The organism is Candidatus Nitrosocosmicus sp. R (assembly GCF_054408505.1).
Map to the genome: position 1 here is coordinate 1,105,001 of NZ_CP167090.1, position 230,686 is coordinate 1,335,686.

Sequence of the window (230,686 nt, forward strand, 5' to 3'; positions counted from 1 at the left end):
AGGAAAACTCCAATTGAATAAGGATATCAACAACATGTAGTAACACATTATCGCGGATTTCAAAATAGATTATATTCGCGTAATAACAATGCAGTCATAATAATAAACAAAATTTCAGTTGATTGTTATAGTGCAATATGTGTGTTATAGTTGTAGGTAAACAGCAAATAATCTTTCATACATACGAAATACCAATACCAACCAAATTGAATTAGACTTTTCTACCACAAGTGGAACTAACTAACTAACTAACTAACTAGATAACTAATAACAAACAAAAGATCCAAAGGACAAAGAAAGAAACTCCAAATAAAAAAGTAATTAATTAATTAATTAATTTATTAATTAATTTATAACTACTGGACTGGTGCAAAGACGCCGATTGGTGGATGACTCGGCTTGATAAGCGATGAAGGACGTGGCAAGCTGCGATAAGCCTGGGTTAGGTGCATGCGACCGACGACCCCGGGATTTCCGAATGAGGTCTCTCTATACACTCCCATGCTTTAGCTAGGGAGAGCAAACCGTCCGAAGTGAAGCATCTGAGTAGGACGAGGAAGAGAAATCAATTGAGATTCCGTTAGTAGCGGCGAGCGAAAGCGGAATAGCCCAAACTGAATCTGTTATGGTAACATGATAGAGATGTGGTGTTACGGGTATGACGTATAGGATCCTGTAATCGAAGCCAAAGTGTACTGGAAAGTACCGGAATAGAGGGTGATACCCCCGTAGGCGAATGAGAGCAGGATTCTGTCATATTCAGAGTAACTGGCCTTGGCAGTGGCCAGTGAAGATGGGTGAAAGTAGCATCCAAGGCTAAATATTCATCAAGACCGATAGAATACTAGTACCGTGAGGGAAAGTTGAAAAGTACCCCGGAAGGGGGGTTAAAAGCGCCTGAAACCAATCGGTTACAGACGTGTATGGCTCGAAAGGATTTCTAGAGTCATACGTTCCGTCTAGAAACACGGGCCAGGGAGATTGCTGTCATGGCAAGCTTAACCTTTAACAGAGGGAAGGCGAAGGGAAACCGAATTTGCGCATTTTTTCATTTGAAAAAAGAGGCAATGGATCTGAAAGGGTCTTGAGTCATGGCAGTAAGGCTAGAAACCGGACGATCTAGTCCTGGATAAGACGAAGGTGAGCGAAAGCTCGCTGGAGGTCTGCAAGGGTCCTGACGTGCAAATCGGTCCCCTGATCTGGGATTAGGGGTCAAAAACCAATCTAGTCCGGTGATCGCTAGTTCCCACCGAAGTGGATCGCAGTCCTGCCTTAGCTGAGATTGCTTGTACTGTAGAGCACCGATCGGGCGGTAAGGGCTCGAAAGAGCTCGCCATCCATTCGAACTCCGAATGTGCAAGCGTCGTAGAAGCTAGGAGGCGGGTTTATGTGGGGTAAGCCTCATAACCGAGAGGGGGACAACCCAGACTAAAGTTAAGGTCCCCAAATGTCTACTAAGTGTCAAACCAAAGGGTGTTTTCGAGCAAAGACAGCAGGAAGGTAGGCTCAGAAGCAGCCATCCTTCAAAGAGTGCGTAACAGCTCACCTGCCGAGCTCGAAAGCCCCGAAAATGTACGGGGCTCAAGTAGACTACCGATACTTTAGACCACCGACGATGTCGGTGCGTGGTAGGTGGGCGTAGTGTTTGGGTAGAAGCTGGGCTGTAAAGTCCAGTGGACCGAACTACTAGTGCAGATCCTGGTGGTAGTAACAGCATAGCCGAGTGAGAATCTCGGCGACCGCATGGGCAAGGGTTTCCCGGCAATGCGTCATCAGCCGGGAGTTAGCCGGTCCTAAAAACAACCTCAACAGAATTGTTTGAATGGGAAACTGGTTAATATTCCAGTGCCTTGAAAGTTCGTTATTCACCTCTTCTGTCGCTTCCGGATAGGGTAAGCAGAACCGTCGTTCTGTCTAAGTATTCTAGCTTTGAGGAGTGCCGTAATGGCGAGAATTAAAGCGAGATACCAATGGCCTTCTGCAAGGAGGGTTTACTTGATTCCAGGAGACAATGAAAGCAGAAATAGGAAGATACTTTCAAGACCGTACCGAGATCCGACACTGGTGCCCTGGATGAGAAGTCTAAGGTCTATCGGGTATACCGTATGGCAAGGGAACTCGGCAAAATAGCTCCGTACCTATGGTATAAGGAGTGCCTGCAGTTTTTACGAGGAGTAGGGACTGCAGGTCGCAGTGACTAGGGGGTCCCGACTGTTTAATAAAAACACAGGTGGTCGCTAGTCCGAAAGGATGTGTATGGCCTCTGTATCCTGGCCAGTGGCGGTACCTAAAACCTGGGTTCAACTGGGCTAAGGGCCGCTAAACGCCGGGAGTAACTCTGACTCTCTTAAGGTAGCCAAATGCCTTGTCGGGTAAGTTCCGACGTGCATGAATGGAACAACGAGGGCCCCGCTGTCCCTGCCTACAACCCGGTGAAGCCACATAACGGGGACGAACAGTCCCCGAACCTCTGTCGGGGAGAGAAGACCCTGTGGAGCTTTACTGCAGCCTGTTGTTGCGATATGGTGTCAAATGCAGAGAGTAGCTGGGAGCCGTTATGGTCAGTTCTCCGGGACTGATCTAGGCAAAAGTGTAACACCAGCCATTTGTTACCGTATCGCTAACCTGTTTAACAGGGACATCGGCAGGTGGGCAGTTCGGCTGGGGCGGCACCCCCTTGAAAATGTATCGAGGGGGCCCAAAGATTGGCTCAGGCGGGACAGAACTCCGCCGGTGAGGGCAAAGCCAAAAGCCAGTCTGACTGGATTCCCAATGATACGGGATTCAGAGGCGAAAGCCGGGCTTAGCGATCCATCATGTCCTCACTATTGGGGGCTGGTGGTGACAGAAAAGTTACCCTAGGGATAACAGGCTCGTCGCGGGCGAGAGCTCCCATCGACCCCGCGGTTTGGTACCTCGATGTCGGCTCTTCCCATCCTGGTTCTGCAGCAGGAGCCAAGGGTGGGGCTGCTCGCCCATTAAAGGGGAACGTGAGCTGGGTTTAGACCGTCGTGAGACAGGTCGGTCTCTGCCTGACAGGGGCGTGGTTGTCTGAGGGGAAGTTGCCCCTAGTACGAGAGGAACAGGGCAGCGCAGCCTCTGGTTTATCAGTTGTCCGACAGGGCAAGCTGAGCAGCTAAGCTGTTTAGGATAACTCCTGAAAGCATCTAAGGAGGAAGCCTTTCCCGAGAAAAGACAACCTTCCGTAAGGAGGAGGGCGGCCATAGAAGATGGCGTTGATGGAATGGAGGTGTAATTATCAAGCCTTCGGGCGAGATATTCAGCCTGCCATCACCAATAGCCCAACGCACCTGATCTGTAATTAAAAAATTACAACCGACAAGAAAATTAGTGAATTAATACACTATAACACATTTATCTGGTACTATTAACAAGATTTTGAAAATTTTGTTCATGACTATATTGTGCGTAAAGAGTAGTGTCGTATATTGGAATCAATTATTTGTGATGCTATAGTTATTGATATCTCTACTATTCAACGGAGTTTTTCTAATTGTATCTATATATTTATTTACATTGGGATAATAATTTTTATCACATATCGAATACATTTGAGTTCCTACTAACGAGATTTTAATATTAGTAAGTACGATATAAACATCTAAATATCAATCTTATGCTAAATTCTCGTTATATTGAAAAGTATTTGTATATCCCATAAGGAAGATGTTGATGGGATAGTTTCCGCTGCGTTACTACAAAACGCTTTGAAGATTAGGAACATATTTTTGGTAGATTATCCAAATTTATTGAATTCCTTAGACTATACCATATCTCTATGTCATAAGAATAGAAAATTCTCAAGAGTTTTTATTTGTGATGTTGGTCTAAACAAAAAGAATCAAAACTTATTTATAGACAAGTTAAAGATCCTGCTTCTTAGAAATATAGAAGTTATCTATATAGATCATCACTATCTTGAGGTGGAAATAAGAAGAGAGCTGGAATCAATTGGAGTGAAACTAATTCATGATATCAATGATTGCACTTCTGTTCAAATTTATCATCTAGTTAGAACAAAATTAAGCAGTGGGTTTGCGTTTTACGCTGCTGCAGCAGCGTTAACGGATTATATGGAGTCAAATCCAAAGGCAAGTTTATTAGTTAGTAAATATGATCGAACGTTCTTAATGTTGGAATCGTGTTTCTTATCATATATCATATCTTCTTCGCAAAAGAATATCGACTTTCTAAAGTTTATCTCTAGAGCGATATCCAAAGGTAAAATGCCGCATGAGATTAAGAATGGATTTAGATTGGTCAGGGAGTTTTGTGAGAAGATTAATAAAGCAATTACCATAGTAGAAGAGCAATCTAAACACTTGAACAATATCTCATATTTTGAACATAATTTAGAGTTGTCTTCAAGCATGATAGTAAATTTCGTTTTGGGTATTACGGGTAAGAAGGTTGGAATAGCATTTAAATTAAAATCAAATATTAATTCATATATTCTTTCTATTCGTGGATCTAAGGAATGCAAGATTCATCTGGGGATGATAGTAAACAATTTGTCTGCGGAATTAAATGGTAGCGGAGGTGGGCATGATAAAGCATGCGGAGCTGTAATACCTACAGAGAATTTCAATAAATTTTTAGATAGATTAGATCAAGCAATCATCTAACCATATCCAAAAAACTATTTAATCAATATTTGATTTATAACATAGATTCCGATATGACCAGAATAGGAGAGATATATCGTAGGGTGCATGGTAGATTAGTTGAACGACCGACTAATTTTAGTTGGGTGATCCCACAAAAGTTGGCTGGTAGTGGCTTGCCATCATCTTATGATCAACTCACATGGCTTGCGTCTAATAATATAAAAAGTTTGGTTACTGTCAGAGAGATTCCCTTACCAGAAATTTGGATTCAAAAAGTGAATTCTCAAAACCACGAGTTAGAAAATTATTTTTTGAAAACAGATGATTATAATGCACCAACTATCGACGAAATTCATGAAGTGGTGGATTATATCGAAAAAAAGATCGAAGGAAATAAGCCCGTATTGGTTCACTGTGCTGCAGGAAAGGGAAGGACAGGAACCATCTTGGCGGCATATTTGATAAAAAAGGATGGGTTGACTCCATATGAAGCAGTAAAGAAATTGAGACTAATGAGACCTGGATCAGTTCAATCAGAACGACAATCTATGGCCATTGAACACTATCATAGATTCCTTAACCAATAAATTTAGTACTATTAATAAAACTGCAAAATTTAAATTGACTCAAAAGTTCCATATCTATTGACGATTAACATGATGTTCAATTCCTTACAAGATTATCGAGTTAGAATAAATAAAAAGATGAAAGTGATTATAGTATTTCTAGCATCATTTTTTATCATCACTTCTCTATTTTCTGTTAATACTTTTAATTCTGTCCCATTCGTTAGTGGGTCGGAAGATAACCTAACTTTAGACTTCGATCAAATGGCCACCCGCGATAGTCCCGATCTTACCACCAGAGAATATAGTAATTCGCTACCTGATCTTTTTGATAGGGTCGAGAAATCAGTGGTTCAGATAACTGAACCGGGGAACACCCAAGCTACCGAACCTAACCAGTCAAGATTGGGATCTGGATTTGTATATGATAAATTAGGACACATTGTTACTAACTTTCATGTGGTAGATGGTTCAAAGAATAATAAAGTCTACGTAACATTTCTGGATGGAGTATCATATGAAGGTGATATTATAGGAACCGATCCTTATTCAGACCTCGCCGTTCTTAAACTTTCTGAAGTGGATAAGAATATTAGTTCCAAATTGGTCCCATTAGAATTGGGTAATTCTTCTACGATTCGAATCGGACAAAAAGTTGTAGCTGTTGGAAACCCTTTTGGATTGTCGGGATCTTTATCTGAAGGCATTATCAGTGGTCTTGGAAGGCTAATGCCAGCTGGCTATAATGGTGGATCCCCGCAAAATCCGTTTGATAAACCCCAGATAATGAAATCAGTTCCGTCATTTTCAATACCTGACATCATTCAAACAGATGCCGCCATAAATCCCGGTAACTCAGGAGGTCCACTAATTGATATGAATGCCAATGTTATCGGAATTAATACGGCTATTTTCTCCAATACTGGGGTTTATTCTGGGATCGGATTTGCCATTCCTTCTAATTTTCTGACAAAAATTGTACCCCTCTTAATAAAAAACGGAGAATACGATCATCCATACATTGGGGTAAATGGATTTGATATAACTCCAGAGATAGCAAAATTATTGAATTTGCCTGAAGCTGTGGGCTTTTTAGTGATCAACGTTACAGATGATAGTCCTGCCAAACTAGCTGGGTTACTAGGAGGCAATAAAAGCATGGTAATAAACGGATTGCCTATCGAACTTGGTGGCGATATAGTTACCGAGATAGATGGAAAGTCTGTTAGAAAAGTGGATGACATTTTATCATATTTAGAGAATTACAAGCGTATAGGTGATAACGTTACTCTAACAGTATTAAGAGGTCCAGATCTTGTTAAACAGGTCTTAACGATCCCATTAACTGCTAGACCGTCCTTGGAAACGAATTTGACTCATCCATCTTTGGGCGTAATAGGTTTGGATGTAACCCCTGAAATTGCCAAGTTAATGAATATTTCACGTGACAATGGCTTTTTAATTACGAGCATAATTGGTAATAGTTCTGCTTCTAAAGCGAATTTGAGGGGTAGCTATGTAGTTACCGAGGTTAATGGGACAGTGTTGGAGTTAGGAGGAGACATAATAGTAAAGATGGATAATGTCGAAGTAAAGAACCAAATGGACATAAAGAATTACTTAAAGACAAAGAATATTGGCGATTCTATTGTCATTACCTTGTTAAGAGACGAACACTATTTAACAAAATCCCTAGTTCTTGATCCGATTAGCGAAAATCAACGAATATTGGAGGATTCCAAAAACACTACAAATGATTTGTCTCATCCTCTCTCACAGGATGACCTTAAAGAATTTTTAGAGTCATGCGCAAAGGTGTTGCCTGGGGAGGCTTGCGAATCGATGATAATCATAAAATAATATTCTCGCAATACATGATATATATCGGCCTTAAAATATAGTTATAGGGAACATGATTTCAAGGAATGAAGATGAATTCCACTTATTTTGTAAACAAGTAGTGGATTTGGATCCAAGTATACGGTTTGCGGGTATCGCGGATGAGGATGGAAAATTGGAATCCATAGCCGAAAGAATCGGGCTGGTCCCACTATTAACTCCTGAGGAGAGGGCTCAATATGCCATTACTGCTGCTACTAGGCAGTATACACGTCTGAGGTGGGAATACATGTTAGGTAAAATACAATATGCTAGTTCAAAATACGAACGCCTGATTAGAGCTACCATACCAATTACTGACGAAAATAGTACTTTATCGTATGTCTTACTATTGTCTTTCGATCCTGAGATTACAAATGTTCATCAAATTATTACAGAAAAAATAATTCCGTTTATAAACGAGAACAAAACCAACCTGACGAAATTACACAATAAGTAAGAATGACAACCTTATTAGACATGTTGTATCCGAATAAGTTTTTTTTATTGTAATATTTTTTAGAGTAAAATTTACCTATAATAAACGAAGATGTTATATACCCGAAAAATCTACCTAATGATGCATGAATAAGTTCAATGTATTCGTAGTTTTAAGTATCGTAGCTGCCGCATCTTTATTTGGAGCAATGGTAACACCAGCTCTCGCACAAGACAATATGACAATGACCATGGACAATTCCTCAATGCCAATGGACAATATGTCAATGCCAATGGACGATAATATGACTATGACGATGGATAATAGTACAGTATCTTAAACTAGATTAAGATATTAACCAATAATATTTTTTTTAGAATTGATTTTTTATTTTTTACATAATTTTTTTTTGAATTCGATGATATGTAACCGATGATTAAATAAGGCCAAATATAATTATTTTTAATGACTTTTGACAATCTATCCGAATATTTGAACGCCTTAGAATCAGCTGGCGAATTAATAAAAGTGCAGACGGAAGTAAATTCTGATTTAGAAGTCGCTGAGATTATGAGACGTTTGATGTATACAAAGAAAAGTCCAGCTATTCTCTTTGAAAACATAAAGGATTTTGAAATCCCCATCCTCGGCAATGCATTCGGATCGATTAAGAGATTACAAATAGCTTTAGACTTGGATGATTTTTCAGAAATAGGGAATAGAATAGTTGAGATGACCCGAATGAAAATGCCCTCAGGGGTCTTAAATAAACTAAAAATGCTTCCAAGGTTATCGGAGATCTCTGAGTACGGCCCTAAAATTGTGGATAAAGGTCAGGTTCAAGAGGTCATTGAAACACATAATCCTTCCTTCAAACAATTTCCTATTCTCAAATCCTTTAAACAAGATGCAGGAAGATTTATTACCTTTGGAATGACCGTTACCAAACATCCAGAAACCGCCATTCGAAACATAGGGGTTTATCGCATTCAAATTTTGAATGACAATCAAGCGATAATGCACTGGCAGATTCATAAACGTGGTGCTCAGCATTCTGATATCTCAAAAGAATCTAAAAAACCAATCGAAGCAGCAATAGTAATTGGGGCCGACCCCGGGACTATTTTCAGCAGCATAGCCCCAGTTCCGGAGGGTATGGATAAATTTCTATTTGCAGGTATTTCTCGGAAGAAAGGGGTAAAAATGGTAAAGTGCGAGACAGTAGATTTGGAGGTTCCTGCTAATTCAGAAATCGTATTTGAAGGCGTCATCAATCCAGAACACCTTGAAACTGAAGGGCCATTTGGTGATCATACTGGATATTATACCCCACCTGACAAATTCCCTGTATTTACCTTAACCGGTGTTATGCATAGAAAAAAGCCTATTTATTTGACCACTGTAGTGGGAAAACCCATTCTCGAGGATGCTTATTTTGGAAAGTTGATAGAAAGGTCTTTTTTACCTTTGATACAGATGTTCCAACCCGAGGTAGTAGATTTCTCGATGCCGGCAGCCGGATGGTTTCAAGGATTGGGAATTATCTCTATTAAGAAGAGATACCCTGGGCAAGCAAAAAAGGTGATGATGGGATTATGGGGGTTGGGCCAACTTTCCTTAACTAAGATTTTTGTAGTAGTTGACCATGATATTGATGTTCATGATATGGATAAGATTATTTGGGCCGTAACCACCAAAGCGGACCCAAAACGGGATATATTGATAATAGAGAATGTACCTACTGATACTTTGGATCCTTCATCTCCTTTAGTAAATTTTGGATCAAAAATGGGGATAGACGCCACAACCAAATGGAGAGAAGAGGGTTTTTTTAGGGAGATTCAGGAGGAAGTTCAAGTTGATGAGGAAACGAAATTATTAGTTGACAAAAAGTGGTCTTTGTATGGATTTCCTCTAGGAAAAACCAACACCAACCATATCGACTGAAAGGATTTTTTGAATGTATTCATGCATGCCTAAAATCAACTTAAAGCCTTATATTTAGGAAATTCGTATAGTAAGTTACTAAGATAGATAATGTCTACTAAAGACAAGATCAAGACTAACAACCTCCAGTTGAAAAAAGCCATGAAATGTGAGAGTTTGGATGAAGGGACATTTGCATTCTTGAATTGGATGAATTGCAAGTCATTTGATAGTGAAGGATATGATCAGAGCCCACCTTTAATCTTGAAATATGTTGATTTTCCTAAGGTTGATTTGGTAAAACTATTTGATGGATTTTTGGGAAAGGACATTATTGTCAATATAGTTGATTGCATACCAACATGTAAGACATGTATAGCAGACGATTGTTCACATATCGGTTTTACTATATGCTTACTCCAGCTAATTGAGCGAGAGGGATATGAATCAATGGACGACATATTGAAATAAATAATTGGTAAAATTGAGAAATTGGATTGACAAAATACTACGAGAAGAATTTATGATAAAATTTTTATATTCATTAGTCTAAGGTTTGTTGATGACTGAGAATAATGAGTATGTTCCGAATGTAGTGGCTTTGGAGGTATTAGAAAAAAATGGTGTAAATATTGAAAGACTAAAAGAATTGATAACCAAAGGCGTGGGTGCGGAATTTACCACCTATTATTATTATACTATTTTGAGGATGCACTGTACAGGTCTCGATGGGGAAGGAATCAAGGAGATAGTTGAAGATGCGAGGATTGAAGATAGAAACCACTTTGAGGCTATGGTTCCACGACTCTATGAATTGGGGGGAAGTTTGCCACGAGATATACGAGATTTTGCAACCCAAGCTGGATGTCCAGACGCATATTTGCCAGAGAATTGGAAGGATTTAACTTCTATCATAAAAGTACTTTTGGAAGCAGAACAATGTGCTATCCGTTCCTGGGGAGAAGTATGTGACATGACTGGTGGAAAAGACCCTAGAACGTTCGATATTGCCCAAAGGATTATGCAGGAGGAAATTGAGCACGAAGCTTGGTTCATTGAACTATTATCAAAAAGACCCTCTGGGCACTTTAGAAGAAACTTTCCTGGACAATCGCCGTATACTTCTGGTGCCGGTGGACTCAGCCACCTTTAATTTTTATTCAAGTCAAATTGCTTTTATATTGTTTTTAGGGTTTTTTGGAAACTTTTACTTATTAATAAATGAGAACCGCACAATTATGAATTCGTACTGTAAAGTAGTCATTTAACTTTGCCTTATAAGATTTTTTCAATAATAGAGAAATATTTTATAAACCCATTGTAAACTAATGATAATGGTATTGCACTTGACAAATAGAAGGAAAGGGGAAGTTCTAATGGCTATAGCTGGGATTGGCCTGGCCATAGGTGCTATGAGTATCAGCGTACCACAAGTCGCATATGCAGGCTTGTGTATAACTGGTTTGGGGATAGTATCGATGTTGTGGAGATAGAAATAATGGATGCCTCTTAACTTTGTGCTTCGTAAATGTGGTATAAAATGCAAGACAGCACTGGAAACTATTCGACTAAATATACAATATGATAATTTAGGTAGAGATAGAGTAAATCTGTTTCATCAGCTTTTGTACAAATGGAACCCTAATGAAATTTTCATGTTAGCTGATAATCTTAGTATCAATTGAGTATGAAGGGTCCGAAAACAATTAGAAATACAATATTTGTAGATACATATCCAGGAGTTATTTAACGGTTGTTCGATGTATGATTTTTTCTTCGTATTTTAACTTGAGTCTTATTTCTTAAAAGTAGAATTCTTCAAATCCCAACAACGTCTGCATAATTGGCCATTAATATGCCACAGTGGTTTGGGGTTATATCTGATGAAACCCAATTTCTTGTTGCATTCATAGCAATAATTATTGATTTTTTCGTATTCTTTGGCTTTTCTTTCATAGCATTGAATGCACATCAGTTGAGTAGTATTCAGATTCCACCTCCATTCAGGTTTCTTAACTTCACCGGAAATCAGATTCTTACACACAAAGCATATCTGGTAGTTTGTTTCGGATTTCATGGGATATGAATTTTTAATTGGTTTACTAATATTTGATTTCTCTGTTTCATTGGGTTGAAAATATTCTTTGTTTGAATCTATATCCTCTTCCTTATTAGAACGGGCTGATTTTCTTCTAAATGGAATCTTCACTTCAAAATATATTCCAATTTGTCTTATTTTAGAGTTGTAATATTCTTTCTTCCAAAGCAAATACTTAATTTTTAGAACTCTTCATTTAATGTTGTTGTCAAAGTCTTACTATGACATACTTGAGATAGACCAACATGCAACTATTGCCGATATCAAAAAATCATTCAGACTTCTTGCCCTAAAGCACCATCCTGACAAGAATAAAAGTAACGAGTCTCATCAAAAGTTCTTACAAATAGTAGAGGCCTACGAAGTACTTTCTGACGAAAATTCAAGAAGGAAATATGACTTGATCAATTCTTCAAACCAATTTTCTAATTTTATCCCCAATTGGACACCATCGGCTGACTTGTCAAAATTTTATAGTTACGATGTCATAAAGAATTGGTACGTACCTAACAAGTCTACTGGGGGTATGTGGGACATAGGAGAAAAGGAAAACCTTGGAATGTGGAAGACCACATTAGCACTATTTGGATCATTAGCATGTGTTGCAGTTTTTATTATTATTTTATCAAATTAATTATTGCAACTATCAATCTTTCTTAATATTAGAGATAACCAAAAATAACTAGACGTTTTTGTTTCTCATTTTTTACGGCTAGGAAGTATCCGTTCCATGAATTTCATCATAAACATCATTTTCTTATCCTTCGAGTATTTCACATTTTTTTAATCTCACACAAGTTTGAATTCTAACTTTTTGTACTATTAGCAGGTTCCCAAATGTAGGAGACTCTCTCTCTATCCTTAAAGTAGCTAAGTGGTAACTGAAGATAACACAATAAAAGACATACCGAACCTTTTGGATATTTTATCGAATTCTTGAAAAATTCCTTAATTGTAGTGGATACAGGAGCATTGAAATCAAATTTTCTTGTCAGTTCCTTTAACTGATTATGCCCTATTAATGCTCTCACTATCTGACTATAAAAATCATGTTTGGTGATTGGAGGAGTAAAATAGATTATTGCATCGTCATCATAGATTACCTTCTTGTTCATTTCAAGCACTCTACATTGGAGATATAGGTCTATCGCTATTATTTCCTGGGGAATTTCTATCCCTCTGGCCAATTCAGTATTCAAGGCGATTGCCCTTCCCATAGTTGTATATTGAGAAAGGCCGTTCAATCTTATCGACCTTAACCAATAACCGATAAAAATAGATGCACAAGCATATAGGTTTGTACTATTACTTTTAGGGACTGTATTAGACGCACACAACCCAACGATATCTGAGATCCTATTAGATAATTGGGATATGCAATTTTCTCCGATCTCAATGTCTGCGTCCAATAATACTATAATACTACCTTTTGCATTTCTGAATATAGCATTCCATCCTTGACTTGCCCCTTTTCTTGTTTCATTGTGAATTAAACGAATCCTGAATTCTGGATTTTGAGACTTTATTTTGTTGATTAGAATTGGAGTTTCATCATTTGAATCGTCTACGAAAATAACCTCTGTGATAACTAACTTGTCTCCTAACCGTTGAGCTTTGAGCGAATCAAAGAATTTCAAAATATTATTTTCTTCGTTATAAGTAATTATTCCTATTGTGATATCGCTTTTATTCATGTCGCCTCGATATTCTCTCTAATTTTTTGAGCTATACTCTCAAGCTCCTTTATCTGTGCAATCTTGCGCATGGGCCATTGACCTTTAACTTTCTCAATCGAATATCTGGGGACTATATGAACGTGCACATGAGGTACAATCTGATTTGCAGATTTTCCATTATTCTGGTTGATGTTAAAACCATCACTACCTAAAACACTAGCAATTGCCTTTGCTAATCGTGGGACTAATGAATGCATCTCTCCTACTTCCTTTATCGGCATTTCCAGAATATTTCTAAAATGTTTTTTAGGTACTATCAGAGAATGTCCATGATTTATAGGGTATTTATCCATGAAAGCTAAAAATTTTTCATCTTCATAAATTATTGCATTGGGTAGATTTTTCAGTATAATTTGACAAAAAATACAATTGTGATTCAATGTCTGCATCATTATCAAGATAATAATATTGAAATATTTAATTTAATATTTAACAGTTAATATGTTTTGTCATAATTTGGTGTTTATTTTTAGTTCATTTTAAATAGCTCGAAAATTTTTTACAAAGTATGAGTGAATCAATTGAGTTAGAAAGTTTTACACTGAATTTTTCTTTCCCATGCCCGAAATGCGAATACCTTAATGAGATCTCTTCAAGTGAATTGCATAATAATAGCATCGAATGTGGAATGTGTGAGACAATATTCAAGTTTGAGGGTTTGGATTCTATAAAAATATTAGCTACTTTGGAGTAGTGAGATAATCTTACGAAAAAGAATTAAGTTTTTATTTTGTGATTTTAATCTAGATATTTGTAATGATTTTACCTAGCAGAAAAACAGTTGAAGGAGCATCCCGAGCGCCTCATAGGGCAATGTACAAGTCGATGGGTCTCTCAGACGATGATTCTTGGTAGGCCTTTAGTAGCAGTTTCTAGTACTTGTAATGAGGCAACCCCATGTAATATTCACTTGGGGAAACTTGCTCAAAAAGCTAAGGAAGGTGTGAAGGACTCTGGAAATACTCCTCGGGAATTTACTACCATAGCTGTTTCTGATGGGATTGCAATGGGACACGAAGGGATGAAATCCTCTCTAGTTAGCCGTGAGATCATTGCGGATTCGATTGAGGTTATGGTCAGAGCACATCAATATGATGCAATAGTGGGAATTTCCGGATGTGATAAAAGCTTACCGGGAACTTTAATGGCTATGGCTCGACTCAATTTACCTTCCATCTTCGTTTATGGCGGTACCATTCTTCCTGGTAATTGGAATGGCAATCCGGTTACGATTCAGGATGTGTACGAGGCAGTGGGAACATATGATGCTGGTAAAATGAGCTTGGAAGAATTGACAAGTCTAGAAAATGTTGCCTGCCCATCGGCCGGATCATGTGCAGGAATGTATACCGCTAATACCATGGCGTCCATAAGCGAAGCCTTAGGGATGTCATTACCGGGGAGTGCAACACCACCCGCGGAAAGTGAAGAAAGGCACAAAATTTGCTTTGAAACGGGAAAATCTATAGATCAGCTCTTGCTCAGCGATTTGAAACCTAGGGATATAATGACTTACGAAGCATTCGAAAATGCGATCATGATGGCAAATGCGATAGGAGGTTCGACTAATGCGATACTTCATATATTAGCACTGTCGCGTGAAACAGGAATCGATTTGGATATAAAGGATTTTGAATATATACGAAAAAAAACGCCTCATATTGCAAATATGAGACCGGGTGGGAGTTACGTAATGTTGAACTTGGATAATATTGGAGGCATCCCTGTAATTTTGAAATCATTGTTTGATAAAGGTATCTTAAATGGTAACGTAGAGACCGTTACTGGTAAGACAATGAAAAAAAATCTCGAGTCCTATGACTTTAGCAAATCCAAGTCTTACTATAAAGCACAAAAAACGGAATTTCGAAATATCCTTCGAACTGTCGATAATCCAATACACAAAGAAGGAACGTTAAAAATTTTATTCGGAAATTTGGCTCCAGAGGGCGCTGTAATCAAAATTGCAGGATTGAAACAAGATAAATTTGAAGGGATTGCAAAAGTTTATCATTCAGAAGAATCTGCATTTGACGCTGTTTCTAAAAGAGAAATCAGCGAAGGTGAAGTTGTTGTTATAAGATTCGAGGGTCCGAAGGGTGGACCGGGAATGAGGGAAATGCTTGCAGTGACAGCGGCCATTGTGGGTCAAGGGTTGGGTGAAAAAGTTGCTATGCTCACTGATGGTCGATTCTCTGGCGCAACCAGGGGATTTATGATAGGGCATATGTCTCCAGAAGCAATGGTGGGTGGACCAATTTCAATAATCAAAAATGGTGACAATATCAAGATCGATTTACTCAAAGAAACGGTTGATCTCAAGATTTCAAAGAAAGAATTCACAAATAGGATCAAGAAATTTAAACCTATAAAAAATAGGTACCGGTCAGGGGCCCTAGCAAAATATGCAACATTGGTCAGATCTGCATCAGAAGGTGCTATAACCTCTCCGATACCAAAATATATGAAAAAAAACTTCACCTAATTTTTTATTTCAATGGAATCTATGATCCCATAAAGTGGAAAGTTATGAAAATGATCGGCTATTTTGTTATCAAGGAAAATAATTTGAATTAGCTCAAAATTATTGAGTATCAATACTACCTTACTATTCTCAGATACAAGTTTATCATCTGTAAAAAAGTCTACTGTTCCGTCGATAAATATGGTGTCATCATTTCCAAAAAACACATTTCCATCGCCATTGAAATTGTTAACTGTATGCCAGTGAAATCCTCTGGCATTTGAGGAGATCATTACGAATTTTGAATCAAAAAATTCAACTTTCGAAGAATTAATATTCATCTCCCAATTGCCGGAAACTATTGTTGAAATATTCGTATTAATGAGGCTACCAGAGTCATTAGCATTTACATAGTTACTAATGGTTGGATTTCCTTTTTCAATCGATTGAATAATAATACCCGAAAGCATTGAAACCAAATTATTTGATAAGTTATCGGTCTGATTCAATTGACCTGTCCCAGTAGTATCCTCACGAGTGCTCTGACTTAAGTTCATGTTTGATTGTAAACTGTCTGTGCTGATTACGCTATCATTCCGTTGCGTAGGTGATTCAGTTTGATACGAATTTTGAATATTCATACCAAGAGGTGAAGACGTAATTAATTGATTATTTTCATTGGATCCGTTATTTGGAATTAGCGATGTATTCAAGGTGGAAACCAGGAATCCCGAAAGTGCAAAGGTATTGTTGACATCAAGTCGGCTGCTCTTTGAATCCAAGCTTTTTTCTTTAAACAAGATATTTTTTGTTTCGGCAAGTACGGCATGGAAAGTACTTTGAGTGAAATAGAGCAAGAAAACTAATATGAGTAGTAGTAAAATTCTTGTCAAATCCAATAATTATAATATTACTGAATTTTTTTAAATAAATTTCTTTCCTTAGTAAATTTAATCCAAAAATTTATGAATCTTAAAGTCCTATAAACTTGCAATGTTGAACAAAGATCAATTTTTTGATTTCTTAAAATTACATAACAACACGGAATTTTCTAAAGAAGAGATTATTAATCGCTTTGCAGAGTCTAAAAATGAGGAGCAAAATATAGACTCTCTGTTGTCTGAACTTGAGGTTGAATCTACTTATACGAACTCAAATCTGATTGCATCATGTAAAGCTGGAACCGTATACTATAAGTGGAAAAGATCTTAATACCGATATTTGATTTTTGATTTTATCGAGTTCAATAACCGTTGACTTCAATATCCTCAAATTCACTGTGGATTAAATCCAGCACTTCATAAAGCGTATTAAGGTAAACAATTTCATCAGATTTGCAATTCATACCATACGCATAATTTATTCTAGAATTCAATAAATTATTCATATTTTTTGTACAGGTATAATTCAAAAGTATTACGTAATTTCCCAGTAAATTTTTGTTAATGAACATTTTTTTACTAGTTGATTTGGATTCGATTCTAATACCTTCGTCAGAATCTAGGAACGTTAACAATTGCAAAAGGATTTTCTCAGTGGGATTAACTATCAAATAATTACAGAGTAAATTACAAACCAATCAATTTAAAACTTATAATTAACATGTGGAAAGTTTATCAAGTTGAAACTAATCAAAAAAGGCAAAGTAAAGGATATTTATGAAACCAATGACAACACATTAATTTTTTCTTTTTCTGATAGAATATCTGCCTTTGACGTTATTCTAAACGATGAAATTCCTTATAAAGGAAAAATCCTGTGTGATTTTGCGCTTTTTTGGTTTAAGATCTTGAAAGGGAAAAACCACCTTAGGAGAAGAATAGATGCCAATAAGATTGAAGTAGCAAAGCTGAACATGATTCCAATGGAGTGCGTAGTTCGATCATACTTATATGGAAGCTTATATTCTAGGTATCTTCAGGATACTATAGATATTCCTGGGAAGGAGGAATATTTTGCAGATAAGAATTTGGAATTAGCTTCAAAATTACCCGGTCTTGTGTTTGATCCGACTACTAAATCTGATCAACATGACATACCTATCACGGAAACAGAAATTATTAAAGATAAGATAGTAAGTCAAACGGAATTAGTTCAAATAAAAGAGCTATCCCTAGAGTTGTTTACGCAAGTAGATACCACCGTTTCTGCTAGCGGTTTTATTCTTTCAGATATCAAGTTTGAATTCGGAAAAGACCCAACGACAGGAGAAATAATCCTCGGAGATTCGATTGGACCTGATGAATTTCGAATTTGGAATAAAGATGATTACCAAGTTGGACAGATTCAGGATAGTTATGACAAACAAATATTAAGAGATTGGCTACAAGAAATCGGCTTCAGACAAGAAGTAGAAAAATGCAATATTACTAATACTAAACCAAATATTCCAAAGTTACCCAAGGATATAATCGAAAAAGTGTCTCAGCGGTACATTGATGCTTATGAGCGCATAACAGGAGCTACTTTTACGAGGTTGGACTAATGAAGCAAATTATTGGGTGGTCATCGTTATTTATTCTATACTTATGATTAGCAGGCCTTTTTTTGAAGGGTCTCTCAATAACTCTACCATCTTCCTAGGAACGTGTATGGCACTAACATTACAACTTAGGCACAGGGTCCGATTACAAATAAAATTGCTCCTTCTTAAAACAATATCGTGAGCATGTGTAAGGAGAAGGTTATCATTCCCAAACCCATGTATTTTGAAGGTAAACGGTTCAACAACCAAATCTATTTTTATAAAAGATTGGTTACTCCTGATCCTATTCTTGATGCCACTCGTTAGATCTGAACATGATTTGGTTGCGTTGACTCCTATAATACAATCACCACTTGGTGTCAAATTAGGATCTTTGGTGATTTCTATAGTTCGAGCATGGAGCGATCGAATATTCTTATGGCCACAAAATTGGATTTCTTCTGTTAACAACTGGCCAACTTTATTCATATTATTGGTTAAATAATCCTTTATTTTTTAATTAAGGTAACTATAAATAAAGATTTAGAAGTAATCTAGTTGATTTGTTACCAGCAGCAGCAGGTTATGATAGAGGAATTACTGTTTTCTCACCTGATGGGCGATTATATCAGGTTGAATATGCAATTGAAACCGTTAGGAGAGGCACTTTAGCTTTAGGGATTAAAAGCACAGATGGTGTAATCCTTGCAGTAGAAGAGAAAACGAGAAAATTGCAGATATCTAATGTAACTCAAAAAATATTTCAGATAGATGATCATATAGGTCTTGCCGCAGCAGGGTATATTCCAGACGCTCGTACTCAGGTTGACCACGCACGATTTTTTGCCCAGAGCAATCGCCTCATTTATGATGAAGTAGTTGACGTTGAAGGCGTTGCAAAAAACCTTGCTGATATGGCTCAACAGTATACCCAATATGCTGGAGCCAGGCCATTCGGTGTCGCATTGATATTGGCTGGTGTCGACAAGAATGGAATAGGCTTGTATCTTACTGACCCAAGTGGTACATACATCGGATACGATGCTGTGGCAATTGGTGCAGGAAGCGAACAAGTAACTGAACACTTAGAAAAGACTTATAGGAATGATATTAGTCTCGATAAAGCTTGTGTACTTGCAATTGAATCTATTTTCATGGTCAGTGAAGAAAAGACCGGCACTAAACACATTAGATTGGCTGTCATTGATTCAAAATCAAAAACTTTGCGAATGATGCCGTTAGAAGAAATAGAGAATTATTCAAAACAAGTTCAAGATAAAGAAAGTCAATCTTAACTTGTTTTGATTTATTTTTTCAAAATAGTACTTTAATTGTTTATACGACCATTTAAATAATTCTTATTTTATTGAAAAATTGATTATCAATGGCGATAGAAATTGGTTCCAAAGCACCTAATTTGCAAGTTTCTAAATGGGTACAAGGTACTCCTACAAATATAGATAAATTGGCCGGAAATGTAGTCGTTGTTGAAGTGTTTCAAGTTAATTGTCCAGGATGTTTTCTATATGGAATTCCGCAGGCAATTTCCCTGTATGAAAAATTTAAGGACAAAAATGTTAAGGTATTAGGAGTCGCAACTGCATTCGAAGATTATGACAAGAACACCCTACAAAACCTTGAAACTTTGCTCTCAGAAAATCAAGTAATTGGAGAGACATTTAGAGCACTAAAACAGCATGGTAAATTAGTTGATGAAAACAAGTTATATTACAAGATACCATTTCCAGTAGCTTTTGATAAAGTTATCAGAATGCCTGTCGAAGTTTCAGACAAGATGATTTTTGATTTTATTGAAATATATTTTTCTGATTTTTCTACATTTTCAGACAAAGATAAAACAGACCTTATTAACAAGGTACGAAATTATTTACAGAATAAGGAATTCTCGGCATTGACATTTGAGACTTATAGACTGAGGGGGACACCCTCATCTATAGTTGTAGATAAAGAAGGAATATTGAGGTATAGTTTTTTTGGATCTGAAGGTTATTTGGAAGGAGCAGTGAACGAGTTACTAAATGAACGGTGATTTATATTTCAAATTCACTGAAATTTGATGTTTCTATTCCAGATTCGTTCTTGTATGACGTTTCGACAGAAATTGATAAAACCCTAAAAATCTTTCAATTATCAAGAGCATTATCGATTTTTAGAGTCAATAACTTATTTATTTATCACGATAAATTATTGAATACGAGCAAGGATGATCTCCAATTCATGGTAACCATCCTTGAATATCTTGATACACCCCAGTATTTAAGAAGGAAAATATATCCTAAACTTGAAATATTGAAAAACGTTGGAAAGCTTCATCCAATAAGATCACATCATCATAAGGACCGTATAGAAATAAGTGACGTCAAAACTGGGGAAATTAGGGTTGGAGTTGTTGAGAAAAGAAGGGATATCTATTTTGTAGATGTTGGATTAAGATTTCCAATCAAATACGATGGAAAATTTAAGCATGATGGTAGGAAAGTAAATGTAAAGTTACTAAAGCATAAAAATTACATTAATGCGATTGATATCGAAAAAAACGAAATAACAGAAAAATACTGGGGATACAATGTAAATCAAATAAAAGAACTAAAAAATATTATGGAAAAATTTCCTGTATCAAACATTATCCTTACATCTAAATATTCAAAATACTTTAATCCTTATGAGAATGAATTTTCTAAAGTGAATAGATCTTTAAACAACAATTCAATCTTAGTCGTATTTGGATCACCAAAATTTGGATTGAATTCTATCTTGTCAAAGGAGAAAATGAACATTTCCAAGTATTATTCCTTTAACTTCTTCCCAAATCAAGGTACTCAAACAGTTAGATTAGAAGAGTCAATATACGGTGTTTTGTCTATCCTGAATATCTATTTACCTACCTTGTAGTCAGTTTATAGCGATAATAAACTTATTAATGGGATCGGAAAAATTTTTGTATCTATGGGTCACCGAAAATATAGCGCACCACGAAGAGGTAGCATCGCATTTCGACCACGGGCCAGAGCACAAAGCTTAGAAGCTAGAGTAAGAACATGGCCCGAAAATTTTAGTCGTGATAATGTTGGCTTGGTTGGATTTGCCGGTTTTAAAGTAGGTCAAATTCAGGTAATGACAATTGATGATAAGGAAAAGACTCCAAATTATGGTAAACCATTAATGAATCATTCTACAGTGATATCTTTACCGCCTTTAAAAATAGTTGGAATCCGAGGTTATTCTGAAGATGGATATGGTAAGCATGCGATATTCGATGTTTATGCTAAAGAAAGTATTAAAGATTTATCTTCAAAGTACAAAATAAAGTATTCGGAGGATGGATTAAAAAAAGCAGAAGGAATGATCGAATCTGTTAAGCATTTAAACGCTGTAGTCGCAGTTTTTCCTAATAAAATTGGGATATCACAAAAAGTTCCATTTATTTACGAAATTCCAGTATCAGGAGGCGATAATAAGATCAAGTTTGAATTCTTAAAATCTAAACTAGGTCAAGAAGTGAGAGTAACTGATGTTTTTAAGACAGGACAGAATATCGATGTTCATGGGATTACCAGGGGTAAGGGTGTTGAAGGTCCAGTTACGAGATTTGGTGTTAAAAGAAAACAACACAAATCACGAAAGAGTGTTAGAGCTGTTGGAACGTTAGGACCAATCTCACCTGCAGTGGTAATGTATACTGTGGCAAGACAAGGACAAAGAGGGTTTCACCAGCGTACCGAATATAATAAAAGAATCCTAGTAATGTCAAATTCAGATAATACTGAATTGGTAAATATTAATCCAAAAGGAGGGTTCAAACATTTTGGGTTAGTGGATGGAGATTATATGATAGTTAGAGGAACTATACCTGGAGTACCAAAGAGATTAATAAAGTTGAGACAACCAATAAGGAGCAAACAATCAAAAATAAGCGAACCCAAGGTATTGGAGGTAATTGTGTAAATGAAAACTAATCTTTTCGACTTAAAAGGTAATCAAACCGGGGATATAGATTTACCATTATTATTTAATTTTCCATATCGTCCTGAGATAATTAAAAAAGCATTCGTCAATCTGTATTCACACCGTTTCCAGAAACAGGGTAGGTATCCAGCTGCCGGGGAGATAGTAAGCGCTGAATCTAGGAATACCGGTTTAGGAATCGCTCGACTTGCAAGAGCAAAAGGTGAGGGATTTTCTCGTGCAGGACAAGCAGCCGGAGTAGCAGGTGTTAGAAAAGGCAGACTTGCACATCCACCAGAATCTTGGAAGGTCACTCATAAAAAACTGAACAAGAAGGAAAATAATATCGCTCTTCTGTCTGCTATATCGTCAACCCGTCAAAGTGAACTAGTAATCAGCAGAGGTCATTCAATAGGAAGCATAAAGTCTTTTCCTATTGTAGTAACTAACGATATTGAGAATGTGGGTAAAACCAAAAACTTGCTTGATATTCTACGCCTATTAGGTTTAGAAGAAGATATTAAAAGAGTTGAACAATCAATCAAGAAGCGTTCAGGGAAAGCCAAGAGAAGAGGCCGTCCTAATCGTATTGGCAAAAGTGCTTTGATAATTGTTGGAAATACAGAGTGTGAGTTATTGAAATTGGATAAATCTATACCGGGGATTGGTGTAAAATGTGTAAAGGATTTAAGCGTTTTAGACCTTGCTCCCGGTGCAAGACCAATAAGGTTAGTAGTGTTTTCGCAAAATGCATTAGACGAATTGAGTAACCTGAAAATTCCGAAAAATATGATCCTGGAGAACCTGACATGAATAAATTTTTGTATAATAAAAAAATTGAAATTAGTGCTGATACCGCAAGTAAAATAATTCTTGAGCCTTATGTGACCGAAAAGACATTCAATATTATAGAAAAAGAGAATAAACTTAGTTTTATCGTCCATAATAAGGCGACTAAAGGTCAAATCATTAAATCTATGAAGATAATTTATGAAGCAGAGATTAGCGAAGTAAATACTTTTAATACCATTAGAGGTAAGAAAGCAATTATGAAATTCAAGAATGTGGATGGCGCAAGACAGCTCGCAACTAATTTAGGTTTAGTGTAAAATATGGAAAATTTTGCTATAAAGACTGAATTAAAATTTAAGTTTAGGGGTATGTAAAAAATGGTACGTGAATTTAAATTCAAAGGATATTCCGGAGAACAAATCCAAAAACTATCAATTGAAACTCTCATGCCGCTCTTAAACTCAAGGCAAAGACGATCCTTGGACAAGAGGCTCTCTACCTATATGAATGACGAAAAGAGAAAATTCAGAGAAGATTTGAAATTAGCTAGGGATGGTAAACTTAAAGGTCAATTGAAAACTCATCTAAGAGATATGATTATTTTGCCAGATATGATCGGATTAACAGTTTTGGTACATAATGGAAAAGAATTTGTCTCTTACGTTATAAAGCCAGAAATGGTGGGTCATTATCTGGGCGAATACGCTATTACGAATAAACGAGTTCAACATGGAGCACCTGGTGTTGGTTCATCACGTTCAAGCTTGTATGTCCCATTGAAGTGATATAGATGCCAGAATATTCTTATTCATTTCAAAAGTATGAGAAGTCAAGACATGTAAGGGCCGCAATAAGGGACAAATCTATTTCACATAAGCATTCCAGAGAAATTGCTATAGCTATAAACAACAAGAGCATAGAAAAAGCAAGGGAGTTCCTGGAGGATGTTTTGATAAGAAAAATAGCAGTCCCGTTCCGGAGATATAACAATGAAGTAGCTCATAGGTCAAATATCCAAGATGGATTTTGCTCTGGTAGATATCCACACAAATCAACATCCGAGTTCTTGAAATTACTAGACAACCTAGAATCTAACGCAGAGTACAAGGGAATGGATTTGGATAGACTTAAAATCATTTCCGTAGTTGTACATAAGGGTACAAAATTGAAAAGATTCACTCCTAGAGCCATGGGAAGAGCAAGTCCCAAATATGATACTTTAGTTCATGTTGAAATTGTAGCCATGGAAGGCAGGTCGTCTTAATTGAATGCAATCAAAAACGTGCTAAAAAACAATTATCGTAATACAGAATTAGACGAATTTCTAAAAGAGGAATTAAAGGATGCCGGCTTTGGAGGAGCTGATATCCAAAAATCACCCCTGGGTACTAGACTAACCTTGTATGTAACAAGACCAGGACTCGTTATTGGAAGGAAGGGCAGTGGTATTAGAGATCTTACATCTAAGTTGGAGGTGAAATTCGGATTAACAAATCCACAAATTTCAGTCGTTGAGGTAGAAGTACCAGAACTAAATCCAAAAATAATGTGTAACAGGTTAGCACAACTCATTGAAAGAGGCACTGCTTTCAGGCGAGCTGCATTGTGGACAGTGAATACAATAAAGAATGCTGGGGCACTCGGCGTTGAGGTTACCATTTCTGGAAAGTTACGTAGTGAAAGAGCTCATTTTGAAAAACATTCTTCTGGGATTATTCCTAAAAGTGGCAATATGGCTGATAGAGTCGTCCGTGAAGGGATCACACATGTTCTAACAAAAATGGGAATCATGGGAATTCGACTAAAAATTGCGATAAAAAATGCTACGCCGCCAGAATTTGAACTCATCACTAATTTTAAAGATCATAACCATCAAAAAAATCAACCAGATGATAAGAATTTGTCAGATTCTACTGAAAGTAATATGCAAGAACCAAATGAAGAAAAACAGCAGAAAGAAATATTAGAAAAAAGCGGAGAGATAAATAAATAATTGTCAAGAAATAAAACCAAAACATTAAGACAATTTAACGACGATGATCTTAAGGATAAATTAAGTGATTTGAAGGTCGATTTGGCTAAGCTTCGCTCTGAGTCAATTAAAGGGACTTTAAAGAAAGAAGCTGGAGTTATTAGATGGAAGAGAAGGGACATTGCGAGAATCCTTACCTTGATGAATGAAAGAACTGGGGTTAAGAAATAGAAAATGCAGACAGGAAATTTAATACATTTTAATGAGTGTCTTGGTAGATTTGTTAATATTATTAAATCTAGTAATATAAGGAATTCGAACAGATCTGGAATTATTGTAAACGAAACGAAGAACATGTTATATTTGATTAACGGGAAGACTAAAAACGTCATAAAGATTCCAAAAAATGAAATCTGTGAATATGAAATTTGTCATTCTAGTGGAACTTATACACTTGATGGCAAGCGATTATTAGGCAGACCCGAGGAACTAGCTAACATACTAAAGTGATTATCATGGCTAAGAATATTGGTATCCAAGTAAAAGCTCCGAAGAAAACATGTACTAACAGATATTGTCCTTTTTGTGGTTCCCTGTCACTAAGAGGAAAATTGATAGTAGGGACTGTAGTTAGTCATAAAGGGAAAAACATGGTTGTAGTAGAGCGAGAATATTCCAGATTTGTAGACAAGTATAAAAGATATGAGAGAAGCAAATCCAAAATTCATGCTTTCATCTCTGACTGCATGGATGTGTCTGATGGAAACAAAGTTAAAATTGCAGAATGTCGACCTTTGTCGAAGACCATTTCATTTGCTGTAGTGGAGGTAAGTGAATAATCTTGTCAACTAAATCAAGAGCCGTATCTTCGAGAGGAGTAGAAGAATTTAGGCCGTATGTTACAAGAGCACTTCCAATCATGGCAAATCTTGTCTGTGCAGACAATACCGGTGCAAAAATACTACAAATTGCTCAAGTTACAAGATACAAGGGAAGGCATTCGAGACTACCTGCAGCCGCAGTTGGTGATTTCGTTACAGTTACTGTAAAAAAAGGGCCAGCCGAACTCAGAAAACAAATTTTTGGGGCCGTCATAGTCAGACAGAAATATCCAATCCGGAGGCTGAATGGTGTCCGAGTATCTTTTGAAGATAATGCTGCGGTTTTGGTTACAACAGAAGGCGAAATTAAAGGAACAGACTTGAAGGGGCCAGTAGCTGCAGAAGCTGCTGAAAAGTGGCCTAGAATTGCTAATTTAGCATCCATGATTATCTAAGTGAAAAAAATGAAAAGAAAATCAAATAATATATGTTCGAATTTATCCAACAACCTGAAGAAGGAGTATAATACCAAGAGTTTGAGAATAGTAAAAGGCGATTCAGTCAAAATCATGCGAGGCGAATATAAGGGAGTAGAAGGAAAAGTAGAGAAACTAAATACTGTGAAAGGAAGATTAAGTATAGAAGGTGTTCAAAGGGAAAAAATCAAAGGCGGTCAAGTTAAAGTTCAGATTCATGCCTCCAATGTACGTATAACCTCATTACATCTAGATGATAAATATCGAAAGAATAAGATAGGAAATCAGGAACAAATTAATAAATCGTCAAGAAAACAAACAGTGAATACACCTGAAAAAAATGAGGAAAAAAAGTGAAAATTAAATGGTAAAAAAAAGTGGTAGTACAAAATTAAAAAGACAAATGGCGCCTAAATTCTGGGATATTAAGCGTAAAGAATCCCCTTTCATTCTGGCACCTAAACCTGGTCCTTATTCAAAGACAAAATGCTATTCGATCGGGGTATTGATTCGCGATGTTTTGCATTTGTGTTCAAATCTGACTGAAGCTAAGAGAATACTAAATTCTGGACAAATCAAAGTGGATGGTAAAATAAGAAGAGATGGGCGTTTTGGTGTAGGAATCATGGATGTTGTGGAGATAGTACCGAGTGGTATGGCTTATAGAATGGTGCCTAAGGGTTCAAAATTACTAGTCCCAGCTCAAACAACAGAAAAAACAATAAAATTGTTAAAAATCACTAGTAAGGTGAGTTATCGAGGAAGCAAGATCCAATATGGTTTTCACGATGGTAAAACCTTGATATCGGATAATAAGGATATGAATGTTGGCGATTCCTGTTTGGTAACGATTCCTATAATAAATATAGAACAACACATTAAATTCGAGAATGGATGTAATATTCTTGTAGTTCAGGGGGAAAATGCTGGCAAAATTGGAAAGGTAGAAGAGATCAAGGACGGTATGTTTTCGTTACCTAAGAGAGTAGTGTTGACACTAGATGAAAAAACCGTGGAATTGCCTGTGGACATAGTAATGCCTGTCGGTGTTGAAAAACCAGTATTAGAGGTGTTAGTTAATGAGTGAAAATAAGATAAACCCAATGAAAGAAATTCATGTATCTAAGGTGGTAATTAATATTGGAGTAGGCAAATCGGGAGATCCTGTTGAGAAAGCCAAGAATGCTTTATCTGAGCTAACCGGAAAAACTCCAAGTGTGAGGGGTGCGAAAAAAAGCGTCAGAGACTTTGGCATCCACAAAGGTGAGCCTATAGGCGCAATGGTTACCATGAGAAGAACAGATGCCACAAACTTTTTAAGACGAATAATGGAATCAAAGGGGAATGTGATAAAGAATTCATCATTTGATAATAATGGTAACATATCATTTGGAATCCATGAACATATTGACATTCCTGGTACAAAATATAATCCTGATATTGGTATATTTGGAATGGATGTATGTGCCGCATTAATGAGGCCCGGCTACAGAATTTCAAAAAGGAGAAACCCCAGTAAAATTGGCAAGAATCACAAAATTACAAAAGATGAGTCCATTGAATTCTTTAAGACTCAATTCGGAGTTGAAGTCAATTGAAAATTAAAATTAGAGATTACGCCCTCACCGGAAGGAAGAAGTTGGCCCATGGCAAGGGTACTCGATGGTGTAAAAGATGTGGATCCTTTAGTGGCATGATCTGTTCTTATGATCTTATGTTATGCCGAAGATGTTTTAGAGAGGTTGCCTTTGCTCTGGGGTTCAGGAAATACGAATAGGTGATTATTGAATGCCAGCATTAAATATTTTATCTAATCTATTTACTACTTTGTATAATAACGAAATGCGAAGAAAGCGAGAATGCATAGTATTACCCGCGTCAAAATTCTCAAGCGAAGTTTTGAGGGTGATGCAAAAGCAACGATATATTGGAGAATTCGAACAAGTCGATGACGGGAGATTGGGTAAGTTTAGAATACAACTGTTAGCGAAAATTAATAAGTGTGGGATCATTACTCCTAGGTTTAGTGTAAAGAAGGATCGATACTTAGATTGGGAACGTCAGTTTCTTCCATCATATAATATGGGTATATTAATAGTATCCACCAGTAAAGGAATTATGTCTCACCATGATGCCCAAAATGAAGGTTTAGGAGGTGCACTAATAGGTTATGTCTACTAAACCCGAATTTTACACAAATGAGATCGTTATTCCAGATGGCGTATCGGTGAATAAGGATCAGAACTTAATTACAGCAAACGGCTCAAATGGAAAAGTTCAAAAGGATTTTACTAAAATTCCGGCATTAATAGAAATTAGCGAAGGAAAAATTACAATAAGATCTTACGGAAATAGAAAAAGCGATTTTGCACTGGTCAATACTGTGCATAGTCTCATTCGAAATATGATAAAGGGTTCTACAACTGGATTCACATATAAATTAAAAATAGTGTTTGCACACTTTCCCATATCCGTCAAGATTAAGGGACAACAGGTTTTTATCGAAAACTTTTTTGGAGAACGTTCAGCTAGAATATCAAAGATACTTGGAAAGGATACTAAGGTTACTGTGCATGGTGATGATATTTTGATTACCGGACCAAATATTGAACATGTATCCCAAACAGCTGCAAATATAGAATCATCTACAAAGATAAAAAATAAAGACTCTAGGGTGTTTCTTGATGGGGTATACATATACTTCAAAGACTAAATACTTATGAAAAAGTAATCTATTTAATATTTTTAGATTTAATTACATTTGAGCATAACGTTTAGTTCTTGCCTAGGACATTAAAGTAGTAAACATAACATTTATTTATTCTTTACATTTTTTATTAGCATAGTGCCGCTGTAGCTCAGCTTGGTAGAGCAAATTCATGATGGATGCATTATGAAGCTTAACTGGCTGTTAACCAGTAGGTCATCAGTCCGAGTCTGATCAGCGGCGCTTTGATTAAATTAGAACGAAACTATGTCTAACGCTATTGCATCGGATAATAAATAAATGTGTCTGCTACCCGAAACAAAATTATTTTTTATATCTATCCTGGGAACCCACCTATTTGAAGAAGTAAATAGTCTTTCTTTCTTCATTCTATTTTCAAGTGCTTCTATATCAAGTTCTATCTCTTCTATCTCTTCAGTTTCCAGATTTTGAATTATCAATAAAATTTTTTTAATTAATACCCTGTCCCCATTTTTAGAGAAGTCGCGAAGTCTTTCGTCTTCTTCAATGATTTTTATTTTAATCTGTTTTCGGTTTAATGCGTCTCTACTCATAAGCATTCTGTCGCTCAGATATCCTTCATAACCCATTGAGAATCATTGTACATATGTTGTTAATAATTATTTTAATCTTTTAATTTTGGAGAATTCCAAATCTAACTTGTTATCTTTAATACCTACTTGGGAAATCCTTATTGTATCTTCAGGTAATACATTTTTATCAACGCTTCCAATTATTCTTATACCTGAAAATTCACCTATACCATAATATCCTTTTATGTCTGGAAGATTAGAAAATGATTTTTCTAGTAGGACACCCTTTCTATTGATTTTCTTAAATCCAGTTTTCTTGAAACAGGTATTGCAATAACGATTTGGCGGCCAGAAATGAATTTTACAACTAAAGCAATATGTGGTAATTAACGTGCCTTTAGCAGCGCTTTTAATAATGAATTCTAATAACTTCATCTTGCGCTACTTTTGTAATATTATCACAGTAGTGGACGTACCTGCAGCAGCCATATTGTGAACTAGACCTCTCTTACAACCTTTTTTTTGTCTTAAACCTGCTTTTCCTTGTAATTGAAGTACTATTTCGTTGGTCTGATCAATCCCAGTGGCGCCAATGGGATGACCGCATCCAAGTAACCCTCCTCTCACATTTGTGTAGGGTGCGCTTTCTTGTATGAATTTTCTGCCCTGACCCTTTTTCACAAATCCAATATCCTCATAGGCTAAGAGTTCTAAAATAGTAAATGCATCATGTATCTCTACGATATCAATGTTTTTAGGTCCCAACATCGATTGTTCAAAGGCATCTCTTGCTGCTATTCTCGTTGATAATATGGAATCAAGATCATTTGAAATGGATCCAAAGCTAGCACCTTGGTTATCCTGGGATATAGCCTTGATCCAAACGGGTACTTCAGTTCTCTTTGCCATTGTATCTGACAAAACAAGTATTGACGACGATCCCTCGCAAGGATAACAACAGTCGAACTTTTTTAATGGTTCTACTAACATTTTTGAATTTATTATTGATGAGTAAGTAAAGTGTTTGTCATAGAAAAATGCATTTACGTTCTTGTTAGCACTGGCATGATTTTTCAAAGAAATAATTGCTAAATCTTCTTCAGTGGTTCCGTACTTTCGAAAATGATTTTGGGCATATAGTGAAGCCCAGTGAATTGGCATGTCATATTGTCCCCTTGAGCTATCCCATGTTAGTTTGTTACCTTGACTGTTCTGCTTTTCTGCTCCTGTTACTAATACTGCTTTGCATAGCCCAGATTTTATCAACGAGTAGGCAAGCATAATACCACTGGTACCTGAATTACATAAATTTTCGACCTTGGTAGAAAATTTTGGTTTGATTCCTATCATTTCTGATATTATATTGCCTAAGTATGATTCGTTAGAGCTACTTGATACAATTAGACCATCTATTTCAGCCTTTTGAATTTTCGTTTTCCCAAGTAATTCTATTATGGATTTACTAGCTAATTCAGCTAGTGTAAAGTCTGAAGGCTTGGTAAATTTTTGAGTACTTGAAGAATCAATTGCTATTTCCATAACTCAGTAAAATCCTTGTAGTTAAAATTACCGTTATTATCTTTTACAGGATTCATTTGTAAGATTGGTAAATCGATACCGATTTTTTTCCAGCGTTTGATTTGACTATTGCAATCATTTATAGAACCTGTAATGACAAAATCATTAAGCATCTCATCCGTAATGTTCCTCATTGACTCTGTTAGACCATATTTGTTGTAATCATTATAGATCCTTTCAACTATTGGCTTGTATTTTGTTTTAACCAATGATTCATAGTAGATTCTGCCCACTGATATATAAAAGGCCAAAGTTCTAGCAGCTCTGAGAGATGCCAGACTAGGATCTTTATTACTAACGGAGGTTATAATTACAAACGCCTTCATAAATTCTCGATTTTGATCTTTAAATTTGATGTTATCAATCGCCATTTTTAATTCATCTTTTGGTTTTAGGTAAAGGATGATTCCATCTGCATACTTTGTAGCTATGTTAATCATTCCTGGATTTACAGCAGCAACATAAATAGGAATATCATCCCTAGAGTGTTCAAGCAACTTAAAATTCTTTATGTTTACAGTCTGTCCATGATAGGTAACATATTTCGATTTTAACAACAGTTTTATCGATTGAACATATTCTTTCATTCTGATTAATGGTTTTTCAAATTTAATCCCATGAAGGTTCTCTACTAATACAGAGGTGCTGGTACCAAGGCCCAATATGACACGTCTATTCGAGAGAGTATCCAGCGTTATTCCGCCCATCCCAATAGTTGCTGGGGATCTAGAATAGATGTTTACAATGGATGTCCCTATTTTCACTCTGTTTGTAACCTGGGATATGGCCCCAAGAGTTGAGAAAACTTCCTTCCCCCAAGACTCTGGAGCCCAGATGGAATGAATGTTTTCATTTTTGTCAACGATTGAAGCAAATTCGAGGATTTCTTTTAACTCTAATAATGATCCAATACTATATCCTATTTTTTCCTTCATATTTATTTTGAATTTATCCTTGATAGTTCTTTGGATGATTCTTCGATGTCCTTGTGGGAATCAATCGATTTCCAAAATGATTTTTCAAATTTTTTTGCTTTTAATTTTTGTTCGTTTGCCATGGCAGGCAGTGCTGTTGTTTCAATGTTTCCTTTATCAGGTAAGAAGTCAAAAATTTCTTGATTAAAAAAATAGATACCTGCGTTGATCCATTTATCGATTATATCCGGTTTTTCCTTAAATCCAGTCACAAATTGCTGATCATTAAAATCTACAATCCCATAGGGGCTTTTTAGCGGAACAACTGCAATAGAGTTATAATCGTTCTTATAAGATAAGGTGTTAAAATCTATATTAGTTAATATGTCGCCATTAATCATAAAGAAGCCATTTTTTTCATCCTTTAGGAGAGATCGAGTGTTTTTCAGCGCGCCACCGGTCCCTAATGGTTCTTCTTCTACCATATAAGCAACTTTAACCTTAAATTTGTTTCCACTTGCAACATGATTTATGATTTGTTCTTTCAAATAGCCAACGCAAATGATAATTTCTGTTATATTATTCTTAGATAATAGCTTTATTTGCCATTCTATAATGGGCTTCCCTAGAATTTCTATCATCGGTTTGGGGCGGTTATCTGTGATCGGTTTAAGCCTCTTTCCAAATCCTCCCGCTAATATTACTCCTTTCAAAACAAACTAACTGATTTGATTTAAAATATATTTTTTCCTATTTACGACTCGAAAAAGGTTACCTATAATAGGAATTTATATCTTATTCGTTCTTTTATAAATACATTATATCATAATAATAGTGTTATTACTATGATAATAGTGTTATTACTATGATAATAGTGTTATTACTATGATAATAGTGTTATTACTATGATAATAGTGTTATTAACAAAAAGACAATATTTCATAATTCGAATTATGAAATAACATTGAAAAAAATTTAATCTCTAATTAATTTGGCAATATGATTTAAAAGTTCACAGATTTGTTCTTGGGTATGATTAGTATTTAGTGATATCCTCAATCGTGCTTCATTTCTCTTTACAGTAGGATATCGGATTGCTTGTACAAAGAAATTCTGTCTTAATAGTTTTTTCGAGATCTTCCAAAGCTTTTTTTTCAGACCCAATTAAAAGTGGAATTATGGGACTTCTTTCGACTTTACGAATGATAATTTTTTGCTCATTTGCTATTTTGTAGAAATAATCAATATTTCTGTACAACTTTGGCTGGAGATCCCCTCTCTTTGCTAATTGTATTGACATTATAGCTATTTCGGCCAAGTAATCCGGAAGTGCAGAGGTAAAGATAAATGATCTGGATTTATTAATTAAATATTCTCTTACTAACTTCGAACAGCTAACATAGCCTCCGAAACAACCAAGTCCTTTGCTCAGACTACTAACATGGATATCTACCGACTTGTTAACCCCAAAGTAGCTTGGGGTTCCGCTACAATCCGTTAACTTGCTATTACCTATAATAAAATCTCCATGTGAGTCGTCCACTATTAGTAAACAATTATTTTTATTTGAAATGCGCACAATTTCAACTAAGTCGGCCATATCACCATTCATGCTAAAAATTCCTTCAGTTATTATTATTTTTCGTTTGTTACCATGTTTTTTTATATTCTTTTCTAATTCAATCATATTATTATGAGGAAATGGATAAATTTTGCTTGGGGACATCTTGCATCCATCTATTATGCTTGCATGATTCAATTCATCACTAAAAATAATGGTCTCTCTATCAGAAATACATCCGAGAACCCCTAAATTGGCCATGAATCCTGTTGGAAAGAGCAATGATGAGGCAGTTTTCCTATGCTTTGAGAGATCTTTCTCCAGTTTTTCTAAACTTTCTGTATTTCCACTAATTAATCTCGAACTACATTGTGATATTCTTGAAGTATGCAGGTTCTTTAACTTTCTTATTAAAAATGTGTTCTTAGATAATCCCAAATAGTCATTAGATGAAAAATTAATTACGGTAGATGCATTTGTTCCTTTTCCTGATTCTGAGATTTTTTCAATAGTTCGGAGCTCTCTGTATAGATCCTCCTTACGTAATTCTCGTAACTTCTCTTGAAAATAATGTGAATTACTTTTGCCTGAGTCCAATCTCTTTTAACATTCTAATATCCTCAAGAGGTTTATTTCCTTTTGTGGTCAAGTATCCTCCACTAATAATTCCATTAGCGCCTGCTTTTAGGACTTTTTTATCATTCTTTTTAAGATGAACTTCTCTCCCCCCTGCAATTTTTAGGATTGTTCTAGGCATTAGAAAGCGATAAGTTGCAATTGTCCTAATTATTTCCTCTTCAGAAATTGAAAATTTGTTAAAGAGTGGAGTGCCCTCTCTACCAATTAACATGTTTATAGGTACTTCGTCAGGATTCAAAGATTGTAAAGAAATACCCAATTCTATCCTTTGTTCAATGGTTTCTCCCATGCCGATGATTCCACCACTACACAACTCCAATCCAACTTCTTTGACAATTTTAGCAGTGTTGATTCTATCTTCGTAAGTATGGGTAGTACAAATCTTATCAAACATGCTCTTGGACGTTTCTAAATTATGATTGTATCTTTTAACTCCTAACTTCTTTAATATTTCAGCTCTTTTTCTAGTCATAAAACCTAAAGATGTATTAACATCTATGTCGAGCCTTTCCTTTAGCAACTTTATAGTATTGCATATTTGGATAAAGTCCTGTTCTGGGGGAGCTCTATAAGCACAAACTATACAAAAACTATTCGCCCCATTATCCTTTGCTGCCTCTGCCTGTGCCAAAATCAACTCTGGGGCTAATAGTGGATATTTTTCAATTTTGGTGGTATTAAACGTTGATTGTGAACAAAAAGAACAATCTTCTGGACATCTACCAGATTTTGCATTAACTAAGGTTTCGACATCAACTTTGTCACCCCCGAATTTCAACGTAATTTGATTTGCACAATCAGCGAGGAAATCAAGATCAGCAGAATTAATTAATTCCAATGCTTCCTGAAAATTAACTTCTTTATCTGAGAAAACGTCAATCATTTTTTGGTGGATGAAGTCCCTAGTCAAATTACTCATTTGATAATTCTATTTCTATAAAGACTTACTTATATTAGTATTTAAGTTTACCCTAAATGACTAGTCAAAAGCGGAATTCGTCTGAACTGTAATAATATTAATTCGTCTGAAAAAGGACCGATTTTCATACCGTCTTAGAAATAGACCGTTTTTTTTACTCCAAATTATTGAATTTTGGTTCAATTTTTTTTTATATCTGCTCGTACTAATTTGACTACCTTTTTTTTACTCTCAAATTTGAAAAGTCGTTATGAAATATGCGTTTGCTTACTTGAGAGTGAGTACGGAAGAACAAACAGTCTTAAATCAAAAGTTGGCAATGCAAGGGTGGGCTCAGTCACATGATTTTCAGATCTTGGATTATTTCGAAGACTCTTCAATTAGCGGAAAAACAGCGGCAATTGGCCGAAAGGGATTCCAAGAACTTTTAAAAATAGTAGCAATAGAATCTGTCGATGCAGTTTTGGTGTATGAACTTTCGAGGGTGGGTCGCACTTTTTGGGATACCCTTGAAGCTATTAAAGCTATCGAACAGTATTCACCATTAATTTCCTGCTCTCCACGGGAAATTTTTCTTCAAACAACTGAACCAAGTATCAGAAAGCTTATGCTTGGCATACTGACATGGGTCGCAGAACGAGAAAGAGAGTTGTTAGTTCAAAGAACTAAAGACGGCATTATTAGAGCTAAATCAGTGGGAAAACAAATAGGAAGACCTAGAAAAGTACTGAACACTGCTGACTTAATTAGTCACCTTTCTCAAAATAAATCTAAATTAAGAATTGCGAAGGATTTAGGAATTTCAAAAGCAACCTTGTACAAAAATCTAAGAAATCTTGCTCCTAGCTAACAATTCTTTTATTAATATCTAAAACAATCTCTAGTTGGGTGTCCATTATCTTATTTAGAGAATGTGAGTCTATGGCTAAAGGAGGAATTACAATAATGGTATTTCCAAGAGACCTGAGTAGGACACCTCTTTTGAGTGATTCTTTTATCACAAAATAGTTAATGGGTATGTTATCCACCATAGTAATGGGTTTACCATTGAATGCAAGATCAAATCCTGCCAGCAATCCTTTCGCTCTAACATTTTTTACAATTGGAATAAATTGAAATTCTTGTAACCTCTTCTTAAGTTGCTTGCTATTTGATCTAATCTTATCAAGCAGATGATTCTCTTTGTACATTTTTATATTTTCAAGAACTGCTGTGCAGCCAATTGGGTGTCCAGCATAAGTGTGACCGTGAAATAAGTGTTTTCGATCTCCCAAATCCCCAGAAAATTCTTGGAATATTTTTTTGGATGTTAATGTAAGGGCTAATGGAAAATAACCCCCTGTGATTGCTTTGCCAAAACATGCAATGTCCGGAACGCTTCTTTGGGGTATGTATTCGATCATATTTCCGAGTCGTCCAAACCCGGTCGCGATTTCGTCTAAAATCAATAAAATGTTATGTTTTTTGCACATTTCATTAATTTTCTTTTGATAACCCGTTGGATAAATATTAACCCCTCCAGCCAATTGGGCACCACTTTCCATTATTAGTGCTGCAGTTTTATCCGCATTTTTCTCAATTATCTTTTCTGTTTTTTCTAGCAAAAGATTTAAATTTTCTAAATTAACTATCCCATCTAGGGTTACCTTTTTAGGACTCGGGATTACATGACATTTAAATAACAACCTTTTGTAACTCTTAAAGTATTTGTCAACATAACCTACTGACATCGCACCAATAGTGTCGCCGTGATAACCATCAGCTATTGACATAAATGAAGTTTTCTTCAAATTACCTTGATTATTCCAGTATTGTATAGCAATCTTTAGTGCGGCTTCTATAGCCGAGGAACCGTTATCCGTGAAAAATACTTTGTTCAGGCCTCTAGCTAGTTTTAAGAATTCATTCGATAGCTCAATTGATTTATCATTTCCTATTCCAAAAATAGTTGTGTGAGGTATCTGTTTAATCTGATTGATCATTGCTTTTGTAATTCGATTACTGCTAAATCCCCAAACATTGCACCACATATTAGATATTCCATCTAGATATCTGTTACCTTCGCTATCACAAAAATAAAAACCACTGCCAGATCTAATAATTCTCCTATTTAGATATTTGGTATAATCATGCATTTGTGTATAAGGATACCAAATGTTGTCACTCTTTGACAAATATAGTTTACCTATTCTTGAGTTGATTAATAAATTCCTTATCCTTATATTCTTGAAATATATATTGAAAGCCTATTAATGTACAGTGCTAACCTAATGGAGTTAAAGGAGTTATTATACTTAAAGATCGATCAACTTGGAATAGATTTTATTAAAACGAAAATTAAAGAAAACATTCTAAATTCAGATTACATAATCAAACAATTACTTAAAGAATGTATTAGTTCAAGAGGTGTTCAAAATTTATCTCATTCTGACTACATCTCCTTGGCTGAAGGTTTGATGCATTATTTACTTGCAATCACTATAACGCCATCACAAAGGAAAATTAGTATCAATCATACTGAAGTAAGCATTCTTGTTCCGGGTGCTAGAGATTTAAAAAATGGTGGTGAAAAAGTGATAATTATCCAATTTTTAAAAGGGGACGAGGTTGAATATGAGCAGACCATTAGTGAGTTGTTGAAAATGCAGCCAACTCGCGATAATATTTGGTTAGTCTCATACTGTCCTATAGTAACTAGGTATCCACTTAGGAATTTTGTAATCGATGGCGAGTCAATTGGAAACAAGGAGCTTGTGCAGCCCTTTTCAAAATTGATGATTGAAATAAATAACTTTCTCGATCGGATTAATTACACCGGTTTTCGAATTCTCTGAGTATGATTTCATGTTTCATAATTCGAGTTTTGAAATATAATGTTGGTAGAAAATTTATGAAGAAATACAAGATTGAATTTTACGCATTAAGATCTGAATACAATGAAATAAGAAGTTATTTTGAACAAATACCTCTTGATATTATAATATCTGGACTTCGATTTTCAAATAATAGGTACAAAGCAAAAGTGGGAGGTTACTTAAATCCGGGACGCAAGAGCCTAGTCAAAAAGGAAACGGCACTATTGACAAAAAAACAAGCCCGAGTTAGACTAAAAAACTGGAAGATCATGATAAAAAAATATCGGGAAAGAGGTTATAGCTATCCCACCATTTACCGGATAAAAATGAGGTTAAACGGTATTATCAATGATATAGATCCCTAAAATAGTAATAGCTGATTATTTGTCAATATAGAGAGTTACTCTCTGAGATTTTAGAATCTAATCCAGTATTTGGTAAATCAGGGAATTTATCCTTCATGTTTTGCTCGACGATGGCGCTTGCCTCTTCAATTATTTTCAAAGCATCTTCGCTTACAGCACTAGTGTTCCCATTTATATCAGAAGTTGTTGGTATTTGTCCAGAATCATTCATTATACCATTTAATATGTCGGTGATCTTTCCAAATGACTGTCCAGCTTCTGGTATCATTGAATTTAATCCACCTTGAATATTCTTTATTACTGACATAGCAGGGCTCAAAGTAACAACGACATCACCTAGCTCGGTAATAGTATTCAATCTGAGTTGAATTTGTTCCAACGCCAATTTTGCTGATGTAATCATCTTATTCATTTTCCTGATTTGTGATAATTCGTTAGATAGGATTTTAGCATATTGACTATCATGATTCTGCATTGCACTAATAATTCTCTTAAATATGATTTGATCTTTCTCGTCCATCTTTGCTGACATACTTTCCAATTTTGCAATCTGAGAGTGTAGCCTCTTTTGTGCCTCTTCTATTCTAGGCTTTAATGGTGAGGGAGGTTTTATGTTCTCTAATAGTTTCATACCTACATTACTTATCTCATTTTGTGGTTTGATCCATTTGTTGCTGAAAGACATTTACTTTTATACCCTCTCCCAATGTAAAATTTTGTATTTAAAGTTGTATTTTTCTCTATTCATGTAACCGAAGTGACAATATTCAGTGGTTACATTTCCCAAGGCTAAAATTTATACTGGATAAGCGCCACAAGTTTTGCAAAAACTCCCCTTCCAAGTAAATATAATGTTACAAAAAGGACATCTTTTAGATTTTTCAAGTTGATTACAGATTTGCTCGATCGGTGGGTCAAAAAATTTTCTATATATTTGATAATAAAACATATGCTCTTTAGTTGTAATTGTAACTCCTTCGGTTTTTGCCCTACTAGATCCTTCAAGAAATTCTGCACCGGTAATACTATTTTCTAAATACGGTATAATCTTATTAATCCCTGATCCACTTTCTAATGCTTCTTTCCTTCTCCAAGTAATCTCATCTCCCAACATTTCTCTAAAACAACTTCTTAAAAAAAATTTTCCATAAACCATGCTATTGTGTACAGCGATTTTTTCATTTACTGATAATGACTGACTAAACTTTATGATAGTATTATCAAGAAACGGGGTTGTTATTCCTAGATCGTATTTTTTTGAGAATATAATTGATACAAACTCCATATTTTGAACTATCTTATTTAATTTTGATTGCAAAATCTCTGGAGTCTTAAGGTATTTACCCAGAAAGTTATACCCACCGAAGAGTTCATCTGCCCCATCTCCTAGAATAATCATATTTGATTTAAGCCTTTTCGCCTCTTTAAATCCCAAAAGCTGAACTACACTATTTCTTAGGAATATCGGATCAAATGTCTTAAAGTCCCTTATCAGTTCACGCAGGTTTTCTAAGATTATTTTCATAGATGGCATTACAATGTGATGATTTAGGGCATATTTCTTTGCGATTAAGGTAGAATATAGATAATCGGAACAATTTTGATCGATAGATACAGTTATGGCTTCTCTCGGATGCATATAATTAAGAAGGATACTACTATCTAATCCTCCAGATAGTAATATAGACCCACCATGGGATTTCCTGCATACGTTTTGCAGAAGTTCTTGGAATTCTTTATATGAATTTAGCAAACATTAAGATATCGATTTTACGTTTATAAATCTAAATCGTTAAACCTTAAACCTGAATGGAATTTAGAGCAAAAAAAAAATGTATTAATCCATCCTGCGGGATAGAATATTCCATAGATAATGATATTTATCGTTGCTCTTGCGGCTTTCTTCTAGATATAAAATATCCAGATGTCCCTAATAGAGAATTGATCGAAGTATTTTATCAACGACGTAATTTTGGAGGGAATATTTTCAATGAAAGTGGTGTATGGCGATATAGAGAATTATTAAATTTTGTTGACGTTGACACTGAGAGCGTGCAAGATTGCTCCAAATTATTAGTATCACTGGATGGTTCAGAAGGTAGATCTTCAAGGCCATACCAAATGAGTAAGGTTGCAAAGTACGTCAATTTACCCAATAACAATTTATTCCTTCAACCTGAGGGTTATAACCCGAGTGGGTCCTTCAAGGATAATGGAATGGCTGCTGCAGTCACACACGCAAAGTTATTGAGTGTCAAAAAAATAGTTTGTGCCTCTACTGGAAATACTTCGGCATCTGCTGCAATGTATGCCTCAAATGAAGGATTTGATTGTGATGTTTACATCCCCCGAGGTGAAATAGCTCCCGGTAAGCTTGGTCAAGCCTTTCAATTTGGCGCTCAAGTACTTCAAGTGGATGGTAATTTTGATGATGCTCTAACACTATCTTTAGAGATAGCCTCGAAAGAAGGTGGATATACCGTAAACTCTTTGAATCCATTTAGAATTGAAGGTCAAAAAACCATAATTTATCGGATAATGGAATATCTTGATTGGAACCCGCCTGACTGGATCGTATACCCTGGAGGTGCTCTAGGTAATATATCCAGTTGTGGAAAGGCGCTCATTGATACGAATGGGGTTGGATAAAGAAGATACCTCGCGTTTTGGTCTTAAATGCTGCAGGAGCAAATACTTTTTATCAACTAGTAAATGGGTTGTTTGAGGATACCAAACTAAAATGGAATGCCGGAAAAGTTAATACTGATCTAATTGACCGATTCTATCAAAAACAGCAAGAAAGGAATATTATACCTAAGACACAAGCAACAGCAATTCAGATCGGAAAGCCCGCTAACATAGTTAAAGCATTGAGAACAATCGAGTTTACCAATGGCATTGTAGAACAGGTTCAGGATATAGATATGATGGATGGAATGACAATAGTGGGGTTGAATGGATTTGATTGTGAAATGGCATCAGGATCTGTGCCTGCAGGAATAATGAAGTTACGCGAAAAAGAATTTATAAAAAAAGATGAGATTGTTGTAGGGGTATTAACAGGCAGGCAAAAGGATCCATCAATTGCAATTCAATATCATTTGCTCAAATCAAATACATATGCCAGACCACCTCGCGAATTGATTAATTGAGATCTTGGTATCGATTTTTTTCAAATGCCTTTAATGCTGAGAGGATAGCATGGGATTTATCTTCAGTTTCTTGATATTCTTTATCGGGTACCGAATCTATTACGATTCCCGCACCAGACTGCGTAAATGCGTTCTTTTTATTAAAAAAGATCGACCTTATGGTTATAGCAAAATCGCATGATTGATTGAAGGAAAAATAGCCAACAGCTCCAGCATACGGTCCTCTACATTCTGGTTCCAGATCATTTATGATTTCCATTGCTCTAATTTTGGGAGCTCCTGAAATTGTACCCGCTGGAAATACAGCTCTAAATGCATCAAATGAATCATATTTTTTATGTAGGATGCCCTCTACATGAGATACTATATGTTGGATGTGACTAAATTTTTTTACTTTCATTAATTCTGAGGTAATAACCGATCCAAATTGACAAACTTTTCCCAGATCATTTCTCGCTAAATCCACCAGCATAGTGTGTTCGGCAATTTCTTTCTGATCTTTTAACAATTCTCTTCGAAGGAGTTCTGTAACTTCTTTATCCAAAAATACCGGTCTTGAGCCAGCAATGGGATAAGTTTCCACCAGATCCCCCGTTATCCGTAGCAACATTTCAGGGCTGGATCCAAGTAAAATCCTATGACCCGTTTTATAATAAAACATATAAGGAGATGGATTGATCTTCCTGAGTTCCTCATACATTTGTAGATGGTCTCCAGTAAAATTGAATTTTATCTTCTTTGACAATACTGTTTGAAAAATATCCCCAGCAGATAGGTGATCCTTGATCTGATTCACTTTGTTTTCAAATGCCTTCTTTTTCATACTTCTCTTTGGCAGTGAAAATGTTGAGTTATCTTTTCTTGATATTTTAGTTTTGCTTTTCATAATCTTTTTAATAGTATCAATTCTTGATTTATCATAAAAAAAATATTCAAGTCTCTTTTTCATATGATTGTACACTAAACCATCTTCAAAAAACCCAAATTCAAGAAGAGGGAATGATGTCTTACTTTTGACATTTATTTTCTCCCAATATTTTATTGCCTCATAGCAAAAATAACCCACCAGCCCTCCAACATATCTATAATCTTTATTGTTGATTATAGGAAAACAATTTTTGAGTGTTTCGAGAGGATCTGTGATCGAAATTTTCCTTAGAATCCTATCATTTTTATATACCCATAACGTATTATTGTCGCATTTAATTTTATATTTAGGACCAAAACCCATAATAGAAGATTCTACCAATTCCTGAGGTCCTTCTAATGATTCAAAAATAAATATGTCAGTGAACTCATGACTTATTCTCTTGAATATGTCAAATGGATGCATATTTGTTTCCAAATTAACAAAAGTTGGTTCAATATCAATCTTGAAGAGTCTGTCTAAATCATTTGACACAAAAAATCCCTATCTAACGTAAGTCTGCTAAATCGTCATTATTAAAAGTGCCCTTAATTGAAAGTGGTTTTCTACCCATAAATCCTTCATTTTTACCATGCCAAAATTTAATTTTATCCTCACCTATTTTCCAGCATAACCATACTTCCTCGTTAAAACGTTTTGAAGGGAAATCTAAAAGACCTTCATCAAAACTCTTAATCAAAATACCCAATCCTTCGAGGTCCTCGATATCTCTATACATTTCAGTTATTGCCCTATTAACTTGACTTTTCTTTATGAAAAATGACTCGTGTGACAATTCTTGATTTACCACTGAATTTAGTTCAGCCTGAAGATCCATTATGCTATTTCTCTGCATCAAAATATTAGCAAACTTAACCTTTATTTCTGGTAGTATCCTGTTAGCTTTGACCGGAGTGAAGAAATTAAACATGAAGATGAGTTAAGTCAATAAATATTTATTTTTATTTATTAATCTAGTATTGATCACTTCGATACAGGAACAATTATGAATTAATATTACAATTACTCAACTGAATTGAAATGAGTAAAATTAAAAACAAAAATACCATTGTTAGATATCATAATTGTAAATCATTAAGTGATTCCTTAAGGGCTTTGGATTATGCTTTCAAAAATTCTGATCCTGAAAGGCTCGTTAGCGAATCTATTCAATTAGGTTCAAATATGCAAATTACGGATATAAATAATAAAATACACAAATTTGACCTCCCTGATACAGCATCGACTTTGGTTGTTAGTGTAGGCAAAGCGTCTGAAAAAATGCTTGGTGGATTCTTTGATAAAATGAGGGATAGAATTAAGAAAACTATATTGATATCCCCTGTCGGATATGTACTTGAAAAAAATAATTTTGAATTATTGAATAGTTCAACAGTAATTCAATCATCTCACCCAATTCCAAATGTCCAAAGCACCTTGGCTGCTAGAAAAGTAGTTGAGGAATTACAAAATAGAAAAGGTATACAATTAATAGTCTTTTTAATATCTGGAGGTTCATCTTCTCTAATGGTATCCCCTATTGAGGGGATTAACCTTATGGACAAGAAAATTATTAATAAATTGCTTATAACCTCAGGTGCTAATATAAGAGAGATAAATATAGTTAGAAAGCATCTTTCAAGAATCAAGGGTGGTAAAATATTACTACGAATTGATCCTAATACTCCTGTCATCAGTTTGATTCTCTCTGACGTAGTCGGTGATCATCTCGATACCATAGGGTCAGGATTAACATCATCAGATAGAACTACATTTAAACAGGCGCTTTCTATTTTGAATAACTATTTCATCTTAGATCGCAAATCCGAATCTATTAGAAAGATAAAAGTCGTGTTAGAATCAGGGATTAGGTCTGAAATACCAGAAACCTTGAAACCAAAAGAGTTTCGTTCAAGGAACGTTACTAACATCATTATCGGAAACAATTCAAATTTTTGTCGACTAATTCAGGAATGTTTTAAAAATCAAGGTTATTCCACAAATTATATGGGATCTAACTATGGAATTCCTATGAATGATTTCATTAAGATTGCATCCAAGATAATTAATACTAAATACGAGCCGAAAACATGTATCATTTTGGGTGGAGAAGTCACCAATACGTTACCAAGCCGTAAGATTGGAATAGGGGGTAGAAATCAAGAAGCAATTTGTCACATGCTGCAAGTAATTAGGAAATGCGACCTTCTTGATTTTTCCTTTATTTGCATAGGCACTGATGGTATTGATGGAAACTCTTCTTCAGCAGGCGGCTTCATCACCCCAAAGACTATCGAACTGTTGAAAGGTAAAAAATTAGATGTTAATTACTATCTTAGAACAAGCAACTCTAATGTATTACTCACAAAATTACGTTCAAATATAGACACTGGCTATACAGGTGCAAATTTCAATGACGTTTATCTATTCGTCCGAAATAATTAATTATGGTTTCTATTATCCTTGCCTAAATGGTCCATTCTATGGGAATATCTTGATATATTCCATTCGGAAGTATTCTCCTTATAGAAATTGGCAAAGTTTTCTTTTCCAATTCGTATTTAGCTATCAGGATAGTATCTGTAAATTCTGGTGGTATCTTTGTTAGAATGGGTGCCCCCAATGACAATTGCAATGAACGGGCACCTGTAATCCTAGCTTTTTCAAATCTAGTTAACCGAACAGGGCCAATTAGGATTTCATTATTCTTAGATGGAATCTCTTTTAGTCTAAATTCTACATCAGCGTCATAAGTTTTGTATACTATTACTACGCTTGGCTCTTTTCCCTCCACTTCACTTCGTTTATTATCTGAACCTTCTAATTGCAAATTATCTTTTCCACCGTCATCAATTTTATCCATATCCAAATCATCATCCTTCACCGTACTTGACTTCTTTTTTGCTCGCTTGACAGCCACTACTAAAAAAAAAGATCAATATATATAATTAAATGTTGCTGAAAGTTCATATTTATAAATCTTTTATTGATATCTGTGTCATCAGAGTTTCAAAGTGTTTCAACAATACCAATAATAATAGAGTTAAATCAGGCATTTCAATTAAAAGGTGAATTCAAAAGACATCTTTCACCCTTAACTATAAAGAAACTGCTTAGTGCATTCCCCATATCTGGTCGAATTAATAGCTATGATGGTAAATTTGTTTATGTACAGGTGGATCTCCAGCTAGGATCTGAAAAACCCATCAACATTTTCAAAAAAGGTGATTTGGCATTTTCTCCATTAGGAAATTTCCTTTGTATTTTATTAGATGATGCTATATTAAATCAAAAACTGAATTTATTGGGGAGGGTTACCTCAGATAATGTCGATATATTAGGATCTTTTAAAGTGGGAGATTATCTGAGCCTTAAAAAGTCCATGAATTAAAAATTGACTACTTTAACTTTTGATATATCCTATGTCCGCTGTAGCCCCCTATTGATTTTATGATGCTCTTGCCCTCTAAATTTTTCAAGAAATTATTAGCAACCGAAATTTTCACACCTAATGCCCTTGCGAATGAATGAGCTGTGATAGCTTTCATCGAGTCTAGTGTCTTTAATCCCTGAGATTCTTCAATCAATACCGAGAGTTTTTGTTTCTGCTGAGTTTTAGAAGCTGGCGTCTTTTTTATCTCCTCTTTTTTACCTCCTTTATTCTCTTGAGATTTGGAAGCATTCGACTGGCTTGGCTTTTTCTTATTTCCGCCCATTGTTAAACAAAATTTCTATATACGCAGAATATTTATATCTTTAAGATTGGCTTTACTTTGAGTGTTATTCTGAAACATGTGAGAATATCCTTGCATCTATTACGTATAGTTACTTCTGTTACTCCAGCTAATCGAGAGATATCCATCTGTAATATATTAATTCCAAGAAGAACCGATGCGAGATATAGATATGCTGCTGCAATACCGTTTGGAGATTTGCCATCTGAAAGAAGATGATTTTCCGTTTTTTTCGCTATCTCAATGGCCAGACGCTCAATTTTAACATCAAATTTTGCTGTGTTAGCTAATTTAGAAATGTACTGATTGATGTTGATTGATTGCATGTTTAATATCGTAAAGCTCTGCTTGTTTTTATTTCCGGCCCTTGGATCTTGCTGCATAAAAACAGTAATTTTGTTTTGGGCTTGAATTGTCCAATCGGTATCATCGTTTTCGCAAATCAATACCATCGAACGATAGTATTTCGAAGCCAATTTCAAATTTTCGTTTGCATCTTCGGTGTTACCATTATGTTGTACTATCTCGTTAAGAGATCTAAGGACTTTACAAATTTTGCATGCATAATAAATAGCAGCTGCAGCCATGGATGCTGAAGATTTTCCCTTGGTATCGTTTCTATTTTCATAATTTCTGTAAATTAATGCCGCTGTTTCACATACAACTTTAGGAAACGACATGAGCGAACAAGTCTCATTAATCTTTGATAACACATTTGAAAGTCTCCTGTCTTTGGAATTTGAGATCCTTATTATATTGTTCCATTTCCTAAGATTGACAACTGACTTTCTGATATCATCATTGAAATGTCGGCCCGAATAGTCTTTGCATTGGTTATCAATCTCAGTATGAAGACCGTAATCATGGTACGCAATACTGTTTACACCACTAGCTCTCAAATTATTCGATTTATGTCCGGGGTCGCTAATATAAGCATCTGGACCTTGATATTCTAAATTTTCTTCAACCACATAGCCACATATACTGCATACAAATTCACCTTTTACTGTATCTTGCACCAGGTTTGCATGACATTCAGGGCATTCATTCAATAGATCTATATCATTCGAAACCATTTATGTCACCTATTTCTTATTGTTCTTAATTTTCTTCTTATTTTTAGATTTGAAATAAAAATCTTTTTTTCCTGTAATGGGAAAATACACTTTCAAACCTGCCATCTTACTCTTGGCTTGAACAAAGGGAATTATCGAGGCATAGGGGGAGTTCACTGACCCAATTAATTCAGCAATCTTGCCTACCCTCTTATCTTTATTATCTAATACTATCAACCCAGATTTCACATGTGCACCATTATTCTCTACTCTTACTATCAAGCGACCGCTCTTAGAAAAATGAAGTATTTCTCCCAGCAATTCCATAGTCAAAATTCGATAATCATTATTACTTACATATTCTTCTGTCAATTAAAGCTATCAAATCTATCAATTATTATTATTTAGTCATGCATATAGGTCATGACGGGATTTGAACCCGCGACCTAAGGTTTACAAAACCTTCGCTCTGCCAGGCTGAGCTACATGACCATGATTTTATTATCAATTAAATTCTGTAATTAAAAGCTTTTGTATATATAGTGACCTCTTTTTTTAAAGATGTGTATATGACTGAAGTCAATAAGAAGAAAATATTTACCGTTAACGTGAGCATCGAAAACAAACCATTTCTCAATGATCCTGAAGGGGAAACAGTGCTCAACGATCTTATTCTCAAAGAGGACTATTCCGATATAGTTTCAGTCAGATCAGCTAAATCCCTGCGTATCAAAATCTTATCCGAGACTGAGACCGAAGCATTATTCAAAGTAAAGAAAATGTGTGATGATCTGCGAATTTACAATCCCATTGTTAGTAATTGCGAACTTTCGATTAAGGAAATCCAAAATAAATAATTATTTTTGCATTAATTAATTAATATAATAAAACTTAAAGGTTAGTAAGAACTTTTTTTATAGCAAGGCATTTGAAGGATTATGAAAATGTTATCATCTGGGTGGACTATTATAATAAAAACTTATCTAGGGGAAAAGGTAGACGGATATCAAAATCGATGGCGGTCTACGATCCGATGATAACGGAGTTGGTTGCCGCCGCAGAATCATTGGGATATCAAGTCGAAAAAGATCAGATTAATGATGGTGCAAGGTTTCCTAAAAGACCACACATCAAATCAGGGTATATTATGATATCTAAGAATGAATTACTGAAGAATAAGATATTAAAGGATATTGCTGAAAAAATAGTTCTAAATAGGACAAAATCAAAAGGCAGGTAGCTTCAAACTATTAGCAAATACATATTAAAAACATAAATAATCAATAGTAGATAGAAAATACGTCTGATTTTTTACGACATGTTAAATAAATTAAGGAAATATATAATAAATTGACCCATGAAAAAACTGAAAAATTCACTTTACGTGAAAGATCAATAGCCTTGAAAGAACCCAATGCAGTCATAAAAGGCGATAAAAGTAGTTCGCCATTATCATCTCCAATAAATTTTGAAGAAAAATTGGAATCTCAAGTAATGCAATCTATTCCAAAAGAGGCTCAGATAACAATAGTTAGGTGTGAATCCGCCAATATTGCCCTTTATACTAAGAATCCGTCATTCGCGTTAACAGAATTAACTCTTCACCTGTCAGCCCTTTCAAAATCAATGAAGAAAAGATTCATAATTAGAACAGACCCATCTATAAGACTTTCAGAGGATGATGCTCGTTATGCCATTAATAAAATATTGCCAAAGGAAATTCTGATAACTGTACTCTTTTGTGATGAAGCTACAGGCGAGGTCATTTTAGAAGTAAACAATCCAGAGGGGATAACTTCAGAAATTTTTTTGCAAATTGCGAAGGAAACAGGCTGGATTGCACATACAAGGCGGTCTCCTCATATCCCTTCAAATAGCATAAAAAATATACATTCCATACTGAAAAATTCCTCCAAAGAACGCATTACCTTTTATCAAAGTTTAGGGAAAAGAATTTTTAGACCTCCTTTGTTGTCCAATTCTTTACTATATAATGGTGATACCAATGATGATATGAGGTTAACCTCTAATAATCACAACTCTAGATATTTATCAAGAAAATCGGTTGATGAAGGGGCAACATATCAATACAGTAATCTAAAAGAGGTCACAATTTACTGCTTAGGTGGTGTTAAACAAGTAGGACGATCATGTTTTGTCGTTGTGACTCCAGAGAGTAAAATAATGCTTGATTGTGGTATTAATCCGGGAGAAAACATAAACTATAATGCCTATCCTAGACTAGATTGGTTTAATTTCAATTTAGAAGAATTAGATGCAGTTGTAATTAGTCATGCCCATATAGATCATCAAGGATTCTTACCGGCAATATTCAAGTATGGTTACAATGGTCCGATCTATTGTACTGAACCCACTTTACCTTTGATGACGCTCTTGCAAATGGATTCGGTAAAGATTGCACAGAGCAATGGCTCGTATTTGCCTTATGAAATCAGAGACGTCAATGAGGTAATCAAACATTGTATTCCTCTTCCTTATGGAAAACCGACTGATATATCTCCAGATGTTACAATAACTTTAAATAACGCGGGACACATAATGGGTAGCGCAACAGTCCATATAAATATTTCAGGGGCTCATAATATCCTATACACGGGTGATTATAAATACGCAAAAACGCAATTACTTGATGGAGCTTTGGCTAATTATCCACGAGTTGAGACTATTATCACTGAGAGTACCTATGGTGCAAGTTCAGATTTAATGCCCGATCAATCTGTTGTTTATAATACATTTACGGACAGTATCAATCATACATTAATGAGTGGTGGCAAGGTGCTTATACCTGTCCCTGCTGTAGGTAGGGCCCAGGAAATAATGTTAGTCCTAGATAAAGAGATGCGAGAAGGTCGATTGGTGGAATCTCCAATATTCATTGAAGGGATGATATCGGAGGCAAGTGCCATCCATATGTCTTACGCCCACTATCTGGGATATGAAGTGAGAAAATCTGTATCCGAAGGTATTAATCCATTTTTATCTTCTTACTTTACGGTAATCAATGGAATTGGCAAAAGAGAAGAAGTTTTTAACGATGATTCTCCTTCAATTATCATGGCAACTTCCGGAATGTTAGAAGGAGGACCGTCGGTTGAATATTTTAAGCAAATTTCTCCTAATCCTAAAAACAAAATAATTTTCGTGTCTTACCAAATAAACGGCACCCTTGGACGTAGGGTGCTGGACGGTACTATATCTGAAGCTAGCATGATAGATAAGAATGGCAAGGTTAAAGTAATTCCAGTTAGATGCTCCAAACAAAAAATTGACGGTTTTAGTGGTCACAGCGATTTTAATCAAATTCTAAACTTTGTTTCAAAAGTGAGACCCAAAAGGGTTTTGGTTAATCATGGGGAAAAATCTAAATCAGAGAATATTGCAAGTGTAATTTACTCCAGGATGAAAATAAGGTCTAGTGTCCCTGATAATAGGGAAATCATAAAGCTAAGGTAAATTGCGATAGGTTTTTTCGTATGTATGATGTTCATAATGTTGAACTGATTTGGCCATAAGATATAGATGTATTAATTGTAATATTGTGTTGAGCGGAGAGGGTGCCTCACGACATTATTTAGCAAATCCTAATCATAAATTAGAAAAATTACCACCACCACCTAAACCTGGCAAGCCGACTACTTAAAAATCTGTAAGAGTAATTATTCTCTTATACTTTCTAACGCTGATACAACTTGCCATAGGCTCGTCCTGATATGTGATTGCATTTGAGGGTTTTGGGTGACACCGTCTAACATACTAATAGCATTAGCAGCTCGCACTGATATACTTCCTCCTTTCTCATCCTTAAGAATAGCCAAGACCTCCCTTATCATATTCCTAATATTTCTTTGAATGTTTACGTTTTTTATTAGAGAATCTAATGTTGATATCGCATTATTTAGTCTCTCAATATTTTCTTTTTGTTTTAATTCTTTCTTTGTAACTGTCAATTTGAATCACACAAGTTAAATTTTACCTATTTCATATTAATAGCTTTATTTGTATGATCACATAATATCATGAGGTGAAAAATTTTAATATGAATCTCATCAATAGTCCATGTTTGAAAATGGGACTAATCGATGAATAGGACACTTATGATTATAATATTTTGGATTTTAGGGTTTATCGGAGGAATTTCCATTTATTCAATTTTACCATCAATATTAAATTTTTTTAATTCTTTCATACCTAATCTATTTTCCAAATATTTCTTAGAAGCCTTGATCGCAGGAATAATAGGGTCAGGGTTAAGCACCATCGCGGTACTCTATTGGGCTAACAAATCCTCTAAAGAAGAATTTTGACAAAATGATCTTCATTATATAGCCGCAAATAAGTTATTACCTGTATACATGGTCATTGATGTTCTAGTTGCTTTTATGGTTTCTCTAGCTGCAGGTCTAATTGGTTCAATGGTCGGCATAGGTGGTGGCATAATAAATGCCCCTTATCTTAGTTATCTTAATTATAACCCATCTCAAATTTCTTCAACCAGTCTTATTGCAGTTTTTTTTACGAGTATATCTTCTTCATATCAGTATATTAGGAAAGGGTTGACCGAAAAAAAGATCGGAATGATCTTGGCCATATCATCTGTTCCTGGAACATTCATTGGTGTTTACATTTCAAATTCCTTTACTTTGAATGAGTTTCGATACTATTTCGCGCTTATTTTAATGGCTACCTCTCTCTATTTGTTATTTCGATCAAAAATTTTAGGCCAAGAAAAAAAAATACCGAATTTTTTTCAAAAGGAAAACAATTGGAAATACTCTAGATTATTGATCTTAGTTATTTTTTCTTTCGTGGCGGGTACTTTGTCTAGTAGTTTTGGTATTGGAGGTGGTATCATTTTTGTTCCCTGTTTGATTATTCTTTTAGGCTTTACAATGAAAAAGGCTTCTGCTACTTCGCAATTCGCTCTCATATTTACGTCTCTTTCAGGCTTGACATTGTTTATCATTGACGGAAAACCGAACTTCTACATGGGATTCATTCTATCTGTTGGGTCGATCATTGGTGGTACCTTAGGCAGCATGCTAACCGGTAGAATGAAATCCGATTTATTACTAAAAATATTTAGTATCTTATTGCTGGTTGTGTCTTTTAAATTGATTTATGACGGATCAGGTTAATCTGACTGAAAGTTTCAACTTGAAGTTAATAAAATCTCGTGAATAAAATGTAGAAGTGGTTTAAATGTCAAGCTGGTCCCTGCAATAATCGTGCATAGATCTTGCTTTTCTTGATTAAAGGGGGGTATTCATTCACTAAGGACATGTGATTACTTACCAATTAATCAACTATTTAATAAATACTAATTTTAATACTAAATGTTTGTTGAATTGATAAATTTAGCTATAATGATATCTGGTCGTGGAAGTAATATGAAAGCTATTCTTGAATCAATTAAGAATGGGGAGGTTGAAGGAATTGATAATATATTAGTTATTTCAAATAAACCGGATGCATTGGGTTTAGAAATTGCCAAAAAAGAATATGGAGTTATGACAACTACTGTATCATCAAACAAAAATGATGAGTCATTTGAAAGCCGATTATATAATGAGTTAAAAAAAAATAATATTGGTCCTCATAGCGGACTAATTTGTCTTGCTGGATTCATGAAGATTTTGAGTCCGTCCTTTGTGGAATTGTACAAGCAAAGGATAATTAATGTGCATCCATCTTTGCTTCCATCATTTAAAGGTCTACATGCACAAAAACAAGCATTATTGGCTGGAGTTAAGATTACAGGTTGCACTGTTCATTTTGTAGACAATAGTGTGGATAGTGGACCGATAATCTTACAATATCCTGTTCCAGTATTTGATAACGATGATGAATTGACACTATCAGAACGAATACTTGTCAAAGAGCACGAAATATATGTCAGGGCCATAAAGTTGCTTACCCAAAAACAAATTTCAGTTGTTGATAACCGCGTTATTCAAATTTAAATGTAATCTAACCCCTTATTTTTTTGTCCATATCCAGCATGAATTTTGAAATCTCTTCTTTATTCAAGTTCAAGTATTCCTGACCCCTTTCTCTCAACCTGCTGTTAAACAGCCGTAACTCCCTATGTTCTTCAAAAAAGTTTTCTAGAATAAACGTTCCATGTAGGATTGGGTTTAATAATTTGTCAATAGCTTGTACAAGTGAATTCAAGTCACCTCTATCTGAAAATTCTGAAGATTCATACAGTATTGCACTAATATCTTTCAATTGTTGGGTAGAAAAGAAAACCTCTTTTTTTCCTTCAAGGGGTTTTGATTGTGTATTTCGTTTTTCAAAACCTATCTTTGATATCAGTTCTTTGGTAAGTTCATATTGTTCATCTTTCCCAGTAAATGTTTTTTTGACGTTTTTAATTAATAGGCCCTTATTGGCTAATCTGGTTGTTGCTTCCTGAATTTCCTCCCTATCTAATCCGGTAACCCATATGATCTTCCCCAAATAATCATTCCCCTGTCTAACAGATTCTAGAATTACAACCTCGATAATTCTTTTATAATCTTCCTCCATTCTGGCATTAATGAAATCTCTGTCTTTCACTGCTTTTTTTGCGTTCGCAATATCAAGCTCAATGGACTTCTTTAAAGCTTCCATGCCCTTAGTTGCCCTTCCATCCAAAGTCATATAACAGGCATAATTATACCATGCCATGGAGTCGTTAGGATTAAAGTCTATAGCCTTTTCGCAGCACTCTATAGCCTTTTCGTAATTTTTTGATTCGTAAAATACTAACCCCTTCATGTTCCAAACTTCAGGATTGTTGATATCTATCTCTAATACCTGATCAAAGATGGTGATAGCGAGATTATATTGTTTCAAATGAAAATGTGAATAGCCCTTCTTTATCAAGGCGTCCATGAAAAACGGATCAATCCTAATGGAAAGATCAAAACATCTAATAGCATCTTCAAATTTTTCCTCTGCCATCTTGTTTACTCCTTTGTTATATAGATTGACTTTTTTAATGTCATCTTGAGTTATTTTGTAACCGCTAGGAGTACGGGAAGAATTGTCATCTTTCTTATCTGATAAAAGTTTCCTCCCAAAAATCTTTTCCATTATAATTAATAATACTTATCAAGAATAAATATATTTATTTTTTTAAAAAAAGATGCTAACATCCTAAAAGTTGCTCAAACTAGAATGTCGGAATGCTAGTATTGGTGACCTTTGCTATAATTCCACTGAATGCAAAGTTAACCAGCAAAAACCAGCCCCAGAGAAATACCTGACCAGGGACTTTGCATGGCCCTTCTTTCAAATCAGTACCTAGTACTATTTGTAGTTTGAACAGGGTTATCAATTTTTACATTTTCAGCAGAACAAGTCAAATATGGTATTACGATGGGCGATAGAGCAACAGTTTGACCAAATATCGCGGGAAAAACAAATATCCATAACATGAAGGATGGTATCATATATAACATCATGGGTCTCATTTGTTGTTGCTGCATTTCCATGCTCATTTTTTGCATTTGAGATTGTTTCTTTTTTAGTTCTTCAATTAGTTGTTTATCTTTTTTCTTAATGGCTTCGGTGTATTTTTTTCTCCATTCTCCTGTTTCCTTCATGACTGTTTTCATTTTTTCTATATTGGTTGTCTTTCTTCTCAAAAGAGCCATTGCTAAATTTAAACCAATAGCAATTATCGCAGCTACGATGGCAGATGTGAACATATCGGGAAAAATTGGATGTTGAGTATAATGTGGTGTTAATCCAGGAAATTGTAAAACCAACTTTTCAGACCAATCGAAAAGATCTATCAATCCAAAAGAAAATGATTTTCTGGGAGTTATTAATCTTTTTACTTGATATCAGATTACATTCTCATCAAAGGAGTTATTCCTATGATGTTCATGCATATCTTTAGAATTTTCAGGGTACTATTTAATATCAATACCCTGTAAGTTGCCAGCACTTCATTTTTCTCCTTCAAGATTGGTGATCTTTCATAAAAATTATTAAACAATGTAGCAAGTTCAAAGAGATATTTTGAAAGCACCTTTGGATCTATGTTATTAGCAGCGTGCATAAGTTCAATATCATATCTACATAAGTGTTTAATCAATTCGATTTCGGTAGAAGAAAAATCCAAAATCTCAATATTATTCTCAATTTTATTCTTCTTTTCTGAGAAACTTTCCTCAATATTTTTATCCTCAACTCGCTTACCCCTCGCATAAGCATATTGGATATATGAGGCAGTATCTCCTTCAAGGCTCAAGGACTCGTTGATATCAAAAGTTATCATTTTTCCGAGATCAAACTTGATGAAAAAATATCTGATTGCTGAGATTGAAATCTCTTTGGATATAAATGCAATTTCTTCTTCGGAGAGTTCTGGATTCCTCTTTCTAGTTTCTACTTTTGATTCTTTCTTCAAGAATGTTCAAGGCTCTGTCTGCCTCAATATATATACCTTTTCTTCCAGACATATGTAATGAATTCTTATACTTTTCAGAAATGCCCAAGCTATCTAGAGAACTTTGGCTCAAAGTGACGGGTTCATAACCTAAATATCTATACTTTGAATCCATCCCTAATTTTCCTAATATCTCTGATAAAAGATTTTGAAGCCTCTCTTGCCTTGAATCGATAATTGTTATGACCTTACTTATTCTATTAAAGTCAATCGTTAATCCGTTATCATGATCCGAATAGGACGCGTAAGTTTCATTTGGAATTTTCTTAATATTTGTTCTGTATAGAATAGAAGAGTCCCATTGATTTGAGTAAAAGACATAATCAAATGGATTTCTCAAATAGCCCAATTTCCAAACTGCAAATGGAATATCTTTAGCGAAATATGTTAAAGTAGTATCACTTCTCACTAATACCTTATCTCCTTCTGTTTCTGACTTGTACACCCAACAACCTGCATTTTTTCCAAATTTTTCATGATATATTATTTCTTTATCTCTCAAAATTGAAAAAATATCAGTCCAAAGGTCTGATTGGATTATTTGCGACTCAAAACATAATAAATCATAACGACATCTCAAATTCCAACAAGTTTTAAGTTGATCCCTTAAAACTCTATCAACTATGGTCTGGGTGAAGACCGAAGTCTCCGATTCAGGATTCTCCAATTCCTTTAGAACCGACTTTCTTTTAATTTCTAGATCAGGCCTACTCTTGTATAGCTCATTTGTTTTGACGTAAATTTCGTTTCCACAATAATGATCAAATTTTGCTTTTTCATTCGATAATCTTTGATCATCCATTCTAGTAGAGAATCCTGCATGTTTGAATCCTACAATTATATCAGCCACTTGAACCCCCGAATCGTCAATGTAATTTAAGACCCTGACATCTTTTCCTGCTGTACGAAGAATTCTATATAAGCAGTCCCCCATAATGGCGTTTCTAAGGTGTCCTACATGTAAAGCCTTATTAGGATTCACACTAGTATGTTCTATTAGTATCAATTCTTTCGAATTTGATAAGTTCTTGTTTTCATGTTCCAATTTTGGATTATATACTACCTCTTTAAAGAATTCCATTAGAAACGCCTTATTATTAATTCTAAAATTGATGAAACCGGGATTTACGAATGAAACAGACTCGATCAGACCATTTTTATTCGTCAAGATGTTACTTGCGGGTAAAATAGTATTTACAATATGATTAGCTATCTCATGTGGCGACTTTTTTAATTTCTTGGCTAACAAGAAACAAATGTTTGTAGAAAAGTCTCCAAAATCCTTCACATGTGGTTTAGATATTTCAAAATTGACCTCAGACTTTGTCAAGTTGTAAAATGTTAATACTCCATCAAGAGATTGGCCAATTTCATTGATAACATTTTCTAGTATCATGCAAATCACTAAAATACTTTTCCTCTCATTATCTGATCAATCGCATTTATCAACCCTTCTCCATTCGTGCCTCCAACAATATGAGTTGCACTTTTTCGAACATTCTCACCAGAACTTTCAAAAGTAAAGCTAAATTTTGATTGCTTAAACATAGGGATATCAGTTTCACTATCACCTATTGCAACCACCTCGTCGAAATCAATATTGAGATCCTTCAATAGGAATGCTAGCCCAAATCCTTTGTTGATTTTGACTTCATTGATATGGAATGCATAATTACTATCTACTATTTTCAAATCCAGTTCATTTTCTCTCAAGATTTTGTTACCCTCATTTAACTCAAATGTTCTTTCAAGAACTATTTCAGTCATTCTGGGAAAAACAGGTTTCTGGCTAACTCCTTTAATGCTCCTAACCAATAGATCGAACCCCTTCAAGCAATTATCTTTATTCGCTAATAATTTGTGTTCTACAGGGGAAGTAGTGATAACCCCACCGTTTTCCCCTATGGCAATTTGAGTCGTTCCACCATATACCGACAAAATGTAAGCCTCTAGGGATGTTCTCCCCGTTACAAAAATGACTTTATAGCCTAATTTGGCTAGGTATCGAAGTTTAGCTAATGCATCAAGGTTCAGAGCTCCATTGCCGTTTAATGTTAGTGTTCCATCGATATCGATGGCAAAGAATTTTATGGACCTCAAATGAATTCAAGCTAATAACGAAGTTACATAAAAATCTAAATTTAGTAATACATATATTGAATATACCATGACAGTTAGTAGAATAGTTTGAGCTTGGAAGTCGTTTTGTTAGAAGATAATAACAATATATTATTAAAAAGACGTGAGATTAAATCAGTAATAAAGAATGCTATTGGGTCTATCCCGAGGGAGGAAGCCGCAAGTTTAATAGCTGGAAAGATGGGCATAAATAAGAAAAATCTTTTACCAATTTCTTTAAAAAGTGAATTTGGTAACCCTGATGTAATGACTTTGATGTATTATTACGATGATATAGAAGAAGCAAAAAAGCAGTTACCTCGATATCGAATCCTCAGAACGATGACAAAAGATGAAAGAAAAAAAATAATAGATGAGGAAAAGTCAATTAAACTAAAAGCAAAACAGGCAGCAGCAGCGGCAGCAAAATCTAAAAAGAAGTAATTTGTTAACACGATAGAGAGGGGAGATATGCAATGAGTAAAGAGAAAAAAGGAGAAGTAAGTGTTTCAAAATTTTATAAAATTAATGACGATAAAGTTGAGCGAACAAAAAGGGAGTGTCCAAGATGCGGTAAAGGTGTTTTCATGGCCGTACATAAAGATAGACTAACATGTGGGAAATGTAGCTATACGGAATTCCAAAAGGAACAAACTAAAAAATCAAAACAATAAGCGTAATTCAACCAAATTTTAGAATTGCATTTTTTAAGGAATCTTCTACCATGGTGTTGGCCAAAGCAGAAAATGGCAGCTTTATAAAATTGTCTCCAATCATGATTTTTTGTATAGGTAGTTTTTTCTTAATCCAATATGATTCAGTTTTTTTGTCCAATTTTGAATCATTGAACCCATTTGCAAATCTTTTATTAAGCAATTTCTGAAGATGACGATCTCCTTTAAACACTTTAGCCGAATCAAGAGTCTTTTCATTGTCAGAAAATGAATTTTCATATAGTGTATTGGAAATATTATCTGATGCTACCTCTAAATTTATTATATTTTTCAATATATTCAAATAGTGTAGAAATTCATGGGCAAGAACAGCGTGAAGAGTTCCTTTCAAACCGTACATTACCAGTGGAGCGGAAAGTTGGATAACTATTTTTATTCTATTTTCAGTAGTACAAAATGGAATTGTCCTGGCATATAATAAGGAATATTGCTGGTATTCAATTTCCGAAGTTGCCACCAGTAGATTAGGTTCTATAAAATAGTAGGGATATTCTATTGAGGTTATCCGCTCGATTCTATTTATTCCCTCTTCAATTAATCTCATCTTGTCAATGATGAGATGATAGGTCCTCTCCTCGACCTTCTTTTCTACTAAATATTTTTTGACTAATACTAAGGGATCAAAATCATTCATCTTATTTCATTTATCATTTATATAAAATTACATCATTAATATCAAAATATATACATTCGCACTTTGTCTCGAGGGTGTTAGAAAGACAGGGTTCAATGGGTTCGTTACCTCCTACGAATTGTTTTATGGGAATTCCATTATCCATATCTAAAGATATTTCAAGTTTGTCGCATTCTACACTTACTAACTTTGCAGCGTAGATATTTCTTGTAGTTTTTCTGTTCTTGACTCTGAATGTCACCTCTCCGGTTAGTGTCTGCACGAGACGCTGAAAATGACCAAAATCGCGAACTTTCTCATTTAATTTGACGAATATGGTAACAAGTATTCTGTATTTGCTATAGTAATCGATCTCATCATGGTTAATCTTTTTCAAATACAATTCAACATCCTTCTCCAGGACTTTTTTCTCATCCGAGCCTTTTATTTTAGGATTAATCACTTTTACAATGAACGGTCTTCCGCTACCTAGAACCAAACTATATTTATCTTCGCTACCAGTCCAAGTTATTTTCATATCCTCTGCATTATATTCTGACCAAACGGATTTTCTGATGGAGTGTTCTATCGATTCCTCTTTTCTATCTATCAATTTATGAAAGGTTTGAGAATCCATTTTTATCCAATTTTTATCCTTTTGGGCTATGCCTCTGTCCAACTTTATATATCTCCCAAGAAGATAGAATTCTCTCGCTTTACAATTTATGTTAAAACTCAAGTCATTTTCAATAACTACGTCAAATTTCAATTCGGGATTCACGTGATCTATAGTACATTTTTTGTTTTTTCGTATTTTTTCTCTTATCAATAAATTAGTTTGAGTTTTTATCCCAGTAGTACCTTTAATTTGGAACATAGATCGTAAATAATCCTCATTCTCATAGAAGAAAAAGGGAAGACTCGTTCCTATATCAACAGGAATAATGCATGTGGTTGAATTAAACATTTCAGAGTTTGATATTTCATCAACTATAGATGGTAACGTTCTTAGAAAGAAATTTCTACAAATATAGCAAACTTTCATACCAGTTCTTATTATCTTGACAGAAATTGTATGCTTTACTAAACACATTTTATTTTTAGAAAAATTTCGATCATAGCAAAAACTACAGAGAGGGATCTGAAGTTGATTTGAGTTGTTCAATTTTTTACTTTTAGAGTTTTCAAATTCTCCTTGGGTCTTAACCAAGCCCGAATCTCCTTAAAAGTCCTTGCATCTGACGGCCTTTAGCTTGTTTCATCATAGTCTTAGAATTGTTATACTGCTTGATTAGGTCTTTAACATCATGTTCCATTACTCCGGAACCTCTAGCGATTCTTTTTCTCCTAGCCTCGTTAATAATATCTGGATTCTTTTTTTCGTCAGTAGTAAAGGATTGGATTATAAATCTCCATTTCTCCATTTTTTGCTGCAGGACATCAAGATGGTCATCTTTTACAAAGTTTGATAGCCCTGGCAAATTCTCAATTACGTTTCGGAATCCCATTTTTCCCATGTTTTCCATTTGAGCATAAAAGTCTTCGATAGTCATTTTGCCACTCATAAGCCTTTTTGCTTGATTTTCATCAGATTGAATTTCTAAATTGCGTGCCATTTCAAGAAGGGCTTTTATATCTCCCATCCCTAATAGCCTGCCGACAAAGCTAGTAGGGGAAAATTGCTCCAGGTCATCAATTCTTTCACCAGTTCCTATGAAAAGGACCTTTGCACCCGTGGCAGAAGAAGCAGCTATCGCCCCACCCCCCTTGGCGGTACCATCCAATTTCGTAATAATAATACCGCTAATTTTTGCATTCTCGTGGAAAATCTTTGCCTGATTATATGCTTGCTGTCCAATTGTTCCATCAATAATAAGAAATACTTGATCAGGTGTAACTATGGAATACATGCTCCGCATTTCTTCGAGTAATCCTTGTTCCTCTTTGTGACGCCCAGCAGTATCAATAATTATGATATCCACTGGTTGATGGTTAAAGAAAGCCAGTCCATTTTTCACTATTTCTAGAGCATCCTTGTTACCATCCTCACCGTATACTTGAGCATTGATCTTACTACAGTTCATTTTGAGCTGAGTTAATGCACCAGGTCGCCAGGTATCTGCCCCGATTACTCCTATCCTGTAACCATGTTTTGAAAGCCATCTTCCTAACTTGGCAATAACAGTAGTTTTCCCGCTGCCCTGTATCCCCAGCATCAAAATAGTATTTTTTTTATCAGAATTGAAGTTAATTAGATTTTCATCGGTTTTTTTTCTATCAATGGTCTTTATTGCTTCACCGCTGTAACCCAGCATTTTTGATAATTCGCCGTATAGGATGGTTATGATATGGTCTTTTTTGGACAAACCCTTTGGAGGGGCTTCCTTTAGGGATCTTTCCTTGAGATTTTTTGTTATTTCTAAGACTAACCGAACATTTACATCCGCAGCTAGCAATGCGCGCTGGAGATCTTTACATAACTCATTAATCAATTCTTCATTAATATCTGAAGCCCCAACTATTTTCTTTAGGGCCAATCTCAAATTATCTTTTAGACTATCAAGCATGGTCTCTACTTTTCTATTAAATCAATATCTAATATTTCAAACATTCCCCTGATCCCATCCCATGTGACATTGTGGTCTTTAACGCAAATTCTTTTTTTATATAGTGGACAATCCAATACAAGTGTCTCAGCTTCTCCACCCTCAAAAGTCATGTTAAATTGATATTTATGACTTAATTTTTTTAGGACGGAATAATTATCTTTTGTAATTATCTTTCCAAGCCAACTACTATCCAAACCTAGTGCGGCGACTCTAGTAATCATGATTTCAAATCCCTGTCTTAGCAACTGTTCGTAATAATAACCGCTGTCTATGTTCCAAAGAGGTGAAATTAATCTTAAATTTAGTTTGTCGCAAATATCCTGAAAAATATCTAATTGAAATTTGCTAGAAATACAACCGTTTACTAATCCATCTATTGAAAATTCATCTATTGCTGTCTTAACCAAACGGGTTAACTCATTAACTTCATAATTTTTCTCAGAAATGTTGCAGGAGCGCTCTATCACAGGTACACCTATCACGGTAGAAATTTTACTTAACAAATTAGTTGTTGGATAATGAAACAAAAGGCTATCATCACTGCATGGATGCATTGTCATGATGCAGCATAAATCATGTTTTTCTAAAGTGGTTTTGAGGATTGCATAGGTACTATCTTTGCCTCCAGAAAATAAGCCTGCCGTTCTCAACAATTACACGTATTCTCCTTGGGATATAATCTAATAGTTTTTATAATAGAATGCAATTTTTAGTTCTATGCTAATGCTAAATTCTGAAATAATAGCAGGGGTGGCTATATTTGTACTGGGTTTACTCTTCTTCATAGCTGGACTTTTGAATTCAGTTTGGGCAATTATTTTCATAGTGGATTATCTTATAATGGCCATTGGCATTGCGACCATAGGGGTTGGGTTTTGGACCGCCACGTATGAGAGGAAGAATAACCTTCATCATAGCGAACATCATCATTAGTTTGATAAAAAAATTATTCATCTACATAATAAATTAAATTATTTTTTTGAACTTCTTGTGAACTTAAACCTATCAGTGATTCTTCCAGTTTGTCATAGTCCGGCAAATCACCATTTATGTTCCCTGGGAAAACGAGAGTCAGATTTATGTTGGAATTTAATACATCGTGAAGTTCTTGGTTGGCAGTTGTGACATATGGTCTTAACGCTCCCCTAAAAACTTCTGACCTCGCACGGACTTCCCCACTTATTTTCTTACCAACCGGCGAATCAGGACCAACTATTACGATGTTTCCTTTAATTCCTACAAATAACGAAGGGTCGTCTAATGCCTGGTTGGTAGTCATTGATAATACTGATTGGGTCGTTATCAAATGTGGGATATTAACGAATTTATCCACCATGATGTCCCATTGTTTACGATCAAGCAAAGTTAATTTGTTGTCATAGTCATAACTACCTGTAAAGTGTATGGCTGAATCTATTCTACCATACCGAGTATTGATTGTATTGAATATTTTCTTTACTGTGTTCTCATCAGCTAAGTCGATGGCGTGATGGTGAAATCCTTCAAACGTCTTGCTCACCTCTGTAGATTGCTCATCGTTTTGAGTAAGGATAATTAGTTGTTTTACTTTTTGCCCGCTAATCTTAGTTGCAATTCGCTTGACAAAGTTCAATAATTTTTCTTCTGTAGAAGCCGTAGTAATCAAAATTGTTTTATTTTCTAAAGTCTTGTCCTGCTCAATATCTATAGTCCTTTCAACTATTGGCTTTACCGGGTAGAAAACTCTGTCATTTGGAATGACTTTTCCGTTTAATAACTTGCTCATTTCGTCACTTGCTAATCTATGTACCATTTCTGCTACATCATCCTGAGATAAGAATTCGTTATCAACTATCATCTTCTTCGTATTGTTTTGTACCTTTTCTGCAATTTCTTGTATCTTCGCCAAAAGTTCCTTTGCCAAGAGCTGGATCGAGACAGGATCTAGACCTTCGTATTTTTCAGCTAAGGATGTCGCTATTTTCTTTGATTCATTGTCGATTATTTCGGGCTCATCGCCTAAATGTGGTAATAAGGCAGATGAAATCTCTTCGATTTGCTTGTGACTCAGACCGTTAAAACCACCAACTCTTAAAAATTCGGATGCTGCTTTTGGGTATACAGTTTTATATATTCTGTCTGAGTGGACAGGACCCGGATTTGTTGCAACAGATTTGATACCTTTCTCAACTAATTCCCATGCAAAACACTCTGAGAGTCTATTCTTTGCACCCTGTGCTGCGGTATATGGTGTTCTAAACCTATAAGGTCTCTGATCATATTTGTTTTCCTCAGTGAAAAAAGTGGAAATTGTAATTATCTTGCCAGTATGGTTGAGTACTTCTAAGGCTTTAATACTTGTCCAAAAAGTACCTGTAAGGTGTATTGAAACACAATCTTTAAACTCTTGATAACTCGAATTTGTAAAAATCTTTACTGGACCAGAAACTCCAGCATTATTTACGATTATATCTATATGACCAAAGTCGGTACCAATTTTATCAAACATCTTATTAATTGCTTCAAAATCGGAAACATCTACTCCTGGATAATAAGTTACGGATGATTCAAATTTTTCATCGGAAATTATTTGTTTTAGAATATTTGACGCATCGATTAAAGGTTCTTTCCTCCTTCCTAAAATTATAATATTGTAACCTAGTTTAGCGAATTTTCTTGCCACAGCTTGACCAATCCCTGTTCCGCTCCCTGTGACAAGTATTGTTTTGTTACTCTTATTCATTTTAATATTTAATGAGACTTAGATCTCTTATATTAATTATTTATCAGAATGCTTTATTGAACGAATAATTCATATATTTTGTAAATCATATTCTGCTTCTCCGTTATTATAATAAAACTTTATAAAATAAGTATCATTTCAGAGATAATATAGAAATGGAGAATTATGGAATTATACGAAAATTTACGGTATCGGGGGTAAATAATTAAGTGAAAATAAAATTCGGTTTGACATTTGGCCTAAACGTCGCTAGATTGGGACTGGACGAAATGCAGGTAATTACTGCAGCGCAAATAGCAGATAGGACTAATTTTGACTCTGTATGGGCAATGGATCACACAAATGTGCCTCAATGGAAAAACGCTGTAGTAAATGATGCCTGGCTAATGTTAGCAGCAATTGGGTCTGTGACCAACAACGTGGAGTTAGGGACATGCGTAACAGATGCGATAAGGAGGCACCCCTCAACTATCGCTCTGTCAACAGTGACCCTTGACAGGATAACTAAAGGTAGGGGTATACTGGGAATTGGTGCTGGAGAGGCTCAGAATGTAGTTGATTTTGGAATCGAATTCAGTAAGCCTGTGTCAAAATTTAAGGAGCAATTGGAAGTGATTGAAAAACTGTTTGAATCCGATCCAGAAAATCATGTAAATTACCAGGGTAATTATTATAGCCTTGTTGAAGCTTGTCTACAAGCAAAGCCCATCAGAAAACCGCGACCACCTGTATATATCGCTGCCGGGGCCCCAAAAACATTAGAATTGTGTGCAACATATGGCGATGGGTGGATACCTATAGGATATACTCCAGCCTTATTTGAACATCATGCAAATGTCATTAAGGATCACGCAAAGAGACTAGGCAGGGACATATCCAATTTTGAATTTGCAAATGATGTGGATGTTTATTTTGCTCCAGACGGAGAAGCAGCATGGGAAAAGATGAAAAAAGCAGTCAAGGTCAGCCTCTACAAACCTGAATTATTGAAGGTTCATAACATACAACAGGATTCCGAGTTTGATTTTAGGAGATACTTTACTGAATATGCCATGAACAAACCTGAATTGATGGAACAAATGAAAAAAGCATCTTTACAAATCCCTGATGATGTGGCAAGAACTGCTATAGGAGTTGGCAGCCCAGATGATGTAATAGAAATGTTGGAACGATTTATTAAGGCCGGTACAAATCATTTCATAATTCGTTTCTGGGGTGAGGGGCTTTATCAAAACATAGAGACCTTCGGAAATAAGGTCGTTCCTTATTTTGCTGACATGCAAAAATAATTTTTTTTCTAAAAATAAATATCTAATGATTTAGTATTCGGAAGTTGCTTTAATCCTTTCTTGACTGTCTTGCTTCCTCTCTTTATGGATTCTGCATCATACCCCAATTTGACTAGGTAGTTAGCAAACTCTTCTTGAAATCCATGAAATGTGTATATTTTGCGGGGATTGCACTGTTTTACAACATCGAGTAACTCGTTATGATCACAATGATCACTAAAAGGGATCACATAATCCAGGTTCATCATGTTTCTGTAATTTCTATTTATTGCCCATCCACTGAAACCTATAGTAATTGCGCCATACTTTTCCCTATAATGAGATATCTTGGGATCCTTGCCGTTAGTTAAAGGATGTATCATTATCCATGGTCCCTTCTCCATCAAGCCCAGTTCTATTGCATTTGACAATGGTGTAGAATCTTCTAATGTCACTCCAAATTGCTTGTACATTTGATTGAACTTGAATATTTCATCATGTATTATTAGCGGCTTCCAAGCGCCAAACAACGATGTAAGGACCTGTGCCTTCCCCAATGAATATCCCATTAATATGACTGGAATTCCTCTGCTGTACATTTCTGAAATTAACGAATTTACCGAATGGGTGATATGTTCTAATGGAGGGAAAATGTATTCAGGTTTTCCAAAGGTTGTTTCAATAATTAGGGTTTCGGCTTTCGGAATAGAGGTCTTTCTAAGAAATGCTCTATCCCTCATGGATAAGTCGCCAGTATAGAAAATCTCGTTTCCAATCAAAAGACCTTTTGATCCTAGTATATGTCCAGTATCAATTAATGTGCAGTCGTCCTGATAATAAATTTCTTTTTCAAAGATGTAGCCACGAAGGCTCGCAATTGCAAGGGTTTCAGGCGAACAGATGATCTTATTTCTTAAATTGTATTTCTTGGTAGCAGTCTTATTTAACATGTGATCAATATGTGCATGTGAAATGAAAACATAATTTTCAGCTAATATTTGCCTCGGATCTAGGTATATTTTTTTTTCCCTGCTTGTAAGTATTATTTGATGTTTTGCATCCGAGGTGATTTGGTACGGCACTATTGGATTATCTTGATGAGCTTATTTATTTAATATTATATCATATATTTGAATACATTAAAATTAAATTTATATTGAATCAAAATTAAGAAATTGAATCAATCCAAAATAATTTATGTTTTGCTTGATGGGGTAGGCGACCTTCCACATCCAGATTTAAATTGCTTGACCCCGCTGGAAGCGGCATATACCCCATATCTAGATAAGATTGCTAGAATGGGAGTTTCGGGCCAAGTTGTGAGTGTTGGAGACGGCATCGCTCCTCAGTCTGATATTGCAGTTTTTAATATGTTAGGCTACAACTTTAGAGACATTGAATATTTTGGAAGGGGTGTAGTAGAATGCATAGGTTGTGGAATTGATTTTAAGGAGGGGGACCTAGCACTAAGAGGCAATTTTGCAACAATCGACCCAACTACTAAGAAAATTTTAGACAGACGAGCTGGTAGAATTGTTACCGAGGCAGATTCGGCCGCAATCTGTGCTCTCATTAGAAAGAATATCAAGATAGAGGGAATAGAGTTCTCGATAGAGCCGACGATTGGGCATAGAGTTGTCATACGATTCAGGAAAAAAGGTACAACATTAGGTGAGAATATTACAAATACGGATCCTGCTTATGACAAAGTAAATGGGATTGGTATTGCATTGGATACTTCCAAGGGAGATTTGTATGTAACAAAATCAGAATCAAAGGATGCAAATTCTCGATTATCAGCCACTACCATAAATCAGTTCTCTGACCAAGTGATAGAAATACTGGATAATTGTCTGGTGAATATAGAGCGGAAAGAAAAGAATTTCTTGCCAATAAATTGTATTTTATTGAGAGACGCTGGGAATAGATATCCTCATTTACAGCGTATTAATGATAAATACAATCTAAATTTCGCATCTCTTGTTGATATGCCTGTGGAAATCGGAATTTCACAAATACTGGGAATGAGGTCGTACAACGCTGGTTCTCCAGATGAATATGAATTAAAAGCTAGTAAATTACTAAAGATAATTGAAGATCACGATGTTGTTTATGTCCATATTAAAGGTCCTGATGAATTTGGTCATGATGGGAACGCCAAGGGTAAGAAAAACAATATAAATGAAATAGACAAGCGCTTTTTTAGAAAAATTTTAGAGGGAATTAGCACAATGAAAGGTATAGAAATATATTTCATAATTTCGGGCGATCACTCAACACCTTGTATTAAAAAGGCCCACACCGACGATCCCATACCCATAATTGTTTCTGGCCAAGGAATCAGGAAAGATTCTACTTCAAGATTTACAGAATCAAATTCCAAGAGGGGATCATTGGGTAAAATCTATGGATATCAAGTATTAAGTACTGCCATCAAGCAATTAGAAGACCGAAAAGTTTGATCTCACAAGTTACGTAGTAGGCTTGAATCTTAACAATGCTCCAATTTTTCCAAGGCTTTGAATCTGGGCCCCCTCTTCGGTTTTAGAAGAAATTATGTCAAGTTTTGTTCCAGCTAGTGAAGCATATTCCTCCAGGTAGTCTATGAAATCCTTTTCATTAATTGTGTAGTCCTGTCCACCACATTTGGAACAGGGCGTAGAAATGATATTTTGTTTTGTTTCAATCAGTTGGTCTCTTTCAACTATTTTTTCATAGCCGAAATCGCATTTTCTGCAAATTACTTCTAGGTATACTAAATCAATACTATCGGTTGCAATTATCGAATCGGTTATTCCTGCCTTGAGATTATTTACAACATCATTAAGCCCATATATCCCTAACCCCTTACCTGAAAAAACTTCACCCATGAATTTCTTCACCATTTTCTTTTCTTCCATGGATCGGAATTCCGACATTATTCCTTGATCATTTACCTTATCTATGATTTCCCTTACCCCCTCGTCACCAGAATACGAAGTATCAAGTGTAGCAATGATATTATTTTGCAATCTATAATCAAGATATTCCTCTCTGACAAAAGTCTCTTTTGTGGGTCCTGGGCCTCCTACTATCAGACCCTTGACCGTATATTGGTCAATAAAAATTTTTTGCGCATAATTTGCAATACGATGGTAATATTCATTAAGTTCATTATCTCTAAGACGCTCAAACCTTCGCGCAGATTGTCCTCCTTGGCGGTGTTTACCAGAAACTCCAGATGTCAAAGTTTCAATTGTTTCCCATCTATCCCCAGTTAAAATTCCTAACCCCGCCTCTTGAGTGTCTATAGATATAATGGCAATTGTACGATCATCTTTTAGCATCTCCTTTATATGATCTATCCAAAAATGATCATCACATCTATACAAGTTAATCTGAACTGGTTTTGGGGGTACAACCGTGAATATTTCTATTTTTTCAGTTCCTAAACCTTTCCCCGTAGGAATGGCCCCGCAAAAAATAACCAATCCGTTTTCAGGAGGTTCCTTATACAATTTTAATTGTTCCATTGTTTTGTTAAGGGCATCCTGAACATGATTTCTGGTCAAATCTGATTTTATGTTTGATGCAGTTCCGGCTTCATTTCTCAATTGTGCTAAAACATCATATATCGGCCTTTTTGGCGGAATATAAACAGTAACTAGTTCAGTACCGTGACCAGTTATCTTTGATAGATCATTTAACATTTTTGTTAATTTGTATTTTTTTACTGAATCCCATTTTTCGTCGCTACTTGACTGAGGCACAAATGTTATTTGGTTTTACTTAATTTAATTTTTGACAATTTAGATCTGCTAGGAAGCTCAGACCGAAATGAAAATTACAGGAAACCACATTTTTCAACATATGTTACAAAAACGTAATTTTGTCGAATGATCAGGACCATTTATTTAATTTTTTATACTAGGAATTATTTCTTTTACAAAAAAAGGATGCATAATACTTATTTAAAGCAATTTGGTGAACTTTTTAGGTAGAAAAATTGTCAGAATTAAGAAAGGATTATTATGTTCAAGATAAGTTTGTTTTAATACCTAATAATATTGATAATGCGAACAAAAAACCTGAAATCAATTACAATAAAACGCAATCTGCTCCTGTTACTAGCAGTCAAGTATGTCCATATTGCACTGGATCTACCGGGGATTGTGACAATCTTGTATTATCTTTTGTAGTCAAGGAAGGAATATTGCAGAGACTTTATGATACAACCGATGATGAGAATGAGAATTGGTCGATCCGAGTTTTTGAATGCACGAATCCCCTAGTGACCGCGCACTCAAATCAGCAGTATTCAGATCGTCCATTCTATAGGGAGCCAGCATGTGGATATGACCTTATTATCGTTCCAACCCCAAATCATGATATCGCTCTTTCAGAATTGTCCATCGATCAATGGACCAATCTGTTGTTGGTACTTCAGGACAGGGTAAGATGGTTATACAGCCAGCGGGGTGTGACATATGTTGCTATATATGCCAGCCGTGGGACTAATGGGGGTAGTAAAATAAAACATCCTCATTTTCATATCACGACATTTTCTTCAATCCCTCCTATTATCGAAAAAGAAGCGAAAACCTTTCACCAATCCATGAATGAAAGCGGTAGTTGTCCTGCCTGTAGTATGATAGAGTCTGAAATTAACGGTCCCAGACAATTATTCTCTACTAATGGTTTCATAACCTTAGTTCCATGGGCGCCCACCTATAATTACGAATTTTGGATTTGTCCTCGAAAACATTCTACCTTTTTTTCAAAAGCAAGTCAGAAGGAAATAAATGATCTAGCCTTGGTGATTTGTTCATCCTTACGAGGGATGGATAGGATACTGGGTAAAACCGATTTTAGCATGGCTTTTCATATTTCACCTGAGAAAAAGAATAGTAGGCAATTACACTGGCACATAGAAGTATATCCTCTAATCTCCTCTTGGTCTGGTTTGGAAAGAGGGTTTGGGATATACGTAAATACACCAAATCCCGAAGATTCAGCTAAAATTTTGGGAGAAGCTTCAAGAAAAGAATTGGCAAATTTGATTGGGGTACATTAACATTCTCTTGTAACAATATTAAAATATTGTATCTTTCAAAATGAAATTATAGAAATGTTAAGGGCCGGAGAGTGGTTGTCAATTGCAGTTTTGGGTCTGGTAGTTTTATTCATATTTAACTCAATTGCCTTCTTCACTTTTTTGATTGGTCCTGAGAGAAGTGGCCCAACAACTACCGTCGATCCATCCACTGCTTTTCTCCAATTCATATTCATTTCACTAGCACCCGCAATCGGACTTTCATTTTTTACAAACGTGCTATCCGAAGGGTCACGATTATCCTCCTTACTAGTATTAGCATCTGGAATTTGCTTAATATTCGGGATGATCTATATAACTACATTGATCCCTTTGATAACTGAAATTGATTTACCATCATGGGTTGTCTATGCACCTTGGGTATTTTCAATTTTTGGTATACTAATGGTAGCTATGGGTTACATAAACTATAGAAAGAGTCTGTATATGTCCGCCAAAAATGCTAGGATCTAACTACTTGGAAATGGCGATAGATTAGTCATGGGAAATGATAAACAATTGACTAGTAAAATTAATGGAGCAAATCAGAAAGATATTAACAGAAAGTTTGATACACTTTCAATAGACAAGGAGTTTCTTCCAATTAGGATCAACAATCTTAATTTAGAATCGATTTTTTCGAAGGATAATGAATTTAATAAAGCTTTGGCTATTGTAATAGGCACTAAACCAGATTTTTATAAGCAAGCTCCTCTCTTGATAGAGTCAATTAAAGAGGGTTTACCTTCATTTATTATTTCTACAGGACAGCATTACGATGAATTGCTAGGCTATGGGATTAAGGAATTTGACCTTGAAAATTCAATAGTTTGCGATTTGCAGATACGTGGGGACTTGATGGAAAAATCTAGCGATTTAATCATGAAATTTGGGTATTTTGGTAGATATTTGAAAAAAAGATACTCAAGCAACCGAATTCTACCGATTGTTCATGGTGACACTTTGGTGGCAGGAATTGCAACTTTGTCTTGGGTTTTTGGACTAGGACAAAAAGTCGGACAAAATGAGGCTGGACTCAGATCAATGAGTCCAACTATTATAAAAGATATAAAGATGAATGTAAATCCTAGCCATTCCGATGTAGAAAAATTCATTACGAACCAATTGTCCTCATCATGGTTCCTAACTAGGGAGGAACCGTTTCCCGAACAAATTGATACTTGGGTATGTTCTTCAGGAACAAAGTTTTTTTTTGTTCCCACTAAACTAAATAAAGAGCATTTACTTAGGGAAGGATATCCAGACGAAGATATCCATATAGTTGGGAATTCAGTTGTAGATGCTATTGGCATCAAAAGAATGAAGAAACCTGAGAATAGCATTTTTGAAATATATCCTAAATTAGAATCCGGAAACTGGATCAGAATGGATATTCATCGCAGGGAAAATTTAACGAACCATAGATTTAATGCTATAATAGGGGGGTTGAGTGATTTGATAAAGGATTCGGAATTTAAAGTAGTTTTAGTCTTGTTGAATGCTACCATATCTGCACTATACAGGTTTGATCTTTATGATAAACTTAAATATCTGGAAAATACTTATCCTGAAAAGTTTATGATTACTGAATTATGGAGGGAATATGGCCACGTAGTAGAGTTTCTGGACAGTGGAAAATGTTGGGCAGAGATTACTGACTCGGGATCATTGCAAGAAGAGTTATTATATTTCCCAAAAGTTAGCTCCTTTACCGTAAGATTCAATACCGATCGGCCAGAAACGGTCTTTGACGCTAGAGGGAATCTTTTAGTTCCTCCGATAAACCGAATGTGGTTACCGAGAATGATAACTACAATATATGAAAAAGGAGTGGATTATGGATTTAATTTTAAAAAGAAAAAACAAATTTATGGAAAACCTGGAGAAGTATCCAAAAAAATAGTTAGAATAATGAAGAAGGAATTTGAGAATAGAGAAAGTAACTTTTTTCCTTGGTTACATCAAAGGTTTAACTATTGGCACGAGAAGGATGATTTTGACTATCTTTAATTTGGTCAAAAGCAAATAGTTATATAATTATGAATTAGAAAATTTTTATTGGCCTCCGATACGAAGTTCAGGATTAACCTAAAAGAAGGTGTTTTTGAACTTGAAGGAAATGAATCATTCGTAGATAAACATTTAGAAAAGTTTGAAGAAATTTTCAAGGTTGCTATTAAGGAGGTCATCATTAATAACAAGGACAATATGCTTAATTACACAACTACGCCATCTAACGCAACTGTAGACAATGTTCCAATCCCACTTGAGAATTTTTCTTCTCAAGAATCTAGAACTCATTCATCGAAGCCTAAGGACTTAAATTCAGAGATTGATGATATTAAAAGAGAACTACCACTCTCAGGCAAGACTACAAAGCATTCGATACCAAAGATCTCTATTAATATACCTCCCCTTCCTGTAGACTTGAAACAAAATCATGAAAAAATTGGCCTCAGAGATTTTTATGCAGAGAAAAAACCTACGAATCACTACGAAAAAACTACTTTGTTCGTCTTTTATTTAACCAACTATAATAAACAACAGGAGATTAAATACGGAGAGATACTCTCATGTTATGAAGAAATCAACGAAAAAAAACCAAGTATCATCGATATTGTGAAAAATTCTATAAGGTACAAAGGATGGCTTGAGCCTGGTATTGATAAATTGTCAACTCGATTAACAATTTCCGGTGAGAACTTTATAAAATTTGATTTACCAAAAACATGATAAGATTCTGAATTAATATCCGTATGACCATACTTTAATCAGAATATATTAAGCTCTCCACCAGTCAAAGCCTATGAATTTGATGGAATCGTCCGATAAATCAACAATTGCTAAAATGAATTGCTTTTTAACAGTGGTTGCGAGCCTTCCTGCAAGTACTATATCTATGCTTGTAATATTGTCATTTTGTTTCAATACCTTTACGAGAAATGGTGCATGATCGATGCCAGGTCCATGAATATAAACAGCAAAGTCGCAACCAAATTTTATACCTGGGCTTACAATATAGCCTTTATCTCTCAAATTTTCAAATACCACATACTTGACCTCAAAGTTAACATATTGTTTCTTACAAATTTTTAGGATTTCTTTTGGTTCAACATTTGTGGCAGAATCTTTGAAAATTTTGAGCCGATTTTTATTACAAAGATAGTACCCCTCAATGAGATCGAGTACTATCGGTGCATCAAATTCCGAATTTTTAGGTTTAGATATTCCCAATGGCTTACCAAAATATCCATCACCAAACAAAGCTCGTGATTCTAAAATATCATGAATGAATATTCTATTTTCGACTAGTTGACCAGTAAAAGGAATTATCAAATGCTTAATGCTAGTATTGTAAAAGAGTTAAAAGCTTGTTGAGATTTGTCGACCATCCATTTCAACCCCAGTTCAAAATTTAGTTTAATGATTTTTGGCTCTATATTAGACAATCTAAAGGAGATCCCACTGATAAAACCAGAAAATTCATCAATAAAATAAGCAGTTCTTAAAAGGTTTTCTCTATAGGTCATTAAACTGCCAACAGCTATTACCTCTCTAATGATTTGTTTTGTCAGCACCATTATCTCGTTTTCAACGATAATCATCTTATTAGATGATTCTCTAATTTCATCCTCGTTATCTTGGATAATAGCATCAATCATCATCGCTAATTCTCGAGAAAAATTCAGAATCTTATTTGTCTCTTCTTGTAGTATTGCATTTGTTTTCCTCTTTGCTTGGACCTCTAGCTCACCGCTATACATTTATTAGTTACAAAAGCTCGCCTGTTCATATAATTCTTTATTATAAACTGTCTGAAGACTGACAAGACAGGTCAAAACTTTAATTAAGCTGATAATTGGTGAAGTTTTCTTTGATTTCTATGAGATCCCTTAAAATAGAACTAGCAGTTTCCATGCCTCCAGCTCCTTTTCCTATTATCGTTTGCGCTCCAGAATGTTCCGATCTAAAAGTAACAGCGTTCAAAGTCCCGTTAACACATATTGGATCATCTTTTGATATTGGAATGGGTCTAACGAAAAGACTATCCTTGTCACAATTGGCAATTAATTTTAATGATTTCCTTTCCCTAGCTGCCTTAATTATTTCTTCTTGAGCTACTTTAGTAATCCCTGTTTTGTCCACATCCTTTAAAGTTACTTTGTATCCCATAATCCAGTTAGCCATTATGACTAATTTAGCTGCCGCGTCATCTCCATCAATATCCAAAGAAGGGTTAGCTTCAGCATATCCTTTCTCCTTAGCATCTTCTAGTGCTTCACTAAAATGCAATCCTTCACCCATTTTAGTTAAGATATAATTTGTTGTCCCATTTAATATTCCTGTAAAGGATGTAATTCTGTCCCCTTTTAGACAATGTTTTGCAAAATCCAGTACGGGTGTGCCCCCCCCTACTGTTCCACTAAATCTTAACATAACGTTATTATATTCAGATAGTTCAACTAACGAGGAAAAGGATAAAGCTAATGGTCCCTTATTTACAGTAATAACATTCTTTTTAGTTCTTAATCCTGAGATTACATGAGACAACCCTGGTTCGGCTGTGGTTAAGTTGGTAGGGGTAAGTTCTAGTAAGACTTCTGCGTCAATATTTTCAATATAATTATCAGCATTAAATATTGATTCAGAATACTTGCTGACTTCGCCATATTTTGCCTTAACCATTAGAACTCTCTCCAAATCTAAGCCAGTTTGAGAATATGCAACTCCCTTGCTGTCTATGCATGCCACAACCCTTGGTTTAATCCCATAATTCTTATATAATAAGTTCGAACTAGAAATCAGTAACCTTAGAAAACTTTGGCCTACAACCCCCATTCCACATACTATTATTCTCATTAAAATTATCCTTTTATCATTATAATTAGGTGAATATAATAAAATTTGTATTAGAAAATTATCACATTAACTGTGCTAAAATCGGGATAGTAATAAAACAAGGTCCTAATACATTAATAAATGAAATTCCAGGTCTATTAATTATGACACTGTCTATGGATCGATTTGAAAATGAAAAAGATAAAGCTAAAAAAAATCATACTCCAGGTAACTCCGAAGAGAATCACTTCGATGTTATAATAATCGGCTCTGGACCAGCCGGATACACGGCATCTATTTATACATCCAGAGCAAAATTAAGGACCATTGTAATCTCGGGCAGTTTACCTGGTGGGCAATTGATGACCACTACAGAAGTTGAAAATTATCCAGGATTTCCAAATGGGATAAATGGACCAGATTTGATGACAAATATGCAACAACAATCAGAAAGGTTTGGAACTACTATGCTCATCGACGAAGTCACAGGAGTGGATTTTAATTCTAGACCATTTAAGATTTTTACCAGCTCATCCGCCTACACGTCTGATACAGTTTTAATTAGTACTGGTGCCACTCCTAGAAAATTGGGAATTAAAAGCGAACAAGAGTTTTCTGGAAAGGGCCTATCTTATTGTGCGACTTGTGATGGGCCATTTTTTAAGAATCAAGACATTGTAGTTGTGGGCGGCGGGGATACTGCTCTGGAAGAAGCAACGTTTTTGACCAAATTTGGTAAAACAGTTAAGGTTGTTCATAGACGTGACAATTTACGTGCAAGTAAAATTTTGCAAGAACGTGCCTTTGAAAATCCAAAAATTGAATTTATTTGGAATTCATCTATTAGTGGTATCACAGGAGACAAGAAAGTCTCCTCCGTAGTCGTTAAGAACATGAATACCGCTGAAGAAAAAAATTTAGAAGCGGGTGGTGTTTTTGTTGCAATAGGTCATGAACCAAATACACTATATTTAAGGGACAAGTGGACCTGGATGAAAAAGGATATGTAATAGTTCAGAATGGTACAAGGACAAACGTCGATGGTGTTTTTGCAGCTGGCGATGTTCATGATTTTAAGTACAGACAAGCGATAACTGCTGCTGGATTTGGCTGTATGGCTGCTCTAGACATTGAAAAATGGTTGTCTGAAAAAAATAATAAATAAAAAATCCTCATATTTCATTTTTATACCATCGTAGCCAATAATTGTTAAATTTTATCCGCTTGTTACTACTGGTATGCTAGTTTTGGCAAAAATCCATTGTTATTCAAGTAATTTTCAAATTCCTCGTCTGTAAATACCGATTGTTCTTTGTACAAACTTTTGAACTTGCGACCGTCATCGGCGAATATACCCACAAAAACTTGGTCCTTGCCTGTGGTCTCTAGAGCCCGCTCCATCATGCTGGCTAAAACAGAGCCAGAAGATGGTCCAACTAACATATTTTCATTCAGCGCAATCTGCTTTACCATTCTAAATGATTTTTCGTTCGTTGCTGTATACCAATCATCTACCACTTCTTCACGCCTTAAGAAAAGCTCTGGCTTCGCTGATTCTTCAAAGTTTCTTAACCCTTGAAGCAGATGATTTCTCTGTGCTTGAACAGCAACTACTTGGATTTGATTGTTCTTTTCTTTCAAGAATTTTCCAGTTCCAGTTATTGTACCTCCTGTTCCAGCGCCGGTGAAAAAATGAGTTATTTTTCCATTGGTTTGTTCCCATATTTCGGGTCCGGTACTTTGAAAATGAGAAAGATAATTAGAATCATTTTCGTACTGATTTGGCATATAGTAAACATCTGGTCTTGGTTTGGAAATAGCGTAAGCAAGGGCTATGCTCTGATCCGTACCAGCACCTACTCGGGGGCACAAATCATCTGAGGTCTCATGTAATACAGCTCCTAATTTTCTAAGAATATCCTTAGTTTCTTTACTTACTTTTTCAGGAATTACAATCTCGACCTTATAACCCAAATAAGATGCGATACCTGCTAAAGCAATGCCGGTGTTTCCTGATGTAGGTTCAATAATTATACTTTTATCTTTTCTAAGAATTTTTTTTTCTTCAGCATTTTTTATCATCCAATAGGCTGCTCTATCTTTTACTGACCCAAAGGGATTATACCATTCAAGTTTTGCGTAGATTTTTACATTATTCGTTGAAAAGCTTTTCAATTGTATTAGTGGTGTATTTCCGATTCTATCAGTTACATTATTAGATTCTGAATAGGTAGTCGAAGCTGTCATCCTACTTTGCCTTTTTAATTGTAAATTCTAAATCTTTATTTGATTTGTTTAAAGATAACAATTCATGACCGTTCCTGTTAACCCATCTAGAAATGTCATCCTCTGAATCTGGATCGTCAGAAACTACTTTTAATAAATCACCTTTGGTCATACGTTCAATTTCAATTTTAGTTCTAAAAACTGGTTCAGGGCAATAAAGGCCCCTTACGTCAATAGTTTTCATACTAGACTTTATGTTATCGTCAGGATTGGAAGACATAGTTAAATAAAGGCATTTGAACTTAATTAAATGTTTTTGCGAAATATACGAGGGATTATTTATTGATTTCAGCCTCTAATAGACCTAAAAATCTCTTAATTATATTAAACGAGAAAGTGAATTTTTGATGACTGTTTAAGTCAATATTCAATTCCCGTTAATTGACTAACCTCCTAAGTAAAATAGCAAACATGAAGTCATAACAACAATGATCGAAATAAATAGACTATTCTCTTCAATATCTTAATATTATGTATGGACAAGGAGAATGATTTGTGTTATGCTTGCTATATTTGACGTAGAGGGCGTATTGTTAAACGCTGAATATCTACCAGTTTTGGCAAATTTAATTGGTCCAGAAAAAGAAAAGGAAATTTGGGATATAACCAACAAAGGTATCCGCGGGGAAATTAATTGGGAGGAGGGATTAATAGAAAGGGTCCATGCATTAAGAGGCATAGGTTATGATCAAGCATCCAAGATAGCGCAGAATTTGGAGATAATGCCAGGAGCAAGAGAATTATGTTCTTTCCTAAAGGGACTGGGTTGGAAGTTAGTGGCCGTTTCGGGAGGGTTTAACATCATAACTGATAGACTATACTCTGAACTAAATATCGATAAAATATTTTCTAACGACCTTATCTTTAAAGACGACAAACTTTTGGACGTTACCATAAGAGTTACCTCAGATAAATCTGCAGCAGTAAGATCATATGTTGAAGAGAATGGCTTTTCGAGGGACGAGATAGTAGTCGTCGTCGATGGCGCTAATGATTTGAAGTTGTTTGATTTATCTTCTTTTACGGTAGGATTTTGTGCAGTGAAAGTAGTTCGTGAAAAATCAGATGTAGTTATTGACAAAAAGGATTTGTCTCTGTTAATCCCTATAATAAAAGAGAAATTCAAAATTAAGATTAATTCGTAACAAGAAAAGAATATGTGATTCTTTTTTGATTTCTATCATTCCAATACGTATAAATAAAAATATTGAACCCCACGATGACGTGTCAAAGGTAATTCTTGAATCATTACAATTGGACAATGTGCAGATCTGCGATCATGACATTATCGTGGTGGCTCAAAAAATCGTATCAAAATCAGAGAATAGATTGCGAGATTTAAGGAACATTATTCCTTCTCCAAAATCAATCCGGTTAGCTAATTTTCACTCTAAAGATCCGCGATTGATTGAATTAATTTTAAGTGAAACTACTAGGATAATACGCATCACAAAAAAACATTTAATAGTTGAGACCAAGCATGGATTTATTTGCGCCAATGCCGGAATAGATCAAAGTAATGTTTCTGAAGATTCTCAAAAAGCCCTTTTACTACCCGAGAATCCTGATATTTCTGCAAGAAACTTGAGGAAATCATTTTATAATATTTCTGGAAAAAAAGTATCTGTAATTATAGCCGATACTTTTGGTAGACCTTTCAGAACGGGTCAAACTAATGTTGCGATCGGGATTGCTGGCATTATCCCTTTAAAAAGTTACATCGGAATGAGGGATGAATATGGAAAAAAATTATTGGTAACAGAAATTGCCATAGCGGACGAACTTGCGGCAGCCGCTGAACTTGTAATGGGTAAGACTTTAAAGATTCCTGTGGCAATTATACGTGGTTACAAATATGAATCACTTTCATTAGAGGAAGACCACGGATTTAGCATAAAGGCACTGTTGCGCAGTGAACATGACGATTTATTTAGAAACCCAGATAATATGATACATTATTCTGATTGAATCAATCAAAGATTGCAAAATAATTTATTTCCAATACTTTTATCTCATCCCAATGGATGATATTGTTGAAGGCATATTAAATAAAAATAAAAGAATTATTGCACAATCCATTTCAAAGATAGATGACGAGGACCCATTAGCCCATGAAATATTAAGAAAAATTTATCCAAATACCGGAAAAGCTGTCACAATCGGATTTACAGGTCCTGCTGGTGCAGGAAAGAGTACTCTTATCGGAAAACTGATTTCTTATTTCAAGAATTTTGGTTTCAAAATTTCTATATTGGCCGTAGACCCTACAAGTTCTATTTCGGGGGGTGCTATTCTTGGTGATAGAGTCCGAATGCCTACAACCATGGACGATGACGATATTTTCATGAGGAGTTTGGGTTCAAGGGGAGCATCTGGTGGCATCTCTAAATCACTGCGAAATATAATCCGAATTTTAGATGCAGCCGGGTATGACCTAATAATAGTAGAAAGTGTTGGTGCTGGCCAGTTAGAAATCGAAATTTCAAAGGTTGTAAATTTAACGGTTGTAATTTTCAATCCCAACACCGGCGATAATGTCCAAGCGGTTAAAGCAGGATTAACTGAGATTGGAGACGTATACATCGTGAATAAATCTGACATAGAGGGCTCTAATACTCTGTATCTAACACTCCTAGATCTCATAGGCGAGTTACCTAGAAAACCATTAATTTTTAAAGTATCGGCTCATTCTGGGGAAGGACTAGATGTATTATCAAAAAAAATAAGAGATCTAATTATTACTGATGATTGGATTTCAAAAAAGAAGAAGAAGGAAAGGGAAGATTTAAAAACAGAGCTCAAATTGATGGTTTTAGACGAAGTGAGAGAAAAGTCTTTGCAAGTGTTGAACTCAAAAAACATGGAGATAAACAAGCTGGTCGACTCTATGTTAGACAAATCAAAGGATCCATATACCGCAGCAGAAGAATTATCTTTATTAGTATTTTCCAGTAAATGATCTGGTATGAGCGAAGACAAGAATTCGATCAAGACTGATTCTAATATTCCGGTAAAAAAGTATTATACGCCGGCCGATATCAAGAAAGAAAATGAATCTGACCCCGGTATTTATCCGTATCTGAGAGGAATTTACCCTACCATGTATAGGGAACGTCATTGGACAATGAGACAATACAGTGGATTTGGTAGTGCAGAAGAGACAAATAACAGATTCAAGTTTCTTTTAGGCCATGGTCAGACAGGTTTGTCTCTGGCCTTTGATTTACCTACTCAAACAGGGCGAGATTCAGATAATCCTCAATCGGAGGGCGAGGTAGGTAGAACAGGAGTAGCGATAAGCTCAATAGATGACATGTTAACTTGTTTTAAAGATATTCCGCTTGATAAAGTAAGCACCTCTATGACCATTAATTCCACTGCCGCAACGCTGCTTTCTTTGTACATTACAGTTGCAGAATCACAAGGTGTATCGCCCTCCCAAATTAGAGGAACCACTCAGAACGATATCTTGAAAGAATATCATTCGAGAAATACATACATCTACCCCCCCCGACCATCATTAAGACTTATTGGAGACATGATACAATATTGTTCAACTGAAGTATCTCAATTTTACCCAATTAGTATCTCTGGATATCATATCCGTGAAGCAGGTTCCAATGCAATCCAAGAACTAGCCTTCACTTTTGCAGATGCTATCGAGTACATTAATACCTGCGTGGAAAGAGGACTGGATATAGATAATTTTGCACCTAGACTTTCTTTTTTCTTTTGTTGTACTATGGAGTTTTTAGAGGAAGTTGCTAAATTCAGAGCAGCAAGAGTAATCTATTCTAGGATCATCAAAGAAAGGTATCATGCAAAAGATCCAAAATCTTCACATTTAAGATTTCATGTTCAAACTAGTGGGGAAAGTCTAACTGCACAACAAGTTGATAATAATATCATCAGAGTTACAACTGAAGCACTGGCTGCAGTTTTAGGCGGTTGCCAGTCCTTGCATACTAATTCCAGAGATGAGGCGTTGGCTTTACCTACTGAAGAGTCTGTTAAAATTGCTCTTCGAACTCAACAGGTGCTGGCCTACGAAACGGGAGTTACGAAAACAGTTGACCCATTAGCAGGCTCCTATTATGTCGAGTATTTAACCGAACAAATTATCGATGGGGTCAATTCTTACCTTGACATAATTGACAAGATGGGCGGAGCATTGGCAGCAATTGAGCGAAACTTTTTCCAGGAAGAAATTAGAAAAAATGCATATTCCCTAAAAAAAGAAATCGACAGTAGTGAAAGAACAATAGTAGGTGTAAATAAGTTTACAGACAAAAGTGACATCGAGCCAAAATTGGCTACCGTTGACCCTCAATTGGAAATAAAACAAGTAAATAGGCTAAAAGAATTTAAAAAGTCTCGCGATAATGTTGAGGTCCAAAACCAGATCTCTTCCTTGTTGTCTGCAGCCGAAAAGCAAGATGTTAATTTGATGCCATATTTAATATCCTGTGTTAAAAACAAGGTGACCCTTGGCGAAATTAACGATACATTTAAAGAGATTTTCGGGACTTATGTACCAAAAATCTCCTTTTGAGTATTCATCTTCTATTCGTCTTTACTCTCATATAGTTTCAAAGAATCTTGATTGTTACTCATAATGGTGTTGAATACTTTTCTACCGACTTCGGACTTTTTATCTATCTTTAATTTGGCTTTCTTTCCAATTTGATTGCTTATTAGTAGCTCATCTCCTAAAAATAAATTAACCTTTTTTCCTATTTGTATTTCTTCAACTAGTAGGTAAATCCTTGATCCTGATTCGGTTATGCTAAATGCTACTTCATTACCAATTAGTGGAACTTTCGCTTCTACATCAATCTTGACTCCTAAGATTTTTTCTATTTCTGATATGGTTGAACCTCCTCTACCGATTATTCTGGGAATCACTTCTTTACTAACTATTATTCTTATCTTATCATTGGAAATAATCTTGATTTCAGCTTTGGGATCAAATTTGCCTATTACTTCTCTTATCTTGGATTCTGCTAACTTATTTATCTTGTTATTTCTTTCATTATCAGTTTTTTTTTCAATATTTTTCAAAGGGATAATTATGTTTTCTTCTCCATAAGAGTAAATCTCATATTCTGATTCCTTTGAAAAAAAATCTTTGATCTCAACCACAGGCCTAGCAAGATCTTGTTCAACCATTCCTGCAGGGACTTTAACAGTCAAATTTAATTCATAAATTTTTTGAATCTTACCTCCGTGAATAAATATTACTGTGTCTATTACATGAGGAATCATACCTAATTCTATTTTGCCAATAAAGCGTTGAATCGCATCCAATGCTTCATTAGCATGTATTACCCCTATCATCCCAATACCTGTAAGTCTCAGGTCTGCAAATAATTCAAAATCCTTTATCCGCCTTAATTCATCAAAGATGGTGAAGTCTGGTCTTACAAGTAATAGAATGTCTGCAACCCTTTCATACCCGTTTTTAATAGAACCATATTGTACTACATTCTCCGGCACCTGCAAATCTCTTGGTGATTCAAGAGTCTTGACAAGTTTATTATTTTGGACATAATATTCTGCGATACTACTTGCAAATGTACTCTTGCCTGAACCAGGTCTCCCAGCTATCAAAATTCCCTCTGCCTCTTTTGAAAGTCTATTTATCAAACTCATATCTAAATGGTATTCTTGTAAGGATAATTTCTTAATCGGTCTAACTGCAGTAATTTCTATTTTATTTGATACAGGTGGTTGAGTGATGACAATTCTCAAATTCTTGTACATTATCACGTAACATCCGTCAAACGAAATTTCTATATTTGATATTTTTTTATTGTTCTCAGTAGAAAATAGGAAATTCATGATTTCATTTAAAGTTTTTTTATCCAATTTAGTGTCAGATAATTTCTCTAAGGTAAATTCTCCTGGAGTACCTTTCTTTGCTAAGGGTTCCACTCCTTCTATTAAATGCACGCTCATTGAATTTTCGTCAAAGTAATTTTCTATATTAAAAGATGCCGAGACTGGAGAGCGTATATGAATGCTTGATATTCCAGTTGCGTTAGCAGCCAAATGTTGTATGTAATCAGCTGTAAATAATGTCGCATCCTCTTTTTCAGCTATTTCGGTAATAATTGCATCTATCCTCCCATTCTTGGCTAGTTTTATGTCTTCTAAATTGGGCTTTTCCCCATAAATTCGGAGTAAGATATTATTTTCACTAGATTTTTCTCTAATCTTTCTAAGTTCAGCAAGTCCCATGAACCCGTGTTCTCTCTGCTTACATGCCTGCGACTGCAGCTCATCAATTGCAGCTCGAGGAATTATAATTTCAAAATTATCATCAATATCTTTGTTATCAATTTCATGACTTATATGGCCATCTATTATGATACTTGTATCTAAAACAATTTTTTTCTTCAAATTTACTATGATCAGATCAATCACCAGATTCTTAAAAAAGGTTACTAGGTGGAAGATATCGTAAATAACTTTGATTTTCTAAAATTGTTTATAACTAAGTATTGACATTCTCGGATCAAATACTTTTAATCACAGTTATTAGAATTAATTTAATGATTCCTGAAGTCTAAAATATTCTGTAAAATTATAATTACTTCAATAAGAGATATGATGATAAAATCTCCCCGAAATTAATCATTCAGGATAATTCGTTAATTATTCATACATTTTTTTCTCTTATGTTTCAATGAGGTTTGTTCCTAACCCAAATTTCACGAAATCTCCCTTCTGATTTCAAGGTAAACAGACCGGATTTTTTAAAGTTTGTAGGGTTAGTGAGTCAAATGTCTGTTAATATTTAACCCTCAATTATGACATTATCAGCTATAAAATATGTAACCAGTTCATCATTGTTTTCATATACTATGATTAATTTCCATGAAGAAAATCCATCATCAATATTTGGCACTGTTAAGAAATCAGTATTCATATATACGAAATGATCCAGGATTATCTTCGCAAAACTATTCGAATCTACATTAGTTATTTTGCCGGTACCCAGGTTCTGATCAACCCGATAAACTTCCAAATTGTCAAAATCCTCACCACATTTCTGGAAAGTACAAATATTTCTCCTGGTTGAAGAATCAAATTATTTAGGTAGTTGTAGATAATTGTAGTACTCGTCAATACTATCGATTTCTTCATTCTCTGTGACTTAATAATCAAAATTGATGATAATTTCTTTATTATTATTTGATAAGGATTCTATGCATGGAGTTTGTTCATTAATTCCAAGTGAGTTTGAACTAGTACCATCAATGGTAGTACAAGGGCTTCATGAGGGATTACTTGTAATGTTACCTCAGGTTGAATTAGAAGTCAATTTATCAAGGATTATAGGATCGACTTGTATTTCTATTTGATTTTGGTTTAATGGAAGTATGGAAATAATGTTTTTATCATAGGTCATAAGTGGATTGTTCACAGAAAAATTTGAATTATCTTGAGGCATATTTATCATTGATTCGTCATCATATGCACAGTATACTGTTTGATTTGGATAGATTTTGACTAGCGAACGAATGAGAGTTAGATACGACGTTTGTGAATGTTATTAGAATCAATCGGGCATAAATCCCGGCACCAAATAGTAATGACTTGCACATTTTTACGCTTAATATATACATTCTTCATCCCTGTTTTACATTTAGTTATTGCCAATTATTGCAAATAGCGTTAAATGACATTAAAATGAGTGGATAAGAAAGAACTCTGATTCGATTAATATTAAACCAATATGGTGGTTTATCTAACAATTATGCCAAGGTGATCATTTTAGAGGTATCCGTTTATCTAAATAAGATTAACAGGTTAAATACACCTGGCTTATTTTTGCATTTTGTAGAATCCGATTCACCTTTATTCATCTGAGCGACAGATCAAAACGTTATATTTACTAAAATATTCAAATTTCTAATAAAATAAATGTGTTGGTATATCTACTCTATTAACAGAATTTCTGATTTTGGATTTTCAATATAGCCACTTAGACGACAGCTTCATTTATTTTAGTACATAAAGGATAGTAGTAAGTTGTTATGTATTTTGTACAAGTTTCTACCATACCCGTCTCAAAATATTAATTAGACGAAATCTAAGCTTTAAATTATATAATTGATTATCCATATTACAATAGTTTAATTGAGTAAATTGGAATTGAAAAATATAACTAAATCCTTTTCAGTTAATTCATCATCAGGTGAAAGGAGAAGGGTTATAGCTGTAGATAACATAAATTTATCAATTGAAGAGGGACAATTTGTGTGCTTTGTAGGTCCCTCAGGGTGCGGTAAATCTACCCTACTTAACATTATTGCAGGTTTAGACAAGCCATCTGAAGGAGAATTGGTTCTTAACGGACAATCGGTGCTTGGAACCGGTCCCGATCGCATTATGGTCTTTCAAGAAAATGCTTTGTTCCCCTGGTTAAGCGTTATCGACAATGTTGAATTTGGATTAAAAATGGTTGGAGTTGAAAAAGAAAAACGTAACAAAATTGCATTACATTACCTTGAAATGATGGATTTGAGCAAATTCTCCAAATCCTATACTTATCAGCTCTCGGGGGGGATGAAACAGAGGGTTGCGATTGCACGTGCTTTAGTAATGGATCCTGACATACTGCTCATGGATGAACCTTTTGCTGCACTTGACTCGCAGACTCGTGATCTTCTATTAGTTGAACTTCAATTGATATGGGCTAAGACCAGAAAGACAATAATATTTGTAACTCATAATATATCTGAATCAATATGCCTCGGTGACAGGGTTGTGGTCTTCACAAAGAGACCGGCTCGCGTTAAGAAGGTAATTCAGATTGATTATCGGAGACCAAGGTTATCTGAAGATTCTAATTTATTTGAATATAATAGACTAGTCCTCGATGAATTAAAAAGTGAAATAACCCAACACAAAAGAACAATCTGATATACTTTTGCCATACTAAACTGAGTTCTTCAAAACTTTGATCCCTTCATCAAAACTATTGGGCGAGGTAATCAGAATATGATCAGTTTCTTTATAAACTTCTTTTAAGAATCCTGGGAAATTATCTTGATATTCACTCCAATCCAAACCTATCATAGTAGCTGCCCCTTCATTCTTTACCGAAGGTACCATGATGCAAGGGATAAGCTCGATATGGTAGGGTTTCATCAGATCTTTTAAATCTCTGATCTCTTGAATTGAATTAATCGATTGTGTTATAAACCTATGGGGTTTTGCATTTACCTTCTTCTGGAGTAGTTTATGATTTGAAATCTTGTTTGGTATAGACAAATTAAGATCTATAAATTTGTCAAATCCTATGGAAGTTAAAAGCTTGACTACCTCTGTTGGATTTGAAAGTGAGGGTGTTCGTTCTGAATTTTGAAACGCAGGTTTGTCACCTTGAATAAATAAAAGTCCGCTAATTTTCAAAATTATAGCGTCTGTTGTCATTTGTATAAGAGAATTCATGTTCCTATCTCTTGTCCTCACACTACAACTCATATTCAAGCTTACATTGGTTAGATTATTCATTATCATCTGTGCTGCATGAATACTTGAAAATCTGGGGATACCAAGTACGGAATCGGTAATATGGATGTAGTTTGTGAAATTTGAAATAATTTTTGCTCTGTTAAGGAATTTACTTAATTCTTGATTTAAAAGTGTAATATCTATTCTCTGACTATTTAAAATTTTTGGAGGGTTTAACTCATAAATTAGATTCATTTTTTAGTTTAGTTAAATGAGTATGACTACAGTAAAAAAAGGTTTTTTAGATAATATTATTATCATATCTCCTAGTTTTGATTTCTGAAAAAGAATTCATCGAACTTGTCACGGAGAAAAGCGACTCCTTAGAAAATTTTAAAAATATTGATTTGAGAGTAGGAGGTGAATTCAACAAGGAACAATCTAGCGTGCTTGTTATAATTCATTTTAATCATGAATTTACTCCAACCATCATTTTCACGAAACGAAGTTCAAATCTAAGGAACCACGCAGGGGAAATTTCCTTCCCAGGAGGTAGAGTTTCTGGCCAAGATCGTTCTATTATGGAGACGGCAATAAGAGAGACCTATGAAGAAATAGGCCTCGCGATTCAAAAAGAAAAAATCATTGGATCTCTCGCTCCCACAAATACCTATACAACTAAAATACTTATCTACCCCTTTATTGTGATACTCGGCAAAATATCATTTCCCTTTGAGCCTAATGAAGAAGTAGAACAAGTGATTGAAATACCCCTTGAAATTTTGCGCGATCGCATATCTATCGATGAGGACCACTCAAGCAGCGATAATAAGATGTTTAAATTTAATGTGGATGGCTATTTAATCTGGGGGGCTACCGCTAGAATATTAAAAAATTTGTTAGACTTGATATATCCTATATAGGAAATTTTTATTGGGTCTTGGTATCAGTCATATCCAATGTCCGTTAATAGACTAATGAACTTATTACTGAATTCTTTTGTTGACAACTTGCCGCCTATATCTATTGTTTTGATATTCCTGATGAACAGATCATCAACTGCTTTCTCTATTTTGATTGACTGAACTATTAAATTACTATCTTGGTACTTCTCACCTAACCAGTCCAACATCATTTTGAGTGCTAGAATAAATGATGTAGGGTTAGCCACATTCTTGCCTGCGATATCAAAAGCAGCACCGTGCACGGGTTCAAACATTCCAAAGTCTTTTCCAATATTTGCAGCAGGAGCCAATCCAATGCTTCCTGTAATTTGCGCAGCTTCATCTGATATAATATCGCCAAATAAATTGGTGGTTAAAATAGTGTCAAATCGATTTGGATTCCTTATTAATTCCATGGCACACGCATCAACGTACATCTGTTCAAATTCAATATTGGGATATCCTTTGGCCACCTCTTTTGAAGTATCTATAAAAAGTCTATCACTCAGTCTTAGCACATTTGATTTGTGAACAATCGTTACCTTCTTCTCTTCCCTTGAATTTGCTATTTTGAACGCATGCTCCGCAATAAGCCTGGATGCTTCTCTACTAATCTTCCTTAGGGAAATGACCGTGTCATCGTCCGAATAAAATTCCCAACCCAGGTATAAATCCTCCGTGTTCTCCCTGACGGTAATTAGGTCAACATTACTTGAGATAGATGGGATATTTGGGTAGTTTTTGGATGGTCTTACATTAGCATATAATTCAAAATATCTCCTCAATACCAGGACAACGTCCGCGGCCGATTCTCCAACTGGAGATTTTAGACAAGCTTGAGAGTTTTTAATCTTTTCAAAGGTTTCATCTGGAAGGGGTTTGTTATATTTTAATTTGGCATTATCGCCAGCTTCTACTCTTGAAATATTGAACTTTAGGGTTGATGATTTGTCATGTATATTCATTAAAATGCTGTATACACATTCTGACAATTCAGGACCAATACCGTCACCTTCAAGAAGGGATATATCATACGTAGTCATTCATAAGTCTCTCATGATCAAGGATGTAGTTACTTGGTAGGCTCTCCACTTTGAATCATCTTTTTTAACATTGTTTTATTTATGGCATCAATCATCGCTTGAACAGAAGCCACGACAATATCTTCTCCAGATTTCCTAGCAGAAATAATATTACCTTCTTTATCTTCTACTTTTACGGATACTTCAGCCAATGCATCCGAGCCTCCTGTAATTGAATCAAGCTTATATTCTCTTATTTTGATATTTGCAATACCATGAGCAATAGTTTGTATAGCCTTTAATGCTGAATCTACTGGTCCCACACCAGTCTCTGAGGCGATAAAATCTTTGCCATGAATATTAAGTTTAACCACTGCGGTTGGAATGATGTGTAGTCCAGTGACTATATGAAAATCATTAAGTTTAAAATTTTCATCGAATTTCTTGTTCTTTAGTACTTCAGATGCTATAGATAACAAATCAGAAGTAGTTATAGATTTTCCGCCATCTGCTATCGATTTCTGTTTTTCTACAATTTCTTTGAGCTGCAAATCCGAAGCCGTAATTCCAAACTCATCGAGGATTGCTTTGATACCATGTGCACCAGCATGTTTACCGGCTTGCATCCACCTTTTTCTACCAACTAATTCGGGGCTAATGGGTTCGTATGTCAATGGATTATTGATAATTCCATGTGTATGTATGCCTGATTCATGTCCAAATGCATTCTCCCCTATTATAGCCTTATTCGGTTGTACAATGATTCCCATTGCACTAGAAACAAACTTTGAAACATCATACAATTGTTCGGTTTTGATATTATGAGGTATTTGATAGAGACACTGACATGCCATGACTAATTCTTCTAATGCCGCATTCCCTGCTCTTTCGCCTAGCCCGTTTATGGTAACATGAGCACAGGCCGCACCTGCTTGAAATCCGGCTATTGAATTTGCAACAGCCAATCCAAAATCATTATGACAATGTACACTAACAGGTAATCCGGTTACCTCTGCAACTCCTGATACCAATTTTGATATGTACTGTGGGGTTGAATAGCCTACGGTGTCAGGAATGTCGATCCTATCGGCGCCAGCTTCTGCAACTGATTTAAATATCTTATTTAAAAATTGAATCTCAGATCTAGTAGCATCTTCGGCGGAAAATTCTACAACTAATCCATGTTTTTTTGCATATTCTACTGCGTAAATAGCCTTTTCCAACACTTGTTCCCTTGTCATCTTTAGTTTATACTGTAAATGTATATCAGATGTTGCAATGAATGTGTGAATATATTTTAAATCGCTTTTGAGTGCGACATCAATATCATTTTGAGTGGTACGCGCCAAGCCACAGACCTCTGCGTTCAATCCTTGCTTAATTATTTTTTTTATGGCTTCCACTTCTCCTAGTGAGACTACTGGAAATCCCGCTTCAATTGTGTCTACACCCAACTCATCCAACTTCATTGCTATTTCTAATTTTTGATCCGGAGAAACTGTTACTCCTGGGGTCTGCTCACCGTCCCTTAAGGTTGTATCAAAAATTCTGATTTTCCTTTTGTTCTCAGAGGTGGTCATTTACAGCCCCCCTAGGCAAAGCAGAGACACCGGTTCTAGCTACTTGGATTATACCATAACTTGAAACAAGATTTTTAAATGCATCAATCTTGTCTGGAGTCCCGATTATCTCCACAGTAATAGTTTCGTTACTAATGTCCATTATGTTACCCCTATAAATGGAAGCAAAATTTGCAATTTCTATCCTGGTGGTGGGATCTTTGGCGTTCATCTTGATCAGCGCCAATTCTCTGTATACGGCGTTCTCCTTGTTTAGTACATTTATTTGGATTACATCAATCAATTTTTGTAATTGCTTTACTAATTGCTCTAGTGTTTTAACATCCGATACCGTGGTAATAGTCATCCTTGATAAGTCAGGTTTTTCAGTTATTCCTACAGTAATACTTTCGATATTGAAATTCCTGGACCTAAATAGATTGGTAATTCTAAAAAGGACTCCCGGTTTATTTTCGACAATGACTGACAGAATATACATCTTGTTTTCATTATCATCATCAAAAATTGTGTTCTTATTTTTTTGCATACCTTATCATGCTCCAATAATCATATCTTTAAGCCCAGTTCCTGGAGCAACAAACGGGTATACATCCTCATCCGGATCTATTGGAATATCGATCACAGTTGCTATGTCCGATTTGACGGCAACTTTGAGTGCCTTATCTAATTCATCCATTGAACCCACCTTATATGCTTGCGCACCATATGATTCTGCCAATTTGCAATAGTCAGGACAATTCTTTAGATGCACTCCACTATATCTCCTGTTATAGAAAGTTCTCTGCCACTGTGCAACCATGCCTAACATTTGATTATTAAGTAAGAATACAATGACTGGCAATTCTTCTAAGACTGAAACTGCAAGTGAATTTTCAGTCATACTAAACGATCCATCCCCTGCAATATCCACTACGGGTACATCGTTTCTCGCTGCCTTCGCCCCGATAGAGGCGGGAAATCCAAATCCCATTGTCCCCAATCCTGTCGAGCTAAAAAATGTCCCAGGAGAGATGACGTCAAAGTGCAATGAAGCCCACATTTGGCATTGTCCAACCTCAGTGGTCACGATTCCATCTGCAGGCAAGATATTGCGTAACTTCTTTAATGCTTTCTTGGCTGTAATATCTCGAGGATAATCTTTGATACTATCCTCATAATAATTAACTAATTCCCTTTTCCTCCCCAACCATAATTTGGAAATTTCTTCGTTAGTTCTGAAATTCTTTGGGATTAGCTTTATGAGACTCCTTAATGATGATTTAACATCTCCAATCACCGCAGCATTCACTGATTTGTTCTTACCAATTTCAGCCGGATCTACATCAAAATGAATAACGTTGATATCTTTGCCAAACTCATCAAATCTCCCCACAGTCCTGTCAGAAAATCTAGCCCCTATCGCAAGTATGCAATCTGCTTCTTGTACCATCTTATTAGCTTCGGCATGTCCATGCATACCTATAGGACCAAGTGCCAAAGGGTGATTCTCGGGAAATGCTCCCTTCCCCTTGAAAGTAGTTACAACGGGTATTGAAAGTAACTCTGCTAATGTCTGCAATTCAGAGAACGCTCCAGAAAGAATTACTCCTCCGCCAGCCATTATCATTGGCTTTTCAGCCTTAAGTATCATTTCACAGGCCTTGTTGATCTCTGATAAATCTGCATCAACTATGGGATTATACCCTCTAACTTTGATATATTCAGGAAAGTCCATCTTCGTTACCTGTTGCTGTACATCTTTTGGTATGTCTATTAATACTGGACCTGGTCTACCACTCTCTGCTATATAAAATGATTTTTTAACCATTTCAGGTATCTCATTTGCAACTCTTGGCTGAAATGCGTATTTAGTTACTGGGTTAGTAACGCCTATAATGTCTGTCTCCTGGAACGCATCTTTGCCGATCATAGGTAAAGCGACTTGACCAGTCACTGCTATAACCGGCGATGAATCCGCATATGCCGTAGCTATACCAGTAACAAGATTAGTGGCACCGGGACCAGAAGTTGCGAAACACACACCCGCTTTCCTCTTAATCCGAGCATAACCATCAGCCATATGTGCAGCAGATTGCTCATGTCGGACCAAAATGTGTCTTATTTTAGAATCTACCAAAGCATCGTATATTGGCAGATTTGCTCCACCAGGAAGGCCAAATATATAATCTACCTTTTCTTTTTCTAACGCAGCCATTAAGGCTGCGGCACCAGACATTTCACTCACGATTGATACAACTCCTATTAATCAAATCTAAAATTATAATAGTAAAAAACCTTTAACATGCAATATTTTTCTATTTGCTATATCACAATTCGTTGTTTTAATTAATCCCATTCATTATTTATAAACAAAGTTAATTTATAAATTTTGTTAGGTATCAAAGGACCTATACTTGATTAATACCCGTGGATTTAATAGACTAAATCGACCCAGTTTTATTCCTTGATTTTTTTCTAATTTCTTCTGTCATGGGGGGTATGTTGCTATAATGATCATATGCTTCTTTTACTGTAGAATTTTCATGCACTATAGCCTCTAACTGCTTTTATCATTGCAACCGGATTATCCGATTGCCAAATGTTTCTACCCATATCAACCCCAGAAGCTCCATCTCTGAGTGCATCAAAGGTCAATTGGAGTGCCTCCCTTTCTGCCAACTTTTTGCCTCCAGCAATAATTACTGGGACAGGACACCCCTCAACCACTTTATTAAAATCGGGACAATGGTAAGTTTTTACAATATGAGCACCAAGTTCGGCTGCGATACGACATGCCAAAGCTAAATAACGGGAATCTCTTGCCATTTCTTTACCTACTGCAGTGACTGCCAAAACCGGTATACCATATTTTTCACCCTCATTAACCAATTTTGAAAGATTTTTTAAAGTTTGAAATTCATATTTACTCCCTACAAATATAGATAATGCAAGACATGATGCATTTAGTTTAATAGCTTCTTCTATAGAGGTAACTATAGTTTCTTTTGACGGATCCTCTCCAATTATACTGGAACCACCTGATACCCTCAATACAATTGGAGTGTTACTTTCAGGAATTACAGATGTTCTCAAAACACCGCGAGTAAGCATTAAAGAATCTGCATAATTTAATAATGGACCAACGGTTTCTCTAGGATTTTCTAGTCTCTCGGTGGGACCCAAAAAATAGCCATGATCCACTGCCAACATCACACAACGACTGTTGTCGGGCTTTATTATTTTAGAAAGCCTGTTTTTCATTCCCCAATCCATTTTGAATACTGGTTGTAGTTTATTGAAATGCTATAAAAATATTGATAAAGATTATTCCATGGTAATTATGATCTTCATCGAGTCTATAACTTGGTGAGCATGCACTAATGCTTTGTGAGAATCCTGTAATGGAAATCTGTGAGTAATCAATGGTTCAAAATTCATAATCTTGGCTTCCATTAGAGCGATGGTCTGATGAATTTCCCTTTCAGATGCAGCATAGCTTGGTAATATTTTTAATTCCTTGGAATAAATCATATTTAGGTCTATATTAACTTCAGTGTCTTTCGGCGGTACACCAAAAAGAGAAATTGTTCCCCCTTTACGTGTTATGCTTATGGATTGAATGAATGCGCTAACATTGCTTGTGGAAATAATTGAAACATCTGACCCATTGTTACCAAGAAATTTTAATGATTTCTTTTTGAATTCAGCTTCATGCATATTAGCGATATTCATGACTTCAACCTGTTGGTCAATTTTCTTAGCAAATTCTAGCCGAAAACTATTAACATCCACAAGTAATATCTTCGAAGCACCAAAAAACCTTGCCAAAATCATATGCATCAAACCAGTTGGTCCGGCTCCAAATATTACAATTGTATCGGCTTTCTGTAAGTTTACTTTATTTAAAGATCGCAAACAGCATGCAATTGGTTCAATCAACGCAGCCTCAGAAAAATTAATGTTGTCAGGAAGTCTAACTAGTCCACCTCTAGAGAGATTCCAATGTGGTACAAGAATAAACTCGGAGAGCCCACATGGATCAATATTACTTTTTTGATATTTTTCACACATTGTGAAATCATCGTTGTAGCAAAAATGGCATGAATAACAGGGGACATGATGGTGTACAAAAACCCTGTCACCTTTTTTAAAATCTTTAATATTCGCTCCTAATTTAACAATTTCACCTGCAGGTTCGTGTCCAATTCTTGAAGATTTCATCCCATATTTTCCAAAAACCTTTTCCAAGTCAGATCCACAGATTCCACAAGCCTTCATACGCACCAGAACTTCATTATTACCAACCTTAGGTAAATCAAAATCTTTCACTTCTACCTTGTTTTTAACTAGCACTGCCGCCTTCATACAATATTCATGACTGGGAATGTTCAATAAAATTTTATTATTTTGAATATTTTTTTGGCTTCTTTTGAAATATTTTTTTACACCCTTCACAGCAAAAATATATTTTTTTATCGTTATAATCAAGGATTGTTGCTAAATCTTCGCTTAGTTCAATTCCGCATACAGGGTCTACGTGCACAGTTAAAAAAAAAATACCTAGGTATTTATTATTTCCTAACCGATCATCTCTATATCCATATTTCTCATTTATTTTATCATTAAGTCAACGTTAGTTAACCACATCTAAATTTATAAGCTCAAAATTTAATGAAGTTGATGTCTTGTCCGATTATTGAGATATTTTGCTATCAGTGTGGAAGCAAAATAAAGCATATGATAAACGTAAAACCCATCAAGGATATTTTAAGAAATACAATGAATAGATGCTCAACTTGTGGAATAGAACTTAACCCAACAGATTTCACAATCGAATTAGAAAAACAATAAATTAATCTGTCTGTTACTTAGAATTAATTATTGATAAAATATAGATAATTTTAAATTCGTAGCTAGATTTACCTAGGATGTGTCATTTCAAAGGAAATTTTACTCGGGTTTTGCAACACCCAAGGGCACATCAAAGTATATGGATAACGCTTTAAAAAGGGGTGTAAGTAAACCTCATTTCAAAAACATAGAAAATATGAAACTTTCTTCCGTGGGAATGGGTATTTATCTCGGAAACCTCTCTGCACAAGACGATGCTGACCTTGAAAAGTCTCTTTATTATAGCATAAAAGAAGGTGGGATAAACTTGATTGATACGTCGATAAATTATCGTTCAATGCTATCTGAGAAATGTATAGGCCGAGCTATAAACAACTTGATTGAAGAAGAAGTAATTGATAGGGAAAGTGTGTTTATTTGTACAAAAAATGGATATGTAACTAATGATGGGGATTTGAGTAAAGTAGATATCGATACATATTTACAAATAATGTTTCTAAATAATAATATCATATCTCGTTCCGACCTAAGTCCTTCGTACCATATCATGAATCCGAATTATATTTCTAAGTGCCTAGACAAGTCGTTATGTAATATGGGAATTAATACGATTGATTTGATTTACATTCATAATTCATTCGAAAGTTGGTATAACATTGTAGATAGGTCCACCTACCATGAAATGTTGTCTCGGGTTTTCCAGTTATATGAGGATTTCAGGCAAAAAGGCAAAATTAATTTTTATGGGATGGCTACTTGGAATTGCTTTACCTCAAAAGAAAACAGTAAGGGTTACCTATCTTTAAAAGAGGTTGTCAATATAGCCAAAGATGTTGGTGGGACTAACAACGGTTTCAAATTTATTCAATTACCCTTTAATATGTATCTTAACGAACCCTACACATTTAGAAATCAACCTACAGAAACATCCAACAAAGCAACCCTACTAGAATCTGCCCAAAAATATGGAATCCATGTTTTTACTAGTGTACCACTTTACCAGGGAAAATTACTTCATTCAGAACTAAACAAATCGCCGTTAGACAATCTTCCTGCGATGTCTCTTAAATTATTACAATTTGTCCGATCGACACCGGGAATTACCGCTCCTTTAATTGGACAAAAAAAACCGGAGCATACAAAAGAGAACACCTTGATTTCTAAATACCCCCCTTTAAATGAAGTCGAATTTAATACAGTGATGAGCATGTTGAAAAAATCTGATAAATAAATTGACCAACCTTCAAATCGCATCACAGGATGATTTTTAAATTAGATATCTGGTTAAGGGCGATAAGGTTCAGATTTCTTGCTGCCTCAGCCATCGCCGTTACTTGTGGGCTAGTATTGACAATCTGGTATCAACCCCAGAATCTTAGCCTATTTTATGCGATTCTAACATATATTGGCATTTTCTGCCTTCATTCGAGCGTTGATTTGCTAAATGACTATTGGGATTTTAAGAGAGGTATAGACTTGAGAACAAAAAAAACAAAATTTAGCGGCGGGACGGGAGTTTTGCCACAGGGTCTCCTAAAACCACGCCAGGTATATCTCGCAGGCATATCCTTCCTAATTTTAGGATTGATGATAGGTGGTATTTTTGTTTATTTTAAAGGATTTGTTATTGCCATCATATTATTATTCGCTGCTTTGTCGATAGTTCTCTATTCGAGTAAATTAGTAAATTGGGGGTTGGGGGAATTATTTGTAGGGGCAAAGGGAGCATTAATAGTGGTTGGAACCTTTTATGTTCAAAACTCAAGTATTACTTTAGAATCAATTGTACTCGGGATCATAATTGGTATGTTATCATCATTGGTTCTATTCATAAATTCAATTCCTGACATTGTTCCTGACAGGCAAATGGGACGGAAGACTCTAGCCATAATGATAGATAAAAGGAGCAATCGTTTCATTTTCATATTTGTCCTTGGAATAAATGTAGGAATATACCTCTTGACCCTCGGGTTGTTTTCAACTTTGATAAACAGTTATTTTTCAATTATACCTTGTATTTTGCTTATTCCATACATAGGATTAATGCTGTACAGATTCAAAAATTTTCTTTACAATTTTAAACGTCTTGATAGTGACTATTACATAAGAATAATGGCGAATACCGTATTCTTTTCCCGGTTTTTTGGGATTTCGCTAATTGTAGGCATTACCTTTGCGTTTTTATATCAGACATAAGACAGACCAGAGTAAATTGATAAAGATTTCGTGTTCTGACAGAAATAAATTCAAGTTCATATCCAATCTCATCAATTCGCTGGACGAATCTACAATTTTTAAACAGTTCTTTTATTTTGACAGTGTCAAATCAACTCAAGATTTCGCTGATGAATTGCAAAGAGATGGTGGTGATTTTTATCCATCAGTAATAATTAGCGACTTTCAGATTGGTGGTAAAGGGAGAAAGGGTCCGAATTGGGCATCTCCCAAGGGTGGAATTTGGATGTCATTGGTACTAGCGACCGATCTAAAGACTCATGAGTTATTTCATATACTAATGTTGGTTACTAGGTCGCTTTGTCAGACTTTGGAAAATAATACCAAATTAATATCGATGCTAAAATGGCCCAACGACATTTTAATCAATGGTAAGAAAGTTGCAGGCATTTTGTTAGATGCGGAAGTAGAGAGTGAGAGTATAAGGCAGGTAATCATTGGAATAGGCGTGAATTCCAACAATGATTTGGATCTTACCAAGCATATGATCAAAGACAAGAATAGTGGAATTTTTGATTATGACATTACAACCATTAAACATGAGAATCAAAATATTGAAATTTCAAACCATGATTTTATCCAGTATTTCTTGAAAAGCATTGATGATGTATTTCAAGACCTAAAGTCAAGTGAATTCGTGGAGGAATTAGAAACCTTTTACAAGCATAAAATAATGGAATCACAGAAGCATTTGAAATACACGTTTTCGGTTGGAGGTAACAAATTTAATGGAGAAATAAGAAAAATATACAATGATGGATCATTGCTTGTAAAGAACTTAGATTCCGACCGCGACAGTGATTTGGTTAGAATTAATTCAGTTTATGATTTGAGTCAGCCGTGATCTGAGAATTTTGTAATAGATTCTGACTCTTGACTTTAACCTCTTAAGATCCTATCATACCTGGCATCTTAATAGGGGATCTAAACGCTTTATCGATACTTATCCCTTCTCCTGTAAATACCGAAACGGTCTTTAGAAGAGCGCCCTGCGGAGGAGATAAAATAATGGTCTGACCTGGCTCAATCTTTAACAAATTTTCAGTCAGATTCTTATTGTTATCATATACTATGTAAATGTCATTTAGAGCAAGCTTACCAGTATTTTTTAACACTACTCGAGAATTGACCAACAGAGACTCTGGGTCCTTTAACGCATCTACGTCTAGAGAATAATTTTTAAACGGTATAAAAATCAAAACATTGTAAATAACGACTACTAAAACTACGACAATTAATACAATCAGTACTAGTTCAACTTTATTGATTTTCAATCCCATAATTCTACCTGATATATTTTATAAAAAAGTATTCCTTTTTGGTTATTTATTATTCCTGCCAATAAAAGATCAATTTTTTCTTTGTTAAATTATCCACATATTTGTAAATTTGATATAACATGGCAAATTGAAATTTATCGCATTAATCAATAGACTGGGTGTGCAAATTACTTACACATTCCATTTATGAACCTATAAAAAAATTTAAAAAATTTTTTACCATCATGATAGATTCGGAAAAGACTTTCATAATATATCACACATGAGGTCCCCAATTTTTAAAGTTCTGTAGCCAATCCTATGAATGATTTATGAGCGGTATGTACCAGGGATTAGATAAGATCGAATTGGGAGCTACAGATATCCGGTACTTTTCACTTTAAATTCCATAAGTTCCAAAGTATTTGGAATTTTATTTGGGTGACTAAATAGTGTAAAATTGATAACTTTAAATATGATTTACATTTATAGGTAGTTACATCGACCAAACCGAAGGGGAACATGTTTAGTGTACCGATATTATCGGTACACTAAGCAATTATTTACTTATTATCTAGGTAGGAATTTAAATGAATGAATCATATCATTTGCAGTATTTTCAAAGGTATTATATTTATCCAAGGAAGCTTTGTAGGTGATAATATAAATATTCTCATAATTAGAAACTACAATTTGCATTGCCTTGCGATTTTGTAATTTACTGTCCGTTGCTGTAAAAATTACTTTCACAGCTTTCTTTCCGTCCACAGTTAAGGTATCAGAAGCTTCCAATTTGAAATCTTTATGTTCTTTTTGAATTTGAGATATAATCCCTTTTGATGCAGAATCGGCAGATACGTTCTTTCCAGGTGTGGAAACTATTTTAACTACAAGGCCAGCCGGACTACTAACTGAATCTTTATCCTTAGGGGCAATCAGAATTATTTCATTGTTTAGCTTAACAGACTTATCCCAGTTAATGGGATAATCAATTGTGAAGTGAAATTTATTATCCGTATAAGTTAGCATTGACTGACCTTGAGCCTCTTGAAAGAAACCCAAAATTAAGAGATCCTTACCTGCTAACTGATATAAATTAAACAAGAACACAAGAATAACCACGGAAATCAAAATGTTCCCGATGGATTTTTGTAAATATCTGTGCGGTATCGTCATAATATCATACTTTTCAGGTATTTATTAAATATTCGAAAAATTATACGATTAGACTTTGCTGATAAAGAGGCAATAATTTACTTTGATCTTGAAATCGATACCTCTATTGTAGAGACATTTCTGGGTTTATCATCTTCAGTGCCAGTTAGAACATCTGAACCTAACTTCACTTTTTCTACTCTATAACCCAATGTATTCATTCTTTTCACTATTATTTGAGCCACATCCACTGCCCTTGTGATGCTTTTACCTCTTGCTTTTATTACGACAGTTGGCTCATTAGCTAGTTGGACCAGAGTTGCAGTTACATACGTCATTAATGGTTTTTTCCCAATAAAAATTTCATTGCTTTTTCTATTTCCCGATTCGTATTTGCTATGAGACATTAAATATCATGCAAAATTCAATAATATAATAGTATATCACTTATCTAACTCTTCTAAAATTTCAATTATTTTATCCGGATTTAACATTGCCTTTTCTACAGTACTCTTATCTGTAATTTCATAACAATTGATTATTTCACTTTCGTCCTTAAAGAATAGAAAAATTGAATTGTCATAAATAATCGGGTATAGCTTTTCTATGATCATAGATTCAGGATTTATCTTTATCTTATTCTCAATATCAATTTCGACAGGATTTTTGGTCATCTTCGCTCACAAAATAAAGCATTACGATAAATCTATTCTTCCAGCTTGCTACGGCATAAATTGATGTGAAAAATTCATGTTCTACTTATTTACGAATAGTAGTTCGCCGACTAACTTTATTATAAAACCAATCCCGCCTACAGCACCTATAGCCAATAATACCAATCTTAGATGGGTGAAATAATCGTCCTTGCTAGTTTTTTTTGCTAATTTAAGAGTTTGAAAAATCTCACCTATTCTTTTTTGAACTTTATCCAGTATTTTTTGAAATGAGAACAATTGATTTCTAAGATTCTAGATATTCATTATAATTTTAATATTTCTAATTTCAAAACCCAATTTACCAAAATTACTACTCAACCAAAATTTTGATTGCTGGTCTGTATCGAATAAACCGGTTCCTTATCTGTTCGCTGCATCTCTACAAATGTCTCTGTAGCCTGAATACCTTCTATTTTCCCGATTCTCTCTATTACAACTTTGTGAAGCTCCTCAAGAGTTCTTGTATTTACCGATAATATTATGTCGAACCGACCAGTAACTTCTATTAGTGACCTTATTTCTGGGATCTTAATAAGTTCATTATGGATAGGTTGTTTTAATTTTGGGTCACGATTTATGCCGACTGTTGCCTTGATATTGATACCCAACTGTGATTCATTTATTATAACCGTAAATTTTCTGATGAGTTCTCGTTTGGTAAGCCTTTTTATTCTGCTATACAAAACTGAGGAATTAATGTTTAATTTCTTACTAAGCTGGGGTATTGAAATACTTGCATCTTTTGTCAATTCTGACAAAATTTTCATATCTAAATCATCGAATCTTTGCAAGATTGACTCTATCTTATAATTATTGGTTACATTAATAAATGTAATTAAATAATTTGCTTAAAATCATAAATATATTTAAAAATTCTGGCATTTTTTTTTAATAGAATATTAGTAAATATTATATTATTAGATCTACAACTTTTCAGTATGCTTGGAATGTCTAAACTACGCCCCGGGAATTTTGTTTTTGTAGTAAAAAAAGATGAAAATTCAAATTATGTAATAATAGGCAAGATTATTTCTGATCATGATAAAGTTTTCAAAGTTAGGGGTACCTTCTTTAAACCAGTTGGCCTGCTTGAAAGAATTAAGTCAGGGAGGGCTCAGGGAAAACCTATTGAAGCAATAAACAACCCAGAGCCTAACAATTGTATTTTCTTTATAATAGATAGATTGGATACCGGTGATTTCGAAGACATTATCGACCCAAAAATCGATAAAGTAATTCCAATAAATGAGAATAGATATTTTGTACTAGATGGTTGGATTAAAGAAAGCTTCTCGGAATTATTTAGTAATTACTTTAGTTCAACCTCAGAAGAAGAGAAATCGGAAGCCCGGACGATATTGATAAAAAAAATGAATTCCTTAATGTCTCAGGAATTAAAGGAGCATGTTTATGCAGTGGCACGCAGTTCACGAATTTTATAAAGTTTTATATTATGGACTTGTCAAATTTTCTTTTATCATGGAATATGTATATGCTGCTTTATTATTACATAAATTAAAGCAAGATGTCAATGAAGATAATGTAAAAAATGTAATTAAATCAACTGGTGTTGAACCTGATGATGTTAGAGTTAAATCATTGGTTGCCGCTTTAAGTGAAGTTAACATTGAGGATGCATTAAAGGCTGCTCCAATTGCCACCGCTGCCCCAGCAAGTGCACAAGCTACCCCAGCAGCTTCAGGCTCAGGAGCCGCAGCAAAGGAGGACGAAAAGAAGGAAGAGAAGAAAGAAGAAGAAGCATTAGAAGGCTTATCTTCTCTTTTCGGCTAGTCTTTATCCATCTTTTTATTTTAGAATTATTTATTAATCAGATCATTTTAACCAATTCTAGTTCGATATTTTAATCATTAAAAGTTCCAGAGCAATTTAGAGGCATATAGATCACCGATAACCCGATGGTAGCATACTAGGAAAATAACAGAAGACAGAGCGTAGATACAAAAATAGAATAGTAATTTTGAATTCGAAATGGGATTACTATTTAAAAGTAAGGGTCATTTATTGGAAGAATACCCTTTGGAATCCAATTGGTGAGCCAGATTCGCAGCAACTGCGTTGGCCTTTAGAATCGCCAGTTCAATCGTGTCAGGCGAGGTATATCCAGATTCTGAAGCTAGGGACAATGCATGTTGTTTTGCTTTTAAGAGGATCAAAGGCATTGATTCCTTTGTAAAGTAAACTGCCTCTACTGAAAGGGATAAAGCCTCTTGGAAGGATTTTATTAACTCCTGCACATAATCTGAAACAACTATCTTTAGGTCCTTTTCCTTGAATTCGAGTCCTTCAGATATTGCAAAATTAACTGAAACTCCTGCTTCTATTGGTTTTACATCCAACTTACTTAATAAAGCTGCTAACTTTTGCGGGATAACATCACCTGCTTTAGCTACAATGGTATCTTTAGAAACCCAGATTGTACCCTGGTCTATCTTGGTAGGGACATTAGATTCTTTGAACTCTGACAAAACTGGACCTGGATTTATCCCTGTATTGCCAGCGGGAATGACAAGTTCATTAGGGGCAATATCGCCGCCTTTAGCTGCCATGAATATTTTGTTTTTATCAAAAGTTAAATTCATTTTAAATGGACTAAGGTTGGTAAACATCAGCGCGCATTGGCCTTCTAGTTCCTTGTTGAGAAATTCCAACCCTTTAACATCCTTAAAAATTTCTTCAAAAGCTCTTTGAGCAACCTTGTTTTTTATAGTTATTATCTTGATCTCGTTTCTGAATTTTTTCCTTATTGCCATGAGTTGAGCTGACCTTACTTTTGTCATCCTAGAGAGCGCAATTACATTATAAGATTTTGCTAGATTTTGCAAATTTTGATATAAATTAACTTTCCTTTCTGGATAGGATGTTCTTCCTAACTTATTGATGATAGCTGTTTGACTCATTATGATTATCCCTATCGCTTATTTTCCAAGGGTACTTGCTTTTAATGCTTTACCCATGGTAAATTTTATTATAGCATTTCTAAAGTTCTTTTCTCCTTGAGGGAGTTTTTTTTCAACGGAAGCGATGACCGCACTGGCATTTGCTACCAACTGCTCGTCGGTCATTGACTCGTCTCCTATTTTTGTTGACATATTTAATTGGTTTTTGGATCGTATTCGTGTTGATGATCTTAACCTTGATGCTATGTTTTCTATGGGTGCGCCGTAAGGAACAGGAGTAGGCATTTTACCTTTTGGACCTAAAAACTGACCTAATGATCGACCAACAGATGACATCAAAGTCGCATCTGCAAGGAAAAAGTCGTAAGAGCGTACAATTTTTCTGGCTTCCCTTCGATTTGTTCCAATCCTATCTAGAGTATCAGGTTCCATCACCTGGTCAACACCTGCTTTCTTTGCTCTTAACCCCATGTCTCCTGTTGCGAGCATACAAAGTGAAGATCCCTCCTTAGTTGGATTAGGTAATACTACTATTTCGTTGACACTAAATCCTTTTTTGACATCAATGTCTTTTAATACTAAAGTTATTTCAGCCGATTGAGCAAAATTTCTTTTTGGAGTGGCCTCTCTTGCCTTTTTTACAAGCTCCTTTAATTGATCATTGTTAAACATGAATATATAATGTAGACGCGCAAAGGCCATTTAAAATCGTTTTTACGGCAATTCAAATGTACGGTCACAGTCACTCGCCATCCTAACTGGATCCAGTATTTTTTCCCATTTTCTGGTCAACCTCGTATTCCATAATCCCTATTGACTGCATCCCTTCATCCAATTTGGTCAGATCATAATTCAGCGTCTAGTCGTTAACGAAATAGCAAGATACCAACCCGAGCTAATGACCATTCTACAATTTGCATCCATGTCTCATAAAACTGGGACTCATTCCTTAGTCAATTAAAAATAACTTTTGTAGGATTCATAAAGGACCACAAAAATCCTTCGTGATAATCACATCCGAATGACATTGTATTCAGCAAATATGTCTATAGTTTTTCCTTTTTTCATTAAATTATTTGCCATAGGATGAATACCATTCCTCAATTCTAATTCTAAAGCTCCAAACATTCTCCATTCTATACTATCCGACCAGCATAGAGTTGTATCTTTGGATGAATTACATGAAAAGATAAAACGGAGAAGGACATCTTCAAAAGATGTCAATTATCATAAATTACTGATTTTATTTATATAATTGATTAGTCTTTTATCAAGAAAATCAAATTGAAAATCAGTAAGCGAGCCCCTTCTATATGTATTAAATATATCTCTCCTAAGGTTTTCCAATTTGATTATGCTTTCAGTTTTGTCACCTATGTCAGCATCCTGTATGGCTTTATTAGTTATCTGAATTAGCTTGTTAAACTTTCTTCTCTGTCCACCCTTAAAAAACCATCCAAGTAAAACAGAAGCCATACCAGTTATACCTCCTATTAGGAAAATATATTGTTCAGTCGAAAGTGTTGGTCTAAAATTAGCAACAATGTTACCGTATTCGCTTGACTTAAATTTTAGAGGGTTTTCAGTGCTGTATGCAAGTCCTGACCACGAGTCAAATGTGTATCCTCTTTCAGGCACTGCCGTGCAAGTAGCTTCATTGTCAGTTGTGATAATAGTACTATTTTGATTTAGATTTTTTATACCATTGCACTCTATGAATCCAGAATTTTCCGGACTAGTCTCAAACCCTATTCTTACTATACTTTCATCCTCTTTTCCGTCGATTATTGAAAGAGTATTGGAAGCAGTATTCGTAATGTAAACTAGATTAGTAATGGGGTCTATTGCCACAAAACTTGCAATCAATGGGAATTTTATATTTGTGGGAATTGTAGAAGGATATCCTTCTCTTTCGGTAATTGAGGAGGGATTTACTGGGATATCTTTTATTTTCTCCAAGGATGTTTCGTTTATTACACTTACAGTATTGGATCCTATGTTACTCACATATACCTTACCTGTGAGCGGATTAATTTTCACACCTACGGGAAACTGACCAGTCTGAATGGTCTTTAACACAGTGCCGTCAGTTCCATTTATCAAAGTAAGTGAGTTTGAAGCGTAATTTGTCACATAGACAAGGTTTCTTTTCTCATAAATTTCAATTCCTACTGGAGAATTGCCAGCAGGGATGCTTTTTATGAAATTGTAATTATCTTCATCTATGACTGTGATAGTTGAATTAGCAATGTTTGAAACGTACAATTTATTTGATTGGGGATCAATGCCGATACCATAAGGGGTACTTATGCCGCTTATCGTCCTGATAACCTTATTAGTTATTCCGTCAATCACAGAAATCGAACTTGAATCAATATTTGTAACATACACCCAATTACTTGATTGATCCACAGCAACTTGAACCGGGGATTTACCGACTGTAATATTGTCGATTACTGAATCCGTCGAACCATCAATTACCGTAACGTCGTTTGATCCTCTATTTGTCACATAAATTCTATTATTAAATTGATTCGCGTCTATACTATATGGAAATATCCCAGTCTGAATGGTACTTATTAATTTGTCAGTTTTTGCATCAAATACCGAAACTGTATTGGAATACTGATTTGCGACATAGATTTTATTAGTGAATGGATTCAAGGTTATTCCTACCGGATAGCTTCCTGTATTGAATCCAGAAATGAACTTCTTTTCATCTTCCTGAGCTATTGCCATATTATTTGCTATTGTATTATTGCCTTGGTCAATGTTCAGCCGTCCAGACGAATTTATTCTGTCTGTAGCAGGCGGAGGATCAAAGTAAATTTGTAGATTCACCAAGGTTAAAAAAATAAATGACATGAAAATCAGCAACCAAGACTTCATATACTGACTCTGACTTTATCAATTATAATTTTTTGTATCGCACTTCATAATATCAAAAAGTGATTAGGAATATTGTTCTCGATAAATCATACTTAACAATTATATCTGCAATAATATTATTAAATTACAAGGGATTTAACAGGCGTGGTACAAGTAAAAACCCAGGGCTTATCACTAGTTGTACTTTTATGTTTTTATGTCATTTTTATTTTTTCAATTACTCCGTTTATGACCAGTTTTCCTGGGCTGTCTTTTGAGGTAACTGATCAAAACAATGAAGGTGTGTTTAGTTCTTTAAGTAGAAATTTTGAACAAACCGTTGAGGAGATAAACAATGCTGATGAAAAGAGCACTACCTCAACCTCACCCTCCTCCTCCTCAACCGACTCCTCAAACAATGCTGATGAAAAGAGCACTGCTTCTAATGTCCCAATTGCAGCTTTTGAATCTTCTAATCTCATTAGCAGCAATTCGACCACAACTGACGATTTGGAGAAAAATAATGAAACCGGTTTCATCAAGTAAAATTAGTAAGCCATGCATCTCTATGCTGAATCGGGAATTTTAAGTAGACCAAGTAATTCAAAGTAACCTTAGCTACTGAAATTTGAATTAACGATTAGAATTTAGGTTGTTCAATCCTGAAGGTACTTTAATTTTCCATTGAAAAACCTTCGTAATCAATTAATGCATTAACGAATTTCAATGGTGCCTTTTTTTCCAGTTAATAAAGGACAATGAATTGACATTCAATTTGTAAATATTAAGAATAGGCGTTTAAGTAACATTAATTAAAATGGTAACACACATGTGAATTATTTAATTTTGAGTAGATTTACCTCGTTAACAGAATTTACTAAAAAAAGTTAGGAATTCCAGATATAAAGAATGAACTGTCCTATGCTACTATATCTGCTATTGCCTCACCACTCGAAGTGCTGTTTGTAGCATTGTTTATTGCTCCTGTATCATCAATCGATTGTAGGCCCTTTTCGGCAAGAACTTCATTCAACAAGGTCGTATCATATATGCCTGAAAGATTGGGTCGATCTTTTCCCTTCTCTATAAATCCAAGGTCATATGCGTCATTTGCACTCTTAAAGAGGGTTAACTTCAATGGATCATATGTGAGTTCTAGATTACTGTAGGCCTTATCTAATACACTTTCTGATATCTCTTGACCAGTAAGTTTCTTTAATTGAGTATTAAATTCCTTTGCTGCTGCTGCCGTATCGTTGTTTATCTTTAGTGTTTCACCTACGTGAGCTTCAAGTAATTTCTTTATGATTTCAGGATTCTTTTCAAGATAGTCTGTTCTGACAATTAAGTTGCCAGTTACAAACTTACCATCTGGCCATAAACTTTTCTCATCAACGAATACTTTACCGCCTGCTTCTTGTACTAATCTTGTTGCCCAAGGTTCAGGTACCCATGCTCCATCAATTTCACCTTTCAAGAATACTGTTAATATATCCGCATTTGCAATAGGTAACACTGTTACGTTTCCACCATTTTCTACAGTATTGAAACCATTATCAATCAAGTATTTTCTCAAGGCCACATCTTGTGTGTTACCTAATTGAGGGGATGCAAATTTCTTTCCACCTAGATCGTTGACTGTTTCTATCCCTGAATCATTTCTAACTATGAATGAGGCTCCACCACTAGATGCACCAGAAATTACTCTAAGATCTTTGCCTCCTGTAAGAAGATATCCGTTTATAGCAGGGTTAGGACCAATGTAAGTAGCATCAATTCTATCTGCTAATAACGATTCAATTGCAGATGGGCCAGCATTAAATCTAAATGTTTCAACAGTAACATTATCTCCTAACGTCTTCTGAAAATCTCCATTATTTAATCCAATCACGGCTTGTGAATGAGTGATATTTGGAAAGTACCCAATTCTCAAAGTCTTTTTCTCGTCACCTAATGATTGTGCACTGGCAATCGATATGGGTGCTGATATCAATGCTATTGTGGTAATAATCATTGTAAAGGCAAAGATAATTTGTCTTCCTCTATTATCAAAATTCTTTGGAATCTTGATACCTACTTTTTCTGACTTATTAATCATCAGTGGTATAGCGTTTAACGTTACTTATTATTCATTTTCAATGTGCCATTTTTTTTAATATTGTGCAGTTTAAGCATATATTCTGCGTCGACCGAAAAGTTATAATATAATGCCATCTATAGCTAGGGACACAATTGGCTCTATCATTATGTTGATAATTTAGTACAAGTTATTGATTGAAGGCAAGCGATACGATCTGCCTGTAATTAAATTTGCAATTATCGTGACTCAAAATCAAAATTTAAAGAAACGCGATTTTGAAAAATGATGTTAGACTTTTTGCCTATCATAATATTAATGGGTAGAAAATACATACTTGATTTTACGAAATTGTACTACCTGACCCTTTTCATCTCGGCAGATTAGATAAAAACCACCTCCGTTTACTAACAAATGGTTTAATTTACTGATGATTAGTAAATTAAACAACAAACCATCATTACTGATTATGGAACGGGACTCAGACCTTTGCTCTTCAGTACTTCGTTTAAAAGACCAAGATCATAAATACTTGATAAATCTATTTGACGGCTGCTTCCTAGATTTATATATCCCAAGTCGTTAGCGTCCTCAGCTATCTTGTTAAGCGATGCTGAGAGGGGATCGTAGGTAAATTCTATCCTTGATAATGCATCTTTTATTTGGTCCTCTGGATAAGTCTTACCAGTAATGTTCTTTAGCCCTTCATTAAATGCAACCATTAATTCTTGAATATTTTTTTCATCCGCTTCAGTATTATTAGTTTTTGATAACTTTTGATTTATCCATAATGTTTCATTGATATGTGCTTCAAGCAGTTTCTTTACAATTTCGGGATTATCTTTAAGATAATCCGTTCTAGCTAAAATATTGGCTGTCACGAATTTACCTTCTGGAGGCCAGAGCTCCCTTTCGTCGACCAAGATAAATCCTTTTCCTTGTTCTTTTAGAATGGCACCTAAAGGTTCAGGTACCCATGCCCCGTCAATCTCTTTATTTAGAAACAATTTGATTATGTCCGCGGGTTTTGCTGCTAACACTGTTACGTTTCCACCATTTTCTACAGTATTGAAACCATTATCAATCAAGTATTTTCTCAAGGCCACATCTTGTGTGTTACCTAATTGAGGGGATGCAAATTTCTTTCCACCTAGATCGTTGACTGTTTCTATCCCTGAATCATTTCTAACTATGAATGAGGCTCCACCACTAGATGCACCAGAAATTACCCGTAATCCCTCTCCTCCCGAAACAATGTAACCATTGATAGTAGGGTTAGGACCAACATAAGCTACATCAATCTGTCCTGCATAGAGAGCTTCAATTGCCGAGGGACCGGTTGTAAAAACAAACTCTTTTACTGAAATGTTACCTAAATTCTTGTCGTTTTCTATTATATGTCTAAAATCTCCATTGTTTAGGCCAATTATGGCTTGAGCATGATTCAAATTTGGAAAATATCCAATTTTTAAAGAATCAGTCTTCGCATTTACGGTTTGACTGGTAGATCCAGTTGGACTATTATCCTGACCCATCAATAATGACCAATAAAAATTATAATTAGAAGATATGATAACTACGATAATTATGGCAAATGAAATACCCAACTTTAATTTTGAATCCATGTTATTTTTTTTGTAAATGGGATGTATTAATAATCAGAAATAGGCAAAAAATGTATATTACACGTGGTTTTAGCAATAATGTTGTAATACTGACTCACAAAGGGTTATTTTCAGTATTTCAACTCCCTTATCCTAACTCATCACGGTTCATTAAAAGGGCCCTGTTAACTTAAGCATTTGAAATAGAGTGAATTTGAGTTGTCATTGGACCAAACAGGACAATATCGACAAGATTCCACTGTATTTTGAGCACGATTTATGACCTTTTGTTCTGATATAATTCCTCTTAATCTATATGAAATACTGGGAAGCATTTGAAAAATTACCTTAAATTAACAGGGCTATTAAAAGTATGTGTAGGAGAATAAGTGATGTTAGGTCAAAATGAAATCATTTATTTTCAATGTCCTGCTCTTGTCTTAATCCCCATTTCTCTCTTACCCTTTCTTCTAGTTTTGCAAAGATTACTTTATCAAATAACATTCCTAATGCGAAAATAGTAATCATAGATGCTATTATCTGATCCATCAGTTGGAATTCTCTACCTACTAGTAGTATGTGTCCTATCCCTACCGCAGCAGCCATAAGTATTTCCGCTCCAATCAAAGCGTGCCAAGCAAATGACCACGCTTGTTTTATTCCTATTATTAATGCAGGAGTGGCTGCTGGTATCATTAAGTATCTAAATAATGAGAAACCTTTAGCTCCCATATTTCTTGCAGCCTTTAGATATATGGGCGGTATGTTTCTTATTCCACTGTAAGCAGACATCATAACTGAAAATACTGAACTCATTATGACTACAAATAATATTCCTATATCATTTAGACCGATAAGCAGGATAGCAAATGGAACCCAAGCAACACTCGGAAAAGACTGTAATCCTACCGCAAAAGAACTCATTGTTTTTCCAAAGCCACTAAATCTTACCATTGCAAGTCCCACACAAACCCCGATTCCTATTGATGCAGCAAATCCAATCAAGAGCCTATAAAGAGTCATTCCTATGCTTATCGTCAGAGTGCTATCTAGAGTTAGGTCATAAAACGATTCTACTACCATTATAGGAGATGGTAGTGATACTTTTGGCCAAATGCCACTTAAATACGCGAGTTGCCATAGGCCAATAAAAACTGCAATAAATAAAATGGTATTTGAGAATTCATCCAACCTGATTTTTTTTTTCAAGGGAATCTTGCTTTTATTTGGGCTTTTTTCATCTAAAGAAATGATTTCTGATTCTTCGATGGAATGCGATTCATCTAAATCATTTTCAATACCTTCCTTATTTTTCCGTTTATTTTCGTCATCTTCAGGAGCCCTGTACAAAGAAATCCTGTTTATTATTAGGCCTCCCGTATATCAATTTTCTTAGGCTTTTTACAAATTTAACTTCTTCAGTGCATAATCACTATCACAACTTACCTAACTTGAAATCGACCATTCAATTAGATTAGTTATCAGTGGACCATCAAATTAGTTATCAACTTTTTTCGTTTCTTGCCATTATTTGAAAATTATTTTAAGAAAAATCGGTTCTGATATTGGACATTCGTTCAAAATTTTCTAAAACTGTAATAAAGAAAACAAAATCAAAATAATATCCTGAAGGAATATTGTAAGAACAATGATACAATAATGATTTCGTTATGTGTCTTAAGTTAGCCTGTAATTATTATATCCATTCTGCCTTGACCAAATTGTAGACTTTTTTTCTTGTATCGTCTAAGCTATTCTTTTCAATTATCAAACCTTGTTCTTTGAGTTCTTCGACTGAAGCTTGAACTGTTCTTCGTGGTAGATTGGTAACATAGATCAATTCGCTTTGATCAATAGGGTGCTTACTCCTAATTATGTAGTGAATAAATTTTGTGGCAGGACTACCTTCAGGACCTTTCTTGACTGGAGTAATGCTGAAGCTTGCCTTAGATAGGAAACCTCTCCTTTGGGACTCTATAGATAATACATTATTGAGTTTTATCTCACCCATATTTACTCGTTGTCCAAATTCTGCTACTAATACTGCTTGCTGAATCTCTAACGGAGCCTCAAAAATTATGCTGTTAGGATTAATTTTTGAAGTAATAGCGGAAAGTAAATTCCATTTGATATCTCCTTTTTCATCATAGATACCCACGTTGTACCCCAAATTTGCTTCCAGGACTATTTTTTCTTGGCTAATCTCTAGAATTTCATTCATCTTCTTTATTGTTTCATCAACCGATAGTTGTCTTCTGGGATCTTTGTGCCCGATTTTCCATTGAACCCTCATATCATACGAATCAACTATTTTTTGGATCTTCTTTTTTTCCTCAAAGGCAAGATGAATACTATTTTCACTTATTTCAATTATATCAAACCCAATTGTTTTTGCACTCTCCATAAATTTTTCAAACACTTTTTCACGTATCGCGTATTCGGTCAACGTACTCCCTGTAGAAACTAGAACATTTGATTGATGGTAAAAATCAATTCTATTAATGAGACTTTGTTGTTTTAGAAGAAGAGGAAATGCTCCATATATCTTGACCATGTCAATATAAGGAGATATAGTTTCAAAATTCTCTTTGTCAAGACCTTGAAATTTGTCTATAATGTATGTAATACCATCATGACGGGGTTTTTTATGATCTATTCTGTCCTCAATCAGGGTTTCTAGCATGAATGGATGTATGCAGAATTTACATATAATTAAATTGATATATGCATTTTTGAAAGTATACACCAGACAAGAAGCATTAATTTTCGCACAAGATGTCAAATTGACACATTATCAAAGTTACTTCTTTTATCACTTTATTTCACTTCAATTTAGTCTATTATTATCTAATACAGCTACTTCTAGGTTCCATGACTCAACCTATCAAGTGGGTTAATTCTGACTATGTATGTTTTATTATGTTTTAACAGATTATTTGGGCTTATGTCTAGTAGTAACATACCGACTGTAACTAATATTCCATTACAAGAACTAAACCGGGTTTCTAATTGATACCTTAGTTGACTCCTTTCTTTTAAATGGACTGACAATAATACCTTGAAAAGCATCCATTTTCAAGGATTGTTATTATTCAGTAAAAATTATGCGAAATATTGTATTAATATAAAAACAAAATAAACGGGGGAAAATTAGTATTGAGACAAATAGATATTTTGCTGCCTTTGATAATGACTTCTGTTTTACCACATTACCCTGATTTTGTAGTGTTAGAATCCTTAACATTAATTTACTTTGGAAATAATTGGGCGGTCTAGATTTTGATTAATGGTTTCAAACTCTGTGATAGGACCATTTACAAATAAGTCATTTGATTCAGAAATAATTTCTCGGGTAAGTGATTCCACAAGAGGATGATCAATACTGCGTGGTCTCGGTATGTTCACCACAACTTGCTTTTTTATGTTCGCCAATTTTGGAGACATAACAATAACTCTGTCACCCAATGCCACTGCCTCATGAATGTTATGAGTTACAAACAAAATAGTCCTTTTGGTTTCTTGGTGAATCCTCAATAGATGTGAATAAAGCATTTTTCTAGTCTGAACATCTAAAGCAGCGAAAGGTTCATCCATTAACAAAATCTTAGGATCCAACGCCAATGCTCTGGCGATCGCAACTCTTTGTTTCATTCCTCCCGATAGCTGATGAATATAGGCATGGGTAAAATTGGTCAATTGAATCATATCAATTAATTTCATGACTTTTTCTTCCCTCTTATCTTTTGCAATTTTTGCAATTTTTAAACCAAATTCTATATTTTCATATACTGTTAACCAGGGAAATAAAGCTCCTTCCTGAAAAACTACTACCCGATCCGTGCTTGGAGATAGAGCAATAGGTTTATCATCAACTAGTATCTCACCATCAAATTTATTATCTAGACCCGCAACCAAATTAAGTAACGTACTTTTTCCACACCCAGAAGGACCTACAATAGTAACAAACTCTCCATTTTTGATGTTCAAACTAAGTTTATTGATAACCGTATGTTTGGAATTAATCTTGTTCTTTTTTTCAGTATATCCTTTAGAAATGTTTTCGAGTTTTAAAATTGAAGTATCAATAGATTGAATAGGATTTGCTAAACTAGACATAATTATTAAATAAACAGAAAATTATATAATTAAATCCCTATATGCAACATTCGCCGATATGTGCCAGAATTGCACACTTAATGATGATTATGCGTCTTTTAGGAAAAAAAGAAAAAAATTGTATAGTCAATATTTGGTATATATCATGGTTTATGTCATGATACAATATCGATTATTCCTAAATCGATGCCATATTTATTTATCCTACAAAAAGGTAGTGATAACGAAGGAATTTAAAATCGGTTATTTGAGATTATTTTAAAGTCCAAATTTACGATTCGGGATATTTTTGTCGTTAATGTGGTTTACAAAATTGTTTGTTAATCATCAATAATTTATAGATCGATAGGTAATTCACTTGTCAATATTTACCCCTTTTGTTAAATCAAATCAAATGATGACAAGGATTCAGACTTCAGACCCTGTTGTATATTGGAATTTGGTATAAACAATTTTCAAAATAAGTTCCTATATGCAAGATCTGCATCTATTAGCTAAATCTGGCATATTATTAAACGGATCCAAATATACTAATTACATTATATTTTATTAGGAATGATCCGTTTTATGGATTTATTCATATAAACCCGTTACTTTTTTGTATTTTTTTTATAAAGAGAGTTTAATAACTATGAAATACCAAGTATTGATGATTGGCAGTCCCATCCAATCACAAAGATACTCCACGAAGGAACACAAAAGCAGTACGTATTCATTATAGTAGTGATTCAGGTAATACCTAAATCGATGCCAGCACATCGTTAAGGTTATCAACCTGAATCACAATATCTCTAGCATAAAAAGTAGGATACTCAACAAGGTTTATGGACAGGCCATCATATTTAGAAATTGTAGTATTCTCTAAAAGTGACTAAATGATGCCATCTCTCTCTGTAGCTTAATAAAAAACCATAGCAAATACTAAAAAAGAGTGATTTTGACTATTTGGATTAAAAACCATCAAGAGCTTCGGTTATATCTTACATACATCTGTCTGTTTAGCTTTTCTAATATTACGAACGAAACTGACTTTTAACACTAATCTACATGCGAATTGTGGATACCAGATTTAATAACCCTTTTGAGACCAGGCAACTGTCACAATAAGGGTCTCTGATCTTCAGTAAACTGCTACGTGAGAATCATATGTATATTCAAAAACCAATGCTCCAATAAATAAATATAACAGGATAACATAATTTTCTTTGCTTCTATTTGTAATTTCAATAGGGACATTTCTCCTCTATCAGTTCTCACATTTTTTTATAGATTTTGCTGGTACGCCTGCAACAATGTCTTCATCTACAATATCATAAATAACAGAACTGCCTGAACCCACAATAACTTGTTCGCCTATTTTTATCTTATTTTTTATAGTACTATTTAGCCCTAACCAACAATTATTGCCAATGATAGTACTACCACCTACTATAGTTCCAGCTGTTAACTCGGTATTTTTTCCAATATTGACATTATGAGCTATATGGCATAAAGCATCAATTTTGGTTCCTTGTCCTATAATCGTGTCAGAGAGAGATCCTCGTGCGATAGAGCAATTTGCAAATACTTCTACATCGTTTTCTATCACCACTTTACCATAATGAGGGAATTTTTCTAGATCTAAAGTATCACATGCTCTTTCAAATGCAAATCCATCAGAACCAATGGTTGTATTTGGTTGGATAGAACAATTATCTCCTACTTTACAATTTTGCAAATTTGCTTTTGATTCTATTATAGTATTATTACCAATAGAACAATTATCACCGATAACTACGTAGTCACCAATATAACAATCCCTTCCTATCTTTGCTGAATCGGCTATAACAGAACTTTTGGAAATACCAACCTTAGGCAAAGCATGGGTAATACGCTTTGCAAGTCTTGTAAATTCAAGTCTAGGATTATCAACAAATATCAATAGTTGTCCGTCCTTGTGATTTGGATATACCAGCCCCTCCATACTTTTTTTACAAAGTATCACACCAGCGTTTGATTGTGAAATAGAGAGCATGCCTCTGTATTCCTCAGATGAACAAAATGAAACATACCAATAGTTTCCTTTGTATAAAGAGGGCAAACTTTTTGTCAATTTTGATGTTATTGATGAATCCTGGCCTTCTAACGTATATCCTGAATCAGTAAGGTGCTGCAATAATGATTCAACGGTCCACAATTGTACAATTCATCCTCATCTTTGTTCCCTATTTTTGCTTTGAATAAAACTTGTAATTTGAGTAAACTAAAAAGAAAATCTTATCCATCTAATTTCTTTTAGTTTGCAAAAGGGACAAAGCATTTTGTGACTGTCTAAATAAATACTTCCCGTTGTTTCAGAAAAAGAGGCATTCCAAGAACATTGGTTGCATCTCAAAGTATATTTGAAAGTCGAAGGCTTCAAATACATGTCCAGATTATCCTTTTCAATTCTTAATCCAGCGGAATGATTTAGTTGCAAACTCATGAGTAGTTATTACAATAATTGTAATAAAAGGAATGTTGTATATGATATATTGGAATAGTATACGCAAATAATTCACATTCTATAAGATTTAGTTTTGGAATTTATGCAACGCGTACAACAATACAAACACAAGTGACTCAAGTACTTGTTACTATTAATTAAGGAGATCCTTTCAGAATCCTTATAAATAATATGCTGTTTGTGGTTAATTAATCCATGTAAATGAGAAAATAGAAAAATTTGAAAGAGTATAAAAATAATCTGTCTTTACTTATCTCATCATGTTTCTACATTCTTGGGCACATTTCTTACACATTTCAGCACATTCTTTACATGCTTCCATTTTGTTACCCATTTTTTCACATTCCATTGCACATGCGTCACATATGGTAGCACACATTTCACACATTTGCTTTGAGTATTCGCTTCCACGAGCCATCATCATTGCTGCCATTGTACACATCGAAGCACAGTCTCTACACATCATCATACATCGGCCCATCATACCGGCCATTTCAGTGTTGGACATACATGCAGTACAACAGGCTTCGCACATCATTGCGCATTCGTTGCAAGTGTCAATACAAGTTTGGTTCTTTTGATTAATAAGAGTAGTGTTCATACCATTAATAAGTTAAAAATATTATATAAACTTATCTAAAAAATATGAGAAAAACGTAAAATATATGCAAATATTGCGTATAAATTATGAAAAAATAAAAGAATTATAAAATAAATATGTGATTTAAACATATAGCGATATACATACTAACGTCGTCGATTTAATTTTATCGTACTTGTTTATTAACTAGTGAATTAATATCAAACCAAACCAACTATGCAATGGAAAAGTCGAAATAATTTTGTAAGATTTGTGTACCGGATTTTTAAATGCTAATTACATTTGAACTGATCAGGTTTATTAAAAATGATATCAAGACGTAAGATCTCAACACATTAGATCTTTAGATTAAAAAATGTTCCTTAGTACAATAAAAAGACTAGAGCGATTAATACTTATACTGATCGTCTCTCTTTTATCTTTTTTTGGAAAACATGAGTATCAGAAATTCAATGAATGATTTCTTTATTTTATTTCTTTAATTCTGCCAGTTCTTACATCATATACAAACCCAGTTACTGAAGCAACGTCAATTATGAATGGAGTATTCCGAATTTTGTCAACTTGCTTTCTTACATTTTCTTCTAAATCGTCAAATGAATGAAATACTATGCCTGAAGCATTCGAATTGTATTTTTCCGAGATTTTCTCTTGTAGGTCTTGGTCACTAAAGGTCAACATGCCACAGTCTGTATGATTTATTACAAAGAATTCTTCTGTTCCTAATAATTCGTGAGAGATTATTAATGAGCGTATGGCATCTTCGGTAGCAATCCCACCAGCATTCCTAATAATGTGGGCTTCGCCGACCCCGAGGCCTAATAAATCATTTACATTCAACCTTGCATCCATGCATGCGAGGACGGCAATTTTTTTTTGAGGGAGGCAATAGCAGATCTCCATGCTTGAAACTTTTAGGGTATTCCTCATTCTGAGATTTTATCGACTCCAATTGTGTCATAAAATTATATGGTTTATAAATATAGAATTACCTTCCGAAATAGGTTATTTAGGTCTTTTTCATGTAAAAATTTCATCTTGGACCATAAATTGGCGTATATCTTGACTGCTTTATGTTGTCTTTTTTAGAGAGCATATGTCGAAGCCAAAAAATTTAGGATTAAAGTTTATAGTAAAATAAACTGGTAAACAAGCCAAACATCAGATAAAACAATTTATCCTTGTAAATACAATTAAGTATATACCTAGAAAAAGGGTTGTAGGTTTACCTTTAAAGTGACCGGTAAATAAAACCCTTTACATGCCCAACAATGTTCCAAATTTTCTGTAATTGGGGCCTCGAACCTACTAATGAAATTGATTCATATAAATCAATAAAAAATTCTCCTGTCACTATTCCAAAATTATATTAAAGTTAACAAATTCTCAATTCTTTACAAATTAAATCGTAAATCTTAATTGTTTGGATATGATCCCATCCCTATCAAAAAAAATTCTAGTTATTTCCAATTCATGATTTCAATGCTTGATGGGTTATTATCTAGGACTCTAATTTAGACCACTTAAAAGTTTACGGTGATTCAAGATTTAGCGTTAATTGTAACTGAGAAATCTCGTTGTCTATGATTTGTGTATCTTCACTTGATCTAATTTGCTTGGTAAGTTTCCTGCAAGCTTGGATTTGAGTCCGATAGATTTCTGTCTTTTCCAGATAGAGACTATTAAGAGGCTCTATGAACGAATATAAGATTTCTCTCCTTTTCGAATTACCGCCAATTTTTGCATCTATTTGGACTAGTGCTTCCCCTTCAAGTTCCCTCATCTATTTTGCCCCCTTTGTATCTTGTATATTATTGATTTGTGGACTGGTTTGCCAGTTTTACTTTCTAAAAAGCAAGTCATTAAAGAATAAAGAAGACCATTTTTTTTCTTGGTTAATGTTATTTTATGCATGTGTATTAAGATATAAAACGTACACATAAAAAGGATTTTAAATATGCAAAAAAATACAAATCTAAGCAGACAACAAGCTTATTTACATTAATTTCCATTTTGAAGTTTGGAATTTCACTCGGATTCGGATCTAAGAATATGAAATGATGATATACAAAATTAATCCGAGTCAGAAAAATTTGTTCCCTAATTTGTACGGAGGCATATTAAAATAATATTCTGAAGGGGTTCAAATTAATATAGATTACTTAAGAAGTTAATCCTAATCAAAATATATAGTGCTAATGAGGAATTGATCTCATAAATGGATAAATAAGTTAGAAAAATGTTTTAGAGTCGGCTTATATTTGCTCTATCAAAATAACTCAACATATGTTTTTAGTAATTTAAAAAATCCACTATGTTATTTATCACTATCGAGTTAGCTCAGTGACATTTATATTTCAAATAATTTGATAACAAAACATACTCAGATAAAATCTAATGATATAGTGACTTACATAATTTGCATATAATTACAGAATTTTTCACATAACAGAATGATATTAAGTATCAACAGGACTATTATTATTGTAATAATTAATGTCATTCGGAATTTTCAAAGAAATTGAAAGACTAGTTGAGTATATTCCCATTGAGACGGATATGGACGGAATAGGCAAATTATCAAGTGATGCTGATATCGACTCTCAATTTTATTTTGAAGATCTTGATAGAATAGCTGTAAGACTAGGAATCTTGGAAATTGGAAAAAGCACCATAAGTCTGCGAGACATAATTAAACTGTTAAACAAATTTCTAAAGGATGCAAAAGTTGAGGAGTTTGTAGAAAGCCCTCGAAAATATGAACAATTGTTGACCAGTGGGTCTGGTTTGCCATTGAAAAATTTGTTATTTGAATTTAGTCTATCGGCCTTAGCTGGGGATAAGTTGGATGCAAAAATATATTTAACTCATACATATCATATCTTGGGTCTGAGAAGAAGTTTAGTCCTCCTCCTTTCAATTATTGTAAATGAAATTGAGAACACAAAATACGATGCTGACGTAAGAGAACTATTCACGCTTTTAGCTCTGATGTCGGAGCCAAATAATGTTGATATCCATTTTAGTATAGACGAAAATGGGTTTAGCAAAAGATATAGCGGATACTTACAAGAACTTCAAAAATTAACATTACCTAAGAGAGGTACAGATCCAATTGATCTTCATTCCATAAGATTCTATTAGAACGATAATACTTTTTAGATCTTACATTAATAAATTTTTACCTCATTTTATTCCAGTTAAATTCATATAAATTGTAACCATAAATGATAGAATACACAAAATAGGTACAGATCTTACGGAGTTATCTAATGAATATGAAAATTTCACACCATTCTAAATTATTTTGCATATTTGAGAGTAGTAATATACAGGTTAAATCAATTAATCATAATGGAAAATAAAGAAATTTCATATAAAAAATATTTAGGACTGGCAGCCGTTATTTTTGCAGTCGTACTAGTAACTAGTAACTTCGGCGCTGCTTTCTCACAAAACAATACTGATGAGCTCGTAAATCTAAATTTGACGGGTGGTGACGTCCTCACAAGCCCTAATTCAACTGGGACAGATGCTAGCTCTAACGGGACTGATTCTAATTCAACATATACCCACTAATAGACAATCGGTCTAAAGCATCACCTTTTTTTTAAATACTAATAATTTTTGCGTTATTAATCCCTGTACTTGAGAAAGCGGTAACAAATAATACTGACTATTATGTTCACAATACATAAAACCTGCAATCTACGAAGACCAATTTATTTGCTAGATATGAGATCAATTTACCCATAAACAGACAAACCTTCACATATCACAAGTATATTATTACCAAATTACTATTATTACTTTATCGCATTCTATCAGATGCGGTACAAGAACTTTAATCATGCATATTGCAGGCAAGGTAGGAGCAAAGAAGATGAAAAATAAAAATCTCTCATGGTAGTATCATGTAGTGAAGTGCTGTAAGCTCGCCTCTACTTTTCTGCAATATTTTGTTCTTTAAAAGATGTTAACATTGTTTAGTATGGATAATTAAATAATTGAAAACCTAAGTAGTGATTAAATATGACATTCGAATTTTTCTCAAAAATAGATTGTAGTAACTTAGTACACTTAAGCAAAACAGTACAATTAGCCGTCTATCTCAGAACATTATTTGTTACTACGACAAAAGTTAATAAATATACATTTTTGATTCGAAAGCAATCTAGAAAGATATCTTACACAAGACAATAAACTTGAACTGGTTTATTTAATTCGAGTTGTATGACTATAGTGAATCTAGATTGGGTCCGTCCAAGTCAGATTCAGAGCGTGGTCTTGCATTAACTATGATTTATTATACAGGTTAAGTCCTAAAATTGAACCTGACTATGTGAGAATTTTTGTTTCTTCCCAGGGTTTATTTTAATCGTTTAGAAACTGACCAAGTAGTTACTTCAAATTAGCGATTTTCAAAAGGACTAACCAACAGACATAATCAAAAGTTGGTCAGTATCGTATGAAATAGTAAAGGCGTCATTTGGAAGTTCACGTTGGGAACTTTCTCATGCTTTAGTATCTTTCTTATGGTAGCAGCTGTTTTATCGATCAAAAAAAGCCTTCGTAAGGACACTACTCACGTGAGTCATTTGATTGGAATATGTGAGCAACACGATTTAATTTTCCTTTAATAGACACTTATTACACGATTGTAGCCTTTACCACTTCATTACAGTATCAGGCCTTTGAGACCTGATGATTTTCGCCTATTTCTAGGAGTCTGAGTCTGAGTCTGAGTGCAAGTTTAGTAAGCACATTGGGTATTTATTTTTGATCTAAATTATCATTTTGTATTCTCAGGATTGAAACTAACAATTGATTTGGTCTGGTGGTTCCTCAACGTAGAATTTGTCTACCAGCTATTCTTATCCTCATACCTAAAAACCTGTAAGATAGTAGCATTATTTAAGAAATGAGTTACCGTTTTTTAAAATATAAAATTGACTATTTATAACCACGTTGACGGATTACTGTACTAGACATTTAAAGTATGTTGCACTTATATCATTACATGACATCTGACGAATTTGAAAATAAAAAAAGAGACACTAAGAGTGCTCTTGATGAAACAGGAGATAAACTAGAAGCAGGCGCAAAAGCAGTAGCAAATAAGCTCGGTGATACTGACAAAGACATGGGAACAGAGTATAAAAAAGAAAAGTTAAAAGAGGATTTGGAATAAATTTCTTATTTCAAATTTATAATTCATAGTCTCATTCAATCAGAGATAAGCCACTTGTTAAAATCATTTTTGATAGGCATAGTATCGAATACTAGAATAATTCCATATTAACTGTCAAAAATAAAGAATTACAAAAATGGTATTAGTTAATGTTGTTTAATATATATTCCATTAATCTGTTACTAGATGCCGAATAGTAATCAAGGTTTTCGCCCATACACTCGGGACATTTGTTGGACAGAATCAATCTACTATGGTTAATCACCCCAACCGAAGAATGATAATAGCAGGTTTTACAGCGAATAATTTGTGTCCGTCCTTGTCCAGTCATGATATTTTCACATGGTAACTGATTGTGGGACAGTGTTCCTCGTTCACCTCTTACAACTTTTTTTTGTATTTTTTGTAATCTCTTATTCCTGTCTGACTTTGTCAGTACAGATTTTGTCAAAGACATAGGTAATATGACAGAGAATTATGATTTAATTAGATCTCTACGAGCAATGAAAATCATATATATGAAATTTATGCCAATAATTATTCGATTTACTTTTAGTTATGCATCATCCAAAGAACTAATCCAAAATCGATGCATAATTCACACATTTCTGTAAAAAAATACACCAACCAATGCAAAGATATGAAATGAATACTCAATTTAGGTATTGGCACAAACAACTAAAATTAAATATTCTTATCGGGAAGTACAGGATAATACGCAATGAGTTGAAGTACATTAAACGATCCTAATATAAGAATAGTAGAACTTGACTATGATTCTCAAGCTATTTGCTTTCTTGGTCATATCCCAGGAGCAATTCTGCTTGAATAGAAAAATGACATAACTCATCCTATCTCAAGGGAAATTCTTTCTGCGGAAAGTTACAATAAAATCATATTCTCAATTTTAGAAAGGCATACTTCGATCTTCATGTAATCAGACTAAATCAATCTAATTCTTGGTGAAACTGGTTCGAGTCAGGATTTTCTAATATCCTCAGTTTATTTATTCCATGCTGTATTTAAGAGTAGGCTAAAAGTCAAAATAAATTTATTCCACCCAGTTTAGCCGATGAAGTTAGCGATTCTCACGTATTGCAGAATACGCTAGTCGGAATCATGCAAGTAGATTTATTAATTTCGGTAAGGCTCTAGTCCCTAAATTAGCAGGTTAACAGGATTGCGAATTGGAAAATTATATAGTAAATACAAGGATTATGTCTTATTTAATAAAAACATACTAATTTCAGGTATTTTTGCCTTCTTTGCTGGTGCTATCTTTACGCAGTTTTTTTCTGAATTCAATTCCGACAGCCTATCAAACTCGATTGTTACTCTAATCATGGAGTATTGTGTTTACATTCCTATTTTTTCATATTTGTTCTATCTGGACAATAAATACCGCTATATTAACAAGGAGACTGGGAAAAAAAATTATAGTAAGATTAAGACCGATATCAAGAAGCTGATTGCAGCATTTGCAATTTCTGAAGCTATCTATTCGATTTCGAAAGTACTGATTCATTATCAGTTGTTAACCCTTGGTTTCATTGAACCATACCAGACCTCCATGATAGCTTCCATAATAGCTTGGATAATTTTCCTGTTGGTTATTAATCTAAGTATAAAAGCAGTTCGCCTCTTTAAGTCAAAATAAGTCATTGAATTTGGAGAAATACATCTATTGTCCCTATTTTTAGGAGTATTTATCCAATTTAGTCAAATTTTTGTAAATACTCCCCGCTATTAATATTACCCATCGATATTAAATAAAGGCATGAGAATCGGTGCGGGGATTGTATTTTTTGATGACGCTAAAGGCTTGAAGAGATGTCTACATTCAATTGCATCCAACGTTGATTTAGTTATAACCATTGATGGAAAGTTTAAGGAATTTGATGAGGACTATGACATTAGCATTGATGGTTCTAGGGAGGTTGTAGAGTCATTTCCTAATACGAGATATTATTGTTATCCAAACATTACTGAGATAGAAAAAAGAAACAAATATCTAGAGATCGCTGCAAAATTGGGAATTGATTTTTTGATCGTAATAGATTCAGATGAGTATGCTGTAATAGATAAAGAGGAACTGAGGAGAAATTTGCATTTCATAAAGGCTGGGAAGGAATTGTCGGAAACTTGCAATGAATTTATTCCTGAAGTTTATGGAATAAAGATGTTTGATGAACAATATGAAAAACAGAACATGATTATAGAAAGATATAACGAAAGGTTACTTTACAAACCCGGATACCTTCGATATTCTGCGATCCATAGCAATTTAATAGATATCAATAACAGGAATAGGAATTTTACTACGTCAAAATATACTAGTGAAATCGACGGGATCACATTATATAATGATGATCGTCTTAGAAGCTCAAGTTATATTAGTAAAAGTTTAAAATATCAAACCTATCTGTTTAATTCCGAAAGGATGGAAAGAAAAAGAATAGTAGGATATGAGACATTAAGATACAAATAATCCTAGTGTATTTCTACAAGAAAATTTGTTTCGCTGACGCCCTAATTTGAAGCCAAATATGATAATTGGTCAAGGATTTGTCGAGCCTTAGCAGCGCTTTTTTCCTTGTCTTTTATTTCAAGCATAAGGTCGTAACTATGATCAATTGTCGAAGATAAAAAGTTCTTGAACTTCATTACATCCAAAGTATTAGCATGTTTTCCTTTCCTGAAATTTGGTTCTTGATTACTATAGTCTATCATCAGTACCCCATCTCTGTCTTTCTCCCACGTATGGTCTGCGGAACTAATGGCATCTCGTACCGATCGGCCCTCGTTCTTACATTCGTGGTGAAATACATCCAACAAGACAGGAACATTCGTTTTGTCGTGTATTTTTAAGCAATCATTTAGACTAAAACGATAATCATCATTTTCGATTGCCATTCTAGACCTAACTTCATCAGATAAGAGTGTATTATAGTTTTTGATGAACCTATCCAATGAGGAGATTTTGTCATCATAAGTTCCTCCAACGTGGATCTGAATTTTTGCAGTGTTATTTAGCTTCATTGCGTTGAGGAGGGCACTTTGGTAATTGATTTCTCTTATTCCTTTTTCTACAACTTCATTATTTGGTGAATTCAATATGATAAATTGGTCTGGGTGCATGGAAATTCTGATTTTCTTCTCCTTAACAATTTGACCGATATAAAACAAATCTTTCTTGAAATAATTTTCCCAATCAAATTTGCATATTGGGTGTGAAGCGAATGGAATTATATCAGAACTGATTCTAAAAAACAGGAAATCATGTTGAATATTATAGTTCAAGATATCTTTGAGTACCTCAAGATTATAACTGACTGCCTTGATTAATCTTTCTTCAGAGTACGAAGATATTCTAAATGTGGAAATAGTTTTTTTTCCTAACGATTGGTTAATGCAAGGATATCCTATTTTCATTAATTAGACTTTTTCTTCCAAAAATTGTTGGAGGTTTGATTTAGTAATGAAAGATTCGCCACTAGTATCAGATTCCAAAATCGTTTTGGCTATTATTACTAAGGACCTCTTGATATTTGATGTTTTGTATTTTGGGTCGGTTACAGGGTATAATCTCACAGTTATCTTATCAGACTTTTTGATCAATTGAATAAAATAATTCTGGGTAAAACTGGGTTCGATTGTTATAGTATTTATTAGAATAGTATCTTTAGAAACACTTTGAAATGATTCCTTAAAATTATAAATGCAACCTCCATCGAGGGTGCTTCTAATAATCCAACCTTTAAAGTCACTATGAATCAGGTCAAAGTTGACCCGACTATTTATGATAATGTGAGGCATTATTCAAAAAGAGTTTTTTTATTGTTTACCCGGGAACAATAATAAAATCAGACCTAAGAAAATTCTTTTGACTTTATTCTCGATTCTTATTTCTTTATTGAACGGGGTGGGAAAAAAATGATTCAATATTAGTAAAAACCTCCAAGAATAAATCGATTCCAAATAATACTATACTTTGAGGACAAATTATCTAAAGTCAATAGTTCATTCGCACTCCTTGTAAGGTTTTGAGCTCCATCATTCTACCCGAAATGTATCCCAAAAGTACCCCGTAAATGATATGAAAAGCTAGGGAACCCAGTATGATTATAGGGTAAAGACCTTCAAAATTTGTGACTATTGAATATACATATTGATTGGGGGTCATTGAATTTTTAAATGAATCGATCATCGGTTGAATAGCGAATGTTGCTACTGGTACAAATAACAATGTCCATAAAAGTACTCCCACAATAATCCCAGTTACCAAGCCATGCCTTGCATTATAAGGAGAGATGCGACGCCAAAATATTGATACTTGCCCAAAAATATTACCAGCGATGGTACCTGTTAATAAGTGTAAAGCAAAACCAATTAATGGAGCTGCAGCGGGATCATAGAAACCCAGCGATACTCCTATTATTCCAAAAAATGAACCAGGTGGCGTTTGGGAAATAACATCTATTGAAACTAACAATCCTGATATTCCCCAAGATGCAATGAAACCTGCTAGGGAACAATAAAGTATGAACATTTTTGGGGAATCTTCAATTTTGGATTTTAACATAGCCTGATATGGATAATCTATTATTTAAGAAATAGTAAAAATGATACCATAATGCCTAACTCTTTATAACACCTGTTTCATTTCCCAGCATTCTTTAGAAAGGTGCTCAATACTTATTCTAGCACCTAAGAGTATTTTTTAATTCTCAAAATTTGCTTGGATTTATTGACGCTCTAGGAATCCCTGCTCCGTCTTATTTTCAATCTGACGGCCCAAAAGAAGTCTTACAGCATCCTCTAAATTGGTATTCATGAAGGGGTAACCAGAAGTCAATAGCTTTTGGGGTTTTACAACACCATTGGAATCGCTAATGGTATCTGCGAAATCTCCAACCGCTAGTTTCATGGATCCATAGCCAATTCTCAAAAAAATCTGATTTTCTAATATTTTTGAAATAGTTTCAAAAAAATCTGAAGCCTTTACCGGGTTGGGAGACACTACGTTAATAGGTCCACGGATGTTAGTGTTTCCAATCACGTATAAGATACATCCTATGACATCCTCAATTGATACCCAATTAAGAACGTTGGTTCCTTTACCAAATCCTATTCCTGTTTTTAAGTAAGAAGTAAGAGTAAGTGGTTTCAATATTCCTCCCCTTGGAGATAGTATTAGACCAAAACGGGCATTTATCACCCTGATACCTATAGCTTCAACAGATTTTGAATGCGATTCCCAGTCAACACACAAGTTGGCTAGAAACCCATCTCCTGCTGTAGTTTCTTCTGTGACAACCTCTTCGCCACGATTTCCGTAATAACCAATTGCTGAAGCACATAATAAAGTTGAAGGAGGTTTTTTAAGTTTCTTTAAGGTGTTGCATAATAGCTCGGTTGTTTTCACTCGGCTATCACGTATGCGCTTTTTCTTTGATTCTGACCATCTACCACCTAGGTTTTCTCCGGACAAATGGATAACAATGTCAAATCCTTCTAGATCAACTGGGTCAATCATACCAGTTTCAGGATCCCAAATTCTGAAATTTGAACTGTTATCGCTCTCAGGGTATTTCGAAGTGGGCCTTACCAATTTTGAAATCTTGTGTTCTCCAACGGTTTCTAGAAAAGGAATCAGAGCAGATCCAATTAGCCCAGTAGATCCGCTAATTAGAATTCTTTTTCCCCTATTCTCCTTTAGCAGGCCCCATAATTTCAAATCATTTTGCAATATTCGATGTCGATAGCTGAACATTTGAATTAGGGTTTTATTGATTCGATTCCTGAAAATACTAAATCTATTTAATCCGTATGGTAAAGAATACTTTATTTTGTCTTCCATTATACATCCGCTTATTTCATTAGGAGCAAACGAGTGGGTATGCATCCAAGTCTTTAACGGCCCCTTGATCATTTCATCTTGAAATATTTGATCTTGAATGTATCCAAAGTGCTTTGCAATCCATTTTAATTTTAGCGGTCCATATTGCAATACTAGAATACAAATTGCTCCATTTTCTAGCCCATTATTTCGTTTAATAATTTTTAGAAAACTCCAAGGTGGGATCATTCTATCTATTGCCCTATATCTTGCATGATAATTGAAGGCATCATGTACCTCATAAGGGATTTCAACCCGTTTCGTAAAAATTGCGGGTTTGTTTGATGAATCGCTTGAATCTTTCAATAAAATGATCTAAATCTAGTATTCACCTTAATCTGTTTTTTGCAATAAAATTAAAGTGTTGGCAGCAGAAAAATACACATAGATAAATAAAACTATCTTTAAGTTTCGTATGTATAGTATGTTTTTTCGCTATTGCTGATCTTTTTTGTTTCAAAAATAGATAATTCTTTTCATTCATCCTCTTCTAGTCGATTTGATCTCTTCAAAGCAAATTAAATAGATATTAAAAGGCTAACTGACAACTCATAAACCTAGAATAACATATTCAAATTCAAAAACTGTTATCTTTATTGTTTTCATCATATTGGCCGTAAAATGGATGTTGCAAGCTAGCCAATTGTTTCCGAAGCATTGTATTATCCATTTGAAAACTATTTTTGCCAATCCAATGAATTTACTTAGCCCTCGAGTAGTCAATATATCTAAGAGGGATGAGGGAAATGAATTTTGATACATTCAAGATGCAAATCCTCAATTTTTGAATTCATATAAATTTATGGGACACTATTTTGTTTAATTAGAACCTGAGATATAGGAAAATATGAAAAATTATGCCAAACAACAGACGGATGCTTTTTACACTGGGCAGACCTTAATTCTATGCAAGGATAGTCATGATCTGCTTCACAATAGGTCGGATCATTCTGAACTTATAGGGGCGCTTAATTTGGCACCAAAAACAAGAGAATTTGAATATTTTGAGATATCAATTCAGAGATTGGAGAATGAGATATAAATTGAAGAATGATGAAATGTGGCCAACGCTTCCTGTTGCTTCCTGGAAGGAAACATATGCAACGTTGCATATGTTAACACAAATCGTGGGCAAGATCCGGCTTGCAACAACCCCAATGGAAAATCATTGGTGGAACTCTACACTATATGTTACACCAAACGGGCTAACCACATCCGTGATGTACTATAATGATATCCCTTTTAAAATCGAATTTGATTTGAACAAACATTTCTTAATTATTGAGCAAGCTTTTGGTTACGTTAAGAAAATTCCCCTAGAGTCAAAGCCAGTAGCAGATTATTATAAGGATATAATGTCAACACTGGAATCAATTGGTATTTCATTAAGGATCTGGAGTACGCCAGTTGAGGTGGAAAATGGAATTCCATTTGAGAAAGATTATAGCCATTCAACCTATGACAGTGATTCGGCCAACAAATTTTGGCGGATACTTATACAGTCTTCACGATTATTTACAGAATTTAGATCAAGTTTTTTGGGCAAGGTCAGTCCAGTTCATTTTTTTTGGGGAGCTTTTGATTTGGCTGTAACTCGTTTTTCTGGACGAAGAGCTCCTGTTCATCCTGGTGTTCCTAACTGTCCGCAACATGTAATGGTCGAAGCATATTCTCATGAAGTTAGCAGTTGTGGATTATGGCCAGGAGGTGGACCATTTGAAGGACCAGTATATTATTCGTATTCATACCCTGAGCCTAAGGGATTCAAAGACGCTAAAGTCGAGCCTGCAGGAGCGTATTACGAGGTCAGCATGGGAGAATTTATTTTGCCTTACGAGAATGTTCGGAAAAGCGAATCACCAGATCGATCATTACTTTGCTTCCTTAAGAGTACTTATGAAGCTGCGGCTGAGGCAGCAAAGTGGGAACGTACCATGTTGGAAAGACAATAACAGTCATATTTGAGTCCTATATTGAATTATCAGTATGCCTTGGCTTGAGAGGCTACCAATCTATTCCATGCCAATTCAAATGATAAATTACAATATTAAGCATAATTTCGCTGTTAATACCATCTCCCTAAGCCACATAATTCCAAAACCATATATCGGATACATCATAAAATTTTAAAATAATTCTTCTTGTATATGTTTGAATTAAGTATGTTGCAGGACAAAAAGACCAGATGTTTTCTATTATTTCAGAACTAAGTTTTATCATTTCTTGAGAAGCAGCAATATTATTCCATGCAGTTACACCTTTCTAGTTTAACCCCTTTGATTTGGATTATATCTAATACCTTGCTTGTCAACTGGATAAAACAACTAATAAGATATGAATGATGGTTCTCACTTTCTATTCAAATTTTTGAACTCACCTATTCCTATAACATTGTCTTTAATTTCCGAATCTTCATTCCATTTCGGTGACGGAAATGACAATTCTCTGTTCTCTAATAATATCCTTTATTGTCCTAAAGACGATTGCAGCTTTGAGCTTCTGTAAATGACTAGAATTAAATGTCTTTAACAGAAAGATCATTGAGGTTCTTGTTATTAACTACCTTACATTTTTTAGTTAGTGGTATTTATATTAGGATAAATAATTTTAAAGTCATCTTTCATGCTGACGGTAATCCAGTTTCGGTTTTGTGCTTCTATTAGCGCATTTTCAGCATGTATGTCATAGGAATATTCTCTCATGGCATCATCGTGATGGACTAGAATTTGAAGTGATCTGCCCGGGATGTTATCGCTGAATTATTAGTTTGTTGTGATTGCCTATACTGGCATCGCCCATTTTACTAAACAGCATGAGAACAGCTGATTGCGGCTCAAAAACCTGATGGTAGTGTTCCTGGATTTAGCAAATCAATGATTATAAATGATAAAAATCTTGGTTCTTCTAAATTAAAAATATTTTGAAAATTACTATCATACAACTATAGTAACTGCGTTGGCATATATATTACGACGTGATAGCAGCGATATGAATGATTTTGGCGTATCTGTTTATAGCCTAAACTATAGGCGTGTTTTAAATGCGATTCCTTTGATATAGTCTATAAACCAAACCCCCCTTATCTTCAATTATGTAAATATATTCTTCATTTGAATTTTGAGATGTGATTTGTGGTTGGCCTATTTTCCTTCCCTCAATATTGGTCATACGCGTTCACATCTATTGTATAAACAGAATCCAGCCAGTTAAAAGCTCCTTGAATCCCATTCTCCGAAAGTATTCTTCCTAAGTTATATTGCACTAATCTACGGGGTTCTGTGAGATGCAATACACTTTTGATTGCAACTTCAAGTAGATAATTATGATGTGCTGATTCTAAACTCTGTCAAAAGACGAATATTATTCGTAAAGACTTTTGGTTTGAGTAGACATTCGTATCTCGCAATAATAATAAATCTTTTTACGATATAATTGACTATCTATCTTGGTAATTGTCTTTAGAAGGTAAACGGGTCTTAATTTTGGGTGCAGGATTCGGCGGATTAACAACTGCTAATTTATTGCAGAAAAATCTTTCTTTATCCTCAGTAAAACATCAAATTAGTATTGTCGACTCCAAAGACTATTTCATAATGGGACTTGTAAATTTATGGATTTTAAGTGGAATAAGAACACTGGATGATTCTAAAATAGCATTAAGCAGGCTAGAAAATAAAGGAATAAGATATTTAAATGCTGAAGTAAAGGCAATTGATCCTGTCTCAAGGACTGTGACACTCAAAGGGAATTCGACTCCTAGATTAGAATATGACTATTTGGTGATAGCATTAGGATCAGAGTTTGCACTTGAACATGTCAAGGGATTTTTAGAAAATGGTGGTACTAATCTATATGATGCAGAGCAAATTCCAAAATTAAGAGAAAAGATACTTTCGTTAAAAAAGGGGAGAATAGCAATATGCATAACCTCTGTTCCATACAAATGCCCACCAGCACCATATGAGGCATCTCTCCTTATCAATGATATTTTAGTTAAGAATGGTACAAGGGATTCAATTGATATCGAAATTTATACACCTACTCCAATTGCTTTGCCTGTAGCCGGAGCACAAGTGAGTCATGAAGTTATTAACCTTCTCAATGATAACCATGTCAATTTCCATCCGTTACATAAAATAAAGTCAGTATCAGACACAAAAGAGATAGAATTTGAAAATGGACATAGGGTAAAATATGATTTGTTGATAGGTATCCCTCCTCATAAAGTTCCTGAAGTAATAAGGAATTCTGATCTAGTAAAGCAAGGACAAAACTGGATTAATGTCGACAAGTTCAGTCTTAAGACAGATTATCAAAATGTTTTTGCGATAGGAGATGTAAATGAAATTAAAGTAACTGAAATTGTGACTATTCCTAAAGCTGGAGTATTTGCAGAAGCTCAGGCGAAGGTAGTTAGCCAACAAATTATTGATGATATAGAAAACAACAAGGATAAACGATCATCATCAAAATTTGATGGAAAAGGTTTTTGTTTTATGGAAGTTGGAAGTAAGAAGGCAGGGTATATTTCCGCAGATTTTTATAATGAAAATGGTCCTGTCACTCTACTTGAGCCACCATCTAAGGAATCATACGAAAAGAAATTAAATTTTGAAAGAAGTAAGGTAAGTGAGTGGTTATTATCGTAGTCCGCTACCTGTGTGTCTCCTGTTCTTTTACTTAAGCCACTAAGGGTTGCTCTTCTACTTTCTCAATCTCTGGTTGCTGTTCTTCTTCCTCATCAACTAACTTATCAATTTTCCTCTTGAAGAGTTTGCTATATTCGTAGTCTGATATGAATACGCACATACAATCGTCTCCTGTAGTATATTACTTAAACAGATTCCTAACGGATTATTTTACATGACAATATATCTCCAGGATTAGATGAATTAGTATTTGATTCCATTAGAATGAATTACACGTATATCGAAATTTACATTAATCTTATAAATCAAGATTTAGGGGTCATAAGTATGACCTCTTTAACTCCTGAAGAACTACTTACAACTACAAGAGCTGTGAGAAAGAGACTTGATCTTGAAAAACCTGTAGAAATTGAATTAGTTAAAAAATGCATAGAAATAGCCCAGCAGGCCCCAACGGCTTCCAATAGACAGAATTGGCACTTTTTGATTATTACTGATCAATCCATGAAGAATTCATTATCCGATCTCTTTAGAAAAGGATGGCAATCCTATATAGATTCACCAACTTCTGTTGCAAAGACTATAAGTTCTGATGATCCAAAGAAAAGTGAAACTCAAAGGAAAATATATGAATCTGCGAAATATTTGGTAGACAATTTAAGAAACATCCCTATATTTGTTATTCCCTGCATTGAAGGTAGAACCGATGGATCAAATATTTCTGTGGTAGTCCAAAGTGCTATATGGGGATCCATTGCTCCTGCAGTTTGGAATTTTATGCTAGCTGCCAGGTTATACGGATTGGGCACAACTTGGACTAGTTTTCACCTTTTGTTTGAAAAAGAGTCTGCTGAATTATTGAATATTCCATATGAAAAAGTTATGCAAGTGGCCTTACTTCCCGTAGCATACTATAAGGGAAAATCCTTTAAACCTGCACCAAGAGATCCGATAGAAAAAATAATACACATTAATTCATGGTAGGTAGTTTTACCATCATTTATTAGAACATATCATAGAGATTATCTTATTTTTTACTGTCTAAGATAAATAACAAAAACCCAGGGATCTAATGAGGACTTTTTTCAAACCATTCCGATAATTTTCAGAGGTATCAATACTAGTTAAATATTCATATAATTCTTTTATTAACAGTCGATTCGTATCACTCTCTACTTTAACCTCTATATTTTTTACGGTTGTAATTAATTTAGCAGGCAATGATATGTTCTCCTATTTGTAGTATAACCGATGAAATATTTGAAGTCATGTGAAGAACGGGCCCGAAGGGGTTCGAATCCATGAGGGACATGGGAACTGTAAATATTAAAAGGTATTTACAAAGGCATTGGGTGTCTAATTTGAATTATTACTAATATCAAGAATCAAAGTTTGTACATCTTGGCGATCGGTGGATTAGCAAATATAAATTCAAAATTTTATTGATGGTTATATACTAGGAGATCACAAAAAATAAAAAAATTCAGTCCGAGTCTCCATCATCATCGGATGATGAGGGTGCTACTGCTGGAGCTGGAACTATTACCACCTGCATTCCACTGGCGTTTACCAATTCTTTTTGAATCTGAACTATATTATCTTGTGCAGCACCAATATCATCATTATTTAAAGCTAAGATAGCAGCATTTGTGTAATTAAGTAATTTTTCGCCCAATTCGGGATCTTGTTGCTTTGACTGATTGGCTTGTGCAGGTTGTTGTTGAGCTTGTTGTGTGGTATTCTGTCCGCTTGTCTGGTTGGCTTGCTCTAGCTGTTGCTGTGTTTGATTAGATACTTGTTGCTGTGTTTGATTGGCTTGTGCAAGTTGTTGGTTGGCTTGCTCTAGCTGTTGTTGAGCTTGTTGTGTGGTATTCTGTCCGCTTGTCTGGTTGGTCTGATTCGTTTGACTTATTATTTGACCATAGATATTAGAGCTTCCGGCATTTAGTAATAGTACCAAACTAATGGTTATTATTAGTGTAATACTAACGTTAATGAAAGTCTTCATTGTAGTATTTGATCAAACAAAGTTTTTATAGTTTTAGTGAAACATCTTTTTGGATTAGATTTGGATCCTCAATTATTTTTCTTATTTCATTTATTATGAACATTGAAATTGCGGATGTATATGTAGATCGGGCTGGTCAATTATGAGACAGTCATAGAAATCATCATACACGAGTCATAAGAGAAGTATTTCTTTTAACACGATAGATTCAAATTTTCTCAGATCGTATTTGCGGGATTGAGGTTTAGCTATTGATAAAGTTTTCCTCCAATCTCTTCTATATTTAATTCTCTTTCAAACAATTGACTCAATATTGATTGTATGATAATTCTCAAATCAAGTCGTTTTTTTAATTAAGGCCTCAGGTGAAAGATTGTTTTCTATTAGAATGCTTTTCAATCTCTCAAGGTTCTGAATTTCAAAGCTAGTTTTGAATGTTCTGTCCCTATTCCAAAACTATCAGTTGACGTGTTCTCAAATCCATAGAATCTTTCTGCAGCAAGAAGACTAGGCCTATATCTTATTTTTATAGTGAAAAATAACCATAGAACAATTCTATAAATAGGTTTCATTTCTTAGAACTGAAGATACATTTTTTATTAGTTAAACAAGATTATATGTTAACTGAATTTCTTTTAAGCGATTTTATTTTTTCTAATAATTCCTTAACTTAGCATTAGTCCAAAGGGCTTCAAAAATGGAATAATAAGACAATACATTACATTACATTTGCTATAGAATAATTTGCAATACCATTTTTATATCCTTATATTATCAAATAAGATCGTGATAGTTGAAGGAATAATATGTTTGGTTATAGGAATAGTACTTTATTTTATTACTCCGTTGTTTCACTCCCCGTCAATAAGTCGTATTCTGCAATTTTGACTGTAGAAATTTCGACAATATTAGTACTAAATGGACTATTCACTTAATATTATTTCTTTAAATTACTATCGGACTGCACTGAGCCATCAGGATTGGGAATAAACTTATCAAAGTTAGGTATCTTGTGATATTCTTCATTTAATCTCTCAGCATTAGAGAGGTAATTATCTTTAATGAGGTCCAACTGGTTGAGCATTGATTTTTTTGATTCCTCGTTTAGAGTTAAAAAATCAGATTCCATCTTTTCAATATTTTTTACTATCTCGCTATTTCCAAACATGCTATAATAGGTTTTCATAATAGAAGCATTCGTTTTGATAATTTGTATTTGCTGATGATATGCGGTTTCAATCATGTTTTTGAATTGAGTATAATTTAATTCGATCGTTTGTATATGCTGACGATATGCATTTTCATATATGTCTTTGAATTGGCTATAATTTGATTCAATTGTCTGTTTTTGCTGACGATATGCATTTTCATATATGTCTTTGAATTTTTCATTTGCAGTCATAATACAGTCTAATTTTTTACTTAAGAATAGTTATATAAATATTGTTCTTGTTATTTATTAGTTAGCCTCTGTTCACTCAAGCATTTACAATTCAAGATTATGAGAGTCACAAACAGATCAAACCAGTTACATCATCTAAAGAAAATGTTGATTCACAGTTGGCCACCATTGTTGTACGATTAAGGTATAGTGAGTCCATTGCCGGCGTCAACGATTGTAAACTGAGTGATTATTACTAATGAAAATACTATAAGGATATTTTCAGTCTCTTTACTGATAATTTTTACAGACATCTTATCTTATTCATTCAATATTCCCGAATAACATATTGAACCTTTCAATATCATTATCCTCTATACTTTTGCTCGATTGGACATCAGAATTATTAAAGAACACTTCATTGTAGCATATCGTTACCTCATTTTATGGTGGTCTGTTATTAATCTGGCAAAAGTTTTAAAATCTATATTTATAGGGTTTGGGCAATGCTTCTTCTAGGTTATGTTATTATAATACTTGTAATTGTTCTTCTTTTCCCTACCAGTCTATTCTATTAATGGTGAAATCGTTTTTAATGTTTTTTCTGCAATAGTATTCATTGTTGCAGGACCTGCCTTGGGATATCCCCAACTATTGTCATTGTTGCTAAACGTGTAACGATTCTGAATAGCACATTAATATTTGTTGCTTAATTGACATGTAGTATTAATTCTAATTCGGTGTTATCTACCTTCAATTTAATATAATTCAAATCACAAATGCTTACAGTGGGATTCTTACATGCTCAAGAGTAATTGTGTTTCCATAAACTGAAACCCTGCTGACAGTAATCCATGTTGTTTGAGGCTATCTATTTGCCAAACTTAATAAAAAGTATAATCCTCAAATCACTTGCATCTGAGTGATTGTTTGAGATATTTGTATTTGTACGGACTGAGCAGTCTGGACTTGGTCTTAATTTATCTATGACTATAGGGCTTATCGTCTTTCCATACGTTGATATTGCTTTTTTTGCATATGATGTCCTACAACAACGGCTCCAGCGACTGAAGTTCCTCCTGCGATCATTCCACCAACGACAAGTCTTCTTCCTACCATAATTTGGATATACCGTGGATTATTATATAAATTTTACCTAGCTATGGGTATGAAGTGTGTATGCATCTTTGTCTGTCGCTAAAGAAATACTTACTGCTGAATGCGATACCTCACAAAATACCCCAAACATGTTCTTATCGGGCTGTTGAATTTGCTGACAACAGAGAATAGTTGTACTTAGTTGCTTTAATCATCGATTATAAACGACCGAATTTCTGTAGGACAACCACATTATATAGTTGCATCAATTCTATCTTCACCGATAAGTTAAATTAAAACTTCCCACAAATATTCATATGTCTTCTACAGAACACAAACGGATTGTTCACGAATTCATTGATGAAACTTACAATAAAGGGAATTTTAAAAATACAGATAGATACGTAACTTCTGATTTCATATACCATGCTCGTGGTGTGAGCATTGAAGGGATCGAAGCCTATAATGAATGGGTTTCCTCAGATCGTAGCATATTTCCTAATATTCATGTTACAATCGTAGATAGCATAGAAGAGTCAGAGTCAGGTAGAGTTGCTTCAGCTTTTATCGTAGAAGGTACTCAAGGAAAGGAAATTCCTGGCATCCCAACTACCAATAAGGATTTTGAAACAGTAGGAATGAACATGTTCCATTTTCAAGATAACAAGATAAAAGAGGGATGGGTTGTAGTTGATGCGCTTACTGCAGCAATACAGCTTGGTGCGATCAACTTACCATCTTCTGAGGCCGACTAGAAATTATCTGTCTATCCCAAATGCTATATTTTATGAATTAGCAAAGGTCTAAATGAAGTAGTATCTGCTCTTAATAAGATTAGCACCTACAGTGCATTATAGATAATTTTTGGTTTTGAATTTATCAATAAATTGTTATATTTACCATATTTACCATATTGAATGGCCAAACCTAATAATATCTCAAATTAAAACTCTGCAAAAAACATTTTAGGCTCCATTATCGAATCAGGTTTAGCGTTACTATACTATATTGCTGGTTATTATGTTGTACATAAAGAAATGTTATGTAGTGCTTTAGAGAAATTCAATGAAAATTCATTTGCACTAGTTCAGTGTGGATATTCATTAGTAAATAAAAAGATTGTCAGAAAAGAACCAAAACAAGAATTTGACATAGTAGAAGCGAAGAATTTTGGAGATGTAATTCACCCAATTGATAAAAAAGACCAATCTGCTGATAAGGATTTTCAGTATTTTAAATATAGAATTAAATTTGATGCAGTGCTCGGACTAGCGTATATAGGTTATAAAAAAGGACTGGGTAAAAATGCAGACAAAAGATGAGGAAACTAAAGATATACTTGATAATTATTTATCAAGAGATACAGATGAAAAAGAGGATCATTGTGCTACAGACTATCTAAAATCTATTTTGTATGTGAATAAGATACGAAACATAATTGATAATAAAGTTAGTGATCGTAACAAAAGTATTGATGAATTATTTAAGTTAGTTTTTGACACATTTGACAACGCAAAAGTTCAGGTTAAAGATGAATTAAAAGATATTGTTGCTCGTGCACATAATAACTTTGGAATATATTATTTAAATGAAGGACTTTATGATGAGGCAGAAGTACAATTCAAAAAGGGAGTTTGTAATTATTCATTAAACGAAACAGTTGCAATGAGTTTGTTCATAGTCTGTCTATGTTCTTTGTAAAAGTGATCCTTTAAGTTTAGATATTGTAATAAGTATAAAGAATCTTTTCCCTCTTTAATCAATGCTATTTTGCTGAACATATTTTGATCAATATTAAAGATGACACCTACGACAGCTTCCCTACCTCCAACTATCGATGGTTGGAATTGTTCTATGATTACAGTCTCAGGCCTTTCAGGAAACATCTTAATTGTTAGGTCCACTAGAGAGGTTCCTGATAGTGTTGGGGGAAAAGGTAGTGCAGATATTGTAATTCGTCCTTCACTAGAATTAGGACCAAGGAAACCAACCGTATCGTGCTGAGAATAATCTGGTTCCCAATTAGAGCCGACATAGAGACAATGGAGGCAAGCAGATACTCAAACGACTACGTAGTATACTTTAGAAAGGGAACAAGAATAGACTACGAACATCTTAGAAATATCGATTTATGGGGATACCAAATAATTAACATTCAATTAGATGAACAAGGCAGAATTAGAATGACCCTCCGAAAGGTAAGGACAGCCTTAACCTAACTATTTTTTTAGCAAAAAAATAATGAATCTTTAAAGCTCAGGGATTTGTAAAATGGTTACTAAAATGTTTATGACAGATTTAATATTAGGATCTACCCTCAGCGTTTACACTGCTACAGTATTCGGGTTTGTCGTTATCTTTAAAGGATGTTTTAAACAATGAGTATGTCTGCTACTACTACTACAAACACTGCAACCAAGAAGGGGTAGACCCAGGAACAATCCTAATACGACTCAAATAGGTGCAACTTATGAATCTGTTTATCAATGTCTCAAGAGACTCAATAATCTAACTTTACCTCAATCTATGAATCGCATCAGCACAAACGCAAACGTCAATATATTTCTAGTCAAGCATAAACTCATCAAAGAAGTAAATGCAGATCATAATTTAAGAGCTGAATATTTAACTTATAGATATTATTCTATAGATACAAAAGGCCAGGATTATCTCAAAGGATACGAATGTTTCAAGGAGCTGATAACTAACTAAAATGTCCTGTAACGGCCTATGCTCTAAAGAAAAACATATCAATTCTGCTACTTTTCTTAATCTTGATTCTAAATGCTCAGGCTGTGAGGTAGCATATAACACAGACTCTATTTTTTGCTACTGCTGCAAATGTAGACTTAGAAAACGAAAATCTAGATCAAAAAGGTCCATGAAATCTAGATTAATGATGTCAGAGGTAAAGAGGTATTAACATGGTTTTAGAATTTATCAGATCTGAAACTCATCCATCTACCATTTTCATTATTAATGCTAATTCTCTTCAGGATAAAATAGACCTTGGAGCCTTGCTATCTCGCTATTCTAGAAGTCACAAAGATGCTGAAACTTTATACAAAGAGGAATTTCTTACCAACCCAAATAGAGGAGCTGAATTCTATGCTAAAGTATTTGGCCAATATGGCGATGATTCTATTTCTGAATTAGTGCCTCATGGATTTGCATTATGTTTAGAGAACATTCCTATATTATGGTCTACCTATCTACTCCATTATAGAACTCTATCAGTTATTGAGAAATCAACTAGATATGTAAAGGTATTTGATTATTACAAACCTGATTCTAAATATAATGCTCCTAATCTATATGATGCATTATGCAAAAAAAGAATAGATGAATACAACAAAGCACACGATAAAGCATATAGAAAATTATCTTTAAAAATTGACACAAATGATTTAGAAAAGCCTGAAGTAAAGAGAGCATTAAATGCCAGGGCTTTAGATGAAACTAGGGACTTGTTACCTTTGTCTACTTTTACATCTTTGGGAATAATGGCTAATCTTCGTTCCTGGCTTAACATCCTTACCAAAGAAAAAGTAAGAAATGATCCGAGTGTATATACAGCAGAATTAATAGATCCACTTACAGAATTATTCAAAAAATATTTTCCTACCATTTTCAGCCAAGATAAAATAAACTATCTTAAAGAGGCTGAAACAGTAGCATTCGATTCAAAACTACAATTAGAAATATCATTTAAAGAAGATCCTGCAAATCCAAATGATACAGATGAATTTACATTAAAAAGCGAGATAGACGATGATACAAGATTAGACTATCTTTCTTATGCTTATGAAACAAAGAGAATGAAAAAGACAAAACCACTAAGGGAGACTGAAATGCTAGACTTTACTATCGCTATCCCTGATTTAGATATAGCAGCATTTAGAGATATACAAAGACACAGATATTTCACAATACAAATCAATAAATGGGAAAATTATCAATCAACAGATGAAGAATTTATTTTATTATCCTCTCCTCTCTCTACAACTATAGATATAACTATTAAGGGAAATCTAAGACAATGGACTCATGCTATAGAATTAAGAACTCAAGAGCAAGGTCATCCAAATTATAGAAGAATATTTCAAAGCTGTGGTATAGTAATCGCTAAACAATTAGACATAGACAAAGAAGAATTATTTCCTTATGCAGATTGGCGTAGTGATGAAGAAATTAACGGGTTAGGCAGTCTCGAATCAGAAGAAAAGAAGCAGAATAATGGTATAGGAGATTCTAATCTAACATGAGTTCAGACTTTTATGATGCTAATTCACCTATCGGAGACACGATATTAGAGGATAAATCCCCTGCAGATATTGACGAAGATATAGCTTAATGTGATTCATGTTCTATCATCATATTAGTTCCCTATCAAGAGAACAACTAATCTGCACTCGATGCGGGAATAAATATGATCCACATTACGAATTAGTCCAGGTCCAAGATAAAGAAACAACATTAGATGAATTATCATCACAAGGAGAATTAGGATATAAGGATGAAAGTAAGAAACCCATATCAAAAACTCTAAATCATAAAGAAGCAAGACTAGAAATTATAGAATATGTAAAGAAAGAATTTGAAAGATGCAGACAAATAGAAATCATTGATAAAGACGTAATTACTAATAAAATATCAGAGGCCAAAGGTAAACAACAATGAATAATGAAAGACTGAGAGAATTGTTAAACTCTCTTAATGATATACATGAATCCCTAATAAATATACGAAATGAGAGACAGCGAGAAGTGGATAAAATAGAGAGAGAAAGAATTAAGATATATCATATTATGAAAGACTTGTCAGATGAGATAGACAAGAATGACTAATTCCTACATTATATTCCATTAATTTTACATTAATACCCTTGTAATTCTAAAGTCTTTTAATAGATAATTACTTTAAGTGTATATGGTTCAAATAGATTTTACAGAAGATGACATAAAGAATCTAAAAACACTATTACAATTCTCTAAAGATGCATGTCCTGTTGAGAGTCTAGAGGGGAATATGGATAATGACTATCTTGATACCCTAATTGAGAAGTTAGAAAAGGCAAAATAAATAACTATTATTCATCATCTGTTCTTATTTTATGAGGATATTATCGGGCCATGAAAGTAACAAAGGAAATGAAAGAAAAAATCAACAATAATGGTTTTGTTGTAGATTACATTTATTGTAGTGAATGTTCTAATTTCACATCTCTCAAGGACTATGAAATAGGAGACGATGTAACCTGTCAGTATTGCAAAAAAGATAAGAATATTGTAGAATAATAAACAATATGAAGGACACAAAAGAAATCAAGGAGGGAATAGGTTACAGAGGTAAGAGCTTAAAAAATATCTAGAAGTTGTAATAAAGGAAGTAATAAAGAAGAAAAATTCCCTGACTCCTGATTTTGTTACTAATCTAACATTTCCATTTGAGGCCTGAGACTTGCATTTTTATTAATAAAGGGGGTAAATAATAATTATCAATAGATAGATACTATAATCAAGTAAAGTGTTTCTTGTTGAATCTTTCTTGAGATCTTATCAGGGGTAAAGTATGATTGATCCGAAAAACTAAATATCAATTTCTTAGACTTTCGATAATTAGCTTTTTATTTAGTGAAAATAGTTTTGGATAACTGTAAGAACTGGTAGGAGTTAAATTTGTCTTTAGATAGTTTGATAACAACAAGTGAGCTATTACTTTCATATTTTTTCTCTCATCTTTATTTATTTTCCTACCAGCAAATAGATCGATACCAATACTCTACCAAACAGCATTCTTGTTATTCACAAGATTTAATGTCGTAATTTCAATAGAACGATCAGGAACACCTATATTTAAAACTGGTAGCAATAAATCGTCCTTAGATCTGAATTTATATCTTGACCTTTCTTTCATTACTCTTATCCATGGATGTACTGGATTCTCAGCTATTTGTTCTTCAATTTGTTTGTCTGTTTTTCTTTTTGAATCCAAGAAACCTAATATTTGCTCTTTCTCTTGAATCTGATAAAACGGTGTGTTTTCTCCTATATGTTCTGCATATCTTATCAAAACCTTTAGTAAACCATTTAGATAATTTTCCGAGGTATTGCGTTCTGCAATATTCGTAAAAATCTCTAATTACTTGTCTGTTGATCTGATTTGTTACTTTGATTTCTATATTTTGAATGGTTGTTGATAATTTAGCGGGCAATAATATACCCCATTCTCTTACCTAATCTCCTATACAACCAAGAATTGTTGGAACCCATATGGTTAACGGGCCCGAAGGGCTTCTAATCCATCAAGGATATGGGATCTGTTAATTCTATATATTTCATGCAGATAATTTATGATATTAGAAAATAGATAGATGAATAGATAATCTTGACCATGAGTGTATGCAGCTCCTTCTTATTTTATAATGAAAAATAACTATAGAACAATTCTATAAATAATTTGCATTTCTTACTATTGGGAATACATTGTTTTATTAAGTAAAGTCAAGATAACATATTAATTATAGTTGTTTCAAACTATTTTATTTTCTCCTAATATTTAAGTACAAATTGCTCAAGTTAATTACAGAAATAGAACGAATGACCTTTGATTTCAAATAGATTAATTCATGAACGATCATATAATCGATAATTTTGACGAGAGTAAGCATCTATTGGTATCCAAGTTTCGCAGAGAAATTGTAATCGATCAGAAATAAAAAAACAGATTCAAAAATACCATTATTTCTGGTTTATGTAAAACAGAATAAAATGCCTCCGGGGTTTCCAATGGTCATGTATTATCAAGAATATTAGAATAATCTAGGTTAGCTAAATTAACGCCTGCATTTTTATGTTCGGTCATACATACACCAATAACTCGACTATTTCTCAATCTGATTTCTCGCATACTGATTGATTTCGTCTTTAGCATCATCATATCCTCTCTCAAGTAATAGTTTAATTGTTCCAGCAGAGAAATCAAAAGTTTTATTTGAAATAGTATATTCATCATTCTTGCGGTCTATGCGTAATATATCATCTATTTCTGGTCGTCCTTCAAGTAAGTCTGAATATTTGCGAATCTTAAAGAACATACCGTGGGATCGCGTATTCTGGTTCAAGATATCGTTAATAATTTCGTCTTTTAGTCCATTCTCCTTTGCCGCTTTTATTAATTTACTTATCAAGGTAATATAATCTGAAATTGCTAACATCGCAAGTTCTTCTGTCTTCGTCCGATCAGAGAAGGTTATGTCAGTATTCCTGTTAATAACCCCGTCCCGATCAGTAGGAATCTCTGCCTGTTTCGTGGGATGTAGATTGATAATACATATCCCTAGTGCTGGTATCTTGTTCCTTAATCCTCTTACTTTCCACCAATAGAGCCTGTGTAGGAGAACTAGTTGCACTAATGGAGTATTGGTCATAAGTCCGCCGTCCCAAAAATGTCGCATCTCTTTTCTGTAGCCGATCCCATCGCTGTTATTTGTCGGCCCGCTAAGAGAATCAACTTCTATTTTAGTAAAATCAAAATTGACTGGAAAGGATCCACTTGCCATAACATGATCTGATGTAATACCCTTATCATAGTGAACAACATGTTCAAATCCGAATTCCTTGCCGTTCTGATTTATTAATCTTCCATACTCTGTTTTTCGCGAACCATCTTCTGTTGGATAGCTGTCAAATGTGACTGGTATACCATCAGCAACGTCAACTGCTACTAGTATGAGCCTTGGCTGATCTTCTTCTTGATTGGTAGCAATTGGAAATTTTACAAATCGCTCCAAACTTCTTCGTAAAGGTTCATTATTATAGCGGTACCATGTATTATTAGAATCAAAAAACCTGCTGTCGTATGCAGGCAAATGAGGATAAAAGACATTTGGTATTCCGTATATCGCAAATTCTTGGGCTGAATAGTATCTTCTTGCAGCTTCTCCAGACGCAATCTTTCCATTAATTGCATGCCAATAATCCCACCAAGGTTTAAAAAATGGATTAGATCCAACTAATGATTCCTTAGAAAGGTAATTCCAGAAATCGATAAGTCTCTCTGCTGATCCCTCATAAGTCTGATTTTCTACGACATAACTTACGAGAACAGCAGAGTTGATAGCACCAATTGAAGTTCCTGCAACGATATTAAATATAGGCCATCCCTTTTTACCTTCATCTGTATCCCTTTTAGAGAAGAATTCATACATTGCCTTGTACGCTCCAGCTTCATAAGCACCAAGAGACCCTCCCCCTTGAAGTACTAAGGCTCTCTCCCTATCTGGAACACCCGTTTGCTTCTCAATACTAGACATTGTTATAATAGCAAACTCGTAAAAGATAAAGGATTTTATGATAAAAAGAGACACGGTCTCTTCTGATTTATTGTACAACCTAACCTGGACGGGGTGGACACCTGAGATGAGTCTGAATTGTTACTAACTAAGAGCTCGTCCTAAAAACTCTATAACACTTTCAAACTTGCATGGCATTCCTCTCGTGTGTTTTGACCAATCTGACTGCAAAGGCCTTAGATGAAAAGCTTCGAAGATTTAATGAAAACATCGTTATAGGTCTTCATTCCAATCAGGCTTTGCTTGATATGTTTGATGACTAGGAGACGACGCTTAGGGAAGATATGTCCAAAATCTTCATTATGGCTGCAGATCGATTTCTAATGCTACCATGTTCCTGTTCATGTATCGAAGGATTACAATGTGGAGCAACAAGGTCTAAAAGAGCGGATGGCCGCAGTAAACGGATTATTTCGAAGAAATCAGAAAAGGAGAAAAAATCTTGCGGCAATTATACCTCACTTTCGTCATAATGATCACCAAATCAATTAATCTTCCTACATAGAAATCAAGCATTCATTTTGATTATTTTAATCTTAATTTATTTCGAAATTAAAAAGGAAAGTGAAATGTAATATCAGTTGTATTTGAGCCTCCCTACTCAGTTGGACTCGTCATTGATCTAATAATCAGAAAACCAAGATTAATAAACATACTCACGCATTCAATCATCGATTCACCGCAATGTTGCCATCATTTTTTTGTCACTCTTGACTCTTACTGAAAGTGAGAATATTCATATACATGGACTACTTTTCACTCGTACTGGATTTTTCCTTGGCACTCATTTCGATTTCTTTTGAGAGAGACCAGCTTAGTAATATTCTTAAAACCACAATCAATGCGAAAACTGCGGTTTCCTCTAGAGTTGGATCCAACAAAGACTTAAGTAAATCAGCGGCGATCAAGAAATCTAGTGCAATAAGAAGGCCTCTCAACATTCTAGTGACTAATTGGCGGACATATACCTGTCGCTGCTCTTTCCGTATTTTAGAGAGTAACAACTTGATCAAATAAAATAACCCTATTATTACAATCGCAACTACAAATATTCCAACTATTACCTCTATAATTATGATAAGGTATTCAACAATCAGGTGAAAGATTTCTGGACTTTCTACCAAGCTCTAAATTACCTTTATAATCTTAATGCTTATATCTATGTCGGATTCAGTTTTTTGGCATCATAAATTCCAACCGGATCTTTTTTTATCAAACAAGTCATATTGTATGAAACTTTTTTATTTACTAAACTTTGAACCATCTAATTATTTTTAGATTCAGAATAGGAATAACAAATAACCCAGCTGATATTTTTCCTATCTAGTATTTCTGTAGGTTATTAACTTTAATTAGCTAAATTAGTATTTTATCGTTAGCATTGAACTCAATTTCATTGATAATGCTGTCATGTGAATATTCAATTCCCGTCTGATTTTTAACCAAATCTAAATATTTAGTGATACATGACCGAACCATTTTGTTATTTTCTATTAAATTGAACGATTCTGGTGCAACATCTCCATGTACTATCGAACTACGTATAGCATAAAATTCCTGAACTCGTTTATGCATCGATTTACGATTCTGTTGGTCTTGGGTTAACAATCTTGAACTCCTCAAACTCAACCTATGCGTTACCGAATCCTTGGGATCTTTTTTCTTTGAAAAGAATGCTTCCATAGCAATTGCAAGATCTATGATAGTATCATCTGCATCAATTCTTTGATAACTGTAATTGAATCTGCGAAAAGAAGTTCTAATATTAGTAAAAGGATCGTCGAGATTTTGTCTTTGTTCTATTAGTTCCAAGGTTTCGGGATAATTTCTATAGAATTCGATAAATTCAGCAAGTTTTTGAGAATTAAATAGGTATTGTGATTGACTATAAGATTCGAAACCCAGTATCTTTAATCCTGTTGTACCTGATGAATAATCGAGAAATTCTGAAGAAAAATAATTAACGGTAGAATCTATTCCGAACCCGCCCTCTTGGAATAATCTAAATGATGTAATTAATGACGTAAATAAGCTCAACGTACTTTGACTATCTATATCGTCTACTCGTTGATTATTAGACAATAAATCCATCCATCTCATAATTTCTTTTAAATTCAATAATCCAATTTGTATCAATGAAATATTTGAACCCGTGTGATTAACGGGCCCGAAGGGCTTCGATCCCTCGACTTCCGGCTTTCTTCATAATTAGAGAATCAGATAGAAGGCAGGCGCTCTATCCATGCTGAGCTACGGACCCTTAAAAAACTGTGATTGGTACTTCCCTATAAAATTGTTGGGCTCTAAATCGACTCCATTAATTTGACGTATCTACTTCTAAGCAATGATGACTTAGAAACAGATTCATCCGATCTGTTAAAGTCTTTGCCAATCATGAAAGGAATTTGTTGTCCTTTCATCTAGACTTATGATGTTAATTTGGACAAAAAATATTTTGGTTATCATTTTGGATCATAATGATGATTATCACCTGCCTCATTCATAATGTAGCTTATGGCTGACTCTGTACTCTAAAAAAATGGAAATGGACTGGGCAGCTAAAAGATAAATCGTAATACATATTCACCAACCTAGCAAGTTAAATGTTCAATAGTCCCCGAATATTTGCAACCCTAATTGTTATATTTGATTTATAATCGTAAGATCAACGGTGTGTTTACGGTGTTTACGGTGTTTACGGTGTTTACGGTGTGTCAGACAACAGGTCTAGTCAAAAAGGAGATACAAGAGTTTTTAGGTTTAGATTTCAATCCATCAAGAACATCTAACGTAGTTATCGAGAAGATGATTCCAGGGCTATTCTAGATGAAGGTGCAATAGTCGACCCAATTTGAATACTATGCAATTACAGATAGAATTTCTTCTAGATAATTTTGATGTTAGACATGAAAGAAAGTAATTAGGTCTGATATGTGCAATACCAAAACCGGAGAGCACCGATATACAATGCCGGATTTTGAAATTAATGACACAGACAAAAAGAGGTAAGTATGTGTATGTTATCATGATATCAGATTTTTTAGTCAGACAAGGACGATGAAATATGTATATTAGGCACCAATAGATCAAAATATCCAAACCATAGGACAATGGGCTGCACAGAACCTTACCTTTAAGTGGTTTATGAATATATTCCAAGTATAGTGCTTACCAGTTAATTTTGTTCTATTGATATAAAAGCGACACAACGGGTTACAAGTACTGTCATAATTACCCAATTATATCTGTATATGCGTATCTGCTTATATAACATTGGTTCATCGCCGTGTCATAGAAATACTAGTGCTATATGATTTTTTAGCAATGAAAGGTGGGCATTAAGAACCAAATATAGTTTTAAAAATGATTGTATAATTTATGAGAAAGGGGACAGGAGGTCGAAAACAGTTTTTCTATAGCGCAAGCCTTTCTCTAAGTAATCAAATATTGCTATAAAACCCGAGATGTATCTTAAATCGTCGCAATCTCATTGATTGAAGTTCCCACGGTATTGATGTTTTATCGACACACGAGACAACAAGAGAAATTAATAACCCGCAATTGCTGTCTTGAAACACACATAGGAAATCAGATTGATTAATCGCCATTAAAATTAATGATTCACCACAATTTAGATACCCTCTCAATAATATACTTATGATATGAAGATACCTCTAAATAAACTTCAGATGTTTTAATCTGCCTTTCAATAGTGCATTTTCTATCTTTCTAAAGTGCTTATAATAAAGTTAATATCCGCAATAGACATACAAATTGATATCAACTGCAAAGCAACTCTTAATAATTACGGAAAAGATGTTAACAAAAATGGGGTGAGTGGAATCATTGAAAGATAACGAAAAAGTCCAAAATAATGAGAATAATGATACAGCTAAACTACCCTTCGTTAATGAAAAATTCGTAGATCTTTTTGAAAATTTCTTCAAACAGTTGACAGAATTGAATAAGATTTCGACAGTTGGTCCATTTATTTCCATGATAAATGATCCTCAGATTAATATGAATAACATGAGGGAATATGGAAATGTTTTGATTAACTATCAAAGATATCTCAATAAATACTTGACCCAAATGATTAATTCGTACCTTCTGGCCTTGGACAAAGTTTCTGCAGGAATAGATGGTAAAAATGCCCATGAAACTCGCATGCTAATTATTAATTCATTCGAAGATGTATTCTCTAGTATGTTTGAGTCGACAGATTTTTCAATCAATTATAACAATCTAATTAATATATATATTGATTTAAACGAGAGTTATCAAAAACTTTATGATGCCTCGCTTCCTATGTTGAAAAGACAATCGCTGAGCAAAGAAGAAAGAGATTTATTGTTCAAGGAGCTATACGAAATAAAGAAGATTACTTTAGAAATCAAGAACAAGATGAAAGAGAGAAAAAATGAATAAAACTATTTTGGATCACTATTTAAGTGAATATGCGAATTTTGTAAATGAACCTGATAATTTTAGAAAATTAACAGAGATGAAAAGATTATTATCAAATATAGAAAAAATTAAAACAGGACAAACCGAATACGAGGTCATCAAGGAGACCGGTCTTTTTCGATTGTTGCATTATAAGTCAACTAAAGAACGTGTTTACAAATATCCTTTGATTATAGTTTATGCTCTAATCAACAAGTCATACATCTTAGATTTGCAACCAAACAAAAGTTGGATAAAAAATATTCTAGATCAAGGCATAAACGTATACCTTGTTGACTGGAAGTCACCTGGCAAATTTGATAAATTTACAACTATTGATGATTACGTCAATCTTTTTATTTATGATTGCGTGGAGATTGTAAAAAGCATTGAGAACATAGACAAGGTTTCACTTCAGGGCTATTGTATGGGTGCTACAATGTCGTTAATTTATACGTCATTGTATCAGAAAAATGTGAAGAATTTGATAACTGTGGCTCCAGTAGTAGATACCGAGAAGGATAAGACGGTCATAAAAAATATGGCTCAGAATATGGATATTGACAAGGTTTTGTCACATTATGAAAATTTCCCTTATGAGTTATTATATAGTCTATATGGATCTTTAAAACCATTCAAACAGGGAGTAAACAAGTACTTGAATCTGTTTGATAATCTTAAAGATGAAAGTTTTGTTCAAAATTTCTTGAGAGTTGAAAAGTGGTTGTATGATACACCTCCAATAGCAGGAGAAACATTTAGGCAGTGGATTAAAGATATTTATCAGAAGAACCTTTTTTCAAAAAACAAATTGGTTGTGGGTGAAAATCGGATAAATCTAGCAAACATCAAAGTCCCTTTATTAAATGTAGTAGCGGACCAAGACCATCTAGTATCTCCGGAATGTAGTGTTTCTTTGAATAATCTTGTATCAAGTACGGATAAGAATTTGATGAGGTTTTCGACAGGCCACGTAGGATTGATTGCTAGTGGGTATTCTCAAAACGTGGTGTTGCCCAAGTTGGGCAATTGGATAAAGATTCATTGAATCTATTCTAGTTTTTTTGCGAAGTCTTTGGTTTGCGAGCCAAAGGTATGATAATAACTTGCACGAGATCACCCTCTTCAATTCCTAGTGCCTGTCGCTCTGCCTCTGGGATTGATATCCTACCACCACTTTGGACATTTGTTTTAAACATCGCATTATAATTAGTAAAACCTTGAAGCGAGGAGAACATATTTTGGAAAGCATTATATTGAAAATTTGAAAATTGTCTTACCATGTCTTGCTGAAATTCTGCGGTCTTTTCGATTGTCTTTTTTAAGTCAGTATTCTTATCGCCATTTTCATTTTCATTACTCATAGAAAATTAAATATCTCATCAATATTTTAATGTTGTAAAGGTTTTATAAAATTAAATCAAGAGTCTATAAATTTTTCAATAATTTCATAAAATTCAACTGGCTTTTCAACATACGGAGTATGACCGCAGTCTTCCATTATCAATGTCTTGACATTTGGCATTTGCTTAAAATATTCTATATTTTCTACTGGTATGGTCGTGTCATTTCTTCCCCAGATAACCAACGTGGGTACAACTATTTCCACCAATCTTTTTCGTAAAGTTTGATCTTTGCGCATTGCAAGTAGAGTAGAAATGAGCGAATACTTGGCATTAGGGAGTTTCATTCTATTCATATAGTCCTTAACTGTTCCAACATCGACGACATATTCTCGGCTATTGGCCATCATTTCAAACGCCCTATGAACATTTTCAGATGTTGGATATAAGCCAGAGAAAATATACTGACTCAAAACATATGTTGGTTTTTCTAATGTTCCGGCAGGAGAAACTAAAATGATTTTCTCAAAGAAATCCCTATGAGTTAAACTGAATTCCAATGCCAACTGACCTCCAAATGAGGAGCCAATTATTACTGGCTTTTGAATCTGCATTTTCTCAAAGAAAACCTCTAAGAATTTAATAAAAAATTCAATCGTATATTCTATGAGGGGTTTTTCACTATATCCGAATCCTACGAGATCAGGAACTACTACGTTGTATTTTTTTAATAAAGGCCATAAATCAGCCCATCTTTCTGCAGATGCACCTAACCCGTGCAGCAAGACGATGGTTTTCTTTGATTCTGGATGATCAAACTTAATAAATCTTATTTTGTAACCTAGTATCTCAATAAAATCCATACTTTGATTACTCTTTTTGTGTTGATTAAATACCAGGCTCAATTGTTGAATATTGTTTTATAATTGATATGTTTTATATATATAATTTTTAAAAAAACCATTAATTTTTATAAGGAGAATACAGGATGAGACTCCATCAAATTATTTTCTGTATAATTTTAGAAATTCTAACTGATAACTATTCTTTACGCATGAAATAGAAATGTAGTTCATATTTTTTGTGTATTGTGAGTGAGTGCAATTAAGAAAGATAATGTATTTTACATACATACTTTTGCTTGCTTGCTTGTTTTTGTATTTGTTTTTTATAGTTACTTGTCGGTTGTAATTTTTTAATTACAAATCAGGTGCGTTGGGCTATTGGTGATGGCAGGCTGAATATCTCGCCCGAAGGCTTGATAATTACACCTCCATTCCATCAACGCCATCTTCTATGGCCGCCCTCCTCCTTACGGAAGGTTGTCTTTTCTCGGGAAAGGCTTCCTCCTTAGATGCTTTCAGGAGTTATCCTAAACAGCTTAGCTGCTCAGCTTGCCCTGTCGGACAACTGATAAACCAGAGGCTGCGCTGCCCTGTTCCTCTCGTACTAGGGGCAACTTCCCCTCAGACAACCACGCCCCTGTCAGGCAGAGACCGACCTGTCTCACGACGGTCTAAACCCAGCTCACGTTCCCCTTTAATGGGCGAGCAGCCCCACCCTTGGCTCCTGCTGCAGAACCAGGATGGGAAGAGCCGACATCGAGGTACCAAACCGCGGGGTCGATGGGAGCTCTCGCCCGCGACGAGCCTGTTATCCCTAGGGTAACTTTTCTGTCACCACCAGCCCCCAATAGTGAGGACATGATGGATCGCTAAGCCCGGCTTTCGCCTCTGAATCCCGTATCATTGGGAATCCAGTCAGACTGGCTTTTGGCTTTGCCCTCACCGGCGGAGTTCTGTCCCGCCTGAGCCAATCTTTGGGCCCCCTCGATACATTTTCAAGGGGGTGCCGCCCCAGCCGAACTGCCCACCTGCCGATGTCCCTGTTAAACAGGTTAGCGATACGGTAACAAATGGCTGGTGTTACACTTTTGCCTAGATCAGTCCCGGAGAACTGACCATAACGGCTCCCAGCTACTCTCTGCATTTGACACCATATCGCAACAACAGGCTGCAGTAAAGCTCCACAGGGTCTTCTCTCCCCGACAGAGGTTCGGGGACTGTTCGTCCCCGTTATGTGGCTTCACCGGGTTGTAGGCAGGGACAGCGGGGCCCTCGTTGTTCCATTCATGCACGTCGGAACTTACCCGACAAGGCATTTGGCTACCTTAAGAGAGTCAGAGTTACTCCCGGCGTTTAGCGGCCCTTAGCCCAGTTGAACCCAGGTTTTAGGTACCGCCACTGGCCAGGATACAGAGGCCATACACATCCTTTCGGACTAGCGACCACCTGTGTTTTTATTAAACAGTCGGGACCCCCTAGTCACTGCGACCTGCAGTCCCTACTCCTCGTAAAAACTGCAGGCACTCCTTATACCATAGGTACGGAGCTGATTTTGCCGAGTTCCCTTGCCATACGGTATACCCGATAGACCTTAGACTTCTCATCCAGGGCACCAGTGTCGGATCTCGGTACGGTCTTGAAAGTATCTTCCTATTTCTGCTTTCATTGTCTCCTGGAATCAAGTAAACCCTCCTTGCAGAAGGCCATTGGTATCTCGCTTTAATTCTCGCCATTACGGCACTCCTCAAAGCTAGAATACTTAGACAGAACGACGGTTCTGCTTACCCTATCCGGAAGCGACAGAAGAGGTGAATAACGAACTTTCAAGGCACTGGAATATTAACCAGTTTCCCATTCAAACAATTCTGTTGAGGTTGTTTTTAGGACCGGCTAACTCCCGGCTGATGACGCATTGCCGGGAAACCCTTGCCCATGCGGTCGCCGAGATTCTCACTCGGCTATGCTGTTACTACCACCAGGATCTGCACTAGTAGTTCGGTCCACTGGACTTTACAGCCCAGCTTCTACCCAAACACTACGCCCACCTACCACGCACCGACATCGTCGGTGGTCTAAAGTATCGGTAGTCTACTTGAGCCCCGTACATTTTCGGGGCTTTCGAGCTCGGCAGGTGAGCTGTTACGCACTCTTTGAAGGATGGCTGCTTCTGAGCCTACCTTCCTGCTGTCTTTGCTCGAAAACACCCTTTGGTTTGACACTTAGTAGACATTTGGGGACCTTAACTTTAGTCTGGGTTGTCCCCCTCTCGGTTATGAGGCTTACCCCACATAAACCCGCCTCCTAGCTTCTACGACGCTTGCACATTCGGAGTTCGAATGGATGGCGAGCTCTTTCGAGCCCTTACCGCCCGATCGGTGCTCTACAGTACAAGCAATCTCAGCTAAGGCAGGACTGCGATCCACTTCGGTGGGAACTAGCGATCACCGGACTAGATTGGTTTTTGACCCCTAATCCCAGATCAGGGGACCGATTTGCACGTCAGGACCCTTGCAGACCTCCAGCGAGCTTTCGCTCACCTTCGTCTTATCCAGGACTAGATCGTCCGGTTTCTAGCCTTACTGCCATGACTCAAGACCCTTTCAGATCCATTGCCTCTTTTTTCAAATGAAAAAATGCGCAAATTCGGTTTCCCTTCGCCTTCCCTCTGTTAAAGGTTAAGCTTGCCATGACAGCAATCTCCCTGGCCCGTGTTTCTAGACGGAACGTATGACTCTAGAAATCCTTTCGAGCCATACACGTCTGTAACCGATTGGTTTCAGGCGCTTTTAACCCCCCTTCCGGGGTACTTTTCAACTTTCCCTCACGGGTACTAGTATTCTATCGGTCTTGATGAATATTTAGCCTTGGATGCTACTTTCACCCATCTTCACTGGCCACTGCCAAGGCCAGTTACTCTGAATATGACAGAATCCTGCTCTCATTCGCCTACGGGGGTATCACCCTCTATTCCGGTATTTTCCAGTACACTTTGGCTTCGATTACAGGATCCTATACGTCATACCCGTAACACCACATCTCTATCATGTTACCATAACAGATTCAGTTTGGGCTATTCCGCTTTCGCTCGCCGCTACTAACGGAATCTCAATTGATTTCTCTTCCTCGTCCTACTCAGATGCTTCACTTCGGACGGTTTGCTCTCCCTCAGCTAAAGCATGGGAGTGTATAGAGAGACCTCATTCGGAAATCCCGGGGTCGTCGGTCGCATGCACCTAACCCAGGCTTATCGCAGCTTGCCACGTCCTTCATCGCTTATCAAGCCGAGTCATCCACCAATCGGCGTCTTTGCACCAGTCCAGTAGTTATAAATTAATTAATAAATTAATTAATTAATTAATTACTTTTTTATTTGGAGTTTCTTTCTTTGTCCTTTGGATCTTTTGTTTGTTATTAGTTATCTAGTTAGTTAGTTAGTTAGTTAGTTCCACTTGTGGTAGAAAAGTCTAATTCAATTTGGTTGGTATTGGTATTTCGTATGTATGTTTATATATTAAATCTGTTTGCACTACAACCAGTTACACATAATATTTTACTACAATTCACTATTCCATTATTACGCGAATAGTTATCGTTGTTACTTCTTCGATTATATGTAATTGATAATTTGACGGAGTTTTCCTTTACATGATGATCATTGTAAACTCACATTTACTACATCAACTTCATTCTTTATCTTCTACTCCTCATTTACGAGACAAAGAATTGCATCCGATACTATGCTGATTTTAATTGGAATGATCAGATAGATGATTTATGATTTTGTTTAGAACCCATTATAATATTTACACAGATTACGCCAATAGAACTCTAACAAATATGAATATTTTTTGTATAAAAATACAACATACTAATCAGTTTTTCAAACCGTATGAAAAATGAAGGAATTGATTGATCAGTTTTGATTTGATTGCACTCCCTTCTTTATCTACCACCCTACTCTACTGCTATACTATCTTATAATCGTCCATTCGTAATGGACAGGACAGGACAGGACAGGACAGGACAGATAAGTGTGTATAGTAGGATTGATTGGTTGGTTGGTTGGTAGATAGATTTAGGGATTTTATTTTATTAGTATAATTATTGTAAAGTCTCGCAGATTAGAAAGAGCACAAGGCCCTTTCTAACCCACTACCACTACTACAATATAATATCTAAGGAGGTGATCCGGCCGCAGGTTCCCCTACGGCCACCTTGTTACGACTTCTCCCTCGTTGCTGACCCCAGGTTCGATAGTACCAATTAGGCACCACCTCGCCAAGAACCAACTTCGATGAAGCGACGGGCGGTGTGTGCAAGGAGCAGGGACGTATTCACCGCGCGATAGTGACACGCGGTTACTAGGGATTCCATATTCATGAGGGCGAGTTTCAGCCCTCAATCATAACTGTGGTAAGGTTTAGAGATTGCCTCCTCCTTTCGGAATCGAAACTCATTGTCCTTACCATTGCAGCCCGCGTGTGGCCCGAGGGTTTCGGGGCATACTGACCTGCCGTAGCCCCCACCTTCCTCCGTCTCAGCGACGGCGGTCCCTCTAATTAACTCCACTACTCCTGAGAATAATGGTAGCAACTAGAGGCAGGGATCTCGCTCGTTACCTGACTTAACAGGACACCTCACGGCACGAGCTGGCGACGGCCATGCACCTCCTCTCAGCTTGTCTGGTAAAGTCTTCAGCTTGACCTTCACTCTGCTGTCGCCCCCGGTAAGATTTCCGGCGTTGACTCCAATTGAACCGCAGGCTTCACCCCTTGTGGTGCTCCCCCGCCAATTCCTTTAAGTTTCAGTCTTGCGACCGTACTCCCCAGGCGGCAAACTTAACGGCTTCCCTGCGGCACTGAGTTAGCAATAAGCCAACTCATCACCGAGTCTGCATCGTTTACAGCTGGGACTACCCGGGTATCTAATCCGGTTTGCTCCCCCAGCTTTCATCCCTCACCGTCGAGCGCGTTCTGGCAAGCCGCCTTCGCCACTGGTGGTCTTCAATGGATCAACGGATTTTACCCCTACCCATCGAGTACCGCTTGCCTCTCCCGCCTCCTAGCTCTATAGTATCTTCCGCAGCCCATCTGTTAAGCAGGTGGATTTAACGGAAGACTTGTAGAACCGGCTACGGATGCTTTAGGCCCAATAAACGTCCCGACCACTCGGGGTGCTGGTATTACCGCGGCGGCTGACACCAGACTTGCCCACCCCTTATTCTGCACCATTTTTAGAGGTGCCAAAAGATCTCCTTAACGGAAATCACTCAGAGTAACCCTGTCAAGCTTTCGCCTATTGCAGAGGTTTCGCGCCTGCTGCGCCCCATAGGGCCTGGGCCCTTGTCTCAGTGCCCATCTCCGGGCTCCTCCTCTCAGAGCCCGTACCGGTTACAGGTTTGGTGGGCCATTACCTCACCAACAGCCTGATCGGCCGCAGTCCAATCCAGGGGCCATATAGATTTAAGTCATTACCCATTCCAGAAGTGATGACCTATCGCGGTTTATCCTCAGTTTCCCGAGGTTATCCACGTCCCCTGGGCATGTTGACTACGTGTTACTGAGCCGTATGCCACATATTGCTATGTTGACTCGCATGGCTTAGTCCCACTCTGATAGCAGTCGGGTCCGGCAGGATCAACCGGAGTCAAATAAAGTAAATAATGGCTGTAGAATTATTATTTACTTTATTATAAATCGTCGGTTGATTCTCACATAAACAAACTAACTTTTTTTAGGGGTTGTTTGTTTATTTTATATATAAATATCGTCCATTTCTCCTCTTCTGTTATCTTCTTCCCCATCTCAGGAAAGAATAGATCGAAAAATTGAAAGGACGTTTATTGAGTTTCTTTCTTTATTGTTATTCTATTTCAGATTAACAATAAAGAGAAAGAGTACGATCGAAAAACTAGATTTGTATGTTGTTTTTTTTTTACAAATAATAAAATCACACATTAGCTAGATTTGTTCTATAGGATCATCTTTAATGCAATTATAATAGCATTATAGTGATCTATACTTCGATATCATCTATCTGATCATTCCCATGTCAGATTCAATCCATCAGGTCAGCACTGATTTTTTTGATCGAATCTCCAATACGTTATGATGAATCTATTTAGATGTATTTTAATGCTCGATCCTTATAGGATCGACTTCATACCGAAATACTCATGATTCTATGATTACTGTAAAGAGCGCACCTGGAGGTCTGTAAATCACATTGTGGCACTTGCCAACTTCATTACCGACGCCGCCTTTTGTCTTGGATGCGTTCATAAGTGTTTAGTTAAATGATAATATTAACTTTAGGGTTGCAAGATTTATCAAAAAGATTTTTCCATGTACAATTCAATCCCAATCACACTTACTGCATCAAAATCAGTACCTTGACATCTATACACGAGCTAAATATAGCAGCCATGATTGTGTACAAGAACCACCATGTAGAGTTAATCATGTCTTCATTTGGTAAAACTCAAAAAAAATATCTACCAAATTAAACTAGTTTCATTATAATTGAAATTTAGAATATGACTAAGGAATCGGGATAAAAAAGCTGGATTCCTTGGGAAGTATGATTTAACCTCTTTAGATATCTGAGAATATCTTATTACTCGAAACTATTTTATCCCAATCATCATATGGAATTCCAAAGTCTTCAAAATGTTATCATGTCAAATTTAATATGCTAAATTGATATCCAACAAATTAATTTTTAAAAGGCAGAATAAAATAAACAATAGTGCAGCAAGCAAATTTGGCATCAGATAAGAAAGATGAATATTTTTCAAAGAAACTACCCGAAGATATACCGTCCTTGCTTCTTTCATCCTTCTATGTAGGGGAAAAAAAATCTGTTTTCTTAAAGTTTTATAATCCTGCTGACTCACAAATTTATTTTTGGAGCGAGTATTTTATAGGCAATACTAGTTCAAAGAAGCATCAACCTTACTGTTTTGTTAAAAAAAAATTTGAAGTTGAAGCAAAGAGTGTTGTAAATCAAGAATCATCCAAATTTCGAATTCAAGTAGTGAAAAAAGTAGATGATATTGTAGATGAAGAAATAGAGGTACTCAAAATTTTGGCACCCGACCCTCTCTCAATCGGGGGTACAGATAATAGTTTTAGGGAGAGAGTTACTTCTTGGGAAGCAGATATAAAGTATCATGAAAGCTATCTCTATGATTTAGGATTAATTCCGGGGGCTTTTTATAAAAGAATCGGCAATGACTTGATATTTCACGAATTCCCAATGCCAAAAAAGGTAGATCAATATTTAGAGAGCTTGTTTACCTCTAACAAATTCCAGAACAATTTCAGTAGCAATGAGTATGACAAGTTTTTGCTGAAATGGTCACGTTTACTGAATCAACCCATACCTGATATTAAGAGAATTGCCATAGACATAGAAGTTGATTCTGAGGAGGGAAGAATGCCAACTGCACGAGACCATGATCGCCTAATAACGGCAATCGGCTTGTCTGCATCTGATGGGTTCAAAAAAGTTTATGTTCTAAAAAGGGAGGAAAATATAGATCCAAAAACATTAGACCCCGACATAGTACTTTGTAACTCTGAAAAAGAGATGCTTTTGTTAGCTTTTGATGTATTAAGTAAATATCCGGTTGTGTTAACATACAATGGCGATGATTTTGATATGCCTTATTTATATGCAAGGTCTCAAGACCCTGCGATTGATCCTGCAGATAGGAAGCCAATTGATAAAGAACAGGTGCCCATTCTGGTAAAAAGAGAATCATTTATGAAAAGAGGAATACAAGCAGATCCAGTCACGATCAAGTCAGGAATTCATATTGATCTTTTTAGGACATTTCAGAATAAATCCGTGCAAAACTACGCCTTTAGTCATAAATATTCAGAATTCACTTTGAGAGCCATATGTGAGGCACTGTTAGAGGATACAAAAATCGAATTTGAGGGAAGTATTAGCGATCTTTCCTTAGAAAAACTTGCAGAATATTGTCTTAAAGATGCTGAACTAACTTTCAGATTGAGCGCCTTTAACGATAATTTGCTCATGAAACTAATAATAATTATTTCTAGAATCTCTAGAATGTCTATTGAAGATATTACAAGATTTGGGGTGAATCAATGGATTCGGTCATTAATGTTTTTTGAACATCGACAACAGAACATACTTATACCAAGAAGAGATGAGTTACTTCAAAAAGGATCTTCATCAACCACTGCAATAATTAAAGAGAAAAAATATCGAGGTGGATTAGTCGTTGAACCCGAACTTGGAATTCACTTTAACGTAGTTGTGGTGGATTTTGCAAGTTTGTATCCTAGCATTATTAAGGTACACAATTTGTCTTATGAAACAGTAAATTGTCCTCACAACACGTGCAAAGATGACCCGCTTAATCATATCGAGGGAACAACCCATTGGATATGTAGGAAGAAAAGGGGGATGACTTCAATTCTAATTGGTACTTTGCGTGATTTACGGGTAAATTACTATAAACATCTATCCAAAGATGCCAGTCTTGGTAAAGATGATAAACAACTTTATGGTGTTGTGAGCCAAGCAATTAAAGTAATTTTAAATGCCACATATGGAGTCATGGGAGCAGAGATATTTCCACTCTATTGCCTGCCTGTCGCAGAAGCTACTGCCGCCATTGGGAGAACTACTACGACCAGAACGATAAACAAATGCAATGAGAATCATATCAAGGTAATATATGGAGATACCGACTCGTTATTTTTGAAAAATCCTAATACTGATAGCCTGAATACGATTTCTAATTGGGCCAAATCTGAACTGGGAGTTGATTTGGAAATAGACAAGCGTTATCGGTATGTTGTATTTAGTGATCTAAAGAAAAATTATTTGGGTGTACTTGAAGACGGGACTGTCGATGTCAAGGGGTTAACTGGAAAAAAATCTCATACCCCACCGTTTATTAGAAACGCATTTTATGAGATACTGAATGTGTTAAAAGATATCTTTACGGAGAAGGACTTTACCAATGCTAAAACTAGAATAAAAAAAATAGTTCATTCTCTTGCAGAAGACCTAGAGAAGAAAAGTATTCCTTTATCTGATTTAAGTTTTAATGTAATGATAAATAAGTCTCCAGAAAAATACGGGATCAAATTTCAAGAAAATAGAAATCATCGCGCCATTTCTTTAGATGGTAAAGATAAGAATATAGAAAGCATAAAGGGGATCCCTCAGCATATAAAGGCCGCAAAACAACTTGTTGAATTAGGACGACAACTCAAAGCTGGCGATATTATTTCCTATGTTAAAACAAGGACTATTGAAGGAGTAAAACCCGTTGAATTAGCTAACAAAATGGATATAGATACTGAGAAATACCTTGATACAATGGAATCTACCTTCGATCAAATCTTATCATCACTAAATTTGAATTTTAAATCTATAATTGGAAAGCCTAGACAATCCAATCTTGATGAGTTGTTTTGGACTTGAATATGTTTCAAAATAATTCTTATAACATATTATTTGAATAAACATGAATAAAATCTCTTATTTAGAAAACTTCTTTATTCCTCCAGAGAAAACAGTCGCAGGGCACACATTTTGTGATATTCCTATCCCTATTACATTTGATGCTTCGAAAATATGTATAGTAGGAATCCCAATAGATATAACAACTACATTTGGAAAAACAGCATCTTTTGGCCCTGAAGCAATTCGAACCACTTCCGCAAAACAAATCGAAACACTTGTTTTTGAGGAGGACGTTGAGATTTATGAGAAGGCATTGATTTATGATATTGGTGATGTCAATTTTGGGAAACTTAAGGACGGTAAGATTAGCGATATTAAGGAAATTAGTAAATTTTGGGTAGAGTTTGACGGCAAGTTGTCTTCAGTGTTAAGAATCATAGTGGATTCAAACAAAATACCTGTTATCCTAGGTGGTGAACATACAATTACATATACTATTTATAAGGAACTATCTGAAACACATCCACTATTAATCCATTTTGATGCTCATCGTGACATGAAATCGATTTACCAAGGTATGTCGATGTGTCATACAACTCCATTTTATCATCTGATTAGGGAAGGTTATCTTAGAGGGAACGATTTGGTCCAAATCGGCATAAGGCAAGGAGATAGGGAAGAGAATAAATTCGCAATTGACAGTGGCGTTATTACTTTTGACGCATGGGATTGCAACAGTTCTCTGGAGAAGGTCGTACAGTGGTTAAAAACAAACACCTACAAACGAGACATTTACATTTCATTTGATATCGATGTGTACGATATATGTTATTTACCTTGCACTGGAACACCAGAACCATTCGGATTAAATCCCTTTCAAATATCAGAGCTTGTCAATAGCATAAGCGATACAGCAAGATTAGTTGGAGTCGATTTTGTTGAAACTGGTTTAAAGAACAATGATTATAGAGAAGGGGCGTTGGCAACCCAAACTCTACTAAGGATTTTGTCTAGACCATACATGTCCAATCTTTGAATACTGTATAACCACGAGAACAAATTTCCTAAGAAGCAATTTTTGGTCTCTTTGAGAGGAATTCAGGCAAATTGATGGGAAGGTCGGGCTTACCTTTCATTGGTTCTTTAATTATATCTATCAATTCATCTATGTTTGTAGAATAACTCAATTTTTTTAACCTATCCCGGATTGAAATTGAATTAGTGGCAACTTCTTTCTCACCGATTATTATAGTATAATGAATCCATTCAGTTTCCGCATCTCTAATCTTTTTGGATAGAGTATCCTCCCTATCGTCTATATCCGCGCGAATAGAATTAATTTTCAGTTGCTTTAGTAGTTCAACACATTTAGGGATAAAATCGTCTCTCACGGGAATTAATCTCACTTGGGTATTCATTAGCCATATTGGTAAATATGGTGTTTTTCCTTCTTTCATCATCTTGGCAGATTTTTCGAGCAATGCAAAAATGACCCGCTCAATAGCTCCGCTAGGTGAATTATGCAAAATTATGGGATTTTTCTTATTGCCTGACTCATCTATGAAGGTAATGCCGTATCGTTCCCCATTTTCAATATCAATTTGATCTGTAGCTAGAGCAGACGCTTTGCCAGAGTTATCTAGAAAATTGAACTCCCATTTTAATACAAAATAAAAGAATCTATCGTCCCACATCTCCACGAGAACTGGCTTACCAATCTTCGTTACTAAACTTTGAACAAACTCTTTGTTATTAGTATAAAATTCATTGGTAAATCTTATGGCCATCTCTAAATCTTTTTCAATAGAGATTCCAATTTCTTCCATCACAGAAATAGATAAATCAAGTCGTTTCAAAAATTCAATTTTGGCCTGATCAATATCTTTACAAAATGCATGACAATCAGGCATACTAAATGCACGCAACCGCCTTAATCCAACCAGTTCTCCACTCTTTTCCCTTCTGAAACTATATCTGGTTAGTTCGTATAGTTTAAGTGGCAAATTCTTATATGATATCTGAAAGTCTTTAGTCATTAGGAATTGGCCAAAACAGGCGGCAAATCTCAAAAACAAATCTTTCTGATCTGATTTAATATTGTACTGTCTTGCGGGAAAGCGATTGAAGTAACTCTCCATCGATGGATGGTGGGAATCATACATTATTGGTGTTTCTACTTCTAATCCACCATATTGAGAGACTTTTTTGGTCACGAACTGTTCTAGTAACGATTTTAGCAATCGGCCTTTTGGATAAAATCTCATGTTCCCAGAATCAGAGGCCGGCTCATAATCGGCTATACCCAATTTTCGCATCAACTTAACGTGAGGGGGTTGATCTTCCACTGTTCTTTTTCGAAATATTTCATATTTGAACAAATTCTCTAGATTGATTTCGGATTTTTTAAATTTATAGTCATTGTAGGGGATCAAATCCCCGTCAACAGTTAGGACATTCCAATTTGATTTTAGATCCTTCTCAGCAGCTAGTGCACTAGAGAATGATCCTTCGCTTTCATTAATGTCTAATTTTGAAGTAGCAATATCAACCAAAGTATTTGCCTGTTTCTCAGGATTTTTTTTAACAATATGTCTTGAATTTTCCGATAATGGGTGCCCCTTTATCTTGATCCCAAGTTCTTTTGTCCATCCAAATGGAGCTCTTTTAACCACGATGGTATCCGTACGAGCCCTTAAGGCATTTTCTAACTGAATCATTAATTTATATGCACTTTTTGGCGGTTCTAAAGTCGAACTAAGATGTGCATATGGATAAATTAAAACAGAGTTACACTTAATTTTCTTAAGATATTCTAAAGTTTCCTTTACAAAGTCTTCAATTAGAGTTTCATCATCTCCATGCTCTATCGATGTTAATATAACAACCGTATCTTCTATTCGTTCCTTCTCATTTTTTAATAAAGGTTCAGCGTCATCTATTTCCTTTTTGACAGGCAAATATTCTACAAAATCTACATGTAACTGTAATATTCGCATATTTACTAACTAAAATATTTAGTTTGATATATTCCATACCTATTTGAAAACAAATGAAATGTTTTTGTTTCAGAATTGATGCTGATAAGATGTGGGAATAGTGGATTTCACCTTGGCGTGTTCGAATGATGATTCTCAGGAATACTGTACATACGATAATCCGATTTCTGAATTGCATGATCAATTAGATTACTCACTCATGTTTGTCGTCTCCAAAGTATCTGAATTATCGAAAGCAAAGAGCTTCACTCATATCGAAGAGCTTATAGAAAGAGTAATTGCTCACGAAACAATCCACGTCGTTATTTTGGAATTGGAAGGGAGGGATTCATCTGATAAATTGGATGATCTTGAAATATCTGTTACATTTGGAACTGGAAGGACACATTTGATTAGGATGAATTTTTTGGGATACGCGAGTGATAATACTGGCTTAGTAACTGCTACTCTGTAAAATCTGTGATTTTGTAATTCTTGTGTTGCTGGATTGTCTTGATAATCTCCTTCTTAACGTTGATCTTTAGATTCAATGATGAAAGTTCTTTCATAAATATTACCTCGTCCTTCAAAAGATACTGTCCATCCTTGAATATCTGATTATAAATCAACTTTTGATGAATGGATTGTAGCTTCCTTAAATTATTATACAATTTGGTAATATTAATTTGACATTCTGCTTTTTCCAGCGTCCGGATCAGATTCATCTTATTTACGTTTAACAAGCTGTCTGAATACACTCGGTCGTGTCTATTTATTACCGCGAATCCATCAGTTTCACTAAAATATCCTATCAAAGTCGAAGGTAATATTCTTGATAACCCGTTTTTTATTATTTTTGAAGAGTGTTTATTGTCTAATATTACTATAGAACGACCAAATGAGAGGATTGCCTCAATTACTTGATTAGCTAGCCTCTCATCAAGTTTGTCTTTATCTGATTTAATTTCGATAGGATATAGAGTAATTTTTTCAATATTCATTTTGTAACTTTCTGATATTGTTTTTAGTAACGTTGACCTGGCAAAAATATTCTTTAAATCGTCATCCATCTCAATTGTACTATTTTTAATATCCTTTCTTTTGATATTTTTTGTTTTACATGCTGCCAATATTAAATCAAATTTTCTATTTAGAGCTTCATTTTTGATTTCAATATATTTTTCATAGTGGTTTGAACTATTTCCAAAAAAGCCGTTTGTGGGATTTAGGTTTAGAAAATCCAGGAACCGATCTTTTAGTTGAATTTCATTCATGCTGTAAAGTTGCTATTCAAAACATAACTTTCAATTTGGGACCTTGCAAACAGCCTTCAAACCTTTGACAAAAATGTCTAATTCTGACATCATCTTATTGCGATCGTGCTCATTTTTTCTAATTATGTCGATAAGGGAGCTTCCTACAATAATGCCATCTGCTCCAGCCTCAATCATTCTCTGTCCATCTTTGGGAGTGCTAATCCCAAAGCCTACTGCTAAGTGTTTCCTATATGAAGAAACAATGGCTTTCGAACGGGATATAGATTCGAAGGTATATTTTTCAAATTTGTTTCTCGATCCGGTGATTCCAAAAACCGATACCATATAGACAAAACCAGTAGACAGGGCGGATATCCTCCTTAATCTCTTGGTACTTGTGTTAGGGGAGATCAGGAAAACAGTTGTAAGGTCCAATTTGTTTGTTATTCTTAAATAATCATCAGCTTCTTCAAAATTCAAATCTGGTACTATGAAACCATCTATCTCACAGTTTTTAGACTGGATTAAGAATTTTTCTAATTCATTAGAATAAAGTATATTTGAATATGTCATTAATAGCAGCGGAGTTTCTTTATGTCTTTGCTTGATTGATTTCACCAAATTTAAGCAGTCTTTTGGAACAATCCCAGAATTGAGAGTCTTCAAGAACGCCTCTTGGATAATAGGGCCATCTGCCATCGGGTCAGAAAAGGGTACTCCTATTTCAATAATATCAACTCCAGATTGGATCAATTGTTCGATTATCTCTCTAGAAAGTTCCAGTGTAGGATATCCTCCGACAACATAACCAATCAATGCCTTTTCATTCTTTTGTATTAAATCATTGAAAGTTCGAGTAATTTTATTTTCAATTTTCAAGTACGACCAATTCCTTTTGATTGGGTGTTCTTTTGAACACCTTCTTCTGAGATGGAGAGATAATCCCTTACTATTTGCAAATCTTTGTCACCTCTACCGGATACGGTTATTACAACATTTTCATCCTTCTTGAAATTCTTAGCATTTTTCATGATATACGCAATTGCGTGCGCCGACTCCAATGCAGGAATTATTCCTTCAAGTTTTGACAATAGTACAAAGGCTTTAACCGCTTCTTTGTCAGTTACGGAAGGATAAGTGGCGCGATCAGTATCCATTAAATTTGCATGCTCAGGTCCGATTCCAGGATAATCAAGTCCAGCAGAAATGCTGTGTGCCTCGCTTATTTGTCCATTTTCATCCTGTAAAAAGTAACTTTTCATTCCATGGAAGATCCCCATTCTTCCCTTTGACAACGTGGCAGCATGGAACCGTGTTCGAATTCCCTGTCCTCCAGCTTCTACTCCTATCAGTTTAACTTTCTTATCATTAACAAAAGGGTAAAATGATCCAATAGCGTTACTCCCGCCACCAACACATGCTATCACCGCATCAGGCAATTTTCCAGTTAGTTTTTGTATTTGTTCCTTTATCTCCTTACCTATCACACTTTGGAAATCTCTTACCATTGTAGGGAATGGATGAGGTCCCATAACAGAACCAATTAAATAATGTGTATCGCGTACATTCGCAATCCAATCTCTCAGTGCTTCATTTATAGCATCCTTCAGTGTTTTTGACCCAGAATGTACCGAGTGCACTTTTGAATTCAATAAATTCATCCTGAAAACATTGAGTTGCTGTCTTTCTACATCCTTTGCGCCCATATAAATTTCTGATTTGAGATTGAAAACTGCTGATGCTATTGATGTTGCCACTCCATGTTGCCCAGCCCCTGTTTCGGCAATTATTCTGGTCTTGCCCATTTTTTTAGCAATTAAAGCCTGTCCTAAAGTATTGTTTATCTTATGAGCTCCGCTATGGAGGAGATCTTCTCTTTTTAAATAAATTCTTGGGCCTCCAAGTTGATTGGTCAAATTATTAGCATAATAGAGGGGAGTTGACCTGCCCGCAAAGTTTATCAATAAACCGTTTAGTTCGCGTTGAAAAGACTTGTCTACTTTCAATCTCTGGTACCATTTGTCCAAATCTTCTAAGGCTGGAATCAATGTCTCTGGAACATATCTTCCTCCATATGTTCCAAATTTTCCTAAATCAGTGTTATTTTTCAAATATATAGAAATGAAATTAGTCAGTTGCTACATAATACTTTATCGATTAAAACTAGCTCTCGACTAATTCTCTTATTTTTTGGCCCATCTCTTTAGATTTCTCCATTAAAGTTGTCCCAATCAAAAATGCATCTGCTCCTGCACTCTTTAGCTTTATGATATCCTTTGGGCCCTTTATACCACTTTCTGAAATCACAATATTGTTACTTTTGGAATTTTCGGATAATATCCGAACTGTCGTGTCCAAATCTACATCTAGTGTACTTAAGTTCCTGTTATTGATACCAATTAGGCTAAAGGGTTTTTTTGATTTACTATTACTCTTTACAGCCTCACTAAACTCAATTTCATCATGAGTCTCTAAGATCACTTCCAGACCGATTTTCTTTGCATACTCGGCCAATGTATCTAGGCTTCCCTCAGTCAAGTTGCTGTCAAAGATTGTCTTTATTAGCAAAATGGAATCGGCCCCGGCTTTTTTTGCAGCTTTGATTTGAACGTCACTTACCATTATGTCTTTCATCAGAATTGGCACAGTAACATGCTTCCTTGCTCTCAAAATATTGCCTATTGATCCATTAAACAAGTATGGCTGAGCTAAAATCGATATACCGATAGCTCCAGCATTTTCCATTGTCGTAGCGATTTCCTCGACATTCATATCATTATAGTCTACTAATGTTCCCTTTGACGGGGATGCATACTTTATCTCGGTTAGGATTGGATTCTGCTTGCATTTAAGAATGTTATTCTGCATGCTCAAACAAGTATGATTGCTATAGTCGCGCTCTCCATAAATTTCGTACATTCCATCGTCAATAGCTTTAAAAGAGTTCTTCACGAGTGTTTTTAGCATGGATTTCGTGCTGGAAAATCTAAGATTATTTGTTGTCATCTTGGTGGGTTAAATTAATGTGGTAGAAATGGTTTACAACCTTTTAACTATAGAAATTGATATATCTATCTTTTATTTTAGTCTCTTTCTGATTCTTCATCACACCAATCAAGATATCAATGCAGGTATTTTCAGTAATTTCACCAAATGCAACTTGGGTGGAGAGAGTTTTCAAATCAAGGTGACTTTCAATGAATGCACTCTTACTTGATAATATTTCTGATTTTTGTATCATTTTTTTCAATCTCAAACTGTGATAATTTATGTGAATTTCGTTTGCTTCTTCATAGTCTACACCATACATATCTGAAATTTTTAAGTTGAGGTTTTTTTCCTTCTCTTTGACTATATCCTCATGTAAAGCATCTATGGCACTCTTCCCTTTAATGGGCTCCCTATTATCAATACCATTTTTGTCATTATCTTTGCCAAAGACATTGTCATTATTTTCAAAAGAATTCATGATGATATACTTATTATATGTGAGATACCATAATAAAACTTTTCATCTTAGTAACATTAATTTTCGCTAAAATAATAATAAACACTTAATTAACATAGATTCAATCTACATTTTCTATAAAGCAATTATGACCAATTCTCCAAAATTTATATTTGTAACTGGGGGAGTAATGTCTGGCTTAGGGAAAGGAATCGTAGCTTCATCTATCGCCAAATTATTACAACTTTGTGGGTTGAAAGTGACTTGCATAAAAATAGATCCTTATTTGAATTATGATGCAGGAACAATGAATCCTCTCACTCACGGTGAGGTGTTTGTTACTGATGATGGGGGTGAATGTGACATGGACATTGGAAACTACGAGCGTTTTCTCAATACGAGTTTAAAATCGAGCCACAATTTGACTGCCGGGCGAATTTTTTCAAATGTGATAGGATTAGAGAGGCAAGGAAAATACCTTGGCCAGTGTGTACAAATAATTCCACACGTTACGGATGAAATAAAAAAACAGTTGAGAAAGATATCCACAGAAGAGAATCTAGAAATTATGGTCGTAGAATGTGGGGGAACGGTTGGAGATATTGAAAGCTTACCTTTTTTGGAAGCATTAAGACAGATGGAGTTGGAAGACGGGTATACAAATACTTTCTTTGTTCACGTAACTTTGGCCCCTGTTCTGGACGCTGTAGGCGAGCAAAAAACAAAGCCTACCCAACATAGCGTACAGGAATTGCGCAGGATAGGCATACAACCTGACTTATTGGCAGTGAGGTGTAGAACTCCATTAACCAAAGAAACGATTAGAAAAATTTCACTTTTTGCTAGTATTCCGACGGATTGTGTAATGTCTAGTCATGATGCACCTTCAATTTATTCTGTTCCAAGAATATTGTATGATCAGGGGATTACGAAAGTAATTTCAAAGAGTTTGAATTTAGATTTATCACCAAGAATTTTGAAATGGAATAAGATTGCCAACTCTTTTCTAAAATTCAATGGGAGTGTGAAAATAGCAATAATTGGAAAATACGTAGAATTGAAAGACAGCTATGTAAGCGTATCACAGGCGGTACTACATGCTGGTGCTAAATTCGCCAAGGAAATAATTATAGATTGGATAGATTCTGAAAAGTTGGAATTCCCTGGTTCTAACAAACATGGTACAAATACTAATTTAAAGATTCTTGAATGCTTAAGGGAATTTAATGGTATTTTGGTTCCCGGAGGATTCGGAAGTAGGGGTAGCGAAGGTATAATTAATTCATGCAATTTTGCAAGGGTCAATGGTGTTCCTTTTTTAGGGATTTGCTTTGGCTTTCAACTGGCAATAGTTGAGTTTGCTAGAAATGTGTGTAAACTAACGGGTGCAAATTCAACAGAAATCAATCCGGAGACTAACAACCCAGTGGTTCTATATATGCCCGAACAAAAACAAATCAAAGCGATGGGAGGTACGATGAGATTAGGGCTTCACAATATTCAAATTGAACCTGGTTCTATTGCTTCAAAAATATATCGAAAAAACATTGTTCAAAAGCGCCATAGACACAGGTATGAGTTTAATCAAAAGTATAGAGATCTGGTAGAAAACAAAGGAATGAAATTTACTGGGTCATCAGATGCAGGAAAAAGGATCGAAATTTTAGAAATACCTAGTCATAAGTTCTTCCTAGGTATTCAGTATCATGGTGAATTTCACAGTCGACCAGGGTTTCCAGAACCTGCATTTGAAAATTTTATAAGAGCAACTCTTGAAAATAAGAAATAACTAAAAATCTTAGATCCTAGATTTTTAGTTCATAAATTTTTTGGCGGGCATCTCTGAGAGATATTTTCTTTTTTACATACCCTCTATTTAACAGGTGAGATAATGATAACCTAATTGTTCTCTCTGGTAACATTGTCTTATTAATTAAATCCTTTTGGGTCATGGCGCCTTCATACTCTAGTGTTTTTAGAATTAGTTTAGCACTTGGTGGCATACGTAAAAGATCTTCAGCGTACTTTACCTTTTTCTCTATTATTCTGGTGGCTGAATAATTGTTATTAAGCGTAATTAACCTAGCAGGAAATTCATGTTTGTTGCATTGTAATTTATCTGTAATCTTTACACGGGATGTTCCATCCAATATTACCTCACAATGGTGACTCGACGTAATGTCTACTATCTCTACAAAACTTTCATCTGACACAATTAGAGGCCTTCTAGTATTGTCCAATGAGTTGACAGATACCACTACAACAACATGTGAATTTTGGAGAACAATTGGACCACCTGCTGACATAGCATATGCGGTGGATCCGATAGGCGTAGCAATAATTACTCCATCACTGTTATCATGCCAAATATCTTTATTGTTTATCCTGAGAAAATGTTCCATCAGGATGGCACTTTTGTTCGAAAAAATTGCTACGTCATTGAGTACAGGTTCTATTTCTTTCCCATCAACCTTAACTGCTAGTCTTTCTTCCTCTCTTATTTCGTAATTACCGGACTTTAGTGAATCCTTTATCGAATCAATACCTTTGACGTCGATCTGGGCAAGAAAACCGGTAGAATTCGATTCATAAAGTCCCAAAACAGGAGCCGACTGCACCGATGTCTTGTGAAAATAATTAAGGATACCACGGTCACCGCCGGGTACCAATACCATATCAACGTCCTTGGCAACATCTTGGTTTGAACTATTCATGATCTGCGTGTGTATGTGTGATTCTTCTAGTGTTTTTACCACTTGGCTTAACATCGTTGAATCTTTACCGGTAAATCCTGACAAAGCAATTCGCATTATAATGAATCTTTGTTTGATTAAGGTAATTTAATAAAGTTTGTTTTTATTTCCAATTTTATCTTCTAATCAACGACCTTAAAATTTATAGTATTATAGAAATAAGACGCAAACCTCTCAATTGAATTCATTCTTTCTGGAACTTTTTGAACTCCCTTCCTTTTTGATTCCAGCGAAGAAATCACGGATCCCGCTCCAAAACAAATCGCCCAAAGCGGGTCTCGTTCTTTTAAATAAGCGCATGTGAATCCAGTAGCAAGAATGTCACCAAGGCCCGTATGATCAGGGCTATCAATTTTTTTAAACTTAATTGTATATACAATATTCTTATGCAAAAAAATAATGCTATTACTACCAGTTGATATTATAAATTCAAGACCAAATTTGTCTCGTAACTTTATCATTCCCTCAATTGAATTAGTTCCTCCGGTAAGAGCCGATAATTCCTCCGGGTCAGCTTTTATGGCCGTCACTCCTTTAAGATCTAAATCAATACTTTTCCTGTTTAGGATTAACCCTTCATTGTTTTTATATCGTAGAAATCCTTGCGGATCAACCATTATGAATTTATCCCCGTAATTTTCCACCACTTTGCGGAGAGTGTCTTGAGAAATTTCTTCAAATATGGGACTCAATAAGAACGCATCACTATCCACAAAATCATTCGCATTAATCTGCGAACAACTTGACAAGAGGAAAAGCTGGCGTCCACTACCCCCATTCAAAATAAGCCTAAATTTTGTTGTAGGGTTTGACTTGTCAATTTGATTTTCGGTTACAACTACGTTGCAATCTCTCAGCAGTTGTAATTTTGGCACAATATCGTTTCCAACTCTAGTAGCAGCAAAAGTATTAAAGTTGAATGTTTTTGCTAATAGAGATCCATAGCAAACTGGTCCTCCCAGACTTTCAGTCTTTTCACCCTCTAGATCTATAATTTCATCTAGGGCCACATGAGAAGCAATGCAGATTTTCATGAATTTTATCTTTCTTAGTTCAAAATTTTAAAGCAACATAATAAGGTTATCATAAGATTTAAAGGATAGAAATAGTTTCAAAATTATTGGATGCCTAAGAAAAGAACCAGCAGGGGAAGAACGAAAGGTGGAAAAGGAAGTTCAGGAACCGTTCATTGCAGTCAATGCGGTGCGATGGTGCCCAGAGATAAAGCAAAGAAAATAACAGGAAGAATCACCCTGGTAGAGCCTCAGTTAGCTAAAGAATTGAAAGCACAAGGTGCTTATATTGCCCCTTCAACAGATGTCAAATTTTATTGTGTTTCCTGCGCAGTACACCGAGGTATAGTAAAAGTAAGATCGGAAAACGATAGACGAAACTCAGGAAAATTAGGCTAGATAATTTTTTTAATACTATAGAGTCTTATTTGTATATTTTAATGAAGAGTGTTTACCAATTAGCAAGTTTCATTGCTTCGGTAATATTTACTTGATTTTTTAAAATAAAAAAATTTTGTTTTTATTGGCTATTTTCAGGTTTCTTATCGTCTTGAGTAGATGAGCTAGATGTTGTATCGTTTTTGCCACTATCAGTTTCACTAGATGAGCTAGATGTTGTATCGTTTTTGCCACTATCAGTAATTTTCTTTGTAAATTTCTTATAAATCTCATCCTCACCTTCTTGCTCAAGACCAAAAATAATATCAGCAAGATTTCTTCCTGTTTCGTTTGGATCAGTCTGATCTAAATATTGAGCTTTTGTAGTTGTTGTTGATGATGATGGTGGAGGTGGGGCTTTTGTAGTTGTTGTTGATGATGATGGTGGAGGTGATGTTGTAGTTGTTGTTGATGATGATGGTGGAGGTGATGTTGTAGTTGTTGTTGATGATGATGGTGGAGGTGATGTTGTTGTGGTTGATGATGATGGTGGTGGAGGTGGGGCTTTTGTAGTTGTTGTTGTGGTTGATGATGACTTGGAAGTTTTGTCTGGAGTTGTCATTTTCTTATTATCGGGTTTTTCTAAATAATCATTAACATTCTTGGTGATTTTTGATAATGAAGTTGGTGGTTCATTAATTCTGGATGTAATAGTACCAGATGAAGCCTCATATTCATGGTTTCTGCTGGACATATCTTTGAATGTTTGTACTGAAAACAGAGGTGTCCCGAACTTTGTAGAGACTATTTTTAATCTCTCAAGTACAGTTACAGCTGCTAAGATTGAAATAATCCATAGGGCTACAGATATGTTTTCTTGGAACGGTATAAAACCAAGAACCACAATGATGATTATTCTTTCGGCTCTCTCTGCAATGCCTTTTCCTTTTAGGTCTACGCCTAACCCTTCACCTCGGGCTCTTGTATAGCTAACTAACAATGAAAGCGAAAGAGCAATTAGAACAAGCACTGGGTTTGTAAAACTGCCTATTAGGATACCTGTAAATATGATTATTTCAGATACCTTGTCCAAAACTGAATCGAGATATCCACCTAATGCCGAAGTTCTCTTTGTTACCCGGGCAACCGCTCCGTCTACGACATCAAAGAAGCCTGCTAAAAGTAGGAATAAACTACCTAAGAATGTAGCAGTATACCAATCCACTCCAATCGCAGGTGAATGTAAAGAAAACATAATAGCTGATATTATTGAAAGACCTAAACCTACCCATGTCCAGAAGCTCGGTCCAAAACCTAAACTTGCAAATCCTCTCCCTACCTTCTCAATTATAGGATCAAATCTATTTCTTAAGTTGTTAAGCACGTAATAATTTGACCCGTGTCGTAATATATAACCTTTTACTATTTTATATTCCGGCGTATATTCTACCCTTCCAATTTCTATTGATTCCAGAATTAAAATAATATAATATTATTGAGAAATTTATTTCGTGCTGAATGTATCTTAATTCTTTAATAATTTATGATTTGACTATGACTATATTTGTCCAACGAAAATAAGTCAAAAAATTTATCGTTTACACGCAACAAAGTAGTTATCATAGGACTTGGCCAACTTGGTCTTCCAGTTGCAAAATATGTTAAAGAACATGGTTTTGATACTTATGGATATGATATAAATCAAAAAACCATGCAATCAGCTGAAGCCAACTATGGAATAAAGCAAGCATCCAACTTTGGTGATTTTGACGTACTAATTATCTGTGTATCTACACATAGACCAGATGATATGTTTACACCACAAGTAGATGGTTTGATGTCTGTAGTTGAAAAGTTATCTAGAGAAGCTAAAACAGGCGCACTAATATCAATTGAAAGCACAATACCAAAAGGTACATCTAAAAAAGTATTTGAAAAAGTAGACCACAGACTACACGTTGTACATGCACCACATAGATGGTATGCATTAGAAGAAGAGGTTCACGGTGTTAATCAATTACGTATTGTAGGAGGTGTGAGCAACTGCTGCTTGCAACACGGTCTTAACTTTTATGATGGACGGGAAGTGGTATCCCAGACAACAGAAACAACAAAGGCTGAATTAACAGCTGGGATAAAAACTCTATCAATTCCAATGCATCCAGTATCGTCAGTTGAAGTAGCAGAACTAACAAAAATAGTAGAAAATGCTCATAGATATCTTCAAATAGCATTTGCAGAAGAGCTTTATCTCTATTGCAAGTCTAACAGTATCAGTTTTTCTGAATTACGTGAATCACTCAATACAAAATGGAATGTAGAAGTTCTAGAACCTAGGGATGGAATAGGAGGTCATTGTCTTCCCAAAGATACAAGAATGTTTATCAATTCATCTAACACAATAAGAAGCAAAATACTTCAAGCAGCCATGGAGATTGATGAGGACTATAGAGAATATTTCCAAAATGCTAAGGAACTTAATAAATCCTGTGAAGAAAAAGACTGTGAAATCATAAAAGCACTAAGATGAATTAACTAATGTTAAATGATGCAAAAAGTGAAAATATTCTAGTTTTTGGTGCTCATCCTGATGATTTGGAGATAGGAATGGGAGGAACCGTAGCAAAGCTATCTAGACTCGGTTATAAGGTGAAATTAGTAGTTGCCACTTTACCTAATTTTACTCAAAGTGATAAAAAAGACGAGAGGAGAATGGAAGCAGTAAGATCCTCAAAGGTAATGGGATGTCCTGAGCCAGACTTCCTAGACCTTCCTCCAGGAGAAATGACTCATAGCAGAAAACTAATTGGAATAATGGACAAGTACATGATTGATTATAAACCCGTAGCAGTATTTACTCAATGGATAGGCGATTCACATCAAGACCACCAAGCACTTACCAAATCTGTCATTTCAGGAAGCAGAGATACTACCGACTTGTATATGTATGAAACGACAATCCCAGGAGGAATCACAGAACAAGCATTTAGACCACAGTTATTCATAGATGTATCTGACTATATGGAACCAAAAAAATCAGCTCTAAAGTGCTTTGAATCTCAACAATTAAGATGTGGTCCGATTTGGATCGATGCAATAGAAGGTCGAGCTGCATTCAGGGGATACCAACTAAATTGCAAGTACGCTGAAGCCTTCGAAGTAATCCGAATTTCAAAGTGGTAATTTTTTACAATTTTTAAAAACTATTTGTAAATATTAGTAATGCTGTTAGAAATAGTCTACAATTGAAGAGTTTAATGTTTTGACAGATTTTTTTTGCAATAAGACTCTTTCATATTTTTTCTTATCAATGTAAGTTTCGTTCCAATATCTAAAACAAACAAGCGATTTATGATCCAGGGTTTTTATGTCTTCATTAAATAAAACATTTCTGACCATTATGTCAGGCTCATTTATTCCCGCCACTGTTCTCATTGGACCAGAGGCTGAAAATCGAGGATTAATTTCTATGATCTTGACCTTATTGTCATCCACATCTATTCGAGATTGAATATTTAGTGGGCCAAAAGTTCTTAATTTCTTTGCTATCTGATTGCATACTTTCGTAACTTTGGGATATTTGTCTATAAACGCCTTATAGGTTTGACCGTGTTTTAGAACTTTCTTAAGCGTTATCGTGGACATGATCTGATTTTTTTCCTTGCCTAGAGTCAACCCGGTCGTATATTCATTTGCATCACCTTTTAGATATTTCTGGATCATCGGTTTCCACCCTGTCTGAGTTATTGCCTTACAGGCAAATTCTAACTCTTCAATAGAGTTGACGATCTGAAATAGCTTCGAGCCAAATCCCTCTCGAGGTTTTACCACTAGTGGAAATCTATAGTCCTTCATAAAGTCGTATATCTCATGGTGCAAACAAGTTGGAATGAAATTCAGATTATTTTCTTGTAAAAATTCATTTGTCCTGTATTTATCTCGACACAATTCCACTACTTGTGGTTGACTCGTAATCACTATTGCACCGGTTTTCTCCTCAATAAGATCTTTATTTTTACATAATACAGGCAGTTCTACATCTGATCCTATAAACAGAACTTGAATTTTGTTTCTATTACACAAATTTACGATTGATTTTAAATATTCTTTAGCCGTTGGTTTTGGGATAAGGGAGAATTTGTGCGCCCTATATAGGCCGGAGGCCTCATAATTGATATCTGTTGCTAGGATTTTGTATTCATGTCCTTTAAGCCTCGAATACTTATTATGATATTTCAATGATTTGATTATGCCTTGTGCTACTATTCCACCGGCTGAGGTAACGACAATATTAATGGTTTTCATCGGACTAATAATTTTAAATGATTTATCAGTTTAGCAGCACTGGTTTAGTCAAATCATTATTATTAACCAAATTGTGAGACCATTCGTGCTCGATATGTTCCATCTCCATATTAACGGCATAATCGATTATACAAGATTTTAATTTCAATGCATTTTTAGATTTTTGAACGTTCTTTATGACTTCCTTAATTTTTCTTTGTTCTTGTTTATAGTAAAATAAATTGTTTAAGAGACCATGTAATTGTTCTTTATTCTTATAAATTTCATTTCGCCTAGATATCAGGGGTTCGATTTTTTTCCTCAACTCATCATTCTTATAATTGATATCAATGAAGAACTCAGACATACTAGATATATTGTTCTCCTCTAAATATTTTGATGCTTCTCTTTGGGCAATCCCTGTAAAAACATCGTTCCCTGCCCAGAGCATCATAGCGGGCAACCTTATCTGCATTTCATCAAAGACTTTCTTTCCTACAATCGTATATCCTATGCTACCACCAGTACCTGAGATATAGCCAGAAATAGCCAATTCTCTCGATAATAGAAGCAAGATTGGGATTGCTCGTGGAGAAACCATATCGATCTTGTTCTCTGGTATTGAGACCTTTCCATTCGTGCCAATTGATAATGATAAATTTTTCTTGCACGATATGCATTTACCGATTAGTACAATTTCTCCATTATCCTTCCTGCTTATTTTAGAGGAAGCCTTGCTGCCACAATCACAGTGTAACCATAAGGGAGAATGCTTATTTAGGTTGGCGCTTACCCCAGTATATATTCCATGTTCTCTAAAATAAGTTTCTGATATCTCTAATGATCTTAGATAATTTTCATTTTCAGATAAAAGGAAGTTGTATCCCCTTTGAAATACTCGAGAAAGATCTGATAGATTTACAAATAATGTTTTATAATTCCAAAAATTATTGGCGATCTTTGACATGATAATTGAATTGAATTCAGAATAATTATCAGCCAGTAAAAACGCATCCTCAACTATATTCCAGAACTTTTGGAATCTGTCATACAAACCCTTAACTTCAGACTTTGACAAATCCTTGTTATTTTTTATCCAATTGTATATCTGATTTTCCCAATAATTTATTAAGGAACGAGTCGGTGAGTCAGTCTTACTTGAGATCTTCCATCTTTTTGAATCGTTGATTGGATATCTTAAATCAAGTACTCCGGTGGCATTTCTTATACTAGGCAATTTTGCCACATGCATCCATTTATCATCCATAAAATCATGATCAACTATCAAAAACAGGGGAACGATAGTGTGATTTTCCCTTTTGGAGTGATTCGCAAGTGACTCTAATAATACTATTTTCTTAAACACCCCACTAAATGCAAATAAATTGGGCTGGTGAATTCCAACGATAATTTTTAATCTTTCATCTGATAAAGCATCAATTTGGTTTATTATCTTCTCATTAAGAGTTCCTGCCTTTGCGTGAAAATTTGCTGTAGCTTTTCTGAGAAGTTTACGATTTGAGCCAATAAATTCATCTGTTTTAGGTACTGGATTTTCGCTCAAAATATCAACTGCTTCGTCGAACTTTGACGGGATGGATTGTACAAACTTGCTAATATCTGAATCTGAAGAATTCAGATATCTGGAGAATATTGCACTTAATTTACTGTCACCGTCAATAGTGGCTACCGTATTACTTCCCAAACCTTTTAATCATTAATATCTATTTAAGTTTCTTTTTAACTATATCTTATTTCTCTTCTATAAGATTTACCAAATTCTTTATTCTATTAAAATTACCTATATCATTAATGGCATGTGCATCGCTACCTAGATGGAATTCTACACCGAATTCTTTAAAAATTTTCAAAAATTCTATGGGTGGCCGTACATATTTTGAATTAATTTCTATTTTTTTCCCATTAACTACTACCAATTCCGCTAAATTTCTTAATTCAGATTCATTTACTTTAAAATCAATCTCTGGAGCGAGATGCCCAATTACATCCACATTAGGATTTTTTATTGCATTAATTAACGCTCCGTACCATTTTTCCTTGGTGTATTTTGTGTGAAAACTAGCGATGATAAAATACTCGTTGTTTAAGTACTCTGCTGGGCAATCAACTTCACCGTCTGCTAATATCTTGGCCTCAAATCCTCTGAGGATCTTGATTTTAGTCTTTGGGATGTAGTAGTTTATTTCATCGATATACTTTTTCGTCCAATCAGAATTTTTTCGTACGTGCTCTGTAATAGCTATCCTTTCTAAGCCTACAGACTCTGATTTATCTATAATATTAGGTATGGTTAAATCCTTTGAAGAATGGTCATTATAGTTACAATGTATATGCAAATCTTCTTTCATGTTTAGCATCATAATTTTATCTGAAAAAGTTATGCAAATATATTTTATAATTTTTCTTAGTTAAAACGTTCAAAAATATTTATATCATTAACAAATTTAACTCTATTAAAAACGGATGCCCATTGCGTAGAAAAATATCCACAGTATTGATTCCCGGTGCTTCTGCACCTGCTGGAATAAATACGATAAAATCATTGAGATTATCAGATTTTAAGGGCAAAATATTATCTACGGACTCTAACAGTTTATCTGCAGGTTTTTATTTATCTGACTACTATGAGGTGATACCAGAAGCTGAAGCAGAAGATTATTTGGAAGTGCTGCTTAACATAATCGACAAATATAACATAGAAATTTTAATGCCATCGTCAGGTTACGATATTTTTCCATTCAGTGAATTCAAATCTAAATTGAAAAAACATGGGGTGATTCCCGTCGTGAGTGACCGAAAAATTTTGGAAATTTGTAGAGACAAGATATACACATTTAATCATTTGAACAAATTTTTCAATCTACCCTTTACCACGTTAGATCCAAATGAAATTGATACTTATCCGGTTATTGCAAAGCCTCGTTTTGGAAAGGGCAGTAGGGATGTAATTCAGGTAAACGATGAGCAAGAAAAAAAATACATTTGCTCTAAATTCCCAAATATGATCTACCAAGAATTTTTGCCAGGAGATGAATATACAATTGATGTCATGAGTGATCTGGACGGCGACCCGATAATATCTGTTCCACGTGTAAGGTTGCAGACAAAAAGTGGTATTTCAACAAAAGGTAAGATTATTCTTGATAAAGAATTAATTGAAGAATCCATGAGGATAGTGAAAAAACTTAAAATTATTGGACCCTCTTGCGTTCAAATGAAAAAAGACAAGACAGATCAATTCAAGTTGGTAGAAATAAATCCTCGGCTTGGCGGGGGTACAATTTTTACAACTTTGGCCGGTGCCAACTTCCCTAAAATGGTTTTGGATTTGGTCGAAGGAAAAAAAATAGATCCTCCAAAGATATCTGAAATTACTGTATTAAGATACTTTGAAGAAATTGTTTTGGATGAAAGAAACAAGATTAACTACAGCGGAAAAGACCTTCTAGCAAGTAATCCATGTCGTATATGATTGAAGAAATTGTTTTGGATGAAAGAAACAAGATTAACTACAGCGGAAAAGACCTTCTAGCGAGTTATGCATGTCGTACATGATTTTGTCTATTGCTCCTGTTGAATTTTGAAGTGTATCAATTTGAAAGTATTGGCCTGTAGCCTCTAGTATCTGGCAAGGCCACAATCCGGTCAGATTCATTAGTATAACACAGAAACCTATTGTCATTGCTAAAGCGACTATAACTACATCCGTATATTTAAATTCAATTTTTGATTTCAAACTTGTTCCCTTATTTAATTTGTTCTAGAAATTTGAAAGTGCACCCATCATCTCCAACCAGTTTTCTTAATGGTAATTGCAGCGTAAATTAAGAGCCAAGTATAAACATAGGTCGACAAAAGCTGGAAAAAAGGCCTATAGACCCAATTCTTGTCGCCTGGGTTTCTCAGTCTGAAATCAACACCATAAATCATCCCAGTAAACAATACTCCCGCAAACCAGACAATAGGAGTTATAAAGTCACCGGCAAGGGGCATAAATATGACAGTCGTCGCCACAATATAAGGCCTGATAAATTTCATTGAAGTTTGTAAATAGTATAAAAGTGCTACATAAAATGGCCTCTTCCAAAAAATACCTCCAGCAGCAAATAAACTTCTTATAAAACTCTTCCTCCATCTAACCTGTTGTTTTATTAATGAATCAAGTGTTGGTGGAACTCCAATATTTACCCTTATCCTTTGCGAATACAGAACCTTCCAATATCCGTGGACATCTTGATTAGATTCATCTAGACCATTCTCGTTCTCTAACATATTTTCGGACATAGAACTCTTGGCAGTACCCTCAGCGTTGAGGATTGGAATCTGGGCATATTGTTGGCTGGTTGATATGTTAGAAATCTTTGGAGGTCGAGTCGACAAAACATAGGCCGTCATTCTTCTATCTGTTGCAAATTTGAACTCCATACCTAGGAATCTGTCTCGTGCCCATAGAGGAATAAAATCTTGTATAGCAACCCGTCTATAGAAACTAAGTGATCCCGCACAACAACTAACGGAATAAAAAACGGTTTCCATCCCTTTTTGTGCCCTGCAAGCCCCATCGGCGTAGACGTCTTGCATTTTCTCAAGAAAGTGATCCCGAAATCCTCCAGTGTGTCTGTTTTTAACTCGTCCATGTCCAGTGAGGGCCCCTACTTGTTTATCTGAGTAAAAAATCTGCACAGCCTTTTCAGTTGCATCAGCAGCCATGTCACAATCACTATCCATGAAAGCGTAAATCTCGCCGCGCGCAATCTTGCTAGCGGCCTCTATAGCCTTTTTCTTTCCAAGGCTTTCCTTAAGATGTACTATTCTCAGGTTAACTGTTTTGTTTTTATCCTTAATCGTGTCTAGAATCTCACCAGTCTTATCCGTACTACCGTCGTCTATGACGATTATTTCCTTATTCTTATAAGTTTGGTCAATGCATGACTGTATACATGTACTAATGTCGGCTTCCTCATTTTTTACAGGGACTACAATAGATACCAGCGGTTTTTCGTTCTCAGGAATTACCTTATCGAAATTTTTAATGTATGGGTCTTTATACCGAAAATACGAAATTAATAAAATATTAAATAAAATAAATGAAGTTAAAATGCTGTAGATACCTACTCCCAGGTCTATCACATATATGGTCAAATAAATTTTAGTGAATAGAATTACCAGGACGGATGATAAGAGTAATACCCTAACAAACCATCTTTTATTATCCAATTCCTTTGTATTAATGAAATTAGTTGGATTACTCAAAGCCAAACATTAAATCAACTCGTCGATAGATTAGTTGAAATAAAGATGTTTATTACTTTTTTCATATTAGCTTCTTAGAATTGGTTATATGAGATTCTTATAGTAGAAAGATAAGCAACAGAAAAAGGATGATGTAAAAATAGTTCTAAGGTAATCAGAGTATTGTCTAATTCCATCTCAATCTTTCATTATCTCTGTCCTCCTTGGAAGATTTTTTCCAATCTTTGTAGTGATTCCTACATAAATATACGCGCTTTTTTGAATTATCAAAATCTAAATCTTGTGACATTTTAGCCTTTGCCAAACTCATTGATCTATCCGCAGTCTCTTCGCAACTTAAGACACTGCAGGTAATTCCCTTCTCTACCTTTCCCATTAAAAAGCAAAAGCCATTATAATATAATAAAGTTAATGGAAAATTTGACAGCAGCTTATAATGTAAAGTATTGAGCCACTGGATTATGTACGACTATAGCAGCAGTAGAGAATTCAGGATCAATTTGTCCACTTTCAGTTAGAGTCATTCCACTAATTGAAGGATTCAATAATTTCCATACCATGAAATGTTGGGTTATATCTGGACAACTTGGATAACCCCAACTGTACCTCAATCCACCTACCTTTAACCCCACTCTTCCTTGATTTTATAATTTACCCAATCTGCTAAAGCTTCAGTCGTTTCCACTGCCAACCCGTGTAGGTAGTAGGCATCAGTATAACGACCTTGTTTATTCCATTCATCTATTGTTTCAGCAACTTTATTTCCCATTGTTACTGACTGAAATGCAACTACATCATCGGATTCTGAATCAAAATAATCTGCAAGACATAAATGTGAAGAATTGCTAGACCTGGGGAATTCAAACGTTAGTTCTGAATCAATCTTAGTACCGTCGTGGTATTTTACTGCGAGGCTATTGTTTCCTACCTTTCGACATCGAAAATAAGAATAAACTGCGTGAGGATCAAATAATTTCTCCTTTACAACTTTGACCTTCCATTCTTTAAGTAGTTCTTCAAACTCGTCTTTCAATTCCGTAGCTTTTTTTCCCCTCAATCCCCACGACAAGACAAAAAGGGATTTCTTATTCAAGTATTGCCATATTTCTTTGAGCGGAAGGTCATTATTCTCTAGTCTGGTTACAAAATTAAATTTGGGAGGTACAGGTTTATCTCTTACTGGTTTCACGCTGCTTAATATTTTACTTAAATCTTGCGCATTGGTAGCCTCGTTATATTTTCTTTCTTTCCAACTTGATAGTTTTTCCAACCATTTATTCATGTACTCTTCTTTACTACCGCTCATCAGATTATTCATCACCTTCAGTCCTTCAAAGGCAGTTTTGCAGTAAAATATTCCAGCTTTGTAAATATTGCCATCCCCCTTTGCTATCCTATTAATGTAATCGCTATTAATTGCAGCACCACCGCATAAAACTGGAATGTCCATCTTATTCTCTCGCAAAAATTCTGAGAAAAGCTGCATTTGTTTTGATGTCGAAACCAATAACGCCGATAATCCCACAGCATCCGCGTTTACTTCTTTAATCTTGTTTACGATACTAGGAATTGGAACCTGTTTCCCTAAATCAAAAACTTCGTAGCCATTGTTAACCAATATTGTCTTTACTAAATTTTTTCCTATATCATGTACATCGCCATATACAGTACACAGGACGATTTTTCCTTTGCTAATTCCCTCTTGTTTTATCAGGTATTTCTCTAGCTCCAAAACTGCAGCCTTCATACATTCGGCCGATTTTAGAACGAAAGGCAGGATCAATTCTCCAGCGCCAAATTTATCTCCCACTTCTTTCATTGCAGGAAGAAGAACTTCATTTAGTGTTTCTACTGAGGCCTCATGTAATTTTTCTTTATTACCTGAAAGTGTTTTCCTCATCGTACCGTTTTCCGATAATTCGTCTAGTATAGAAAAATCATCTTTCGATGAAATTCTCTCTGAAATAGATAAAACTACATCGTTTTCAATTCCATCTTTTAGTCTATTAACAATTCTAAAATAGCACTTTTTACCTGCATCCCAACTTGCATCCATTTCCATTAAATTGTTCTGTTTTTGGATACCTGTGGATGCTGATGCTGTTCCTGTCCCATCAGTAGAATTATAGGAACTAAAGTAAGAAATCAATTCAGACAATGCATTATTATTGTTATTAAAAATAAGATCTTCGCAAATCCCTTTCTCCCTAGAATTGATTTGAGGGTATGGTATGATATCTTTAGGATTAATTATCACAGTATCGAGACCACTTTTTATTGCGTGATACAAGAAAACTGAGTTGAGATATTTTCTAGCTAGCGGCGATAATCCGAAGCTTACGTTACTTAATCCCAGCGTCGTCAAAGACTTTGGATATTTTTCTTTTACGAATTTTATTCCATCTAGAGTATGAGCAGCAGATGCGACATATTCTTCCTCACCTGTTGCTAACGTAAATGTTAATACATCAAAAATTAACTGCCATGGTTTTAGACCCACTTCAATTGCTTTGTCATGCAAAATTCCTGCAACTTCTAATTTTTCCTGTCTAGTTTTTGCCATCCCATTGGGTCCTATGCACATCGAAACCGCAGGTGCTCCGTATTTCTTCATCAGCGGAGTAATATCATTAAATCTACTCCCATCGCCTTCTAGATTAATTGAATTAATTATAGGTACTCCAGGAATTTGCTTGAGGGCAGTAGCAATAACTTTTGAATCCGTTGAATCAATTACCAATGGTGCCTCTATTTCTAAACTAAGCCTCTTGACAATTTTTTGCATGAAATCCTGTTCATCCGACCGTTCTGTTGTTGCAACACATACATCTAAACAGTGTGCGCCATCCTCAACCTGGTATCTCGCTAACTCAATTAATCCGTCAAAGTCATTCTCGAGTACCATTTTCTTGGCTTTCTTTGATCCTTGAGAATTCAGGCGCTCTCCAATGATTAATGGACGGGGATTTTGATGGAGTTCCAAAGAAGTTAATGCAGAAGATACTTTTGGTTTTTCATTGTAAATTTTTTTCATATTAATTACCTGTCTAGATTATCAGAATTTAGGTAGCAGTTCCGTCTTCAAGGGATAAACTTACAGGGGTTTTATTCCTTGAGTTAAGCATGGAGTGTAAATGCTTTATATGATCTACTGAAGTACCACAGCACCCGCCGATTATTTTTAACCTTTCATATTTATTCACGAATTCGGAAAGTTTTAGAGTGATTTCTTGCGGAGTCATCAAGTATTTAGCCATACCATTTTCATTCACTGGCATTCCAGCATTGGGCATGACTAAGATGGGTAACTCATCTTGTTCGCATAACCATTGCACGCTAGGTGTCATTTCCATGGGTCCTGTAGAACAATTTAAGCCAAATACGTCGATATCTAAATTACTTAAAGTTGTATATGCTGCCTGTACACTTGATCCAAGTAACATTTTCCCATATTGGTCTAGGGTTACGTTGGTAATTACCGGCAAAGTCTTTTCTAACTTGTTCATAGCACGAAAGCAGCTTTCAACAGCAAGTTTCATCTCTAGCACATCTTGTCCTGTTTCAATTAGGAGGGCATCACAACCTCCAATTATCAGTCCCTGAGCTTGAACAAAAAATGCTTCTTCGATTTCTCCCAATGAAATATTACCCAGATCCGAATCGTTTGAGCTAGGTAAATATCCTGATGGACCCATCGAACCGATTACATAAACTTCACGACCTGTCTCTGTAGCCGATTCTTTAACAAGTTTTGCTCCTTGAACATTAAAATCGATGGTCTTATCCCCCTGCCCATATTCATCTAATTTAAGTTTGTTGCTACCAAAAGTATTGGTTTCGATACAATCACTGCCTGCTTTGATGTAGCTCTTATGGATCGTCTTTATCCAATCAGGACGGGTAAAATTCAAACTATCGTTAAATCCCTCCTTATTATTGAGAAAATCGTTTTCTCTAGGTTCGTATTTTTGGATTTCTGTACCCATTGCACCATCAAATAAAAGAACTTTAGTCGCTAAGTCATTAAGAAAGCCATTCAATATTATTATTATTTTATTTAAGACTTTATTTGTTTATAATCCTTTCACCCACACCAAAGTCAATTAAAAAGAGATTTATAGAAATTTACTATTTAAGAATACTGGGTTCATAGTTCAGCATGGATAGAATGACTGCCTGCGGAGCAGCTGGTCGAGGGTTCAAATCCCTCTGGACCCGATTCCATTCCAGGCCGTTGCATGTCCGCATGAACATCATCCACACTTTATTTGGGTATCAGATTTCTATTAATTGGATAATTATTACTGACTATAGAGTGCAATATTTTGAATTCTTGAATTCTTTAAGATAGGTTAATCTAAGGACATTTTGTTTAATCTGTCCCTTAATTCTCTAAGTAATGTTTTATCTAGTGTCATCTCTTGAACATTAATTATCTTTCTATCCTTTTTGATCTTTGTGCCTACAAGATATTGTTCCTTGTAAATATCCCTCCTATGTATTTTGTATAGATCATTGATATACAATTCTTCAGGGTATGATTTTATACTATCTTCTACTACCATCTAGTTAAACACCAAATAGAATACTTATTCCCCTAGTTAATATGCTTGTACTATTAAAGTCTTCAAAATCTTAGTTTCAACAAGTGCGTGATCCTTAACCTATATCTGCTGGGACTGTTACAATACCCTTTCCCTCACCGATCTTACCTAATATTTCACTTTTGTTTCTGAATATGAACCAAAAGGATAGACTATTACTTGGGATGAGGGGCGTACAAAGATTGGTCTTTTCAATGTTCTTTATCCGATCCTATCCTATCCCATCTTACGTAGAATGTTGAATAAGTGCGAAATTGTCAAAATACTACGTCATTTTGTTAAATAACATTCTGCTAATTTTCTGGTGTTTATCTTGTCGATAATATCAGAGTTAGTTAGTTTCAATCGTACTGGACCAGTTTGACTGTATTGATTCAATTTGGTTTGATCCCGGTTTCGAATACTTGTTCTATGAACCTATTTTCGAATCTAAATACTACTGGAGATTTAACCTCTAATGGATACCAAATAGTTTTACGGCAATAATTACTGGATTGTTCTTGGGTGTGTCATAAAAGGTTTAATTATACTATTTTATCTATATTATTAATGACTTCTGGTAAATACTTCAATAAAGGTGTTAAAGCATTAGATGAACCAAATGTAGGATATGTAGTCAGAGAAACACCTGATAAAATAATAGTATTTGGAGAAAAAAATGAAAGGTATGATATTCCAATAAAGGATATTCAACAAGTAGGCGCCAATGTATTGATTGGATTAAATTTTGCAGACTTGCTTAAATATGAAGTGTCAAGAGATGCACCCCTTCCAGCAGGTAGAGAAGATCCTTGGGGAGAAGCAGATAAGTTGGTGGACTTGGCATCGTATGAGGGTAAATATCCAAACACTCTATTTAACAAGGGTGTCCGAGCTAAGAATGAAGACCATGTTGGTCATGTAATGAAGGAGACTAATGATAAAATAGTGATTTTTGGAGAAAATAATAAAAGATTTGATGTTCCTAAATCTGAGATTTATCAGGTAGGGATGAATGTCATACTCAAAGTTGACTTTCCTGGGCTATTCAAATATGAAGTACCTAAGGAAGCACCGTTACCTACGGGTGAGCCTATCGAAACAATTGATACAGAGGCATTTCCTGAAGAATATCATGGTCCTAAATAATACAATATATTAAACTCCTTTTTTGTTTTTATAGCTTAACGAAAATTGATATTTTTATGCTATAATGATTGCTGTATATTATCTTGAAAAGATTTTAGACTATTAAAAGTTAATTATAACCTAAAACCTGAATAATTAGATTTGGTCCGAATAGATTATCTAACTAAGGCGCTATTTGACAATCTAATTAAAGGATCCTATTATGACAATTCAATTCTACAAATCCCACATATGAAATGATTATGCCTCCGAGTTGAAAGAAACCAATACAGGGCAAGTAGATTGTGTGATAAATGTGGTCGATCTATTACATTTACCAGAAAAAATCTTCTAAATCTAGATTCAATCATTACCCAGTAATCTCATCAATAAAAAGATTGAATGTATTAAAGAAAAACACGCTTGAATATGAATAAATTTAAGCGGAGAATAAAGATATAGCAAATGATAAAGGATAAAGTCATAATAATCACAGGGGCAAGTAGCGGAATAGGATATAGAACTGCCTTAACGTTGTCTGGAGAAGGAGCAACCATTGTTGCAGGAGCACGAAGGGTTGATAAATTAGAGAGTTTAAAGCAGGCAGTTAAAGCTCAAAATGGGGAGATCCTCATAAACCAATTAGATGTTACAAAGAGAGAAGAATGTACTAACCTTGCAAATTCGGCCATCGATAAATATGGTAGGATAGATGTACTAATCAATAACGCAGGTCTTATGCCATTGAGTTTTGTAAAGAACCTAAAAATAGACGAGTGGGATCGAATGGTTGATGTAAACATTAAGGGTGTTCTATATAGTACAGCATCTGTTATTCCTCACATGCTAGCAAATAAATCTGGTCATATAGTGAATATATCTTCAATAGCAGGTAGGTTAGTTTTTCCAGCTGGGAGTGTTTACTGTGCGACAAAGCATGCAGTTACCGCATTTAGTGAAGGATTAAGACAAGAACTAAGCCAACGATCCAATATTCGTGTCACTTGCATCGAACCAGGCGTAGTTGCTACGGAACTTAATAATACCATTACCGATAGTTCACTACAAGGGTTTCTGGAATCGGTTAAAAAAATGGAGCCGCTGCAAGCTCAAGATATAGCAAATGCAATTCTGTTTGCTATAAATTCTCCAAATCATATGAATGTAAATGAAATTATGATAAGACCCGTGCAACAAGAAAGATAGCCATTACATTTTTGTAGATCCGATATGAGAGTTTTTTGAGGTTTGAAAATGGAAATATACTTTATCGATTGGATTGTGCTTTACAAAACAAATCTCTCTCTATAACCTTGCCATTTTATCAGATTGGTCAGAGGATCCTTGATAGTGATCGTAGTTACTGAGGTCCCATAATTTGATAAACCTCTTTAACTTCAGAATGATAGGATGGGAACTGCACTAAGTATATCCTTCTTGACTATTGCCATTTCCTTTCAATTAGTTTTTTTCTTAGGTCCTGATGAAGGCATGTCTGTTGGGGGGGATTAAATCCTCATGGATCAACTATACCACCCAAAATGACCATGGATTTAATTTCAGTTTTCCATCTAGTTGGACAATTGTCAACGGTACTCACCTGGATAGCGACCTAATTACTTTGACTCCTCCACATAATTATGATTTGTTTGGAGAAAAAATGACATTTGGAATAGAGAAATTACAATCAAATATGTCACTTCATGAATACTCTAATAAAGCACAAAATTCTATCAACGACACTGCGAGAATTTCACCTTATAGATTCAAATCCTTACGTACTTTCAGATACGGTATGGGAGAGGATTGTATTTACCCATGAAACAGATAATAGAATAGTTAAAGTTTTGCAGTATTGGACTATTAAAGATGATTATGTGTATGTTATTTCATTTGGTACTACACCAGATAGTTACTTTAGTTACATTCCAACAATTTACAAGATAATTTCTGGTGTTGGAATTTTAACAATAAACACAACAATTATTCCAACAAGTACCACTAAGGAATCCATTTATCAGTCTCCAGAAGGGTTTGCTTTAAAATATCCGAGCAGTTGGAATAAAGTTTTGGGGCAAAATAGAGTATCTTTTATTTCGAATCAGGATAATCCTCATGATCATTATTTGGAAAGGGTTGATTTCTACCATTATATGAGTGACGCTAATTTATCTGGTCCTACGTACAGCGAAAAAGATTTCTTAATGGCAGATTTAATAAATGAAATTAGGTATCTGGCGAGTAACTTAGAGAACCTTGAATTGATTTCATTGAAAGATATGAATTTCTCAGAGTTTGGGAAAAGAACTCGTTTACTCCTACAATTCAACTTTCGGGCCTACCGAGTCTAAAGAAATAATGATAAGAAACAACACTCACTTGTATGAGATCATTTTTACCACTCAAAAGGATGAATTCGATAAGTTTTCTTCTAATATCAATAGAATAATAGACAGTTTCTATCTGGGTAATGTCAAGTTGGAGTAATTTGTAGAATGTTTTGGGCATGTAATACATTTATATATTTACTTTTGGAATGAAATTCGAAAGAGACAGATAGTTACGGGGATGTAATGATGAACAAGAATATAATTTGTAGAAAAACTCAGGATGATCTGATAAAGAAACTCCACAATCCTCCGTTATTCTCAATTATTATCCCAACATATAATGAATCACAGAATATTGTTAACTTAGTAAATTCCATAAATGCTTGTGTAAAAGACCAAGGATGCTATGAAATAGTCATCATTGATGATAATTCTCCTGATTGCACTGTTGATAGAGTTATCGAGGCCTTTAATGAAAAAAAAGGATTCTATTTGTATAAAATTCGAGATACTGTAGGTGTTCAGTCACACAAGCATTTTTTTATATATCCGCTTCATGACGAGAGCTTTTTCATAAAGATAGTAAAGAGAAAGGAGCGTTCGGGTTTGATTTCAGCCATATATGAGGGCTTTAAATCATCAATTAGTGACTACCTTATAGTAATGGATGCTGATTTTTCTCATACACCACTACATATTAATAGCCTGATTAGAGAGATCAGGAATTCAAATTGTGATCTAGTAATTGCATCACGGTACTTGAAAGGGGGCAGTATAGTAGGTTGGACATCAAAACGGATATTTTATAGCAAGTTTGCCACAAATTTATCAAAACTTTTATTCAGATTGTCAAATATATCTGATCCCATGTCCGGATTTTTTATAACTAAAAGGGACGTAGTTAGAAAAATGGAATTTAACACATCAGGTTTTAAGATCCTTTTAGAGATATTAGTAAAGTCAAAATCGTTAAATATTAAGGAAATCCCCTATACATTTACTGATAGGACAAATGGTTCAAGTAAGCTCAATTCAAAAGTTACTATTGACTTTTTTAAGAGCTTGTATATCTTACATAAACATCATTAAAAGTGAGGAATTAGTTAAGATTGAGTTTAGACATCAATAAGCGGTTAATATCCTGTGACAACCTTCTCTAGAATTCTATCCTTCTTACCCAGTGCAACCGAAATTATTTTTGAATTAGGACTTGAGGGTATCCTCAAAGGTGTTACTCACGAATGTAATTATCCCAAAGAAGCACTACAGATACCAAAAATAATAAGTTCAACAATAAGCTTTGAAGAACTGGATAGTTCAGATATAGACAAGAAGATAAGAGAGATGTCACGCAAAAATGAACCATTATTCAAGATTGATGTAGATAAAATAAGGAAAATAAAACCCGATTTGATAATTAGTCAGAACATGTGCTCAGTGTGTGCACCTTTTGATAAGGAAATACAGAGCACATTTGAAATATTAGGATATAAGCCGCACAATTTAGTAATAAATCCTACTAATCTTTTTGAAATATTTCAAAGTATACTAGTTTTAGGTAAGGAATTAGGCAGAGCGGAAGAGGCTCTAAAAATTACTAATCAGCTTCAAGAAAGAATTAACAAAATAGTATCTATTTTACAACAGCCCAATGAAAAACACCTTGTAAATAATCGACCGAAAGTAATGTGTTTAGATTGGCTCGACCCTTTCTATCTTGCCGGACATTGGGTACCGGATATGTTAGATATAGTTGGAGCAATGGGTTTAAATGGACAAGGCGGTTTGGATTCACACCGAATTGACAAATTGAGAATTGAACAGTTGAACCCTGACAAGGTGGTGATAATGCCTTGCGGGTTTGATATTACCAGGTCCCAAAAAGAATACCAAAAGATCAAGGATTCTAATTGGCATTCATTAGGAGCAAATAAGAAAAGGGAAATCTACATCGTAAATTCCAATGCCTTTTTCAGTAAACCCAGTCCTAGAATCGTGACTGGAATTGAAATATTGAGCAAGATTGTTTTCCCCGAAGCATTTGAGCACATAAGGATTCCAAATTCTAGCTTCGTCCGAGTCTAACTAATTAATCCCATTTTAAAACAAAACAAGAGATGCCCTGCCTACTTTACCAAATAACAAACACAACCGTTTCTCCTAGTAATATCATAGAGTTTTGCAGGATAAGAGTGAGTATTACCATCTTTATTTTCATAAATTGAGCCTATAGGGAAAAACACCTGAGACTCTGGATCGTCCAAATCGTCATTATATCCATACATCAAATTTGAAATTTCAATTTCATATCTTATTGGATATGGAGAGTAACTAATTCTGTTCCACCACTCTACCCCAGTGAAACTTTGATGAAACTGAAAAGCAAACTGTTCCCGATCCACTTTGAGAGAGAATTTTTCATCTTCATTTGAAACGAGATCCTTTAGATAGTATTCCAATCTTGATTCATTATCTATGAAATTGATTTCTCTATGGTACGAGTGTCCTATTTGAGGTAAGACTTTAGTAAATCGATATTGATTATGACCTCTGAAAATTGCCTCAAAATAGTCTTGGTTATCGAATTGGCAAATTAGGTTTAATTCTACTGCGACATGTTGGGTATTGAAAATTTCTAACAAGTAAAGCATCCAAGATTTGTCAGGGATCCTATTTCCTTTGTCTCCTATTATTCTTAAATTATCTGTGATAATTCTAAATTTCGAAACATCCTTTCTGTAATCATTATGTGGCGTATCGACACATCCGTACCAATAATGCATGCTAATTTACAAATGAATTTGTATTTATTCTTAAGTACTATTGGATTACTATTTGGATTGGATAAACTGCCATCGATGAAACAAGGAAGGAAGTTCAAATCTTTTTTTATAAGGCAACAGGATAGAAATCTTTTAGATTATTGATTCTGAGAAACATATGGAAAAGATCTAAAATGATTTTGCAAAAACAAAAATCAGCCTCCTCACATCTTTGGTTATAGAAATTAAGTAAATCAGAGATCCACCCTGGGTAATCCAACTCTCAAAATTACAAATACATGTAATTTTGATAGATGTGGAATATAATAAAATATAGGATACGTCTGACATGATAGCATGGTTGATGAAAACGTTGAACTCGATCAAGTTTCTACCAAGAAAAGAATTTCTCAACCTCCATTAAATTTGCTTTTTAATCCTTCTTTGATAGAAAGGAACGATGTTTGGCAAATAAATATTGTAAAACTCTTAGAGACCTTGTTATCTACTTTAACTAAATCTTCTTATAAGGACTTACGCGTGTGTGGTGTAGCGATTTTGACGTCATCATTAATTCATAGACTTAAAGTAGAATCTATCTTTCGATTAGAAAAAATTGCTAATAAAGATCAACAAGGCATATCTGAACGTGACAAGGAATTTAGTGAGAAGACTCCAATTCCAGAGATTTCTAATCTTACGTTGCCCTTTAGAAAAGAATTGTCTTACCCTGTATCATTAGAGGATCTGATTTCTATTCTGGAGACTATGATCACCGACCTTACCAATCCAGTTGTAAAGAGAACAAGCCTAAATTTAGAACCTGTTGAGGTAATAGACTTTCAACATTATTTGATTAAATTTGAAAAAATAATAGAGGAATTTGAAAATAGGATTATGAAAAGGCTAGAATACGGTAGAGAATTGAATTTTAACGAAATGATGATTGGGTTAGACAGGATCGATGTTGCTAGATATTTCATTGCTATGCTTTATCTTAGCATGAAGGATAAGATAGAAATTATCACCGGGTTTACCGATATGAATAAGGGAATAGACTATTTAGATTCTTCCCGGGAGACTACAGGAAGCATTAAAACAACAGACAACATTTTAGAATGGATAAAAATTGCTCTCAAAAATAACATCCAGGAGTGATTAAATGACAAAATTGCCCCCTGATGAAATCATTGCTCGCATTGAGGCAGCGTTGTATTCTGCTGGCCGTCCCCTTACAATAGATGATATGGTTAAAGCATCCGGGATAGAATCGCGGGAGAAAATTAAACGATTATTAAATGAACTTATTAACAAAACTAAAGTCACTTTCAAAGCTTTGGAAATAGCTAACTGGAAGACGGTACATACGTATTTCAACTAAAACCCAGTTACGCTCCAATCATTAAAAAGTTCTCTAATAAGCCTCAGATTTCTAATTCTGTAATGAAGACGCTTTCTTATGTAGCTTATGAACAGCCCGTTACTAGCAAAAGATTGGTAGAAATCAGGGGCTCTAAAGTATATACGCACCTAAAGGAACTACAGGATTTGGAGTTTGTTAACCAAAAAAGTTCAGGAAGGGTCAAGATATATACAACCACAATGAAATTTAAGAATTATTTTGGAATTAGCGATTTGGCAATGCTGAAAAAAAGTTTACTATTAAATTCCACAGGATTTTCAAAGAAAAACACTTAATTATAGTTTTGGCAAATTTGAATTGTGCGTAAATCTATCGAAAATTTGGGAGGTAGGAAATTAACAGGCGGAAGAATAATACCCAACCGAACCAGAAGGAAATCTGAAATAGATAGATACCCAAACGAACCAATAGTAGGTGATACCAAGAATGTAATTCGCAGAGTTCGAGGGAATAATGTTAAAGTTGCTTTTAAGTTTGCCGAATACGCAAATGTGAATGATCAGGATACCAAAAAGACAACCAAGGTCAAGATAATCAGAGTCACCAAGAATCCTGCAAATAAGGATTATACAAGACGAGGTGTGGTTACAAAAGGCTCAATTTTAGAGACCGAACTGGGATTGGCCAAGGTTGTTTCGAGACCCGGACAAGATGGTATTGTTAATGCAGTCATCATTAAACAATAATATTTTGTTAATTTAGATTTAGGCAAAAGAATAGGAATTTATAAAATATAATTTTAATATCCTTATTGGTAAGGATAGGAATTACGGTTTTTCCAGGCAGTAATTGCGATCGTGATGTTCATCATATTTTAAATAATATTCTTCATGTAGATGCAAGGTATATTTGGTACAAATCATCCTTTGATGAATTTGATTGTATAGTAATACCAGGTGGATTCACTTATGGAGACCGGCTTCGAGCAGGTGCCATAGCAGCACACAGCACCATCATGAGTAAAATAATGGAGTTGGCAGATAATAATGTTCCAATATTAGGAATATGTAATGGATTTCAAATACTTGTTGAATCCGGGATACTCCCAGGTGCACTAATTGTAAACCAATCTTTGAATTTTATTTGCAAATGGATGAATGTGGTGGTTACTAATACTGATACTCCATTTACAAATTTATATCATAAGAATCAGAGGATTTCAATACCTATCGCACATGGTGAAGGAAGATTCGTGATTGATGAAAAATCATACAATAAAATAAAGAAAACTAACCAGGTCACCTTAGAATATTGGAAACATAATCCGAATGGTTCTTTAAACAACATTGCTGCCATTTGTAACGCAAAAGGAAATGTTATGGGGATGATGCCTCATCCTGAAAGAGGTAGTGACAAAGATTTGATCCCTTCAGGTTACGACCAGGGCTCCATATTGATATTTAAGTCTATGATTAACTATTTTAAGTAGAATTTGAATTAAGAATGAATATCCTCAATATAGAAGAATATAGTTATTTAAAGAAGAAACTACGTAGAGAACCAAACGAATTGGAACAATTTATTATTAGTGCCGAATGGTCTGAGCATTGTTCTTACAAGTCATCTAAGAAACATCTCAAATTATTACCTATGAAAGGGGATCATGTGTTAATGGGCCCCGGTTATGATGCTGGAGTAATTGATGTAGGTAACGGTTTTGTAGTAACTATTCATATAGAGAGTCATAATCATCCATCGGCCGTGGAACCATATGGAGGTGCCGCGACTGGGGTCGGAGGTGTCCTTCGAGACATATTGTCAATGGGCTCTCGTCCAATCGCATTGTATAATGCATTAAGGTTCGGTGAAGTTGACAAGAATTCCAAATTTGGTTCAAAAAATAGATGGTTGCTAAAAAACGTAGTTAAAGGCATTGCTGATTACGGTAATTGTATAGGTGTCCCGACAGTTGGCGGAGAGGTGGAATTCGACAGATCATTTGATAATTATTGTTTAGTGGATGTTGCATCAATCGGTTATGCAAAACTTGACAGTCTCGTTACTAACACAGCAAAAAAAGGTGATTTTCTAATTTTGGGTGGAAATGCTACAGGTGTGGATGGAATTCATGGCGCCTCCTTTGCCTCCAAAAACCTTGATGAAGATAACCGTTCCGCTGTGCAGATTCCAGACCCTTTTTTGGAAAAAGTGCTCATGGAAGCTACCTTGGAGGCGATAGAAAATAATTGCATCAAGACCATGAAAGATCTTGGAGGTGGAGGTTTGTCTTGCTGTTTATCTGAAACAGCTGATAGTTTGAAAAAAGGATTTTTAGTTGATTTGTCAACTATTCCATTAAAGCAAAAGGACATGACAGATGCACAGATCATGATTTCAGAATCTCAAGAGCGCATGTTATATATCGTCAACGCGAAAAAGAAATTCGAATTCTTCAAAATTTTTGATAAACATAATGTGAATTATTCTGAGATAGGATATGTTACTGATGATCTCAATCTCTCTATTATTAGAGAGGGTAACACATTGGCTTGCATGCCTGCACAAATTATTGCTCACGCCCCTCTGTTGAATAGGAAATCTAAGCGACCATCTTATCTTGAATCAATTCTAAAATCGTTCCGAGAACCGGAACCTCAAAGCGATATCAAAAAAATGGTATTTAAGATGTTGTCTAACCCTTCCCTATGTAGTAGAAAATGGATCTATGAGCAGTTTGACCATGAAGTTGGAGTTAAAACAGTATCAAAACCAGGAGCATCTGATAGTTCAGTAATCAAGCTTGACGATGATAAATTTCTGAGTTTCAACCTGGATGGTAACTCCAAACATTGTTATTTAAATCCATATGAGGGAATCATAGGGTGTTTGGCCGAATCACTCAGAAACCTGACTTGTGTGGGAGCTCGCCCATTAGGAATAGTAGATCACTTACAATTTGGCAATCCCGAAAATGAAGAAATTTTTTGGACATTCTTGCAGACAATTAGAGGTATTAGTGATTACTGTAAGTTCATGAACTTACCCGTGGTAGGTGGTAAGGTAAGTCTGTACAATGAAACTATCTCTGGTCCCATAAAACCCTCACCTGTTATAGGAATACTTGGGTTAATTGATTCCAAGAATAAGATAAAGTATCCAAGGTATACCTCAAACCAATCAATCTTTATCGTTGGAGCCACCAAAGATGAATTGGGTGGGTCAGAATATTTTGAATATTGTTTAGATATTGAGGGTGGAGACGTTCCTCATGTTGATTTAGAGGATCAAAGAAATATTATAGAGACTATCAAAAAATTGATTAATGAAGATCTAGTGACCGGAATCCATGATTGCTCAAAAGGGGGGATAATTGTTGCAATGTTGGAGATGGCTCTCCATAGCAACATTGGATTTAGAGTTTCAGTCGACAAAATCCCAAATAAATGCTCTAGAATCGATTATTTGCTGTTCTCAGAATCTCATAATCGATTTATTTTTTCAACCAATCATGACTCAATGATTATTAAATACTTAAAAAAGAGGAGAATTCCATTTGCTAGAATTGGAATTGCTTCAAGTGATAAAACTTGCATTTTTGAAAATAGTGGAAAACCAATTTTCAAGAGTTCACTAGAGACCATTTCTCGAAATTATCATAACTCTTTTTCAAACCTTTTTGCAAAATCTATCTAACTTACTTTTTTTTGTCTAACAAATCTGATACAAATCTCCTCATCTTACGCATTCTAAAAATTAAATAGAAAGAATGACGGAGATATATCTTCTAATGGTTCATGAAAATTGTGGTGTGGTAGGCATATTTTCTTTGGGAGGAGAGAATATAATACCTTATTTGATAGATTGTCTTCGATCACTACAGCATAGAGGACAAGAATCATGGGGCATTGCGATACCAAAGAAATTACCTTATAAAAAAACTGGATTGGTTTCGGCCTCGGCAAATGAATTTGATAAATTAATTACAAAGTTTTCTTCTAATATCGGGATAGGCCATGTCAGATATTCTACATTTGGCTCAAGTTCTCTAGAGAATGCTCAACCATTGAAGGTTAGAGATTTATGCATTGCTCACAATGGGACCATTACAAACGCTGAACAGCTTTCTACGATGGTTGGGGGCTGTACTTTTACCCCACAAAATATGACTGACACACTCGTTGCCGCCAAAAGGCTAGTTAGTATTTTAAAAAAGAAGAATGATATGAAGGCCGCTATGGCAATACTCAAAAATGAGATGGTGGGATCTTATTGTTTTACATTTCTAACCGATTCAAATACAATATATGCCGCAAGAGATCCCAAAGGCTTCAGACCACTCGTATTAGGATTGCATAAGGATACAAATACTTACATAATTGCATCAGAATCCTGTGCTCTGTCTACTGTTGGTGCAATACTTTTGAGAGATATTGAACCAGGTGAGTTGGTAAGAATAGACAAGAATGGTCTTAAATCCGAAAGATTTTCTGAATCTGTGAATCATGCGCATTGTGCATTTGAATTCACATACTTTGCACATCCGAGTTCAATTATGGAAGGGATAAATATTTATCTTGCGAGGAAAAAGATTGGAGAATATTTAGCAATTAAATTTCCGATTAATGAGGCAGACGTGGTAATTCCAGTACCTGATTCTTCCAGACCTGCGGCCTTAGGATATTCGCTGAAACTTGGACTACCATTTGAAGAAGGTTTGTTAAAGGACAGATACAGCAAAAAGGGCTCCATGAGGAGCTTTATCGAGCCCCTAGTAAAAGACAGGAAGGAAATTAACCAAAACATCATGCCAATCAGAGAGATGATAGAGAATAAACACGTCATAATTGTTGATGATAGTATAGTAAGGGGTACGAGTTCCAAAGCAATAATTGAGTCTGTCAAACAAGCAGGAGCAAAAAAAATATCTATGGTTGTTACGTATCCGCCGATTAGGTATCCATGTTATGCCGGAATTGATTTTCCATCTCAAGAAGAATTGATCGCGTTTCAGGTCGCTAAGAATGAAGTGGATTTGGATATTATTGGTAACAAAGTCGCTAGAATAATAGGGGCCGACGAGGTTTGTTATAACGATAACGTAAATCTTGCGAAAGGAATAGGTTTGAAAAAGAGTGAATTATGCTTCTCTTGTTCATCTGGGGATTATACACCCCTTGGAATAAAACCTAATTTTGGTTCTCGGTACCAAATTAACGATAAGATATTTGTAGATTAGAATTTAAATCCCTTCTTTCTAGTATAATCATATTGAGTTTAGAAGAGCTCCGCGAGAAGGCATTTTTTCAAAATTCAATCGACGTATGGATAATGTTGTGTGAGGAAAAGAAATGGGATTATTCTGATATTAAAAATTATCTAAAGTTCATAGATTACTTATTTTCAAATGGAATAAAAATACAACGCTTTCCACTTTGTATCAAAGAGTCAGGGGGAATGTTTGAAAGAGGAAAAGATAAGACAAGCTTTTTAGAGAGACTTTCAAAAGTACAGTCTGACAATGCATCTGCATTTACCATAAAACTTACACAATCAGCCATTGCCACAATGAGAGGATTTGCTTTATAATCTTTTTGATGCTAGATTTTGGTGGTCCAAAATGTAGATTTTTGGATCCTCCACGAATAATAGTCTTTTATAATTTTAATATTGTTAATACTTTTTTTAGCTTCTTCAATTTGTTCCCGGTCCATCCAAACATGTTGATCAGAACCTGTATTCATCCCCATCTCAGGAAAATTTGTAATAATACAAACAAAAACAGATTCAATAATGTGCAAACCACTTTGATTGTCGATATTTGAATAGATACCTAAAATTTCAATGGGTTCTATGCGAAGTGCTGCTTGCTGCATGATGGATCTCCGTAAAGCATCCTCAGCCAATTCGCCATATCTGACAAATTCACCAGGGAGACTCAGGGTGATTGCATGGTTAGTATCTTGGTTCCTAATGAAAAGTATCTCGTTGCGACTAGTATTGCATATAGCCGTGACCTTGTTGAGAGGATGTAGGTTGCAGTCTTTATTTATCATTTGGGAAATTTCTGAATGTGGGGAATTAATCGGGCCAGTTTACATAGCAAAGTTTGTTTTCAATTCCTTCTTTGTAACGTTATCTACCCATAGGAACTTTCTCTGAAGGGTACTCGTATACATTTTGGTCCAATCCAATTCAACAATATTCATCCAAGAGCGAAACACTCTGGGGTCTATATAATTTCGTAAAGAAGTTCCTAAATTATATTCCCTTGTCTCTTTCTGTAACCTTACTTGGAATTCTAGCTTTTGCACCCTCTCTACCAATCTCAATTTCTGATTTTCTGTTTTCCAATTCTTGTCCTTTAAGTCTGCCTTGAGGCTGTTAATAAGGTCTGTTTTCTTTTTCATAGACTCTTCATATTTTGCAATTGCCGTAATACTTGCAGGATTTTTTGGATCTACTCCCTTCTTATGATTACAAGTTATTGCAGCTTGCAGATTTGCATATTTGGCAACATAAAGCTTTTCAGATTCCGTAGATTCGGGCTTCACTATTATTGGTGGACTTTTGAGTGATTTCTTTACTATATTTGTAGCAATAAAAGTTCTAAAAACTTTTGCAGTAAGCCCGGGTACATTTTTAGGGTCTATGTTTCTCAGAAAAGTATTTACTTTCATTGAGTTTATGTTATCAAAAATAGGATCTGTTTCCTTCTTGTTTTTAATGAAATGACTCAGATTGTTAAATAAAAGTAATTTATCATCAGAATCAACCAAAATAGATTTTTGCCAAGGGACGCTGTCCTTTCCAAGGAAACTAAACTCCAATACTCTATTTTTCTCGTCGATCTCCTTGAATTTTAAGTGTTCCTTTCTGAGGGTTGTTGCACCCACCGTGTCTGCTTCATCAGGGTCTTTTTCATCACCAACTCTCATCGCCATTTTTATTATGAGATAACATACAGTAGAAATTTTCCTCTGGTTTCGATCTTTTGATGTCATTTTCTTCACGATCTCCCGTTCAATCTTGTCAATATATTTTTCGAGGTTTTGGGCCTTATCGTATTTGGCCTTGTCATAATTCTGACGGATCAAAGATGAATCATGTAGCCAAACATACTTTCTTTTTCCAGTTAGCATCTCTATCCAAGATGCTAACCAGGTAGAGGTATGATCATGTATTATTTTTTGCCATGGTCCTTCTGGAACGGCTGCCTCCTCACCAAGATTGAGAATGACGTCTTCGGGTTTGACACGAGGCTTCCATCTACCCCTTAATGGATGTTGTCCCCTGCCCATAAATAAGCCTGGAGGTTCAACTAACCAATTTGCCACTTCGACCTCAATATCGTCCACCACCGCCTTTCCAAAATAATTTCTTAGTTTTTCCTTCTCTTTTTTTCTCTCTAATGCGATCTTTTTTCTTTCCTCTCGTGACAGATTACCCCACGCGATTTTGTCTTTTTCCTTAGTAGCCTTTTCGCTATCTACAAAAGTCATAAATTCGCTCATGTCTAACTGATCTATTTCGTGAATACTCTTTTGGATATCTTTAGGCAGCAATTTCTTAAAATCTGTCAAAAAATTTTGCTGGAAGACAGGATCTTGCACATAGTGAGTGTCTTTCTTCTTTGTCCACGCATAGATTAATTCTTCTTGATCTTTAGTTAGTGTGTAATTCTGATTATCGATTTTGAATGGCAAATTCTTGGCTATGTATTCGGGCGGAAAGCATACTCCGTTGTGATGAAGCGTAACCCATTTTTGGTTGCTGCTATTTCCACGATTTTGATCATATTTATCATCAGAAGAAATCGAAATGGAAGACAATTATATAAAATTATTTTGATTTAGAATATAAAACTATTCTCCAAGAAAACTTTCACCTTATAGTGGACCATGGACGTCCATAATTTAGATCCAAAGTACAGTGCTGATTGCAGATTTATTCTTATTTCATAGCTGGACTTTAAGAGTTATTTGACCACTTTAACATCAAGCGGCATTGTTTTTAGTTACTTTCAAAATTTCGTAAGTATACCTGATTTATTTCTGTAACAAACTCCAAACTCGGTAAGTTTTTGAATTTTTTTCTCATTGAAAATAGTTCCGTCTACACAAACCAGCATGTCGTTTATACAACAACTTGAACAAATTCCAATCCCACATTTCATATATCTTTCTATGCTTGCCTCGATGTGCACATGATTCTTTATTGCGAGATCGTATGCCTTTTTCATCATCATTTCGGGTCCGCAAGTATAAATGATATCAATATCATTGTGAGTTAGAAGAAAATCTCTTAAAATATCAGTAGGATATCCCTTCTTGCCATAGGAACCGTCTTCAGTCGATATAAGCAAGTCAATATTCTTTTCTTCAGCCCATTTAGATATTAATTCAGTAAAAAATAGCTCAGATTTAGTCTTAGCGCCTATGATGAACGTGAATCTACATTGATGTTTCTTAATGTAATAAAGTAGCCTTACGAGGGGGACTAATCCAGTACCACCACCTAGAAAAATAATATTCTTATGAGTTTTGTCAAATGAGAAAGAATTCCCGTATGGTCCGCGGATTCCAATTCTATCTCCAGTACCTTTATTAAACAATGAAGTAGAACCGAAGCCATTCTTTCTAATTGTAATTGCAGCGTAATTTTTCTTGTTGCTTATCATTACACTTAGTGGGAGTTCTTCTTTCCTAGGTATCCAAACCATAAAAAACTGTCCAGGTCTTGATACGCTCCCCAGAGAGTCTTTAAAGACAAATGTCTTGACAGTGGGAGACTCGACGACAACGTCTTCAATTAATACCGTTCTCATCAAGTTTTTATCTATGGGCAATTCCAACAATCTCCCTGATATCGATTATATTAGCAGCCTCTAAGTAGGAGCGCAGACCCCTAACAATCTTCCCAATCGAATTTATTCCTTTCAATCCTATCACACTACCTATCTGAATTGCCGAAGCTCCAGCCATCATGTATTCTATAACATCAGTGTATGTCATTATCCCACCACATCCAATAATCGGAATTCTTAAACTCTTACTCAACTCATATACGCACCGAACCCCTAGAGGCCTTATAGCACTCCCAGAAAGGCCACCGATCTTATTTTCCAAGACCGGACATCGAGTTTCAATGTCTATCTTCATAGCCCTCAGGGTATTAATAGCTGTAATTCCATCTGCACCGGCACTTTCAGCTGTCTTAGCAACTTCTATGATGTCTGATTTTCCTAAACCTACTTTGACAAAAAGAGGCTTTACCGTATCTTTCTTGATTGATTTGATAATATCATAGACCAAATCAAGATCATCGCCGATTTCCATTCCCATTTTTTCTACATGAGGACAAGACAAATTTAGTTCGAACCCCAAAATTTTAACATTATTAAACTTTTTGGCGATGATGGGGAATTCACTCTTATCGGACCCGACCAAACTTACAAATAGTGGTCCAGTATTATTAGAAATTTCCTTTGAGAACGACTCTGCACCCGGATTTGCAAGTCCTACTGCATTAATGTAGCTCATGTTATTTACGCTTACTATAGTGGGATTTCTGTAACCCTCACGAGGCAACAAACTGATCGATTTACTAACTATAGCCCCAGCTCCAATGTTGTACAATCGATCAAAAATACTTTGAGATAGTCCCAAAATACCTGAGGCCACGATCACTGGATTCTTTAAATTTAAGCCTGCAATGCTGATTGGTATATCATAATCCAATTCGTTATAAAAAATCTTGTTTTATAATTCTTAAAAGTCTATCGGAAATTCCAATCTATTAATGCGTTAGAAACAATGTTACAAGTTAGGGTCTCATATAATTAATCTACAAAATACACATCAATAATTAATCATTAACGGGATATACTTGAAAATTGAGCACATATCCATTGGTCTCCAATTACTCAGAGTTTCTTTAAAGGATAGGCACCTTATTCCCCAGATCAGATGTTAAATACTGTTAACTTATTAACTAATCTCCTTTCAATCAAGAATACATCGCATCGTTAATTATTATAGTTAGAATGGAAACAATCAACTTTTGCCAACAATTAGACATTTTCGATTATATTTTGCGGAGATCAAATTACAAATTTAAAACGATTTTATCCAGCAATGTTGTAAAGATACATCCTCTGTTTTATTTTCCATTAGAGGACTGAATTTTACTTACTCATTTTCCACTTGCTTTACATTTCTAATCCGTAATTCTAGGGCATACTAAACCAACTTCGAATTCCAGATTCTGGTTAGTTTAAAATCTTAAAACCAGCAAAATGGAAGGTTAATATTTCTAGCACCTATACTGTTAAATCCACGTTAATCAGACAGCTCTACCGACTTTTGACTTCAGTGCTACCTATTATATTTATAAAATAGATGTATCCTTGCTGCAAATGTTGCAATTTACTGTTTTTCATTCTGCAAGGATAATAATTGTCAAATCCTTTGATTGTATCATTTGAACATAGAGTAGACTTCTTAATCAGGCCTATCTAAAAGGAGGAATTGATATTGTGTTTTAGATTTAGGAACTTCCAGATTCAAGGATTTCAAGTATCCCACTAGCCAAAGATACTGAATGCTTTCAAAGTACCTTTGTTAGGCACAAGTTGAATCTTCGATGGATTTTGATAGTTCTTTCTTTGGATAGGGATGATACAAGATATGTTTATTGCCTCCTCAATTGAAACCCTAATCCACAGTCATATTCATCCAAAAACAATGATTCATTAATTATGCATTCAGGTATTCTCATTCTTTTCTTAATAATTCTCTTGGATTTGTATTTTTCTTTTATCCTATTGCATACAAAGCTCTCATATACTGCTTTTCCCTTACTTTTTTATTATACATCAATCAAGAAATATTGATTTTCGAGTTCAGTCACAAAATCTTAAAGATTTATTTCTTTCGTAATCCCTGGTCAAGGACAATATTTATACGAGCTTCGGGTAGGACGAGAAGAAAGTCAAGTCATCTAGGATAGATGATCTGGTCAGGTTGAATGCAATTAAGCCACGTTATGTATATGAGAAAAGGTTTAAAAGAAATCAGTCTAACATATCTTATGAGACAAGAACACGCTACAGTGTATGATGTACAGATTTCAGAACTTTATGATCGTATAAAAGGACATTTAAACAGTCTTAAATTTGAAATAATTTATGAAGAAAAAGACCTAGAAAAAGACCAAGAATATTTGGATCTCAAGGCGCACAAGGGTGGTAAAGCTAGTGTTATAGTTGGGAATGTTCGGGAAGTAGAGGTAATGATGACTGGCACAAAGGGTGCTATTCCTTCCTACGATATAATTCTTCGAACTGGAGCGTGGGGTAAAGATATTGTGGTCCCTGCTGTTATAGCTGGTGCCCTAACAGCTGGAATAGCCGCTGTTCCTGTGGCAGCTATTGAGGCATATCGAGCACATTCGTTTGAGAAAAAGTTCTGGGAATTCATTACTTCAACATTATCTGAAATTGGGGATGGGAAGGCGAGTATATCTAGCGTCGTTACCATGACTCCATAAGTGAGAGATTCCAGAATATTAGACGAGCCTGATTAAGAAGTCTACTCTATGTTCAAATGATACAATCAAAGGATTTGACAATTATTATCCTTGCAGAATGAAAAACAGTAAATTGCAACATTTGCAGCAAGGATACATCTATTTTATAAATATAATAGGTAGCACTGAAGTCAAAAGTCGGTAGAGCTCATCGAAGATATTATTTATTATTCAACAGAGGAAAGGCTGCAATCGCAACAAATTGTCAAATATACGTATTGACATAAGTTTATGACCAGAGTCGGTAATCAGAACCGATTGACTTCATTTAATTCGATCGAGAGCAATTTTCATCCTTTGTCTCAAGAACCAAACCATTATAGCGATAAAGGGTAAAGTTGCTGCTCCATATGCAAACTCAGTCTGCAATTTGGAATTCATTGATAAACCCAAACCCAAAAACATGGCTAACATCACACAGATGATACCTATAGTAACATACTCCTTGGTAACAAGGAGAAATTTTTCTACATCAAATTTAGGATAATGAATCAAGTGATGAAAAACAGGCATAACAAACATGACTGTTGCCGCAGCTACTGCGTATAGAGCCGCTAAGAGAATCAAGTTGTTAAACAATAAGAAGTAAGATGGAGGATTTACGGCGATATTCAACAGAAAACCAAAGAAAATTGATGATGCAGCCGCTAGTATTTGAGACCAACGCATACCTGCACCAACTCTATCGTAGTCTTCCGTAGAAGTACCCTCTAAAATAACAGTAGGTGAATATCTATAAAATCGTGCAAAAATAATGATAAAAGGCAATGAAGCCAAGCCATATGCAAACTCAGTCTGCAATTTGGAATTCATTGATAAACCCAAACCCAAATACATGGCAAGCATTATACATATGATACCTATCAGAGTGTATTTCTTTGCAGCTAAAAGATATTTATCCACATCTAACTTACGATAGTGCATCATATGATAAACAACAGGCATTATGAACATGGCAGTTGCTGTTGTTACTGCGTAAAGTGCCGCTAAGAGAATTATGTTGTCAAATAACTGGAAGTAAGACGGAGGATTTACTGCAATCTTCAACAGAAAACCAAAGAAAATTGACGATGCAGCCGCTAGTATTTGGGACCATCGTAAAGATGCTCCAACCCGGTCATATTTCTCAGAAGAAGATCTTTTTATCGGATCATCATCTGGAAGTGAAGACATAAGTTTACATTTTGCTTTCAATAAGGTAATTATATAAACTATACCATTTGCTGTGATACTGTGATGATCTTAAGATAATTACACCAAACAAATTAGTACGATTATGTTTTGCATTTGTAGTAAATCGTATATGATTGAATAGAGTAGTAGTTACCCCACCCCTCCTAGAATAGATCTTGAGAAACATTCAGTGACTAATTTGGCGTCATACAGACCTTTCTCGCAGCTAGAGCGGAGCTCAGTGCCAACCCTATAATCCACAAGTACAATGTCACCAATCACTGTGCAGCTCTCTTTCGGATTTTTTTCTATGATATCATAAGATATTGTTGATCAGATGAGTTGCCCTCAAAACATGCTGTTATAGAGGTAAAGACTAAACTCGAATCTTTTTAAGTGAAAGTATCATATCATATCAATAAGCCTACTTTCGTAAAGAGCAAACTTATTTTATGGCTTTAGCCTTGAGGAACAAAAAGAAAACGAAGATAAAAGGCAGTGAAGCCAAGCCATATGCAAACTCAGTCTGCAATTTGGAATTCATTGATAAACCCAAACCCAAATACATGGCAAGCATTATACATATGATACCTATCAGAGTGTATTTCTTTGCAGCTAAAAGATATTTATCCACATCTAACTTACGATAGTGCATCATATGATAAACAACAGGCATTATGAACATGGCAGTTGCTGTTGTTACTGCGTAAAGTGCCGCTAAGAGAATTATGTTGTCAAATAACTGGAAGTAAGACGGAGGATTTACTGTGATATCTAAGAAAAACCCAAAGAAAATTGAAGAGGAGGCGCCCAATACTATAGCCCAGTCCATACATGATCCAACTCTAGAATAGTGCTCGGTAGAGCTACTCTTTACAGGATCGTCGTCTGGTTCAAATGGCATTAGTGGAATTACTTAGACTTGCTGCACTATTTAAAGAGGATGGTGACCCTTTGTACAAAGGTATCACGAGAAATAAGTGGGACCTAACGTTTGAGGATGGATGTTCTAAACAATCCAGCTTCGGAGCACATGGATTTAGCAACAGAGGCAATAAGAATGAGAGCGGGATTCATATTTTGTAATATTGTCTTTTCTAAAATCACTTGACTTTTTCTTGTCAATTACAAAAACATTCATACCTAAGGAATCTTCAAAGGCAAATAGAAAATCTAGGATATAAGAATATGATAAACGTAACTTATTTCGGATATTAGGGGCAATATTAAAAATCCCATGCTCCATCACTATTCTGTCCATTAGAAAGAATTTGAATTGGTGTTTGAGCGTTAAATGGACGTACAGAAAAAAAATATATTATCCAATTAGGATCAATTTATCCTACTATTTCTCATTTTAAAAGATCAACAATATTTTGATATATTAAATCCTCTACGAAATCTTTTTTTCTAAATTTTTTAAAAGTTTGTTCATGGATCTCCTTACAAGCCAATCCACATTAACTAGGTATAGCTCGTAATTAAAAAGACTATCTGGATGGGTTAGAATATATTATACGTACATTTTATTTGATTTGCTTATACATATCAGAGCTGGGCTTGCCGGGGTAGCTCAGCCTGGTCAGAGCGTTCGACTCATAATCGAAAGGTCGCGGGCTCAAATCCCGCCTCCGGCACTTTTTTTGGATTTTCTATGCTTAATTGTGTAAAATCTATTAAAGATCATGCAATATTTATCAATAATGCAGTATCTTAGCAATATTTAAATTAACCTTGGCATAAATACCACTTGATTTGCAAAAATCAAAAAAACCTAGAAAGATTTCCCGAAATAGATTAATATTATCTCTGGTTTATAAATAATGATCCTCAAATCGAATTATTAATCTATGTGATTTTTTTGATGATGATCAATAATTTACTCTGGCTTACAAACCTGCGGGAGTGTTAGGATTATGTATTTTTGCGAATCAAACGTTGGTTGAAACTTTTCCAATCAGTATAACTATTACCACCATCCCATTGTTCATAATTTATGACTTTTTCTAGATCGAGTCTGCTTAGCCAGTTTTGAGATTGTAAATCTGGTTCGCCTTCAAATTTTTTTACATATCCAAGGCAAAGATATGCTATCGGTTTAACCGTAGAAGGGAGTTTTAGAATTCTTTTGAGATCTTTATTGTTGATGATGCTGACCCAGCCAACACCTATGTTTTCAGCTCGTGCAGCAAGCCATAAATTTTGGATAGCACAGCAAACACTATAAACCCCAGCTTCTCTTATAGTCATTCTCCCTATTACATAAGGTCCAAACCGTTTATGATCATAAGTAACGCAAATATTTAGATTAGATTCTAAAATTCCTTCTAATTTTAAATCTAGATACTTCCTTTTCCTTTCTTTATCTTTTGCAAGTAAATCAATTGATTTTAATCTCTCTTTGGAGAATGATTCTTTGATATTTAGACGACTGTTTCTGTCTCGTATTAAGATAAAATTCCATGGTTGTGAAAAGCCGACTGACGGAGCATGGTGAGCGGCTGTCAAAATCCTCAATAAAACCCTATTGCTAATTTTCTTTCTAATAAAGTTCCTTCTTACGTCCCGACGGGAGAGAATTATTTTGTAAAAAATCTCCTTTTCAATTTCAGTAAATTGCCCCATCATATTACCTGTCAATATCTAATAACTAAAATGACCATCTTTTAATATAGATTTAACCTTCTATCTAACAGATTCATTAGAAATGTAATAATTATTCTCAGAATTCTTTGACAGGACATGACAATTATAATGGATTACATTTGAAATTTGGTTTTAGGTCGACTACCCCAAAATAGGCAAAAAGGATTGTCAGAGCACTGAGTCTGTTTTTTAAACATTCTCCAATTTTTTTGCATTTGAATTTCCAAATTCATACTCCGTTAATGAATTTGATTTAATTTAAAGACGAGGATTTAGCGACGAAGTAATTTACCATACCAAATAGGATATAAGATGATATAAAGTGGAATCTAAAATGGACGTACTGTTTATACTTAGCAAACTATTTAATCCGACTTGATCTTATGATTGAGTAACTTGTCCGAAGGTATCTTTGTAACTGGGACTGATACTGGAATTGGAAAAACATTGATAACTGCCTCTCTAGCATGGAAATTCTCCAAGATTATTACTAAAATTTGTGTTATGAAACCATTTGCTACAGGAATTTCAGAGTATTCAAAAAAGTTCAGATCTAAAGACCTCGCTATCTTGGCAAGGGCAATTAAATTCGAGGAAAAACAAGAGAATTTGAACCCGTATTTTTACCCTCTAGCTTGTTCGCCGCATATGGCCAGCTCCTTGTTAAATTTACCACCTCCATCATTAAGATATGCGATCAAGAAATACAAATTATTGCAGAAAAAATATGACTACCTCTTAGTTGAGGGGATAGGTGGAATAATGGTGCCATTAAACAACAAGCATACATTACTAAACTTTATCAAGATGACGAAGCTTGGGGTTATAATTGTTGCAACTCCGAAACTAGGAACATTTAATCATATACTGCTTAATGTAAAAATTTGTCAATCAAGTGGTATACCTATAAAAGGAATATTAGTAAATAAAATGCCCAATCATCCAAGCCAAATTGAAGCCGAAATTCCTACATTTATCCGAGAATATACAAAATTACCTATATTGGGTGTAATTCCGATTATGAATAATCTCAAAATGAATGAATCGACATTTTCCAAAATCTCAAAACTAATAGATATTTCCCCTTCGATTTAACCTATCTTTTATTAGTCGACAGGTAGTTAGTTGCTAAATGATTGTACCATTCTGCCTCTCATGTACGGTTTCAAGAATTATTCTTGAAAAAACTACCCTTAGTTTATCATCCATATATCGATCATTTAACACCGACGGGACAGTATTATCCCTTCCTAGGATTGAACCGAACCGCAATTGCAAATACCATCCCTTAGGTACAAAACTTGTTTTAGATGATTATATCTTGCCTAATTTTTTAACATACAATTTATAGGCTTCTAAATATGATTTCTTATCTCCAATATCCATAAAACTCCGCTCCTCTACTATGAACGACTTTACTTTCTTTTTTGATCTTATTGATTCTCTTACCGCCTCGTCCATTCCAAAGGAGGTAGAAATTGGAATCAAATCTAAGAATTCCGGTTCGAAAACATAGCATCCTATGTTTATCAATCCAGAAATTTCTGGTTTCTCCTTCCACTCAGATACAAGCATTTTTTCATCATTACTAAGCTCAATGAATCCATATTTGAGATTGGTTTTGTACCTTGAAAGAGCCATAGAGATAAAGGCTTTATCTTCAAGATGATTTTCAATCATCTTGTCAAGCGGGAATTCATACACTGAATCACCATATAGACAAACAAACGGTTCTTTTAAATGAGTAGCAGCGGTTTTCAATTGTCCAGCAGTGGCTAACGGTCTATCTGATCTGGAATATTTTATCTTTATCCCGAACCTCGTGCCGTCTTCAAAGTAGTCTTCTATTGATCTATGCAAATAACTCACACAAATAATTATCTCATTTATCTTTTTAGAATTGATAAGCCATTCAACCAAATACTCAAGTAAGGGTTTATTGCCCAGCGGCAACATTGGCTTTGGAATAAAGAATGTATAGGGTTGCAGCCTTGTTCCCAGACCACCAGCTAGTATTACTGCTTTCACAAAAAATAAGAATAATTAATCATTATTTATAATATTACTTATTAACATAGTTCTGCAGAATAATACTTATTTTTTCTAAAACTTCCTTTGGATTTTGTCCAAACATAATAACCATAGGCTCCTTTCCATAATCGCCATCGTGATAAACTAACTCCGCATCTGGTTCTTGTTTAAATGCTTCAGTAATTCCCCATTGTATCGAAGAACCTTCTACTCTCTTACTCTCTTCCGTTTCCTTACTTCTAGAATAATTAGAGCACTTGAAATTATTTTTGCAAATCTTAATGATCCTTGGATTGTTCCGAATATTAATGGCGGACCTAAATAATGAGTTGAATTTGGCTGCTGCCAAGAGTGCATTAGATACATGCAGAGATGTTCCGAATTGTATGACATTTGGAGCTCTAATATTGATTCCCAGATTAGTTACTCTGCCCAACACTCCAGCTATATCATCGAAATTTTTGGGTTTCTCAATTGAATACACAAAGTTTGTTTTGGTTTCTGGTATAAGTTCAAAAAAATTAGGCATTCTTTCCAAAATTGATACAGAGTCTTGCAATTCTATTAAAACTTTGAACTTCTCAGAATTGTCATACATGCGATCTAGAGGATTGGAGACGAATACCCCATCACCGATTTGATTGGAGTTTTTTAACGCTTCGTATACATACGAATTTGATAATTTGAATGAATCACCAATATTATACCCTTTGGCTAAAAAGGAAGCGACAGCAGCAGAAAAGTTACATCCGGTGCCATGAGTTTCCCCAATCTTCAACCTTTCGTGTACGATTTGTTGTGGTTCAAGGTTTTTATCTGTAAATAATAAGTCAATTACCTTTGTATCTTTGTTCGTAACATGACCACCTTTGATAATAATATTTGAAGCTCCTAACTTGAAAATCTCTAATGCAGCTTTAGTCATATCTTGCCTGTTTGATATCTTAACTTTTGAAAGGAATTCAGCCTCTTTAAGATTAGGCGTGATTACATGTGCTAATGGAATGATCCCCCTCTTAAACTGCTCAAATGACTGCTCGTCTAATAATTTGATTCCAGTCCCAGAATAGAGGACTGGGTCAAGTACAATCGGAGTCTTATAGTTCTTTAAAATACTTTTGACAATATTTATTATTGACTTACTGTAAAGAACTCCTATTTTTATGACGTCTGGGTTAATATCTTCCAATGTAGTAACTATTTGATTTTTAAAAAATTTTGGCGGAACTACCAGAATATCAGAGATTGTCTTAGTATTCTGAGCAGTTAAAGTGGTTATTATTGTTGTTCCGTATACACCCAAGGCCGAAAATGTCTTTATGTCAGCCTGTATGCCGGCGCCAGCAGATGAATCACTACCTGCTATCGTCATTACCTTTTTCAATCGTTCAATACCTCCTTTTGTGTTGGTGTAAGATCTAAATTAATGTCACTTGATAGCACGGATGGTAATTCATACTTTTATAATGATGTAAAAATCTGAGAACCAATAATTGCTTTGATTTTACAGACAACTTTGAAAGATGAAAGGAATGGTTCGAATGGGAAGATTCCAATATAAACTAGATTTATTATCACCTAATCTCACAATATCGATCATATGACTATCAAATCACAATATCATAAAGAAAATCCAAAGGACAACAAGCATATGATCATAACTGTTAAATATGCATTTCAAGTCAATTTTTCTGATTATTATTGAGTAAGCCTATGGACCTTGGTAGTTTGAAGGTTGGTTCTTATATCATCATAGACGGAGAACCTTGTAGAATTGTTTCTTATGATCATAGTAAGCCAGGTAAACATGGTTCCGCAAAAGCAAGAGTGGCAGCAATGGGTGTTTTCGACGGTTCAAGGCACAGTTTAGTTGCTCCGGTTTCGGCAAATGTTGAAGTTCCACTTATAGACAAGAGGAGTGGACAACTCATCTCGGTGGCTGGTCAAGTATTGCAGATTATGGATCTTGAAACATTCGAAGTTTTTGAAACTTCTGCTATTGAGGATGAAATTAGAGATAAACTCAACCAAGGCGGCGAAGTTGAGTATTGGAAAGTATTGGAACGGATAAAGATTGTCCGAGTAAAAGGATAATACATATACTGTATAAATCTAATTAGGTGCCGCATTCAATTCTATTCTTCCGTCTGAAGTAAGAATATTATCTTGTAGGCGTAAAAGTAAATCATTTGATCAGTCCAAAAAGGTCAAAATATGGCAAGCCTTTATTAAATTGGGTATTCATCTAACTCGAGTATTATGAAAAACATCATAAAGTATGTTATGATGCATTTAAATAATAATAATGTTCACATTACTTAATTGGAACAGCAATCAAAAATAAAGTTTGATCTTCATTTACCACTTATATTAATTCATACACCGTACGGATTAAAATTCTTTGATAAGGTTTCACAGACGAGTGCTGCAAGGTTTTATGCAAAATTCAATACTTATTTAATGCCACTTATAACAATTATGGCTTTATTTCTAATAATAGGCTCGGTTGCTGCCCTATTTTCTAGCGAAACAATAAGAGAAGGAGCTCGTGGAGTAGGTCCTCAGGCCAATTTGTTAATACCTGGTCTCAACCCTTATTTGCCAATATGGGAAGGGTGGGTGGCTTTGGTAGTTACTATCATAGTTCATGAGGCTGGCCATGGAATAATTGCTAGAGTGTATGGTGTTAAGGTTGAATCTACCGGACTAGTATTGTTTTTAGGGATACCGATTGGGGCATTTGTGAATATTGAAAGAGACGAACTTAATAGGATTTCAACTAAGCAGAAAAGTTCCATATTGACTGCAGGCCCTATGACAAATATAGTATTTGCTGCTATCTCTTTATTTGTTATACTTTTGATAACTTCCACTTTGGTAATAACTAAGCCTATGGATCCAGCATCCTATGGGGTAGTAATAACAAATGTAAATCAAGGTTCTCTCGCTGAATCTATAGGCCTTGATAAGGGGACTACAATACAACAAATTCAGAACAACCCGATTCGAAATCCGGTGGAACTAAATGATAACTTAAACGCCAATTTAGGAAAATTAGTTACGATCGGAATTGCAGATGAAAATGGAGTGAAATCAACTAAGCAGGCAACTCTCCCCCCACAAAGGGAGCCTGGAAAGGGAATCTTAGGAGTATCCATCACACCAGTAGCGGACCCAAAAGAGGTATTGGATCGATACAATTCAATGATTTATACATCACCATTAGGTTTGCTTGCTCCACCGACATTTGTACAAGGTATGGTACCTTATTCTGACTTTATGGCCGACAAATACACATCTCCCATATTTGGTTCATATTACACTATACCTGCTAGCCTATTTTTCTGGCTTTGGTTCATAAATTTCAACGTAGCAATTTTTAACGCATTGCCAATTGGCCCTCTGGATGGAGGTCAGCTATATAATACATTGATAGATAAGAAAACTCAAAACAAAAAGGGAATTATTAAACATGCATCGAAAATACTAACATACGGAATGGTATTGATTGTGGTCCTCTCCATCGCACTACCTTACATATTGAAATAAAGAGAAACTATCATTTGATTGAACGACTGTATGAATTATTAGTCAAATTGGAATTGATCAATAATTCAAAGGTCATGAGATCAAACTTAATTTATTTTATGATTTCTTTTTTCTTAAAGGAATGATTAATTTCTTAACATACCTTGTAGATTTCGCATTATCGCTTTTTCTGGATGCTGCTAATATAGCATACTCATATCTGCAGGCAACTAACTGTTATGAATAGGATATTTCACTTGGGTAATTTATGCAGATTTAGACAAACATCTATAATAGAATGCAAAAAAATAAGATCATTGAAAACTTCCCTTTTAAATTTTAAATTTTTTTTTTGTATTAATCATGTCGAAAAAAAATATCCCTTGTATTTACAAAGTTATATAATCGATCCTTTGGATGAGAATGAGTGCTTTGAAGGATTCCTTATATGTCCAGAGTGTAAAAAAAAATTTCCCATAATAAATGGAATTGCAATAATAATGAGCGATATCGTAAAATATGCCTCAAAACGAGTATCAACTTTTGGTAAATGGTTTTCAAATGCTAAAAGCGCAGAGATGAAGATTTTTTTAAAAAATTTATCGTTGGATATCGACAAAAATCATCAAAAAGAAGACCGATATGAGGAAGACGGTTTATATTTTCAGAGTTATAAATGGCTTCACAATGAAAATTTTGAAAGTGATAAATTTCTCCTTCTTATGAGATGGAAAATAAAACCATCTGACGTTTATCGAAAACTGACTTCAAATATTCCTTTCAATCCTGAGGGAATTGCCTTAGACTTAGGATGTGCCCTAGGATTATCCACGATGGAATTAGCAAAAAAATTTTCATTTGTCTTTGGAATAGATTCATCATTTTCTTTCATTCGGGAAGCAAAGAAAAAGACTAAAGAACAAGGAGTAACCAATATGGAGTTCATAGTATCCGATATTTTGGATTTACCTTTCAGAAATCAAATCTTTGATCTGATTTTTGGGTTGAATATTGTCGAGTTCATGCCTGTTGACGACCTCTTGCCCAAGATACATCATCTCTTAAAGCCGCATTCTCTGTTTATTACAACCACGCCTTACGATTACAATCGAGAGATAGTTTACAATAGAAATATGAATGACGAGATATTGCGTTCAACCTTGGAAAAAAAAGGTTTCGAAGTTACCCCCAGGACAAAGAAAGAGGCATTTATTCCGTGGATTCTAAAAGTTAATGAGAGGACTTACTTGTTTTACTTCCTTGATCTCATTGAAGCAAGAAAAATATCGAAACATAAGTATTAAATTTATATCAAATTCTTCCGTATCAGTTAACTGCTATTATTTCCGCAGTAAAAACTTATAAAACTTGTTCCAAAATCTAATTATATTAATTTACAAAAGAGATAGCAGGTATAATGAAAATAGTATTTTTGCAATCCTCATCCACTTCCTATTCATTCTTAGATTATAACGAAAGTGAAGTTGATAGTTCTATCCCATCAAATTGTTCTTTATACCTTTTTGGAAGAGCACTGATCACAAGGAACGTAGAATTAATTAATTCTTTGTATGATTTAGAAACTGTATTCGTTCCCAAAAAACTAAATTTTATTTCAAGCATCATAAAAACTACCACAGATATACCAGTAAAGGAAATTGATGAAAATACTTACGGTAAGTTAATAAAAAGGGAATTAAGTGTTCCTAATGAATTCGAAGTCACGGAGAAAAACAACAATGGAAACTCCAACAATCATATTCAACAAAATACACTCATTACAAACAACAACTTGTTGTTTCTCCCATGTAATACAGTCATAGGAAAGAGGTCTACTAGAAAAAGTATTGAATATTACAAATTTCAGTACCCGTGGGAATTTTTAGATATTATACAGGAACTCCTAAAAAACGAGGTAACATTTTCCATTATTTCCAATAAAGCAACAATCGCAAAAACTGCGATTATTGAAGGTCCATGTATCATAGAAGACAATGTTGTAATAGATGATTTCGCAAAGATTAAGGGACCGTCTTATATCGGTAATGGTAGCTTTATCGGCATGGGATCGTTAATCCGCAATAGTATGCTTGATTACAATACAAATATTGGCTTTAATTGTGAAATCGGTAAGACTTACTTTGCAGGTAATGCAAAAATTTCCCATCATAATGTAATTTTGGATAGTATAGTAGGAAAGAACGTTTGGTTTGGCGGTTACTCAGGAACTGCGAACGTTTTACTTACCAGAAAAAATGTCCAGTACAGAATCAATAACGAATTAATAGATACGGGGAGAAATCATTTTGGTGCAGTAATTTCTAATAATAGTTCTATAGGGGCATCAGTAATAATCCTCCCTGGTCGCAAGATCCCACCAGATTCGATTATACCGGCTGGGACTATTTTTTCAAAATAGTTGTTTTATTTAGATGATGTAAAATATCTTTTTTTATCATGATGTTTTGTTTGTTACTTCTTTGAATGATTTGAAAGACATTGCCTCATCCTTTAGTGATTCAGATAGAAAATTAGTGGAAATTTCATTTAGAGATTCATTACCGGTTAATAAATAATCCTTAAAGTATTGGTAACTCTTGATTTCGTTATTATATGAGCTTACCAGACTGTTTTTTGCGGCCTCAAAGGCTGCGGGCGATTCCGTTTGATTAAATTCATTCATCTGTTTAGTAAAATTTGTCAAGTAGGTATTGGTCAATTCGGCCATCGTTTTATTTGATACCGTCCCCAATTGCCAAAGAGCTATTTCATCTTGAAAAGCCCTGGTTAGATTCGCAGAACTTTGGGTGAAGGTGGCAAAATAGTTTGCATAGTCATTCTGGGTAGTTTGAACTGATGCCACATTTACATAGAATAACAAAATAATAGCGACTGAGGATAAAGAAATCAAGAATATAGTCTTTATTCTATTGGATTTGTTCATACAATCAAATAGAATAACTTAGTTAAAAATTCTTGCGCAAAAGTCTTCTATTCTAATGCATTCTAATCAAATTTGAAAATTTCAAATCCTTATTTTTGGACATCAATTGATCGCTTCTTCCACAAAGTAAATCCCTTATGATCTATCAGCTCGATATTAAATCTATCTGCAAGTTTTAATCTTATTTTATCAGATTCCTTATAGTTTTTCTCAGAGCGGAACATGTTTCTTTTGTATATCTGCTCCTCTATCTCTTCAAACTCCTGCTTAGATACATGCGAGACTTTTAATCCAATTACAAACATGAATTTTTTTAACAAGCCAAAGGTCTTTGTTAAGAATTCAATATTTACCGGAGTATCAATAGATAAAAAATTATTGATCCTTGTAATGAATTTCAAAAATACAGTCAATGCATTTGCAAAATTCAAATCATTATTGAGATGTTCTTCAAACAAAGTTAGATATTTTGTCAGCTCTTCTAACAGCGGTTGCTGAATGGAATCAGAATTCTCATAAATGAATGAGTTTCTGGTTCGGTATTCTAGTTCATAATAGGCATTAGAAATTTGGCTCCATTTACGTATTGATTCATCAATTATATCCTTTGTATAATCTAGCGGTTTTGTATAATGAGAAGAAAGGCAAAAAAGCCTAATTACATTTGGACCAACTTCCTTTAATAATTCTGAAATCTTGATCATATTTCCAATAGATTTCGACATTTTTTCAGAGTTAATAGTTACCATCCCGACATGCATCCATAATTTCGAGAATTCGGTTTCGAATAATCCCTCAGACTGTGCAATTTCATTTTCGTGATGAGGAAAAACTAGATCCTGGCCTCCTCCGTGTATATCAATATTTGCTCCTAGATATTTTGAAGCCATGACTGAACACTCAATGTGCCATCCTGGCCTTCCATTTCCCCACGGACTGGCCCAGGTTGGTTTCACGGAACTAAATTTCCACATGGCAAAGTCTCGCGGGTCGTCTTTATTCTCATCAACTTCAATTCTAGCACCAGAAATTATTGAACCTAGGTCCTTTTTGGACAGCTTGCCATATCCTAGGTAGGACCTAACCCTAAAGTAAATTCCATTTAATCCCAAATAAGCTTTATTTTTCTCAATTAGTTTGCTAATAAAGTCAATAATGTCTGGGATATGCTCTGTTACTCTGGGGTATGATGTGGCTCTCAATACGTTTAGGGCGTCAAAATCTCTAAAGTAACTCTCTGTATATACTCGAGAAATATATTCAGCATCCGTATGTTCACTGATAGCCCTAGCTATTATCTTATCATCTATATCAGTAAAATTTTGTATGAATATCACCTTAACACCTTGAATTTCTAAGTACCGTCTTAATACATCGAAAACTATTATGGTCCTTGCATGCCCGATATGGCAGTCATCATAAACGGTGACACCGCACAAGTAAATTTTAATTACTTTATCGATTGTATTAATTTCTTCCAATTGGTTTGTTAATGTATTACTTAATTTCATTTCTAAAAAGAATCTTGTAAAAAAATTAAACGTCTAGATAAATTTCATTTTTTCTAATCTGAACGGGGAATGTGGTCAACTTAACACCCTCCATATAATCTAGTAACTCACCGGTTCTAATATTGTAATGCCAAAAGTGCAAAGGACACTCGACAATTTCACCATTAACTTTTCCAGGTGCCAAAGAACCATCCTGATGTCTGCAAAGTGCTTCGATGGCGTAATACTTGCTTTTTGATACAAATAGAGCTATTCTTTGCCCATTAATGTTAAGTTCCTTACCACTGCCTTCTTGAATGTCGTCTTTACTGGCTACCTTAATCCATGTCATCTAACAATGCATAATACTTTATTAAAAATAATAAATGTTTTTTTAATTTATTTGATTCATATACAGTTAAATTAAATTCAACAACTAAAAGTATACAAGTTAGGCGCAAATGAACAGTCTGTCCGAAAACACAAAGCATACCTCGATTACTACTCGTCCAGATTCTTATACTTCACATATTAAAACATCAGAAAATCATAACGAGATAGCAGTGAATGAAAAATACAAAGGGCCAAAGATTTTGATAGAAAAGGATCTTGTAGTCACATCCGCCTTGCCTTATGCGAATGGCCAAATTCATTTGGGACATATTGCATCGACTTATTTGCCAGCCGATATTTTCACTAGATTCGTTAGATTGACTGGTAGTAAGGTTTACCACATATGTGCTACTGATGATTACGGAACTCCTATTCTTATAAAATCCGAGAAGGAGCGAAAAACACCTGAAGAGTATGTGAGAGAATGGAATGAGAGGGATAAAAAAGATTTTGATTCTATTGACATTAATTTTGATCATTTTTCAAAAACTAGCTCCCCTCAAAACTTAAAGTTCGTGCAGGACGTTTTCATGGACCTATATAAAAATAATCACATAAAAGAGGAGATTGTAGTTCAGTTGTTTTGCACATTTGATAACAAATACTTGCCCGATAGGTACGTAATAGGTAGATGCCCCTTCTGTAACTCAGATAACCAATATTCTGATCTTTGCGAATCGTGTGGTAGAGTCCCTGAACATATACTGGACCCCAAGTGTGTTCTGTGTGGAAGGCCCCCTGTAAAGAAAGAGAGTCTCCATTATTTTTTTCGATTATCCAATTTTGAGGAAGCTCTTAGAATTTGGCTTTCCAATAATAAGAATTTACAAGAAGACGTAGTAAAATATGTCTTGAACTGGATAAATACAGGATTGCAAGATTGGGATATCACGAGAGATTTGTCTTGGGGGGTACCCATACCAAAGATTCATGGAGTTCCAAATTACGAAGATAAAGTATTTTATGGGTGGTTTGACAACCATTTGTGTTACATTTCATCTTTTAATAGTTTTGCTGAGACCGTACTTAAGAAAGACGGTAGGAAACTTTGGAACGATTCTGAAATCATTCATTTTATTGGGAAAGATATAATCTATCACCATTACCTCTTTCTCCCCGCGATCAGGCTTGGGATCAAGAGCGAATATAAATTACCTGATAGGATAGTTACAAGAGGTCATTTACTATTCCAAAACAGAAAGTTATCGAAGAGTAAGAATTGGTCGATAACATTGGGAGGATTCACCAAGTCATTTAACCCCGATTATCTTAGATTTTATTTTTCTACAATTATCCCATATTCACAATCAGACATTAATTTTGATTGGGATAGCTTTTATGAAAAAATTAATAATGAACTTATTTCAAATATAGGGAACTTTATCAACCGGACACTCTCCTTTACTCAGAAGCAATTTGCTGGAAAGATCCCAGCAGGAACGAATTTGGATAGCCTAGACAAACAGGCATTGTTTGAGATCAAGCAAATCGCATATGCTGTAGGCGAATTGATTTTTGGAAACGAAATAGATAAGGCCATGAAGAGGATTTTGCAGTTTAGTACATTTTTTAATCAGTATTTCCAGTCTAAAGAACCTTGGAAATCACATCATGATTCTAATAACACCATTTGGATATCTGCCAATGCAGTGAGATCACTTGCAATATTGTTGTTTCCGTTTATTCCCACATCCGCTCAGAAAATCTGGAAACAATTAGGAATTATCGAAAATTTAACGACCCAAGACTGGTATTCAGCATCTGAATTGAGACTTGTTCAAGGACACAATATCGATAACAATATAATTCCGATTTTTAGGAAGATTGAAAAAGCCGAAATTGAAAATCAAAAGGCTGAGTTTTTAGATACTAAATCAACAAATACTGAACCTTGATAAGAATATTATATATTGTTTGTTTTCTAGAGTAATGTGAAGACAAGCTTATGGCAGCCGTAATGATAGGGCGATATCAACCATTCCATTTAGGACATTTGGAACTAGTCCGTCAAGTATTGGATGAAAATGATGAAATAATTATCCTAATAGGAAGCTCGCAGGCTAATTTCACTCTAAAGAACCCCTTCACTGCTGGAGAAAGGATATGGATGATTAGAGATAGCCTCATAGAATCAAAAATTAACTTGTCAAGAGTATTCCTGATTAATGTTACCGATGATGAAAACAATGTGAAATGGTTTAGCAATATTAAATCAGTGAGTCCACCGTTTAATGTTCTTTATACTGGAAACGATTTTGTCAGAACTTTGCTTAAAAGAGAAACCATAATCATAAAAAAACCAAAATTAATTGAAGGAAATTTATTAAAAGGTTCAGTTATTCGGAAATTGATTCTTGAGGACAATACTAAATGGCAAGAGTTGGTCTCCAAATCGGTAATAAAAATCTTTAAAGAAATTGATGCAGTAGAGCGAATTAGAAATATTTATCATACTTGGATGGATTCTCCTTTCTCTGAACCGAAGAAATAAGAAGAATGAATTATCATTAAGGTTATATCTGTTCCCATCATTTCTTCACTTAAATACATAATCAAAAAACAGGACCGTTTCGAGACACCGTCTAATGTAATACATGACTAGATATATTTATTTGAAAAGATTTTAGATTGTTCGATACTTCCGAAGAAAGGCTGAGGAGATTATTACATAACAATATCTAATTGCCTTGTTTCTGAAATGAAAGATAACCCTTATTATCATTAAGGTGATATGGACATAAAATCGGATAGGAACCATAGTTGTCTTAGACAGTAACTTTGCACTTATAATTTTGTTAATTATGATACTTTTTCAGGGAATGGATCAACCGATTGCGATGAATTTACTAGATTCCTAATCGTCTTTCATAGCTATTATTTCTATCCTCTTTGATTTTAGTCGATCCTTAGGGCTGATGCTTATCTAATTATTCTTATAGTCTATGAATTAAATTATGACTAAAAGAATAGGAAAAATCAACACGGTTTTAGCATAACGAGATTGAACCAATTGTTGTTATCAGAGAAAATCTTCTCAAGCGAAAAGCCCGATCTAATCACTAATTCTTGTATTTTCTCCTCACTATATTTGTATGAGCTTTCGGTGTGAATAGTTTCATCCTGAGATATCTGAAATACTCTTTCAGATCCCGATATTCTAACTTCTTGATCCGATCTAGATTTGAGATGCATTTCGATACGATCCTTTTTCTTATTAAAAAACGCATAATGCACATATTCGTGAAGATCAAAATTACATCCCAGCTCTCTATTCATCCGGGTTAACAAATTCAAATTAAATTGAGCAGTGAATCCTGCTTTGTCATTATAAGCGCGTTCAATAAGTAATTCATCTTTTATCATATCGAAACCAACAAGAAGAAAGTCCTTATCATTCATATTAATTCGAACTGCTTTTAAAAAGTCCCTAGCTTCATCAATTTCAAAATTTCCTATACTAGATCCAAAGAAAACTATTAGTCTAGAAAATGAATCAAATTTAAAATTATTCTCAAATAAGATATTATTACAATCTTTGATACCATTTATATAATCATTTGGAATCCCTTTGACCATTATATTCTGATTCCGTGTTTCCAAATCAGTCACTACAGAATCCAAAAAATTGAAGGAAATATCAATTGGAAAGTAATATAATTTATCTTGTCTTTTCAATATTGAGTTGAACAAATGTTTAGTCTTTTTTGAACTACCACTTCCCATCTCGATTAGGATAATCTCTTTTGGAATATCTTGTAAGATCTTGGTAGAATATTCTTCTAGTATACTGTTTTCAGTTCTAGTTGGATAATACTCAGGTTGAACGGTTATTTGTTCAAACAAGAAGGAACCTTTAATATCATATAAATATTTAGAAGGTATTGATTTCTGAACGGGATTAGACAGTCCTTTCAAGATATCGGTTCTAAATTCTTCGTTGTTAACATCCAAATGCAAATTTTACTTTATGTTTAGGACTAAGATATAAATATTTTTGTTATCATCGACTATAATACAAACGGATCCGGACTTTAGCATATGTCTCATTTCCATCCCATCGCTAACTTTTTTTAAACCTAAAGCTACTCAATTTGATCAATTCATTATATGATCCGAATCTCTCAGGGTTGATCTTGTCTAAAGAATTTTCTGACTCGATTTCCTCATTAGTCTTGAAATCTTTGATAATTTCATATTTTGATGTTCTCTGTGCTGGTATCTTGCCTGCCGCTTTGATGATCTTACGCATATCCACTGGCCTCATAAATTGTCCATACTGCGATCCTGCAGAAGTTGATATACTCTCATTAATTAAACAACCACCAAGGTCATTTGCCCCAGCACCAAGCAATATTTGGGATAATTTTGGTCCCTCCTTAACCCATGATACCTGAAGATTATTAATGAAATTATTGAAGAAAATTCGTGAGATCGCATGTATTTTCAAAATTTCTAGACCGTCAGCACCGGGCCTTATATCTTTGACTAAATGATGAGTTGACATCGGAGCATCATAATGGACATAACTTAAAGGAACAAATTCTGTGAATTTACCGGTTTTTTTTTGAATATTTCTTATTATCTCTAAATGAGTAACAATATCTCTATTACTCTCAATATGGCCATACATTATTGTGGAAGTGGTTGGGATGTCCAAATTATGTGCGGTAGAAATTATGTCAATCCATTGTTCTATATTGATTCGGCCTGGAGAAATCTTGTTCCGTACCTCTTTTACAAGAATCTCAGCAGAGGTCCCAGGTAAGCTCCCGAGACCTGCCTCCTTTAACATCTTTAAATAATCATGAATTTTAGTGTTAGACAATGTAGATCCATACAAAATTTCCTCTGGCGAGAAAGCATGAATGTGAATCTCAGGCAATTCCTTCTTTATTGCTTTGCATATATTGACGTAAAAGAACCCATCCATTTTAGGGGGCAATCCAGCCTGGATACATATTTCAGTGGCTCCAAACTGCCACGCTTCTTTAGCCCTCCTTACTATCTCTTCAATAGGTAAAAGATAACCCTCTTCCACTCTAAAATCTCTGCTAAACGCGCAAAAGCCACATTGCTTTATGCAAACATTTGTAAAGTTAATATTTCTGTTTATCACGTAGGTCACAATTTCGCCTTTTACCCGCCTTCTTAGCTCGTCAGCAACCAAAGTTATTACTGACAAACTTGGTCCTGTGGCTTCGAAAAGCTTTAAAGCATCGACTGATGAGATTTCTTTCCCATCTAAAGCCCTCCCAAGAATCGAAGAGATTTCCGAATCGATATTTCTAAAAACATTCTCAAGATTCATTATTAATATACTCCTCTCTGACCAAGCCGTATTTATCTATCAATGGTTCTATATAGTCTTTAAGGTCTTTGTGCACGAATTTCCTTGACAACGCCGAATTAATTATATATTTTGGATACACCGGCAAGCGTGCCCTCAATGTAAATCCTTTTTCTCTTGTTACTGCATTAATATTTTCAATGGTCGGCCAGGGTGATTCTGGATTGACGTGATCTGGTGTAATCGGTGAGATGCCTCCCCAATCATTGATTCCAGAATCAATGTAATTTGAATATACATTAGGGCTTAGGTTCGGTGGGACCTGAAGACTAATATCTTCCAAAATTATTCGTGCTGCTGCGATGCATCTTAAAAAGTAAGGATATGAAGGAGATTTTGCATATTCCATTAGTGTCCCCTTCTTTGGTAAAAAATTTTGCATAATTACCTCTTGAATGTGACCAAATTTCCTATTTATATTCTTTATTAGTAACAAAGATTCAACTATTTCATTGAAACTTTCATCTATACCGATTAAGAGTCCTGTAGTAATTGGAAAATTAAACTCACCAGCTGAAATTAGGGATTTTAATCTCACTTTGGGATTTTTGCTTGGAGCTTTTTCATGAGCCTTCCCTTTATCAGTCAATCGTTCGCTCGAAGTCTCTAGCATCATACCCAAACTTGCATTACTAGATTTTAACATGGACATTTCTTTCTTAGTCAGGCTTCCAGCATTCGTATGAGGTAACATTCCAGTTTGTGAGATTATTTTCTCACTTAAATCTGCCAACAACTCGGATAGATTCCGATGTCCAAGTAACGCAAGCCACCTCTTGGCCTCTTTATATTTAATCTCTGGCCTCTCACCGGTTACGATCAATGCCTCCGTGCATCTTGCCTTTTTTCCAAGTTCAGCAATTGCAATTGCTTGAGACGGACTAAGCATTACAGCATCCATGTTTGTTGGTTCTTTTTTGTACGTACAATATGAGCATGAATCTTTACACAGATTTATTAAATTGATAAAAACCTTTCTTGAATATGTGATAAATTTGCTACCTGTCCTATTACGAAGAAATGTGGCAAAAAGGTTAAGATCTTTTATCTCAGCATTAATTAGTAAATCCTTAAGATCATGACTGTCAACCGATTTTTTTTCAATTATCTTATAAATGATTTCGTTGGAATCGAATTTTTTCGATAAATATTGATAGTTTTGGATTCCATTTACAGTCATTTATTTTTAATGAATTACATAATGAATCTATACATTAAAGCCTTACTATGATAAAATTCACGCTGATATTTCTACTAAATAATAACCTACAGCATCAAAAATCGTACAACATGGATATAAAATATTTTAAGCTCGGGATATATGTTATTATGGTATATGACCACTTCGTTGATAAAGGAGAGCTCAGAGAAGGATAATTCAAAAAACCTGTCTCAAAAGAAAATCAGGATTTTGGTTACAAAGTTGGGTTTGGATGGTCACGATCGAGGGGCTTTGGTTATTTGTAGAGCCCTCAGGGATTCTGGGATGGAGGTAATTTATTCCGGATTATTCTGTACACCCGAACAAGTTGTAAAAACTGCGATTGAAGAGGATGTGGATGTTATTGCAATGAGTTTACTTAACGGCGCTCACTTAACACTATTCCCTAAAGTGTCTCGATTGCTAAGAGAACAAAACGTTCACGACATATTATTGGTGGGAGGAGGAGTAATACCTGAATCAGATAAGACCCAATTGGAGAAGGCAGGTATTACAGGGAATTTTGGACCAGGCACATCCCTTGAAAAAATTATTGAACATATTAAAAAAAATGTAAAAAGGAATTGATTTATTTGTAATTCATTTGATGAGCTTAGACTGTTACTCCACCTTTTCTTGCGGCCACATCATCCTCCTTAGGTCCTTCCCTACTCTTTCAATTTCATGGTTCTCCAACTCCTTCAGCATCATGCTAAAGGCCGATTTTTTATCCTTTTTGTAGTTGCTAACCCATTCATTTGCAAATTGTCCTGATTGAATCTCTGATAATACATCTTTCATTTTTGATTTTGAGTCTCCGTCAATGACACGTTTACCCCTAGTAAGCCCACCATATCTTGCCGTTTCACTAACTCTATTGTACATGCCAGTAATCCCATACTTTTGAATTAAATCTACAATTAATTTTAGTTCATGCAAGCATTCGAAATAGGCTATTTCTGGCTGGTAACCTGCTTCTACTAGTGTTTCAAATGACTTGAGGATCATCTGATGGACCCCGCCGCACAGATCTACTTGTTCTCCAAACCAATCCGTTTCTACTTCTTCTTTAAATGTGGTTTCTAAAACTCCTGGCTTTGTGCTCCCAATTGATTTAGCTAAAGCAAGTGTTTTTTCCCAAGCTTTTTTTGTATAATCTTGATGCACAGCAACGAGTGAGGGTGTCCCAAACCCATCTAAATACAATTCGCGTACTCTTTGACCTGGTCCTTTTGGTGCAACCATTATGACATCAATATTTTTAGGAGGATCGATCCATTTCCAATGTATAGCCGCGCCATGTGAAAAACTGATCGTCTTGTTTTCTGTCAAATGGGGAGCGATTTCGCTCTTAAAAGTTTCCTCTTGTTCCATATCTGGAATTAATATATGAATAACATCGGATTCTTTGACCGCATCACTAACGCTTTTTACGTTGTGATTATCATTTTGAGCTTTTGCCCATGTATTCCCGTTTGGGCGTAACCCAACACAAACATTCAGACCTGAATCTTTCATATTAGAAGCCTGTGCTGCGCCTTGAATCCCGTAACCAATGACTGCGATCTTTAGATTTTTTAATGGATCCAAAGAGACTTCATTGTCAAGCCATCTCCTTATTGTCATGATTTAAAATGAAAATGAAATCATATATGTTCTTATTGATCCAACTTTATCCGTTAAATAATTTAATTATTTAAAAACCGGTAAAGCAAATCATAAGAATAACTAATATCGATTTGATTCTTGATATTTTTTTTTGTATTAATAACAAGGTTTTGTAAGTATTTCTCGTCTTTTTGTTCTACTTTCTTTGCCACCCTGTCGTAAATCTTACCGTACTTCTTAATTAGTTCGATTGATTTGTCGCTTCCTAGAAATAGATTCAAGAAAAGTGGTGCGTCGTCCGTTAATATACTCTCACTCAGTAACGATTGAATTCTATAAGAGCTACCCGATAATTGCTTTAATAATTTTAACAAATCTTTTTCGTTTTTCAGTGTCTTGTTAGTTGAAATTTCAATCAAAAGTTTTGAGAAAACAAGATTAATAAAGTAAATTAAACTAATAAGGACAGCGACGAGAATATCGTGCTTTTCTGGTGTATCAATCAAGAACTTTTTGAATTTTGGAAATAACCTACGCAAGATTCTTGATTCTCTGCTGATACCAGATAAACTAAGTGGCACATGCATTATTATGTTCTTTGAAGAACTAACTTGAGCCCCTGGTCCAAACATTGGATGGATACAAAGAAATTTTAAAGAGCTGTATTTTTGTGAGGTGTTTGATATATAATCATAAATTGGATTTTTTACAGAGGATATTTCAATGGTGGTTGTTCCTGGTCTAAACTTTATCGTATATGTATCAAG

The 230,686-nt window shown here is 35.0% G+C and carries 238 protein-coding genes, 4 tRNA genes, 3 rRNA genes and 3 pseudogenes (1 of these 248 only partly in view); 124 read left to right on the top strand and 124 right to left on the bottom strand.

The annotated features are described in order from the left end of the window. Positions 1 to 361 precede the first annotated feature (361 nt). The 10 genes from AAGU22_RS05710 to AAGU22_RS05755 all read left to right on the top strand — a co-directional run bounded on the left by AAGU22_RS05710 (position 362) and on the right by AAGU22_RS05755 (position 10,930). Positions 362 to 3,317 (top strand): 23S ribosomal RNA (locus AAGU22_RS05710). Between the two features lie 339 nt (positions 3,318 to 3,656). After that, entirely contained in the window at positions 3,657 to 4,646 is a 990-nt protein-coding gene (locus AAGU22_RS05715) for a DHHA1 domain-containing protein (RefSeq protein WP_458721241.1), read from the top strand. Positions 4,647 to 4,729: 83 nt separating this feature from the next. Next, positions 4,730 to 5,215 carry a dual specificity protein phosphatase 23 gene (locus AAGU22_RS05720; protein ID WP_458721242.1) on the top strand — a complete coding sequence of 162 codons (486 nt, stop codon included), beginning with the start codon at positions 4,730 to 4,732 and terminating at the stop codon, positions 5,213 to 5,215. 69 nt (positions 5,216 to 5,284) lie between these two features. Beyond that, positions 5,285 to 7,054 (top strand): trypsin-like peptidase domain-containing protein, encoded by a 1,770-nt coding sequence (locus tag AAGU22_RS05725; RefSeq protein WP_458721243.1) that lies wholly within the window; start codon positions 5,285 to 5,287, stop codon positions 7,052 to 7,054. A gap of 52 nt (positions 7,055 to 7,106) precedes the next feature. Continuing rightward, positions 7,107 to 7,532, top strand: a complete 426-nt coding sequence (locus AAGU22_RS05730; RefSeq protein ID WP_458721244.1) for a hypothetical protein — start codon at positions 7,107 to 7,109, stop codon at positions 7,530 to 7,532. A gap of 124 nt (positions 7,533 to 7,656) precedes the next feature. Then, on the top strand, positions 7,657 to 7,851 hold the full coding sequence (locus tag AAGU22_RS05735; protein WP_458721245.1) for a hypothetical protein: 195 nt from the start codon (positions 7,657 to 7,659) through the stop codon (positions 7,849 to 7,851). 125 nt (positions 7,852 to 7,976) lie between these two features. Further along, on the top strand, positions 7,977 to 9,458 hold the full coding sequence (locus tag AAGU22_RS05740; protein WP_458721246.1) for a menaquinone biosynthesis decarboxylase: 1,482 nt from the start codon (positions 7,977 to 7,979) through the stop codon (positions 9,456 to 9,458). Between the two features lie 90 nt (positions 9,459 to 9,548). Continuing rightward, on the top strand, positions 9,549 to 9,908 hold the full coding sequence (locus AAGU22_RS05745; RefSeq protein ID WP_458721247.1) for a hypothetical protein: 360 nt from the start codon (positions 9,549 to 9,551) through the stop codon (positions 9,906 to 9,908). A gap of 91 nt (positions 9,909 to 9,999) precedes the next feature. Beyond that, complete coding sequence (gene dps, locus AAGU22_RS05750; RefSeq protein WP_196815728.1) at positions 10,000 to 10,590, top strand: DNA protection during starvation protein; 591 nt, start codon at positions 10,000 to 10,002, stop codon at positions 10,588 to 10,590. A 181-nt stretch (positions 10,591 to 10,771) separates the two neighbouring features. Continuing rightward, positions 10,772 to 10,930, top strand: coding sequence for a hypothetical protein (locus AAGU22_RS05755; protein WP_458721248.1), 159 nt, complete (start codon positions 10,772 to 10,774; stop codon positions 10,928 to 10,930). Positions 10,931 to 11,232: 302 nt separating this feature from the next. Here AAGU22_RS05755 and AAGU22_RS05760 read toward each other — a convergent pair whose 3' ends face one another. Then, the gene (locus AAGU22_RS05760; protein WP_458721249.1) at positions 11,233 to 11,706 is read right to left on the bottom strand and encodes a hypothetical protein; all 474 of its coding nucleotides are present in this window, start codon (positions 11,704 to 11,706) and stop codon (positions 11,233 to 11,235) included. A 34-nt stretch (positions 11,707 to 11,740) separates the two neighbouring features. Between AAGU22_RS05760 and AAGU22_RS05765 the strand changes: the two genes are divergently transcribed. Next, on the top strand, positions 11,741 to 12,169 hold the full coding sequence (locus tag AAGU22_RS05765; RefSeq protein ID WP_458721250.1) for a J domain-containing protein: 429 nt from the start codon (positions 11,741 to 11,743) through the stop codon (positions 12,167 to 12,169). Between the two features lie 172 nt (positions 12,170 to 12,341). On the opposite strand, the gene AAGU22_RS05770 is transcribed toward AAGU22_RS05765, so the two are convergent. Together AAGU22_RS05770 and AAGU22_RS05775 are read right to left on the bottom strand one after the other, a co-directional pair. Continuing rightward, a complete protein-coding gene (locus AAGU22_RS05770) occupies positions 12,342 to 13,229 on the bottom strand; it encodes a glycosyltransferase family 2 protein (RefSeq protein ID WP_458721251.1) in 888 nt (295 codons plus the stop codon). Then, positions 13,226 to 13,663, bottom strand: coding sequence for an HIT family protein (locus AAGU22_RS05775; protein WP_458721252.1), 438 nt, complete (start codon positions 13,661 to 13,663; stop codon positions 13,226 to 13,228). The genes AAGU22_RS05770 and AAGU22_RS05775 overlap by 4 nt, the downstream gene beginning before the upstream one ends. 116 nt (positions 13,664 to 13,779) lie before the next feature. Between AAGU22_RS05775 and AAGU22_RS05780 the strand changes: the two genes are divergently transcribed. Both AAGU22_RS05780 and ilvD read left to right on the top strand, forming a co-directional pair. After that, entirely contained in the window at positions 13,780 to 13,965 is a 186-nt protein-coding gene (locus AAGU22_RS05780) for a hypothetical protein (RefSeq protein WP_458721253.1), read from the top strand. 62 nt (positions 13,966 to 14,027) lie between these two features. Next, positions 14,028 to 15,756, top strand: a pseudogene (gene ilvD / locus AAGU22_RS05785) (dihydroxy-acid dehydratase). On the opposite strand, the gene AAGU22_RS05790 reads toward ilvD, so the two are convergent. Next, positions 15,753 to 16,634 carry a hypothetical protein gene (locus AAGU22_RS05790; protein WP_458721254.1) on the bottom strand — a complete coding sequence of 294 codons (882 nt, stop codon included), beginning with the start codon at positions 16,632 to 16,634 and terminating at the stop codon, positions 15,753 to 15,755. The pseudogene ilvD and the gene AAGU22_RS05790 overlap by 4 nt on opposite strands. A 94-nt stretch (positions 16,635 to 16,728) precedes the next feature. Here AAGU22_RS05790 and AAGU22_RS05795 point away from each other — a divergent pair, with 94 nt between their 5' ends. Further along, the gene (locus tag AAGU22_RS05795; RefSeq protein ID WP_458721255.1) at positions 16,729 to 16,947 is read left to right on the top strand and encodes a hypothetical protein; all 219 of its coding nucleotides are present in this window, start codon (positions 16,729 to 16,731) and stop codon (positions 16,945 to 16,947) included. A gap of 31 nt (positions 16,948 to 16,978) precedes the next feature. On the opposite strand, the gene AAGU22_RS05800 is transcribed toward AAGU22_RS05795, so the two are convergent. Then, complete coding sequence (locus tag AAGU22_RS05800; RefSeq protein WP_458721256.1) at positions 16,979 to 17,287, bottom strand: hypothetical protein; 309 nt, start codon at positions 17,285 to 17,287, stop codon at positions 16,979 to 16,981. A gap of 69 nt (positions 17,288 to 17,356) precedes the next feature. Here AAGU22_RS05800 and purC point away from each other — a divergent pair, with 69 nt between their 5' ends. Continuing rightward, positions 17,357 to 18,220, top strand: a complete 864-nt coding sequence (purC, locus tag AAGU22_RS05805) for a phosphoribosylaminoimidazolesuccinocarboxamide synthase (RefSeq protein ID WP_458721257.1) — start codon at positions 17,357 to 17,359, stop codon at positions 18,218 to 18,220. Positions 18,221 to 18,250: 30 nt separating this feature from the next. Here purC and AAGU22_RS05810 read toward each other — a convergent pair whose 3' ends face one another. Beyond that, positions 18,251 to 18,688, bottom strand: coding sequence for a DUF371 domain-containing protein (locus AAGU22_RS05810; protein ID WP_458721258.1), 438 nt, complete (start codon positions 18,686 to 18,688; stop codon positions 18,251 to 18,253). A gap of 74 nt (positions 18,689 to 18,762) precedes the next feature. On the opposite strand from AAGU22_RS05810, the gene psmA reads away from it, so the two are divergent. The 20 genes from psmA (at position 18,763) to AAGU22_RS05910 (ending at position 29,176) form a co-directional block, all read left to right on the top strand. Further along, entirely contained in the window at positions 18,763 to 19,494 is a 732-nt protein-coding gene (psmA, locus tag AAGU22_RS05815; protein ID WP_458721259.1) for an archaeal proteasome endopeptidase complex subunit alpha, read from the top strand. Between the two features lie 89 nt (positions 19,495 to 19,583). Next, positions 19,584 to 20,249 carry a peroxiredoxin family protein gene (locus tag AAGU22_RS05820; RefSeq protein WP_458721260.1) on the top strand — a complete coding sequence of 222 codons (666 nt, stop codon included), beginning with the start codon at positions 19,584 to 19,586 and terminating at the stop codon, positions 20,247 to 20,249. Further along, positions 20,246 to 21,112: a putative RNA uridine N3 methyltransferase gene (locus AAGU22_RS05825; RefSeq protein WP_458721261.1), complete on the top strand. Its 867-nt coding sequence runs from the start codon at positions 20,246 to 20,248 to the stop codon at positions 21,110 to 21,112. Before AAGU22_RS05820 ends, AAGU22_RS05825 begins: the two co-directional genes overlap by 4 nt. A gap of 54 nt (positions 21,113 to 21,166) precedes the next feature. After that, positions 21,167 to 22,165, top strand: coding sequence for a 50S ribosomal protein L3 (locus AAGU22_RS05830; protein WP_458721262.1), 999 nt, complete (start codon positions 21,167 to 21,169; stop codon positions 22,163 to 22,165). Continuing rightward, a complete protein-coding gene (gene rplD, locus AAGU22_RS05835) occupies positions 22,166 to 22,978 on the top strand; it encodes a 50S ribosomal protein L4 (protein WP_458721263.1) in 813 nt (270 codons plus the stop codon). It abuts the gene before it with no gap. Then, complete coding sequence (locus AAGU22_RS05840) at positions 22,975 to 23,274, top strand: 50S ribosomal protein L23 (protein ID WP_458721264.1); 300 nt, start codon at positions 22,975 to 22,977, stop codon at positions 23,272 to 23,274. Before rplD ends, AAGU22_RS05840 begins: the two co-directional genes overlap by 4 nt. 60 nt (positions 23,275 to 23,334) lie before the next feature. Next, a complete protein-coding gene (locus AAGU22_RS05845) occupies positions 23,335 to 23,742 on the top strand; it encodes a 30S ribosomal protein S19 (RefSeq protein ID WP_144732838.1) in 408 nt (135 codons plus the stop codon). Between the two features lie 5 nt (positions 23,743 to 23,747). Further along, positions 23,748 to 24,221, top strand: a complete 474-nt coding sequence (locus tag AAGU22_RS05850; protein WP_458721265.1) for a 50S ribosomal protein L22 — start codon at positions 23,748 to 23,750, stop codon at positions 24,219 to 24,221. Further along, positions 24,222 to 24,950: a 30S ribosomal protein S3 gene (locus AAGU22_RS05855; protein ID WP_458721266.1), complete on the top strand. Its 729-nt coding sequence runs from the start codon at positions 24,222 to 24,224 to the stop codon at positions 24,948 to 24,950. It begins immediately after the preceding gene. After that, the gene (gene rpmC / locus AAGU22_RS05860; RefSeq protein ID WP_458721267.1) at positions 24,951 to 25,160 is read left to right on the top strand and encodes a 50S ribosomal protein L29; all 210 of its coding nucleotides are present in this window, start codon (positions 24,951 to 24,953) and stop codon (positions 25,158 to 25,160) included. Between the two features lie 3 nt (positions 25,161 to 25,163). Then, positions 25,164 to 25,439, top strand: coding sequence for a ribonuclease P protein subunit (locus AAGU22_RS05865; RefSeq protein ID WP_458721268.1), 276 nt, complete (start codon positions 25,164 to 25,166; stop codon positions 25,437 to 25,439). A gap of 5 nt (positions 25,440 to 25,444) precedes the next feature. Further along, the gene (locus AAGU22_RS05870; protein WP_196815748.1) at positions 25,445 to 25,768 is read left to right on the top strand and encodes a 30S ribosomal protein S17; all 324 of its coding nucleotides are present in this window, start codon (positions 25,445 to 25,447) and stop codon (positions 25,766 to 25,768) included. A gap of 2 nt (positions 25,769 to 25,770) precedes the next feature. After that, positions 25,771 to 26,205, top strand: coding sequence for a 50S ribosomal protein L14 (locus AAGU22_RS05875; protein WP_458721269.1), 435 nt, complete (start codon positions 25,771 to 25,773; stop codon positions 26,203 to 26,205). 9 nt (positions 26,206 to 26,214) lie between these two features. Then, positions 26,215 to 26,583: a 50S ribosomal protein L24 gene (rplX, locus tag AAGU22_RS05880; protein ID WP_458721270.1), complete on the top strand. Its 369-nt coding sequence runs from the start codon at positions 26,215 to 26,217 to the stop codon at positions 26,581 to 26,583. A 7-nt stretch (positions 26,584 to 26,590) separates the two neighbouring features. Further along, entirely contained in the window at positions 26,591 to 27,313 is a 723-nt protein-coding gene (locus AAGU22_RS05885) for a 30S ribosomal protein S4e (RefSeq protein ID WP_458721271.1), read from the top strand. Beyond that, positions 27,306 to 27,824: a 50S ribosomal protein L5 gene (locus AAGU22_RS05890; RefSeq protein ID WP_458721272.1), complete on the top strand. Its 519-nt coding sequence runs from the start codon at positions 27,306 to 27,308 to the stop codon at positions 27,822 to 27,824. Before AAGU22_RS05885 ends, AAGU22_RS05890 begins: the two co-directional genes overlap by 8 nt. An 8-nt stretch (positions 27,825 to 27,832) precedes the next feature. Next, positions 27,833 to 28,003 carry a 30S ribosomal protein S14 gene (locus AAGU22_RS05895; protein WP_458721755.1) on the top strand — a complete coding sequence of 57 codons (171 nt, stop codon included), beginning with the start codon at positions 27,833 to 27,835 and terminating at the stop codon, positions 28,001 to 28,003. A gap of 11 nt (positions 28,004 to 28,014) precedes the next feature. Next, positions 28,015 to 28,407: a 30S ribosomal protein S8 gene (locus AAGU22_RS05900; RefSeq protein ID WP_144732809.1), complete on the top strand. Its 393-nt coding sequence runs from the start codon at positions 28,015 to 28,017 to the stop codon at positions 28,405 to 28,407. Then, entirely contained in the window at positions 28,397 to 28,939 is a 543-nt protein-coding gene (locus tag AAGU22_RS05905; protein WP_458721273.1) for a 50S ribosomal protein L6, read from the top strand. The genes AAGU22_RS05900 and AAGU22_RS05905 overlap by 11 nt, the downstream gene beginning before the upstream one ends. 134 nt (positions 28,940 to 29,073) lie before the next feature. After that, positions 29,074 to 29,176 (top strand) — tRNA-Asn (locus tag AAGU22_RS05910). An 11-nt stretch (positions 29,177 to 29,187) separates the two neighbouring features. Here AAGU22_RS05910 and AAGU22_RS05915 read toward each other — a convergent pair. The 7 genes from AAGU22_RS05915 to bioB all read right to left on the bottom strand — a co-directional run bounded on the left by AAGU22_RS05915 (position 29,188) and on the right by bioB (position 35,062). Beyond that, the gene (locus AAGU22_RS05915; RefSeq protein ID WP_458721274.1) at positions 29,188 to 29,544 is read right to left on the bottom strand and encodes a hypothetical protein; all 357 of its coding nucleotides are present in this window, start codon (positions 29,542 to 29,544) and stop codon (positions 29,188 to 29,190) included. 30 nt (positions 29,545 to 29,574) lie between these two features. After that, on the bottom strand, positions 29,575 to 29,922 hold the full coding sequence (locus tag AAGU22_RS05920; protein ID WP_458721275.1) for a hypothetical protein: 348 nt from the start codon (positions 29,920 to 29,922) through the stop codon (positions 29,575 to 29,577). Between the two features lie 6 nt (positions 29,923 to 29,928). Continuing rightward, the gene (locus AAGU22_RS05925; RefSeq protein WP_458721276.1) at positions 29,929 to 31,026 is read right to left on the bottom strand and encodes a thiolase family protein; all 1,098 of its coding nucleotides are present in this window, start codon (positions 31,024 to 31,026) and stop codon (positions 29,929 to 29,931) included. Continuing rightward, positions 31,017 to 32,000 carry an LLM class flavin-dependent oxidoreductase gene (locus AAGU22_RS05930; RefSeq protein ID WP_458721277.1) on the bottom strand — a complete coding sequence of 328 codons (984 nt, stop codon included), beginning with the start codon at positions 31,998 to 32,000 and terminating at the stop codon, positions 31,017 to 31,019. The genes AAGU22_RS05925 and AAGU22_RS05930 overlap by 10 nt, the downstream gene beginning before the upstream one ends. Before the next feature lie 2 nt (positions 32,001 to 32,002). Next, positions 32,003 to 32,692 (bottom strand): nucleotidyltransferase family protein, encoded by a 690-nt coding sequence (locus AAGU22_RS05935; protein WP_458721278.1) that lies wholly within the window; start codon positions 32,690 to 32,692, stop codon positions 32,003 to 32,005. A 353-nt stretch (positions 32,693 to 33,045) separates the two neighbouring features. Then, a complete protein-coding gene (locus tag AAGU22_RS05940) occupies positions 33,046 to 34,137 on the bottom strand; it encodes an aminotransferase class I/II-fold pyridoxal phosphate-dependent enzyme (RefSeq protein ID WP_458721279.1) in 1,092 nt (363 codons plus the stop codon). Further along, positions 34,118 to 35,062 carry a biotin synthase BioB gene (bioB, locus tag AAGU22_RS05945; RefSeq protein WP_458721280.1) on the bottom strand — a complete coding sequence of 315 codons (945 nt, stop codon included), beginning with the start codon at positions 35,060 to 35,062 and terminating at the stop codon, positions 34,118 to 34,120. Before bioB ends, AAGU22_RS05940 begins: the two co-directional genes overlap by 20 nt. A 286-nt stretch (positions 35,063 to 35,348) precedes the next feature. Here bioB and AAGU22_RS05950 point away from each other — a divergent pair, with 286 nt between their 5' ends. Then, positions 35,349 to 35,948, top strand: coding sequence for a recombinase family protein (locus AAGU22_RS05950; protein ID WP_458721281.1), 600 nt, complete (start codon positions 35,349 to 35,351; stop codon positions 35,946 to 35,948). On the opposite strand, the gene bioA is transcribed toward AAGU22_RS05950, so the two are convergent. Continuing rightward, positions 35,941 to 37,272, bottom strand: a complete 1,332-nt coding sequence (bioA, locus tag AAGU22_RS05955; RefSeq protein ID WP_458721282.1) for an adenosylmethionine--8-amino-7-oxononanoate transaminase — start codon at positions 37,270 to 37,272, stop codon at positions 35,941 to 35,943. The two genes, AAGU22_RS05950 and bioA, sit on opposite strands and share 8 nt — an antisense overlap. Before the next feature lie 78 nt (positions 37,273 to 37,350). On the opposite strand from bioA, the gene AAGU22_RS05960 reads away from it, so the two are divergent. Further along, positions 37,351 to 37,932, top strand: a complete 582-nt coding sequence (locus tag AAGU22_RS05960; protein ID WP_458721283.1) for a hypothetical protein — start codon at positions 37,351 to 37,353, stop codon at positions 37,930 to 37,932. A gap of 56 nt (positions 37,933 to 37,988) precedes the next feature. Further along, entirely contained in the window at positions 37,989 to 38,318 is a 330-nt protein-coding gene (locus tag AAGU22_RS05965; protein WP_458721284.1) for a hypothetical protein, read from the top strand. Positions 38,319 to 38,340: 22 nt separating this feature from the next. Here AAGU22_RS05965 and AAGU22_RS05970 read toward each other — a convergent pair whose 3' ends face one another. Both AAGU22_RS05970 and AAGU22_RS05975 read right to left on the bottom strand, forming a co-directional pair. Next, entirely contained in the window at positions 38,341 to 39,003 is a 663-nt protein-coding gene (locus AAGU22_RS05970; RefSeq protein WP_196815762.1) for a Snf7 family protein, read from the bottom strand. Between the two features lie 111 nt (positions 39,004 to 39,114). After that, a complete protein-coding gene (locus AAGU22_RS05975) occupies positions 39,115 to 40,071 on the bottom strand; it encodes an asparagine synthase C-terminal domain-containing protein (protein WP_458721285.1) in 957 nt (318 codons plus the stop codon). A 56-nt stretch (positions 40,072 to 40,127) separates the two neighbouring features. Between AAGU22_RS05975 and thrC the strand changes: the two are divergent. Next, a pseudogene (gene thrC / locus AAGU22_RS05980) lies at positions 40,128 to 41,470 on the top strand (threonine synthase). Here the strand turns inward: thrC and AAGU22_RS05985 are convergent. Together AAGU22_RS05985 and AAGU22_RS05990 are read right to left on the bottom strand one after the other, a co-directional pair. Beyond that, the gene (locus AAGU22_RS05985) at positions 41,463 to 42,872 is read right to left on the bottom strand and encodes an anthranilate synthase component I family protein (RefSeq protein ID WP_458721286.1); all 1,410 of its coding nucleotides are present in this window, start codon (positions 42,870 to 42,872) and stop codon (positions 41,463 to 41,465) included. The pseudogene thrC and the gene AAGU22_RS05985 sit on opposite strands and share 8 nt — an antisense overlap. A gap of 13 nt (positions 42,873 to 42,885) precedes the next feature. After that, a complete protein-coding gene (locus AAGU22_RS05990; protein ID WP_458721287.1) occupies positions 42,886 to 43,308 on the bottom strand; it encodes a DUF2203 family protein in 423 nt (140 codons plus the stop codon). A gap of 110 nt (positions 43,309 to 43,418) precedes the next feature. Here AAGU22_RS05990 and AAGU22_RS05995 point away from each other — a divergent pair, with 110 nt between their 5' ends. Then, positions 43,419 to 44,822: a glycerate kinase type-2 family protein gene (locus tag AAGU22_RS05995; RefSeq protein ID WP_458721288.1), complete on the top strand. Its 1,404-nt coding sequence runs from the start codon at positions 43,419 to 43,421 to the stop codon at positions 44,820 to 44,822. 22 nt (positions 44,823 to 44,844) lie between these two features. On the opposite strand, the gene AAGU22_RS06000 is transcribed toward AAGU22_RS05995, so the two are convergent. Further along, a complete protein-coding gene (locus AAGU22_RS06000; RefSeq protein ID WP_458721289.1) occupies positions 44,845 to 45,297 on the bottom strand; it encodes a DNA-directed RNA polymerase subunit K in 453 nt (150 codons plus the stop codon). 75 nt (positions 45,298 to 45,372) lie between these two features. On the opposite strand from AAGU22_RS06000, the gene AAGU22_RS06005 reads away from it, so the two are divergent. Further along, the gene (locus tag AAGU22_RS06005) at positions 45,373 to 45,768 is read left to right on the top strand and encodes a cyclophilin-like family protein (RefSeq protein ID WP_458721290.1); all 396 of its coding nucleotides are present in this window, start codon (positions 45,373 to 45,375) and stop codon (positions 45,766 to 45,768) included. Positions 45,769 to 45,775: 7 nt separating this feature from the next. On the opposite strand, the gene AAGU22_RS06010 is transcribed toward AAGU22_RS06005, so the two are convergent. The 4 genes from AAGU22_RS06010 to AAGU22_RS06025 form a co-directional block, all read right to left on the bottom strand. Next, entirely contained in the window at positions 45,776 to 46,093 is a 318-nt protein-coding gene (locus tag AAGU22_RS06010) for a MarR family transcriptional regulator (RefSeq protein WP_458721291.1), read from the bottom strand. 32 nt (positions 46,094 to 46,125) lie between these two features. Then, a complete protein-coding gene (locus tag AAGU22_RS06015; RefSeq protein ID WP_458721292.1) occupies positions 46,126 to 47,187 on the bottom strand; it encodes a transcription initiation factor IIB in 1,062 nt (353 codons plus the stop codon). 9 nt (positions 47,188 to 47,196) lie between these two features. Beyond that, positions 47,197 to 47,538 (bottom strand): H/ACA ribonucleoprotein complex subunit GAR1, encoded by a 342-nt coding sequence (locus tag AAGU22_RS06020; protein ID WP_458721293.1) that lies wholly within the window; start codon positions 47,536 to 47,538, stop codon positions 47,197 to 47,199. Positions 47,539 to 47,584: 46 nt separating this feature from the next. Next, positions 47,585 to 47,658 (bottom strand) — tRNA-Thr (locus AAGU22_RS06025). Between the two features lie 77 nt (positions 47,659 to 47,735). On the opposite strand from AAGU22_RS06025, the gene AAGU22_RS06030 reads away from it, so the two are divergent. From AAGU22_RS06030 to AAGU22_RS06040, 3 genes are all read left to right on the top strand, one after another. Then, positions 47,736 to 48,023 carry a phosphoribosylformylglycinamidine synthase subunit PurS gene (locus AAGU22_RS06030; RefSeq protein ID WP_458721294.1) on the top strand — a complete coding sequence of 96 codons (288 nt, stop codon included), beginning with the start codon at positions 47,736 to 47,738 and terminating at the stop codon, positions 48,021 to 48,023. Between the two features lie 71 nt (positions 48,024 to 48,094). Next, a complete protein-coding gene (locus AAGU22_RS06035; RefSeq protein ID WP_458721295.1) occupies positions 48,095 to 48,406 on the top strand; it encodes a signal recognition particle subunit SRP19/SEC65 family protein in 312 nt (103 codons plus the stop codon). Positions 48,407 to 48,516: 110 nt separating this feature from the next. Beyond that, positions 48,517 to 50,640, top strand: a complete 2,124-nt coding sequence (locus tag AAGU22_RS06040; protein ID WP_458721296.1) for a beta-CASP ribonuclease aCPSF1 — start codon at positions 48,517 to 48,519, stop codon at positions 50,638 to 50,640. A gap of 203 nt (positions 50,641 to 50,843) precedes the next feature. On the opposite strand, the gene AAGU22_RS06045 is transcribed toward AAGU22_RS06040, so the two are convergent. Continuing rightward, positions 50,844 to 51,134, bottom strand: coding sequence for a UPF0147 family protein (locus tag AAGU22_RS06045; protein ID WP_196815775.1), 291 nt, complete (start codon positions 51,132 to 51,134; stop codon positions 50,844 to 50,846). Between the two features lie 405 nt (positions 51,135 to 51,539). Between AAGU22_RS06045 and AAGU22_RS06050 the strand changes: the two genes are divergently transcribed. Then, on the top strand, positions 51,540 to 52,322 hold the full coding sequence (locus AAGU22_RS06050) for a sulfite exporter TauE/SafE family protein (protein ID WP_458721297.1): 783 nt from the start codon (positions 51,540 to 51,542) through the stop codon (positions 52,320 to 52,322). A gap of 210 nt (positions 52,323 to 52,532) precedes the next feature. Further along, on the top strand, positions 52,533 to 53,147 hold the full coding sequence (purN, locus tag AAGU22_RS06055; RefSeq protein ID WP_458721298.1) for a phosphoribosylglycinamide formyltransferase: 615 nt from the start codon (positions 52,533 to 52,535) through the stop codon (positions 53,145 to 53,147). A gap of 7 nt (positions 53,148 to 53,154) precedes the next feature. Here the strand turns inward: purN and AAGU22_RS06060 are convergent, their stop codons facing one another. The 5 genes from AAGU22_RS06060 to AAGU22_RS06080 all read right to left on the bottom strand — a co-directional run bounded on the left by AAGU22_RS06060 (position 53,155) and on the right by AAGU22_RS06080 (position 57,727). Next, positions 53,155 to 54,264: a tetratricopeptide repeat protein gene (locus AAGU22_RS06060; RefSeq protein ID WP_458721299.1), complete on the bottom strand. Its 1,110-nt coding sequence runs from the start codon at positions 54,262 to 54,264 to the stop codon at positions 53,155 to 53,157. Positions 54,265 to 54,467: 203 nt separating this feature from the next. Beyond that, positions 54,468 to 54,971 (bottom strand): EMC3/TMCO1 family protein, encoded by a 504-nt coding sequence (locus tag AAGU22_RS06065; protein ID WP_458721300.1) that lies wholly within the window; start codon positions 54,969 to 54,971, stop codon positions 54,468 to 54,470. 53 nt (positions 54,972 to 55,024) lie between these two features. Continuing rightward, positions 55,025 to 55,588: a DALR anticodon-binding domain-containing protein gene (locus tag AAGU22_RS06070; protein ID WP_458721301.1), complete on the bottom strand. Its 564-nt coding sequence runs from the start codon at positions 55,586 to 55,588 to the stop codon at positions 55,025 to 55,027. Further along, entirely contained in the window at positions 55,560 to 57,023 is a 1,464-nt protein-coding gene (gene argS / locus AAGU22_RS06075; RefSeq protein ID WP_458721302.1) for an arginine--tRNA ligase domain-containing protein, read from the bottom strand. The genes AAGU22_RS06070 and argS overlap by 29 nt, the downstream gene beginning before the upstream one ends. Before the next feature lie 8 nt (positions 57,024 to 57,031). Continuing rightward, positions 57,032 to 57,727: a phosphoglycolate phosphatase gene (locus AAGU22_RS06080; protein ID WP_458721303.1), complete on the bottom strand. Its 696-nt coding sequence runs from the start codon at positions 57,725 to 57,727 to the stop codon at positions 57,032 to 57,034. A gap of 105 nt (positions 57,728 to 57,832) precedes the next feature. Between AAGU22_RS06080 and AAGU22_RS06085 the strand changes: the two genes are divergently transcribed. Both AAGU22_RS06085 and AAGU22_RS06090 read left to right on the top strand, forming a co-directional pair. Beyond that, entirely contained in the window at positions 57,833 to 58,189 is a 357-nt protein-coding gene (locus AAGU22_RS06085) for an eS24 family ribosomal protein (protein WP_458721304.1), read from the top strand. Positions 58,190 to 58,221: 32 nt separating this feature from the next. Further along, positions 58,222 to 58,419, top strand: a complete 198-nt coding sequence (locus AAGU22_RS06090; RefSeq protein ID WP_458721305.1) for a 30S ribosomal protein S27ae — start codon at positions 58,222 to 58,224, stop codon at positions 58,417 to 58,419. Positions 58,420 to 58,426: 7 nt separating this feature from the next. On the opposite strand, the gene AAGU22_RS06095 is transcribed toward AAGU22_RS06090, so the two are convergent. Genes AAGU22_RS06095 through AAGU22_RS06110 form a run of 4 tightly spaced genes read right to left on the bottom strand, consistent with a single transcriptional unit; the run spans position 58,427 to position 62,351 of the window. Beyond that, complete coding sequence (locus tag AAGU22_RS06095) at positions 58,427 to 59,113, bottom strand: hypothetical protein (protein ID WP_458721306.1); 687 nt, start codon at positions 59,111 to 59,113, stop codon at positions 58,427 to 58,429. 13 nt (positions 59,114 to 59,126) lie between these two features. Next, complete coding sequence (locus tag AAGU22_RS06100) at positions 59,127 to 60,302, bottom strand: tRNA pseudouridine(55) synthase (RefSeq protein WP_458721307.1); 1,176 nt, start codon at positions 60,300 to 60,302, stop codon at positions 59,127 to 59,129. Further along, the gene (locus AAGU22_RS06105) at positions 60,295 to 61,659 is read right to left on the bottom strand and encodes a signal recognition particle receptor subunit alpha (protein WP_458721308.1); all 1,365 of its coding nucleotides are present in this window, start codon (positions 61,657 to 61,659) and stop codon (positions 60,295 to 60,297) included. Before AAGU22_RS06105 ends, AAGU22_RS06100 begins: the two co-directional genes overlap by 8 nt. Before the next feature lie 5 nt (positions 61,660 to 61,664). After that, positions 61,665 to 62,351 carry a diphthine--ammonia ligase gene (locus AAGU22_RS06110; RefSeq protein ID WP_458721309.1) on the bottom strand — a complete coding sequence of 229 codons (687 nt, stop codon included), beginning with the start codon at positions 62,349 to 62,351 and terminating at the stop codon, positions 61,665 to 61,667. 67 nt (positions 62,352 to 62,418) lie between these two features. Here AAGU22_RS06110 and AAGU22_RS06115 point away from each other — a divergent pair, with 67 nt between their 5' ends. After that, complete coding sequence (locus tag AAGU22_RS06115; RefSeq protein WP_458721310.1) at positions 62,419 to 62,634, top strand: hypothetical protein; 216 nt, start codon at positions 62,419 to 62,421, stop codon at positions 62,632 to 62,634. Between the two features lie 13 nt (positions 62,635 to 62,647). On the opposite strand, the gene AAGU22_RS06120 is transcribed toward AAGU22_RS06115, so the two are convergent. Next, on the bottom strand, positions 62,648 to 64,423 hold the full coding sequence (locus AAGU22_RS06120) for an SDR family NAD(P)-dependent oxidoreductase (RefSeq protein WP_458721311.1): 1,776 nt from the start codon (positions 64,421 to 64,423) through the stop codon (positions 62,648 to 62,650). 209 nt (positions 64,424 to 64,632) lie between these two features. Between AAGU22_RS06120 and AAGU22_RS06125 the strand changes: the two genes are divergently transcribed. After that, positions 64,633 to 65,712, top strand: a complete 1,080-nt coding sequence (locus AAGU22_RS06125) for an LLM class flavin-dependent oxidoreductase (protein ID WP_458721312.1) — start codon at positions 64,633 to 64,635, stop codon at positions 65,710 to 65,712. Positions 65,713 to 65,720: 8 nt separating this feature from the next. On the opposite strand, the gene AAGU22_RS06130 is transcribed toward AAGU22_RS06125, so the two are convergent. Beyond that, a complete protein-coding gene (locus AAGU22_RS06130) occupies positions 65,721 to 66,773 on the bottom strand; it encodes an MBL fold metallo-hydrolase RNA specificity domain-containing protein (protein WP_458721313.1) in 1,053 nt (350 codons plus the stop codon). A 93-nt stretch (positions 66,774 to 66,866) separates the two neighbouring features. Between AAGU22_RS06130 and AAGU22_RS06135 the strand changes: the two genes are divergently transcribed. Beyond that, positions 66,867 to 68,153, top strand: coding sequence for an alkaline phosphatase family protein (locus tag AAGU22_RS06135; RefSeq protein WP_458721314.1), 1,287 nt, complete (start codon positions 66,867 to 66,869; stop codon positions 68,151 to 68,153). Positions 68,154 to 68,162: 9 nt separating this feature from the next. Here AAGU22_RS06135 and prf1 read toward each other — a convergent pair whose 3' ends face one another. Continuing rightward, positions 68,163 to 69,440 carry a peptide chain release factor aRF-1 gene (gene prf1 / locus AAGU22_RS06140; protein ID WP_458721315.1) on the bottom strand — a complete coding sequence of 426 codons (1,278 nt, stop codon included), beginning with the start codon at positions 69,438 to 69,440 and terminating at the stop codon, positions 68,163 to 68,165. A gap of 236 nt (positions 69,441 to 69,676) precedes the next feature. On the opposite strand from prf1, the gene AAGU22_RS06145 reads away from it, so the two are divergent. The 4 genes from AAGU22_RS06145 (at position 69,677) to AAGU22_RS06160 (ending at position 73,495) form a co-directional block, all read left to right on the top strand. Beyond that, positions 69,677 to 70,744 (top strand): galactose-1-phosphate uridylyltransferase, encoded by a 1,068-nt coding sequence (locus AAGU22_RS06145; protein WP_458721316.1) that lies wholly within the window; start codon positions 69,677 to 69,679, stop codon positions 70,742 to 70,744. A 75-nt stretch (positions 70,745 to 70,819) separates the two neighbouring features. Continuing rightward, a complete protein-coding gene (locus tag AAGU22_RS06150; protein WP_458721317.1) occupies positions 70,820 to 71,236 on the top strand; it encodes a hypothetical protein in 417 nt (138 codons plus the stop codon). Positions 71,237 to 71,263: 27 nt separating this feature from the next. After that, the gene (locus tag AAGU22_RS06155) at positions 71,264 to 72,772 is read left to right on the top strand and encodes a UDP-N-acetyl glucosamine 2-epimerase (RefSeq protein WP_458721318.1); all 1,509 of its coding nucleotides are present in this window, start codon (positions 71,264 to 71,266) and stop codon (positions 72,770 to 72,772) included. A 48-nt stretch (positions 72,773 to 72,820) separates the two neighbouring features. Beyond that, positions 72,821 to 73,495 (top strand): hypothetical protein, encoded by a 675-nt coding sequence (locus AAGU22_RS06160; protein WP_458721319.1) that lies wholly within the window; start codon positions 72,821 to 72,823, stop codon positions 73,493 to 73,495. Positions 73,496 to 73,543: 48 nt separating this feature from the next. On the opposite strand, the gene endA is transcribed toward AAGU22_RS06160, so the two are convergent. From endA to AAGU22_RS06175, 3 genes are all read right to left on the bottom strand, one after another. Continuing rightward, the gene (gene endA, locus AAGU22_RS06165; RefSeq protein WP_458721756.1) at positions 73,544 to 74,095 is read right to left on the bottom strand and encodes a tRNA-intron lyase; all 552 of its coding nucleotides are present in this window, start codon (positions 74,093 to 74,095) and stop codon (positions 73,544 to 73,546) included. Beyond that, a complete protein-coding gene (locus AAGU22_RS06170) occupies positions 74,095 to 74,526 on the bottom strand; it encodes a hypothetical protein (RefSeq protein ID WP_458721320.1) in 432 nt (143 codons plus the stop codon). Before AAGU22_RS06170 ends, endA begins: the two co-directional genes overlap by 1 nt. Before the next feature lie 79 nt (positions 74,527 to 74,605). Continuing rightward, entirely contained in the window at positions 74,606 to 75,622 is a 1,017-nt protein-coding gene (locus AAGU22_RS06175) for a homoserine dehydrogenase (protein ID WP_458721321.1), read from the bottom strand. Between the two features lie 155 nt (positions 75,623 to 75,777). Between AAGU22_RS06175 and trxB the strand changes: the two are divergent. Then, positions 75,778 to 76,766, top strand: a pseudogene (trxB, locus tag AAGU22_RS06180) (thioredoxin-disulfide reductase). Between the two features lie 65 nt (positions 76,767 to 76,831). On the opposite strand, the gene AAGU22_RS06185 reads toward trxB, so the two are convergent. Next, the gene (locus AAGU22_RS06185) at positions 76,832 to 77,848 is read right to left on the bottom strand and encodes a PLP-dependent cysteine synthase family protein (RefSeq protein ID WP_458721322.1); all 1,017 of its coding nucleotides are present in this window, start codon (positions 77,846 to 77,848) and stop codon (positions 76,832 to 76,834) included. Between the two features lies 1 nt (position 77,849). After that, entirely contained in the window at positions 77,850 to 78,107 is a 258-nt protein-coding gene (locus AAGU22_RS06190; protein WP_458721323.1) for a sulfurtransferase TusA family protein, read from the bottom strand. A 280-nt stretch (positions 78,108 to 78,387) separates the two neighbouring features. On the opposite strand from AAGU22_RS06190, the gene serB reads away from it, so the two are divergent. Genes serB through AAGU22_RS06210 form a run of 4 tightly spaced genes read left to right on the top strand, consistent with a single transcriptional unit; the run spans position 78,388 to position 82,439 of the window. Then, the gene (gene serB / locus AAGU22_RS06195; protein WP_458721324.1) at positions 78,388 to 79,032 is read left to right on the top strand and encodes a phosphoserine phosphatase SerB; all 645 of its coding nucleotides are present in this window, start codon (positions 78,388 to 78,390) and stop codon (positions 79,030 to 79,032) included. Positions 79,033 to 79,057: 25 nt separating this feature from the next. Further along, a complete protein-coding gene (gene cofE / locus AAGU22_RS06200) occupies positions 79,058 to 79,855 on the top strand; it encodes a coenzyme F420-0:L-glutamate ligase (RefSeq protein ID WP_458721325.1) in 798 nt (265 codons plus the stop codon). Between the two features lie 52 nt (positions 79,856 to 79,907). Beyond that, positions 79,908 to 80,846 (top strand): methylmalonyl Co-A mutase-associated GTPase MeaB, encoded by a 939-nt coding sequence (gene meaB, locus AAGU22_RS06205; RefSeq protein WP_458721326.1) that lies wholly within the window; start codon positions 79,908 to 79,910, stop codon positions 80,844 to 80,846. Between the two features lie 6 nt (positions 80,847 to 80,852). Beyond that, positions 80,853 to 82,439: an acyl-CoA mutase large subunit family protein gene (locus AAGU22_RS06210; RefSeq protein ID WP_458721327.1), complete on the top strand. Its 1,587-nt coding sequence runs from the start codon at positions 80,853 to 80,855 to the stop codon at positions 82,437 to 82,439. Positions 82,440 to 82,450: 11 nt separating this feature from the next. Here AAGU22_RS06210 and AAGU22_RS06215 read toward each other — a convergent pair whose 3' ends face one another. Together AAGU22_RS06215 and AAGU22_RS06220 are read right to left on the bottom strand one after the other, a co-directional pair. Then, positions 82,451 to 84,289: an ATPase, T2SS/T4P/T4SS family gene (locus AAGU22_RS06215; protein ID WP_458721328.1), complete on the bottom strand. Its 1,839-nt coding sequence runs from the start codon at positions 84,287 to 84,289 to the stop codon at positions 82,451 to 82,453. A 397-nt stretch (positions 84,290 to 84,686) separates the two neighbouring features. After that, complete coding sequence (locus tag AAGU22_RS06220; protein WP_458721329.1) at positions 84,687 to 84,917, bottom strand: hypothetical protein; 231 nt, start codon at positions 84,915 to 84,917, stop codon at positions 84,687 to 84,689. 145 nt (positions 84,918 to 85,062) lie between these two features. Between AAGU22_RS06220 and AAGU22_RS06225 the strand changes: the two genes are divergently transcribed. Both AAGU22_RS06225 and AAGU22_RS06230 read left to right on the top strand, forming a co-directional pair. Continuing rightward, complete coding sequence (locus tag AAGU22_RS06225; protein WP_458721330.1) at positions 85,063 to 85,254, top strand: hypothetical protein; 192 nt, start codon at positions 85,063 to 85,065, stop codon at positions 85,252 to 85,254. A gap of 778 nt (positions 85,255 to 86,032) precedes the next feature. After that, positions 86,033 to 86,818, top strand: coding sequence for an ABC transporter ATP-binding protein (locus tag AAGU22_RS06230; protein WP_458721331.1), 786 nt, complete (start codon positions 86,033 to 86,035; stop codon positions 86,816 to 86,818). A gap of 15 nt (positions 86,819 to 86,833) precedes the next feature. On the opposite strand, the gene AAGU22_RS06235 is transcribed toward AAGU22_RS06230, so the two are convergent. Then, a complete protein-coding gene (locus AAGU22_RS06235; RefSeq protein WP_458721332.1) occupies positions 86,834 to 87,607 on the bottom strand; it encodes a methylenetetrahydrofolate reductase in 774 nt (257 codons plus the stop codon). Positions 87,608 to 87,684: 77 nt separating this feature from the next. Between AAGU22_RS06235 and AAGU22_RS06240 the strand changes: the two genes are divergently transcribed. Further along, entirely contained in the window at positions 87,685 to 88,275 is a 591-nt protein-coding gene (locus tag AAGU22_RS06240; RefSeq protein ID WP_458721333.1) for an NUDIX hydrolase, read from the top strand. 23 nt (positions 88,276 to 88,298) lie between these two features. Here AAGU22_RS06240 and AAGU22_RS06245 read toward each other — a convergent pair whose 3' ends face one another. The 7 genes from AAGU22_RS06245 to AAGU22_RS06275 all read right to left on the bottom strand — a co-directional run bounded on the left by AAGU22_RS06245 (position 88,299) and on the right by AAGU22_RS06275 (position 95,420). Then, complete coding sequence (locus AAGU22_RS06245) at positions 88,299 to 89,339, bottom strand: isocitrate/isopropylmalate dehydrogenase family protein (protein ID WP_458721334.1); 1,041 nt, start codon at positions 89,337 to 89,339, stop codon at positions 88,299 to 88,301. A 29-nt stretch (positions 89,340 to 89,368) separates the two neighbouring features. After that, positions 89,369 to 90,898, bottom strand: a complete 1,530-nt coding sequence (locus AAGU22_RS06250) for a 2-isopropylmalate synthase (protein WP_458721335.1) — start codon at positions 90,896 to 90,898, stop codon at positions 89,369 to 89,371. Then, the gene (gene ilvN, locus AAGU22_RS06255; RefSeq protein ID WP_458721336.1) at positions 90,885 to 91,424 is read right to left on the bottom strand and encodes an acetolactate synthase small subunit; all 540 of its coding nucleotides are present in this window, start codon (positions 91,422 to 91,424) and stop codon (positions 90,885 to 90,887) included. Before ilvN ends, AAGU22_RS06250 begins: the two co-directional genes overlap by 14 nt. Before the next feature lie 6 nt (positions 91,425 to 91,430). After that, positions 91,431 to 93,113: a biosynthetic-type acetolactate synthase large subunit gene (ilvB, locus tag AAGU22_RS06260; protein WP_458721757.1), complete on the bottom strand. Its 1,683-nt coding sequence runs from the start codon at positions 93,111 to 93,113 to the stop codon at positions 91,431 to 91,433. Between the two features lie 305 nt (positions 93,114 to 93,418). Beyond that, the gene (gene lsrF / locus AAGU22_RS06265; RefSeq protein ID WP_458721337.1) at positions 93,419 to 94,138 is read right to left on the bottom strand and encodes a 3-hydroxy-5-phosphonooxypentane-2,4-dione thiolase; all 720 of its coding nucleotides are present in this window, start codon (positions 94,136 to 94,138) and stop codon (positions 93,419 to 93,421) included. Between the two features lie 63 nt (positions 94,139 to 94,201). Beyond that, complete coding sequence (locus tag AAGU22_RS06270; RefSeq protein ID WP_458721338.1) at positions 94,202 to 95,230, bottom strand: alcohol dehydrogenase catalytic domain-containing protein; 1,029 nt, start codon at positions 95,228 to 95,230, stop codon at positions 94,202 to 94,204. Positions 95,231 to 95,279: 49 nt separating this feature from the next. Next, a complete protein-coding gene (locus AAGU22_RS06275; RefSeq protein ID WP_458721339.1) occupies positions 95,280 to 95,420 on the bottom strand; it encodes a YHS domain-containing protein in 141 nt (46 codons plus the stop codon). A gap of 387 nt (positions 95,421 to 95,807) precedes the next feature. Here AAGU22_RS06275 and AAGU22_RS06280 point away from each other — a divergent pair, with 387 nt between their 5' ends. From AAGU22_RS06280 to AAGU22_RS06290, 3 genes are read left to right on the top strand one after another with little or no spacing between them, the layout of a single operon-like run. Further along, positions 95,808 to 96,959 (top strand): aldo/keto reductase, encoded by a 1,152-nt coding sequence (locus AAGU22_RS06280; protein WP_458721340.1) that lies wholly within the window; start codon positions 95,808 to 95,810, stop codon positions 96,957 to 96,959. Positions 96,960 to 96,988: 29 nt separating this feature from the next. Continuing rightward, on the top strand, positions 96,989 to 97,924 hold the full coding sequence (locus tag AAGU22_RS06285; RefSeq protein ID WP_458721341.1) for a UbiA family prenyltransferase: 936 nt from the start codon (positions 96,989 to 96,991) through the stop codon (positions 97,922 to 97,924). A gap of 16 nt (positions 97,925 to 97,940) precedes the next feature. After that, positions 97,941 to 98,807, top strand: coding sequence for a biotin--[acetyl-CoA-carboxylase] ligase (locus AAGU22_RS06290; protein ID WP_458721342.1), 867 nt, complete (start codon positions 97,941 to 97,943; stop codon positions 98,805 to 98,807). Between the two features lie 43 nt (positions 98,808 to 98,850). On the opposite strand, the gene AAGU22_RS06295 is transcribed toward AAGU22_RS06290, so the two are convergent. The 6 genes from AAGU22_RS06295 to AAGU22_RS06320 all read right to left on the bottom strand — a co-directional run bounded on the left by AAGU22_RS06295 (position 98,851) and on the right by AAGU22_RS06320 (position 101,860). Continuing rightward, positions 98,851 to 99,237 (bottom strand): hypothetical protein, encoded by a 387-nt coding sequence (locus AAGU22_RS06295; protein WP_458721343.1) that lies wholly within the window; start codon positions 99,235 to 99,237, stop codon positions 98,851 to 98,853. A gap of 555 nt (positions 99,238 to 99,792) precedes the next feature. Next, on the bottom strand, positions 99,793 to 100,398 hold the full coding sequence (locus AAGU22_RS06300) for a PsbP-related protein (protein WP_458721344.1): 606 nt from the start codon (positions 100,396 to 100,398) through the stop codon (positions 99,793 to 99,795). Between the two features lie 77 nt (positions 100,399 to 100,475). Continuing rightward, the gene (locus AAGU22_RS06305) at positions 100,476 to 100,784 is read right to left on the bottom strand and encodes an AlbA family DNA/RNA-binding protein (RefSeq protein ID WP_196815827.1); all 309 of its coding nucleotides are present in this window, start codon (positions 100,782 to 100,784) and stop codon (positions 100,476 to 100,478) included. Positions 100,785 to 100,820: 36 nt separating this feature from the next. Further along, on the bottom strand, positions 100,821 to 101,051 hold the full coding sequence (locus AAGU22_RS06310) for a hypothetical protein (protein WP_458721345.1): 231 nt from the start codon (positions 101,049 to 101,051) through the stop codon (positions 100,821 to 100,823). An 81-nt stretch (positions 101,052 to 101,132) separates the two neighbouring features. After that, on the bottom strand, positions 101,133 to 101,330 hold the full coding sequence (locus AAGU22_RS06315; RefSeq protein WP_458721346.1) for a SecE/sec61-gamma family protein translocase subunit: 198 nt from the start codon (positions 101,328 to 101,330) through the stop codon (positions 101,133 to 101,135). A gap of 77 nt (positions 101,331 to 101,407) precedes the next feature. Continuing rightward, a complete protein-coding gene (locus tag AAGU22_RS06320) occupies positions 101,408 to 101,860 on the bottom strand; it encodes an Lrp/AsnC family transcriptional regulator (RefSeq protein WP_458721758.1) in 453 nt (150 codons plus the stop codon). Between the two features lie 171 nt (positions 101,861 to 102,031). Between AAGU22_RS06320 and AAGU22_RS06325 the strand changes: the two genes are divergently transcribed. Both AAGU22_RS06325 and rpl12p read left to right on the top strand, forming a co-directional pair. Next, positions 102,032 to 102,535 carry a hypothetical protein gene (locus tag AAGU22_RS06325; protein ID WP_458721347.1) on the top strand — a complete coding sequence of 168 codons (504 nt, stop codon included), beginning with the start codon at positions 102,032 to 102,034 and terminating at the stop codon, positions 102,533 to 102,535. Positions 102,536 to 102,572: 37 nt separating this feature from the next. Then, positions 102,573 to 102,884 (top strand): 50S ribosomal protein P1, encoded by a 312-nt coding sequence (rpl12p, locus tag AAGU22_RS06330; RefSeq protein ID WP_458721348.1) that lies wholly within the window; start codon positions 102,573 to 102,575, stop codon positions 102,882 to 102,884. Positions 102,885 to 103,108: 224 nt separating this feature from the next. On the opposite strand, the gene rplJ is transcribed toward rpl12p, so the two are convergent. The 3 genes from rplJ to AAGU22_RS06345 all read right to left on the bottom strand — a co-directional run bounded on the left by rplJ (position 103,109) and on the right by AAGU22_RS06345 (position 106,876). Next, the gene (gene rplJ / locus AAGU22_RS06335) at positions 103,109 to 104,011 is read right to left on the bottom strand and encodes a 50S ribosomal protein L10 (protein ID WP_458721349.1); all 903 of its coding nucleotides are present in this window, start codon (positions 104,009 to 104,011) and stop codon (positions 103,109 to 103,111) included. Positions 104,012 to 104,029: 18 nt separating this feature from the next. Then, positions 104,030 to 104,683: a 50S ribosomal protein L1 gene (locus AAGU22_RS06340; protein ID WP_458721350.1), complete on the bottom strand. Its 654-nt coding sequence runs from the start codon at positions 104,681 to 104,683 to the stop codon at positions 104,030 to 104,032. A gap of 555 nt (positions 104,684 to 105,238) precedes the next feature. Further along, complete coding sequence (locus AAGU22_RS06345; RefSeq protein WP_458721351.1) at positions 105,239 to 106,876, bottom strand: YncE family protein; 1,638 nt, start codon at positions 106,874 to 106,876, stop codon at positions 105,239 to 105,241. Positions 106,877 to 107,044: 168 nt separating this feature from the next. Here AAGU22_RS06345 and AAGU22_RS06350 point away from each other — a divergent pair, with 168 nt between their 5' ends. Continuing rightward, a complete protein-coding gene (locus AAGU22_RS06350; RefSeq protein WP_458721352.1) occupies positions 107,045 to 107,425 on the top strand; it encodes a hypothetical protein in 381 nt (126 codons plus the stop codon). A 373-nt stretch (positions 107,426 to 107,798) separates the two neighbouring features. Here AAGU22_RS06350 and AAGU22_RS06355 read toward each other — a convergent pair whose 3' ends face one another. The 9 genes from AAGU22_RS06355 to AAGU22_RS06395 all read right to left on the bottom strand — a co-directional run bounded on the left by AAGU22_RS06355 (position 107,799) and on the right by AAGU22_RS06395 (position 119,545). Beyond that, complete coding sequence (locus AAGU22_RS06355; protein ID WP_458721353.1) at positions 107,799 to 108,977, bottom strand: ABC transporter substrate-binding protein; 1,179 nt, start codon at positions 108,975 to 108,977, stop codon at positions 107,799 to 107,801. Positions 108,978 to 109,423: 446 nt separating this feature from the next. Next, the gene (locus tag AAGU22_RS06360; protein WP_458721354.1) at positions 109,424 to 110,581 is read right to left on the bottom strand and encodes an ABC transporter substrate-binding protein; all 1,158 of its coding nucleotides are present in this window, start codon (positions 110,579 to 110,581) and stop codon (positions 109,424 to 109,426) included. Positions 110,582 to 110,971: 390 nt separating this feature from the next. Then, positions 110,972 to 111,910: an ABC transporter permease gene (locus tag AAGU22_RS06365; RefSeq protein WP_458721355.1), complete on the bottom strand. Its 939-nt coding sequence runs from the start codon at positions 111,908 to 111,910 to the stop codon at positions 110,972 to 110,974. Positions 111,911 to 112,256: 346 nt separating this feature from the next. After that, complete coding sequence (locus AAGU22_RS06370; RefSeq protein WP_458721356.1) at positions 112,257 to 113,243, bottom strand: phosphosulfolactate synthase; 987 nt, start codon at positions 113,241 to 113,243, stop codon at positions 112,257 to 112,259. Between the two features lie 560 nt (positions 113,244 to 113,803). Continuing rightward, positions 113,804 to 114,676: an ABC transporter ATP-binding protein gene (locus AAGU22_RS06375; RefSeq protein WP_458721357.1), complete on the bottom strand. Its 873-nt coding sequence runs from the start codon at positions 114,674 to 114,676 to the stop codon at positions 113,804 to 113,806. 1,246 nt (positions 114,677 to 115,922) lie between these two features. Further along, on the bottom strand, positions 115,923 to 116,831 hold the full coding sequence (locus AAGU22_RS06380; RefSeq protein WP_458721358.1) for a DapH/DapD/GlmU-related protein: 909 nt from the start codon (positions 116,829 to 116,831) through the stop codon (positions 115,923 to 115,925). A 580-nt stretch (positions 116,832 to 117,411) separates the two neighbouring features. Next, positions 117,412 to 117,762 carry a four-helix bundle copper-binding protein gene (locus AAGU22_RS06385; RefSeq protein WP_458721359.1) on the bottom strand — a complete coding sequence of 117 codons (351 nt, stop codon included), beginning with the start codon at positions 117,760 to 117,762 and terminating at the stop codon, positions 117,412 to 117,414. Between the two features lie 465 nt (positions 117,763 to 118,227). Next, the gene (locus AAGU22_RS06390) at positions 118,228 to 118,692 is read right to left on the bottom strand and encodes a beta-class carbonic anhydrase (protein ID WP_458721360.1); all 465 of its coding nucleotides are present in this window, start codon (positions 118,690 to 118,692) and stop codon (positions 118,228 to 118,230) included. A 601-nt stretch (positions 118,693 to 119,293) separates the two neighbouring features. Beyond that, positions 119,294 to 119,545: a hypothetical protein gene (locus AAGU22_RS06395; RefSeq protein WP_458721361.1), complete on the bottom strand. Its 252-nt coding sequence runs from the start codon at positions 119,543 to 119,545 to the stop codon at positions 119,294 to 119,296. A 713-nt stretch (positions 119,546 to 120,258) separates the two neighbouring features. Between AAGU22_RS06395 and AAGU22_RS06400 the strand changes: the two genes are divergently transcribed. The 5 genes from AAGU22_RS06400 to AAGU22_RS06420 all read left to right on the top strand — a co-directional run bounded on the left by AAGU22_RS06400 (position 120,259) and on the right by AAGU22_RS06420 (position 125,441). Continuing rightward, positions 120,259 to 120,906, top strand: coding sequence for a hypothetical protein (locus AAGU22_RS06400; protein ID WP_458721362.1), 648 nt, complete (start codon positions 120,259 to 120,261; stop codon positions 120,904 to 120,906). Positions 120,907 to 121,116: 210 nt separating this feature from the next. After that, complete coding sequence (locus tag AAGU22_RS06405) at positions 121,117 to 121,341, top strand: hypothetical protein (protein ID WP_458721363.1); 225 nt, start codon at positions 121,117 to 121,119, stop codon at positions 121,339 to 121,341. A gap of 1,441 nt (positions 121,342 to 122,782) precedes the next feature. After that, positions 122,783 to 122,953, top strand: a complete 171-nt coding sequence (locus tag AAGU22_RS06410; protein ID WP_458721364.1) for a hypothetical protein — start codon at positions 122,783 to 122,785, stop codon at positions 122,951 to 122,953. A gap of 1,180 nt (positions 122,954 to 124,133) precedes the next feature. Beyond that, a complete protein-coding gene (locus tag AAGU22_RS06415; RefSeq protein WP_458721365.1) occupies positions 124,134 to 124,610 on the top strand; it encodes a hypothetical protein in 477 nt (158 codons plus the stop codon). Between the two features lie 120 nt (positions 124,611 to 124,730). Next, positions 124,731 to 125,441 (top strand): glycosyltransferase family 2 protein, encoded by a 711-nt coding sequence (locus AAGU22_RS06420; RefSeq protein ID WP_458721366.1) that lies wholly within the window; start codon positions 124,731 to 124,733, stop codon positions 125,439 to 125,441. A 41-nt stretch (positions 125,442 to 125,482) separates the two neighbouring features. On the opposite strand, the gene uvsE is transcribed toward AAGU22_RS06420, so the two are convergent. The 4 genes from uvsE to AAGU22_RS06440 all read right to left on the bottom strand — a co-directional run bounded on the left by uvsE (position 125,483) and on the right by AAGU22_RS06440 (position 129,158). Continuing rightward, entirely contained in the window at positions 125,483 to 126,385 is a 903-nt protein-coding gene (gene uvsE / locus AAGU22_RS06425) for a UV DNA damage repair endonuclease UvsE (protein ID WP_458721367.1), read from the bottom strand. 3 nt (positions 126,386 to 126,388) lie between these two features. Further along, positions 126,389 to 126,769: a hypothetical protein gene (locus AAGU22_RS06430; protein WP_458721368.1), complete on the bottom strand. Its 381-nt coding sequence runs from the start codon at positions 126,767 to 126,769 to the stop codon at positions 126,389 to 126,391. 196 nt (positions 126,770 to 126,965) lie between these two features. Further along, positions 126,966 to 127,535 (bottom strand): hypothetical protein, encoded by a 570-nt coding sequence (locus tag AAGU22_RS06435; protein WP_458721369.1) that lies wholly within the window; start codon positions 127,533 to 127,535, stop codon positions 126,966 to 126,968. 162 nt (positions 127,536 to 127,697) lie between these two features. Continuing rightward, positions 127,698 to 129,158: a TIGR01777 family oxidoreductase gene (locus tag AAGU22_RS06440; RefSeq protein ID WP_458721370.1), complete on the bottom strand. Its 1,461-nt coding sequence runs from the start codon at positions 129,156 to 129,158 to the stop codon at positions 127,698 to 127,700. A 541-nt stretch (positions 129,159 to 129,699) separates the two neighbouring features. Between AAGU22_RS06440 and AAGU22_RS06445 the strand changes: the two genes are divergently transcribed. Together AAGU22_RS06445 and AAGU22_RS06450 are read left to right on the top strand one after the other, a co-directional pair. Then, the gene (locus AAGU22_RS06445; protein ID WP_458721371.1) at positions 129,700 to 129,894 is read left to right on the top strand and encodes a hypothetical protein; all 195 of its coding nucleotides are present in this window, start codon (positions 129,700 to 129,702) and stop codon (positions 129,892 to 129,894) included. Beyond that, positions 129,884 to 130,804 carry a DUF5996 family protein gene (locus AAGU22_RS06450; protein WP_458721372.1) on the top strand — a complete coding sequence of 307 codons (921 nt, stop codon included), beginning with the start codon at positions 129,884 to 129,886 and terminating at the stop codon, positions 130,802 to 130,804. Before AAGU22_RS06445 ends, AAGU22_RS06450 begins: the two co-directional genes overlap by 11 nt. A 621-nt stretch (positions 130,805 to 131,425) precedes the next feature. Here AAGU22_RS06450 and AAGU22_RS06455 read toward each other — a convergent pair. After that, positions 131,426 to 131,554, bottom strand: coding sequence for a hypothetical protein (locus AAGU22_RS06455; protein ID WP_458721373.1), 129 nt, complete (start codon positions 131,552 to 131,554; stop codon positions 131,426 to 131,428). A 750-nt stretch (positions 131,555 to 132,304) separates the two neighbouring features. Here AAGU22_RS06455 and AAGU22_RS06460 point away from each other — a divergent pair. Then, positions 132,305 to 133,501, top strand: a complete 1,197-nt coding sequence (locus AAGU22_RS06460; RefSeq protein ID WP_458721374.1) for an NAD(P)/FAD-dependent oxidoreductase — start codon at positions 132,305 to 132,307, stop codon at positions 133,499 to 133,501. A gap of 31 nt (positions 133,502 to 133,532) precedes the next feature. Here AAGU22_RS06460 and AAGU22_RS06465 read toward each other — a convergent pair whose 3' ends face one another. Next, the gene (locus AAGU22_RS06465; protein WP_458721375.1) at positions 133,533 to 133,661 is read right to left on the bottom strand and encodes a hypothetical protein; all 129 of its coding nucleotides are present in this window, start codon (positions 133,659 to 133,661) and stop codon (positions 133,533 to 133,535) included. Positions 133,662 to 133,828: 167 nt separating this feature from the next. Between AAGU22_RS06465 and AAGU22_RS06470 the strand changes: the two genes are divergently transcribed. Beyond that, a complete protein-coding gene (locus AAGU22_RS06470) occupies positions 133,829 to 134,485 on the top strand; it encodes a nitroreductase family protein (RefSeq protein WP_458721376.1) in 657 nt (218 codons plus the stop codon). Between the two features lie 499 nt (positions 134,486 to 134,984). Here the strand turns inward: AAGU22_RS06470 and AAGU22_RS06475 are convergent, their stop codons facing one another. Further along, positions 134,985 to 135,509: a hypothetical protein gene (locus AAGU22_RS06475; protein WP_458721377.1), complete on the bottom strand. Its 525-nt coding sequence runs from the start codon at positions 135,507 to 135,509 to the stop codon at positions 134,985 to 134,987. Positions 135,510 to 136,446: 937 nt separating this feature from the next. Further along, positions 136,447 to 136,911, bottom strand: a complete 465-nt coding sequence (locus AAGU22_RS06480; RefSeq protein ID WP_458721378.1) for a hypothetical protein — start codon at positions 136,909 to 136,911, stop codon at positions 136,447 to 136,449. Positions 136,912 to 138,305: 1,394 nt separating this feature from the next. Between AAGU22_RS06480 and AAGU22_RS06485 the strand changes: the two genes are divergently transcribed. The 10 genes from AAGU22_RS06485 to AAGU22_RS06530 all read left to right on the top strand — a co-directional run bounded on the left by AAGU22_RS06485 (position 138,306) and on the right by AAGU22_RS06530 (position 143,285). Further along, complete coding sequence (locus AAGU22_RS06485; RefSeq protein ID WP_458721379.1) at positions 138,306 to 138,743, top strand: ester cyclase; 438 nt, start codon at positions 138,306 to 138,308, stop codon at positions 138,741 to 138,743. 282 nt (positions 138,744 to 139,025) lie between these two features. Continuing rightward, positions 139,026 to 139,310, top strand: a complete 285-nt coding sequence (locus AAGU22_RS06490; protein ID WP_458721380.1) for a hypothetical protein — start codon at positions 139,026 to 139,028, stop codon at positions 139,308 to 139,310. After that, complete coding sequence (locus AAGU22_RS06495) at positions 139,294 to 139,689, top strand: hypothetical protein (protein ID WP_458721381.1); 396 nt, start codon at positions 139,294 to 139,296, stop codon at positions 139,687 to 139,689. The genes AAGU22_RS06490 and AAGU22_RS06495 overlap by 17 nt, the downstream gene beginning before the upstream one ends. A gap of 99 nt (positions 139,690 to 139,788) precedes the next feature. Continuing rightward, positions 139,789 to 139,992 (top strand): hypothetical protein, encoded by a 204-nt coding sequence (locus AAGU22_RS06500; protein ID WP_458721382.1) that lies wholly within the window; start codon positions 139,789 to 139,791, stop codon positions 139,990 to 139,992. Then, positions 139,986 to 140,207 carry a hypothetical protein gene (locus AAGU22_RS06505; RefSeq protein WP_458721383.1) on the top strand — a complete coding sequence of 74 codons (222 nt, stop codon included), beginning with the start codon at positions 139,986 to 139,988 and terminating at the stop codon, positions 140,205 to 140,207. The genes AAGU22_RS06500 and AAGU22_RS06505 overlap by 7 nt, the downstream gene beginning before the upstream one ends. 705 nt (positions 140,208 to 140,912) lie before the next feature. Next, the gene (locus AAGU22_RS06510; protein ID WP_458721384.1) at positions 140,913 to 142,253 is read left to right on the top strand and encodes an FAD-dependent thymidylate synthase; all 1,341 of its coding nucleotides are present in this window, start codon (positions 140,913 to 140,915) and stop codon (positions 142,251 to 142,253) included. Between the two features lie 97 nt (positions 142,254 to 142,350). Continuing rightward, positions 142,351 to 142,668: a hypothetical protein gene (locus tag AAGU22_RS06515; RefSeq protein WP_458721385.1), complete on the top strand. Its 318-nt coding sequence runs from the start codon at positions 142,351 to 142,353 to the stop codon at positions 142,666 to 142,668. After that, the gene (locus AAGU22_RS06520) at positions 142,665 to 142,835 is read left to right on the top strand and encodes a hypothetical protein (protein ID WP_458721386.1); all 171 of its coding nucleotides are present in this window, start codon (positions 142,665 to 142,667) and stop codon (positions 142,833 to 142,835) included. Before AAGU22_RS06515 ends, AAGU22_RS06520 begins: the two co-directional genes overlap by 4 nt. Positions 142,836 to 142,917: 82 nt before the next feature. Beyond that, entirely contained in the window at positions 142,918 to 143,070 is a 153-nt protein-coding gene (locus AAGU22_RS06525) for a hypothetical protein (protein ID WP_458721387.1), read from the top strand. A 50-nt stretch (positions 143,071 to 143,120) separates the two neighbouring features. Next, a complete protein-coding gene (locus AAGU22_RS06530) occupies positions 143,121 to 143,285 on the top strand; it encodes a hypothetical protein (protein WP_458721388.1) in 165 nt (54 codons plus the stop codon). A 484-nt stretch (positions 143,286 to 143,769) separates the two neighbouring features. Here the strand turns inward: AAGU22_RS06530 and AAGU22_RS06535 are convergent, their stop codons facing one another. The 5 genes from AAGU22_RS06535 to AAGU22_RS06555 form a co-directional block, all read right to left on the bottom strand. Further along, on the bottom strand, positions 143,770 to 144,060 hold the full coding sequence (locus tag AAGU22_RS06535) for a hypothetical protein (protein WP_458721389.1): 291 nt from the start codon (positions 144,058 to 144,060) through the stop codon (positions 143,770 to 143,772). An 811-nt stretch (positions 144,061 to 144,871) separates the two neighbouring features. Then, positions 144,872 to 146,302, bottom strand: a complete 1,431-nt coding sequence (locus tag AAGU22_RS06540) for a patatin-like phospholipase family protein (protein WP_458721390.1) — start codon at positions 146,300 to 146,302, stop codon at positions 144,872 to 144,874. 298 nt (positions 146,303 to 146,600) lie between these two features. Continuing rightward, positions 146,601 to 146,792, bottom strand: coding sequence for a hypothetical protein (locus AAGU22_RS06545; RefSeq protein ID WP_458721391.1), 192 nt, complete (start codon positions 146,790 to 146,792; stop codon positions 146,601 to 146,603). A 298-nt stretch (positions 146,793 to 147,090) separates the two neighbouring features. Then, complete coding sequence (locus AAGU22_RS06550; RefSeq protein WP_458721392.1) at positions 147,091 to 147,465, bottom strand: DUF1622 domain-containing protein; 375 nt, start codon at positions 147,463 to 147,465, stop codon at positions 147,091 to 147,093. A 232-nt stretch (positions 147,466 to 147,697) separates the two neighbouring features. Beyond that, positions 147,698 to 148,423 carry a hypothetical protein gene (locus AAGU22_RS06555; RefSeq protein WP_458721393.1) on the bottom strand — a complete coding sequence of 242 codons (726 nt, stop codon included), beginning with the start codon at positions 148,421 to 148,423 and terminating at the stop codon, positions 147,698 to 147,700. Positions 148,424 to 150,187: 1,764 nt separating this feature from the next. On the opposite strand from AAGU22_RS06555, the gene AAGU22_RS06560 reads away from it, so the two are divergent. Further along, positions 150,188 to 150,769, top strand: coding sequence for a hypothetical protein (locus AAGU22_RS06560; protein ID WP_458721394.1), 582 nt, complete (start codon positions 150,188 to 150,190; stop codon positions 150,767 to 150,769). Beyond that, positions 150,762 to 151,835 (top strand): class III poly(R)-hydroxyalkanoic acid synthase subunit PhaC, encoded by a 1,074-nt coding sequence (phaC, locus tag AAGU22_RS06565; RefSeq protein WP_458721395.1) that lies wholly within the window; start codon positions 150,762 to 150,764, stop codon positions 151,833 to 151,835. The genes AAGU22_RS06560 and phaC overlap by 8 nt, the downstream gene beginning before the upstream one ends. A gap of 7 nt (positions 151,836 to 151,842) precedes the next feature. On the opposite strand, the gene AAGU22_RS06570 is transcribed toward phaC, so the two are convergent. The 4 genes from AAGU22_RS06570 to AAGU22_RS06585 all read right to left on the bottom strand — a co-directional run bounded on the left by AAGU22_RS06570 (position 151,843) and on the right by AAGU22_RS06585 (position 158,622). Further along, on the bottom strand, positions 151,843 to 152,151 hold the full coding sequence (locus AAGU22_RS06570; protein WP_458721396.1) for an AbrB/MazE/SpoVT family DNA-binding domain-containing protein: 309 nt from the start codon (positions 152,149 to 152,151) through the stop codon (positions 151,843 to 151,845). 56 nt (positions 152,152 to 152,207) lie between these two features. Further along, positions 152,208 to 152,993, bottom strand: coding sequence for an alpha/beta fold hydrolase (locus AAGU22_RS06575; protein ID WP_458721397.1), 786 nt, complete (start codon positions 152,991 to 152,993; stop codon positions 152,208 to 152,210). A gap of 341 nt (positions 152,994 to 153,334) precedes the next feature. Next, positions 153,335 to 156,293, bottom strand: a 23S ribosomal RNA gene (locus AAGU22_RS06580). Positions 156,294 to 157,153: 860 nt separating this feature from the next. Beyond that, positions 157,154 to 158,622: ribosomal RNA gene (locus AAGU22_RS06585) — 16S ribosomal RNA — on the bottom strand. A 1,100-nt stretch (positions 158,623 to 159,722) separates the two neighbouring features. On the opposite strand from AAGU22_RS06585, the gene AAGU22_RS06590 reads away from it, so the two are divergent. Then, positions 159,723 to 162,443, top strand: coding sequence for a DNA-directed DNA polymerase I (locus AAGU22_RS06590; RefSeq protein WP_458721398.1), 2,721 nt, complete (start codon positions 159,723 to 159,725; stop codon positions 162,441 to 162,443). Positions 162,444 to 162,486: 43 nt separating this feature from the next. Beyond that, entirely contained in the window at positions 162,487 to 163,461 is a 975-nt protein-coding gene (locus tag AAGU22_RS06595) for an arginase family protein (RefSeq protein WP_458721399.1), read from the top strand. A 28-nt stretch (positions 163,462 to 163,489) separates the two neighbouring features. Here AAGU22_RS06595 and AAGU22_RS06600 read toward each other — a convergent pair whose 3' ends face one another. Then, the gene (locus tag AAGU22_RS06600) at positions 163,490 to 165,421 is read right to left on the bottom strand and encodes a threonine--tRNA ligase (RefSeq protein WP_458721400.1); all 1,932 of its coding nucleotides are present in this window, start codon (positions 165,419 to 165,421) and stop codon (positions 163,490 to 163,492) included. A gap of 91 nt (positions 165,422 to 165,512) precedes the next feature. Here AAGU22_RS06600 and AAGU22_RS06605 point away from each other — a divergent pair, with 91 nt between their 5' ends. After that, complete coding sequence (locus AAGU22_RS06605) at positions 165,513 to 165,875, top strand: hypothetical protein (RefSeq protein WP_458721401.1); 363 nt, start codon at positions 165,513 to 165,515, stop codon at positions 165,873 to 165,875. Here AAGU22_RS06605 and AAGU22_RS06610 read toward each other — a convergent pair. The 5 genes from AAGU22_RS06610 to AAGU22_RS06630 all read right to left on the bottom strand — a co-directional run bounded on the left by AAGU22_RS06610 (position 165,865) and on the right by AAGU22_RS06630 (position 170,125). Then, positions 165,865 to 166,674, bottom strand: a complete 810-nt coding sequence (locus AAGU22_RS06610; RefSeq protein WP_458721402.1) for a hypothetical protein — start codon at positions 166,672 to 166,674, stop codon at positions 165,865 to 165,867. The two genes, AAGU22_RS06605 and AAGU22_RS06610, sit on opposite strands and share 11 nt — an antisense overlap. A gap of 30 nt (positions 166,675 to 166,704) precedes the next feature. Further along, the gene (trpA, locus tag AAGU22_RS06615; RefSeq protein WP_458721403.1) at positions 166,705 to 167,535 is read right to left on the bottom strand and encodes a tryptophan synthase subunit alpha; all 831 of its coding nucleotides are present in this window, start codon (positions 167,533 to 167,535) and stop codon (positions 166,705 to 166,707) included. Then, entirely contained in the window at positions 167,532 to 168,767 is a 1,236-nt protein-coding gene (trpB, locus tag AAGU22_RS06620; protein WP_458721404.1) for a tryptophan synthase subunit beta, read from the bottom strand. Before trpB ends, trpA begins: the two co-directional genes overlap by 4 nt. A gap of 52 nt (positions 168,768 to 168,819) precedes the next feature. Then, positions 168,820 to 169,623 carry an indole-3-glycerol phosphate synthase TrpC gene (locus tag AAGU22_RS06625; RefSeq protein ID WP_458721405.1) on the bottom strand — a complete coding sequence of 268 codons (804 nt, stop codon included), beginning with the start codon at positions 169,621 to 169,623 and terminating at the stop codon, positions 168,820 to 168,822. Between the two features lie 82 nt (positions 169,624 to 169,705). Beyond that, positions 169,706 to 170,125 carry a hypothetical protein gene (locus tag AAGU22_RS06630; RefSeq protein ID WP_458721406.1) on the bottom strand — a complete coding sequence of 140 codons (420 nt, stop codon included), beginning with the start codon at positions 170,123 to 170,125 and terminating at the stop codon, positions 169,706 to 169,708. A gap of 127 nt (positions 170,126 to 170,252) precedes the next feature. On the opposite strand from AAGU22_RS06630, the gene AAGU22_RS06635 reads away from it, so the two are divergent. Next, on the top strand, positions 170,253 to 171,893 hold the full coding sequence (locus AAGU22_RS06635; protein WP_458721407.1) for a CTP synthase: 1,641 nt from the start codon (positions 170,253 to 170,255) through the stop codon (positions 171,891 to 171,893). A 16-nt stretch (positions 171,894 to 171,909) separates the two neighbouring features. On the opposite strand, the gene AAGU22_RS06640 is transcribed toward AAGU22_RS06635, so the two are convergent. Both AAGU22_RS06640 and AAGU22_RS06645 read right to left on the bottom strand, forming a co-directional pair. After that, the gene (locus AAGU22_RS06640) at positions 171,910 to 172,914 is read right to left on the bottom strand and encodes a sugar kinase (protein WP_458721408.1); all 1,005 of its coding nucleotides are present in this window, start codon (positions 172,912 to 172,914) and stop codon (positions 171,910 to 171,912) included. A gap of 65 nt (positions 172,915 to 172,979) precedes the next feature. Next, a complete protein-coding gene (locus AAGU22_RS06645; RefSeq protein WP_458721409.1) occupies positions 172,980 to 173,891 on the bottom strand; it encodes a PfkB family carbohydrate kinase in 912 nt (303 codons plus the stop codon). A 90-nt stretch (positions 173,892 to 173,981) separates the two neighbouring features. Between AAGU22_RS06645 and AAGU22_RS06650 the strand changes: the two genes are divergently transcribed. Further along, positions 173,982 to 174,269 (top strand): 30S ribosomal protein S26e, encoded by a 288-nt coding sequence (locus AAGU22_RS06650; RefSeq protein ID WP_196815891.1) that lies wholly within the window; start codon positions 173,982 to 173,984, stop codon positions 174,267 to 174,269. 121 nt (positions 174,270 to 174,390) lie between these two features. Here AAGU22_RS06650 and AAGU22_RS06655 read toward each other — a convergent pair whose 3' ends face one another. Beyond that, positions 174,391 to 175,632, bottom strand: a complete 1,242-nt coding sequence (locus AAGU22_RS06655; RefSeq protein ID WP_458721410.1) for a CDP-alcohol phosphatidyltransferase family protein — start codon at positions 175,630 to 175,632, stop codon at positions 174,391 to 174,393. 180 nt (positions 175,633 to 175,812) lie between these two features. On the opposite strand from AAGU22_RS06655, the gene AAGU22_RS06660 reads away from it, so the two are divergent. Both AAGU22_RS06660 and AAGU22_RS06665 read left to right on the top strand, forming a co-directional pair. Beyond that, a complete protein-coding gene (locus AAGU22_RS06660; RefSeq protein ID WP_458721411.1) occupies positions 175,813 to 176,778 on the top strand; it encodes an NAD(P)-binding domain-containing protein in 966 nt (321 codons plus the stop codon). A gap of 8 nt (positions 176,779 to 176,786) precedes the next feature. Next, on the top strand, positions 176,787 to 177,431 hold the full coding sequence (locus AAGU22_RS06665) for a PIG-L deacetylase family protein (protein WP_458721412.1): 645 nt from the start codon (positions 176,787 to 176,789) through the stop codon (positions 177,429 to 177,431). Between the two features lie 45 nt (positions 177,432 to 177,476). Here AAGU22_RS06665 and AAGU22_RS06670 read toward each other — a convergent pair whose 3' ends face one another. From AAGU22_RS06670 to AAGU22_RS06680, 3 genes are read right to left on the bottom strand one after another with little or no spacing between them, the layout of a single operon-like run. After that, positions 177,477 to 178,553, bottom strand: coding sequence for an ATP-grasp domain-containing protein (locus AAGU22_RS06670; RefSeq protein ID WP_458721413.1), 1,077 nt, complete (start codon positions 178,551 to 178,553; stop codon positions 177,477 to 177,479). Positions 178,554 to 178,578: 25 nt separating this feature from the next. Further along, complete coding sequence (gene bshC, locus AAGU22_RS06675; RefSeq protein WP_458721414.1) at positions 178,579 to 180,237, bottom strand: bacillithiol biosynthesis protein BshC; 1,659 nt, start codon at positions 180,235 to 180,237, stop codon at positions 178,579 to 178,581. A 46-nt stretch (positions 180,238 to 180,283) separates the two neighbouring features. Next, positions 180,284 to 180,901 (bottom strand): PHP domain-containing protein, encoded by a 618-nt coding sequence (locus AAGU22_RS06680; protein WP_458721415.1) that lies wholly within the window; start codon positions 180,899 to 180,901, stop codon positions 180,284 to 180,286. A gap of 122 nt (positions 180,902 to 181,023) precedes the next feature. Between AAGU22_RS06680 and AAGU22_RS06685 the strand changes: the two genes are divergently transcribed. Further along, on the top strand, positions 181,024 to 182,025 hold the full coding sequence (locus AAGU22_RS06685; protein ID WP_458721416.1) for an ATP-grasp domain-containing protein: 1,002 nt from the start codon (positions 181,024 to 181,026) through the stop codon (positions 182,023 to 182,025). A 33-nt stretch (positions 182,026 to 182,058) separates the two neighbouring features. Here AAGU22_RS06685 and AAGU22_RS06690 read toward each other — a convergent pair whose 3' ends face one another. From AAGU22_RS06690 to AAGU22_RS06715, 6 genes are all read right to left on the bottom strand, one after another. Then, positions 182,059 to 182,289 (bottom strand): hypothetical protein, encoded by a 231-nt coding sequence (locus AAGU22_RS06690; protein ID WP_458721417.1) that lies wholly within the window; start codon positions 182,287 to 182,289, stop codon positions 182,059 to 182,061. Between the two features lie 47 nt (positions 182,290 to 182,336). Then, a complete protein-coding gene (locus tag AAGU22_RS06695; protein WP_458721418.1) occupies positions 182,337 to 183,812 on the bottom strand; it encodes a glycosyltransferase family 2 protein in 1,476 nt (491 codons plus the stop codon). A gap of 160 nt (positions 183,813 to 183,972) precedes the next feature. After that, positions 183,973 to 184,182 (bottom strand): hypothetical protein, encoded by a 210-nt coding sequence (locus AAGU22_RS06700; RefSeq protein ID WP_458721419.1) that lies wholly within the window; start codon positions 184,180 to 184,182, stop codon positions 183,973 to 183,975. 55 nt (positions 184,183 to 184,237) lie between these two features. After that, positions 184,238 to 184,417 (bottom strand): vitamin B12 dependent-methionine synthase activation domain-containing protein, encoded by a 180-nt coding sequence (locus AAGU22_RS06705; RefSeq protein WP_458721420.1) that lies wholly within the window; start codon positions 184,415 to 184,417, stop codon positions 184,238 to 184,240. A gap of 11 nt (positions 184,418 to 184,428) precedes the next feature. Then, complete coding sequence (locus AAGU22_RS06710) at positions 184,429 to 186,840, bottom strand: dihydropteroate synthase (protein WP_458721421.1); 2,412 nt, start codon at positions 186,838 to 186,840, stop codon at positions 184,429 to 184,431. Positions 186,841 to 186,868: 28 nt separating this feature from the next. Continuing rightward, positions 186,869 to 187,846 carry a homocysteine S-methyltransferase family protein gene (locus tag AAGU22_RS06715; RefSeq protein WP_458721422.1) on the bottom strand — a complete coding sequence of 326 codons (978 nt, stop codon included), beginning with the start codon at positions 187,844 to 187,846 and terminating at the stop codon, positions 186,869 to 186,871. 103 nt (positions 187,847 to 187,949) lie between these two features. On the opposite strand from AAGU22_RS06715, the gene AAGU22_RS06720 reads away from it, so the two are divergent. Then, a tRNA-Arg gene (locus AAGU22_RS06720) sits at positions 187,950 to 188,024 on the top strand. Between the two features lie 134 nt (positions 188,025 to 188,158). On the opposite strand, the gene AAGU22_RS06725 is transcribed toward AAGU22_RS06720, so the two are convergent. Beyond that, positions 188,159 to 188,371 (bottom strand): hypothetical protein, encoded by a 213-nt coding sequence (locus AAGU22_RS06725; protein ID WP_458721423.1) that lies wholly within the window; start codon positions 188,369 to 188,371, stop codon positions 188,159 to 188,161. Positions 188,372 to 188,959: 588 nt separating this feature from the next. On the opposite strand from AAGU22_RS06725, the gene AAGU22_RS06730 reads away from it, so the two are divergent. The 6 genes from AAGU22_RS06730 to AAGU22_RS06755 all read left to right on the top strand — a co-directional run bounded on the left by AAGU22_RS06730 (position 188,960) and on the right by AAGU22_RS06755 (position 193,932). Next, positions 188,960 to 189,538 (top strand): hypothetical protein, encoded by a 579-nt coding sequence (locus AAGU22_RS06730; RefSeq protein WP_458721424.1) that lies wholly within the window; start codon positions 188,960 to 188,962, stop codon positions 189,536 to 189,538. Between the two features lie 444 nt (positions 189,539 to 189,982). Beyond that, on the top strand, positions 189,983 to 190,723 hold the full coding sequence (locus tag AAGU22_RS06735; protein ID WP_458721425.1) for an SDR family oxidoreductase: 741 nt from the start codon (positions 189,983 to 189,985) through the stop codon (positions 190,721 to 190,723). 292 nt (positions 190,724 to 191,015) lie between these two features. Then, entirely contained in the window at positions 191,016 to 191,339 is a 324-nt protein-coding gene (locus tag AAGU22_RS06740; RefSeq protein ID WP_458721426.1) for a hypothetical protein, read from the top strand. A gap of 25 nt (positions 191,340 to 191,364) precedes the next feature. Further along, positions 191,365 to 191,868 (top strand): hypothetical protein, encoded by a 504-nt coding sequence (locus AAGU22_RS06745; RefSeq protein ID WP_458721427.1) that lies wholly within the window; start codon positions 191,365 to 191,367, stop codon positions 191,866 to 191,868. A gap of 225 nt (positions 191,869 to 192,093) precedes the next feature. Further along, a complete protein-coding gene (locus AAGU22_RS06750) occupies positions 192,094 to 192,936 on the top strand; it encodes a polyprenol monophosphomannose synthase (RefSeq protein WP_458721428.1) in 843 nt (280 codons plus the stop codon). 54 nt (positions 192,937 to 192,990) lie between these two features. Beyond that, positions 192,991 to 193,932 carry an ABC transporter substrate-binding protein gene (locus tag AAGU22_RS06755; RefSeq protein ID WP_458721429.1) on the top strand — a complete coding sequence of 314 codons (942 nt, stop codon included), beginning with the start codon at positions 192,991 to 192,993 and terminating at the stop codon, positions 193,930 to 193,932. A gap of 41 nt (positions 193,933 to 193,973) precedes the next feature. Here the strand turns inward: AAGU22_RS06755 and AAGU22_RS06760 are convergent, their stop codons facing one another. Next, on the bottom strand, positions 193,974 to 194,630 hold the full coding sequence (locus AAGU22_RS06760) for a hypothetical protein (RefSeq protein ID WP_458721430.1): 657 nt from the start codon (positions 194,628 to 194,630) through the stop codon (positions 193,974 to 193,976). Positions 194,631 to 194,966: 336 nt separating this feature from the next. Between AAGU22_RS06760 and AAGU22_RS06765 the strand changes: the two genes are divergently transcribed. The 8 genes from AAGU22_RS06765 (at position 194,967) to AAGU22_RS06800 (ending at position 201,558) form a co-directional block, all read left to right on the top strand. Next, on the top strand, positions 194,967 to 195,767 hold the full coding sequence (locus tag AAGU22_RS06765; RefSeq protein WP_458721431.1) for a chromosome segregation protein ScpA: 801 nt from the start codon (positions 194,967 to 194,969) through the stop codon (positions 195,765 to 195,767). 4 nt (positions 195,768 to 195,771) lie between these two features. After that, positions 195,772 to 195,990, top strand: a complete 219-nt coding sequence (locus AAGU22_RS06770) for an SMC-Scp complex subunit ScpB (protein WP_458721432.1) — start codon at positions 195,772 to 195,774, stop codon at positions 195,988 to 195,990. A 20-nt stretch (positions 195,991 to 196,010) separates the two neighbouring features. Beyond that, a complete protein-coding gene (gene scpB, locus AAGU22_RS06775; protein WP_458721759.1) occupies positions 196,011 to 196,307 on the top strand; it encodes an SMC-Scp complex subunit ScpB in 297 nt (98 codons plus the stop codon). Between the two features lie 24 nt (positions 196,308 to 196,331). Continuing rightward, positions 196,332 to 196,718: a 30S ribosomal protein S8e gene (locus AAGU22_RS06780; protein ID WP_458721433.1), complete on the top strand. Its 387-nt coding sequence runs from the start codon at positions 196,332 to 196,334 to the stop codon at positions 196,716 to 196,718. Positions 196,719 to 196,783: 65 nt separating this feature from the next. Beyond that, complete coding sequence (gene purQ, locus AAGU22_RS06785) at positions 196,784 to 197,461, top strand: phosphoribosylformylglycinamidine synthase subunit PurQ (RefSeq protein ID WP_458721434.1); 678 nt, start codon at positions 196,784 to 196,786, stop codon at positions 197,459 to 197,461. Between the two features lie 14 nt (positions 197,462 to 197,475). Next, complete coding sequence (gene purL, locus AAGU22_RS06790) at positions 197,476 to 199,665, top strand: phosphoribosylformylglycinamidine synthase subunit PurL (RefSeq protein ID WP_458721435.1); 2,190 nt, start codon at positions 197,476 to 197,478, stop codon at positions 199,663 to 199,665. Positions 199,666 to 199,759: 94 nt separating this feature from the next. Then, positions 199,760 to 201,208: an amidophosphoribosyltransferase gene (purF, locus tag AAGU22_RS06795; protein ID WP_458721436.1), complete on the top strand. Its 1,449-nt coding sequence runs from the start codon at positions 199,760 to 199,762 to the stop codon at positions 201,206 to 201,208. A gap of 32 nt (positions 201,209 to 201,240) precedes the next feature. After that, positions 201,241 to 201,558, top strand: a complete 318-nt coding sequence (locus tag AAGU22_RS06800) for a hypothetical protein (protein WP_458721437.1) — start codon at positions 201,241 to 201,243, stop codon at positions 201,556 to 201,558. 11 nt (positions 201,559 to 201,569) lie between these two features. Here AAGU22_RS06800 and AAGU22_RS06805 read toward each other — a convergent pair whose 3' ends face one another. From AAGU22_RS06805 to AAGU22_RS06820, 4 genes are all read right to left on the bottom strand, one after another. Next, positions 201,570 to 202,025, bottom strand: coding sequence for an NUDIX hydrolase (locus AAGU22_RS06805; RefSeq protein ID WP_458721438.1), 456 nt, complete (start codon positions 202,023 to 202,025; stop codon positions 201,570 to 201,572). 39 nt (positions 202,026 to 202,064) lie between these two features. After that, entirely contained in the window at positions 202,065 to 203,801 is a 1,737-nt protein-coding gene (locus AAGU22_RS06810) for a DNA topoisomerase I (RefSeq protein WP_458721439.1), read from the bottom strand. A gap of 191 nt (positions 203,802 to 203,992) precedes the next feature. Next, a complete protein-coding gene (locus tag AAGU22_RS06815) occupies positions 203,993 to 204,817 on the bottom strand; it encodes a dihydroorotate dehydrogenase electron transfer subunit (protein ID WP_458721440.1) in 825 nt (274 codons plus the stop codon). Next, complete coding sequence (locus tag AAGU22_RS06820) at positions 204,804 to 205,709, bottom strand: dihydroorotate dehydrogenase (protein WP_458721441.1); 906 nt, start codon at positions 205,707 to 205,709, stop codon at positions 204,804 to 204,806. The genes AAGU22_RS06815 and AAGU22_RS06820 overlap by 14 nt, the downstream gene beginning before the upstream one ends. 1,288 nt (positions 205,710 to 206,997) lie before the next feature. On the opposite strand from AAGU22_RS06820, the gene AAGU22_RS06825 reads away from it, so the two are divergent. Beyond that, the gene (locus AAGU22_RS06825; RefSeq protein WP_458721442.1) at positions 206,998 to 207,519 is read left to right on the top strand and encodes a hypothetical protein; all 522 of its coding nucleotides are present in this window, start codon (positions 206,998 to 207,000) and stop codon (positions 207,517 to 207,519) included. A gap of 303 nt (positions 207,520 to 207,822) precedes the next feature. Here AAGU22_RS06825 and AAGU22_RS06830 read toward each other — a convergent pair whose 3' ends face one another. From AAGU22_RS06830 to AAGU22_RS06840, 3 genes are all read right to left on the bottom strand, one after another. Continuing rightward, complete coding sequence (locus AAGU22_RS06830; protein WP_458721443.1) at positions 207,823 to 208,731, bottom strand: DUF6328 family protein; 909 nt, start codon at positions 208,729 to 208,731, stop codon at positions 207,823 to 207,825. A 150-nt stretch (positions 208,732 to 208,881) separates the two neighbouring features. Continuing rightward, the gene (locus AAGU22_RS06835; RefSeq protein WP_458721444.1) at positions 208,882 to 209,013 is read right to left on the bottom strand and encodes a hypothetical protein; all 132 of its coding nucleotides are present in this window, start codon (positions 209,011 to 209,013) and stop codon (positions 208,882 to 208,884) included. A 163-nt stretch (positions 209,014 to 209,176) separates the two neighbouring features. Further along, the gene (locus AAGU22_RS06840) at positions 209,177 to 209,635 is read right to left on the bottom strand and encodes a DUF6328 family protein (protein ID WP_458721445.1); all 459 of its coding nucleotides are present in this window, start codon (positions 209,633 to 209,635) and stop codon (positions 209,177 to 209,179) included. On the opposite strand from AAGU22_RS06840, the gene AAGU22_RS06845 reads away from it, so the two are divergent. Next, entirely contained in the window at positions 209,629 to 209,817 is a 189-nt protein-coding gene (locus AAGU22_RS06845; protein ID WP_458721446.1) for a hypothetical protein, read from the top strand. The genes AAGU22_RS06840 and AAGU22_RS06845 overlap by 7 nt on opposite strands. Before the next feature lie 476 nt (positions 209,818 to 210,293). Beyond that, positions 210,294 to 210,368, top strand: a tRNA-Met gene (locus tag AAGU22_RS06850). A 277-nt stretch (positions 210,369 to 210,645) separates the two neighbouring features. On the opposite strand, the gene bluB is transcribed toward AAGU22_RS06850, so the two are convergent. Continuing rightward, positions 210,646 to 211,359 (bottom strand): 5,6-dimethylbenzimidazole synthase, encoded by a 714-nt coding sequence (bluB, locus tag AAGU22_RS06855; RefSeq protein WP_458721760.1) that lies wholly within the window; start codon positions 211,357 to 211,359, stop codon positions 210,646 to 210,648. A 414-nt stretch (positions 211,360 to 211,773) separates the two neighbouring features. On the opposite strand from bluB, the gene bioD reads away from it, so the two are divergent. Continuing rightward, positions 211,774 to 212,472: a dethiobiotin synthase gene (bioD, locus tag AAGU22_RS06860; protein WP_458721447.1), complete on the top strand. Its 699-nt coding sequence runs from the start codon at positions 211,774 to 211,776 to the stop codon at positions 212,470 to 212,472. A gap of 219 nt (positions 212,473 to 212,691) precedes the next feature. On the opposite strand, the gene AAGU22_RS06865 is transcribed toward bioD, so the two are convergent. Together AAGU22_RS06865 and thiD are read right to left on the bottom strand one after the other, a co-directional pair. Further along, positions 212,692 to 213,405, bottom strand: coding sequence for a nucleotidyltransferase family protein (locus AAGU22_RS06865; protein WP_458721448.1), 714 nt, complete (start codon positions 213,403 to 213,405; stop codon positions 212,692 to 212,694). Between the two features lie 34 nt (positions 213,406 to 213,439). After that, positions 213,440 to 214,792 carry a bifunctional hydroxymethylpyrimidine kinase/phosphomethylpyrimidine kinase gene (thiD, locus tag AAGU22_RS06870; protein WP_458721449.1) on the bottom strand — a complete coding sequence of 451 codons (1,353 nt, stop codon included), beginning with the start codon at positions 214,790 to 214,792 and terminating at the stop codon, positions 213,440 to 213,442. Positions 214,793 to 215,121: 329 nt separating this feature from the next. On the opposite strand from thiD, the gene AAGU22_RS06875 reads away from it, so the two are divergent. From AAGU22_RS06875 to AAGU22_RS06890, 4 genes are all read left to right on the top strand, one after another. After that, positions 215,122 to 215,502, top strand: coding sequence for a translation initiation factor IF-5A (locus AAGU22_RS06875; RefSeq protein ID WP_458721761.1), 381 nt, complete (start codon positions 215,122 to 215,124; stop codon positions 215,500 to 215,502). A 228-nt stretch (positions 215,503 to 215,730) separates the two neighbouring features. Then, a complete protein-coding gene (locus AAGU22_RS06880) occupies positions 215,731 to 216,957 on the top strand; it encodes a site-2 protease family protein (protein ID WP_458721450.1) in 1,227 nt (408 codons plus the stop codon). 392 nt (positions 216,958 to 217,349) lie between these two features. Beyond that, complete coding sequence (locus AAGU22_RS06885) at positions 217,350 to 218,240, top strand: class I SAM-dependent methyltransferase (protein ID WP_458721451.1); 891 nt, start codon at positions 217,350 to 217,352, stop codon at positions 218,238 to 218,240. A gap of 113 nt (positions 218,241 to 218,353) precedes the next feature. Next, on the top strand, positions 218,354 to 219,355 hold the full coding sequence (locus tag AAGU22_RS06890) for an LbetaH domain-containing protein (RefSeq protein WP_458721452.1): 1,002 nt from the start codon (positions 218,354 to 218,356) through the stop codon (positions 219,353 to 219,355). Between the two features lie 36 nt (positions 219,356 to 219,391). Here the strand turns inward: AAGU22_RS06890 and AAGU22_RS06895 are convergent, their stop codons facing one another. The 3 genes from AAGU22_RS06895 to AAGU22_RS06905 all read right to left on the bottom strand — a co-directional run bounded on the left by AAGU22_RS06895 (position 219,392) and on the right by AAGU22_RS06905 (position 221,722). Then, positions 219,392 to 219,880, bottom strand: coding sequence for a hypothetical protein (locus tag AAGU22_RS06895; protein WP_458721453.1), 489 nt, complete (start codon positions 219,878 to 219,880; stop codon positions 219,392 to 219,394). Between the two features lie 89 nt (positions 219,881 to 219,969). After that, a complete protein-coding gene (gene cysS / locus AAGU22_RS06900; protein WP_458721454.1) occupies positions 219,970 to 221,391 on the bottom strand; it encodes a cysteine--tRNA ligase in 1,422 nt (473 codons plus the stop codon). A gap of 25 nt (positions 221,392 to 221,416) precedes the next feature. Continuing rightward, entirely contained in the window at positions 221,417 to 221,722 is a 306-nt protein-coding gene (locus tag AAGU22_RS06905; RefSeq protein ID WP_458721456.1) for a Rieske (2Fe-2S) protein, read from the bottom strand. 109 nt (positions 221,723 to 221,831) lie between these two features. Between AAGU22_RS06905 and metG the strand changes: the two genes are divergently transcribed. Both metG and AAGU22_RS06915 read left to right on the top strand, forming a co-directional pair. Beyond that, on the top strand, positions 221,832 to 223,658 hold the full coding sequence (metG, locus tag AAGU22_RS06910) for a methionine--tRNA ligase (protein WP_458721457.1): 1,827 nt from the start codon (positions 221,832 to 221,834) through the stop codon (positions 223,656 to 223,658). 50 nt (positions 223,659 to 223,708) lie between these two features. Beyond that, complete coding sequence (locus AAGU22_RS06915; protein ID WP_458721458.1) at positions 223,709 to 224,254, top strand: nicotinamide-nucleotide adenylyltransferase; 546 nt, start codon at positions 223,709 to 223,711, stop codon at positions 224,252 to 224,254. A 485-nt stretch (positions 224,255 to 224,739) separates the two neighbouring features. Here the strand turns inward: AAGU22_RS06915 and egtD are convergent, their stop codons facing one another. From egtD to cofG, 3 genes are all read right to left on the bottom strand, one after another. Continuing rightward, complete coding sequence (gene egtD, locus AAGU22_RS06920; protein WP_458721459.1) at positions 224,740 to 225,714, bottom strand: L-histidine N(alpha)-methyltransferase; 975 nt, start codon at positions 225,712 to 225,714, stop codon at positions 224,740 to 224,742. 109 nt (positions 225,715 to 225,823) lie between these two features. Continuing rightward, the gene (cofH, locus tag AAGU22_RS06925; protein WP_458721460.1) at positions 225,824 to 227,071 is read right to left on the bottom strand and encodes a 5-amino-6-(D-ribitylamino)uracil--L-tyrosine 4-hydroxyphenyl transferase CofH; all 1,248 of its coding nucleotides are present in this window, start codon (positions 227,069 to 227,071) and stop codon (positions 225,824 to 225,826) included. Further along, entirely contained in the window at positions 227,061 to 228,290 is a 1,230-nt protein-coding gene (gene cofG / locus AAGU22_RS06930; protein ID WP_458721461.1) for a 7,8-didemethyl-8-hydroxy-5-deazariboflavin synthase CofG, read from the bottom strand. The genes cofH and cofG overlap by 11 nt, the downstream gene beginning before the upstream one ends. A gap of 156 nt (positions 228,291 to 228,446) precedes the next feature. On the opposite strand from cofG, the gene AAGU22_RS06935 reads away from it, so the two are divergent. Further along, positions 228,447 to 228,899: a cobalamin B12-binding domain-containing protein gene (locus tag AAGU22_RS06935; RefSeq protein ID WP_458721462.1), complete on the top strand. Its 453-nt coding sequence runs from the start codon at positions 228,447 to 228,449 to the stop codon at positions 228,897 to 228,899. A 33-nt stretch (positions 228,900 to 228,932) separates the two neighbouring features. Here AAGU22_RS06935 and ilvC read toward each other — a convergent pair whose 3' ends face one another. Both ilvC and AAGU22_RS06945 read right to left on the bottom strand, forming a co-directional pair. Continuing rightward, positions 228,933 to 229,937 (bottom strand): ketol-acid reductoisomerase, encoded by a 1,005-nt coding sequence (gene ilvC, locus AAGU22_RS06940; protein WP_458721463.1) that lies wholly within the window; start codon positions 229,935 to 229,937, stop codon positions 228,933 to 228,935. A gap of 62 nt (positions 229,938 to 229,999) precedes the next feature. After that, positions 230,000 to 230,686, bottom strand: partial view of a prephenate dehydrogenase/arogenate dehydrogenase family protein gene (locus AAGU22_RS06945; protein WP_458721464.1) — the 3' portion only. The gene runs 273 nt beyond the window's last position; only the last 687 of its 960 coding nucleotides appear in the window; the start codon falls outside the window, past its right edge; it ends in the stop codon at positions 230,000 to 230,002.

What these genes read in the sequence shown, in the direction of transcription:
- AAGU22_RS05725 (WP_458721243.1), top strand. Translation starts at nt 5,285, where the DNA reads ATGATGTTCAATTCCTTACAAGATTATCGAGTTAGAATAAATAAAAAG.
- AAGU22_RS05730 (WP_458721244.1), top strand. Translation starts at nt 7,107, where the DNA reads ATGATTTCAAGGAATGAAGATGAATTCCACTTATTTTGTAAACAAGTA.
- AAGU22_RS05735 (WP_458721245.1), top strand. Translation starts at nt 7,657, where the DNA reads ATGAATAAGTTCAATGTATTCGTAGTTTTAAGTATCGTAGCTGCCGCA.
- AAGU22_RS05740 (WP_458721246.1), top strand. Translation starts at nt 7,977, where the DNA reads ATGACTTTTGACAATCTATCCGAATATTTGAACGCCTTAGAATCAGCT.
- AAGU22_RS05745 (WP_458721247.1), top strand. Translation starts at nt 9,549, where the DNA reads ATGTCTACTAAAGACAAGATCAAGACTAACAACCTCCAGTTGAAAAAA.
- dps (WP_196815728.1), top strand. Translation starts at nt 10,000, where the DNA reads ATGACTGAGAATAATGAGTATGTTCCGAATGTAGTGGCTTTGGAGGTA.
- AAGU22_RS05755 (WP_458721248.1), top strand. Translation starts at nt 10,772, where the DNA reads ATGGTATTGCACTTGACAAATAGAAGGAAAGGGGAAGTTCTAATGGCT.
- AAGU22_RS05770 (WP_458721251.1), bottom strand. Translation starts at nt 13,229, where the DNA reads ATGAATAAAAGCGATATCACAATAGGAATAATTACTTATAACGAAGAA.
- AAGU22_RS05775 (WP_458721252.1), bottom strand. Translation starts at nt 13,663, where the DNA reads ATGATGCAGACATTGAATCACAATTGTATTTTTTGTCAAATTATACTG.
- AAGU22_RS05780 (WP_458721253.1), top strand. Translation starts at nt 13,780, where the DNA reads ATGAGTGAATCAATTGAGTTAGAAAGTTTTACACTGAATTTTTCTTTC.
- AAGU22_RS05795 (WP_458721255.1), top strand. Translation starts at nt 16,729, where the DNA reads ATGTTGAACAAAGATCAATTTTTTGATTTCTTAAAATTACATAACAAC.
- AAGU22_RS05810 (WP_458721258.1), bottom strand. Translation starts at nt 18,688, where the DNA reads ATGAATAAAGTTGGCCAGTTGTTAACAGAAGAAATCCAATTTTGTGGC.
- AAGU22_RS05820 (WP_458721260.1), top strand. Translation starts at nt 19,584, where the DNA reads ATGGCGATAGAAATTGGTTCCAAAGCACCTAATTTGCAAGTTTCTAAA.
- AAGU22_RS05830 (WP_458721262.1), top strand. Translation starts at nt 21,167, where the DNA reads ATGGGTCACCGAAAATATAGCGCACCACGAAGAGGTAGCATCGCATTT.
- rplD (WP_458721263.1), top strand. Translation starts at nt 22,166, where the DNA reads ATGAAAACTAATCTTTTCGACTTAAAAGGTAATCAAACCGGGGATATA.
- AAGU22_RS05840 (WP_458721264.1), top strand. Translation starts at nt 22,975, where the DNA reads ATGAATAAATTTTTGTATAATAAAAAAATTGAAATTAGTGCTGATACC.
- AAGU22_RS05845 (WP_144732838.1), top strand. Translation starts at nt 23,335, where the DNA reads ATGGTACGTGAATTTAAATTCAAAGGATATTCCGGAGAACAAATCCAA.
- AAGU22_RS05850 (WP_458721265.1), top strand. Translation starts at nt 23,748, where the DNA reads ATGCCAGAATATTCTTATTCATTTCAAAAGTATGAGAAGTCAAGACAT.
- AAGU22_RS05865 (WP_458721268.1), top strand. Translation starts at nt 25,164, where the DNA reads ATGCAGACAGGAAATTTAATACATTTTAATGAGTGTCTTGGTAGATTT.
- AAGU22_RS05870 (WP_196815748.1), top strand. Translation starts at nt 25,445, where the DNA reads ATGGCTAAGAATATTGGTATCCAAGTAAAAGCTCCGAAGAAAACATGT.
- rplX (WP_458721270.1), top strand. Translation starts at nt 26,215, where the DNA reads ATGAAAAGAAAATCAAATAATATATGTTCGAATTTATCCAACAACCTG.
- AAGU22_RS05885 (WP_458721271.1), top strand. Translation starts at nt 26,591, where the DNA reads ATGGTAAAAAAAAGTGGTAGTACAAAATTAAAAAGACAAATGGCGCCT.
- AAGU22_RS05890 (WP_458721272.1), top strand. Translation starts at nt 27,306, where the DNA reads ATGAGTGAAAATAAGATAAACCCAATGAAAGAAATTCATGTATCTAAG.
- AAGU22_RS05900 (WP_144732809.1), top strand. Translation starts at nt 28,015, where the DNA reads ATGCCAGCATTAAATATTTTATCTAATCTATTTACTACTTTGTATAAT.
- AAGU22_RS05905 (WP_458721273.1), top strand. Translation starts at nt 28,397, where the DNA reads ATGTCTACTAAACCCGAATTTTACACAAATGAGATCGTTATTCCAGAT.
- AAGU22_RS05915 (WP_458721274.1), bottom strand. Translation starts at nt 29,544, where the DNA reads ATGGGTTATGAAGGATATCTGAGCGACAGAATGCTTATGAGTAGAGAC.
- AAGU22_RS05920 (WP_458721275.1), bottom strand. Translation starts at nt 29,922, where the DNA reads ATGAAGTTATTAGAATTCATTATTAAAAGCGCTGCTAAAGGCACGTTA.
- AAGU22_RS05925 (WP_458721276.1), bottom strand. Translation starts at nt 31,026, where the DNA reads ATGGAAATAGCAATTGATTCTTCAAGTACTCAAAAATTTACCAAGCCT.
- AAGU22_RS05930 (WP_458721277.1), bottom strand. Translation starts at nt 32,000, where the DNA reads ATGAAGGAAAAAATAGGATATAGTATTGGATCATTATTAGAGTTAAAA.
- bioB (WP_458721280.1), bottom strand. Translation starts at nt 35,062, where the DNA reads ATGATTGACGTTTTCTCAGATAAAGAAGTTAATTTTCAGGAAGCATTG.
- AAGU22_RS05950 (WP_458721281.1), top strand. Translation starts at nt 35,349, where the DNA reads ATGAAATATGCGTTTGCTTACTTGAGAGTGAGTACGGAAGAACAAACA.
- AAGU22_RS05960 (WP_458721283.1), top strand. Translation starts at nt 37,351, where the DNA reads ATGTACAGTGCTAACCTAATGGAGTTAAAGGAGTTATTATACTTAAAG.
- AAGU22_RS05965 (WP_458721284.1), top strand. Translation starts at nt 37,989, where the DNA reads ATGAAGAAATACAAGATTGAATTTTACGCATTAAGATCTGAATACAAT.
- AAGU22_RS05970 (WP_196815762.1), bottom strand. Translation starts at nt 39,003, where the DNA reads ATGTCTTTCAGCAACAAATGGATCAAACCACAAAATGAGATAAGTAAT.
- AAGU22_RS05990 (WP_458721287.1), bottom strand. Translation starts at nt 43,308, where the DNA reads ATGTTTAATTTCTTCACTCCGGTCAAAGCTAACAGGATACTACCAGAA.
- AAGU22_RS05995 (WP_458721288.1), top strand. Translation starts at nt 43,419, where the DNA reads ATGAGTAAAATTAAAAACAAAAATACCATTGTTAGATATCATAATTGT.
- AAGU22_RS06010 (WP_458721291.1), bottom strand. Translation starts at nt 46,093, where the DNA reads ATGGGCGGAAATAAGAAAAAGCCAAGCCAGTCGAATGCTTCCAAATCT.
- AAGU22_RS06015 (WP_458721292.1), bottom strand. Translation starts at nt 47,187, where the DNA reads ATGGTTTCGAATGATATAGATCTATTGAATGAATGCCCTGAATGTCAT.
- AAGU22_RS06030 (WP_458721294.1), top strand. Translation starts at nt 47,736, where the DNA reads ATGACTGAAGTCAATAAGAAGAAAATATTTACCGTTAACGTGAGCATC.
- AAGU22_RS06050 (WP_458721297.1), top strand. Translation starts at nt 51,540, where the DNA reads ATGGTCATTGATGTTCTAGTTGCTTTTATGGTTTCTCTAGCTGCAGGT.
- AAGU22_RS06060 (WP_458721299.1), bottom strand. Translation starts at nt 54,264, where the DNA reads ATGGAAAAGATTTTTGGGAGGAAACTTTTATCAGATAAGAAAGATGAC.
- argS (WP_458721302.1), bottom strand. Translation starts at nt 57,023, where the DNA reads ATGATACTAGAAAATGTTATCAATGAAATTGGCCAATCTCTTGATGGA.
- AAGU22_RS06090 (WP_458721305.1), top strand. Translation starts at nt 58,222, where the DNA reads ATGAGTAAAGAGAAAAAAGGAGAAGTAAGTGTTTCAAAATTTTATAAA.
- AAGU22_RS06095 (WP_458721306.1), bottom strand. Translation starts at nt 59,113, where the DNA reads ATGAATGATTTTGATCCCTTAGTATTAGTCAAAAAATATTTAGTAGAA.
- AAGU22_RS06105 (WP_458721308.1), bottom strand. Translation starts at nt 61,659, where the DNA reads ATGCTTGATAGTCTAAAAGATAATTTGAGATTGGCCCTAAAGAAAATA.
- AAGU22_RS06115 (WP_458721310.1), top strand. Translation starts at nt 62,419, where the DNA reads ATGCTAATGCTAAATTCTGAAATAATAGCAGGGGTGGCTATATTTGTA.
- AAGU22_RS06120 (WP_458721311.1), bottom strand. Translation starts at nt 64,423, where the DNA reads ATGAATAAGAGTAACAAAACAATACTTGTCACAGGGAGCGGAACAGGG.
- AAGU22_RS06155 (WP_458721318.1), top strand. Translation starts at nt 71,264, where the DNA reads ATGGGAAATGATAAACAATTGACTAGTAAAATTAATGGAGCAAATCAG.
- AAGU22_RS06170 (WP_458721320.1), bottom strand. Translation starts at nt 74,526, where the DNA reads ATGTATAGCGGTGAGCTAGAGGTCCAAGCAAAGAGGAAAACAAATGCA.
- AAGU22_RS06175 (WP_458721321.1), bottom strand. Translation starts at nt 75,622, where the DNA reads ATGAGAATAATAGTATGTGGAATGGGGGTTGTAGGCCAAAGTTTTCTA.
- AAGU22_RS06185 (WP_458721322.1), bottom strand. Translation starts at nt 77,848, where the DNA reads ATGACAGCTTCGACTACCTATTCAGAATCTAATAATGTAACTGATAGA.
- AAGU22_RS06190 (WP_458721323.1), bottom strand. Translation starts at nt 78,107, where the DNA reads ATGTCTTCCAATCCTGACGATAACATAAAGTCTAGTATGAAAACTATT.
- serB (WP_458721324.1), top strand. Translation starts at nt 78,388, where the DNA reads ATGCTTGCTATATTTGACGTAGAGGGCGTATTGTTAAACGCTGAATAT.
- meaB (WP_458721326.1), top strand. Translation starts at nt 79,908, where the DNA reads ATGGATGATATTGTTGAAGGCATATTAAATAAAAATAAAAGAATTATT.
- AAGU22_RS06210 (WP_458721327.1), top strand. Translation starts at nt 80,853, where the DNA reads ATGAGCGAAGACAAGAATTCGATCAAGACTGATTCTAATATTCCGGTA.
- AAGU22_RS06225 (WP_458721330.1), top strand. Translation starts at nt 85,063, where the DNA reads ATGATAATTTCTTTATTATTATTTGATAAGGATTCTATGCATGGAGTT.
- AAGU22_RS06235 (WP_458721332.1), bottom strand. Translation starts at nt 87,607, where the DNA reads ATGAATCTAATTTATGAGTTAAACCCTCCAAAAATTTTAAATAGTCAG.
- AAGU22_RS06245 (WP_458721334.1), bottom strand. Translation starts at nt 89,339, where the DNA reads ATGACTACGTATGATATATCCCTTCTTGAAGGTGACGGTATTGGTCCT.
- AAGU22_RS06250 (WP_458721335.1), bottom strand. Translation starts at nt 90,898, where the DNA reads ATGACCACCTCTGAGAACAAAAGGAAAATCAGAATTTTTGATACAACC.
- ilvN (WP_458721336.1), bottom strand. Translation starts at nt 91,424, where the DNA reads ATGCAAAAAAATAAGAACACAATTTTTGATGATGATAATGAAAACAAG.
- ilvB (WP_458721757.1), bottom strand. Translation starts at nt 93,113, where the DNA reads ATGTCTGGTGCCGCAGCCTTAATGGCTGCGTTAGAAAAAGAAAAGGTA.
- lsrF (WP_458721337.1), bottom strand. Translation starts at nt 94,138, where the DNA reads ATGAAAAACAGGCTTTCTAAAATAATAAAGCCCGACAACAGTCGTTGT.
- AAGU22_RS06285 (WP_458721341.1), top strand. Translation starts at nt 96,989, where the DNA reads ATGATTTTTAAATTAGATATCTGGTTAAGGGCGATAAGGTTCAGATTT.
- AAGU22_RS06300 (WP_458721344.1), bottom strand. Translation starts at nt 100,398, where the DNA reads ATGACGATACCGCACAGATATTTACAAAAATCCATCGGGAACATTTTG.
- AAGU22_RS06305 (WP_196815827.1), bottom strand. Translation starts at nt 100,784, where the DNA reads ATGTCTCATAGCAAATACGAATCGGGAAATAGAAAAAGCAATGAAATT.
- AAGU22_RS06310 (WP_458721345.1), bottom strand. Translation starts at nt 101,051, where the DNA reads ATGACCAAAAATCCTGTCGAAATTGATATTGAGAATAAGATAAAGATA.
- AAGU22_RS06320 (WP_458721758.1), bottom strand. Translation starts at nt 101,860, where the DNA reads ATGAAAATTTTGTCAGAATTGACAAAAGATGCAAGTATTTCAATACCC.
- AAGU22_RS06325 (WP_458721347.1), top strand. Translation starts at nt 102,032, where the DNA reads ATGCTTGGAATGTCTAAACTACGCCCCGGGAATTTTGTTTTTGTAGTA.
- rpl12p (WP_458721348.1), top strand. Translation starts at nt 102,573, where the DNA reads ATGGAATATGTATATGCTGCTTTATTATTACATAAATTAAAGCAAGAT.
- rplJ (WP_458721349.1), bottom strand. Translation starts at nt 104,011, where the DNA reads ATGAGTCAAACAGCTATCATCAATAAGTTAGGAAGAACATCCTATCCA.
- AAGU22_RS06340 (WP_458721350.1), bottom strand. Translation starts at nt 104,683, where the DNA reads ATGTTTAACAATGATCAATTAAAGGAGCTTGTAAAAAAGGCAAGAGAG.
- AAGU22_RS06345 (WP_458721351.1), bottom strand. Translation starts at nt 106,876, where the DNA reads ATGTCATTTATTTTTTTAACCTTGGTGAATCTACAAATTTACTTTGAT.
- AAGU22_RS06355 (WP_458721353.1), bottom strand. Translation starts at nt 108,977, where the DNA reads ATGATTAATAAGTCAGAAAAAGTAGGTATCAAGATTCCAAAGAATTTT.
- AAGU22_RS06360 (WP_458721354.1), bottom strand. Translation starts at nt 110,581, where the DNA reads ATGGATTCAAAATTAAAGTTGGGTATTTCATTTGCCATAATTATCGTA.
- AAGU22_RS06370 (WP_458721356.1), bottom strand. Translation starts at nt 113,243, where the DNA reads ATGCTAGAAACCCTGATTGAGGACAGAATAGATCATAAAAAACCCCGT.
- AAGU22_RS06375 (WP_458721357.1), bottom strand. Translation starts at nt 114,676, where the DNA reads ATGTCTAGTTTAGCAAATCCTATTCAATCTATTGATACTTCAATTTTA.
- AAGU22_RS06385 (WP_458721359.1), bottom strand. Translation starts at nt 117,762, where the DNA reads ATGAACACTACTCTTATTAATCAAAAGAACCAAACTTGTATTGACACT.
- AAGU22_RS06390 (WP_458721360.1), bottom strand. Translation starts at nt 118,692, where the DNA reads ATGAGGAATACCCTAAAAGTTTCAAGCATGGAGATCTGCTATTGCCTC.
- AAGU22_RS06395 (WP_458721361.1), bottom strand. Translation starts at nt 119,545, where the DNA reads ATGAGGGAACTTGAAGGGGAAGCACTAGTCCAAATAGATGCAAAAATT.
- AAGU22_RS06400 (WP_458721362.1), top strand. Translation starts at nt 120,259, where the DNA reads ATGTCATTCGGAATTTTCAAAGAAATTGAAAGACTAGTTGAGTATATT.
- AAGU22_RS06405 (WP_458721363.1), top strand. Translation starts at nt 121,117, where the DNA reads ATGGAAAATAAAGAAATTTCATATAAAAAATATTTAGGACTGGCAGCC.
- AAGU22_RS06410 (WP_458721364.1), top strand. Translation starts at nt 122,783, where the DNA reads ATGACATCTGACGAATTTGAAAATAAAAAAAGAGACACTAAGAGTGCT.
- AAGU22_RS06420 (WP_458721366.1), top strand. Translation starts at nt 124,731, where the DNA reads ATGAGAATCGGTGCGGGGATTGTATTTTTTGATGACGCTAAAGGCTTG.
- uvsE (WP_458721367.1), bottom strand. Translation starts at nt 126,385, where the DNA reads ATGAAAATAGGATATCCTTGCATTAACCAATCGTTAGGAAAAAAAACT.
- AAGU22_RS06430 (WP_458721368.1), bottom strand. Translation starts at nt 126,769, where the DNA reads ATGCCTCACATTATCATAAATAGTCGGGTCAACTTTGACCTGATTCAT.
- AAGU22_RS06435 (WP_458721369.1), bottom strand. Translation starts at nt 127,535, where the DNA reads ATGTTAAAATCCAAAATTGAAGATTCCCCAAAAATGTTCATACTTTAT.
- AAGU22_RS06445 (WP_458721371.1), top strand. Translation starts at nt 129,700, where the DNA reads ATGAAAAATTATGCCAAACAACAGACGGATGCTTTTTACACTGGGCAG.
- AAGU22_RS06450 (WP_458721372.1), top strand. Translation starts at nt 129,884, where the DNA reads ATGAGATATAAATTGAAGAATGATGAAATGTGGCCAACGCTTCCTGTT.
- AAGU22_RS06455 (WP_458721373.1), bottom strand. Translation starts at nt 131,554, where the DNA reads ATGAGAGAATATTCCTATGACATACATGCTGAAAATGCGCTAATAGAA.
- AAGU22_RS06465 (WP_458721375.1), bottom strand. Translation starts at nt 133,661, where the DNA reads ATGTGCGTATTCATATCAGACTACGAATATAGCAAACTCTTCAAGAGG.
- AAGU22_RS06470 (WP_458721376.1), top strand. Translation starts at nt 133,829, where the DNA reads ATGACCTCTTTAACTCCTGAAGAACTACTTACAACTACAAGAGCTGTG.
- AAGU22_RS06475 (WP_458721377.1), bottom strand. Translation starts at nt 135,509, where the DNA reads ATGAAGACTTTCATTAACGTTAGTATTACACTAATAATAACCATTAGT.
- AAGU22_RS06480 (WP_458721378.1), bottom strand. Translation starts at nt 136,911, where the DNA reads ATGACTGCAAATGAAAAATTCAAAGACATATATGAAAATGCATATCGT.
- AAGU22_RS06485 (WP_458721379.1), top strand. Translation starts at nt 138,306, where the DNA reads ATGTCTTCTACAGAACACAAACGGATTGTTCACGAATTCATTGATGAA.
- AAGU22_RS06490 (WP_458721380.1), top strand. Translation starts at nt 139,026, where the DNA reads ATGTTATGTAGTGCTTTAGAGAAATTCAATGAAAATTCATTTGCACTA.
- AAGU22_RS06495 (WP_458721381.1), top strand. Translation starts at nt 139,294, where the DNA reads ATGCAGACAAAAGATGAGGAAACTAAAGATATACTTGATAATTATTTA.
- AAGU22_RS06500 (WP_458721382.1), top strand. Translation starts at nt 139,789, where the DNA reads ATGACACCTACGACAGCTTCCCTACCTCCAACTATCGATGGTTGGAAT.
- AAGU22_RS06510 (WP_458721384.1), top strand. Translation starts at nt 140,913, where the DNA reads ATGGTTTTAGAATTTATCAGATCTGAAACTCATCCATCTACCATTTTC.
- AAGU22_RS06515 (WP_458721385.1), top strand. Translation starts at nt 142,351, where the DNA reads ATGTTCTATCATCATATTAGTTCCCTATCAAGAGAACAACTAATCTGC.
- AAGU22_RS06520 (WP_458721386.1), top strand. Translation starts at nt 142,665, where the DNA reads ATGAATAATGAAAGACTGAGAGAATTGTTAAACTCTCTTAATGATATA.
- AAGU22_RS06525 (WP_458721387.1), top strand. Translation starts at nt 142,918, where the DNA reads ATGGTTCAAATAGATTTTACAGAAGATGACATAAAGAATCTAAAAACA.
- AAGU22_RS06530 (WP_458721388.1), top strand. Translation starts at nt 143,121, where the DNA reads ATGAAAGTAACAAAGGAAATGAAAGAAAAAATCAACAATAATGGTTTT.
- AAGU22_RS06540 (WP_458721390.1), bottom strand. Translation starts at nt 146,302, where the DNA reads ATGTCTAGTATTGAGAAGCAAACGGGTGTTCCAGATAGGGAGAGAGCC.
- phaC (WP_458721395.1), top strand. Translation starts at nt 150,762, where the DNA reads ATGAATAAAACTATTTTGGATCACTATTTAAGTGAATATGCGAATTTT.
- AAGU22_RS06570 (WP_458721396.1), bottom strand. Translation starts at nt 152,151, where the DNA reads ATGAGTAATGAAAATGAAAATGGCGATAAGAATACTGACTTAAAAAAG.
- AAGU22_RS06575 (WP_458721397.1), bottom strand. Translation starts at nt 152,993, where the DNA reads ATGGATTTTATTGAGATACTAGGTTACAAAATAAGATTTATTAAGTTT.
- AAGU22_RS06595 (WP_458721399.1), top strand. Translation starts at nt 162,487, where the DNA reads ATGAATAAAATCTCTTATTTAGAAAACTTCTTTATTCCTCCAGAGAAA.
- AAGU22_RS06600 (WP_458721400.1), bottom strand. Translation starts at nt 165,421, where the DNA reads ATGCGAATATTACAGTTACATGTAGATTTTGTAGAATATTTGCCTGTC.
- AAGU22_RS06610 (WP_458721402.1), bottom strand. Translation starts at nt 166,674, where the DNA reads ATGAATGAAATTCAACTAAAAGATCGGTTCCTGGATTTTCTAAACCTA.
- AAGU22_RS06625 (WP_458721405.1), bottom strand. Translation starts at nt 169,623, where the DNA reads ATGCTAAAAACACTCGTGAAGAACTCTTTTAAAGCTATTGACGATGGA.
- AAGU22_RS06630 (WP_458721406.1), bottom strand. Translation starts at nt 170,125, where the DNA reads ATGAATTCTTTTGAAAATAATGACAATGTCTTTGGCAAAGATAATGAC.
- AAGU22_RS06635 (WP_458721407.1), top strand. Translation starts at nt 170,253, where the DNA reads ATGACCAATTCTCCAAAATTTATATTTGTAACTGGGGGAGTAATGTCT.
- AAGU22_RS06640 (WP_458721408.1), bottom strand. Translation starts at nt 172,914, where the DNA reads ATGCGAATTGCTTTGTCAGGATTTACCGGTAAAGATTCAACGATGTTA.
- AAGU22_RS06645 (WP_458721409.1), bottom strand. Translation starts at nt 173,891, where the DNA reads ATGAAAATCTGCATTGCTTCTCATGTGGCCCTAGATGAAATTATAGAT.
- AAGU22_RS06650 (WP_196815891.1), top strand. Translation starts at nt 173,982, where the DNA reads ATGCCTAAGAAAAGAACCAGCAGGGGAAGAACGAAAGGTGGAAAAGGA.
- AAGU22_RS06665 (WP_458721412.1), top strand. Translation starts at nt 176,787, where the DNA reads ATGTTAAATGATGCAAAAAGTGAAAATATTCTAGTTTTTGGTGCTCAT.
- AAGU22_RS06670 (WP_458721413.1), bottom strand. Translation starts at nt 178,553, where the DNA reads ATGAAAACCATTAATATTGTCGTTACCTCAGCCGGTGGAATAGTAGCA.
- AAGU22_RS06680 (WP_458721415.1), bottom strand. Translation starts at nt 180,901, where the DNA reads ATGAAAGAAGATTTGCATATACATTGTAACTATAATGACCATTCTTCA.
- AAGU22_RS06700 (WP_458721419.1), bottom strand. Translation starts at nt 184,182, where the DNA reads ATGGGAAAGGTAGAGAAGGGAATTACCTGCAGTGTCTTAAGTTGCGAA.
- AAGU22_RS06710 (WP_458721421.1), bottom strand. Translation starts at nt 186,840, where the DNA reads ATGAAAAAAATTTACAATGAAAAACCAAAAGTATCTTCTGCATTAACT.
- AAGU22_RS06725 (WP_458721423.1), bottom strand. Translation starts at nt 188,371, where the DNA reads ATGGTAGTAGAAGATAGTATAAAATCATACCCTGAAGAATTGTATATC.
- AAGU22_RS06730 (WP_458721424.1), top strand. Translation starts at nt 188,960, where the DNA reads ATGACTTCTGGTAAATACTTCAATAAAGGTGTTAAAGCATTAGATGAA.
- AAGU22_RS06735 (WP_458721425.1), top strand. Translation starts at nt 189,983, where the DNA reads ATGATAAAGGATAAAGTCATAATAATCACAGGGGCAAGTAGCGGAATA.
- AAGU22_RS06750 (WP_458721428.1), top strand. Translation starts at nt 192,094, where the DNA reads ATGAACAAGAATATAATTTGTAGAAAAACTCAGGATGATCTGATAAAG.
- AAGU22_RS06760 (WP_458721430.1), bottom strand. Translation starts at nt 194,630, where the DNA reads ATGCATTATTGGTACGGATGTGTCGATACGCCACATAATGATTACAGA.
- AAGU22_RS06765 (WP_458721431.1), top strand. Translation starts at nt 194,967, where the DNA reads ATGGTTGATGAAAACGTTGAACTCGATCAAGTTTCTACCAAGAAAAGA.
- AAGU22_RS06770 (WP_458721432.1), top strand. Translation starts at nt 195,772, where the DNA reads ATGACAAAATTGCCCCCTGATGAAATCATTGCTCGCATTGAGGCAGCG.
- purL (WP_458721435.1), top strand. Translation starts at nt 197,476, where the DNA reads ATGAATATCCTCAATATAGAAGAATATAGTTATTTAAAGAAGAAACTA.
- purF (WP_458721436.1), top strand. Translation starts at nt 199,760, where the DNA reads ATGGTTCATGAAAATTGTGGTGTGGTAGGCATATTTTCTTTGGGAGGA.
- AAGU22_RS06805 (WP_458721438.1), bottom strand. Translation starts at nt 202,025, where the DNA reads ATGATAAATAAAGACTGCAACCTACATCCTCTCAACAAGGTCACGGCT.
- AAGU22_RS06825 (WP_458721442.1), top strand. Translation starts at nt 206,998, where the DNA reads ATGCAATTAAGCCACGTTATGTATATGAGAAAAGGTTTAAAAGAAATC.
- AAGU22_RS06830 (WP_458721443.1), bottom strand. Translation starts at nt 208,731, where the DNA reads ATGTCTTCACTTCCAGATGATGATCCGATAAAAAGATCTTCTTCTGAG.
- AAGU22_RS06845 (WP_458721446.1), top strand. Translation starts at nt 209,629, where the DNA reads ATGGCATTAGTGGAATTACTTAGACTTGCTGCACTATTTAAAGAGGAT.
- AAGU22_RS06840 (WP_458721445.1), bottom strand. Translation starts at nt 209,635, where the DNA reads ATGCCATTTGAACCAGACGACGATCCTGTAAAGAGTAGCTCTACCGAG.
- bluB (WP_458721760.1), bottom strand. Translation starts at nt 211,359, where the DNA reads ATGATGGGGCAATTTACTGAAATTGAAAAGGAGATTTTTTACAAAATA.
- AAGU22_RS06875 (WP_458721761.1), top strand. Translation starts at nt 215,122, where the DNA reads ATGGACCTTGGTAGTTTGAAGGTTGGTTCTTATATCATCATAGACGGA.
- AAGU22_RS06890 (WP_458721452.1), top strand. Translation starts at nt 218,354, where the DNA reads ATGAAAATAGTATTTTTGCAATCCTCATCCACTTCCTATTCATTCTTA.
- AAGU22_RS06895 (WP_458721453.1), bottom strand. Translation starts at nt 219,880, where the DNA reads ATGAACAAATCCAATAGAATAAAGACTATATTCTTGATTTCTTTATCC.
- cysS (WP_458721454.1), bottom strand. Translation starts at nt 221,391, where the DNA reads ATGAAATTAAGTAATACATTAACAAACCAATTGGAAGAAATTAATACA.
- AAGU22_RS06905 (WP_458721456.1), bottom strand. Translation starts at nt 221,722, where the DNA reads ATGACATGGATTAAGGTAGCCAGTAAAGACGACATTCAAGAAGGCAGT.
- metG (WP_458721457.1), top strand. Translation starts at nt 221,832, where the DNA reads ATGAACAGTCTGTCCGAAAACACAAAGCATACCTCGATTACTACTCGT.
- AAGU22_RS06915 (WP_458721458.1), top strand. Translation starts at nt 223,709, where the DNA reads ATGGCAGCCGTAATGATAGGGCGATATCAACCATTCCATTTAGGACAT.
- cofH (WP_458721460.1), bottom strand. Translation starts at nt 227,071, where the DNA reads ATGAATCTTGAGAATGTTTTTAGAAATATCGATTCGGAAATCTCTTCG.
- cofG (WP_458721461.1), bottom strand. Translation starts at nt 228,290, where the DNA reads ATGACTGTAAATGGAATCCAAAACTATCAATATTTATCGAAAAAATTC.
- AAGU22_RS06935 (WP_458721462.1), top strand. Translation starts at nt 228,447, where the DNA reads ATGACCACTTCGTTGATAAAGGAGAGCTCAGAGAAGGATAATTCAAAA.
- ilvC (WP_458721463.1), bottom strand. Translation starts at nt 229,937, where the DNA reads ATGACAATAAGGAGATGGCTTGACAATGAAGTCTCTTTGGATCCATTA.